This window comes from Parapedobacter luteus, from assembly GCF_900168055.1.
GTDB classification, from domain to species: domain Bacteria; phylum Bacteroidota; class Bacteroidia; order Sphingobacteriales; family Sphingobacteriaceae; genus Parapedobacter; species Parapedobacter luteus.
The window spans coordinates 1-230,686 of the sequence record NZ_FUYS01000003.1; the positions used below are offsets into that span (position 1 = coordinate 1).

The following is a 230,686-nucleotide window of genomic DNA, read 5'->3' on the forward strand; positions in this document are numbered from 1 at the left end:
TGTCGGCTTCCCCCAATTAAGACTGCGTAATTTTACAAAATTCTCATCAAATTAACCTAAACCTAACTGCCCTAACACGCCTGTTTATCGCCTTCAAAAGCCGAAAGAGTAGCATATTCCGTTGGCGACATATTACCCAGGCTGTCGTGCGGTCTGTGATTGTTGTAGTCATCCATCCATTGCCAGGTAATTTCCCTCACTTCATCCAGGGTGTCAAACAGGTAACAGTCCAGCACATTATCGCGGTAGGTCCCGTTCAATCTTTCCACAAAACCGTTCTGCGTGGGCTTGCCGGGCTGAATGTAGATAAACTCAATGCCGTTGACCATACTCCATTCCGTTAAAAGCTGGGATATGAACTCCGGGCCGTTGTCCATCCTGATTTTCCCCGGCTTACCCCTGCGTTTGATCAGGTGGTTCAATACCCAGACGACCCGGGAACTGCGCAGGGAATAGTCCACTTCGATATGCAGCGCTTCCCTGTTGAAATCATCCATTACGTTGAAAGAACGGAACCGTCGGCCATTGCTTAGTGCGTCGCTCATAAAGTCCATAGACCAGGTGTCGTTGGGCGATATGGGTTTAACAAGCGGCTGCTTTATCCTTTGCGGCAACCGCCGCTTTGCTTTCCTCCTGATGTTCAGTCCAATGAGCCTGTATACCCGGTGGACGCGCTTGTGGTTCCAGCAATGGCCCTCCCGGCGTAATCTCCTGAACGCTTTCCAGAAACCTTCACGCGGGAAATCCTCCGCTTTCTGACGTAGGGCTGATTCCACATCGCTATCGTCACGTATACTGTTATAATAGTAACACGTCTTGCTCAATCCCAACACCCGGCACGCCCTGCTGATGCCTTTCCCTGACTCCATCAATTCCTGGGCAATCTGTTTTTTCTGGCAGGGCTTCAAAGCTTTTTTGCAATCACTTCCCTGGCCGCCTCTAAATCCAGGGCAAGCTCTGCATACATACGCTTAAGCTTACGGTTTTCTTCCTCAAGTTCTTTCACACGTTTCAGCTCGCTGCCGTCAAGCCCGCCGTATCGCTGCCGCCATTTGTAAAATGAGGCGGCACTAACACCATGTTCTCGCGTGAGTTCCTGAACGCTTTTTCCTGCCTCGAACTCCTTAAGGATCCTGCTGATCTGCTCCGGTTTGAATCGTTTCCCTTTCATAATACACCGTTAAAGTTATCAATCATTTTTCTATTCTCTAACAGTCTTTTTTTCAGGGAAGCTTACACAATTACGGTTACAAAGCAAAAATTTACGGAGATAACAATTACTATAAAAAACACAGGTGTATTGAAACTGACCCACTTTCATCGCCACGTATTGGATATTGGCAGGTAGATTATTCTGACAAAGATAAATTTGCAGGAAAGAGTGTAGAAACATTTTTAAGGGACTACAATATGTATATTGAAATTGTCGAAATAAGAAAAGACGGTGTTAATATGAGTACTGCCGATTTTTCCGTTCCAGAAGAAGTTACTAAATGTTTAGAAGTTGAAGACGAATATCCATCACTTTTTGAAATGTACAAAAGTGATATAATCAAAAATTTGATTAATAAAAATTACTTAGGTAAGTGGGAATATAAAAATAAAAAAGCCGACGAAATAAGAGAAAAAGAAGACAAACTTTGCTTTGACTTTTTGAATGAACTGTATAAATAAAAGCCCAGCCAACATTGTTCTTCGATTGAACTTTAGTGCAAAATCCCGCCCATCGCCAATACGCGGCCCGTTATGTGCAAGGCTAAACGATAGACAGAAATGAAACTAAAAGACATTTTTTCAGACAATAAGACAAGAGTTTTCGTGGTGACTAATCAAGACGAAGGAGATGAACGTAATTGGATAATTGAGCCGACTGACTTTGACCTTTTGCCAGAAGAAGAAATATATATTATTTTAAAAAGTCTGCCATCAGGAATCGGTTGCAAGCTCTTCGTCATTCCGAAAAATCTGAATAAGAGAAAGAAGCAGTTAAGTTAGTTACGTTTCGATTATTCAACTATATCAAAATAGGGTAAGACCTGATGTTCAGCGACGTACTCCTCTATTTGTTGTACCTCATCAGTCGGCACCCATTGAATAGGCTTGTAATTTTTTAAGCTTTGCCAAATATCGTGATGGTCGTTCAGTTTTTTGGAAGGTTCATCGCCTACAAAGAAAAATTTAGCACCTTTCTCATGTCGTCTAATGGTGTCAACCAAAAAAAGGTGTGCTCGAACCTGAAGCTTAAGTGCATGAAGGGCTTTACCGAAATCACTCATTTCCCCTACCACCTTTACGTCATTCCTTCCGATAAATGACACTCTTGACGGAACAATTAGGCCTGCAACATCATTGTCAGTAAGCTCGACATCAAAGTTTACACGATCGCCGATTGACTTTACCAACCGTTGCTTTGCATGGGCAACGGGATCCCGCTCGCGCTCTTGCTGCCTAGGCAAAGTGAACACGAATTTTTCGAAAAGCTTATCGAATGTGTTCTCATCAAGCGCAACATTCAGCGGTACAGGCTTGGAGAAAGCAAGCAAGTTGTTTGCATAAACGGAAAGATATTCTAAATAGCTCTCGCTTAAAAAGCGCTGGCCTTTATGCACCTTTAACAGATCAGACTGGCATGATGCGGCAAGTTGCTCGATAGCGCGTAAATTTGATTTAACGAGCTGATATCCGCCATCAGGTAGCAAATCCTTAATAACGTTCAGCTTATCAACTGAATAGGAAAAATGACATTGAACACCATCAGCCATAAATAAGCCAATAGTAATGCGTTCATCCTGATTCGGACGAATACTGCAATACAGGATGGAATAAAACGTCTTCATCATGCTCCTTTTGTTAGCGGCGCCACCAATTCTCTGAAGTTGGCCTCGGTATTATTCAACCAAGTGTCGTTTTCGATAACCGCATCGCGGATCTGCTGTTCCAATTGCTGTTTATTAGAACACCATTCATCAGGCATCCCTGCAACAATATCGGGCAACACATTACCGCAATTTAATACAAAGGTAGGAAAGTTATCCAAAATAGCATTGGCCTCCTTGGCTATTTTCTTTGGATTATACAGCAAAACGTGCGCCAAATCAGCATATAAGATACTGTCTTCCGCCGTGAGTTGAGCCAGCTCCTGCCCTAATCGGCAACCATCGAAAACGTCGGAATGGTCTATTGGGATAATCTGAAATACATCGCCTAAAGATTGCACCAATAGGTTATAGTTGTTTGTGCTCCTATCGGTGTTAGCCAGCCATAAATCAAACAACGCAATCTTCAACAATGTATTCCTGCTCTGATACTTGCCTAGTTCGTGATAATTGCCCTTGAGGCCGACCAACATGTTGGATACGTCTACCGTTTCTTTCTGATAACGCAGGCCAAAGGTTGGCTTATCGAAATGGTGAGGTTGCGTCCTGTTTGAAATTACTTCGTGATTAATATGTTCAGGCAGTATGGTCACTAACGCTCCTGGTAGGTGGGGAATACCCCAAGCATGAAGAAAACAGAGTGAACAATACTCATTAATCAATTTGCCATTAGAGTCGTACTTACAAATATACTCCTCAAAGTCATCTGCCATCACCACAACAGGCCTGCTTCCACCGGTTTCTATTGCTCGGTTAATGGGTGATATGGATATTCTGGATGGCAGCAAAAGGTAAAAGCAGTTAGTTGAGGTAAAGATATGAATTTCAATGGAAAGAGAAAACTGAGGACCAAAAGGCAAATTTGGTCCTCAGGAAAAATCAGCGAATAAGACGCATTTCTGTCGGATTTTCTCTCACAAAAGTAGCTACGGTGTTTCGGTGAACACCGCGCTCCATGCAATCGTGCAAAATTTAATCTGCATAAGGTTTCGTCCTAGCCGAGACAATTCGGATACAATTAGTGTATCACCCTTTTGCATGCGATTTAGCAATCCACCAAACTTCCTGACTTCAATTTTTTTTGTGGCGCTACTGTATAGGCATACGGAGCAACCCGTCCGGACGGGCCGTCAACGCCGTGGTTCAACGGCGGGAACCTGCCGAACGGATCCGCTTTTCTACCACGGCCTCCCGTTTGCGCCAGGCGGTCACTTGCGGGTCTTCATATACCGGCAGCCCTTCATCATTCAGCAACCCCAGTGAATCAGCCAGCTTGCGGCTCAGCGCAGCCGAATCCTGGTCCCGCTCGCCGATGGCCTTCCGGTTGGCGGCCACCGCGGCCTCAGCCGCAGCAATGGCCCGGCGGATAACCTCCAATTCGGTCTTGTATTGCTTTTGCTTCCGCAGGATAACCATCATGCGGTTATAGGCATCAGCGTTCAGGCGCTTACCGCGGGTAAGTGTGCGGTACAGCTTCAGCGCCTCGGCATGCTTACCTGCTTTTTCCAGTTGCCGTGCCTCTTCCATCCGGGCGCTGGTGGCTATCTTCTTTTTTGCCATAATTAAACAGGGGGTGTGCTATCTTACCAACAGGTAAACGGCTGTTTGGTTTACGGGAGTGCCACCCCCGGTTGCTCGGCAATAACGGTTTGCCAAGCGGATGAAAAAGAAAAAATATCCAAGACAAAGAAGCTAATATGTACTGGTCGTCTATTTCTTTTAACATAATGAAGTACTTGGATTTACTGGCCGCTCCATTTTTAAAATAAAACGGATTGAAATAAATAAGGGTACCGGGCTGAAACATGGTGTAGGGTTGGTTAATGGGCAAATGCAATGGTTTACTTCAGCGATTTGGATATATCGAGATATTCAATATGATCCGCATAACGTTGTTTTTTTTCTTCATCCAACAGGGTACTGAAATCGATTTGGTGGTCGGTGGTCATAATCTTTTTTGGCCAGAAGGCCTTCTAATACACCCGTTCTGCAAAATAGATAAGGGTATTACCTATTTTTTCGATTTCATCTTGTGTAAAGATATGTGGCTGTCCCATTCGCTGCAATGTTGTCTTTTTATGATGCAAATCACGTAAAAAGGTTTGATTGTTAAAATCACTGCGCAATTATAGCGGTTGGGTGTGCAGTGTATCCGCACAGGTTTATGTATCTTCGTCTATCAATATTCATAAACTATGGCAACCAATAAACAAGCCGCAATCCGTTATAAGGTACTGGATATGTGCCTAGCAAATACACATCGGAAATATACCTTTGATGACCTGCTGGAGGCCTGCAATGAACGGCTTGTTGAAATCAACCCCAGCCATGGCGGCATCAGTGTGCGTACGTTGCGCGATGATTTGAAATATATGCGGAGCGCCGAAGGCTGGGAGGCTCCGATTGAAACGTATCGAGCGGGAAAAACTACATATTGGATCAATGAATTGGTACCAACGTTGACACAAACATTCCTTCTTGAAAAAAGGAATTTACCCATCATCGGATTTGACACCAACCAATACCTACGAGGCAGGGAGCATATCGGAAGTTTGTTTCATCATATCCTTTATAAACGGGTGGTGGCATTTACGTATCACCCGGCATTGAAACCAATCGTGACCTTGGGGGGGTCTGAAGTAAGTGGATTTCTTGATTAAAGGCAACAATAAATTAATGTTGATTTGGACGCATGTATTTACTAGTTGGCGGTCATTGTAACGAACGACACCACAGAAACCAATGAAGTACAAAAAAGTAAAACCTCACAAAGCACTAGAGCCCTTTATCCATTTCTATTGGGAGCTGAAAGGAAACGAGCTGGAGAGACAGTGGGAACGGGTTTTTCCGGATGGATGTGCCGGTATAGTAATGAATTTGGGAGATACTTGTTTGACTGACAACGGCTCGTTTTCAATGGAGTTTGGAAAAACTTATGTGGTTGGTGCAATGACTTCATTCAAAGACAGCTTTATTGATACCGATACACATTTAATAGGTGTGTGCCTAAAACCCGCAGCTTTTGCAAATTTCTATAGCTATGCCCCACAAAATGAGTTGACTAACGACACCGTTGAATTTGAAAAATCCAATTCGTTTGACGTGGATAAAACGTTTGACAATCCATTCAATTATTTTGACTGTTTCTTTTCAGATCGAATAAAAAGCAAAAGCAACCAGCTACAATCGGTTATCAACGATATACACGCAACAAACGGACAAATCGGTATGTACGAGCTATCAAAACGAAATTTCACAACGGTGAGGCAGTTGGAGCGAAATTTTAAAAAGTTCATTGGACTATCCCCAAAAGAATATTCAAACATTATCCGTTTTCAGCATGCGTTGGAGTTAATCAAAAACCCAGATAGAAATCGGAGTTTATTGGGAATTGCCTTTGAATGTGGTTATTACGACCATTCCCACCTTACCAATGAAATAAAACGGAACACAGGACTTTCCCCATCGCAGCTTTAATTTGTCGCATTTTTACAAAGTGCAAGTAGTTGTCCAGAGGTAACTTTGCACAAACATTAAAATTTAAGACAAATGCGAAAAATAGCGCTTTTCATTGCCACAAGTTTAGACGGCTACATTGCAAAACCCAATGACGACCTCAGTTTCCTGAAACTCGTTGAAAAAGAAGGTGAAGACTACGGGTATGCCGAATTTACAGACACAATTGACACATTAATCGTTGGCAGAAGAACCTATGACTATGTGCTTAAAGAAATCGGCCCATCTCATTACGACAACGGACAGCGGGATGTTTATGTCATAACAAGAACTGAAAGACCTCAAGTAGGCAGAACGTTTTTCTATACCGGAGACATAGCCGAGTTAGTCAAAAGGTTAAAATCTGAAGAAGGAAAAAATATATATTGTGACGGTGGAGCTGAAGTAATAAATGAATTGTTGAAACACGACTTAATTGACGAGCTTATAATTTCGGTCATCCCCGTTTTATTAGGCAATGGAACACGGCTTTTTAAAGACGGAAGACCTGAACAAACACTTGAATTTATCACAGTCAAAACATTTGAAACAGGATTGACGCAACTGCATTATAAGCGGAAGGAATAAACAACAAACCGTTCAGCGGTAAAAATTCCTGCCTGCAAGGCGGGCTCTTACAAAACCCGCTCATAACGAATTGAATTGACCGTGAAGCAGGAGATTTCAAATGTGTCAGTAAGAGCCGCCCCAATACGCTCCTGCCTGACCAGTTCGTCAAAAATCCATAACATACCATGATAATCGATCGACTTCCTTTTAGCAAAATTACGCACCACCTTATCACTGCTTAATACCATAGCATCGAGACGCTCAGCTAAATATAGCACAGTGCAATCCATCTCCGATAATGAGCGTGGAAAACCAAATCCACGCATTGCTTCACGATCCGATTGCTGAAGGATATGTACGGTAAGTTTATCCATGGATCGGTATGCCGACAATAGTTGACGCTGCTCTTCATTAAGTTCATTGAATACATCAAGTGAGGTGTGTACCTCAATATCCAATTCGAAAAACGGCACCACTAAGTCCAATAGGTGAAGATCGATAAAAATACAGGCGTCGGTGATAGCAAGCTTCATTACCTATCTTACATAACCAACGATTGGCTCCTGAAGTCGGAGAGTTTCATATTCTTAAGTGCTGCTCCTTTGCTTATTGAAATCAACTCTTCGGCGATTGCCCGATAGAGCAATTGGTCAAACCGGGTTGCTTTTTCAACACCGACATAAACAGTTGGTTCTTCATTGCGCCACCCCATCTGTTTCATCATATTAAAAAATTGGTTTTTATAATTGTCATTGACAATATTAAGCAAATTGGCCCGATAAACCAATGCTTGCATGGATATCCCATATTGACTTTTTATATGACCGAGCTCAGTAACTGAAAGCCGGTTTCGGTGAGCACCTAGCTCTTCGCGGATAGTCTGTTCTGGCAGAAGCATTGCTCCTGCAAACTGGTGGCATAATTTCTCTCGCTGATTGTCGGTTAGTTGCGGATCGAACTTCAACAGCAAATGACCAAGCTCATGCAGCAAGGTGAAACGTACGCGATCAAGTTTATCAGCAATATTCCTGTTATAAGCAATAACCGGGATATTACCATTTACCTTGGTTTGCAAACCGTCAAATGAAATTTCAGCATCGATTTCGACAACCTTGATGTGCTTGTCTTCCAACAATTCAGGGATATTAAAAATCGGCCCCAATCCCAGGTTCCAAGCCTTTCGGAGCTCGAGTGCGGCTTCATCGATTTGCTTAAACTCACGTATTACGGGAAAATCCTTCAATGGATCTTTAAACTCGTATCTGATACCTAACAGTTCCTCCAGCTCCAAATACCGCGATAGGTATTCTCGGGTTTGTTCGATGATCTTCTGTTCCTCTTTGGCGGGCATGCGCTTAAGCTTACGGTATTCGATCGGACCAAGCTCTACCGCCATCGGTCTGAAAAAATAATCCGGACGCACATTAAGCGCATCGCTTATCAGCGATAGTTTTTCACTATCCGGCACCACCTCTCCTTTCTCATACTTATGTAATGCCTGTTTGGTCACTTTGTTACCCAAGGCATCGGCAAGTCCCTGCAAAGAAAATCCGTTCAGTAGGCGGGCTGATTTAAATCGTTCTCCAAATAGTTGGTTCATAGCTATCATACTCCTTCGGTTAGTTTGACAAACAAATCGCGAGAAGGTTTACAAAAGTAATTATATTTTTAATTTTGTCAACCAAAAATGTAAATCTGTCAGACTTTGTCACGAGAACAATACGCGGCTGCGCGAATACATCGTCAAAGGCTTCACCATGAACGACGAGCTGCTGAAGACGACCCCAGATCAAACAAAGAATCTGTTGGCGTCTAAAATCGCTTGGTTGACCGCGGGTACTGACCCCATGAGATTTCGAACGAATTTCGTTGCGGGGCATGTTGCTCCTAGTAATTGGTAAGCATTGCGAACTCCTCTTTCGGATTGGGCTTTTACTAATTAGTTATTATATTTAACCCGACCTGAGTGACCCGGGCCTAAAACGAGCTCAACTTCGGTTGGATATGAAAAACTGAACTGCCGAGATGATTATGGCTCAACCCAGCTTCACGTTGACTTCGATACGATGCTATGAGTCGTATAATTACATACATTTTAATTGTTCAAATATGGAATATACATTTAGAAAGGCGGAGATTACAGATTTGCAACCGGTTTGGGATATACTGCAGCAGGCTATTATCCGGAGAAAACAGGAAGGCAGTAACCAATGGCAGGATGGTTATCCCAATCCTGGTGTAATACAAAAAGATATTGAGCGGGGGGCTGGATTTGTTCTGATGGACAAAAGTACGATTATCGGTTACGTTGCAATACTGGTGAATGATGAACCCGAATATGCAAAGATCGAAGGTAAATGGTTAACGGACGGCGAATTCGTTGTTGTTCACCGTATAGCTATTGCAGAAAACTATGTAGGAAAAGGTTTGGCCAAAAGGATTCTTGCATTCGTTGAAGATTATGCGATTGACAACCATATTCGCAGTGTCAAGGCGGATACCAACTTCGATAATATGGCGATGATGAAGACGTTTGAAAAGTTGGGATATGTCTATTGCGGAGAAGTGTATTTCAGGGGGAGTCCAAGAAGGGCTTACGAGAAGATACTGGCGTGATCTTATGACGGCTACTTTAAATTTTAAGCTTTGGCGTCAGGCGGGCTGACGGACCGTTATGTGCAAGCATAGCGGACGCCCCAACAAACGGACGATTGGCGGTCATTGTAAACCGGCTGCATCAAACAAAATCAATAAACAGCATGAATTATGGCAGAAAAAAAAGACGCTTTTAAATTAGTCGGACTAAGACTAAATGGTAAGACAACTAATCAAAATAACCAATCCAGCAAAGATTGCGGCAATTTGTGGCAAAAATTTGAAGCTGATAAAGTTTTCGACCTTATTCCGGAAAAATTGTCTAATGAAGTGTTTGCTGTTTATTTTGATTATGAAAAGGATGAGACAGCCCCTTTTTCATACTTTATAGGTTGTAAAGTACCTGATCATGTTGCTACTCCCAACGGACTTGAAGTACTTGTAATCCCTAGTCAAACCTACACAAAGTTTACAGCGAGGGGTAAAATGACGGCTTGTATCACTGACACTTGGAAAGGAATATGGAATTCAGACATTAAACGAAAATTTGCTTTTGATTTTGAGGTCTATGACGAAAGAAGCCAGAATTGGGACAATGCAGAAGTTGATATTTATATTTCAATAAAATAATACGCCGGAGGTGTCCTTTTGCTATGGCAAGTGTTCTTCGATGTGGCAGCTCGGAACGTCTATTTCAAAATAGAATATCGAACCCCTGCCTTCCTCGCTTTCGACCAGAATATTGCTATTATGGTAGCGCAGGATTTCTGAAACAAGGTAAAGTCCTATACCGAAGCCGGTTGTGTTTTTTATTTTTTCGTTATTTACACGATAGAAACGTTCAAACAATCTTTTTTGATCTGCAGCACTGATCCCTATACCTTCGTCACGTACGGATATGATAACTTTTCCGGCCATTTTTTCGGAGCCAATGGTTATGGTGCTTCCGGCTGGAGAGTACTTGATCGCATTGCTGACCAGGTTCATCAGCACCTGTCCTATTTTTTCGCGATCGGCGTATAGGGTCGCGGGTTCACTGCCTGTCACTTGAAAAAGTGTTTTGTGCCTAACAATTTGGCATCATCCACAATTTCGCTCACCAATGCATCCAATTCGAAAACCTCCTTCCGGAGCTCGATTTTCCCTCCTTCGATTCTCGCCAAACTGAGAAAGCCCTGAATCATCGAACCCATTTTTTTTGCCTGCGCCTCGATTCTTGACATCACACGCCAACTGAAATCATCACCAGCCTTTTTGGAATGGTTCATCAATATCTGCGCAAACCCGGTGATAGCGGTCAATGGCGTTTTCAGTTCGTGGCTGGCCATCGCTACGAAATCATTCTTTCGCCGTTCCTCCTGTTTTTTTCCGGTTATATCCCTGGTTATTTTGGATATGCCGATGATATTTCCCCCCGCATCCTTGATGGGTGATAGGGTGAGGGACACGTCCAAAAGGTTTCCTTTCTTCGTCAGGCGTTTTGTATCGAAATGCTCCACCTCCAAGCCGCTCCTTAGCCGTGAAAGAATATGCGCTTCCTCGTCCTGCCGGTCTTCGGGCACTATTTTCAAAATTGTCTGGCAGACCATTTCTTTAGCGGTATAACCGAACATCCGCTGTGCCGAAGCGTTCCAGCTGGTGACGATTCCGTCCAAAGTTATGCTAATAATAGCGTCATTGGAAGTCCTGATAATGGCTGCCAACTGAGCACTTTTTTCTTCTGCCTGTTTAATGTCGGTAATATCCAGCATCGTGCCGGTGAACCGCGTTGAATCCTTTTTGGCGTCCAGGTAAACAGCGCCCTGTACCCTTACCCAGCATAGCCTATGGTCGTCAAACCGGTGGATTCTAAATATTATATCGTAAAGGCCGTCGATGCCCGATTCGGTCGAGCGTTTTACCTCCTGGTCTACCTGTTGCCGGTCATCCGGATGGATGAGATCTGAGAGCTTTTCAAAAGAAACCGGTTCTTCCGAAGGGAAGCCGCATATCCTTTTACCCTCCGCTGATAAGTAGATATTCGCTGTTTGGGTGTCCCAGTCCCACGTACCAAGATTGGTGGACGTTATGGCCATCCTTAACCTCGCTTCGCTTTCTTCCAGTTGAAGCAGTAAGCTATTCCTTCTCTTCTCCTCTTCGACGATTGATGTGACGTCCTTGGTAAAGCATCTTGTGTGTACGAACTTACCGTCCGTCCTCAGGACATTGGAGCTGATCAATACGTGCCTGATCGATCCATCTTTGCATTTGAGCCTGGCCGAATAATTATGGAGCGTTTCATTATTGGACAGGCGGGTCAGGATATCCTGTATAGTCTCCGGATCTGCATGAAAATTACTGATGGGCAATCCGACATACTCTTCCTTTGTGTAGCCAAGCACATCCAGCTCGGCTTGGTTAGCCCAAATAATGATACCTTCTCCATCCACCCAGTGAAGCGGTATGGAGGCATTTTCGAAAAAGTCGGCCAGTTCGTCATTTCTGAGTTTAAGCGCTGCGTTCTCCTTTTCCAGCCGGGCAAGCTTTTCATATAGTTCATTTATACCTTCCATCATCACGTCACAATACTCCCTTTGATTATTTCAGAATTTTAGGCCAAGATAGCAATTCACAATTGTAGCTATTCCATCATTTAAGATTTTAAGTTGAACGTAAGGGAAATTAGAAACTGAAAAACTAAGTTTGTGAATATGAATTTTGACAATATAGAATATTTGCAACATGGCAACGACCGACAACGACAAGCATATTCGATCTTGACGAACAATCGAGTTTTATCAAAACTTAAGCAGTTTGACCCCATTCTTGTGGGGACAATACCCATAAACATTGACATTGAAAATAGCGACCTTGATATTATTTGCTGTTTCGCGGACAAACAAGAGTTTCAAAAATCAGTCAAAGACAATTTTAGCAACGAAAGAAGTTTTACGATCAGGGAGCAGCCAAGTTTAGACACCCTGGCTATTGTTGCCAATTTCTTTTTGGACGGTTTTGAAATTGAGATTTTTGGACAACGTATTCCGACAAGACAACAATTTGCATACAGACATTTAATAGTTGAACATAATTTGCTGAACAAACACGGAGAAAAATTCAGACAACAAATTATTGAACTCAAACGGCAAGGACGGAAGACGGAACCAGCATTTGCATTGGCACTTGGGCTGACAGGCGACCCTTACACCGAGCTACTAAAATTTGAAACGAATGACAAAAGCCCGAACTGCTAACATTATGTTGGCAATAGGCGACCATATCAGGTTTTCTGTTGTAACTCCTGCTGTAACTCGTGCTGCGCTACATAATCTTTATTGACAAACTGCACCTGGAATTGTAACCCGCCACGCTCAAACCATTTGAATTCTATTTTGGGATAGCCCTTCAGTTCATCGGCTATCAATTTCAACCCGTTGCCCCATTTAGTCGATTGTTAATCCAACAAACCAATACGCTCCCCCACTCCAAACGCATATCGCTGATAATCGATAAGTTGCCTGTCACCATGGTTATCCTTCCAAGCCTGCTCCTCATGGCTGAGATGCACTATCTCACCGGTACTTCTCCCCCTGAACACCCGGGCGACAAATTCGAGGATGTGCAGCTCCCCTTCCGTAAATTCGTGTTCATCGAAAGACATATTTGGGTAGTAAACCTCCAAGTACTGGTCATCCTTGCCGTTCCGTTCGTCAACCAAAACCTTCCCGTCATCCTGTAGCCGCAGGTACAGCCGTCCATATTCGGCGGGTACAGGACCGTATGGGATGGCACGGTATTGCAAACCGGTAATGGAATACCCGTGAGCCTTATATGCCAGGAAATCGGTATAGAAGAGCAGTTTATTGAGCTTGGTCTTATACAGGTTGCCGATATGCTGTTCAAAATAGGCTATCGTTTGTGCAATACGTGACAGGCTCAGCCGCCGATAGCCGTTATACGAATTGGGCGGATCTTCACGCAACATGATTTGCGAAAGTTCGAGGTCATATAAGACATCGTTGCGCTGGTCGATTAATGACTGCGCCTTGGCGATAAACTTATTTACTTCGCGTTCGTCCAAAAAATGACTGCTGGCAGCTACCTGCCGGATGAACTCCTCTGGCTCCCGTACGGACAGGATAAGCCGACCGTTGGCGACTGTGGGCATTTCTCCCGCTTCATACAGCCGATAGGTATTGGCCCCCAGCCCCAATATCTCCGACATCTTGGCGGCAGATACGCCATACTGCTCGCGGATCTGCCGGATTTCCTCCGGAAAAGGGATACCGTATTTCTCCCGGTATTGGTTGGTGGCCTGAACCGTGTTGAGCGTGTCCAATCGGCCATCGGTAAACCGCTCGCCGCTATCCTCACACAAATAATAATGGTACACGATGTTAAACGTTTCCTTGCGGAACGTAAGGGTGTCCGCTTCGCGGACCAGTTTCATTGGTTTTCCTGTGATCGGGCTGTTCATGTTTTCTCCTTTTTAAAAGGATAGTTGATGGGGTGCTCCGCCGGATGGAATGATATGCAAATGACCGGATTGCTTGTTGTCCCCATTGATATTTTTATATATAGTTCGTTGTTCTTATATCTTTTGCCGAATACCCACATGCTGGCTATGCCATATAGCCTATCATCCAGCGGGCCTTCGCTATAATCAGTAACCGTGAGCGACTCCACGATTTCACCTCGCTTGACTGGCGTAATCTCCAAATCCAACAGCGTCTGCGCATTCTTTGGTCTGCTATCTCTGAAAATGATGCCAAATACGCTGCACTTGGCAAAGAACTCTTGCAGGAAATGGGAAACGTCGTCTTTTGTGGCCACGGCAATACGGAATTAAATGGATACATCAAACATTCCCCCCATCTCTTCGCAAGAAACAACTTATCCGTGACAAGTTTCCCACATGTTAAAAATCCCTAATCCTCACTGATACAAATCGAGGCGGTTTTCCATCGTTTATGTAAACACAAACATACAACTAATAAGTTGAATAAAAAAATATTTGTTTTCATTTTTGCACTTATTAGTTGATATCAATCATGGTTGATATCAAGAACATCTCACTTATTGTTTACGCCACATAACGGCTTGCTCGTATACGTAACGCGCAGCCGTATTGGAGTTATCGAGTGGTACTATTTCGGCCCCTGCCATGAAGCCTTTTGACCCGGTCTCCGTACAGGCCCCCTACAAATATGACAGGAATGATCCCGAAGAAGGTTGCCCAAAACATGGGTTTGCATACGTTAGGTTTTTATCTGATTGTGAAGATTGCCGGCAGCAATAGGTGATAATGAACATAGTTGATCTTAATTTAGTCAGGATCGGCGGGACAGCAGAAATACGGTCAAAATGATTGATGAAGCCCCCAACCAATCCATAGCTAGGAACGAAACGTCTAGCCATAGCACAGCGATCAGCGTAGCGGAAAGCGGCTCAGCAGACGTCAGCACGCTGGCAGTCTGGCCGCCGATGAGTTGTACGGCCTTCAGGTACATGTAAAACGGTATCAATGTTCCGAAAAACACCACAAATAAGCTATTGGCGTAGGTATACCCGTCCCAGATACCATCCACCTCCCACGGCGGTTTGATCAACGATATAGCCACACCACCCACGAACAACCCCCAACCGATAACCGTCGTTGCACTGTATCTGGCAAGTAGCTTCCCGGGCATTAAGGTGTAAAGCGCTAAACTCACGGCAGAAGCTATACCGAACGCAAAAGCCAGCGGTGAAATATTCAACGAGCCGATATCCCCGTGGGTGACCAAGAGAAACGTGCCTAAAATGGCCAATGAAATCGCAAAATAGCCCCTGAGGCTTAGCCGCGTGCGGAAACGTACTGCAAGGTAAATAGCGATCAATACCGGTGCCGAAAACTGCAAGATGGTTGCGGTAGCGGCATTGGAGTGCTTTATTGCGGCAAAATAGGTGTATTGTACAGTCAACATACCCACGACACCAAAAACCAGCAGACGCCGCCGGTCGCTCTTGTTGCGCCATATTGCCCAGATATGGACATCTTTCTGTATGAGCGCCAGGATTAATAACAGAATGCCGGCTCCGAGCATCCGCACTGCCATCAGCCATTCCACGCTCATGGCGCGTTGCTGGAACAAAAACTGACCGGACGTGCCGGATACACCCCACAATATTGCCGCTGACAGTGCCATGAGCACTCCTTTTGCATGGTTATTCATTGCATCAACCCAGATTTCGCCAAAAATAGCTTGAAAAGGTGATATAATTATCATCAAAAAAAGCAATCATGGATTAGCCATGGAGCTCTAGGTTGCCGTCCGCCAGATATTGATGAAATTGCAAAGCATCTATTGATTAATTTGCAATCTTCCCACTTCCGCTACGCACAAAAATCAAAAACCCGGCATTCATCAGTGCTACTTTGGGTTGATAATCAATATCATAAGCTTTTTAAACTTATTACCAGTTAATCACAGCATAACTACTTTATAAAAAAAAGACCCAAGTGATAAAGTCTGCTGAAAACTCGACAAACCGATGTGCTACAAAGGAGGGGACAAACAAGAAGTCTCCTTGTTGAAAAACTATACTATTTTGTTTTTATAAAAATGCCTGGTTGAGTACACGTTTCAAGTGCTTTTTAACGCGAGCTCAGATTTTATTTTCGTGAGTTCACCTAATAGCCTTGTCTCCCGGACGGCGTCCTGCTGATGTATCTGTTCGGCTATCCTCACTATTTCAGCGTTTAACGTTTCTATTTCGGTTCTTTTATTGCGCCGTATGTCTTGTAAGGTCGATATCGTTTGTCCATCGGACAACCGGCTTATTTGAACTAAACCACGCTCTACGTCATCAGGCTGCATTGCTATTCCTTTTGCATGAGCAATAGTTGTGCATTCAGCGATGACTCTACGGGCAATTTTCAACGCTCCAGGATTTCTGTGGAAGATACCATTGTCAATTTCCAATAACGGGCAAACCGAATTGAACACGCAATTGATGATCGCTTTTTTCCATACTATATGCTGAATATGTACTTCACGCTTAAATCCGAAATTTGGGGTATTTAGATGGGCGACGATATTGTTGAGTTGCTCTTTATCACCATGCTCTATTCCCACAGGGCAAGTTGCCACAGGCTTAAACCGCACGGCAACTTCATCGATCGACTGACTTGTCACAAAGAGAACACAGCGGTACACGTACTGGTATCCATGCTCCAAAAACGGTTGCTCAATGCCCAAGCCGTTTTGTAGGAGTACTAGGGGTGAGTCGCCTATTTTTGACTTTAATGTGCCAGCCAGTTTTTCATTCCCAAAAGATTTGGTTGCAACAACAACAATACCGTCAATTTCGGTAAGGGAATTCAGTGTTGCAACCTCCACGTCCGCCTCGTGTAGAACGCCCTTCTCCATTTCGACAGCGAAACGGCGGATTGTTGTACGACCGTCATCTACGCTTCCTCTGATCATGGTAACTTTTCTGCCCGCTTGAGAAAGGAAAACGGCAAGTGCTTTGCCAATAGCCCCTGAACCTACGATAAATAGGTGTTTATGGTAGAAGTTCATTATTAACTGTTTTTTACATGTTTGCGATACTGTCAAACAAAATTCGGCAATATATTCTCATGGTAGCAGATGCAGTTTTGTTATTTTTGTTGGTAGCAGTCTGAAAATACGGAATGAAGAAAACACAAAACAAGTCGGAGTTCGCTTATATGCGTATCGCTAAAATTATTGAGCAACAAATCCTGAACGGGACGTTGCGTACCGGTGATAAGCTCCCTTCGCTACGGACTATATGCCGTGAATATGGTGTAAGCCAAAATACGGCATTAAGTGCGTATTATTATTTAGAGTGTAAAATGTTGATTGAGACCCGACCTCAGTCGGGATATTATGTGCGGTATTCAAAAACGAAAATTCCGGCGCTTCCCCAGCTTACCACTCCCGAGGCCGAAGCGAATTATGCCGACAGTGAATTGTTGGTACGTAAGATTTATGATAGCTTGGGGGAAGATGGTCATTTACCGCTTGCCCTGGGGACCCCGGCAAATGAGTTGTTGCCCATAGCAAAGCTCAACAAAGGTCTTATGATGGCAACAAGGGAGCTGAAAGGGAGCGGCGTTATGTACGACAAAACGGAGGGAAATGAGCGGTTACGCCGTCAGATTGCCCGATGGTCTTTTGCAATGGAGTGTAATTTGAAGCATGATGAGATCATCACCACGAGCGGCTGCCTGAACGCGCTGTCATATTGTTTGATGGCATTGACCAAAAAAGGAGATACGGTAGCAATGGAAAGTCCTGTTTCGTTCGGCATGTTACAACTCGCTCAGGTATTAGGTGTCAAAGTATTGGAATTGCCGTCTGATCCTCAGCATGGTGTTGATTTGAACGCATTGGAAGATGCGTTAAGAGAAAATAAGATAAATGTATGTCTCTTTATCAGCAATTTCAGCAATCCGCTGGGCAGCTGCATGCCCGATGAAAACAAGAAACAGACGGTGCGCCTCCTTGAAAAATATCATGTTCCGCTGATTGAGAATGATCTCAATGGTGACGTATATTTTGGCCAGCAACGTCCCAAATCCTGCAAGACCTACGATGAAAGCGGCCTGGTATTGTGGTGCGGTTCGGTATCAAAAACGCTCGCTCCCGGCTATCGGGTGGGATGGGTTGCTCCGGGAAAGTTCAAAGATGAGGTAAGGCGTATGAAACGCTACCACAATATTTCATCGACTTCCATCACTCAGGAAGTTATTGCCGGGTTTCTTGAAACAGGCCGGTATGAGAACCACCTTCGCAAACTAAGGCATACGCTCCACGGCAATCTACTCAAATTTTCACGGGCCATTTCGGATTATTTTCCTGACGGAACAATGGCCAGCAGACCGCAGGGCGGGTTCGTTATTTGGGTGGAACTACCTAAAGCCGTTGATACCATCGCATTATATGAGCAATGCCTGCGACATAAAATCAGTTTTGCACCGGGCAGAATTTTCACCCTGCAAAATCAATACGAAAATTGCCTCCGATTAAATTACGGATTGTTATGGAACGAGCGATTGGAACGCGATCTAGAAATGCTTGGTAGCTTTGCGAAACGTTGGAATTTGTTTGATAGTTATTGAGTATATCGTAAATATGCTTCTACTTTTCCTGGCCCGTTGCGGTCACTAACCTAATATGAGCCAAGTGATGCTTGCAATGCCATGCATACATGCCAACAACTTCGTCCAAAGGAACTGGCCGCCCTTGTTCAGGATGAATGTATGTCCTTTTTAGATCTTCGTCTCCAAGGCTTTCAAGTATTCTACTCCATCGTTCGTGTAATCCTTTTAAAAGGTTTAGCGAGGGTTCCAAACGAATTCTACTGTCAGGCAATTCGGCCCATAACGCTTCATGATAAGGCTTGATAATCGGATTAGTTTCGGTAAGCGCCAACTTAAAACGTATAAAGGCATTCATATGGCTATCTGCACAATGGTGGACAACCTGTCTTACCGTCCAGCCGCCATCTCTGTAGGGAGTATCCAGCTGTGCATCCGTTAAAGATAAAACCTCCCGGGCAATTTCTTTCGGGAATTCGGCTATAATCCTTATCCATCCCGAAAGCTCCTGTTTGCCGATAAGGTTAGGTCTCTCAAACTGTCCGATTGGGTATCTTACATCCATTGTTCGCTGTTTCTAAATATTTACTAAATAATTCCATCTGTGTGCATCTGTACTGATCGGCCAACTCTGCTCGCTTATTCGCCGTTCTTCGACCAAAAATACCTAAATCCGGGCATTTAAAAGGTCAACTTCATCATGACATCGGCTCTTTTGTATTTTGTTTTATCTATCTCCGTTTCGTTGAAACCTAATTTCCGATATATATTCAGGGCATCCGCTAAACGTGTATGTGAGAAAAGTACCAGCTCTTTCACTCCAAGACGTTTGGATACGGATATCGCCTGAGTGCAGAGCATTTTGCCGATTCCACACCCTCGGTGATTCTCATGTACGGTCATCTTGGTCAATTCCAAACGACCGTCATCCATTTTTTTCAAGGCAGCCGTACCGATAGGTTGCCCGCCTTTTAAGGCGAACAGGATTTTGCCACCATTTTTGAGTATAGCCTCTTCCGGATTGGACAATACGTATTCGTCAACCGGTTCTATATCGAAATACTGATTTAGCCACGCCATATTCAATGTCTTGAAAGCGTCTTTATAGACCGGGTGATAATCGGTGATTAGTGTTCCACTTTTGAAAAAAAAATCTACGAGGGCAAGATCGTCGAAGATATGAATACCGATATTCTGCATTTCTTCTAAGCCTCTATCGTAGACACCCGATATTGCAGACGGGATCATTGCAAGCTTGTAATCCCGTTCGCTGGCTTCGTACATGGTTGTGCGTGGACAATTCGGGAAATTACAACCGGCAACAAAAAGCGAAGTTATTCCGTTTGATTGCAGCACATCATGTAATGTCGTGTTGTAAAATGCACCCCACCTCGGTTTGTACAAGATGTAGTCATTATCACCACACCGGATGACCTTTCCCTTAAGAAGCTCGTCATGAGCGTACGGGCTATCGGTTTCAGGCAGTAATTCATCAATGATTTCCGCACCCTGACTATCGGGAGCTACTATATGTTTACCGGACGAAATAAGCGCTCTACGGCATAGTTCAGCATTACTTCCGTCTGGATAATATAGGCGCATCATATGGAACACAGGTCTGCCGTATTTCCTGAATATACGTGTTAGAGAAGCAAGGTGGGGAATTATCTCTTCTGTTCCATGGACATAGGCTTGGCCTTGAGGACTTGCGAAATCGTACTGCATATCTATAATAAGCAATGCAGATTTTTCCTGCTCTAAGTTGTTATTCGTCATACACAAAAATCATAAAACTAAATTTATGATAACAGATACAAATTTTAATTTTTCAATAGGAGCAGTTTATCTCTTACGCGTTACGCCAAAAGCAACAGAAAATCCAACCCATGGGATATTAAAAGTTCTGCATGGGATAGCCCTGCAGATACGATGAGTCTATGCCTCTAGCTGATTTCATTGACTTTGACGTGTTGAAGTTGGACATTAATGATATGGTTATCCTACGCTTAGCTCAAAAAAAGGATGCAATATTTGCCCACCCCTGACATACAGTTGTCACCACCCCTGTTTAATTTTGCCGTATCATTAACTAAAAACTAAAATCTATGAATATAATTGTAGGAGCAACAGGACAAGTAGGCTCAAATCTTATCAGCGAACTAAAAAACAACGGCTTTCCTGTAAGGGCTGTCGTGAGAAATCCCGACAAACTTTCTGACAAAACCATTGAAACCCGAACTGCGGATTTGTTTAATGAAGAACAACTTACAGAAGCGTTTAAAGGCGGAACGACTGTTTTTGTCTTGACTCCCGAAAACCCAACCTCAAACGATATCATTGAAGACACCAAACGAATAATTGAAAACTACAAAAAAGCTATTCAGGCAACAGGAATAAAAAAGGTTGTTGCCTTATCTTGTGTAGGCGCACACATTGAAAGCAATACAGGCAATGTTTTGATGTCGCGGATTTTGGAACTGGCGTTAGCCGATTTGGAAATAGAAAAAGTATATATCAGACCGTCCTATTACTTTAGTAATTGGTTGGGATATTTGGAAACCATTGAACAATACGGGGTGTTGCCAACCTTTTTTCCCAAGGATTTGAAAATCGAAATGAATTCGCCTATTGACTTGGCAAAATTTATTGCCCAAATAATGACCGGCACATCATCGGAAATGAAAAGAATATATGAACTAACAGGGCAAAAATACAGTTCGCTTGACGTTGCCAATGCGTTTTCTAGATTGCTTAATAAAAATGTATCGGTGCAATCCATTCCGCAAGACAAGTGGAAAGAAACGCTTATATCTGTCGGCTTTACTGAAAACACGGCAAACAACCTATCCGATATGACACAAGCCGTTATTGACAACAAAACCGTTCCCGAACGGCCAAACGACACGATAAAACTTCCTACGACATTAGAAAAATATCTTGACGTACAATTGAATAAATAGTACCGAACCGGCAACATAGTAATTACTTAAGAAAAGGAGCGTTACTCCCAGCTCTTTTTCTCTTAGTTTTGCCTCTTTAGGTGGTTATCTCGAATGCGGGGCCTCACTTCATTTTATAGGCTTAAACCGGTTTGCCAACAATCCGGTGGCCTTTGCCAAGTTGATGTCACTGACGGTAATTCCCGGCTGGCCATATTGCTGATGAACCAGGCATGTGCCGTCCGGAGCGATGATGGCGGAACCGGACTCCTGGTAAGTGGTGGCATAATTCACGCTGGCAAAATAGATTGTATTTTCCAATGCGCGCATTTGCATGGCCTTTTCATAGTAGGGATTGTCCTTGTGGCCCCACTCCTGAAGTACGACGCCCTCCGTATTGCCGCCTGAGAAATGCGGGTGGAAAACCACCTTCGCGCCCTGGCGCGCTGCCCACCGTACGGTTTCCGGGTAACGGAACCCTTCGTGGCAGATGGCAATACCGAAGACCAGCCCATTCACTTCGAATAGCTGCCGCGTATCGCCCGGTGTCCACCATTCATCCTCGGAGGGATCAAGTTGTACCTTCGCTTGATAACCCAAGATTTGGCCATCGGCATCGATGACCTGCGCCACGTTGTACAGCTTATCGCCGATGAACCAATCCATCGGCAAGATAATAGCAATACGGTGTCGGGCAGCGATGGACTGCGCTTCCGCCAATGCCTTTTCCAAGGCGTCGGGCGTTCTGTCGCTGCTTGGATAGCCCATGCCCGGATAGCCGGGCAGGAATGATTCGGGAAAGCAAACGATCGATGCACCTGTGGATTTGGCTGCCTCAGTAAGTTGGTCCAGCCATGCCTTTTTTTGTTCTTTATCCGGACAAATCGGCGGTGAAGCCAATGCGATTTTCATGGTATAAAATTAGGAAAAGGACGCGATAAAAACCATCACTTCGGGAAATATCCAAGATAGCCGGCAATCATCTGGGTAAAGACCCGCGATTGTGGGCAACGGCGCGGCTACGCGGATACATCGTTAAAGGCTTCACCATGACAGCTCAATGCATGAAAACTGGGACGGATAGTACGCGATTCTTTATAGAGCAAATCGTTGAAGTAAGCCGGTACTTGTAATACAGTATAATGTTTCTAAACTATAAGTAGATGTCTATTGATCATTTCTATGCGCTATTTTTGACAGCAAAAAGGAATTAAATGGCTAAGACTAAACTAACTATTAATAACAACGGATCAGTGAGAATCGAAGGCGATTTTGAAATCGTGGACAGAAATGGTAAAGCCTATGGCTTACAAGGGAGAACGGTACTTTCTATTTGCCGTTGCGGGCTTTCAAAAAACAAGCCTTTTTGCGATGGATCACATAACGGGCACTTCGAGCATGAGGCCATAGCCTTCGATTTGCCTCCAAAAAAGGCCTAATTCACCACTATCTTAACGCCCCCTCCTCCGGCTACACCAGCCGGAGCTGTGCCTCGCAAATGGATTGCAAATAAAAACACGCTCGAACGTCATACCCTGTTATACCTCGTTGGCGACGCCCCGAACCGACGTTTAAACGCATTCGAAAAGTGATGCAGGCTTTCAAAGCCCAGGTTCACGTAGATTTCGGAAGGCTTCTTTCCCTGTTGTTCAAGCTGACGGCGTGCCTCCTCCAGACGTCTTTCCTGCAGCCACTGCCTTGGGGGCACACCGAATGCTTTGTGAAAGTCGCGTTTAAAGCTGGAAATGCTCCGGCCTGTCAGCCGGGCGAATTTCTCCAGTGGAACATTAAATTGAAAATGCTGGAACATGAAACTTTCCAAATCAATTTTATACGGCTCGGAGAAGTCAAACAGAAAGTATTTCAGGTCTGGCAGGGTATCCAGCAAGAGCTCCACGGCTTCCCGGATTTTCAGTCTACCCAACCGGCGTGCTGCGGCTGCTTTGGGGTTATTGGCATAGGGTATGATCGATTTGAAGAAGCCCTTCAGAAACTCATTCTGGGGTATAAATATATTGGGGGGTCCTTTGTATTTCTGCGTGATTTCTACCTGATGCTCCAGCGCGTATTTTCTCAGCGTATCGCCGTTCAGCAGGATTAGTATCGTTTGGTACGCACCGTCTTCACCTGGTATTTTGGTGGCTTTGGCCAACTGGTTTTTCCGGATGAGCAGCATGTCTCCGGCCTGGGTCAGGATTTTCTCGCCGGAGGTTTCAAACATCAACTGTCCGGAAATCTGCAGTACCAGCAGGCTTTCGGGGATGAGGCCGTCCCGTATTCGCTCTTTTTCTGTATTGAGCGAATAGACCATGCGGCCGGGTACTATCTCGGTAGAATACTTCATCAGGATAAAGATACGGGATATTATCGTTCGGACAACCCGACCATCTTGGCACTCGCCCGCCATAGCAAGTCCTTTACTTCGTCGCGCTGGGCGAGCTGCGAAGGATCGGGAAATGTAACCTTTCCTCTAACCAATGAAGCATACACCCGCCCCTCTGGCAACCGGATTTCTCCAGACGCCAGGTTTGCTAATACACCGCCGGCACGTTCGGGCGTACCGACGAAAAACGGAGGTTTGAACAGGCTCACCACGCGCGACAGCGGGCGGAGCACCAACGGCAGCAATATTCGCATGAACCGGGAAGGCTTGCCGGTCAGCGAGGTGCCACCGGTTAGACCGGGGTTGTAGGCGATAACGCTGATACCTCTCCCCTCCTTCGTGTTGATTGCAGCAAAAGAACGGGCCGTCAACAGGTTGCACAGCTTGGATGCGGCATACGCGCGCATGCCCCATTCTTTCTTTTGGGGGTTGGCGAGCCCGTGTGGGTCTAGCGTCTTGGGCGCGAACGGGATGAGTGCGGGGTCATGCGTGTCGCTGGTGGTGAAGACGATGACGCCACTAGCGGTCATGTGGGGCCAGAGCAATCTTGCAAGCAGGTAATGTGACAGGTGATTGACGGCAAACATCAATTCAAAACCGTCTGCACTCTGCTGTTGGTTGTCTTTTGCTTGTACCGCTGCGTTGAGCACCAGCACGTCAATCGTGGTGTCTCCGAGCTGCTTTTTCACGCTGGCCGCAAAGGATCGGACGCTTTCCAGCGACGTGAGATCCAACGGAAAGACTTCTGTCCCTTCCGGTACAATGCGTCCGCGTCCGCGCGCACCGACGATAATTCGTGTACCGGGCTGTTGCGCAAGCCGCTGAACGGCCTCCTTGCCAATACCGGATGTTGCGCCTGTCATAACAATTGTTTTCATGATACAAAGATGTGGTAAAAAGCAATCGGCAATTTGCCTGTATGGCTCGATCTGTTTGCCTGTATGGCTCTTTTTTCGGCAACTGAAATAAATGCGACTTTTGACGAGATAACAATTTAGGAGCAAAAATACAGTCAGCGATTTTTCGCTACGATGACAAGACAACTTATGACATTGTACCTTAACGGGAGTTCTCCTTTTCCAGATAGATTTGAAATAATTGGCTTGTTAGCCAATGGAATGTGACCGGGGCTCGGCGACATGATACTATAGGTAGATAAAATCAAAAAAGCATCCAATGATAGTTTGGATTTCATTATATTCGTTCTTAATTTTATCGATACCAATCGTGCTGCCTTGGCCCGAACAGAATTATTTGTTTGTCTCGAATAAATAAACCGAAAGATTGATATGGAACGCTCTTCAAAAGCAGAAAGCATCCTGGATCAAATCAATAGCAAAACTAAGCTGGGTGACTTACGGAAAATTGCTAAGGATGTCAAAAAGGACCACAACCTGGCCATGGAACTATGGTCATCCGGGGAACTTTTGCCCAGGCTATTGGCGATCTTAATTATGGACAACAAACTTCTTTCACAGGATTTGATTAATAAGCTGAGCAAGGACATGCAGGATCACCCACTCGATGAGCGCAATCAACTCATGGACTGGTTGATGGCAAACCAGCTATCGAAAGACAAGAAAACGGTAACGCTGATGGAATCGTGGCGGAACAGCCCTTCTTCACTTCAGAGACGAATTTTTTGGTATTACCAGGCTCGCTTGCGTTGGCTGGGACAAACGCCTCCGCCTAATACTGAAGAATTGCTATCGACCATTGAAAAGCAAATAGAAAACGAAGAACCTGAAGTACAATGGGCTATGAATTTCACGGCAGGCTGGATCGGGGTTTTTGATAAAAAACACCGGATACGATGTATTGGAATTGGAGAGAAAACGGGGCTTTATAAAGGTGAGATGGTGTCAAAAGGGTGTACGCCCGATTATTTACCTGAGTTCATTGCGATTGAAAGCAACAAAAGAAATTTATAATATATCGCTGTTTGTGGGAAAGCTACTCTCCAAAAAACTCAACGTGGAAGTAGATTTTGGAGATGCGCCGGAACATATAGGCAGGCAGATATCTGATAATCTATCTATCCATGCCCTACACCACTACCTGCTTCATTTGCCGGGGCCGTAGTACAGCACGATGGCGCCGGAACCTAACGTTTTGGTCTTTGCGAGCTTCAGAGACTTCTTATCGCTTATATTTTTAAATAACGGTAAGCCTTTCCCTGCAATAATGGGATGTACACAGAGTTGGTACTGGTCAACTAAGTTGAGTTCGGTAGCGGCTACAATCAAACTTGGACTGCCCACCAAAATATCTTTATCCGATTGTTGCATGAGTGCCAACACTTCTTCTTCGAAACTTCGCGTTGCGACCCGCGCACTTGCCCAATCCACTTTTTTCAGCGTCCGGGAAAAGACAATCTTGGGAATGCTGTCCATGATCACGGCGAATTCATCAATTGCTCGGTTACCGGTAGGATTTTTTGCGATAGGTGGCCAGTACTCCATCAGCTGGTAGGTTATCCTTCCGTATAGAACGGCACCGGCACTGCTCAGTAGTTCGCTGTAATGCTGATGCAATTCATCGTCTGCAATCCCGTACGTGTGGTCGCAAAACCCGTCAAGCGTCATATTGATTCCTGCAATTAGTTTTCCCATGCTGTGTTGTTTTAATGGTCGTTTATGCAAAGATACCACGGCTATCTGGCAATGAGGCTGGGAAAAGGAGACAAGCTAAGGGGGTGGAAGAGACAGCGGTGTGTTCGACGGCAACGGACCTGACGCCATCTTGACCATAAATTTACCTTTTATTTTTATTTTGATGGTAAATTAAATATTTTTGTGAAATAAGCATCAAGCAGTATGCAAACAACGCCGTTGCAATTTTCCCGGATTGCTTCCATTGACATTGTGAGGGGCTTGGTCATGGTGATCATGGCCCTTGATCATGTCCGTGAGCTGATCCACGTGGATTCGCTGACGCAGGATCCGACGAACCTGGGCACAACAACGCCCGCCATTTTCTTCACCCGGTGGATCACGCACCTCTGCGCACCGATTTTTGTATTTCTTGCCGGCACGTCGGCATTCCTATCGGCCGCAAGGAGCGGGGATACCCAGGCAAGCCGCCGTTTCCTGATTTCACGGGGCGTCTGGCTGCTGATCCTCGAATTTACGGTTGTCAATTTCGGGATATGGTTTGACATCCGCTTCGGCGTACTGCTGTTTCAGGTCATCGCGGCCATCGGCATCGGGCTCGTCGTGCTGGGGCTCGCCATCCGCGTACCGGCAGGGGTGCTGGGCGTGGCTGGCCTTGCCATTGCCTGCCTCCATAACCTCCTTCCGCCGAACGTTCCCTTGTTTTCGGTAAACGCCATCCCGTTGGGAACGGATACCACGCTGCTGATCGGCTACCCGCCGGTTCCTTGGCTGGCGATCATGCTGATGGGCTATGGGTTCGGAACGTTGCTGCAGAAAACGGAAGACCGGGCAGGGCTGCTGTTGAAACTGGGGGCCATCTGCCTGCTGGCCTTCACCGCACTGCGGTCTGTCAATGGCTACGGCGACCCGGCGCCCTGGAGCACACAGCAAGATGCATTGTTCAGCGTGATGTCGTTTTTGAACGTGTCTAAGTACCCACCCTCGTTACAGTTTGACCTGTTGATGCTCGGCATCATGTTTCTGCTGCTCAGCGCGGCAGAACGTATGAAGGGCCTTATCCCCAGGATAGTCATGGTTTACGGGAAAGTACCGCTGTTCTATTACCTGTTGCACTGGTACGTGATCCACCTGGCGTTGTTTGCCGTGCTTTTTATCCAGGGATTCAGCACCGCTGACTTCTTGTTCGGTTTCCGGTTCGGCCGGCCCGAGGCGCCGAGCGGGTTGCCGCTGGCCGGGGTGTACCTGGTGTGGATGGGGGTCGTGTGCGTAATGTACCCCCTATGCCGGTGGTACAGCCGCTACAAGGAGGAACACCGGCAGAACCTATGGCTCCGGTATATTTGATAACCTTGGAACAACGAATGATGAGATGAGGAATTACCGGTGCGGCCGGATAAACCTTGAATAAGCATACCATGGCAAGAAAGAGAACGATAGCGACACTGACGATTGACAGCTCTGTCCTGTGCTGCAACTTCGTGAATACGGTCAGCTACTGGACCAGGGCAGATCGGCACGACTATCTGGGAAGTTACGGCGACTTCCTGGATTGGTGCAGGAAACTGGAAGTATCCAGTCCGGAACGGCTGGACGTATTGAACCGGCTGGCCCTTGAACAACCGGGTGAAGCGGAGCGGGCCTTACACCAAATCAAGGAAATCCGGGGCTTATTGCATGGATTCATATCGGCGGTCGCCCGGCAAGACGAGGAGGAGCAAGCAAACCTCCTGCCTGCCGTGAACCGGCTGCTGGCCGAGGGCTCGTCCAAGCAGCGCCTGCTGTACACCGGCGACCGGTTTGTGCTGGATCAATCGGAAGCCCCCGACGACTTACTCGCCCCGGTCTGGAAAACCATCCGTTCGCTGGCCGACCTGCTCACGCAACATGGGCTGGAACGGATAAAGGAGTGCCCCAGGTGCGGATGGGTGTTTCTGGATGAAACAAAGAACGGGCGCCGCAGGTGGTGCAACCCTCAATACTGCGGCGCCACGGACAAGATGATGCGCTACAACGAGCGAAAAAGGAATTCGCTGCAACAGAATAAGACATCACAATGAAAAGGATTTAACCGATGAAACACGATGTGTCCAAACGGATAGTAGCGACAATTGCCCACACGCCCATAGGCAACCTGTCGCGTTGCCTTATCACGGCACTATCCGCCGTCTTTTCCGTTTCGATGACTTCCGGACAGCAGCTTCCCAAGGCATTGTTGCTGACCGGTAACGGGAACATGCCCGAACTCCAGGAGAATTATCCTCCCTGGGTCCATGAGTTCCAGAATGACCAGGTGATTGAAATCCTCGACGGTATCGTAGACATCGACAGCACAGCCGAACTCAGCGACCTGAATGCGGAAAACTTAACGCAGTATGACGTATTGATAAGCAATTCTTTATTTTTGGCACCGGATGCGGATGGGCTGGATGCAATCCGCGACTTTGTCGCAAACGGCAAATCATTCCTCACCCTTCATTGCGGCATCCTCAGTTTCCTCAATTGGGAAAAGTATGAGGAGTTCATCGGGGGAATCTTCATCGGAGGGCCATCGGCCGAACCGAAAACATTCCGCGTACATACGGCGAACCATGAATTCTGGGGATATCCGTATTCCTTCAGGGCATCCCGCCCGCATCCGATATCCCTGTCTGTCGGCGATTTCGACATCACGGATGAGCTGTATTTTTTTCAGCCCAGCACTCCTGACATCGACGTGATTGCCAGAGCTGAGAACCACCCGGTAATGTGGTGGCGCCCGTTTAAGCGTGGCAAGATCATGAGCCTCACCCTCGGTCATGATGCCACCGCCAAAAGTAATCCCGGCTATCAGGAATTGCTGAAAAACGGTGTGCGATGGCTCACCGGCTACCCATTGATATACCAGATGGCAATACCGCCCATTTCAAACAGGACGCTGCAGTACGAGCGCTTCCTGACCTCTCCTACGGCATCAATCCTGGCGGGGGGCGGCGTTTCCGTTCATAGGATCGAAAACCCTTCTACCCTATTCAAACTTGGGAAGCGCAACGGAGAACACCTGGATCTGGCACTGGATGGCGACACCGGTACCGCCCGTTTCACCGTTGCTATACAAAACGAAAAAGGGTTGGTCACTGAAAAGGAAATGGTGTTGCAGGTTGTCGAGGACGGCACCGGGAATATCGCCGCTTACTACGGCAATTCCATTGATGGCTCCGCGGCCGAGAATGAAAGCGGCCTGCTCGGCCTGCGCAACATCATAGACGGTGACCTCACTACCCGGTGGTCCAGTAAACCCGGTGCGGAAGCTTCACTGACACTGGATCTGCGGAAAACTTACCCGCTGACCAAAATCAATATCCTTTGGGAGGCCTCCTATGCGGCAGCATATAACATCATGCTGTCTGCCGATGGCAAAAACTGGTATAGTGGCCATCAAACCACCATTGGTTCGGGAGCATTGGAAACGATCGTGATGCCCCGCCCCATGCAGGCACGGTTTATCAGGCTGGACATGAAACAGCGGGCGACAGGGAAAGTCGGCTACTCCATATATGAATTGGAGGTTTTTCAATGATGCTTAGAACGGCACAAATGTGCGGAGCACGCGCTTTTGCGCCGGGATATGACGCCGCAATAACCGTCAGCTTTTCAAAAACGAAAGGCAAACATTGACAATATCATCGAACATTTTTTTGCTGCCATCAAACTTCATGGTTACGCGGAATCCGTTTAATGAATTGAAGACAAACCGTGCCATTGAACGTGCGGGATACTTTGTTGTAAAGACGCCCCGGTCCTGCCCCTTCTTTATCGCCTTGCAGAGCGCTTCCTCCGTGTCATGCATGATTGAATTGGCTATTGCCCCTACCTCGCTGTCAACGGGGGCCAACTCAACCGCGGAATTGACCATAAAGCACCCCTTTGACCGGCTTGTGCCGACAGCCTCGACTTTTACGGTCTCGAAAATGTATTTGACGTAAGCTTCTATGTCTTCGGCTGTATCCAATCCTTTTATAACGGGGTCTATGCGTTCTTTGCGATAGCGCTGCAACGCCTTTATAAAAAGCGAATGCTTGTCGCCGAAGGTGTCATACAAACTTGAGCGGCTAATGCCCAGATTGTCCACCAAATCCTGGGCGGAGGTAGCGTTGTAGCCTTTCTGCCAAAAGACATGCATCGCTTTTTCTAAAATGACATCCTGATCAAATACTTTCGTTCGTGCCATAAAAAAATCTTTGTGAGGCAATTAATTGCCTCACAAAGATATAATTACGGAACGTTCATTCCAAATATAGGCAAAAAAATTTATATCCGGAATGTGTTTACGGAAGCTGCGCCGTCAACTGTAAATTCACCACCTGAAATAAAAGAAGCGTCATCGGATGCAAGGAAGGCAACCAATTTGGCAACTTCTTCGGGCGTTCCGTAACGCTTGAAGGGAAACTTGCTTTTAATAAGCGCGTGAATCTCATCATCCGCAAATTGCCCCTTGTGAATCGCGGGGGTTTCCGTCATCGCAGGGGCAACGGTATTCACCCTGATTTTCCGGTCTGCCAGCTCTACGGAAGCAGACTTGCTATACGCCGTAAGTGCAGCTTTGGTAGCGGAATATATGGCTGTGCCATATGCAAAAGTAAATGCACTGACCGAAGTCATGTGAATAATGGACCCTCCGTCTTTCATGACGGGAATAAACTTCTCGGTTGTGAAAACGGCTCCTTTGAAATTGATGCCGACGAGTTCGTCAAAGATGGGTGCCGAAATCTGCCCTATCGGCTCTTGCAAAGCGACACCGGCGTTTACGAATAGCACATCAACCTTACCGAAACGGGTGGCTACTTGCTCGACCAGTTTTTCCGTATCGGTTATACTTGCGGCATCGGCGCGGATACCGATGGTTTGGCTGCCCAACTCCTGCACCGCTTGGTCAATGGCGGCCTGATTGCGGCCGGTAATCACCACCTTTGCGCCTTGTGCGACGAGTTCTTTTGCGGCCGCGTAGCCAATTCCTGAACTGCCGCCTGTTACAACTGCGACTTTGTCTTTTAGTTTGCTCATTTTTGCTTTTTTTGAATTAATAAATGCTCCTTCATTCTGGAACGAACGTTCCGCAAATCTACATATTTGGAACAATCGTTCCAAATAAAAATAAAACAACACGCTTCGAAACGCAGCATTCAGTTTCCTGTACCGTTAGGCGATCGCAAATCAGGACAACGAATCCAGGAATTTTAAGATATCAGCGCCTATTTCTGCCGCATGTGTTTCCAGCGCAAAGTGGCCGGTATCATAAAATTTTACAATGGCGTCAGGAATGTCACGTTTGTAAGCTTCTGCGCCGGGTGGCAGAAAAAACGGATCCTTATTTCCCCAGACGGCCGTGTCTTGGCCGGCGACGGGCTTCGATTGGACCGTGCTGCAAATACAGCACGGGGTATCGCCCGGCTGCTTTTCCATACCCGGAGGGGTGTAGATAAAACGCCGGGCGAGATGTGCTGGTGCTTTGCGATGGAAACAAAGCATGATGTACATACCCATGCGAGGTCATAAAACCGGCTTTAATAGCCGGGGTTCTGTGTGATTTTGGGATTTTGATCAATGACGTTCTGTGGAATCGGGCTCATATATTGTTTCGGCTCAAACCGGACCGTGTATTTTCGCTCAACTTCGACATTGTATACCCAGGTGCCCGAATTGTTTGAGGGCACCGTATTACGGATAACCATATTGTGCCGGGGTTTCCCCATCGTCTCCGGACCCTGTGCCAACCGTTTATTGTCGAAATACCGTTTGTCCTCGAAGCACAACTCCACCCGCCGCTCGCGGTGGATAACCTCACGCATCTGCGTTTGGGAAAGCCCAGGTTGCAATGCCGAAAGGTCTGACCGCTGCCTGACTTGATTGATAGCGTCATATACCGATTGGTCCGGACCGAAGGCTTCATTTTGTGCCTCGGCATAATTGAGGAGCACCTCGGCGTATCGGTAAAAAACATAGTTTTGCCCGCTCATATCATCGCCAGGGGGCGCATCGGGGTTGAGCTTTTTCTTCTGGTAATACCCGGAGTCTCCGATATCCGTGTTGCCGGCCAGGTCGATCTGATTTGACCGATCGGGGTTGGGATGGGTCAAATCGATACGGGTATAGATGATGTCTTCCTCTGGCATCCAGTCGAGCTTGTATGGTGCACCATCGTATACAATAAAGTCATAGAATCGCTTTTCCCTGTTGACGTACGGATTTTGCGGATCGTATCCTGAACCAGGTGCCGAAATCGGCAGCCCGTTGGCCATGCTGAATTGATCAACCAGCTCCTGGGTAGGGTTGTAATTGCCCCAGGTCATGTATTCGCCAAGTACGTAGGTGGGGCCACCCCGGCGTTCGTAGTTTGAACCCAACCCCGGAACGTTCGCGACGACCTGCCGATCCCAGATCACTTCTTCATTATACTCATTGGCTTCCCGCCACAGGTTTGGCAAATCGCCGAACAGCCCATAAGGCCCGGCGGCACCGAACCGTTCAATAAACTGCCGATTGGTAGCGGCGGCTACCGCCCACCTGGTCGGATCGTGGTTGCCGAAATGAACGACCCGGCCAGGATCGGGCAAATACGGCGCCGCCGTATTGAACAATGGGCTTGCTGCAAAAAGTTCTATCCATCCTTTCAGGGCCAATGCCGCCCCGAGTGTCGCCCTTCCCGCATCCGGATCGCTTTTTCCATATTTGACCGCAAGGAAACCGTTGTTCACGACCTGTTCCAGCTCGTTTGTGATAAACAAGAATGTCTCTTCAAAGGTCGCTCGTGGCCGCTGGAGTTCTTCCTGGCTCATCGTATTCCTATCCAGCGGCTCGGTAATGATCGGTAAGCCGCCAACATGCATGAAATATTCGCTGTAGAAAAATGCCCGTAAAAACCGGGCTTCGTCGATCCGTTGATTCGCATAGTCTTCCGAAAAATTTGCTCGGTTCTCGGTCACTTTTTGGATGAACGTATTGAGCTTCCGTATTTTGGTGAAAAATGAGGCCCAGGTATAACCATAGGTAGGCCCATGGGTGCCCCCCCATTCGTTTGTCGTACTTTCTCCGGGCACCAGGCAGATGCCTTGCCGCCAGTTGGAAGCGGTGTAATAATGGCTGATGTTGTAATCATCAGAATAATAATCGAGGTTTTCGGCAAAATTCCACTTCAACGGTATCTCGCTGTAGCAATCGTTAAGAAAAATATCGGCATTCCCTTCCGATGCCCATTGGGTTTCGTCTGTTAAATTGGCTTTGTTTTCGTTCTCAAGAAAATCCTGCTGACTGCATCCATAAAACACAACCATCAACATACTCCAGATTAAATTCCTAGTTTTCATAATTTCCTTATGCTATAAGTTAGAAGGTCAGCTCCAATCCGAACGTGGTTGATTTGATGACAGGATACGCGGTTTCACGGTCATCGTAGCCCAGTTCGGGGTCAATATGCTTGATTTTACTGAATGTCAACAGATTATTGGACACCAGATACACGCGCAGGCCCCCTCCGCCCAACCACTGCCTTGCCCGATCAGGCAATGTGTAGCCCAACGTCAAGGTCTTTAACCGCAGGTAACTGGAATTTACCAACCAGAAGTCCGAATCTTGGACATTATTGGATTGAGGCGACGGTGTGGCACGCGGATACTTTGCTGCTTGATTGTCGGGTGTCCAACGGTTGTTGAAATATTCATATCCGGTATTGCTGCCGTTATTTTCAAAAGGTACGGTCATAAACTGGCGTAAATTGACACTGGAGTTGGCCGATCCCTGAAAAAACAACGACAGGTCAACACCCTTCCAATTGACGGAAGGCATAAGCCCAAATGTCCATTGGGGATATACGGGGTAGCCGATCACGGTGAGATCGTGGTTATCAATTACGCCATCGGGCACCCCGTCAGGGCCGCTGAGATCGGCATAACGGATGTCGCCGGGGCGCAATACGCCGAACTGGCGGACATTGTAGCCATCTGCCTCGTCAATGATCCCATCGCCGTTGATGTCGTCCTGTGTACTGAACAGTCCCAATGATTTGTAACCGTAGGGGGTTCCAAACGGACGGCCGACCCGGGTCCTATTGGGATTATCACGTTCGGCGTCGGTCTGAAAGACTTCAATCATGCGATTCCGGGCGAAACTGGCATTCCCCGAAAGCGACCAACCAAAGGAAGCCGAAGGCTGCCTACGGATACCGGCATTGATTTCGAACCCTCTATTGGCCATTTCGCCCTTATTTTCTTCGGACAGGCTTAAGCCATATTCTACCGGCAGCGTAACCTGCGGGGCCAGCAGCATGCCGGTTCGTTGTTCGGTAAAATAGTCGAACTCGACATTGACGGTCCCATTCCACAGCAACGCATCAAAACCAATGTTGGACTTCGTCGAGACTTCCCAGGTAATATTGGGGTTTGCTTCGCGGATGGCACTCGACCCCTGTACCAATGAACCGCTACCGAACGCGTAGGCATTGCCGCGCAAGCTGTATCCGGTGAGGTACTGGAATGCCTCTCCGGCAAGCATACCGGCCTTGCCCCAAGACCCGCGCAACTTGAATTCGCTCAGCCATCCCTTCAAGGGTTCGAAGAATTGTTCTTCGGAAATCCGCCAGGCGCCCGAAAATGACGGGAAGTACCCCCATCTTCTGCCCGGCGCGAAATAATAATGGCCGTCGTATCTTCCGGCTGCTTCAACAATATACCGCTGCTTGTACGAGTAACCTACCCGATAAACGTATCCGATCTCACTGCCGGTGGCGGACAAACCGTCGTTCTCGAAATCCATCCGGTTGGAACTGCCCAAGCCGAGCTCATCGATTTGGAGGCTGAAATTATTCCGCCGGGCGGTAAACCAGTTTTCGGTATAATTCCGTGCCTCGGCTACCAACAAGCCGGTAAGTTGATGATCGCCAAACGCCCTATCGTAGTTGATAAACCCTTGGTAGGTGTAATTGGTACGCCGTCTGTTTTCCAACCCCAACCAGGTATAAGGCCTTCCGGTACCTTCTTGCAGGGAGACGGCTTCGGTATACGTGTACGGCGACGTATTTAAGTTGATTACGTGGTATTTGAAAGGTACATGAAAGGATTTGACATTCGTCTGGCTGGGATCGTAACTGAATACCCCTTTTACGCTCAGCCCATCGACAATCTGCTGTTCGACGAAAAACGAACCCAGCAGCGTATTCAGATCCCTGCGGTCATATCCATCCGATCGCAATACGCCCACCGGCGTGTTGGCAGACGACTCCCCCCAATAATCTGTTCCTGGATAGGTGAGACTTTGCGTTGGCAAATATTTGTAGAACGAACGAAATAGCTGGCCGGAGGTTTGTGCGTCTGCATCCAAATCATTGGTGCGTTCTACTGATCCGTGGATACCCAAGCCCACTTTTGTCGTTGGCGTCACGTTGGATTCGAGATTGACATTGTAATTGTATCGGCGATAACTTACCTTGTCAAATAACCCTTGCTGATCAAAATACCCTAACCCGGCCCGGTACGTAACATGCTCCGTGCCGCCACTTAAGTCGAGATTATGGCTTTGTACAGGTGTGTTCTTATTGAACAGCTCCAGGAAATTGGAGTTGGGGTATTGCCAGGGATTCTCCTGATGCAAAGCATGATAGTTATTTACAAAATCGGGGTCAAAAGGTGGGCTTGTGCCATTTGGCGTTTGGCTGTAATAGGCTTCATTCTGCAAAGCCATGTAATCCCGGGCGTCCAACATATCGGGCAAATAGGTCGGATTTTGGAATCCGTACGACGTACCTAAATGAATGGTGGGCTTTCCTGTGCGCCCTTTTTTTGTTGTAATCATGATGACGCCGTTTGCACCACCTATCCCGAAGGGGGCCACGGCAGCGGCATCTTTCAGAATCGTGACGGACTCGATAGCCGCAGGGTCTATCTGCCTGATGTTGTCGCGCCTGACGCCGTCTACGACGATCAGTGGTTGATTCGCACCGGTGGTAACGATACCCCGGATATGGATGTCCGGATCGTCCGAACCGGGCTGGCCACCGTTGGGGCGCATACTGACACCCGGCAGGCGCCCGGCAATGGAATGCGAAACATTCGGAGCCGGTATCTGGGCAATATCGTCTCCTTGAATCGAACTTACGGCGCCGGTCACCGTAGCACGCTTTTGGGTGCCGTAGCCTACCACGACCACTTCTTCCAGCTGGTCGACGGCCGCTTCCAGGCTGATGGCCAATTCTCCGGCCGGGGGAACGGATACCTGCTTGGGAATAAATCCGACGGAGCTAATTTCGAGCGTCGCACCATTGGGAACGTTCGGCAAGACAAAACGGCCTTCAGCGTCTGTAGAAGTACCCAGTTGGGTATCCAATACCTTGACCGCGGCACCCTCTATAGGTGCATGGGTCTGGGAATCGGTGACCACACCAACGACATGGCGTTGTTGTGCCATCGTTGGCATTACAGAGACCAATATTGCATTGAGGATAAAAAACCTTAAGCGTTTCATTTTTTTGATCATATCATTACTAGATTTATGGATTGTTAGTTTAATAATTGCTGTGCGGGTCGGCTATGTTATGGTGGTTCGACCGTACGGATTCCCTTCGGAATCCGACAGCATATCGCGGTACGCAAACCAGGTGAAGGTCCTTTACTCCAAAACATCGTGCAATAACTTTATTGGTTTATAATATGCTCGTTTGCAACGAATGTACATGGATCCTCATCAATATCCGTATGCATGTAACATAGGAATAAGCTTATGAAACAAATGCCCAGTGCCGGCCACGGCGATCCGGCTAATTTTGCGGACAAAAAATGGAGAGCAGGTCGTTGTGTCCGTCAATCTATTTTCCGGTTTTCTGGGCGGCGTAAGCCGTGGGCGAAACACCGTACATTTGCTTGAAGGATAATGAGAAGTTGCTTAAATCTGAATAGCCGACGGCATAGGCTACCTCGGAAACTGACAAGCCTTTTTTTTCAATCAATCGGGCGGCTTGCTTCAGCCGGATATTTCGGACCAGATCGCGCGTGGTCATGTTGGTCAGTTGCTTCAGCTTCCGATGAAGATGTACCCTGCTGATGCCGATTTCAGCAGAAATCATCTCCACACTGAGCAACGGATTATTGAGATTATGTTCGATCAGCTGGTGTATTTTTTCCAGTAGTTTTTCATCGGCGCTCTTTATGGACAACGCCGGGATATACTCCTCCTGGAAGCGCTGCTCGCGTTCGCTTTTGCGGATAAGCTCTCGGTTTTTTATGATTGACGTTATTGCTTTTAGCAAGAGCTCCGTATTGAACGGCTTGGTCATGTAGGCGTCCGCCCCTCGTTCAAGACCGTCCAAGTTGTCCGCCTCTTGGGCCTTGGCGGTAAGCAGGATGATTGGTATATGGCTGATATTCGGATTGTTCCTTATTTTTTCGCATAACGAGAACCCGTCCAGCTCCGGCATCATGACGTCGCTTATGACCAGATCTGGCGGCTCCGACAGAATGTGCTTGTAGGCCGACAGGCCATCGGAATAAGCAGACACAGCAAAGGCATGCGAAAGCGACTTGGTGAGGTACGCCACGATATCCGAATCGTCATCCACGACCAGCACACGTTTTGGCTTCCCGTTCTTCAAACGGGGCGGCGCGGGCGCCACCGGCGCTATATACGGTTCTGTTAGTTTTCTTGATACTTGGGCAAGCCCATCGTTGAGCACCTCCCCCGATTTGGCCAAGGGCATCGTGATGACAAACCTGCAACCGCCTTCTTTTAGGTTTTCTGCCCGGATAGTTCCGCCGTGCAGCGCTATCAACTGTTTGGCCAGATACAATCCAATACCGGTACCGCTATTGTTATGATCGCGATGGGTGTCTGATTGGTAAAAACAGTCAAAAATTCGATCAATATCTTGCTCATTAATCTGCGGACCGGAATCCGCCACCGAGAGGGTCAGCAGCTCTCCGGATCGGTCATGCCCGGTCCGGCAGAGCTCAACGGCTATCCAACCACCGGAGGGCGTAAACCGGCAAGCATTGGAAAGCACATTGACCAGCACCTTATCAAAATTTCGCGGATCGATACGGGCAAAACAGGCTTGGTCCGGCAGTTTTATCGAGAAGTGAATCGCTTTGGCCGAAAACTCTTCCTCAAACAACGCGCATACTTCCTGGGTGTACCGGACCATGTCTATCTGCGTACATTTCAACGTCATCAAACCCTTTTCGATTTTTTGAACGTCCAGCATCTGGTTGACCAAATCCAGCATGCGGCGCACATTCCGGTCCATAATCCGGTAAAGATACCCGCCTTCCGGATGGCTGTCCATGTGTTTTAACCGTTTCAACGGACTGGCGATCAGGGTCAATGGTGTACGGATTTCATGTGCGATATTGACAAACAGCTGCAGTTTCGCTTCGTTGATTTCTTCTTTCCGCCGGTGGGCCCGCATTTGGTGGCGAATACGTCTCCGGCTCTTCACCGCCGTGAGGATACCATATCCCAGCAACAAGGCAAGGACGATGTAACATGCCTTAGCGGATGCCGACAAGTACCAGACGGGGTGTATGACAAGGGTGACCGCTTTGATGTCCGAACTCGCGTTTGCAGCGGTTGCCCGCACAAGCAGGCGGTGTGTGCCTGACATGAGGTTGTCAAACGTGATTCGATTGCTGGAAGGTGGTAACGATATCCATGCATTGCCATTCATCGAATACTGGAAAACAACCCGTTCGGAATCGCTGAAATCCATCGTCGAAAACTCGATAGTAAACGAATTGTCATGATGCGCCAGGTGAAACGCAGACGCCTGGTTGATAGCCGTGTCAATGATATTGAATCGACCTGATTTCATTCCTTTTCGCACTGCTTTGCCATGAATGTACAGATCGACTACCTGTACGGCCAGCACCTTGCGCTGAATATGGATCTCATCTGGATTAAAATAACTGATGCCATGCAGCCCGCCGAAAAATAGTTTTCCATCGCTGCTTTTCAACGATACGCCCCGCATAAACTCATCGCCTTGCAGGCCATCGCCAGCATGAAAATTCAGAAACTGCTTTCGGCGTACATCCAACTTGCTTATGCCCCGATTGGTGCTCAGCCAGATGTCGCCGTGCCGGTCGCCTTCGACAGACCAGACGATATTGCTCGGGAGGCCATCCTCCACACCAAACTCCGAAACCTCCAGGGAGGGTATTTTCAATCGCTTTAACCCTTTAGACGTGCCCAACCAAAGGTTTCCTTGGTCATCGTCGTACAACGCATAGATGACAACGTCGCCGAAGAGTCGGTTTCTCCCGAATACCGACACAAAACTTTCGGTTTCCAAATCCAGACACCCCAGCCCATCATAGGTACCAAAATACAATTTGTTGTCACGAGATACCGATACGCAGTTTATCCAGTCATTGGGTATACAGTTGCTTTGGGGTTTGAACTTTGTTTTCTCTTCCGTGGCATAGCGCTTCACTTCGTAAGAATGGAGATCCAGCCGGAATAATCCGGACCCCATCGTCGCAAGCCAGAGCCGTTGGTAGGCATCCTCAGCGATGCGGAAAACCCGCTGTACATTCGCGTTCTTTTTGTCTTTTAGTATCACAGGATAACTAAACCGTCCGGATTCACGGTCAAACCTGGCCAACCCTTCAAGGTAAGACCCCACCCAAAGATGCCCCTTGGAATCTTCGAAAATGGCCATGATTGTACCGGGAGCCTGACCTTCGTTTGCGTAGTGCTTGCTGGATGTGAGGCCGGGACCGACCCGGTACAAACCGTCGTTGTCGCTACCCACCCAAAGTTCGCCCCGCCGGTCTTCCCATATAGCCATGACGCTGTTGCTACCAATGAGGTTTTTGTTTATCGATTTGTAACCGATATAACCGAAACGGTGTTTATGAGCCGGCATCATGAAGACCCCTTTCTGGTACAGCCCCATCCAGATATTACCATCGCGGTCTTCCAGAATCGATTTCATTTTCGATTTTGCGTGGTTGAATGTAGCGATGGGAAGATCTAAGTCTACCAACTCCCCTACCGCCGGGTCAACATATTTCACGCCCCGTCCATCGGTAGCCACGTATATCGTGTTTGCTGCACTGACGATTAAATCCGAAATGGGCAGATCTGCATCATCACAGCTTGGCGTCCGGCAAAAGGTGTCGGCCGACGCATCGTATTTGAACAGGCCATTGTTGAGACTGCCCACCCACAGGCCTCCGTGTTCATCCTCCACGATGCTCGAGATGACATTGTTCTGTACTTCTTTTGACGCAAAGTAGTTTTTGGAGGTGTTGCCCTCCAACAGGAAAAGCCCTTGATCCTCGGTGGATACCCAAAGCCGCTCCTTGGTATCTTCAACGATCTTAATGATCATGTCACTGGGAATCCCCACGGCAACCTGGCTGCAATACCACCGCCCCTGGTCAAACAAAACTTCAAACAACCCGTATCCGGACGTCCCCACCAGCAACTGCCCGTTTTTACGCTGGCATATGGTCATCACGTGAGCATCAATGGTGATGCCTCCTTGCAGGATGAACGGAATGGTATGAAACTCCTTAGTCGCCGGATCGTGATATTGCAGCCCGTTTATGTAGCCGATATACATTTTGCCATAAGCATCTTCGGAAATGACACGTACGATGTTATTCAGCATCGAATTCGCTTCCTGCGGGTTCTGCTTATATATCGTAAAATTGGTTCCATCGAACTTATTCAACCCATCTTCGGTTGCAATCCAGATGTAACCGCTTCGATCCTGGTGGATATCTATCACCATGCTACTCGACAGCTCGGAACCGACGGTAAAAAGTTTTCCGGTTTGCCCCCTCACGTCTGAGGCGGAAAAATTGAGAGCAACGAGCTGAATGCCTATCCAAGCGTAACGCACAGCAACCAAGATTTGAGTACGTGTTTATAAAATTGGTATTGGACGCCCTAAACAGTGGACGTGAAACAAATATAATATTCTGTTTACCAAAGACCAACCGAATGCCTCAAAAAAGTTGATGGGACATTATCGCGGCGCAAGCCTCGCGGCAATCATTGATTTAAATCATGGGGAGGCATTGCAGGAGGCATCCGGTTTTATTCGATTTGTTTATGGGTACTTACGGCTATCCTGTTCCAGGCATTTATGGTTACAATAACCATAATAATCTGCGCAATTTGACTTTCCGTGAAAATCTCGGATGCTTTCCGGTAGGTCTCCTCTTTTAATCCGTGCTGATGAATGAGCGTAATTTCTTCAGTCATTTCCAGCACTACTTGTTCTTCCTCGGTAAAAAATTTGGTAGCCTCCCTCCAGGCACTCAGTAAGAGAATGCGCTGCGTATTTTCGCCGTTTTTGATGGCATCTTTAGCATGCATAGCTATACAGTAAGCACAATGGTTAAGCTGAGAGGCACGGATTTTTATGAGTTCTTTTAAGGTTTTGGATATGTCAGCGTTTGCAAGATAGCTTTCCAATCCCATCATTGCTTTGAATGCCAAGGGTTCTGTTGTGTGGATGTCAATACGATTTTCCATTGTTCTGATTTTTTGATTTAACCGTACAAATGTTGAAAACCGGGAACAGAAAAAACTTAAACGGGTTTAAGAAAACTTCTTTTTACGAATTTCGCTTAAATATTCGGGCGTAAAACCCAAATAAGACGCAACAAGATACTGCGGCACTCGTTGAAGAAATTCGGGCTGGTTTTTTCGGAAATGGTGATATAATTCCTCTCTGGAATGCTCATAGATGAACTTGATGCGCATTTGCGCAGCAGCGTAGGCCTTCTGGTAGATGCAACGGAAATACCGCTCCATAACCGGATGTTCCTGGAGCAAGTTATCATATCCTGCCTGCTGAATAACCAATACGTCTGTTTGCTGCACCGCTTGAATATAGAACGGCGTCGGCTCTTTATTCAGGTAGGAGAAAGTTTCGGTCATCCACCAATTTTCAATGGCAAACTCGGTGGTTTGCTCTACACCTTTATCGTTGATGAAAAACTTTCTCAGTATGCCATTCAAAACAAAATAATTTGCTCTACAAACCTGACCTTCAACCAATAAATTTTCCTTTTTTTTCAGAATGCGATGCTGAAAATATGTTGAAATACGTTGGAACTCATCATCACTGATCTGCGCAAACTTATTGATGTGGGTTTTCAATGGATCGAACATTACCTGCATAAATTAGCTACCGACATGTTACAAAGTTAATTAATATATTTTGCAAACATGCGCTGACGGCCCCCGCGGAGACCTCATCATACGCAGCGAGATTATTCCAAACCGATAGCGCCTAATCCCGTTAATATGAGAAGACGTAACGGCTACAGCCTGTTGCACGCTTCCGGCGGTGGGCTGCATCTGTAGACAAACAAACGAAGCTATGAATGTAAGTGACTTTTTGATCGACCGACTCCAGGCATGGGGTATTAATCGAATCTTCGGCTACCCGGGCGACGGCATAAACGGACTGCTGGGCGCACTTAATCGCAACGGCGACCTTGCGTTTATCCAAACGCGCCATGAGGAAATGTCGGCCTTCATGGCTTGCGCCCACGCCAAATTCACCCGAACGGTGGGTGTTTGCCTGGCCACCTCCGGCCCGGGGGCCATCCACCTGCTCAACGGGTTGTATGATGCCAAACTGGACCACCAGCCTGTTGTTGCTATCGTCGGCCAGCAACGGCGTACCGCGCTGGGAGGCAACTACCAGCAGGAGGTGGACCTCATGTCGTTATTTAAAGACGTTGCGGGCGATTACGTGCAGATGCTCACCCACCCGGCCCAGGTGAGGCTGGTGATTGACCGTGCGATACGGATTGCCGTTGCCAAACGGACCGTGACGGCGGTGATCATTCCCAGCGACCTGCAAGAGGAGCCCGCCATCAAGGAACCACCCCGCGAACACGGCTATATGGCTACCGGCACCGGTTTCCCCCATGCACGCCTGGTACCGCGACAGGCAGATCTGATGAAAGCTGCCGGCATCCTCAACGCCGGCAAGCGGGTAGCAATACTGGTCGGCGCCGGGGCCATGGGAGCGGCCACGGAAATCGAAGCTTTGGCCGAAAAATTAGGGGCAGGGGTAGCGAAAGCACTATTGGGAAAATCGGCCCTGCCGGATGACCTGCCTTACGTGACCGGGTCTATCGGCATGCTCGGCACCAAACCGAGCTGGGAGCTGATGGACAACTGCGACACGTTGCTCATGATCGGCAGCGGGTTTCCCTATGCCGAGTACCTGCCCGAACCGGGCAAGGCGCGCGGTGTACAGATCGATGTGGATGGAAGTATGCTCAGCCTGCGCTACCCGATGGACGTGAACCTCCTGGGCGATAGCCAGGACACCCTCCAGGAACTGTTGCCACTGATCGCATATAAGGAAGACCGCAGCTGGTTTGAGCAGGTTACGGCCAACGTGGCGGCCTGGTGGGAAACCGTCGAAAAGCGATCGGAGCAGGAGGCGGATCCCATCAATCCACAGCAGGTCATCCAAAGGCTATCGCCGAAATTGCCGGACTACGCGGTCATCACGGCCGACTCGGGTACAGCGGCCTTCTGGTATGCCCGCAACCTCCGGATACGGAAAGGCATGCTGGCCTCATTATCGGGCAATCTGGCTACGATGTGCCCTGCCATACCTTATGCGATAGCCGCAAAATTTGCCTTTCCGGACCGCATGGCCGTGGCCATCTCGGGAGACGGTGCCATGCAGATGCTGGGCATGAATGAGCTCATCACCATCGCCAAGTACTGGCAATCGTGGCAAGACCCGCGGCTGCTGGTCATCGTGCTGAATAACCGAGATCTGAATATGGTTACCTGGGAACAGCGCATGCTTTCGGGCGAACCTAAGTTTGAAGCCTCCCAGGACATCCCGGATGTCAACTATGCGGCGTTTGCGAACCTGATAGGCCTTAAAGGCATCCGGGTGGAGCAGCCGGAACACATCGACGCCGCGCTCGATGAACTCATCAACGCCAGCATTCCCGCGGTACTGGATGTGGTGGTAGACCCCAATGTGCCCATCATTCCGTCACACATCGACTTCAAAACCTGGCGCCGATTTACCCAGGCGCTGATGAAAGGCGACCCCGAGCAGTCGGGCATCATCCGCCAAATCATCAAAGAGGCGATGCAGGGAGGGATTTGAAATCGGCGGATGATGCTTGATGCCTGACGAATGCCACAGGATTCCGTTTCGCATATCGTTACGAATGGGCATCCGTGGCCGGCTGCACGATTTATCAACTCATTGCGCACCCGCACAGGTAACCGCCCCATCCGGGTAAATCAACGGGCTGAGGTACGGAATATCCAACCCGGCTCCGCGCAGCAGAAACCATCCGCCCATCAACAAACTTATCATGGGGAGCCAAAATGCGGCATTGAATCGCATCCGCCGCTTCACCGCACTTCCGATGAGGGAGACCGCCAGCATGGTAGGCCATGTGCCGAGCCCAAAGGACAGCATGAACACCCCACTGCCCTGTAACGTGTCGGCGCTTAACGAGGCTGCCAGTGCCATATACACCATGCCACATGGCAAGAGGCCGTTGAGCATGCCGACCATGAAGTGGCCGCCCGGCCGCTGCAGCCAATAACCTATCCATTTGACCACCGGGTGGACAAACGTTTGCTGCCAGTGCACAACCTGCCGCAGCCGCCTGCCCCAAAGCGAAAAAAGAGCCATGCAGACAAGCAGAATGCCTGTGGCAATGCTAATGCTCTGCTGCCATCCGGCTACTTCGATTGAATGGCCGACAACGCCCATCATGAGTCCCAGGAGCGCATAGGTCATTGTCCGGCCCGACTGATACATCAGCGTGTTGGACAGGCGTTTCCACCTCGATCGCGGCCCCGGCACGGCCAACACCAGCGGCCCGCACATCACCGCACAGTGGAGACTGCCCAGTAGCCCCATAAAAAATGCCAATACGTGATAACTCATTTTTTTGTTATTGCCGATTTAGGGCTGCTTAACGGCTTGCAGCGTATCTGCTAAGCCCTGCAACGAATCGGCACGGCGGAGCTCGTCATAGTTCAACCCCCGCTCGTAATAATCCGGTGCAACCAGCGAATCGGTATCTTTACTTACCATGTAAACCCCGAAAGAAACAATCAGCGCCATGAATAACGCCAGCGAAATCACTATCTTTAATCCCCAGTTCATTTTTGTTTTATGCTTTATTTTCTGGCCTGCTGCTTACCGCTCGCAGCCCGCGGCCCCACTTATCCTCCCGGCGGCGCTACAAAGGTCGTTTTCATCGTTTCCACCACCTTCCCCGCTACCACGACGTTCACTTTTACATTGGTTTTGTACGACTGTATCGCTCGTTGCGGACCGATTAAGAAAAAGCTCAATTGCGCCGTGCCTCCGCCCTTCAGTTCGTCGATTTTATTGACGACATGCACGGTGAAGTTTTCTTCCGCGGCCACCAGTCTGAAAGGCATATCCTGATGGGTTTTGTTGATCAGCGCTACGCTATACAGGTTGCTCACCGTGCCGTCCGGACGGATTTGGTAAGTGCTGCCCTTTGCCCGCAGCAACGTGCCGTCGACCTGCGACCGGCTGAACACCAGCCATCCAAAAACTGCCATCAAAACCGCCAGTACCACCGTATAAGCTACCGCCCGGGTATTGCCCTTTTTTTTTCGCTCACCACCAATCTCCGCGGTGGAATAAAAGCCAATGAGCTTCGTGGGCCGATCTAACTTCTCCATGACCGCATCGCACGCGTCGATGCAGGCGGTACAGCTCACGCATTCCATCTGCAGACCATTACGGATGTCTATGCCGGTAGGGCATACATGCACGCACAGCCTGCAATCCACGCAGTCGCCCACCGCTTGTTGCGCATGCTTTTTGCGGTGACCTCGGGGCTCACCCCGCCGGTGGTCATAGGCAACGGTGATGCTCTGGTCATCCAGCAGCACCCCCTGCAACCGCCCATAAGGGCATATCGTCGTACAAACAATTTCACGCACGTAGGCAAAGACACCGTAAAAAACCAAGGTAAAAACCATGAGCGAGACAAATCCCGCAAGGTGTTGGCTTACGGGATCGCGCATGATTTTCCAAAGTTCGTCTACCCCGATGATGTAGGCCAGAAAGGTATTAGCAATCAAAAATGATACAACCAGGAAAACGGCGTGCTTGGCTATTTTTTTGGATTGCCTGGCCCATGTCTTCGGCGCGTGGTCCAGCTTCTTTTGCTGTTGCCAATCTCCTTCTATCCAGTACTCAATGCGGCGGAACACAAGCTCCATAAAAATCGTTTGCGGACACGCCCACCCACACCATACACGCCCATAGACCACCGTAAACAACACGATGCACACCATGGCGATAAGCATCCCAAAAACGAAAATATGCAAATCTTGCGGCCAGAAGACGTTGCCGAACAGGACAAATTTGCGTTCGACAATATTGAACATCAAGAACGGCTCGCCCGCTATTTTGACAAACGGCGCGCCTATCAGCACCAGTAACAGCGTGTACCCCAGCAACTGCCGATAGTTGAATAACCGGCCGCCGGGCTTCTTGGCATAAATCCATTCCCGCCTGGGTTTCGTCCCGTCTACCGCCTTCCCTGCGATGATATCCATGAATGTTGATTTATATTACCGATCTGTCGCCGTCGCCAACACGCGCCGTTTCCACTCCGTTGGTATCGTGTGCCGGTGTGTACTCCACTTTTTCTCCCTGTGGTTCTTTTGCGTTTGGTGGATTCGTGCCCCGCAGGCTAAGGATGTAGTTGCTTACTTCGGCAATCTGTGCTGGCGTCAGGCTCTGCTCCCACGGTACCATGCCTTTGTCGAGCACGCCATATTTTATGGTTTTAAACACATCTTGTATGCTACCGCCATGCAACCAGTAATCATCCGTGAGGTTGGGACCGATGCCCCCCTCCCCTGCATTGCCATGGCATGCCGCACAGTTTTGTGTATAAATAACCTGCCCGGAGGCTATGGTTTCAGGCCGTGCGTCCACCGTCACTGAATTTTCGTCGATGTTGTTGGCAGCCTGCGCCAGCCATTCCTGCCGCGCTTCTTCCGCTTTAGCCATTTCACGTTCGTACTCTTGGTCCTGGTTTGGCCCCCAGCCGAATACATGGTACACACACAGGTATACGACGGCAAACACGACGGACGCATAAAACAAACCGTTGAACCAAGCGGGCACGGGATTGTCCAGTTCTTTGATGCCGTCATAGGCATGATCGATGATTAGATCTTTTTCCTCCGCCAGCGGCCGCAGCCCCATGAGCTTATTCCACCAAGCGGCGCGCCGGGCCCTGCGGCTGGCTTTTGCCCGCGCTGTTGCTGCCTGCTCATCTTCTATCACGTGTGGCATAGTGAGCCGAAGCATGACCCGCATGGCCCGCAGCACCACCACGGCGGCGACAAGCACCACCGACATGACCACAATAAGCGCGATGATGAGGATATCGTTGTTGACATTCCCGCTGCCGAATAAACCGGGCGCCGTAGCAGCTTTGTCAACCGCATGTAACTGTAAAAATATTAATTGCATGGCTTATGTTGTTTAGTGTAATATACTGTTTTCCTGCTCCTCCACGTCATTCATCGGGATTTCCTTCATGTAATCGACATAGTCCTTCCGCATGCGAACCAGCATGATGGCTACCACAATGAAGAAGATGAGAAAAATCCACAGCGAGGCAATGAGATACCACTCATTGCCGCTCAAGTCTGTTATTTGCTTAAACATTGCCTATTGTCTTTAATGCGTTAATCTTCTGTTTTTGCCACGGCGGTCTGTTCCGTAGCCTTGATATCCGTCCCGAGCCGTTGCAGATAAGCAATCAGGGCAATGATTTCCCGATCAGGCCGTACGGTCACACCTTGGTCGCCCAAATCTGCCGCGATGGTTTCGGCCTGCTGACTGAGGTGGGCATTTGCGGCGTCGATATCCGCATCGGTGTAGGGCACGCCCAATATCCGCATGGCATTCAACTTGGCCTTGGTAGTGGTGGTATCCAGTGGCTGCTCAATCAGCCAGGGATAAGGCGGCATGATGCTGCCGGGCGAGGTGATGGTGGGATCAAGCATGTGATCGAAATGCCATTTATTGGGGTATTTCTTGCCTATGCGGTGCAAATCGGGCCCGGTCCGTTTGGAGCCCCATAGAAATGGGTGATCGTAGACAAACTCGCCGGCTTTGCTATAGTCGCCATAGCGGGCGGTCTCCGACCGGAACGGCCGGATAGTCTGCGAATGGCAGTTGACACACCCTTCGCGGATGTATAAATCGCGGCCCTGTAACTCCAGGGCCGTATAGGGTTTTACGCTGGCAATCGTCGGCACGTTCGATGAAATCATGAATGTAGGCATCATCTGTACCAGCCCCCCAATCAAGATGGTGATCAAAGCCACGACCATGAACAGAACGGGCTTGCGTTCCAACCGGCGATGCCTGGAGCGTTCGTTGACCATTACCGGTGTCAGTTCGGGCGCTTCGGCCGGCTCATTGGCCAGCAGCCTTCCCTTCTTCATCGTTTTTGCCAGGTTGTAGGTCATCAGGATAGCCCCGGCGAGGTACAGTGTCCCCCCTACGGCGCGGAGCATGTGCATCGGGATAATCTGAAGGGTTGTAGCAAGGAAGTTTGGATATTTCAGTACACCCTCCGGCGTAAACTCTTTCCACATCAAGCCTTGCACCACGGCTGCCCAATACATCGGAATCGCATAAAACAGGATGCCTAATGTGCCTATCCAAAAGTGCACCGACGCGAGCTTAGTGGAATACAGCTCAGTTTTATAGATGCGGGGGATTAACCAGTAGAGAATGGCGAAGGTCATAAAACCATTCCAACCCAATGCGCCAACATGTACGTGCGCGACAATCCAATCGGTAAAGTGTGCAATGGCATTGACTTGCTTCAACGAGAGCATCGGTCCTTCAAACGTGGCCATACCGTATGCAGTAAGCGCCACCACCATAAACTTCAACGTCGGCTCCGTACGTACTTTGTCCCAGGCTCCCCGCAACGTGAGCAACCCGTTGATCATACCGCCCCAACTGGGAGCGATGAGCATGATCGAAAATACCACGCCGAGCGACTGCACCCAGCCGGGCAACGACGTATACAGCAGGTGGTGCGGCCCCGCCCAGATGTAAATAAAAATCAACGACCAAAAGTGCAGGATGCTCAGCTTATAGGAGTAAATCGGCCGGTTGGCCATCTTGGGCAGGAAATAGTACATCATACCGAGGTAAGGCGTGGTCAAGAAAAATGCAACGGCATTGTGCCCGTACCACCATTGCACCAGCGCGTCCTGCACGCCGGCATACAAGTAATAACTCTTCCACATGGAGATGGGAAGCTGCACCGAATTGACGATATGCAGCACGGCCACGGTAACAAACGTGGCAATGTAAAACCAGATAGCCACATACATGTGCCGCTCGCGACGCTTAATGATGGTGCCGAACATATTGATTCCGAATACGACCCAGATGATGGTGATGCCTATGTCTATCGGCAATTCCAGCTCTGCATATTCGTGGGATGTGGTGATGCCCAGCGGCAATGTAATAGCGGCTGCAAGAATAATTAGCTGCCAGCCCCAAAAGTGGATACGGCTCAGAACGTCACTGAACATCCGCGCCTTCAGCAACCGCTGTAACGAATAATACACCCCCATGAAGATGGCATTGCCCACGAATGCAAAAATTACGGCATTGGTGTGCAGCGGACGCACCCTACCGAAGGTTGTGTATTGGAGTTCGAAGTTCATAAAGGGCCATATCAGTTGGACGGCCACCAATAAGCCAACGGACATCCCGACAATGCCCCATACGATGGTGGCGATGCCGAAATCCCTAACAATTTTGTTGTCGTAATTAAATTTAGTTAGCTGCATTGCTGTAATTGTTTTTTCATCTTTAACTTGTTCCTTATCGGTGATGAAACTTGCATGAGCCGTCTCGATCCATTTGTTGAGCACGATCTCATGCAGGTTCCGGCGGTAAAATTACTGTCATCAAAGTGTCAGGCGAATGACGCCGATTGGGTTTAAAAGTAATGGTAGTCACTATTTGCTGATTCGGTGGTTTGCATATCAAAGCAACTTTAGCTAAGTTTGACAGCATTAACCCGACAATTGCTTATGGACTTTGAAGCGTTCAACTCATCGCTGGAGCACGAAGTGCCCCCCATCAGCCTAACGGTACAGCTTGAAGCCCTATGGTATGACGGCAAAGGCCAATGGGAAAAGGCCCACGATTTGATCAATGATTTGACCGACAACCAATCTGCCCATGTACACGCCTACCTGCACCGCAAAGAAGGCGACCTCTGGAATGCCGACTACTGGTACCGCCGTGCAGGCCAGCAACGGCCGGCAACGACATTGGAGGAGGAATGGCGGGCATTGGTCAAACGGCTGCTTTGACCTGTAGTGGGTTTTGCCTTCGCCCGGCATCTTATCGGCCTGGCTTCATTCAGGTGTCCGTACGTCCAACGTTTCTTCTTCGCCTTCGGGCACTTGCGGCGGCTCATCGTCAAACAGTATACGTATGGAGGGCGTATACGTATCTTCATGCTGCCCCGTTTTATTGGCCCAGAAGAAAGCCGCTAAAAAGATAAGTGCAATAAATACACTGCAGCCGATGAGAAAGAATATCGCACTCATGATCGGATGTTGTTTAACTGGTTTTTGGCCGCATAGGCATGTGCAACCACGGTGGTGAAGCCAATGATGGTGACGGTGCTCAGCGGCATCAATACGGCGGCAAACAGTGGCGACATGGTACCCATCACGGCAAAGCTCAATCCAATGACATTGTAAGTCAGCGAAATACCAAAACTCATATGGATAACCTTCACGGCATCCTTAGCGAACCGCAGAAAGCGCGGCAAGAGGACAAAAGACCGCCCATCAAGAATGGCATCGCATCCAGGTGAAAAATTATTGATATCGTCGCTTACTGCAATGCCCAGGTCTGCTTGCCGCAATGCACCGGCATCATTGAGCCCATCGCCAAACATGCACACCTTGCTGCCGGTATGTTGCAGCTTATTGATGTATTCCAATTTTTGGGCTGGCAGCTTACCGAACAGCAGATCGGCATCGGGCGGAAAGATTTCGCGAAGACGCTCCCTTTCCTTGGCATTGTCGCCGGAAACCAGGTGCAAGTCATAGGGCTTGGCCAATTCGCCCATAACTTCCCGAAGGCCCTCCCGCCAGGGCTGCTCGACGATAAAAAACCCTTTTACCTCGTTGTTGATAGCGATGTAGATGCGGCTACCAGTTGGCGAAGCGCCCGCTGCATCCCGTGCGCCCGTGAAAGCGGCGCTCCCGATCCGTACCCGGTTTGAATGGACCTCGGCTTCGATGCCTTTCCCACCGGTTTCCTGGTAATTGCCGATAGGCATAAGCTCCATCGGCCCCGCCCACTTGACCAGTTCGCGGCTCAGCGGGTGATTGGAATTTTGGCACACGGACACCACCATAGCCAGCTCGCCGGCCTGCAGCTGGCCTTCAAAGCGCATCCGGGCGGCACTGGGGGAAGATATCGTACCCGTCTTGTCAAAAACGAGGCAATCCACTGCCGCCAATTGCTCGACAGCCGCTGTATTTTTTACATAAAAGCCATGCCTATCAAAAACACGCAATGCTACCGAGAGCGTAAAGGGCGTGCTCAAGGCCAGGGCACAGGGGCAAGCGATGATTAATACCGCCGTGAAGGCGCCCCACGCCTTGGCCGGGTCATCACGGAGAAACCAATAAGCCATAGCGGTGATGGCTATCGCCAGGAGCACCAAGGTAAAATATTGACTGACCACGTTGCTGAAGGTACGAAATCGCTTCTTATATTGCTTAAATGCATCGTTGTTCCAAAGCTTGGTCAGGTAGCTCTGCGATACCGGTTTGACAACTTCCAGCTCAATCGCTTCGCCCAACTGCCGCCCCCCCGCATAGATGATCTCGCCAAGTACCTTCTCCACCGGCTCCGACTCGCCGGTAACGAAACTGAAGTCTATGGCGGCTTGCCCTTTTAAGAGAATTGCATCGGCCGGGATAACCTCGTTGCTGCGGATGAGGAGCCGATCTCCGACGCTGATTTCGGCTAAAGGCACGGGCTTAGCGTTTGCGGCGCCGAGGCGTGTCACCGCGACCGGAAAATAGGAGCGGTAATCCCGTTCGAAAGACAGGTGATGGTAGGTTCGCTGTTGTACCCACCGGCCAACGAGCAGAAAAAAGACCAATCCGCAGAGTGTATCGGCAAAACCCGGCCCTGTAGCCGAAAGTATTTCCCACGCGGTGCGGACAAACAACACCAAGATGCCCAGCGCCAGGGGCACGTCAAGGTTAAGTTGCCGGTGCCGCAGGCTGTGCCAGGCGGATTGGAAATAGTCCCGTCCGCTGTAAAGCAATACGGGAAGCGCAAACCCAAGGTTCATCCACCCGAAAAACATGGAATACTTGGCCTCGAATGCCGCCATGCCGAAGTATTCGGGGAAGCTCAGCATCATCGAATTGCCAAAACAGAATCCGGCTACGGCAATCTTGGCTATCAAACCCTTTTGGGAAAATTTACGACCTGCCTTGACCACATCCTGCAAGGTAATCTTGGGTTCGTAACCAACGTTGGCCAGCAACTCCACCAGCTCCCGCAACGATAGGTCCGGATGTTTGAATGTAACATTTACCTGCTTTTTCAGGAAATCACTTTGTGATGCCACAACGGCAGGATGGAGCTTGTAGAGGTGCTCGAGCAGCCATATGCATGAACTGCAATGGATGGACGGGATATAAAATGTGACCATGGTGATTTCATCATTCTTGAAATCAATGAGCTTATCTGCAATGGTTGGTTCATCCAGGTACTCGTACCGCTCGGACCGCTCACGCAGCTTTTTGCCGGGATGGGTGTTGTACCGGTAATATTGCTGCATATTGTTGCTGCTCAAGATGCGGTATACGCTCTGGCAGCCTACGCAGCAGAACACGTGTCCATCTGCCTCATATACGGTACCGGCTAAGGTATCACCACAGTGGTAGCATTTCGTACTGTTCGATGTCTTTGTCCCTATCTTCATGCCTCAGCGATTATCATACGGCCTTACTGAACAAAGGCTGGCTAACATGTTTCTTATGCAACCGTTCGTCGAAGGCCATGCAGATGTTACGCAAAAAGGAAAAGCCTTTCTTGGTAACCTTCACGCGAGTGCCATCCCAAGAGACAAGGCCATCGCCAAATAGCGGTGCAAGCCGGCGGAGTACGATTGCCGATTGCGCCGCCGGCCCATCCAATACCGCTGTACCGCGGCACATGATATCCAGGATATGCTTCCTGATCTGCATATCTCCGGCTGATAGCACGTGGCCTTTGAAAACCGGTAGCACCCCGGCGTTTACCCGCGCTTTGTATGCTTCTACAGTTTTTACGTTTTGGGCAAACGCCGTCCATGAATCGCTGATGGACGATACGCCAAGCCCGATAAGCAACGGCGTGTACCGATCGGTATATCCCATAAAGTTGCGGTGCAAAGCTCCGCCATCAGCGGCCCGGCAAAGCGCATCATCGGGCAGCGCAAAATGATCCATGCCTACGTCGCGGTAACCCGCCTGTTTGATGATTGATTGGCCGAGGAGGTAGAGGTCAAGCTTGTCCTTTCCCTTGGGTAAATCGTCTTCTGTATAGCGCCGCTGCCCGGGCCGCATCCAGGGAACATGCGCGTAGCTGTAAAACGAAATGCGATCGGGCCGCATGGCCAGCGCTTTCTCAACCGTGTCCCCTACGCTTTCCAAGGTTTGCAGCGGCAGCCCATAAATCAGATCGAAGTTGATGGAAGTGTAGCCGATTTGGCGGGCATCTATCATCACCCGCCATACGTCGGCTTCGGTCTGCTTTCGGTTGATAAGTAACTGCACCCCATGATCAAAATCTTGTATTCCCAAGCTCAGCCGCCTAAAACCGGCACCAAATAATGTCTGAAGGTGTTCATGGGTGGTATTTGCGGGATGTGCTTCAAAGGAAAACGATGCTCCGGGAAGCACTTGGTTGCCATCCAACAGGCCATCGACCAACCTGCGGAGCTGAGACGGGCTGAAAAATGTAGGTGTGCCGCCGCCCAGGTGCAATTCGCCGATAGGCAGGCTGCTTTCGCCGAGGTGACGCCGGTAAATCGCCCACTCGGCTAATACGGCATCGATGTAGGGCGCTTCCACGCCATGGTTTTTGGTGATGCGCGTGTTGCAACCGCAATAGGTGCACAAACTTTCGCAAAACGGGAGATGAATATAAAGGCTAATCCCCTGCGATGACGACTGTGCCCATTGCAAACGAATATGCTGAATCCATTTTTCCGGACTCCAGGTCTCCTCATCCCAGCAAGGCACCGTGGGGTAACTGGTATAGCGCGGTGCAGCTACGTCATAACGCTGGACCAACGCCAGCATTTTATTTCTTGCCATTTCCATATAAGTAGGATGTAACGGTATCATCCATTGTGCACACCTTCTGGCAGCAGCAGGCCTTGCCGACGCATTTCCCGGCGTCCCAGGCATTCAGATTGCGGATAGTCTGCTTGGCGATGCTTTCAACGGATTGGTCTTCATCAGGCGCATTGGCTACTTTTAATCCCATGCGGGTAGCCTCGCGCAGGTCGATATGCGTGGTGATTTTGGATCGGGTAATGATTTTCTTCACGCCTGCATTCTTGAGCTCCCAAAGCATATCACGATCCAATATATCATACGTGGAAACAATGACAACCTCTTTTCCCTGTGCATAGGACACCGTCTTGGCATTCAATTCGTTGGAGATCAACGTCAGGTCGTGGCGCTTGCCGTTGGCAAGTGCCAAATGCTCCTTTTCCTGAGGCTTTATACTATAAGCAATTGCTTTCATCCGTCTGTCCGTGTCCGTGGGAAAATGATTTTCTAATGCGTTCATTGTTCCACAAAATTACGGGCACGGCCTATGGCGGATGATGTGACCTATCAAGCTAAAAAATGATATCGATCACATTTTCGAAAAAAAGGAAGACAAACGGGGGGCTATTGCTTGATATTCCTTAATTTGTGAATGGATAAAATGCGGATGGCATTCCCTTCTTTGGCAATCAATTTTTCGTCTTTAAAATCGGCCAGCATCCGGCTGATGGTTTCGTTTGCCGTGCCGGCCAATGATGCCAGATCATCCCGTGATATGCGAATGAGGCATTCATCTTCATGGATACCGGACACCGTCTTTTCAGCTACATTGATCAGCGCATTGGCGACCCGCTTACGTACGGAATCGTAAGCAAATGCAAGCAGCTGGTCTTCTTTGCCGCGTATGGTTCCCGACAACCATTTGATGAATTTGGTGGCAATCCCCGGTTTCCGGTAGAGCAATTCAAAGAACTGCTCTTTATCAATCAATGCCAACTCGGTTTCTTCCAGTGTTTCGGCATTGTCGTTGTAGTGCTGTTGCAGCAAAAGCGATTCATAGCCGAAAAACGAGTCGGGCACATGAATATCCGTTGACAGTTCGCGGCCGTCCAGGTAATACAAGAAGTTGCGCACCTTCCCCTTTTTTACGTAATATACGTATAACGGCATATCACGCTCCTGGTAGATAAACTGCTTTTTCCGATAGGTCTTTACCCGGGCTCCCTGCACCAGTTCTTTCAGGAGCGTCTCTTGCTCTTCATCGCTTAAGTACAGGTTTTTCCGGATGCCGCCGTCCGTTCCCAATTGCTTGCGCTTTTTGAGCCGGGTTTCAATGGCGTTCAGCAGTTCGATATCATCGAAGGGCTTGGTCAGGTAATCGTCGGCCCCCATCTCCATGGCCTTGCGCATATCCGCGCGTTCGGCCTTCGCCGTCAGGAAAATAAACGGTATTGTGGCGGCCTCAGGATGTTTTGAAAGCATATACAACACACCAAAGCCGTCCAGCTCGGGCATCATGATGTCACACAGAATGATATCCGGCAAATGTTTCAAGGCCATGTCTACCCCCGTTTTGCCCTCGGGCGCCGTATATACGTGATAGCCGGTAAGCTCGAGGATTTCTTTGGTCCCTTCGCGGATATCATCGTTGTCTTCGATGATCAATACGTTGATTTGCTTAGTTGTCATTTGGTTCCTGCGGTATGGTGTTATTGAAGGTAAGCGTAAAAACGGTACCTTTATGCTGGGCACTTTGGCATGCCACCTGGCCGCCCATCAAAGATACGTATCTTTTCACAATATTGAGCCCCAAGCCCGTGCCGGGGATGTTGCCGGTATTATGGGCACGGAAGAACGGTTCGAATAAATTTTTCTGATCTTCCTCGGGTATGCCTATCCCGTCATCCTTGATGACAATGGTGCAGGTATCATCGTTGACCTCGGTATTGAACTCAATGAATGTATTTTCACCGGAATATTTTATTGCGTTGGAGATCAGATTGATAATACAGTTTTTCAACAAGTTGGCGTCGAGCTCGACTTTTCCGGTGGAGCCCGTATGCTGATATACAATATGCTGGTTGGCTTTGCAAATCATCTGCATTTCTTCGGTGATTTCTTCTCCAAGCTGCACCAGGTTTATTTCCTGTTTGCTTGCCGATACCTTGCCGGCCTCCAGCCGCTCGAGCGATAGAAAATCATTCAGGATACTGGTGAGCAACTGTACGGAATTTTTAATGCGGCCAGTATGCTTAAGCACGTTGGCTTTGTCGGGCTTTTCAATATATTTTTCGATCAGTGAGGCCGACAGCTGCACGGCACTCAGCGGCGTACGAAACTCATGCGAGGCCATCGAAACAAATCTGGATTTCAGCTGGTTAAGCTCCTTTTCTTTCTCCAAGGATTGGCTCACTTCGGACTTGGCTTTCTCCAGCTCAGACACCAGCTTGATGAGGTCTTTCGTACGGTTGCTTACGGTCGCCTCCAATTCTTCCATATGATGCAGGAGTTTTTCCTCAGCTTCCTTTTCTTTGGATAAGTCATGCACAAAGCCGGTAAAGGCGGTCTTGTTTTCGTAATGCACCTCGCTGACGGCGAGACGGAACGGAAAGGTGCTGCCGTCTTTGCGCCTCCCCCTCACTTCGCGGCCGATACCAATGATCTTCCTCTGTCCGGTACGACGATAGTTTTCGATATACCCATCATGGTTGCTGCGGTCGGGTTCCGGCATCAGCATGGATATATTCCGTCCGACAACCTCAGACGCGTCATATCCGAAAAGCTGCAATGCCGCCGGGTTGATGGATTCGACAATGCCATTCCAATCAATGGTGATGATCCCATCGATTGCATTGTCGATAATCGCTTTGAGTAACTTGGCGGTATCCATCAGCCCTTGACCAGTTTTTTGTACTTGATGCGTTGTGGACCAATGTCTCCTAAGCGTTTTTTGCGATTTTCTTCGTATTCGGTATAATTCCCTTCGAAGAAGTACACCTGCGAATTTCCTTCGAAAGCAAGGATATGGGTACAGATGCGATCGAGGAACCAACGGTCGTGCGAGATGACGACGGCGCATCCACCAAAATTTTCCAGCCCTTCTTCCAGTGCCCGTAATGTATTGACGTCGATATCATTTGTGGGCTCGTCGAGCAGCAGTACGTTAGCCCCCTTTTTTAAGGTAATGGCCAGGTGCACCCGGTTGCGCTCGCCCCCCGAAAGTACCCCCACCTTCTTTTGCTGGTCAGCACCGTTGAAATTAAATTTTGAGACATAAGCCCTGGAATTGACAAGACGGTTGCCCAGCTGAATATTTTCATGGCCGCCAGTAATGTTTTCCCATACGGTCTTTTCCGGATTGAGATCGTCATGCAACTGGTCGACATAGCCCAATGCTACCGTCTCCCCTACCCGGAATGTGCCGCTATCCGGCAGCTCCTGCCCGGTGATAAGCCGGAATAATGTTGTTTTCCCTGCGCCGTTGGGACCGATAATGCCGACGATACCTGCCGGCGGCAACGAAAAACTGAGGTTTTCAAACAGTATTTTATCGCCGTATGCTTTGCTCACCTGCTGCGCTTCAATAACCACATTGCCCAACCGCGGCCCCGGCGGGATGAAGAGCTCCAGCTTCTCTTCCCGCTCCTTGGTTTCTTCAGACGCCAGCTTCTCGTAGTTATGCAGGCGGGCCTTCGACTTCGCATGGCGGGCCTTAGGGGCCATCCGCACCCATTCCAGCTCGCGCTCCAGCGTTTTCTGCCGTTTGCTCTCGGTTTTTTCCTCTTGGGCAAGCCGCTTAGCTTTTTGATCGAGCCAGGACGAATAGTTTCCTTTCCAGGGGATGCCTTCGCCACGATCAAGCTCCAATATCCAACCCGCCACATTATCCAGGAAATACCGATCGTGCGTGACCGCGATAACGGTGCCCCTGTATTGCTGCAGGTGTTGCTCAAGCCAGTCGATAGACTCCGCATCCAGGTGGTTGGTGGGCTCATCCAACAGGAGCACATCCGGCTCTTGCAGCAACAAACGACATAATGCCACCCGGCGGCGCTCACCTCCTGACAATGTGTCTACTCGCCGATCAGGCTCGGGGCAACGCAGCGCATCCATAGCCCGCTCCAATTTGCTATCGATCTCCCAGGCACCCGTAGCATCGATTTTGTCCTGTAATTCGCCTTGCCTAGCCAGCAACCTATCCATTTCGTCCGGATTTTCATACACTTCCGGCAGACCAAATTTTTCGTTGATTTCTTCGTATTCCTTTAAGACCGCCGAAATTTCGGCGACCCCTTCTTCGACTACTTCGCGGACCGTTTTTTGAGGATCAAGCTCAGGCTCCTGAGCCAGATACCCCACCGTATACCCTGGAGAAAAAACAACCTCCCCCTGGTAGGATTTGTCCAATCCGGCGATAATCCGCAGCAATGAGGACTTTCCCGAACCGTTAAGGCCAATGACACCTATCTTAGCTCCGTAAAAAAAGGAGAGGTAGATATTTTTCAGGACTTGTTTCTGAGGCGGGTACACTTTATTTACCCCCGCCATTGAAAATATAATCTTCTCGTCAGACATGTTATGATTATTTCAAGCGTTGTAAAACTAATAGGAAGTGCAAACTTAGATAACTTGCCCTTCATATGCAACAGCGGTAAGCTATCGTTTTCGCGTACGTCAACGAAAAACATACTTACCGAAAACATAGTCAGATTGATGTAATAATCCTTTTATGGAAACTGACAAAATGCTATATTTGTCTCAATGGCTTAATTGTTGATAAATGTTACACAAATAGTAAGGGCATAAGCGATAATTTTTTTCTACATTTATCGCATCCTTAGCATAAAAAAAAGAAAGGTAAAACATTCATGGAAGCAAAATTTTCGCCTCGCGTAAAGGATGTGATTTCATACAGCAGGGAAGAAGCCATCAGGTTGAAACATGATTATATCGGTACGGAGCACTTGTTGCTTGGGCTGATCCGTGAAGGAGACGGCATGGCTATCAAGATATTGAAACATGCAGGGATCGACACCACCGAGCTACGCAAATCCATTGAGGACGCTGTCAAGGGATCATCAATGTCCCGCGCTCCGATTGGCAATATGCCGCTTACCAAACAAGCGGAAAAGGTACTGAAGATCACTTATCTTGAAGCAAAAATCTTCAAAAGCGACATTATCGGTACCGAACACCTGTTATTATCCATCCTACGCGATGAAGACAACATCGCCTCGCAAATCTTGCAGCAATACGACATCAATTACGATGTCTTCAAAGCTGATGTAGAACAGCACAAAGCAGGCATCACGGATCAAGCATCCGGATCGACGGCCGGCGACGATGATTTTAAAGATGAAGATCATTTTAGCCAGCCCAAAAAGGTATCGGACATTAAGTCAAAGACCCCGGTATTGGACAACTTCGGCCGCGATTTGACACGGGCTGCCGAAGAAGGCCGCTTGGATCCGATTGTAGGCCGTGAGAAGGAAATCGAACGCGTCTCACAGATCTTATCGCGGCGCAAAAAGAACAACCCAATACTCATCGGCGAACCCGGCGTGGGCAAATCAGCCATTGCAGAGGGGCTGGCCCTGCGTATTATCCAACGCAAGGTGTCCCGGGTATTGTTTAACAAACGCGTGGTCACGTTGGATCTGGCCTCGTTGGTAGCCGGAACAAAGTACCGTGGCCAGTTTGAGGAACGCATGAAGGCTGTGATGAATGAGCTGGAAAAATCGCCGGACGTCATCCTCTTTATCGATGAGATCCACACCATCGTGGGTGCCGGCGGTGCATCAGGTTCGCTAGACGCCTCAAATATGTTCAAACCGGCACTGGCCCGTGGTGAAATCCAATGCATTGGTGCGACCACGCTGGATGAATACCGGCAATACATTGAGAAAGATGGCGCCCTGGATCGCAGGTTTCAAAAGGTCATGATTGAGCCGGCCACGCACGACGAAACGGTGGAGATACTGAATCGTATTAAAGAAAAATACGAAGAGCATCACAACGTTAACTACACGCCGGAAGCCATAGAAGCGTGTGTTACCTTGACCACTCGCTACATTACCGACCGTTTTCTGCCGGATAAAGCCATCGACGCACTGGACGAGGCCGGATCAAGGGTACACCTTACCAATATCCATGTGCCGCAAAGCATCATTGACATAGAGCAGAAAATTGAGGAAATAAAAGTCGAGAAGAACAAGGTCGTGCGGAGCCAAAAATATGAGGAGGCTGCAAAACTGCGAGACACGGAGAAAAAACTGCTCGAGGAACTTGAGCATGAAAAAGCTGCCTGGGAAGCAGAAACCAAGACCAAACGGTACACCGTGACGGAGGACAATGTAGCGGAGGTGGTATCAATGATGACCGGCATCCCGGTACAACGGGTAGGGCAATCGGATAGCCAAAAGCTGCTGAACATGGCCGAATCCATGAAGGGGCGCATCATTGGACAGGACGAAGCGGTGAAAAAATTAGTAAAGGCGATCCAACGTACACGTGCTGGATTAAAGGATCCCAAAAAGCCGATTGGTTCGTTTATCTTCCTGGGCCCTACAGGTGTAGGTAAAACAGAGCTGGCCAAAGAGCTTGCCCGCTTCATGTTTGACAGTGAGGATTCGCTCATTCAGATTGACATGAGTGAGTACATGGAGAAATTTGCGATCTCCCGCTTGGTAGGTGCGCCTCCGGGATATGTAGGCTATGAGGAAGGTGGACAACTGACGGAAAAGGTACGCCGCAAACCCTACGCTGTGGTATTGCTTGACGAAATCGAGAAAGCACACCCCGATGTATTCAATTTGCTACTGCAGGTGCTGGATGAAGGACAATTGACCGACAGCCTTGGCCGTCGCGTGGATTTCCGCAATACGATTCTGATCATGACATCCAACATTGGGGCACGCCAGCTGAAGGACTTCGGACAAGGCGTAGGCTTTACGACCTCGGCGAAGGCTGAACAGGCCGAATCGCATTCGCGCAGTGTCATCGAAAATGCATTAAAGCGTGCCTTTGCGCCGGAATTCCTCAACCGTATCGACGATGTGATTGTATTCAACTCGTTGGATAAAGAGCACATTTTCAAAATCATCGACATCGAGTTGAAATCGCTTTTCGTTCGCATCGAGGCCTTAGGCTACCGCATCAAACTGACAGACGGAGCCAAGGAGTTTATTGCCGAAAAAGGTTTCGACAGCAACTTCGGTGCCCGTCCGCTCAAACGGGCCATCCAGAAATACCTGGAAGACCCCATCGCGGAAGAAATCCTCAAAGGTGTGGTAGCTGAGGGCAATACGCTTGAAGTTGACTACGACAAAGACAAACAGGAAATCGTCGTGAACGTGCAAGCAGCCGACAGCGGTTCATCCAGACCTTCGGATTTCGCCGAAGAGAAGAAAGAAGATGAGTAATAAGCATCCCGCTTATTTCAAATACAAAGCGCCGTTTATAAAAATAAGCGGCGCTTTTTTTGTAACATCCTTAGTGTAGTCAATCTTGGAGCAATTATTGCGTTAAACTTTTCAACGTCATTTGCCGTCATACATACAGGAACAAAAAACAAAAATTATTTACCCAAAGCTAACGCATATGAAGCATTACCTTACCTTAGCCGTTGGATTTTTAGTCGTCCTCGGCATATCATCTTGCAAAAAAGAATATTACGACGTCGTAAATCCCAACCCCAATAGCACGTATGTCTACGCTATCGGTACGAACGCATGGCAATGGGAATCAGGCGTCAGTCATCAGGTCTTCCATACCAAATCCCTTCCGGAACTAACAGAATACTATTTACTGGAAGGAAATGTCAGTGTGGCAATAAGTTTCGACGGTGAAAGCAGCTACGATATTTTGCCAACCACGTTCAATGGTATCGCTTATTCTGTAAACTACACAGTGGGTTCCATTACGATATACGCTGAAGATCCGTTAGCAGAGCCGGGTATAGAAATTGACTTACCCAGTCCCGCGGTAGTTAAGGTTGTACTCTCCGAGTCCGATTTCATACGCGAATTGTAACGGCGACAACTCCCATAAAAAAAGCGGCTTTTGCCGCTTTTTTTATGGGTTATACAGTCATCCTGCCGTTACTTCTCCCCCATTCCCTCGATCACCGCTTCGCTCACGCCCGTAAACGAAAAGCCTCCATCGTGGAAGAGGTTTTGCATGGTCACCATCTTCGTCAGATCTGAAAATAACGTAACCGTGTAATCTGCGCATTGGTCGGCCGTGGCGTTGCCCAATGGCGACATCTTATCGGCATACGAGATAAAATCCCCGAACCCCTTCACCCCTGAGCCGGCCGTCGTCTGCGTAGGTGACTGGCTGATGGTATTCACCCGCACCTTTTTGCGAACACCGTACTGGTATCCGAAATTACGGGTGATGCTCTCCAGTAGCGCTTTGGCATCGGCCATATCGTTGTAATCTGGGAACACACGCTGCGCCGCAATGTACGTAAGCGCCACCACGGATCCCCATTCATTGAGGGCATCCTTCTTCATGGCTGTAGCCAGCACGCGGTGCAGGCTGATTGCTGATATGTCAAACGCTTTGTGCATGAAATCGTAATTGTTTTCGGTGTAATGGATTCCCTTACGTACGTTGATGCTCATCCCTACTGAGTGCAGGATAAAATCCACGCCCCCGCCGAAGTGCTCCAATGTCTGGTCAAACAGGTTTTCAATGTCCTCACTGCTGGTCACATCAGCAGGAATAACGGGTGCTCCATTGCACTCCTCTGCCAACTGCTTGATGGTGCCCATCCGTAACGCAACCGGTGCGTTTGTCAACACAATCTCTGCGCCTTCCTGCACACAGCGTTGAGCAGTCTTCCAAGCGATAGATTTCTCGTCCAACGCGCCAAAAATAATTCCTTTCTTTCCTTTCAGTAGGTTATGGGACATAGTTCCTTGTTTTATAAAGTCAACGAAATATAAAGTGGGTAAAAATAATGCTTTTTTTTAATTCGCCAACAACTCCGCCGCGTGTTGTAAGGCCGCTTCGCCCGGATTGGCCCCGCTCAGCATCTGCGCGATTTCCTGAATCCGCTCCGGCTGTTCCAATTGGACGATGCTCGTAGCGGTCTTATCCGTCGACTCCTTTTTGTAGACCCTGAAATGTGTTTTCCCTTTGGAAGCTATCTGCGGTAAGTGTGTGATGGCGATAACCTGCATACGGTCCGCTAATCGTTCCATGATATTCCCCACCTTCAGGGCTACTTCTCCGGATATCCCCGTATCGATCTCGTCAAAAATGATGGTGGGCAGCGATGACGTCTTGGCTATCAATGATTTAATTGCCAGCATCAACCGTGAGAGCTCGCCCCCTGACGCCACCTTGCCGATAGGCTGCGGATTCTGCCCTTTATTGGCGGTGAACAGAAACTCCGCTTTATCCTGCCCGCTGCTTCTTATCTGATCGGCGTCGACCTGGCTCAGCACAATGTGCAGCCGGCTCTGGGGCATTCCGACCTCGTGCAGTATCCGACTTACTTCGTCCTGCACGGTCGGAATAGCGGCTTGCCGAAGCGCACTGAGTTCCGCAGCCAACGCGAGGGTTTCAGCCTTTAGCCGGGCGACGTCCTTTTCCAGCCTGCCGATTTCCGCTTCGTCGGACGATAAAGCGTCCAGCCGTCCGCGTAGTTCCTCGCGCAATGCAATGAGTTCGGCAACACTATCCACGCGATGTTTTTGTTGCAAGGTATACAGCAGGCTAAGCCGCTCATTGACTTCAGCCAAACGCGCTTCATCCAGCACAATTCCTTGTTCGGTACGGCTGATTTCGTCGGCTAAATCTTTCAGTTCGATAAAGCTGCTCTGCAGCCGTTCGGCCTGCGGAGCAAGTGCGGCCATATACCGTTCGGCCTGCTGGAGCTGTTGCACGGCTTCCTTGAGCAATGCCAGCGCATTTAATTCCTGTTCTTGCAGCGCATAGACTACGCCAAACAGATTCCGTTTGATCTCTTCGGCATGTTCGAGCTGCTGTTGTTCGGCTTCTAACAGGCCTTGTTCATCGGCATCCAGATTGGCCTTGGCAAGCTCGTCATATAGAAACTGGTGGTAATCGGCCTCCGCGCGGGTTTGCTGTGCCTCTTCTTTTAGCTGGTTTAGCCGCGCTTGTGTGGTTTTATACGTCTGGTAAGCCGCTGTGTACCGGCCTCGTAGGTGCTGACTTTGGGCAACACTGTCCAACGTCAGCAACTGGAAGGCTTCGGTATTAAGCTGAAGTGTTGCATGCTGCGAGTGGATGTCAATCAATTTTTCAGCCAGTGCCTTAAGTACAGCGAGCGTTACCGGGGTGTCGTTTACGAATGCGCGGGACTTACCATCGACGCTGATTTCGCGCCTTAGGATCGTTTCTTGCTCATAATCCAAATCCTGCTCGATGAAAAACGGCTCCAATTGGTAATCCGATACATCGAAATACCCTTCGATAATACACTTTTTGTGCTGGTTGAAAAAATAGCGGCTCTCTACACGCTGCCCCAAGATGAGCGATAACCCACCCATGATAATGGATTTGCCTGCTCCCGTTTCTCCGGTCAGGATGTTCAACCCGCTGTCAAAGCGGATGTCCAGGGAATCAATCAGCGCATAATTTTGAATAGATAGACGACTAAGCATAATGTTGTAGTGGGTCGTAGTTCGTTACCTCGAATTTCGTAAGGATTCATATTTATTCGCATTGGCTGGATCTACTTCAGCCAGCACATTGAAAGCTTGCACGCGCTCCGAGGGGCCCATTCCGCTAAATATACCAACAAATTCATCGGACTTTGCCGTAAAAAATACTTGGTTGAATACGGCCCCCTGGGCCAGCCGGTCGACCTTTTGCAATGATGGCAATAACGCCAGAATAGACTTGCGGGCCGCCTGCGCATTTTCAGACATGGTGTCCAAACCTTCTCGATAAAAACTATACAAAAAATCACGCAAGGGCTGGTATCGCCGATCAAGCAGGTTGTTGACCAGCCAGAACCGGTTGTTCATGGCTTCCATGGAACGCCAGCCCGCAAAACCGGTATTCTGCGCGTAGTTTACGATATTCTGCGCCGCGGAATAAAACGGTGTGCCGCCATTGTGCTCGAAGGTATCCGCATCTAACCCCACGATGATGTATGCATAGTAGGCAAGCAAGGAGGTGAGGTTATTCATGTACTGTTGGTCGGAATAATCCATCAATTGTCCTTCCGTGTAACTGAAATCGAAGTGATTGTCTGAAATGCTTAGCACTGGACTGTTATAAGAAGTATTGAACACCGGCCTTGTGGAAATGATTTGCGCCTGTGCCGTGAAATTGGAAGAGCCATCCCATGCGTTGATGGTGATGACGAAACTGCAATCGATTCGTTCCTGGGGCTGTATTTGATTAGCGCTCCACGAACGGTTATTAAGAAAGTCGGATATCGCTTTCTGCAGTACTTCCAGTGCCCGCTTATTGGTATTTTGCACTTGGGGCGAAAGAATTTGTACACGTGCGTTCAAATCCTGAGCTTGTGCAGTGACAGCCCATGCACCCAGCAGCAGTATGCCCGCCAAGAATCCCAATCGTTGAATCATGCCCAAAGATATAGATAATGGACGAAATAATTTATGTTGTTAATTTTATGAATACTTATGCCATTGTTTTAAGTTTGCAGGGTGCAAGACTACAGCGTTCAACTTAGCAAATACATGCCCGCCCCGGCTGCTCCGGTGATTTCGCGCTGGATCAACGACAGCAAGTGCCAATTTCGCGTCAGCCGGAGCCGTACATCCAAGTTTGGCGATTACCGCCCGCCGCATGGCGGTCACGGGCATCGCATTTCGGTAAACCACAACCTCAACCCCTATGCATTCCTTATCACCACGGTGCATGAATTTGCGCATCTCAAAACATGGAATACATACAAAAACCGTGTAAAGCCGCATGGCCAAGAATGGAAAGCCTGTTATAGGCAGCTCATGCAACCGTTCCTGCAAGCTGCTGTCTTTCCGCAGGACATCCAGATGGCCATTTCGAATTACATGAACAATCCGGCAGCCTCCAGCTGTTCGGACTTGAATTTGTTTCGGGTGCTGCAGCGCTATGACGCCAACAAAGATGATATCCAGACCGTAGAACAACTGCCTGAAAATACCGTATTCGTACTTAAAAATGGCAGGGTTTTCCAAAAGAAAGAAAAAATCAGGAAACGATACCGCTGTATAGAGGTAAAGACCCAACGGGTGTATCTCTTCAGCCCCATAGCTGAAGTGTTTGTTCGCTAATCGGCAACTTTCACCGATCACCGACTAGCTGATGACAAGTATTTAAATTAATTCCGTATTTTTAGCGCATAAAAAACACATATGAAACGATTCGACCCAATCATCCTGATAGCCATCATGATGCTAGCGTCCTGCGGAAACCATACCGGCAATACGACTTCAGAAGCCCTTGACACTGCAGCACTGAACCGTATTGAAGCGGAAAGTTTCATCCAATATGTAAAGGATTTGTCAGCTGATGAATTTTTCGGACGTAAGCCCTTCACGAAGGGCGACACGCTGGCCGTGACTTACATTGCCGAAGAATTTGAGCGTATCGGATTGGAGCCGGGCAATGGCGAACACTATTTCCAGGCGGTTCCTATGGTAGAAATTATGTCTACCCCCGCCACACCGCTCACATTCAGCAAGGGCAACAGCCAGTTTAGCTTGGATCATCTTGACGATTTCGTTATCGGGAGCAAGCGATTAACTGCACAGGTCAATGTTCCTGAAACCGACGTCGTATTTGCCGGCTTTGGCATCGTCGCCCCGGAATACGGTTGGAACGACTACGCGGGGCTTGACGCCAAAGGGAAGACCGTGGTTGTCATGGTGAATGACCCCGGATTTTATGACAAAACATTGTTCAAAGGCGACACGATGACCTATTACGGCCGCTGGACATATAAATTTGAAGAAGCGGCGCGGCAGGGCGCTACCGGCGTCTTGATTATCCATGATACAGACGCAGCCAGCTACGGATGGAACGTGGTGCGGAGCGGATGGGCCGGCCCGCAACTGAGCTTGGTCACGCCAGACAACGGTGCGTCAAGAGCTGCCTTTGAAGGTTGGCTTACAGCGGAAGCTACCGAAAAATTATTTGAACTCGCGGGAGGCGCGGACAGTCTGATTAGCCAGGCAAAGAAACCTGGATTCAAGCCCGTGGAGCTGGGCATAAAAACGGGCATTTCATTGAAAAACGAGTTCAGGAAATCGGCATCCAACAACGTGTTGGGTAAATTGTCCGGCAGCAAGTATCCTGACGAATATATCATCTACAGCGCTCATTGGGACCACCTCGGCGTCGGCGAACCTATCGATGGCGACTCCATCTACAACGGCGCTATTGACAATGCCAGCGGCGTAGCCGCACTTTTTGAACTGGCCAAAGCCTTCAAAGGCGCCGCCGTACCTCCGGAGCGCTCCATCCTATTTCTCGCGGTAACCGCCGAGGAACAAGGCCTTCTTGGATCGGCCTACTACGCCGCCAACCCGGTATATCCCCTCGGCAAAACCGTTGCCAACATCAATATCGATGCATTGAGCCCCATAGGGCAAACCAGTGATGTAGCCGTCGTCGGACTTGGCCAGTCTGATATGGACGACTATGCCCGCCGTGCCGCAGCCCGGCAGAACCGGGAGGTTGTGCCGGGCGGAAATCCTTCAGCCGGCAGTTTCTTCCGTTCTGACCATTTCAACTTTGCCAAGGTAGGCGTGCCGGCGCTGTATACAGGTAGCGGCAAGAACGTGATCGATAAAGACAGCACGGAGGTCGCCGCATTGCAGGATGCGTTCGGTAAACGCTACCATGATGTAAGCGATGAATACGACGAAACCTGGGACGTCAGCGGCATGATAGCCGACATCCGCCTCGTGTTTGATATCGGCTACAGCTTAAGCCAGGAAAGAACCTTCCCGAAATGGAAAACAGGCTCGGAATTTAAGGCAATCGGAGACGCCAGGTTTTAGCAGGGAACGGAAACCCCGGGATCGGGAGATACCAAGCAGGAGACTTCGGATTAGTTAAACAGATAAAAGACTTGAGACATTAAACAACAACAACTATGTATACAGGAATCAGACACTTGCACTCAACACTCGCCTATGTATTATTGGCTGGATTAATTATTTCAATCCTTTATGTCCTCTTTGCATACCTGCGAAACAAACCATATAACCGGAAAATGGCGCTCCTGGGACTGATATGCGCACACCTGCAATTCGTTGTGGGACTGATTATGTACTTCGTTTCGCCTTATGGCATCAAGAACGCCTCTGGAGCAGCGATGAAAGATGGTATTGCCCGCCTCTATTTTCTCGAACATCCGCTCATCATGCTGATAGCCATCGCACTCATTACCGTTGGCTATTCCCGGGCTAAGCGGCAGGTGCCTGCCAAAAAGCAAAATGCCACCGTATTGGCATTTTACCTCATCGCACTTGTCCTCGTCCTGTCCCGCATTCCTTGGCACGTTTGGCCGCGGATATAACGGCGACCGCCAAGCGACCAAACATATATTGCAAAACCTAACGTAACAGCCACACGTTGGTTTTTTTTATTTCGAAAATCTTCCTATCTTTATCTCCGTACTTGCCGAACACCAATTATATACGATAGCCGCGCATAGGTTTATCCATGTTTTGTGTACCCCTGTTTTAATCTTCATCTACCCGAAGAGCTTTCGCATCATTAAATTATTGGAATCATGAAAACCGTTAAGCACATTCTCAACAACAAGCCTGCTGCCGTTTATTCGGTATCTCAAGACGTTTCGGTGCTGGAAGCGCTGAAAATCATGATGGAAAAAAACATCAGCGCATTATTGGTTATTGAAAACGGGCGCCTACAAGGCATTTTTACGGAACGCGATTACGCGCGCAAGATCATTTTACAAGGTAAATCTTCGAAAGACACGCCAATCCGGGACGTCATGACAAGGGAACCGCATACCATCACGCAACACGAGGCGATCGAACGCTGCATGCAGCTCATGACCCACAACCACTACAGGCATCTGCCCGTGGTGGAAGATAATATGGTCATCGGTATGCTGTCTATCGGAGACCTCGTGAAATACATCATCGAAGACCAACGCCAGACCATCAACCAATTGGAAAGTTATATCAATAGCTGAAAAAGCAACAAGTTATTTCATGATCCGGAATACCACACGGAATACGATGAACCAGCCAAGGGCCAGCAAAATATTCGATATGGTAGAGATCAGAAACGAATCCTGAACAAACCGGAAAAACGTTCCTGCAAGTCCTATGGCCACTGCAATAGCCAACGTTACATAATGACGGGTCTGATTCGCTTCATTATCGGTCTTCCTCGGTGGTGTTTTTTCTAATGTCGTTGCCATGTAAATAACAGTTTGCGCCAAAATTACAAAAAAAACCGAACGGTCATAATGATTGGCCTAATAATTCCGATTGACGGAGGTATTTGTTACCTTTGCCTTTCATCAATTGCGTGACAAATGGCTTTACAGGATAAAATCGATCAAGACATCAAATTGGCCATGCTGGCCAAAGATAACGCACGGCTTCGGGGCCTCCGGGCTATCAAAGCGGCTATATTGCTTGCGAAAACAGAAAAAGGGCCCGCGGAGACACTTACCCAAGATACGGAAACCAGGGTGTTGCAAAAACTGGCCAAACAACGCAAGGAGTCTGCTGAAATCTATCAACAGCAAAGCCGTGATGACCTCTATCAGATCGAAATGGAAGAACTCGCCGTGATTGAAAGCTACCTGCCCAAACAACGCTCCCGCGAAGAAATTGAGCGTGCCGTCAAGCAGATCATTGCAGAATCCGGAGCTTCCAGTCCGAAAGACATGGGCAAAGTAATGGGACTGGCCAATCAGCAACTTGCCGGCGAAGCCGATGGAAAGACGATAGCCGAAATCGCGAAAGCCCTTTTGGCCGGAAATTAGCCCTAAGCAACCAGCTTTCGGCTGTCGGCAATCAAATCAACTAACAGCCGAAAGCTGAATATACATTACTACATCACCTTCCGGCTTCCGATTTCCTTGTCTCGTTCGTACGTCGAGATGTGGCGTTCTTTTTTGCTCTCGAAGATGTCGTCTATGGTAATCATAATTCCCGTCTCTTCAACCGTGCCAAATTCGTCATTGACGGCCGTACCAAATGTCTTCATGGTAGAGGAAAGGTTCATATACGTGTTGATTAAGGGCGGTATATTTTCGCCAAGCGCCCTTACCCTGCTGTTTAGGACCTTGTACCCGTCTTTATACTCCAATCCGTCAAAAAGTTGTTTGTAGGGCGCGGGATCGCCGACATAACCCAGCGGATTAATCGGCCACACCAGCCGTTCATGGTCAGGAAAATAATGGTGCATGAAATAGATCAACAGGTCGCGGGCCTCCCTGTTGTAATGCGGATACATGGTCACCTTGCCAAACAGGTATTTGACATCCGGATTGAGTTTCACGACCGCCCCAAGCCCATCCCACAGATTGTCCAACGAAAACAACCCTTTACGGTTGTCTTTGCCAGGTTGGTATTTGGGTTGTACAAATGAGCGTCCCAATTCAATGGTATAAGGCAGATATTCCTGGATAAACTTCGGCGAAAAATGAAAATAATGCGCTGTTGACAGATTGATTTCCCCATCACTGTTTACCCCTACATCCTTGCACTTTATCAACCGGTAGCCTGCAATGATTTCCTCGTCTTCGGGATTCCAGGCAATGAGTTGATCGTAAGCGTCAAGACAGGTGTCGTTGTAGTCCAAATCCAGCGCCATGCCGGTACCGCCGCCAGCGGCTCTGAACGTCAATTCCCGCAGCCGCCCGATTTCCCTCACGGTATGGGGCGCATTGTGGTGATTTATCAAATAAATTTCGTTATTTCCATTGTTGGTATAACGGACAAATACCTCCTGAGTAAGCTCCTTTTTTATGGAGTTCCGTTCAACAGGTGCTATTATTTCTTGCATATAGTTAGTTTTCAGGGGCTAAGTTGTAAACCGTTCGTTTAACATCTGCAGCCCACTCCTTTTCACTTTTGGAGCTGTCAAAATAGGTATAAGAAATTGGTTTTCCTATACATATGGTTACTTTTTTGTTTCGCTGCGCAAACATTTCATCCGCAAGGTAAAACATTTCAACGTTGGCTTTAATACCAATGGATTCCCTGAAACGGGCGAAATTATAAAAAAAACTGGAATTTTTCCCATCGATGTAAACCGGCACGATGTCTTTCCGATATCTTTTTGCTTTGCTGATGAAGCTTTTCTTCCATTCCAGATCTTCAATCTTCCCTTGTTGCTTCCGCGACACCAGTCCGGCAGGGAACACCAGCAATGCGTGTTCCTGCGCATAGGCTTCCTCGATCTGTGCAATGCCCTGCCGCCCCTGCGCGCCGTGCTTATTGACCCCTATAAACAAAGGCTCGAGATTCTTTATGTTTAGCAGGATATCATTGACCAGAAACTTGATATCTTGCCGGTACCTGCCCAATGCGTGCATAAAAGCAATTCCGTCCAACCCGCCAAGCGGGTGATTCGAGGCGAAAATCACGCCGCCCGTCTTGGGGATATACGTTTCGCCCGTTAATTCAACAACAACCCCCAGCTCCGCTATCAGTGCATCTACAAAAGCCAAGCCATGTAGATGCCCGATCTTGGCCATAATGTGATTGATATCCTCTTCATGGACCACCCGCTCGATGTAACGCAGCACAAACCTGGGCATCCACCTGAGCAATGCCGGGTTTTTCTTACGGATAACCTCCCTGATAACAATATATTTGTCCTTGTCTTCCAAAACGATATTCAGTACAAATTTTCGATGCGCAATCGCCACAACGGTGGCTGCCGAAGTGATTAGCAGCCAAAAGTAGTAAAAGTTCTGGTATTGTCATTCCTTTGTTTAATTCACCAGGGGAAACCGCATTGAACATATACTGATGTTCTGCGGCGCGCTAGGCACCTGCTCTGCAACATGTCGTTCCTGACGGACACGCATGCTGGCACCTGCCTGAAGTTAGGCCGCCTACGGGATTTCGCATCCAAGTCCGCAGGATGGCGGAAAAGCCTGCTTTTAACGACGTCTTACGGAGAGCTAATCCGCTGATAGTTTTAAATGCCGTTGCCCGGTAATTCACGTGTGGCAACCACTTAAAAGCGAAAAAAAAAGTAAAATAATCGTTGTTGTCAGCAAAACGAATTAATTTTGACAAACAACAACGGATAATTTAAACGATTGGCGGTTTTATTCGTTTAACTAAAAAAGGAGTATAACAAAACCATGAATATAGGTCAAGTCATCATAGACCGCGACTACGCGGTGAGCCCATCGGATAGCGTACGCTATACGCTGGACAAAATGGCCGATCTCCGATTGGCACAGTTGCCGTTGGTAAAAGGCGACCTTTTTCTTGGCTTGATATCCTACGAGTCGTTGGCAGGGCTCGCCAAACTCAATAACAGCATCCAGCAGACTGATATCGCATACCAACAGGTACACATCTATGATACCCAGCACATCTATGACGCCATGCTTTTCTTCCAAATCCATCAGCTGGATGTGTTGCCGGTCATTGATGAACAGCACATTTATCTGGGGGCGGTGACTGCACTTGATTTGATCAATACCCTAAGCCAAGCCATGTCTATCCAGCAGCCCGGGGGAATTATCGTCTTGGAAATGGGAACCCGGGATAATGCATTGTCGCATATCGCTCACATTGTGGAATCGGACAACGCGCAGATATTGAACTCCTATGTCCATACGTTTTCGGATTCGTCCCGCTTGGAAGTCACCATAAAAGTCAACAAATCGGACATCTCTTCGATAATTGCTGCTTTTCTGCGGCATGACTATACCGTTAAAGCCTCCTACAATGATGAAAATAGCCGCGACAACTCCCGCGACCGCTACGAGCAACTGATGAACTATATCAATATGTAATTATGAAGATAGCGGTTTATGGGAGAGAATTCCATCCATCGGTCGTTCCTTATGTGCAGCATTTATTTGATTCCCTAATCGCCAGAGATACCGAGTTGTGGATATACAAGGATTTTCGCGACTTTCTGGAGCAGCAGGTCAATTGCCCGCAAAAATTATATACGTATGCCACATATGACGAGTTGCCCCAAGACGTTGGTTTTATGCTGAGCCTGGGCGGCGATGGTACGATGCTGGCTGCGGTCGCTATCGTAGCCGATTCGGGCATCCCGGTAGCGGGCATCAATTTTGGCAGACTGGGCTTTTTGGCTGACATCAGTAAGGATGATATCGACCCCTCGCTTGAAGCTATCCTGATTGGCGAATACAATATCCAAAAACGGACGTTGCTGTCCGTACAATCCGACCAGATGGAGCTGTTTGGAGGAAGTCATTTTGCACTGAATGACATCACGCTTTTCAAGTCTGACAGCTCGGCGATGATCACGGTAAGTGCTTACCTCAACGGAGAACTCCTGAATGCCTATTGGGCAGACGGCATTATCGTAGCCACGCCCACCGGCTCGACCGCCTATTCGCTGAGTTGCGGCGGCCCTATTATTACGCCCGGTAGCGGCAACTTCGTCATCACACCGATTTCACCGCATAACCTCAACGTCAGGCCTGTGGTCATATCGGACGACATGGAGCTGGATTTGGAAATCGAAAGCCGGAGTGGCAAGTTCCTGTTGTCATGCGATTCCAAAACTACCTCCATATCCACCGATGTGAAGCTCAAAATCAGTAAGGCGCACTACCAGGTCAACCTGATCAGACTGAAAAACTACAGCTATTTCGCCAACTTACGCAATAAATTGCTTTGGGGTCTTGATGCACGGAATTATTAATATCTTTACCCCCCACATATATACCCTGCTGAATTGTGCTTCAACGATTGCTGATACTCATCTTTTTTGCCCATGCTGCGGTAGCCCATGCGCAGGAATGGGAAGCTGGCCTGCAAGGCGGTGCTTCGGGGTATATGGGCGACCTTAATCCGGAAAATCCGCTGGCCTTCAACGATTGGTCGGCCGGTGTGTTTATCAAATATAACTTCGATCATACGTGGGGCCTTCGCGGTAATTTCGCTTATGCCAACTTATTTGCACACGATGCTTATTCTAACGTCCAACAGCGGCAAAATCGATACCTCGGTTTTTTCGGCGCGGTCAAAGAGGCTTCGTTATTGGTAGATTTCAATTTTTTCAAATGGCTGCCGCAACGGGGCAGAATTGTATATACGCCTTACATTTTCGCGGGCATCGGTGGTATTCTGTTCGAGCCGAAGTGGCGGAACGCATCGGGAAATGACGTCAAATTGCGGCACTATTATACCGAGGGCATGATCTATCAAAATCGGGCGGTCACCATCCCATTCGGTGCGGGCTTCAAATACAACCTCCGGGGCCCATGGTCTATCGGAGTCGAGCTTGGATACCGGCTGGCACTTACAGACTACCTGGACGATGTGAGTGGGGAATATTTCGATTATGACGATTTGGGCAGTTATGCGCCGGTTCCACGCGCCGATTGGACGCTGATCGCCAACCCCAGCAACGCACCTATCGGTTCCCAACGCGGTGACGGACGCCCCTATGATTCGTTCATGACGGTAGGCATCACCCTGTCTTACACCTTCTTCAAGGGCGGCTGTCCGGAATGGCGATGATCCCGTTCGAAAAATTATATTAACTTTGCGCCAAATTAACTGATGGATATCAAAGAAACGATAGATAAGGCTCGTCTCCCCCAACATATCGCCATCATCATGGACGGCAATGGGCGATGGGCGAAAGAGCGCGGCAAGCTACGCGTCTTCGGCCATCAAAATGGCGTGGCGGCTGTCCGCGATACCGTGGAGGGCGCTGTCGAAATCGGGGTTAAGTACCTGACGCTTTATGCTTTTTCCACCGAAAACTGGAACCGGCCTAAACTGGAAGTGTCTGCACTGATGGAGCTCCTTGTCAACACCATAAATAAAGAAACCAAAACCCTTATGGATAATGGTGTACGGCTCAATGCCATCGGCGATTTAACAAAGCTGCCTGCTAAATGCCGCCGCCAGCTACAAGAGGCGATGGAAAAAACAGCTGCCAACACCAATTGCACGCTGACTTTGGCACTAAGCTACAGCGCGCGCTGGGAAATCACCGAAGCTGCAAAACAGTTGGCCCGCCAAGTCCAGTCGGGGCAAATCAGTCCCGACGATATTGACGAAAATTTATTCGCCCAACACCTTGCCACCCGGACCATGCCTGATCCGGAGCTCATGGTACGTACAAGCGGCGAACAGCGTATCAGCAATTACCTGCTATGGCAATTAGCGTATGCCGAACTGTACTTTATTGACAAAATGTGGCCTGAATTCCGGAGGATGGACTTATTTGAAGCCATTGTTGCCTATCAAAAACGCGAAAGGCGTTTCGGAAAGACCAGCGAGCAATTGGCAGAGTAGGGATGGCCGTCAATTAACTCAAAAAATAACCTTTTAACAAAAATTAACAACTGTTTGACGTACTTTAGCGGCGATAAATTAGATAGATGAAGCGGATACTCTTTTTTGTACTTATTACCCTATTGGCGGTAGAGACTTCCATTGCCCAGCAACGCGGAATACCCGTGGGTAATTCAGATGAATTTAGCTACCTTAACCCACAGAATTACATCATTGGGGGAATATCGGTAAGTGGTACGGAATACCTTGACAACGATGTGCTTATCACCATCTCCAAGCTGGTGGTCGGATCCCGTATTGAAGTGCCGAGCGACGCTACGTCGAATGTGGTAAAAAACTTGATGAACCAGGGCCTGTTTGACAACGTGGAACTGTATGCAGACGCCGTAAAAGGCGACTCCATTTTTTTCAATATACATGTCGTCGAACGTCCCCGCCTCACACGCATCGATATCGAAGGGCTCAGCAAAACCCAAACGGAAGACGTCCGGAAGCAGCTCAACGAAAACACAGGCAAAATCGTCAATCAAAACCTGATGAATACGACGCGAAATACCATTACCCGATACCTGAGTGAAAAGGGATATTTATACCCCGAGATCACGATGGCACCGGTGAAGGATTCGACCCAAGCAAACAACCAAATCCTCGTGGTAAATGTAGATCGTAACCGTAAGGTACGTGCACATCGCATCAATTTCACAGGCAATGAAGAATTTTCACAACGCCAGCTCCGCAAGTTTTTCAAGGGGGTAAGGCAGCGCACGTGGTGGCGCATCACGGGGCCGGGCAAGTTCAAAGCAGAGAAATACAAGGAAGCAAAAGAAAACCTGATTGCCAAGCTACATGATCGCGGTTATCGCGATGCTGAAATTCTCAGGGATACGTTCTATAAATACAACAACCGCAATGTCATTGTAGACATCGATCTCTATGAAGGCCCTAAATATTATTTCGGTAACATCACCTGGCAGGGAAATGCCAAATATTCGGATTCGGTGCTGAATGTTATCTTGGGTATCGAAAAGGGTGAAGTATTCAGCGAAGAAAAGCTGAACACCAAGTTGATGGGGCCCACCCGAAACAGCGACGACATCCTTTCGCTGTATATGAATGATGGCTACCTCACCTTTACGGTAGATCCGGTCCAAACCCGGATATATAACGACACCATCGATTTGGATCTCCGCATCTATGAAGGAGCGCAGTTCACGGTCAACAACATTATCCTCAAGGGTAATGACGTGACCAACGACCGCGTATTGCTCCGGTCCATATACACCAAGCCGGGCCAAAAGTTTTCCAAGGAGCTGCTCATGCGCAGTACCCGTGAAATTGCCCAATTAGGCAACTTTGACGAGCAAAAAACCAACCCGGTGCCCACCAACCTCAACCACGCTGAAGGGACGGTGGACATCGAATACAACGTAACAGAGAAACCATCGGATCAGGTTGAACTGTCGGGCGGTTTTGGTGCAGGACAGGTCATCGGTACCTTGGGGCTTAACTTCAACAACTTTTCTACCCGGAATATTTTTGACAAAAGTGCCTGGAAGCCCCTACCCAGAGGTGATGGCCAACGGCTGAGTCTACGCGGCCAAACCAGTGGCAAACGCTATCAGTCTTACAGCTTCTCATTTTCCGAACCTTGGCTGGGCGGTAAGAAGCCGATCTATTTTGGGGTCAGTGCGTTTACCTCATCATCGTCCTTTGGAGGCTTTGACTACTTGACGGGGCGGCAAATCGTAGGCGACGCAGATTTGAACCGAATCTGGATGAACGGGGTCACCGTGAGCTTGGGTAAACGCCTCCAATGGCCGGACAACTATTTTCAGCTGAATTATTCATTGGGTTTCCAGCAATACAAGCTGCAGAATTATCCGGGCTTTTTGTTTGAAAATGGCACATCGTACAACATTAACCTTACGCAGGAAATCAGTCGTAATTCGGTGGATGCGCCGATATATCCGACATCCGGTTCGCATCTGCGGTTGACCATTCAGGTCACCCCTCCGTACTCAAGGTTCAACAACATTAACTATCCCACTGCGCCGAATGATGAGCGGTATAAATGGACAGAATACCACAAATGGAAATTTGACTCCCAGTGGTTCACCCGCATAACCGGCAAGTTAGTACTCAAGGCGCAAGCGCAGTTTGGCTTTTTGGGCACATACAGCAGCGTGACGGGCCAATCGGCATTTGAGCGGTTTAAGCTCGGTGGCGATGGGATGATGGGCTTTGACTTTTTGCAAGGCTCGGAAATCATCGCGATGCGGGGATATGCAAACGGGATGGTAATCCCTGACGGAGCAGATGTGAATATCGCGCGCAACTCGGGTAGCCCCATCTACAATAAATACCAACTGGAATTGCGGCACCCCGTGATGTTGAATGATCAGGCGACGGTATTCGTCTTGGCTTTCGCCGAAGGGGGCAATACGTGGAATAATTTCCGGGACTTCAACCCTTTCAAAGTACGCCGTTCGGTCGGTGTCGGTGCGCGTATCTTCCTGCCGATATTCGGGTTGCTGGGCATCGATTACGGCCATGCATTTGATCCGATACCGGGTGTCCCCTCGAGCACATGGCGGCAGAATTTCACGTTCAGCATCATGCAACAGATGGGCGGTTTTAATTAATAGAAATTTGATAACAAAAATGGAATTACTTTTGCAGTGATGTTCCAACACCAAAGTCATACAGTTATGAGCATAAAAAAAATAATAGGGGTCGTTGTCTTAATGGTCGTTACTTCGTCTGCGGCTTTGGCCCAGCGATTTGCCTATGTCGATTCGGAATATATCCTAAAACATATCCCCGAGTACCTTGCTGCGCAGAAGCAGCTGGACGCACTATCCGTACAATGGCAAGAAGAGGTAGATAACCGGTTTGCTGAAATCGAAAAGCTTTACAAAGCCTACCAGGAAGACCAAGTATTACTCAGTGAGGAGATGCGTAGGAAACGGGAAGACGAAATTGTACTCAAAGAACGGGAAGCACGGGAATTCCAACGGCAGAAATTCGGTTTCGAAGGCGATCTTTTCCAAGAGCGGATCAAGTTGGTAAAACCCATCCAGGATCGGGTGGCCCAAGCTATCCAGACAATCGCTACCGATCAAAGTCTGGATATTATCTTGGATAAGGGCAGTGAGGTTACATTTCTGTACGCCAACCCCAAATTGGATAAAAGCAACGATGTGATTACCCGGTTAGGATATAAACCTGATCCGTCGCTTGCGGAAAATTAATCCGTTTCGTATCATTGCGGAGTTTTAAGAAAGTAATAGTAAATAACGTATAATCACAGACAAAGGGGTATGTGATAATAACCCCCAACAACAAGTAAAATCAAAATGGATAGCATGAAAAATTTGTTTAAAGGTGTAGTGGTGGTAGGGCTGCTGTTTTTATCAACCGGACTCGTAAGTGCACAACAAAAGATTGGCCACGTCAATTCCAATGAGATCATCCAGGCAATGCCCGAGTTCAAAACCGCAAACGCGGAGTTTGAAAACCTTTCAAAAAGCAAAGAGGGTGAGCTGCAACAGATGGGTGCAGAATACCAAAAGAAGGTGACCTCCGCGCAGGAACTGCAACGCAACCGCAGCGAAGCCAACCGGGATTCCATCGACGCGAAGCTACAGACGCTTGGTGTAGAATTACAAGATATCGACCGGAGGATCCAAGAGTTTCAACAAGTAGCCCAGCAGGAATTGGAGCAAAAGCGCGAAGAACTATTTGCGCCAATCTTCCAGAAGGCCAATACAGCGGTACAAGCCGTAGCCAAAGAAAAAGGGTATGCCTATGTCTTTGACATCGCGGCAGCTGCCATTCCTTATTTCGCTGGTGGCGACGATTTGACTAATGATGTCAAAACCAAATTGGGAATCACAAGCTCGACTCCTGCAGCCACACCGTCTAATCAGTAAGCGAATATATAGCTAACACAATATCAGAAAGCGGAGCGCCCGGCGGGCACTCCGCTTTTTTTACGTTATCCCCCTCGGCAATCTTAAAATTCATCTAAATAATTTATTATGCTTGCATAGCATTTTAAATTCCGTATTTTCGTAATGATTAGATTACCCTGTGCTATATAATCCTATATGATAGGCCAGCTTATTTTCGGAGTACTATTCATTGGGGCGATGGCTCTGGCTATTTACAACGCCAGGAACATCTTCCGGAACATCCAGTTGGGACAGGATGAACGGCGGACGGACCAACCGGCGAAACGGTGGAAAGCCATGCTCCTTGTTGCTTTTGGCCAGAAAAAAATGTTTAAGCGGCCTTTCCCTGCACTGCTGCATCTTTTTGTGTATCTTGGATTCTGCATCATCAACATTGAGATGCTCGAAATCATCATTGATGGGCTGTTTGGCACGCACCGCGTATTTTCTCGCTTGGGCGGTTTTTACGCTTTTCTCATCGGCGCTTTTGAATGGCTGGCATTGAGCGTGCTTATAGGCTGTGTCCTATTCCTCACGCGGCGGAATATTTCGCGGTTAAAGCGCTTTTTCGGCATAGAGATGACCCCTTGGCCCCGGACAGATGCCAACCTCATCCTAATCGCTGAAATAGCCTTAATGGCAGCATTTCTGACCATGAATGCGGCTGATTATAAATTGCAACTGCTGGGGGCACCAAATTATGCGCGTGCCGGCGCATTTCCGGTGAGCGGATGGTTGCTTCCTTTATTGCCGGACACGATCCCGACGCTTGTCGGCATTGAGCGCTTTTGCTGGTGGTTTCATATCATCGGCGTGCTTATTTTCCTCAACTACCTCCCCTACTCCAAGCACTTGCACATCCTGTTGGCTTTTCCGAACACCTATTTTTCAAACCTGAACCCCAAGGGACGCTTTTCCAATATGGGTAGTGTGACCAACGAAGTCAAAGCGATGCTCGACCCCTCCTATACGCCGGAGGCTGCAGCTACGCCACTCCACTTCGGCGCGAAAGATATTCAAGATCTCACCTGGAAAAATTTGCTCGAAGCTTACACCTGTACCGAGTGCGGACGGTGTACGGCCGTGTGTCCGGCCAACATGACGGGGAAGCTGCTTTCGCCCCGCAAGATCATGATGGATACGCGTGATCGCATGGTAGAAGTGGGCAACAATATCCGTAAAAGTAAAAATAACGAACAAAAGGACGATGGTAAGTCGCTGTTGGATGATTACATCACGCGCGAGGAAATCTGGGCCTGTACCACGTGCAATGCCTGTGTGGAGGCCTGCCCGGTAAACATCAATCCGCTGGAAATCATTATGGAACTCAGACGCTACATGGTCATGGAGGAATCCCAAGCCCCTGCCAGTCTCAACACCATGTTCGGCAACGTAGAAAATAATGGTGCACCATGGAAGTATGCACAGGCTGACCGGGCCAATTGGGTGAAAGGCAGTTAACGGTAGGCGGTAGGCAATAAGCTGGTAGCTGTAGGCAATAAGCACAAAGCTCAAAGCTTGTAGCTTAAAGTATAAAGCAAATGAATGAACTCAAAATACCAACGATGGCCGAATTGACGGCAAACGGCGAGACCGCCGATATTTTATTTTGGGTGGGCTGTGCGGGCAGCTTTGATGAACGCGCCCAGCGCATAACCCGTGATATCTGCAAAATCCTGCACCACGTCGGCATCAAATACGCCATCCTCGGCACCGAGGAAAACTGCACGGGTGATCCGGCCAAACGTGCGGGCAACGAATTTCTGTTCCAAATGCAGGCCTTGACGAATATCCAAATTCTCAATGGGTATGAGGTTAAGAAAATTGTCACCGCTTGTCCGCATTGTTTTAATACACTCAAAAATGAATACCCCGACTTGGGTGGCCAATATGAGGTCATTCATCATACACAACTTATCCAGCAGCTAATAGACGAAGGCAAGCTGAAGGCTGAGGGCGGTGAGTCTTTCCGGGGGCGGCGGATCACGTACCACGACCCTTGCTACCTGGGACGCGGCAACAATGTCTATGAAGCCCCGCGCAAAGCTTTGGAACACCTCGACGCCCAACTCGTCGAAATGAAACGTTGCCGCAGCAACGGCCTATGCTGCGGCGCGGGAGGTGCGCAGCTATTCAAGGAACCTGAAAGGGGAACGAAAGACATCAACATCGAACGCACCGAGGAAGCGTTGGAAACCCAACCTGAAATCATTGCCGCAGCCTGCCCGTTTTGCATGATCATGCTGCGCGACGGTATCAAAAGCAAGGAAAAAGAACAGGATACCCAGGTTCTCGACGTTGCCGAAATTACGGCAAGGGCCAATGGGCTATAGTTTACGCACCGCGCGCCATGGTGGGTTTGATATTAGTTGATTTGGATTTCAAACGGCGAAGCTGGCAGTCCTTCTTTATTATACAGGTTGGGATTTACGGGATTATCGGCCCAGGCGTAGCGGACATACATCGGATCACCGACTTTCTCGCTCCATACCACTACCCGGTCTCCTCTTATTTCTGCCTTGGCCCAAACAAACTTCCTATCCGGCCCAGCGATGGCAAATTCGCTTAGTGCCCCCCCATCTCGGGCAACCAATCCACTACCTACATGGTCGAATGAAAGTGACACTTTATGCCCGTCTTTCTGGTACGACTGATACATCGGACCGGAGGCAACCAGGTCTTCGCCGTAAACAAGCTTCCGGGCAAGCAGGGCTAAGCGTTCGCCGACTTCCTTTTTCCTATCAGGATGGATGTCATTCCATTCCCCCAGATCAATCGCAACCGCCATCGCCGTTTGGGGGACAGCCAGCGCCTTGCGTTGGGATTCGCGCAACGCTGCCCAACTACTCTCGGACGGCAGGTAATTGTACTCCATGAAGCCGGGAAGCTGCACATACAAAAACGGTAGCATTTGGTTGCCCCATTTCGTGCGCCAGTCGTTTATCAACGCGGGTAGGCGTAGCGCATAGTCGGCGTGCTGGCCTACATTGCTTTCGCCCTGGTACCATAGCACGCCTTTCAAGGCATAGTCAATTGCCGGAGCTACCATACCATTGAACAGCGCAGCCGGTTGGTTCTGGATGTTGATGCTGGGCACCGTTGCATGGTGATAGTCGAATACCTCCCCGACTTTATACTGCCAGGTGCCTTTTAAATCAACAGTGTCCTGGCCAGCAAAAATGCAATACGGCTTATCCGGCACGAAACCGCCCTTACCACCATGGTTGGTTACCTTGACGAGAAAACTATTTTTCCCCGCCTTCAATACGCCGCCAGGGACCTTATACCTGCGCTGCGGATACATATAGGTCGTCCGGCCCACCTCAATGCCATTGATCGTTAAAACGTCTTCATCTACAATCCGGCCGAGAAAGACCCGTGCGGGTTTACCCGCCATTGCGGCCGGAATGTCCACTTCTTTCCGGTACCATACGACACCATCTAAATCCCTGATTCCCTGATCTTCCCAATAACCGGGCACGTTAATGTTGCGCCATCCACCTGCGGACGGGACAAAGGACTTGCGCCTTGCTGCTTGTGCCGCGGCACGGTTGACGGATTGTACATATGCGGTATCTTTATTTTGCTGTATGGTGCCGTTGAGAGCTGGAAATACGCGCAGCCGCTCTTCACTAATCCAAGCTTCTATGGGCGTGCCGCCTACACTGGCATTGATGATACCAATGGGTACCCTATGAGTATCGTATATTTTCTTGGCAAAAAAATATGCGACCGCTGAAAAGGACCGCACATCCTCCCCCATGGCCCTTGTCCAAGAGCCCGACGGAAAATCGTTTTGCGGTGCCAGCAAATCGGCGGCGGTTGGCACCAGAAATTGCCGGATCTCCTGATAATTGGCTTCCGCGATATCCGTTGCGTATGTTACATCGTGGATGTTCAGCATATGCACCATGTTGGATTGCCCCGAGCAAAACCATACATCGCCAACTAAGACATCATTTACCGTCACTTCATTGTCGCCCGTTATGGTCATCGTGTACGGCCCCCCTGCGTCAAGGGGCGGGAGTAAAACATGCCATTTTCCGTCGGCATCGGCGACCGCATCATATGTTTTGCCTGCAAAATCTACACGAATGTATTCGTCCCGTGATGCCCAACCCCATATCTTGAGCGCTGTCTCGCGCTGCAATACCATCCCGTCGCTGATTAAACGGGGAAGCGTGACGTCGGCCAATATAAACGAGCAAAATATCACCTGAAAAAAAATAGACAGTGCAGCGGCGCGAATGACATTCGCTAATAACATGTTTGACGCTCCTGTACTGCTCATGATGGTTTTAATAAAATTTGGTTAAACACACTGGTTACTTGGCAAGTATACGGAAAATTCGGTAATATTGCAATCGGTTGCATTTTTAGGAAAAGACGCACCTTGATTATTAACCATTTGACCTTAGTCATGATGAAGAAAAAAACCTATTTTTCAGTGTTGGCAGCCTCCGCTGGTTGCTCGCTCCTATTGGCCACATGCCAACAACAACAGCGCCCCGCTCAATCAACCGACAGCGCCCCGCTTTTTGAGGGAGCCATATCCCAACCCTTGGTATCGCATATTTATACCGCTGACCCCTCGGCCCATGTCTTCGAAGGTAAAATTTACGTCTACCCATCGCATGACATCGATGCCGGCACGCCCGAAAACGACAATGGCGACCACTTTGACATGCGGGATTACCATGTGTTTTCCATGGACAGCGTGGGCGGCGAAGTCACGGACCACGGCGTTGCATTGAAATTGGAAGACATACCCTGGGCCGGGAGGCAGCTATGGGCGCCCGATGCAGCATACAAAAACGGGAAATATTACTTTTATTTCCCTGCCAAAGACAAGCAGGATATCTTCCGCATCGGCGTGGCTACGTCCGACAAACCTTATGGCCCTTTTGTCGCCGAACCTGAGCCCATCAAGGGTAGTTTCAGCATGGATCCGGCCGTATTTACAGATACCGATGGCACATCCTACCTATACTTTGGTGGCATATGGGGAGGACAATTGCAACGCTGGGCTTCAGGCGAATATGATCCGCAGGGCTCATCGACAGACCTCGAAAACGATAGCCTGCCCGCCTTGACACCAAAAATGGCCCGACTGACAGACGATATGCTGCAATTTGCTGAAGCCGTACGGGATATCGTTATTTTGGACGAAAACGGACGACCGTTGCTGACCGGCGACCATGACAGGCGCTTCTTCGAAGGCTCCTGGGTACACAAATACCAAGGCAAATACTACCTGTCGTATTCGACAGGCGATACCCATCAATTGGTATACGCTACTGGCGACAGCCCCTACGGCCCCTTTACTTATCAAGGCGTCATTATGACTCCGGTAATCGGCTGGACCACCCATCATTCGATTGTAGAGCATGGCGGCAGGTGGTGGCTGTTCTACCATGACACCCAACTATCCGGTGGCAAAACCCATCTCCGCAATATCAAGGCCACCGAACTGCGGTATGATGGCGATGGAAAGATCGTGACCATTCACCCGTATGGTGAGTTGAGTACGCAATAAAGACATTACGCACGGGCGCCCCATTAGTCACGGGCGCCCAATCTCTCCGCGTGAAAAGCGTCGCTAAACGTCATTCGTAGTATAATAAGCTGTGGGAGATACGCCATACAGCTGTTTGAATGCGACGGAGAAGGTGTTCGCATCGGCATAGCCGACAGCATATGCCACCTCAGAAACACTCAAACCCTTATGGGTAATCAATTCAGCGGCCTGCTTCAATCGGATATTTCGGATCAAATCCCGGGTGGTTAATCCGGTCAATTCCTTCAATTTACGATGAAGATGTACCCGACTAATGCCGATTTCACTAGCGATCATTTCGACACTTAATCGCGATTCGTTAAGATTCCGGTCAATAATACGGTGAACCTTTTCCAACAACTTTTCGTCGGAACTTTTCAGCTTGACTTTGGAAATAAATTCACCTTGAAACTGCGCTTCGCGCTCACTGTTTTTGACCAGCTCACGGTTCCGGATTAAGCTTTTCGCGGTTTTCAGTAGAACGGTCATATAAAATGGTTTGACGAGATAAGCATCGGCTCCTGCATCAAAGCCGTCTTCGGTATCCGACTCTTCCGCTTTGGCCGTCAGCAGAATGATAGGTACGTGTCTGACAAGCGGACAGGATTTTATCCGACCACAGAGCGTCATTCCATCCATGCCAGGCATCATCACGTCGCTTACTATCAAGTCCGGTGTATCTTTCAATATTCCTTTGTAGGCGTCTTCTCCATTATGATATGTGACCACGGTATAAAACGATTCAAATTCGCTTCGTATGTAGTCGCAAATTTCCAAGTCATCGTCGACGATTACAATTTTGGATGATTTCCTATGTTTCATCTCGTCCTGGTCGCTGTCAGCTATTGGTGTGATTCGAATTCGATCGGTCGTTCCAAAGTGGGTAGGACTGAATACCGGGATCTGGGATACATCGCCAATAGGCAACTGTAATTGGAAGCGGCAACCTTCCCCCGCTACATTTTCGACGCCGATGGTACCGCTATGCATTTCCATTAATTGCTTCGCAAGGTAAAGGCCGATGCCCGTACCATTTGGATGGTGATCCCGATGGTGCGGTGATTGATAGAAACATTCAAAAATCCGTTCCTTTTCGTCCTCATTGATAAACTGACCCGAGTCTGTTATTGCGATAGTCAGATATTCCGTCGCATCCATTCCAATGAACTCTGATCGCAATGAAACGCGAATAGTCCCCCCCAAAGGTGTAAACTTGCAGGCATTTGAAAGGATATTGATCAATATCTTATCAAAATGACGCGGATCAATAATGGCAAACAATTCACTTTCTGGGCAATCTATCTCCAGTCGAATGTCTTTTGCATCCAGCTGTTCTTCAAATAATAAGCAGACGGCCCTGGTAAACTGATTCATCTCCACACGCTCAAATCGCAGTGTCATCTGACGTTTTTCAATCTTCCGGATATCCATCAGTTGGTTGACCAAGTCGAGCATGCGACGCGCATTGCGATTCATGATAGCATACAAATGCCCACGTTTACCATCCCCATCGTTTTCGATGAGTTTTTTCAGCGGACTGATGATTAGGGTCAATGGCGTTCGGATTTCATGTGCAATGTTGATAAAAAACTGTAGCTTGGCCTCGTTGACCGCTTCGGCTTGCTGATGGACCTGCATTTGTTGTTGTATGCGTCGCCGGTTTCGATAGGCCTTTGCAATGGCAACCGAAATCATAATCGTTACCAGCGCATACATCCATTTGGCCAATGTAGACTGGAACCAAACAGGATGAATGATAATCCGGGCCTCCTTAATATCGGAAAATGTATCGTTTGATCGGGCACGGATGCGCAAGCGATATTCACCGGCCTCCAGGTTGTCGAACGCCAGGCGATTGTTGCCCGGCCGCAAAGCAAGCCATTCGTTGTTATTTAGTGAATACACGTATGAAACCCTTTCGGAGTCATTGAAATCCATCGTGGAAAATTCCACACTGAATGAATTGTCACGGTAGTCCAAATGGAATGTTTGCGCATGGTTTACCGCGGTATCCACAATCGCATAGCGCCCGGATTTCATACCTTTTCTCACCGCCTTATCACGCACGTAAAAATCAACAATGTTCACGATCCGTTTTTTATTTTGAATGTGGATTTCGCCTGGTCTGAAGTAAGTGACGCCGTGTATTCCTCCAAAATATAAATCCCCGTTTTTCGCCGCGAGCGAAACCTTGGTCATAAACTCGTTGCCCTGAAGTCCATCCCCGGCATAAAAATTTAAAAATCGGGATTCCGACACGTCCATTTTTGCGATTCCGCGGTTCGTACTTACCCAGATATCCCCGTTTGGGCCTCCCTCCACAGCACAGATGAGGTTGCTGGGCAGGCCGTTATCCATATCAAAGATATTCATTTCAAGGGTAGCAATATTGAGGCATACCAGTCCCCGGGAAGTACCCGCCCACAAATGCCCTTTATCGTCGTCATGAAGTGAATACACCACCGTGTTACTGAGCAACCGGTTGGTCCCAAACGCCGTCACAAAATTTTCATTTTCCAAATCCAAACAGGCTAACCCATCAAAAGTGCCGATATAAAGCTTATTATTTCTCGATAACAGTAGACAATTGATCCAATCGTTGGGTAGATAGTTGCCATCCGGGCGGTATACCGTGCCGTCAACGGCGCTAAAATTACGGATGGTACCGGATTTCAAATCGAGACAGAACAGTCCAGATCCCATGGAGGCTATCCAAAGGCGCTGTTCCTTATCCTCCCGTAGCCCGTATATGCGCTGTACGTTATCTCCGTTTTTATCCACAAGCTCCGTTAAGTAGGTGCTTTGACCGGTGTGCGGGTTAAACTTTGCTAAACCATCCGAATAGGAGCCAATCCAGAGATCTCCATATGAGTCTTCATAAATGGACATAATGGTGGAAGGTACCGACCGTACTCCACCGCGGCACCCGTAATGCCTGCTCGAACCGCCATCTGGACCCAGGGCATATAGTCCGTCGTTATCAGTGCCAATCCAAAACGTGCCCTTACTATCCTCAAATATCGACATCACGCAATTTGAACCAATCAAATTACGGTTTACCGATTTATACCCGATATAGCCAAAGCTGTTTTTATGCGTGGGCAGCAAAAATACTCCGCGTTGGTACATACCCATCCAGATGTTTCCAGCATTGTCTTCAAGGATCGAGTTTATTTTTGTTGTATTGAAATCGAACGTCGTCATCGTCAGGTCCATGTCCTTAACCACGCCTGATTCCTCATCGTATAGTTTCATCCCCGCTCCGTTGGTAGCTATGTACAACTCATTCCGCGAACTGACCAGCAAATCTGCCACGGCAAGATCCCCTCCGCCACTATAATGTACCCGAACAAACGCATCGTCAATCGTGTTGTATCGGAATAGTCCACCGCTCATATTGCCGACGAAGATCGTACCGTATTTGTCTTCGCATATACTGGACACCACATTATTCTGGACTTTTTTAGCTGCAAAGTAATCCGTTAGTTTTCCGTCGCCGAACCTGAATAACCCGTTGTCTTCCGTCGCAATCCAAAGATTTTCTTTTTGGTCTTCGAATATCCGGATGATCATATTGCTTGGCACCAGCCCTTCAAGCTTAGTACCCTCCCACCGGCCAGACCTTTGTTGCAGTTCAAATATGCCGTGGCCCGACGTTCCAATAAGCATCTGGCCGTTTTTTCGTTGGACGATGGTCAAGACATGGGCAGCTATTTCCTGACCATTCTGAAGTTTAAGCGGGATATGATGAAACGAATCGCTCGCAGCATCGTAGTATTGAACACCATTAATGTAACCTACGTACATCTGCCCCTGCTTATCCTCGGCAAGAACCAACGCCATATCGTTCAGCACGGAATGAGGGTCGTGCTCGTTGTGCCTATACACCTTGAATTTGATACCGTCGAATCTATTTAACCCATCTTCGGTTGCAATCCATACGTAGCCACTCCGTCCCTGATGGACGTCCGTGACCATGCTGCTGGAAAGTTCCGAGTCTACAGTAAAGAGTTTACCTGATTGGGCAGACGCACACCTCGAACATAGCAATGCGGCTGATAAAAAGAAAATGTGTCGGAACATAACTTACGTTTTTGGTATATAAATGGCGTTCTGCGAATTTAAGTGTTTATTCGACAACTATCAACCGAATACCTTATAAAACATGATAAGTCTTGCCTTTTTGTGTGGCTATATCATATTCAAACACATCAGACATCCCATCGGGATATACCAATTGTTTGTCTATGTGCTGGTTTATTGCCGGCACATAAAAGAATGGATTTGGGTTTGCACCATCCGATGCCGCCTTAAGGTTAGCATGTGGCATCGGCGCGCCCAATCGCAACCGGAGGTTTCCGCCAAGTTCAGAGCGTATAGTGAGCCGGGTAATCCGGCCATTCTTCCATGCTAAGTGTTCGATAACAAAGCCGCCAAGCGCGCGCAAACCACTTACTGATCCACTTGGTTTCCAATCATCAGGCAGGGCAGGTAATAGGTGAATAGCCCCATCGTGGCTTTGCAGAAGCATTTCGGCAATTCCTGAGGTACAGCCGAAATTACCGTCAATTTGAAATGGAGGGTGGGCATCAAGGAGGTTCGGATAGCTACCGCCTCCGTCCTTGTTTGTTCCCACCGGGCTTAACTGCTCCCGGATCAGCTTCCACGCACGGTTTCCGTCCAACATACGCGCCCACCAATTTACTTTCCACCCCATACTCCAACCGGTGCTGACATCGCCGCGCTGTTCCAAGGTCACCCGCGCCGCCGCAAAAAGGCCGGGTGTCCGAAACGGCGATATTTGCCGGGATGGAAACAGTCCGTATAGGTGCGAAATATGCCGATGTTTATCCTCCGGATCATCCAAATCGGCCAACCATTCCTGTAGCTGACCATGCCTGCCGACCTGCATCGGCGGCAACAAGGCCTGCTTTTCCTTCAACAAGGTTGCAAACGCCTCATCAGTGCCCAACACATCGGCCGCCCGGATGGTCGCATCAAATACATCAAAAACCAATTGGTTATCCATGGTCGTACCGGCGTCAATCGACACTCCTGGGCGGCTTTGGGGTGCGTTTTCGGGAGAGATACTGGGCGACACCAACAGCCAGCCATGCGTGGGTTCCGGTATAAGGTAATCGACAAAAAATGCCGCGCTTCCTTTTAAAATCGGATAAACATGCCGCAAAAATTCCAAATCCCCATGGTACAGATAATGTTCCCATAAATGTTGCGAAAGCCAAGCACCGCCCATGGGCCACATACCCCAGAAAACACCGTCTACCGGCCCAGTAATACGCCACAGATCTGTATTGTGGTGGGCAACCCATCCTCCGCTTCCATACATCACCCGCGCAGTTTCCTTTCCGGTATCAGAAATATCCTTAATGAGGTCAAATAGTGGTTGATGAGTTTCCGGCAGATTGGTCCGCTCCGCTGGCCAATAATTCATCTGCGTATTGATATTAATCGTGTATTTGCTGTCCCAGGGCGGACTCATATCCTTATTCCAAATCCCTTGAAGGTTGGCGGGTTGCCCGCCCGGTTGGGAAGAAGCGATCAACAGGTAACGGCCGTATTGAAAATACAGATTGACCATATCAAGGTCCATCCCCTGCCGGAACGCTGCCAATCGTTCGTCCGTTGGCTTCGACGAGGGAGACGGTTTGCCGATTTGTAAGGCAACCCGGTTGAATAGCGGCTGATATTGTTTGACATGTTCATCCACCAGGCGCTTATAGGATTTGCCGCGCGCATTGATGAGGTATTTTTTTGCCCTTTTTGCTTCGTCGCCCCCTAAATCAGCGTAATGGATATGATTGGTGCCTATGCTGACTAAAATTGTGGCAGCATTTGCATCCGTAACATGGAGGCGCCCGTTTGTGGCAGTCAGTTTCCCACCGCTGACTCGCACTTGGGCCAAGCACTGAAACCGAAGTGCCCCGCCCGGCACGGATTCAAAACCCCCGGTGGCCCCGCTAATACTACATATGTTACCGCTGCATTCGACAGTTGCTTCCGGCTGCGGCGTAGACAACGCAACATCAAAACGCAGCGACCCGCGCTTACTGGCCGTCAACCGGATAATGATCAGGCGCGCCGGATTTGACGCGAAATATTCCCGGCGGTAAGTAATCCCATCTATCTCATATTCTGTCGCCGCTATGGCCCGCTCGATATCCAGTTCGCGCCGGTAGGAAGTAGGCTCCTGATGGTCCGGAAAGATTAGGTGCAAACTGCCCACGGGCTGAAATGCTTGACCGTTCGACTTCCCGGCCATCATGGTTTGGTCCGCAAGTGTTTGCGCTTCGCGGTGCTTGCCTTCAAAAATCAGCTTCCTAATTTCCGGTAATGCGGCCAGTGCCGTCGGACTATCGTTCCGATTTGGGCTTCCTGTCCATACCGTACCCTCATTGAGTTGGATTTCGTCCTTTTCCACGTTGCCATATACCATGGCCCCCTGGAAGCCATTGCCAATGGGTAGCGCACGCAGCCAGTCGTCGCCCGCAGGGGCATCGTACCATAGCGTCAGTGATCGTTCTTGCGCAGCAGCATAACCTGTCACTACTACCAAAAGCAAAAAGAGTCTAAGCACCTGTTTTGTCATACACACGTGCGTTATTTTATTGGCCGGTTAACGCTTCGGCAAAAGCTGCATAAGCCGGCTTCCTGACATACCCTTCCGTCCACAATCCAATCGGCTCACCCGCCCGCCAGCTTGAACCTTGGGGACTATCCAGCGGACTCCAGACCGTAATGCCGTAACGCTGTGCCGGAGGAATCAGCTCAAAATACTTTTCGACCACGTATCGGTACATCTCCGCCTGTGCTTGATAATCTTGCTCGGTCGCCTGGGCTGTCGGCACGCCCACACCAATGTCAAGTTCCGATATTTTTATCAACTTCCCTGTAGCGGCCAACAGTTCGAACATCTCTGCTATCCGCTCCTTGTCATTGGATGTGCTGATATGCATCTGCGTACCTATTCCATCTACCCGTGCTCCCTGACTTTCGATGTATTTTGCATATTCAATCAGGCCCTTGCACTTATCCAGGCTTGATTCCAGGCCGTAGTCGTTGATGAACAGCAGGTCACCCGGCTTGCCATACTGCTCCGCCAACTTAAAAGCTACTACGGCATAATCCGCTCCTAAATAGTCCTGCCAGTAAAACTCGTCGCTGGCCATGTCCGTTTTTCCCACGCCTGTTTTCAACTGATAAGGATCCGGCCAGTCTGACATGGGCTCATTGACCACATCCCATGCGTGTACATGGTCCTTCGCGACTTCCATCATGCCCGCTATCCAGGTTTCCAAAGCCGTTGTCAAAATCTCGTTCTTTTCCTCGGGGGTCTTTTCAATGATTTGATCGCCCACTCCACCGAAGCCTTCTCCGTACGCTGACACGCCTCTGGTCGATCCATTCCCCCATCCCGCCCATCCTTGGTCGGTCCCGCTCTCAAAATCACCGTTTGCAATCAAATTTGAAGCACTGTTTTTAACGGTTAGCGACACATTGTCGATATACACCGTACCCACATAGTCGCCAAAACTGATTACAAGCCGGTTGCGGTCGCCTTTGGTTGTAGTAGTCGTAAATTCATATTCGTGCCATGCCGGACTTACCGCGAAAGTGCCGAAGCTATTGGACGAATAATCCGACGTAGACTGGACTTCAGCACGTATAGTCCCTGCTTCCGTGGCCTTTACGGCAAACTTCAGCACGTATTCCTGATTGTTTTCCAAATTCGGCAAATCATACGCTACCTGTGCTTCCCAGAAGTTTACCGCAGACTGATTGGTAAATGTATACGCATAGCCGGCATCTCCTCCGCCGCCCGCCTCATCAGTCCCAGGAATGACCGTGGGTTCTATCAGCTTATTGAGGTAAGCGGCATTTTGATTGACATGCCAGCACAGCGTATGGCCATATACGGATAAGCCTGCCGCGTTGGCCATCGCCAAGAAACCAGCCACGTCCGACAGGGCAAGGCTGCCGTCGGCCTGTACCACTGCGCCGTGTTTCATTGCATAGCCCAGGGTTATCTCGTCAAAATTTCTATTCATCAGCCGGTACATCACCCCTTTTTGGACATAGCTGGAAAGGGAAGTCGCCCCCCCTAATTTGAACTGGTTGTGGACGCTTCTATCGATATACGACTTTAGCGCATCGTATGAATCAATATCCTCCTGCAGGACCACGCTCTCGGGCTTAACTGCATGGAAGGCAAGTGGCTCATACTCATTACAAGCGGCTGCCATGAACAACGCTATTGCCGGTAAGCCCATTTTACATAGTTGGTTCATCTTACTTTTGCTAAATGGTTAGATTTACTTTAATACGGGGGTAAATGTTTCCATTGATACCCCCCTGTTGCGGACGACCAGTGTATCCGTTGCGGCAATATGCATCTGGGGTAAATCGATCTCGTATTCCAGGTAAATCGCGTCGCGGTCCTGCGCTCCCCAACTGTTCTTTTCCCCACGCTTTACAAACTTACCGCTGCCCGATGCGGTGTATCCGGCCGCCGCCGAAGTCACGTTGCAGTTGCCATCCTCGTCAAACGTCAGCAGAATATCAGCTGTGACATTGACGCCGTCGACATCTGGAAATGCCAATGGGAACTCCACTTCGCCCCGGGATCGGGTAACCAACTGATTGACTTCGTCGTTCTCTATAAATTCGGCATGCCGAATAACCGTGCGGGTCAGGGAAGCATTTCCGTTCTTTCCGGTAATGACGTCTTTGCCCCTTCTCAGGTAAAAGCCATGCCACGGGTTGATATACTTCACCGCGTATAAGGTAAAGTCTTTGGGTGCCACCTCCCAATGCGCGGGGACACTCCGCTGCGGATTAGCGACTAACGGAACTCCAGACAGAATAGAGTCTGCGCCATTGACGCCCGTCATCCGTACCGGTACCACATACGTCCGCTTCAGCGCCAAAGGATCGGCAAAAAAAGCGTCTGTCAGCTGTACTTCCACGCCACCCGCGATTTCCCCAGCTGGAATGACCATGCGATCAGAAGCCAATGCATAGTAGTTTGACGGCATCGGTACCACATCGCCGTCGCCCCCTCCGAATAACAACCCCTGGCATAGCGCATCATCCACCACGAAATCAATAATGATATCCTTTCGTGTGGTATACACGCCTCCCGTGGTGGCCATGATCCGAAATTTGCCCTCGTTATCGAGCGTCGTATCAAAAATATCCTCCCCTAACGTAATGGTACGCACCGGGTACTGATAGGCAAAATACACAGTCTGGTAGTCAAAGTCCGGGAACTCCCAGTCGTCATTCTTACACGATGTGAAGCACGTGACAAGTATTACGCTGATATAAACTATATGTTTCATGTCTAAATGATTTATCTTCTAAAACAACCTCCAATTGACTCCGCAGTACTCACCACCCGTTATTTTGCCGTAATGCACTGAATTTCAATATTTCGCTATACGGTATTGGACCGTAAATCATAAAATCCCGGTACACCCGATCTTCTACATCGATAATTCGGTGATTTCCGTTTTCGATGTGGTCGCCCTTTGCTGTCTCGGTAAGGTTGGCTTTCCAACGGCGCAGATCCCAAAAACGGAATCCCTCAAAGCAGAGTTCCAACCTGCGCTCATTACGGATTAACTCCCGCATGGCTGCCTGATCTGCTTTGACCGACTCTAAATAGGCATCACCATTGTCGAGGCCAATCCCTGCCCGTTGACGGATAGCTTTGATTACGTCATAGGCGGAATAGTTATTGCCACCGGTAGCAGTCGGCCCCCATGCTTCATTAGCCGCTTCGGCATAAATCAGGTAAATTTCGGTATACCGGATATGCGGTTTGATGTGCCGTTGGGCGTTAACACTGGTTGGATTGAGGTTAACATCGCCCCGCAGCAGCTTACGCATATAATAGCCGGTACGTGTGGATGTCTCTACCCGGTTCAGCCCGTCATTGGTGCCTCCGTCTACTGCTGTGTAAATGGCCGTATTGTTGGCCCCTGCTGTACTTCCATTGACAATAATAAATTGCTGTAGCCGGGGATCCCGGTTTGCATAGGGTGTGTTATCATTATATTGTGCCTGTTCCGCAGTAATGGGATAGCCGTTGGCCATCGGAAATGCATCGACCAGGTTTTGGGTTGGGTTCAGCAATCCGGCTCCATATAGCGTGGGCGGGAAATGCTGCGCCTCCAGAGTGCTGCTTGTTCCTTCGATGTTTGTACGCCAGAGGATTTCGCGCGGGTTTACTCCAGACCCAAGCCCATCGATTTCGTTGCGGTTGTCGTACCACGTAACCCCGTTGGGTGCCAGTCCGGTAATCCCGCCGTTTAGATCGATCACTTCGGCAGCATAGTTCGCTGCATCAGCCCAAGTGGTGGTGTTCCCGTGGCTGAATGCCGGGCTTGCCGCCAGCAATGCCGCCTGTGCGCGTACCGCCCGCAGGATACGCCCCGACAACCGCAAACGCATCACTTGTCCGAACACCCGGTTATATTCGCTGATCCCAATACCGAGCGAGGTGTATTTGGCCGGTATTGCTGACACGTTGCTGACATCTTCATAATCATGGGGCAGCAAGCCAAGTGCTGTCTCCACATCACTGTACAGCTGCTGCATACAGGCCTCGAACGTAGCTCTCGGCTGATTAAAGTCGGAAGACGGGTCTTCCGGTTCCAGCACGATTGGCACACCCAACAATTCGCCATTGGCGTCGCCGCCATGTGCCTGGAGCAAATGATACATGAACAGCGCCCGCAGTCCGTAAGCTTCCCCTTTCGTGCGCTCAACAAAGAGCTGATTGATTACCGGATCATCGGAAAATTTCACCATATCAACCTCCCTCAGCATCACATTGAGGTATTGGATAGCCGCCAGTGAATTTGTCCATTGATTCAGAGGGTTGTTGTTTGAAGCCCATTGCCCTGTGGCTACTGTATAATATGCATTGGCTTCGTCATTGGAAACGGCATTATCCGTGGCCATATCGCTGAAAGACCAGCCATTCGTAGGGAGCCGTGTATAGCCATTGTACAACAATCCGGCAGCGTACTTTGGCTCATCGTGGATGTCACTCAAATCCCGGTTGTTCCGGATGGCCGGTTCAAAAAGATCGGAACAACCCGATGCCGCGACAAGCACCACAACTACATATACAAGTTTCTTATTCATCGCTTTTCATTTTTTGTAGCTAACTAAAACAGCACCTTCGCGCCAACGTTAAAAAACCGTGTTTGGGGTGCACTTCCAATATTCAACTCCATGATTTTCCGGTTGGGGGAAATGGTCAGCAGGTTTGCCCCGTTTATATATACCCCAAGCTCGTTGAAAAAGCCATCACCGATGATACGCTTTGGCAACGTGTAGGAGACCTGTACCCTGGCCAGATCAAACCGGTCCGTACTGTAAAGCCAAAAGTCGGATGATCTGAAATTGTTATTTCCATTCAGTGTAGTCAACCGCGGATAGGTCGCCTGGCCGCTGGTTTCCGGGGTCCAACGCCCTCTCACCACCTCCGAATACTTGTTTTCACCTGCAATCCAGAAATAGGAGTTGTCGCGCAGGGCATAAGCTCCTGTCCTGGCCATTCCCAGTACAAATACGGTAAGGTTGCGGTATTTTGCAGTCAGGTGTATCCCTGCGGTAAACGGTGCGCCGAACCAGCCACCCCGACCGAGATAGACCGCGTCTTGATCATTGATGACACCGTCGTTATTTTGGTCCTTGTATTTAATGTCACCGGGCCGCACCTGGCCGAATGCCTGCGTAGGCGAATTTTCAATCTCCTCGACGCTGCTGAAAAATCCTTCCGCCTGCAATCCCCAGATTGCATCCAGTTCCCTGCCTATCCTGTTCTGATAGCTGTCCTCAAAAATATCAGCCCTTCGGGTTGCTATCGCTTTGTAGTACGTACCGGTCAAACCCAAACTTAAATCCGCATTGCCGACTTTTTTATTCAGTTGCAAATCGAAATCAAAACCGGAACGCTCATCTTCGTCATAATTCACATAAGGAATGAAAGAAGACACCGGCCAGCCCGTGGTAAAATAACTCGGAAATAAGTTTCCGTTCTGGACAACCAATCCCTTCATCCGGCTTGCGAACCACGACGCGTTGAAGGATACCAGTTGGTTGAAAAAGGATGCATTCAGGTTTACGCTGACCTCTTCCCGTTTGGGAAAAGTCAGGTTGGGGTTCGCGCCACGCCTGGAGTCCGTTGTCCGTTCGCCCGCCGACATGTCTCGCCAGCCATACCATGCGCCACCTTCATCCCCGGCGTTCGCGTAAATGGCCTCATACAGGTAATAGTCGGCAATATCCAAATCGGTATGCAGGATCCCGCCTGATACCGACACCATCAGGTTGTCTATCGCCGATGAGCCAGCGATAAAAGGCTCGTTGCTGATCCGCCATCCAATCGTAGCAGTTGGGTTAAAGGCTTGCCGGTTGCGTTCGGGAAGCCGGGCTGAGTGGACCAAAGCACCATTGAATTCGGCATAGTAGGTACCCTGGTAGTTATATCCTGCATGTAAACCAAGGTTTGCATTGCTCGTCTTGTGGTAAACACCGGAAGTAGTCTGTTGGAAGCCTCCGGCCAGCAGCGTGGCCGAAACGTTGTGCCGGCTATCGAACTGCCGCCGGTAGTTGAGCTGGCCTGATGCGGCGATTGTCTGCCTGAATGCACTGTTGCTGACATTCTGGGTGCGCGAACTGGCATCCTGGCCATAGCGGGTCAGGCTGCCGATCAGGTCGTCCCCTGCATAATTATTCCATACAGGCTCGTATACTGCGTACTCATGGTTGAACGATTGATTATAGGATGTTGCGTAGTCCATTCCGAACATCGAGCTGAACGACAACCCGGGCAGTACATTCCGGAGGTCAAAGTCTACCGCGGTATTGAACTGGAATTGACGGCTGGTGTAGGTGTTCGAACCACCTGCATAGATATCAGCAAACGGATTCGTCTGATCCAGTTGCGTTCCACCGAGAAGGTACCTTCCATCGATCAGATTACTGCTGAGCCCCACCAACCTCATCGACTCCTCATCGTCCGCTTCAATCATGCTTATTGGAATCAGCGGTGCAAACCTGTGCGGCCTTAGGGTTGCAGCACCGTTCCAGTAATCGGTATTCACCCCTTTTCCATTGTAAAAAATTGCGGCTGCGTCTACCTTGGCATCAATAAACTGGTTGATATTCATATCTACATTGCCACGGATATTAAACCGCTCATTTTTGTTGTCAGCAGCCTGCCCGAAGTTCAGGAGCGTGCCCTCTGACCAGTAACCGAAGTTGGTGTAATATGCTGCCCGCTGGTTCCCTCCCGCTATTTCCACAGTGGCGTCATAGCGATTGTAGGTATTCTTCAGGTATTCGGGCGAATAATAGTCCACATTGGGATACCGGTACGGGTTGGCGCCCGCAGCATGGTGATAAATATCTTCTGCTGAATATAGCGCACCCAAACCATCGTTCAACCGCGCTTCGTTATATAGCGTCATGTATTCCGCAGACCCCAGGTATTGCGGATAGCGTCTTACGGTATGCAGGCCTGCATTTGCCCGTACCTCAACAGTCTGCTCAGCGGCCCGTCCTCGTTTAGTTGTGATCATCACAACTCCCTTTGCCGCGCGGCTGCCATAAAGCGCTACGGCCGCAACGCCCTTCAAAAAGGTTACCTGTTCGATTTCCGTGGGCATTACACTGCCTGCATCGCGCGGCACGCCGTCTACCAGCACCAGAAACGAATTATTCCCCCACAGGTTGCCGTGAAAGCCAGCAGCAAAAGCTTCCATTTCCGACAGGGAGTAGGTAAAATAATTTTTGTCCAGCAGTTGCGGGACGTCCACATAGGCCACTCCTCCCGTCAACTCGTGGGATTCGACTGTCCGGAAGGCCACCTGGACGGAATCACCTATATTCGCTTTGATGGTGTCCTGTGCTTGCAATGTCGCCGAAAACAGCGTCATGGTGACACTACACACCATCGCTAATCGTATATCTTTCATTGTCATTTCTCCATTTAATTTTCAGCATGCCATTACCAACCCGGATTCTGGTGTAACTCCGGGTACAACGTCACATCAGCGACCTTCAGCGGCAACCAATAATGCTTTTCGCTGAAATTACGCTCCAAAATCACTGCTTCCCTCAGGTTTACCACCCGGTTCTCTGCTGGATCTTCCGTATTGAACTCCCCGGCCCTATCAAATTCAATGGATGTCTTGATGGTGTATGGCCGCTCAATCAAAAGCAACCACCTTCTCAGGTCGTTGAACCGATGGCTTTCCATCGCCAGCTCAACGGCGCGCTCGCGGCGCAATTCGGGCAAAAAGGCCTCGGTTGACCCTAAAAATCTGGCATGCACCGGTTCAACACCAGCGCGCTGGCGGATGACATTCACCGCATCCTCAGCCGTCTTGGCAAAAGTCGAAGACTGCCCCGATGGCGAGCTGTACCCGACTGCTACCGACTCTGCATACATCAGGTAGATGTCGGCCAACCGCATATAAGGAATCATGATATGGAGCGCATATCCATAGTCGAATCCCCTGTCGATGTTGTTGGCCGTAATTGGAATGAACTTCCGATTCACGTAGCCCGTTCGGCTTCCCGTACTGACGTTGCGGTAACTTCCTCCGGTGAATAGGTTGGCATACCGTTCTCCCGCCATGTTTGCCGGTATGGAGCCTTGCACCACTTTCACGCCATCAAAAAGTATGTTGTTATAAAACCGCGGATCACGCCCACGCCAGGGAAATTCCGGGTCGTAGCCGGACTCCGGGTCGGGCTTGGTAATGTCATCCGGAAGCGGCAACCCATTGGCCATACCGTAAAAATTTACATAGTTGGCAGTGGGCAGGAACTTGATGTCACCGTCGCCAATGTGCGCTGGCAAATACTGTTTTGATGCGCCCCAGTTTGTATGGTTGCCCCGGTGGTAAGGTGGACGGAAAATAGCTTCTGTGCCACCAGGTATGGCCCAGTTCTGACCATAGGTGTAAAAATTCATGTGATAGTTCGCAAATGGCATCAATGCATATTGCGTCTGCCCGCTTTCCACCAATTGAAGCAGTTCGCCGAAAGCGTCCGCTGCCCGCCGGCAATAATCTGTATTGTAGGTTCGGCTGCCCGTAGACTCATAATTCATCAATGGGCTTCCTGCCCAAAGCAGATTCTTGCCCAGGTAGCCCAACGCCATGATCTTGTTGGCGCGCAACGCATTCTTGCCAAGGGTTCGTCTGCCTGCCTCGGTATCGTCCCAATTGATGGGTAGCAAGTCCGCCGCCCGCCTGAAATCCGCCGCGGCTTTTTCCGCACATTCGTGGTAGCTCAGGCGAGGTTCACGAAACGGTTCGTCCGCCGGGAGTACCCTGTCAATGTAGGGAAGCCCTCCGAAATATTGGATCAACTGAAAATGAAACCATCCTCTGAAAAAAAGCAGTTGCCCCTCAATCAAGTTACGCTCCTCCTGTGTACCGTCGGTCAGCATATGCAGGTTTTCCAACCCCAGGTTGGTTTTACGGATTCCATACCACGCCAGTATCCAAAGTCCCTTGTCGATACGATCCTGGTCTACACTACCCGAATTGTAGGATGTACGCACATAGCTTTTGTCCATCCAACCGGCTCCCCACCCATCATGTTCGACCTGCCATCCCCAGAAATCACCGTTTTCGATTTTCACGCCGAAATGGAAGTTGTTTGCTGTGGATTGGATTTCATCGTCGCCCCAGTTGAAGGAAGTGGTCCAGTAACTGGTTGCAAAATTGGGCACACAATGGTACAACTCTTCGGTAAATCCCTGGAAATTGACAAAATTCTGGAAAGCAATTTCCTCTGAAATAATTGACTCCGGTGTCCGTTCCAGATAATGCTCACAGGAGGACACTACCAGCACTGCCGGCACCAGCAGGCTACGTATAAACTTGGATTTTATATTCATTATCATAACCATCTGTATTAAAAGGTAACATTGCAGCCCAGGTTCAACCGCCTCACGGTGGGGTACGCCCCTTGCGAAGCCCAGCCCGTGCCGGCGAAGTTAGATTCCCGGTCGTCGGGCATATCCGTCCACAACAACAAGTTGTTGCCACTGACGAATACGCGGAAATCGGCTACGCCAAGCCGTCGCGTCCATTCAGGTTGGAAACGGTAGCCGATTTCGGCATTTTTCAGCCGCAGGTAAGAGCCATCGTAGAAATAGCGGTGTCCGGCGTTGAACCCGGCGGTCAGTGTCTGCCACCGCAACATGGGAACGTCCGCATGGATATTATCCTTCGACCAATAGGTTCCCTCTTCGTAAACCCGGTTTACCTGGCCTGTCAAACTGTTGAATACGACTTGCCTGGAAACGTTGTTAACGCCGTAGAATTGGAGGAATACGTTGAAGCCCTTCCATTCGAACCCGAGATTGGTGTTGTACGTATTCTGCGGTATACCGGAATACCCGTACGGAGCCGAATCAAATGCATCGATTATGCCATCCCCGTTGATGTCGAGGATATGGTAGTTCCCGGGCAATTTATTGGCATCGTTAGTATTGTGCGGCGTGCTGGCATAAAGCTCATCCCAAGAGTTGTAATACCCATGGCCGATGTGCGTGCGTGCTTGGCCGAGCTGATACCCCTGCTGCTTCTGGTAATCGTGCAACAGCTGCGGATCATCGCGGAAAAGCACTTCATCCTTGGCGTGCGTCATGGCAAAGTCGGCCCATATGCGGATGCCGTTGCTAAACGTATGGTTGAAGTTAAGCGTCAGTTCAAAACCTTTGGTCCGCATGCGGCCCAGGTTCGCCGCGGGGGCGTCCGTGCCGTAATAGCTCGGTACCGATCGATCGCCTGCCATTAGGATATCTTTGCGGTTATCCTGGAAAAAGTCTAACCTTCCACCGATGAGGCCATCGAGGAAACCGAAATCAAGGGCGAGATTGTATTTATAGGCAGTTTCCCATCGAACCGCAGGATTGCCCACCATCGTTTCGCGGTACCAAGTGTATGGGCTGAATTCTCCGGCTTCACCAACCACGCCCAATTGAGACGCATCGCCATATGCCCACTGGTTCATGAACAGAAAGCGATCCGGACCGATATTATCGGCACCGACTTCCCCGTAAGATGCGCTGATCTTCAACAGGTCGAGGCCCTTTACCTTCTTCATAAACGGCTCTTCGGAAATGTTCCACCCCACTCCGCCGGATGAAAAAAATCCGAACCGATATTCGGGGGCAAACTGTTCCGAGCCATTGTAGGCTCCGTTATATTCGACCATGTACTTGTTGCGGAAGTTATAGGTTCCCCGGAACACCCAATCTTCGCGGTAGCGCGGCACCATGCTTCCGGTAGCTTCCTCCTGACGGCTCATCAAGCCCATCGCCGTGTAATTGTGGTCATTGGCAACTGTACCCGCATAGTTCAACTGCAACTGGTAGAATAGCCTACGCTGTGTCTGCCCGCCGCTTACGCTTCCGCCGGTAGGCGACCAAGCGGCCCCCTGATCATAATAATCAAAGCCGGTTTGGCTGTCGAAAGCCTCTTTAAAAATGACCTGACCGGTCCGCGGATTGATCCATTTTTGCTGAAAACTGTTGTAAAGGTCATTTACACCCCTCCCCGTTTCCACGAAACGATTGTCTACCGCCAGCGTCCCTTTGAAATTCAAGCCTTTCAGCAGCATATCCAATTGTTGGTCGAGCACGAAATTGGTGGACAATTGGGCGGTGGTGGTATAGGATACTCCCCCGAGCGACAGTATTCTTATGGAATTCAAGGCTGCCTGCTCATTCGGTTGATAATAGCCCCACGTTCCGTCTGAATACCGTGGAATCAATGCATCGGGTGGATTCTGGTAGGCGGCGATCCAGAATCCGTATTCATTCCCTCCGCCCCAGGGGCTTTTTCGAACGCCGTAGGTACCGCTAAGATTGGATTGCAGTTTGGTGGACGGTGTTAACTGGAAATCCAAATTACTCCTAAAGTTCAACCGATTGTAATCGTATCCGGGCGTGTATCCGCGATTATTTTCAAATTGCCGGAACAAATCGCCTTCCTTTTGGTAATCGACGCTCGAGAAATATTTGGTGACCCTCGTGCCTCCCCGGATAGCAACGTTGGCATTATATGCCATCGCATAATCCTTAAACATCAGATCCTGCCAGTCGACGTTAGGGTATCGTTCGGCTTCTTCCTGATTAAGCGGCGAACGGTATTTATACCGAATATCATAAGGGATGATATCGTTCCAACTGGCTGGGTTCAATGAAAGCTCATATTCGATAGCCCGATTGCGAACACCTATTGCATCATAAGCATCCATCTTACCGGGTAGCTGCGAAACAAATTTGGACGTAGTGTTTACCCGCCCAGTGATCTCTGCTCTACCCTCAGCCCCCCGCTTGGTGGTCACGATGATGACACCGTTGGCGCCCCGGGAACCGAACACCGCTGTCGCCGACGCATCTTTAAGCACCGATATAGATTCGACCGACAAAATATCCATCTGACTGAAAAACTCCGGTCGCTCCACGCCATCCACCAATATCAATGGGTCGTTGCCGTTCCAGCTGTTTTGCCCCCGGATAACAATACGAGGGTTTTCCTCGCCGGGCATCCCGGTGCTCGCATGCGTGACCAAACCCGGCAAATTACCGGTCAACGCAGCCCCGAGACTGGAGACCCCGCCCGTTCGCTCCAATACCTTGCCGGTTGTTTGGGTGATGGCGCCAACCACCGTTTCACGCTTTTGCTGGCCATAGCCCACCACTACCGTTTCTTCCAGCATAATATCCGCACTGCTCAATACCACTTTGATGTCCGTTTCATTTTCGACAGCCAGTTCCAGCCGTTCCGACCCCAAATGGGAGACCACCAATACCTGCTTTCCACTGGGTATGCGCAAAACGAAACGGCCGTTATTGTCCGTCGCCACAGCGATACTTGTTCCCTTCACGGCTACCGATGCTCCTGCTATCGGCGTCTCAGCGGCATCCATTACGATTCCCTGTACCTGCCGGTAATCTTGTGCTGAAAGCTGGAGATAAATCATCACCAAAAAGGGCAACAGCCACCCCCCTTTTCGATGCGTATACCTCCATAAATCTTTCCAGCATTTAATCGGATAAAAATTTATGATCATGTTTATTCAATTAAGTTAGTCAATGTCAGGTCATTCGTTTCCATGGAGTGCAGCATCAAGACACTCTAGGTAAACGGTGTGTATTAGCGGTTCAATTACCCTTTATGTATCAATTAGGTTTAACATCACTTCATTGGTTTATATGGTCCAAAAATTCAGGTAGCACTATCTGTAGCACCAAGCGTTAGCTCACACGGGCCACCTTTATAAATGTTATTAAAACACTTTTTTAAACGGGAACAAAACGGCAAGCTCTCATAATCAAAGTCGAATAAAAGGTTAATAATACTTGGTTAATAATCTTCAGCCTGTGATTTTGAAACTGAGACGCAATGATAACACAGCAAAAAAAGAAAGCAAAAAAAACATGTTACATAAATCATCGGGCATGTTACATTACCACACAAACAACAGAAAATCAGCAATATAAATCAAATCTAAAAATCATTGATTGTCGGCAATCGGGTTGTACGATTCAAGATTAGTATGTAGGTTTGTAATTGTCTGTTGCCAAACAACCAGTCAGGCTGTCTGCGATTAAATGTATAAACCACAATAAATATCATCAAACCATGGAAAAGAAAATTGCCTTCTTGCTGTACGTTTCCCTTGGGCTAAGCCAAGCGCAGTCCCAAGAAATCCTACCCACTATCCCGGACTACTTTGACATTGTCACAGCGGACATTATGAAAGGGAAGGTCGACACGATTCACTATCCATCCAAAACGGTCGGAAACGACCGGACAGCGTTGGTTTACACCCCTCCGGGATTTACCAAGGATGCCAAATATTCCGTACTGTATCTCTTGCACGGCATAGGAGGGGATGAGTTTGAATGGTTAACCAACGGCCAACCTCATGTCATTCTGGACAATCTCTACGCCGGGGAAAAACTGGCTCCGATGCTGGTTGTCCTTCCCAACGGCAGGGCCATGAAAAATGACCGCGCCGAGGGTAATATCTTCGACCGGGAAAAGGTGGCAGCATTCGCAGCATTCGAAAAGGATCTGCTTACGGACCTCATCCCGTACATCGAAGCCAACTACCCGGTTTACATGGACCGCGAACACCGCGCAATCGCGGGGCTATCTATGGGCGGTGGACAATCGCTAAACATTGGGTTGGGTAACCTCGATAAGTTCGCTTGGGTAGGCGGCTTTTCTTCCGCCCCGAACACCAAACCGCCGGTCGAATTGATTCCCGATCCAAAAGCTGCCGGCAAAGCGCTAAGCCTGCTTTGGGTGTCGTGCGGCGGCCAGGACAATCTCATCCGGATCAGCCAGCAGTTGCACGAATACCTCGACACAAACGGGATACCCCACGTCTATCATGTGGAAGCGGGCGGCAAACATGACTTTGCCGTGTGGAAAAAGGATTTATTTCGGTTTAGCCAGCTTTTATTTAAGCCTTAGCTTTACGGCTCGGTATCTAAGCGGCCATCACTTACTTTCCATCAAACGTATATGGAACACGCGCCCGGTCTCTCGGCCTGCTGCCGACTGAAACCGCACCGTGATGTATGCTTTATTCTTAACCAGCGTATTCGGGATGGGATATACGACATCCCTGAATCGTTGTTCGTCCCGCTCACCGGTTATGTCTTCCACGCCCAACCGTTGGCCATCGATCAGTATATCAACGGTTCGGCCTTCGGGTTCAGCCCCCCAATATCTCACCATCAATACCAGGCCCTGCCTACCTTTCGTTTCCAGCTCATATTGGAAATACCCCCCGTCGCGTGCACTCCGCCACGAAGCGTCGCGATGCCTGCCCGTATGGGATTGGTGTGTCTTCATCGCATGGTCTACCTCAGGCTGCTGTTCTCCCGGCGTAACCGCATCGATGGTTCGTCGGTCAAGTGCCAAACGCCGCTCTTCTTCCGCTTTCTTCTCGGCCACGATTTCGGCGTAGCGCTCAGGTGTTACGGCCAGCCAATACATCATATAACGACTGTCGTGGATACGGTAAAACGGCTCCAGGACCAAACTGCTGTCGTTTTCGCGTTGCAAAAACTTCGGTACGGTATAGCTCATCGGCTTACCCACCATCGGTTGCATCGCCCTAAGTGCTTTCAGCAAAGTTTCGCGGTCGGCAATCAAGGCTGGGGCTTCAAACAATGAGACCAACGGACCGTGGGCGACGTGTGCCCAACGGTGATCGTCGGCGATCAACCCGTCAAGTCGGTGGTCGCCCACCCGCGCTCCCAACAAGATGGGGCCCCGCATAATGGCCACGTAATCCGGCACATCCGGCAATTCCTCAACGGCCATCTCCATGGGCATAGCCATCTCAATCACGTCCCCATCGTGCCACTCTCGGGTTATGGCAACGTAAGATGCAGGAGAAGCACCCGATGCATAGTTTCGTCCTCCCACATTGACCTGCATTTTCCCGGCGCCGACCCATCGCGGATACCGCACTAATACAGTAAGGTGCATAGGTTTATCTACCCTTACTGTCATCCTACTGGTTTCTTCATCCGGAAACCGCGTATCCTGGATAAGCCGCAGCCCCTGTTCTTCCCAGTTCAGTTCAGATGCGATAAAGAGATTGACCAGCAACGAATCACCCGTATAACCATATATCATTTCCCCGTATTTACCGTGGTTTTCCATCCCCGTACCCACGCAGCACCACATAGCGCTGTTCGGAGCCGAATAAACACGGTAATGCGCCGGACGTGCAGGTGTAAAATACACATAGCCCCCATGCACGGGATGTTGTGTTGATAAGATGTGGTTATACAGCGCCCGCTCGTAGAAATCCATGTATTCCGCCTCGTGATCCATCCGGAATAGTCCGGCGGTAAGCCTCAGCATATTGTTCGTGTTGCACGATTCGGGACCTTCGCGTTCATATACGTAGCTGATGGCATCATCTTTCGAAGGAAAATGCTCGCGGCGGCTATTGCCCCCCAAGGCCAGCGAGCGATTATAGGCCACTGTCTGCCAGAAGAACTTCGCTGCTTCGCCATACGCTGGTTCCCCACCGAGCTCAGCTACCCGTTGGTAACCGACGGCTTTGGGCACTTGCGTATTTGCGTGTTTGTTATCCAAGTCGTCTATGCCCGCGGCCATGCTATCCAAGATTTCGCGGTGCGAAAACCGTTTGGCGGCTTCAAGGTATCTCCTGTCCCCGGTAATGCCGTACGCATCGGCATACACCTCATTCATGCCGCCGAACTCATTGGCTAGCATCGCTTCCATTTGCTGGTCATCAAGGTGATCGATGAGCTCCACCCCCCAGTCGCATAACTCCAGAAACATCGCTTTGGCCGTCTCATTGCCAGCGTAGATCCACGCATCCCGTAGACCCGCATAGGTCTTGTGCAGGTTATACCAGGGCACCCAGAATTGCCAGACGATCGCGGTATTGCCGCTGCGGATTTCGGCCCACGCCTCCTTTCCGTTGGGTACACCGCCCACATAACCATCGCCGTTATGCTCTTGGCACTTGGACAGCTCCGATATCATGTACTCCATGCGTTGTTTACACGCTGTGTCGCCTGTCGCAGCATAGTGGATTGCCAGCGCAGACAGGTAATGGCCGCCCACGTGACCGTCCAAACCAAGCCAGTTCGGGAAGCTCTCACCTTTCGGGGTCAATCCCGCTTCCTTGAAGTAAGGAGCAAGCAGCCGGTCGACATCATACGCAAGTAGTACCCGGGTATTCAGCTCGCAAGCCTGTTTAAAAGGGCCGTCCAGCAGCTTGACACGCTCCAAGGGAAAAGTTCTCCGATAGAAACTGTCTTGGCCGAACGCCGGACGGCACAAGCAAATCAACAATAATAACAGGTATATAAGGCTCCTCTTCAACACGTTCACTTATTGGGCAGAATGTCATTTACCGAAGTCGCGTACAATCCGATCAGCGCACCGGTAAATCCGCCCGCCACATTCGTCGATAAAATATCTCCCGAAACGGTGCCGCCCAGGTTTCTGAAGCCGCCTCCGCCCTCGGCGTAGTTGAACCGATAATCATTGCCTTCAGCGGTTACCTGCAGCCGTATCGGTTTGTCCAAATCTACCACTTCGCTGGCCAGTACGGCAGCGTTACCATCTTCGGTACGCTGCAGCACAATGTAGTGGTCGTCTCCCATTTTCGTCACACCGAACACGTAGTGGTAAGTCTCTTTCTGTAAACATACCAGTCCGGCCAGATCTTTTTCGGACGCGGGCGCATAATCCAACGTGGTCGTTGCGGTAAAGGCGTTGTGCTGTTGGCGGTAAAATAATGTCGAAGTCGGTTTGATTTCGTCGATACTTGTAGCAAACGGCGTGATGCGCAAGCCCTCTTTGGTCAAACGGATAAACCGCTCGCGAGGCCCCCTTAAACCAAACCACCGGAGGTCCAGCACATCACCCTTAAAGTCCTCTTCGAAGATGAAGTTACCGTTAGGGAAGTAACCATGCTCGCCGGTCTTGTTTTTTACACCTGCGGGCATTTTCAGCTTAGGTGACAACGGTTGCATGCCTTCCTTGAAAACCGGAAATTCCCCGGTCCAGTCGACGGGCAGTATAAACGTCTCCCGCCCCGTATTCACTCTGCCCTTTTCATTCGGCCGGATACCCAGAAACACCCCGTAGTACCGTCCGTCCGGTCCTTCCACCAAATCGGCATGTCCCGCCCAGTCTACCTTGTACGGCCTGTCTTTCGGCAGGTGGCGTTGCGATAATATCGGGTTTTCGGCCGCCGGGACGTACGGTCCCCGCGGTTGGTCGCTGGAGAAAATGACTTCGCTGTGGTTGTCGCCCGTACCGCCCTCCGCACACATGAGGTAGTAGCGGCCGTTCTTCTTGTAAATATGCGGTGCCTCGATCCAGATGGGCTTTTTGCTGATATCCACTCCACCATCTACGATGATTTTATCCGTACCCGGCACAACCTGATCTTTTTCCAAATCGTAATCCCAGATCTTGATGACCCGATGCCCCTGGTACTGCTCCTTTCCCTTGTCCGGCGCATCATTGTGTACCACGTAAGCTTTGCCGTCATCGTCGAAGAAAAGCGATGGGTCTATCCCATCGAAGGCGAGTTTAATGGGATCGCTCCATCCCTGATGGGGGTTCTTCGTTTTCACCACGATGTTACCGAATCCACCGGCAAATTGGGTGGTTATCATATAAAAGGTCTCGTTGACAGGATTGTATCGGATAGCGGGTGCATAGACGCCCATGCTCATACCTGCGGAGTCGACCTTAAGCTGTGAAGTCCTATCCAGCACATGGCCGATTTGCGTCCAGTTAACCAGATCGGTGGAATGGAAGATTGGTACACCGGGAAAAAAGGCAAACGACGAACACACGAGGTAGTAATCACCTCCTTTACGGGTGATGCTGGGGTCAGGATAGGTACCCTGGAGTATCGGCGAGTAAAACTCATCGGGTTCTAGCGGATGTTCTTTGTATACCTGATCGTCTCCGCGATAGTTAAAATTCTTGAAGACTACTACTTTACTCGCATCCTTTTGTTGCGCGAAAGAAGTCTCATACCGTAATAACGTCGCCGAAAACACTATCAACGACCCTAAAAATACCCATACGTTTTTCATGTATTCATCAACCAATTTAGTCATTAAATTTATCAAATACCCATTAGCGTAGACCCAAAGCGATGAATCGCGGGACGCAAAACTAACGAGGAAATGTCGTCGCTTACTTAAGGCTATGTTTCGTAAACACTCGAATATGTTACATTCCGTCTGAAAATCGCACGTAATCGACATCCACGAATCCGCCGGTTGCTTTTGTGGCATAGTTGAACACACCGTAGCGATATCCCATAAAATGAGGTAACGTATATTCCATCTTAATAGGCGACCCGATAGCAATCCATTGTTTCCCGTCTAAACTATAATAGAAATAGCCGGTATCCACTCGGTCTTTGAAATCACCTACGGCCTTGAAGTATACCATCGGCTGGCGCAGCGGGACACGCATCTTTTCTACAGGCCGTTCCGATTCTCCACTGACCATGACAATCGACTTGACGCCATTTTCCGATACCACTCCAACCCAGCCATATTTACGCTGAAGCAGCGCCAACCCAGCCGCGTCGCCATCTTTCATATGGGAGATATCAATGGCAGTTTCCGCGGAAGATTTCGGTCCAAATGTACGCTGTGTTAAGGTATTCCTTGCCTGTAAAATGGTAGTATCCAGCCGTCCGGTGGTTAGCCGAAGGTAACCCGGGCGCTCCGTCACCGACCACAGGTCATTATCCGGATTATGATTCCATTGCCATGCTAACGGCAGGGGTGGTTCACCCACTGTCCGCTCAAACTCGTCCGAAGCCACAATACCGGGCATTAGCCCTTTCGAGGCAGGGAGATCCAGTGTCTCAGGCACTTTCCCATCCACACCCAAAACAGGCCACCCATCTTCCCATCGCACCGGGACGAGGTATGGGATGCGCCCAACTGCACCGTAGTCGCGGAATAAATAAGCATACCACGCCCCTTCCGGCGTACTGATCAAGCCACCTTGGGCAACGCCCTTATCCTGTAAAACCACCCGCCCCTCCCAAGGACCGGTCAATTGTTCTGCCCGGTGAATGATCACAGTACGCATCCCACCTTGGGGCCAACTGATATTGAACAGGTAATATTTCCCCTCCACCTTGAAAAGCTGCGACCCTTCTGCAGGCAGCATGACATTCGGGCCGGACGGCGCGGTTGCATTTTCGATGATGACACGCTCACTGGTACCCCGCTTCAGTCCCGAAAGGTCATCGTTCAATTCCAGCAAACGGATTTCTCCGCCCCCGTAGACCATATACACCCGGCCATCGTCATCGAAAAACAAGGAATTGTCATGGTAGCTTGGCGCGAATGACGATCGTTTCCATTGCCTTGCTGCGATATCCGTGGTCGAGAAAATATAGGTTTTTCCAGTAGTCTGCGAGAATGTAGACACATAATACGTACCATCATGGTATCGTAGGCTACTTGCCCACGAACCTCTACCATAGGCATTTTTTCCATTCGCCAGCTTTAGATCGTCAATATTGGCTAACGTATCATAAGCGTATCCAATGATTTTCCAGTTGACTAAGTCACCTGATTTCATTATCGGTACGCCTGGACTCAAATGCATGGTCGTGCTACTCATATAATAGCAATTGCCTACACGAATCATCGACACATCGGGAACATCAGCATACATGATTGGGTTGCGTGCCACCTCCTGTGCCGCAAGCCGTAAGGGTAAAAATCCGCACCAAATCAGCAAAAAACATAAGGAACATTTGTTTAAATTGGTCATTATTGATTAATATAAAAGCACAAATTTTATTGGTGTTAAAAATACAATTAATAAATAGTATTTTTACATCAGTAACGCAATCGGTTGAATAATGAAAAAAATGAAGACAGTCCATCTCCGTTTTATCCTATGTTTAGGAAGCCTCGTATTTAACACTTACGCCGCACGTTGTCAAGCCGTACAGACCGACAGGATTCCATCACTTAAAACCATATTCCAAGATGACTTTTTAATAGGCACCTGCCTGAACACGAGCCAAATAGCAGGCAAAGACAGTGCCGAGTCCAACTTGATCGAGCAGCAGTTCAGCGCCATTACGCCGGAGAATATCATGAAGGCTCACATCCTTCATCCTGCTTGGAATCGATTTGATTTTGAACTCGCTGACAAGCTGGTGGCCTATGCAGCCAAGCATCGCTTGAAAGTGAATGGACACACCTTGATATGGCATAGCCAATTGCCGGACTACATACGTCAGATAAATGACGTCGACTCTGTTCGGCAGTATTTCGTAAACCATATCGAAACGGTCGCCAGCCGCTACGACGGCCTGATCGAATCATGGGATGTCGTCAACGAAGCACTGAATGAAGATGGTACCCTGCGGAATTCTATTTTTCTTGAAAAGCTCGGTAAAAATTACATCATTGAAGCGTTCCGGCTTGCTCAAAAGGCGGCACCAAACACTAAATTATATTATAACGACTATAATATCGAACAGCCCCAAAAACGTGCAGGGGCTATTTCACTAATCAAATCGATACAAGCTGCCGGTGTACGGATCGACGGTGTCGGGATACAGGGGCATTGGCGGGCCGGTGATGTTCCAATGGAAGATATCGAAGAGAGCATACAGGAGTTCAGCGCATTGGGTATCGAAGTGATGTTTACGGAGCTCGATTTAAGCGTATTACCCAATCCGTGGGATAGCAATATAGCCGATATTGGTCGGAAGGCGGCATACCGTGCCGAAATGGATCCCTATTCGGGCGGCCTGCCCGATTCCATCCAACACGTGCAAGCCCTTGCGTATGAATCCCTTTTCCGGCTGTTTATCAAATACCGGGATAGCATCAGCCGAATCACCTTTTGGGGTGTTAGCGATGGTCAGTCCTGGTTGAATAACTGGCCTGTTCGTGGACGGACCAATTACCCGTTATTATTCGACAGACAGTTTAAACCCAAGGCTGCGTTTTACCGCGTAATTGCGGCAGGGTCAGTAAACTAAAAGAGGCTATCCGCATTACACGCCCGCACCAACGTTATTATCGCCCGTACCATGGGATAAGTAATCGTTCCGGGTCCTCATCCAGAAAGGTCTATATCGGCTTACCCTGGCCGACAGGCAAGCTATTAGCACTATCCGGTGGCAAAACCCATCTCCGCAATATCAAGGCTACCGAACTGCGGTATGATGGCGATGAAAAGATCGTGACGATTCACCCGTATAGTGATAGCCAATAGCCGCACCTAACAAAACGAAAGCCGCTCCAACAAAGGAGCGGCCCGCTTTCAACCTTGACGGTATTAACTGACTAATTATATCCTGGATTTTGATAAGTTTCTCGATCGCCTTCCATGGCATCGAGCTGAGATCGCGGTATCGGACGCAGGTAATGGTAGGGTTGGATGCTGCGTGTCACCGTTATCGGCGTATGGTCGCCGATATTGGGGCCACAGATCTCATACACGCCAGCCAGCTCCTCCCATTTCTGTGTACGCACCAGATCATACCACCGATAGCCTTCGCCGTAATACTCGCGCGAACGTTCGGCAAGAATGTAATTGATATCGATCGTTGCCGGCGTCCCAGCCACCATGGCGGCGCTGTTGTCTGCCACCTTTTCCGTATTCCCGTTGTTGTCCCAGCGCCATTTTCCGGCCCTTGCACGGATAACGTTGATGAGATCCCGTGCGTTACGAGCGCCCGACGCACCCTTGACGGCCGCTTCAGCCGCAATAAAATAGAGCTCCGAGAATTTAGCGATATTGAATGGGCGAGTGCTCGCTGCGTTCGGTTCTCCCAGCCCATTGCCGTTGTCCGTGCGGTAGGGTCCGAGCTTCCATAGCCCCGGATAAACCCGCCGGCTGATTCCCCGAGGTGATATCACAAAATCACTCCGTCCGGGCAATATCCCTGCGCCTACATTACTATTATACATTGAATTGGAATAGTCAATGGCTTGGTCCGGCTCTTCATCCAAAAAGGTCAGGATGGCATCTCCGGGGCTGACTGGTGCGTAATTCACGTTGTAAACCGGGCCACTGACGCCGGCTTTATTCCAATTCCCACGGTAAACGGTGGTAAATGTACCATCGTAGCGCGAATCGTTTGTCTTGTCGGCAAACGTGTTGGTTATCGCTCCGATGGTGGGGCTCATCCGTACCCAAGGCCGCCCCAACGCCTGAACAGCCTCCCGCTGGACTGAACTCACAGCCGTCCACGCCGAATTCGACGAACTGCTCCGGATTTCGGTATAATTCCAGGTCATCATCCAACCGGCGAAATTCTCTGTCCCTTCGCCGTTGCTATACGTCAAGCTGCTCCCATTATAAAACTCACTGGTCTCCGTATGGTCGGCATACAGGAGCAATTCATTGTTGCGATCATTCGGCCCCAAATTGACATCGTAGAATGTCTCCTGTAAACCGAAGGGACCGGGGTTGTCAATGGCTTCCGTCGCGATATCATAGGCTTGCTGGAAATACCATTGGGCGTCATGTCCATCCGGATCGGTCCGATCCGTTTCCGGATAGGTGGGGATGTTGTTTGGGTTTTCCAGCCACCAGGCATACGTCAAATACGCTTTTGCCAAGTAAAGCCGGGCAAGTGTTTTGGTTGCACCACCTGTTACACGACCTGCATCCGGCAAATCGTTTACGGCAATGCGCAGATCCGGGAATATTGCCCGGGTGTACACCTCGGGTACCGTATTGCGCGCCGAAGTTCTGGAAGGATTGGTATTGAATGCCAGCTCACCCGCCCCCAGATCCAGCGGTACCCCGCCAAAAGTCTGCACGAGCATGAAATAGTCAAACGCCCGGAAAAATCGTGCCTCGGCAATCAGGGCATCCGAGACCGTCTCCATCTGGGCGGCATGCTCAATGATGCCGCTTGCCGTATTGATGTTGCTGTAAACCACATTCCACAGCACATCGGCCCGGCTATTGTTGGAATTGAGTTCTGCGCGCCCACTCAAGTCCATGGCCAGAAAATTGTCGTCTGCTTGCTGGCCGTACGTCACTTCATCCGTACCGGTGAGCGTAGCGTTGTAATAATAGGCATTTCCGTAGATATAACGTAAATGCGCATACATCGAGGTGATACCGCCCTGGATACCCTTTTCCGTTGTGAAGAACCCAGGCTCATAGATACTACGTGGCTGTTCATCCAGGATTTTGGAACATGCCGACAGGAACAGCACGATTGCCGCCGTTCCGATATAGTTGATATTACGTGTATATTTCATGGCTATTTCGTTTAAAAAGCTAGGTTAACACCAAACAGGAAGCTGCGTGTTGCGGGCGCATTCGTACCGATGGTCAGCAGGCGGCTTTGGTAAGTCGTGGTTACCGCGGCGTTTTCATCGCCAAACGAGTTGGTTTCGGGATCCATGCCCGTCTCCCGGTGAAACGGCGATAACAGGACAAACGGATTTTGCACCATTACGTAACACCGCAATTGGTCGATGCCTACCCTGTCCATCCAGTTGTGCTGACCGAAATTATAACCCAGTGACAGCGTCCGTATCTTCAGGTGCGACGCATCAAAATACCCTAGGGTGCTTCCGTACCGCGGGTTGTCACCGCTGATGGCACCACCCGGCGCGGGATAACGGGCACCGGTGTTTTCCGGTGTCCAATAATCCACCTGTACATTATTTCGGCGTCCGCTCATCAGGTTGAGGTAACCGGATGACGAATGCAAGGTACTGATGAGCTTACCACCGCTTTGGAACATACCTACGGCACTTAAGTCGACATTCTTATACGCGATACGGGTGTTAAAACCACCTTGAAAATTCGGCTGCATGCTGATGATCTGCCGGTCATCGGGCCCGATTGCCCGCACGGGAGTCCCATCTGCATTATAATCGCCGGTGTACCTCACCTTAATCATGCCCACGTTGCCGCCTGGTTCGAGGATATCCAGGTATGGATCTCCTTCCTGCCAAAGCCCGATGTACTCATGGTCAAAGACGACGTCAATGGGGTGGCCCACAAACCACCAGTTGTTTTCATCCCGATCCTGTCCCGACGACAAGGCCACCAGCTTATTTCGGTTGCCATAGATGTTTATGCCGGCCTCCCACGTCCAGCCATTACGGTCTTCCAGTATGACGCCATTAAGTGAAAGCTCAAGGCCTTTGTTCTGTGTTTGCCCAACGTTGGCCGTATAGCTGCCCACCCCTGCGGTACTCGGCAGGTTCACATTCATCAGCAGGTCTTTCGTTTGGGTGGAGTAATACTCCAACGTGCCGGACAGGCGGCTATTCCAGAACGCGAAGTCCACTCCATAATTCCAGGTCTCTGAATATTCCCAACCCAACCCCGCATTTGGCAGTTGAGAAACGTAATACCCAACAGCATAGTTGTCATTACCAAAATTGTACGGCCTCGTATTCAAACGTCCCAGTGTGGCATAAGGAGCAATCGCCTGATTGGAGGTCTGCCCATAACCCACACGGAGTTTCAACATATCGACAAACGAAACATCACGCATAAATGCTTCCCTGCCGATATTCCAACCGGCAGAGATCGCCGGATAGGTATGCCATTTGTGGCTGGTTGCCAGCCTCGAGGACCCGTCCGACCGCAAGGTAGCCGACAGCATATAACGGTCGTCATAGGAATACATCACACGGCCCATCCACGACATCAGCCCCCATAACTCATATTGCTGGCCGGCGGGGTCAATCGTAATTTCGCCAAGCGCCTGCCCGAGGTTATAAAACTGGAACGCATCGGCGGGGATATCCCGCGCAGCCATTGCCGAGCGGTTGAATTTATTCTGCTCGGCAGAATAAAGGCCGGTTATGTTAATATGGTGTTTTCCCGCGAACGTCCGATCATAACTCAGCAGGTTTTCGACGACCCAGTGATAGGTGTGCGAGTTGCTGATGGAAGCGGTTGATGGTGTCGTGGGGTTGTTACTATTTATCCCCTCTCCGGTATAAGCCCCACCATTGCTCTGGCGATAGTCGAGGCCGAGGTTAATGCGGTACTTCAGCCCCTCAACCCAAGGGACGCTCACTTCGCCGTATAGCGAGTTGTACGTGGCATAAGCCCGCGTCTCATTCAACCACTGGTCTTGCACACTCTCGATGATCTCTCTGGAAACTGTCCACGGATCGTCCAGGGGCATGCGTATGGTCCGTTTCCATGTACCGTCTTCGTTGTACGGATTGGCAATGGGCGACATGCTTAAAACACTGTACAGTCCCACTTGAGAGCCTGCCGTAACGTTGTAATTATTATTGGTCGTAAATCCAATCCGGAAATAATCACCCAGCTGCTGATCGACCGTACCGCGCAATGAGATACGGCTGTATTTTTGCGTGGGTACCACGCCTTCATCCTGGAAATAGCCTCCACCGAAGTTATAGTTGCCCCGTTCAGTCCCTGCTGAGACGCCTACATCCTGACTGATTACGTTCCCTGTTCGGTAAAACAGGTCCTGCCAATCGGTGTCTACGTCATCGGATTCATCCAAGCCATTCTGGTATTGGCCAGCTGCCGTCCGAAGCGCCACAAATTCCGGCCCATTCATCATGGGATATTTGGAAAAAACATTCTTTAAGCCCTGAAAGCTGTTGTAAGACACCCGTGCCGGTTGTCCGCTCTGTCCTTTGTTGGTCGTCACCAGGATAACCCCGTTGGCGCCGCGTGATCCATAAATGGCGGTAGCAGAGGCATCCTTTAGGATATCTATACTTTTAATATCATTCGGGTTGATGTCTCCGATTGATCCCGGAAAGGGAATACCATCAAGGACGACCAACGGATCGTTGCTCGCATTCAAAGAGCGCGTGCCGCGGATGCGGATTTGCGTGGTTGCACCCGGTTGGGAAGAGGTTTGCGACAATTGCACTCCTGGCAAACGGCCCTGCAACGCCTGCGAAATATTGGCTGATGGCACATCGCGCATCTGATCACCGCCAATGGTCGCAACGGAACCCGTAACCGCTTCTTTCCGTTGGGTACCGTATCCAACCACGACCACTTCGTCCAGCGCACTGGCTTCCGCCACCATCGTGACGGTCAGTTGCTGGTCGGCACCCCCCACCTTGATTTCTTGCGCAGTGTATCCAACATAGCTGAATATCAATGTACTGTTTGCCGGAACACGGATGGTGAAACGGCCTCCGTCGTCCGTGGATGTGCTGGCCGTGCCAGCACTCGACCGTATGGAAACACCGCTTAGCACTTCGCCCGTTTCATCAACGACAACTCCGGATATTCCCACGCCGTCGTCCTGTGCGATAACATATGCCGAACAAAAAAATAATAGCAACGATACACAAGCGGCCCTTATCGAATATTTTCGCTGCCGCCGCAATCCCGATTTGTATACGCTTATCATACTGTAGGATTTTATTGGTTTAATAATTTAGTTAATTGCGCTTTATAGAAGTCCATACAACCCGCTTCTCACCTGCACCGTTCCAACGTTGGCATATTCACCTTTTACAACGACCCTACCATTGAAAATAAAAATGGGTAAGGTTTATAATGTCCGCATGGACTTTGGTTATCTCTTACTGTGGGTAAAGATAAAAACAAAAATTACTTTATGCAACCGATTGCAAAAAAATTTTTTTTCTTATTTTAGCCGAACCATTTTGTGAACCGTATTTTACCAAACAGATGAGTACGCCCAACGAGAAAAAAGAAGTAACCATTTATGACATTGCAGAGGCATTGCACATATCGGCAGCCACGGTAAGCCGGGGGCTTAAAAACCATCCGGCCATAAAACAGGCCACCAAAGACAAGATTTTTGCCCAAGCCGAGCGCATGGGCTATCGCTTCAATACATTTGCACGCAACCTGCGAACAAAACGTACCTATACAATCGGTGTGATTGTGCCACGGTTGAATAGCATGTTTATGTCTGATGTCATCGCAGGTATGGAAAAGGTTTCGAACGAAGCAGGCTATGAATTAATCATCAGCCAATCGTTGGAGACCATGGAAAAGGAAATGAAAAACGCCGTCACGATGTTCAACAACCGGGTAGACGGCCTTTTGGTATCCTTAGCCTACACCACAACTGGAATTGACCATTTCAAACGCTTCATGGACAAGAATATTCCCTTGATTTTCTTTGATCGTGTCTTTGAACATCCCAACTGTCCGAATATCGTTATCAATAACCATAAGGCAGCTTACGAACTGACGTCCTACCTTATCCAACAAGGTGCAAGGCGTATCATGCATATTGCAGGCAATCTCAACCGGAACGTCTATAGCCAGCGCTTCAAAGGATACAAAGATGCCCTGTCTGACGCCGGCATTCAATTCAAAGAAGACTGGCTTATCGTCAACAATCTGAGCGCGGAAGATGGTATCCGTACGGCTAAACACATCTGTGCACTGACGGAACGGCCTGATGCCATCTTCGGGGCCAATGATACTTGTGCGGTGGCCTGTATGCAGGAATTGAGACGTAATGGCGTATACGTTCCGAAAGATATGCTCGTTGCAGGGTTCAACAACGACCCGATCGCTACGGTCGTTGAGCCCAACCTCACCACGGTCAATTATCGAGGGCACGAAATGGGAGAAGTGGCGGCTAGGACACTCATCAACCTGCTGAATGAAGGCAGCGAACAACAAACCGCTGCAACTATCGTGCTGCGCCATGAATTGATTATACGGGATTCTACCCGACGATAATAATTAAATTAGTCATGAAATAAACCGATTATGAACATCACTATTCGCATTTTACTGTTTCTTGCCTGTGTGTGCTGCCACAATCTTCCCCTTGCGGCCCAATCCGGTTATCGACTGTGGCTGGATTTCAAACCGCTACCTACCGAAACGGCCGCCAACTACAAACAGCAGCTCAGAGCCTTACTTTTCCCGGTGACAAGTCAAACAGACAGTGTCGCCAGGCAGGAGCTGCTCACCGCGGTGAACGGTTTGCTGGGAGAATGCCTAAAATCGGTCGACACGCTCCAGGAGACCGGCACGTTGGTCATAGGCACACCTGCTACCCTCCCCTGGCTGGCGGGTGAAGCCATAGCGGAGCATCTCCGGCACGTCGGTGACGAGGGATATGGTATCCATCATACTGCTATCAAAGGCAAGCCTACGACGGTCATCCTTGCCAATACAAGCAGCGGCATATTATACGGTGTCTATGCATTTCTTGGTGTCTTGCAACGCGGTGAGGACATCTCCCAGCTAGCCACCACTACCCAACCCAAGATTGCTTTGCGTCTGCTCAATCATTGGGATAACCTCGACCGCACTGTGGAACGCGGCTATGCAGGCTTCTCCCTGTGGGACTGGCATCGCCTGCCGGGGTACCGCGACCCGCGCTATACAGACTATGCCCGGGCCAATGCCTCCATCGGCATCAACGGCACCGTGCTCAACAACGTCAATGCCAACGCGCTCATGCTCACAGCACCTTATCTCGAAAAAGCAGCCACGTTAGCCGACATCTTTCGGCCCTATGGTATCAAGGTATACCTGTCTGCGCGGTTCAGCGCACCCATTGAACTGGGCAGCCTTGCTGACGCCGACCCGCTCAACCCCGAGGTGCAGCAGTGGTGGAACGACAAAGTAGCCGAGATTTACCGCTATATTCCCGATTTTGGTGGCTTCCTCGTGAAGGCCAATTCCGAAGGGCAGCCCGGCCCGCAAAACTACGGACGCAGCCATGCCGAGGGAGCCAATATGTTAGCCGATGCGCTGAATCCGCACGGCGGCGTGGTCATGTGGCGGGCGTTTGTCTATGAAGATACGGAGCCCGAAGATCGCGCCAAGCAGGCTTACAACGAATTTAAACCCCTTGATGGCCAATTCCGTGACAACGTCATCGTCCAAGTCAAGAACGGCGCCATCGACTTCCAGCCGCGCGAGCCATTTCATCCGCTCTTCGGCGCCATGCCCGGCACGCCGCTGATGATGGAATTTCAAATCACACAAGAATACCTCGGTTTTGCCACCAACCTAGCCTATTTGGGCACATTATTCAGTGAAACACTACTGGCCGACACGTATGCCGATGGCCCACATTCCACCGTTGCACGTGTAATTGATGGCTCATTAACCGGGCAAAAGCTCACAGCCATGGCGGGCGTAGCCAATACAGGTACAGCCATCAACTGGACAGGGCATCCCTTTGCCCAGGCCAACTGGTTTGCCTATGGAAAAATGGCTTGGGACCCCGATGCCGATGCCGGTACTATTGCCGAAGATTGGCTGCGCCGCACCTTCGGCAACGATGCTTCCCTTATCGGTACTTTGCTGCCGATGATGATGCAGTCGCGCGAGACTGTCGTCAATTACATGACCCCCCTTGGCCTCCATCACCTGATGGGATGGAGCCACCACTATGGCCCCGGTCCCTGGATCAAGGACAAACAACGGGCCGACTGGACATCGGTTTATTACCACCAAGCTGGCAAGGACGGCATTGGTTTCGATCGGACGGCCTCAGGCAGTGGAGCCCTCAGCCAATATGCGCCCGAAGTACAGGCACTGTTTGCAGACCCGCAGACCTGCCCCGATGAATACCTCCTTTGGTTTCATCACCTCCCATGGGATTTCCGGATGAAATCCGGCGAAACACTCTGGGAAGCACTCTGCGGCCACTACTATGGCGGCGTGGAGGAAGTAGCCGATATGCAAGCCGTATGGGAAGCACAGCGCGGCAAGGTCGATTCGACGGTCTTTCAGGAGGTCAGTGATTTGCTGGCCATCCAGCACCAGGAGGCCACCCTATGGCGCGATGCCTGCGTGTTGTACTTCCAGCAATTTTCGGGCATGCCCATCCCTGATGGATTGGAGCAGCCGGAACATCCGCTGGAATACTACGAAAACCTGCAATTCCATTTTGTGCCGGGTATATAATAACCAATACCAGCTATGAAAAGGACTACCATTGCTCATCGGTTTACTGGCGTTGGCCAGCACATCGTTCGTCGGCTCCCGGCAGGAGAAAGGGCTAAAAGATTATTATGCAGACTATTTTCCTATTGGCGTAGTCGTCACCCGAGAAGTCCTGTCGGCGAGGAAGACAAAAATATCCCGATACACGGCGCGGGGTTGCAGGCACCCTGGTCCATTTTTGAGCCATCAGAAGACCACCACAGAAGATACATCTTACTTCGGCGCACCGGCTAAACAGCGGGGCAAAATCAAGGAGATGACTAAAACAAGAACAACACAATGATGAGGGACTTTCTATTGACCGTATTACTGGCAGCGATCGGCTTACAGGCACTGGCTATTGACCATAAGGGAATAACGTCCACGCAATTGTCTCCTGACCGGTTTACATTAATTGAAAACGCCACGCCGGGTACGATTTTGATTGATGAAAACGAAGATGGGGGGGTAATGATCGCTGCCCGGAACCTCCAGGAAGATTTTGGCAGGGTATCGGGCAACCGTGCAACCCTTGTCTTCCGGCCGGATAGCAGCCGGTTGATCATCGTGGGCACATTGAAGAGCCGTTACATCAACGAGTTGATCACGGAAAAGAAGATCGACGGCACTGAATTGAAAGGCAAAAACGAAAAATACCTGATGACGGTAGTCGACCATCCATTGCCGGGAGTAAAAGAAGCGCTGGTGATTGCCGGCAGCGACAAACGGGGGGTGATATACGGCATATACGAACTGTCCGAACAGATAGGCGTGTCGCCGTGGTACGACTGGGCGGATGTCCCGGTAGTCCTCCAGCAAAATTTGTCCATCGCCCGAGGCAGCTATACAGCGGGAGAACCGGCAGTGAAATACCGAGGTATATTCCTGAACGACGAAGCGCCTTGTTTGACCACTTGGGTACTCAATACGTATGGAACCCAGTACGGCGACCACCGGTTTTATGCCCGGGTGTTCGAACTGATCCTCCGTTTGCGCGGCAACTTCCTCTGGCCGGCCATGTGGAGCTGGAGCTTCTACGCGGACGACCCGGAAAACAGCAAGACAGCCCATGAGATGGGGATCATCATCGGAACCACCCACCACGAGCCGATGGCGCGCAACCACCAGGAGTGGGCCAGGAAGCGAAACGAGTACGGCGCGTGGGATTACAGTACCAATCAGGAGGTGATAGACCGCTTTTTCCGCGAGGGGATCGAGCGGGCATCAGGTACCGAAGACCTGATCACCATCGGTATGCGCGGCGATGGCGATACCCCTATGGGCGCCAAGGAAGGCGAAGACCACAAGTATGTGCCGCGTGATGAGGATAATATTAAACTTCTGGAGAAAATCATCAAAAACCAGCGGCAGATTATCCAAGAGGCCTCTGGTAAGGCACCCGAAAAAACTCCCCAGGTTTGGGCTATATACAAGGAAGTGCAGCGTTATTTTGATATGGGGCTGCGGGTGCCCGACGATGTTATCATGCTGTTGTGCGACGACAACTGGGGTAACGTGCGCCGCCTGCCGAGGGGAGAAAAAGAACGGAACCACCCCGGAGGTTGGGGGATGTATTACCATTTCGACTACGTAGGCGCGCCCCGCAATACGAAATGGTTGAACGTCACCCCTATCCAGAACATGTGGGAACAACTCCAACTGACCTACGATTATGGCGTGGATAAAATTTGGATCGTGAATGTGGGCGACCTGAAACCTATGGAATACCCGATCACGCTTTTCCTGGATATGGCATGGAATCCGGGCAAGTTCACCGTGGATAACCTGCTGGACCATACCCGGGAGTTCTGCGCCCAGCAATTCGGGGAAGAGCAAGCCGAAGAAGCGAGCCGTATCCTGAACGTATACAGTAAATACAACGGACGCGTCACGCCGGAGATGCTAGACCGCCACACCTACAATATCGAGACCGGGGAGTGGAAAAAAGTATCCGATGAATACGTCAAACTGGAAGCGGAAGCTTTGCGCCAGTATCTCACGCTCAAGCCGGAATACCGGGATGCCTATCAGCAACTGATCCGCTACCCGGTGCAGGCCATGGCAAATCTGTACGAGATGTACTATGCCCAGGCCATGAACCATAAGCTGTACAAGGAAAACAATCCACAGGCAAACGCCTGGGCCGACAAGGTGGAGGCGGCGTTCAAGCGAGACAAGGAGTTGAGCCATCAGTACAACAAGGTGATGGCCGGCGGCAAATGGGATGGCATGATGATTCAGAAAAAGATCGGATACACCTCGTGGAACGATAACTTCCCCGAAGATACCCTACCGGAAATACACCGCATTGCGGACCCCGAGAAAGCCGTTGGCGGTTATCTGTTTACCGGCAAGGATGATGTCGTAGTAATCGAGGCGGAGCATTATTTTGAAGCGAAAGACGCCCCGGAAGCCAAATGGACGGTTATTCCTCATATGGGACGTACGTTGAGCGGCATGGCCGTGATGCCTTATTCGAAACCGATTGGCAGCGCTTCCCTTTCCTATAAGATGCAGATCCCGAAAGACGTCACCGAGGTGACGGTACATGTGGTCGTCAAATCGACCTTGGCGTTCCATGATGACGAAGGCCATGAGTACACCATAGGATTTGAGGGCGGTGAGGAAAAAACCATAAACTTCAATGCCGACCTGAACGAAAAACCGGAGAATATCTATACGACATTTTACCCAACAGTGGCCCGCCGGGTGGTCAGGAAAGAAGCGAAGCTCCCGCTGCCCGCTACGGCCGACGGGGTACAGACATTAATCGTAAAGCCATTGGACCCTGGTATTGTATTTCAAAAAATAATCGTTGATTTTGGTGGCTATCAGGATACGTACCTTTTTATGGACGAGTCGCCCAACCAGCGAATTGCCCCATAGGAAAAGCTACCGAGAGGTATTAAAAATTATCCATCCAGCACCAAACCGTTCGTGGATCTTCCGTACATTAGCGACCGACCCAATGGCCGATGCCATTGGGGTTATTACCGCTATTACTATAGGATATATGTCAATCTATGACACGCACAATATCCTCGGGTTTTACGTGCTTATCCCGGCGTTGGCATTAGCGATTACAGGACTGGCCGCTTTCCATCGGCACCACCTGTTCGGCAATGAACAACACCGCGGTGGCGGAAACTCAGCGGGATGAGCTTTCACGGACGAGCAAGCGCGGCGTCAGGACGATTTTTTCGGGTTTATGCTTGTAATAGTCGCCTTTTTTAAGCAGTTTAAGGAACAAACGCGCCACCTCCTCTCCCATTTCCACCGTACACTGGTCAACGGTGGATATCGTCGGGCTCACCAGGTTGGTAAACGCTTCATTAGCGAAGCCGACAATGCCAACATCTGCGGGAATACGTTTGCCTATCGCCTTTAATTCCTGCACTACCCCCATGGCCGTAAAGTCTTCCAACGTAAATATCGCATCGAAATCAATGCGCGCAGCCATCAATTCACGCACGCATTGGCGCCCAAATTCCAGGGAAAAGTCTCCTTTGATGATCAAATTTTCGTCGATAGGGAGTCCATATTGTTTCAAAGCGTCCAAGTAGCCACGCAAACGTTCGTTGAAAATATTGATATCGCGGTACTGGTTGATATGCACAATCCGGCGGTAGCCCGCCTTAATCAGATGCTCGGTAGCCATAAACCCACCTTGGTAATCATCGATAGTGACCGCAGGCACATCAAGCCCCTGCGGTACGCGATCAAAAAAAGCCAACGGTATATTCCGGTCCCTGACCTCACTATAACTGCCATTGCCTTCCGTCTCCAAGGAAATCGAAGCGATGATGCCATCCACGCGCGAGCGAAGGAACGTTTCGATACCGCGGGCTTCCTGTTTGATGGACTCCTGCGATTGAAAAAGCAATATGGTATAGCCATTTTCGTTCATCACCCCCTCGATGCCATGCAATACCGAACTGAAGAAACTCACATCCAAGCGGGGTACGAGCACCCCGATGATTTTTGTTTTGCCGGAGCGCAATGAAGAAGCCACACGATTGGGGCGGTATCCCAACCGATCGGCCGTCTCACGTACCGCCTGTTTCGTGGCGGCGCTGATGGCTGGGTGGTCATTGAGCGCACGTGCTACCGTGGAAAACGTAATGTTAAGTTCTTTCGCGATATCTAAAATCGTAATTCTTTTCAAGCTGAACCGGGTTAAATGGCTAATAAATCGTTTTGCAACTAAACAAAAGTAGTGATAGATTTTGGAATTCTAAAGGAATACCCTATCTTTATGCCAACGTTAGCATTATCCATGAAACCTAGTACAAATTTGCCATGTTACTATTAGGCATTGATATTGGCACCTCATCCATTAAAGTATCAGTGGTGGATGCCGAAACCCAGACAAGCATTGCGTCTACCCGTTATCCGGACGACCATGAAAACCACATCCTTTCGGTCATCCCCGGATGGGCGGAGCAATCTCCCGATATGTGGTGGGAACAAGTATCGCGGGCTACTACAAAGCTCACCACCAATGCTTCATTCAATGCACATGATATTGGTGCAATCGGCATTGCTTACCAAATGCACGGTTTGGTTATTGTAGATAAAAACGGCGATGCGCTACGCAACTCCATTATCTGGTGCGATAGCCGGGCCGTGGATATCGGTGACAAAGCTTTTGCCAAGATCGGGCACCAGCACACCCTTGAGCACCTGCTCAATTCACCGGGCAACTTTACCGCGTCAAAATGGGCATGGGTGAAGGCAAACGAGCCGGACACCTATGCCAAGGCTCACCAGATCATGCTCCCCGGCGACTACATCGCCCTCAAATTGACCGGCGAAGCCACGACCAGCATCTCGGCCCTGTCTGAGGGCGTCTTTTGGGACTTCCAACTCAATCGGATATCCGAGGACATTGTTCGATGCTTCGGGTTTGACGAATCGATCTTTCCAATCATCAAGCCCCTATTTGGCGAGCATGGCACCCTGCGCAGTGAGGTGGCTGCGCAATTGGGCCTTAGGCCGGGCATCCCCGTGGCCTATAAAGCCGGTGACCAGCCCAACAATGCCTTGTCCCTCAATGTACTGCAGCCCGGCGAGGTCGCAGCGACAGCGGGCACCTCGGGGGTTATCTACGCCGTCAGCGACCAGTTGGTCTACGACCACGCCTCGCGTGTAAATACCTTTGCCCATGTCAACTATACGCCGGAAACGCCGCGGACAGGCGTATTGCTCTGCATAAACGGTACCGGCATACTCAACCGCTGGGTAAAAGAACATTTCGGGCACGGCCTCGACTACCAGCAGATGAACACGCTTGGCAAAGCCGTAAACCCCGGCAGCAATGGTTTGAAAATCCTGCCGTTTGGCAACGGTGCCGAACGGATACTGCACAACAAAATTCTCGGTGCGCGGTTTATTGACCTCGACTTCAATGCCCATGGGCGGTCACAGGTCTTCCGTGCTGCACAAGAAGGCATTGCCTATGCCTTCCGCTACGGGTTGGACATTATCCGCGAAAATGGCATGCATCCGGCCATCATCCGGGCTGGGCAGACCAACATGTTTCTCAGCGAGCTGTTTGCCGAGATATTCGTGGATGTGACCCGCGTACCGGTAGAATTATACGAAAACGACGGCAGCGTGGGCGCAGCCTTAGGGGCAGGCATTGGCTCGGGCATATTTACCTCGGCCGAAGAAGCGTTCAGCAAGCTAAAGGCCATCAAAACAGTAGAGCCGCAAGCGTCGCCCCATTACGAAGAATTTTACCAAGAGTGGAAGCAGTTGCTGGATGACCAACTGGCCAAGGAATTAGGAGAACCAACTGATTATTAACGATTAACTATTAAATATAAAAACATGTCAAACGTACTTATCGGCGAAAAAGAATATTTCAAAGGTATTGGCAAAATCCAATACGAAGGCCCCGCATCAGACAACCCACTGGCATACCGGTGGTATGACGCGGGCAAAGTTATTGCCGGCAAAACCATGGAAGAGCACCTTCGGTTTGCCGTAGCCTATTGGCACTCGTTCAATGGCAATGGCAGCGACCCCTTCGGCGGACCTACGCTATTTTTCCCCTGGGATGAAAGCAGCGATGTCATCCAACGCGCAAAAGACAAAATGGATGCTGCTTTTGAGTTTATCACCAAAATCGGCATGCCGTATTATTGTTTCCACGATGTCGACATGGTTGACTACGGCGATAATGTAGCCGAAAACGAAGAGCGGCTTCAAACGCTGGTCGGCTATGCGAAGGAAAAACAGGCAGCCAGCGGTGTAAAGCTGTTATGGGGTACCGCCAACCTGTTTTCGCATAAGCGATATATGAACGGGGCCGCTACCAACCCTGATTTTTCGGTGGTGGCCCACGCAGGTGCACAAATTAAAGCGGCACTAGACGCAACCATCGCCTTAAGTGGTGAAAACTATGTATTCTGGGGCGGCCGCGAGGGTTACATGACGCTGCTCAACACGGATATGAAACGTGAGCAGGAACACCTCGCCCGCGTGCTTCACCTTGCAAAGGATTATGCCCGCAGCCAAGGGTTCAAAGGCACATTTTTCATTGAACCCAAACCATGCGAGCCCACCAAGCACCAATACGATTATGATGCCGCTACGGTTATCAGCTTCCTGCGGCAATATGATCTGCTCGGCGATTTCAAGCTGAACCTCGAGGTCAACCATGCCACATTGGCCGGACACACCTTCCAGCATGAATTGCAGGTAGCCGCTGACGCGGGGCTGCTCGGCTCAATCGATGCCAACCGCGGCGATTACCAAAACGGTTGGGATACCGACCAATTCCCAAACAACATCAACGAGCTTACCGAATGCATGCTTATCATCCTTGAGGCGGGAGGCTTTGCCGGCGGAGGGATTAACTTCGACGCGAAGGTACGCCGCAACTCCACGGACCGGGCAGACTTATTCCATGCACACATCGGTGGTGCAGATACGTTTGCACGTGCGCTCATTGTGGCAGACAGCATCTTACAGCAATCCGACTACCGGAAGCTCCGCGCCGACCGCTATGCTTCTTTTGATGCGGGAAAAGGCAAGGATTTCGAAGAAGGCAAGCTGACCCTCTCCGATCTCCGCAACATTGCGGCGGCATCCGGCGAGCCCGAAACCATCAGCGGCAGGCAGGAGTTTTATGAAAACCTGATAAACCGGTTCATTTAGTGACACCTTGTCGGTGGTCAGTGGTCAGCCTAGCTGATCACCGACTACCGATTACCTCATCCTTGTACGCACGGGAGCACAAATGAATAAGCACAACCTAGCACATGCCGCGTCAGCACCACCTATTTGACAGACTAGCTGCGGCGAAGGTAAACATCAAAGCGCCCAATTTGGTCGCCTTGGCGGAGGACGATACCCTTTCCGTGGAAACACTGCACGATATATGTTATGATCGAAAGCATGGAACCATCGCCTTCCGAGCTGCCTGGGTGCTGGAATATATCGCGACTTATCATCCCAAGCGGTTTATGCCCGTATTGGACACGTTCATGTCCCGTTTGCCTGAACAGCAAAACCACAGCTGCCAGCGCCACTTCACCAAAATAGTAATGCACATTACCCACCCGAATGCCCCCACACTTTATCAGGAAGCCCGTAGCACAATAAACGGTGAGCGATTGGTAGAGACGGCTTTCGGCTGGCTTATTGACCCCCGTACGCCGGTAGCGGTACAGGTCAATTGCATGGATATTCTCTTCAACATGCGCAACGAGTTTGAGTGGATCGCCGACGAATTGGTACAACAAACCACCTTTCTCATGAAGGACGGCTCCGCGGCCATCCAAAGCCGGGGCAAAAAGATACTGGCTACGTTGCGCAGGCCATCAAAGTTTTAATTTTATGCCCACCGTAAACATGCTATAGCTATCCCGCTCATCGGGGAAGCCATCCATGCCTTGGTCGGCTGCCATGTTCAACTGGCCATTTACATTGATGTACCACATGAAGGTATCCATTAGGTAAGGAGCCATTTTGCTTAACGGGAAATCGAGGCCAATGTCTGCATGATAAACGTATCCAAAACGCGATCCGTTCGTATACGTTTCTACCGCTGTGCTTCTGGTGAAGTTAAACATGCCGCCAAGACCTGCCCCAATATACGCGGTATTGATAGCCTTTTGGAGGTACGACTTCCGGTACATGATCCTCCGGTCGTGATCATTCTGGATAAACATGAGCGGGTGGAAACGGACACTCGCCAATCCGGTGAAAAACAACAACGTCACCGGATAGGGGCTGATGCCATCGCCTTGGTCCCCACTTCGCAGCATCCCTTCCTGCGCTTCGATGCTGACACTTATCCCGTGGTGCAGAAAATAGTCGCCCCTGACAAAAATGCCTCCGCCCAGTAACCTTCCTTGCAGATCGCCCGAAATCATCGCGGGTCCTCCCCCGGCAGACAGCGCATATCTGAAATAAGGCACGGGCGACTCATCCCCAAACTGAGCTTGGGCAGACCCCGTTCCGATGATAAAACAACATGTAAATAAGAAAAGTGTGATTCCAGGTAGTTTCATATATCATAGTAAAGGTAAAGGAATTTTTCGTTTTAAGCCACTAAAGATAGGCCTACTTTTCATCATGTTCAAATTTTCATCCCAATAATTTGTTTTTTAGCGGCAGTGATACTTGCCTTGGCAGGGAATGCATATAGGTCTCATCAGAAAAGCGTATTCCCTTTTGTGTGGTGTATTCTCCCCAGGTGTCTATAGGCTATTTCTGTACATTCGCGCCCCCTGGAAGTACGCATCAAGTACCCTTCCTGGATAAGAAAAGGCTCGTAGACCTCTTCTATGGTTCCCTCATCTTCGCCCACCGCAGTTGCTATGGTTTTAAGGCCCACCGGCCCACCCTTGAATTTATCAATGATGGTGATTAGGATACGGTTATCCATCTCATCCAGGCCATGCTCATCCACATTGAGCGCATTGAGCGCATATTGCGCAATAGGCGTATCGATTCTGCCATCCCCCTTTATCTGGGCAAAGTCACGCGTACGCCTCAGCAGCGCATTGGCTATCCGTGGCGTACCTCGGCTCCTGCGGGCGATTTCATAGGCACCTTCTTCGGTAATGGGTGTACGGAGGATGCTGGCCGAACGGAGCACAATGGTCGTCAGCAACTTGGCATCGTAGTATTCCAATCGGGCATTGATGCCGAATCTTGCCCTGAGCGGAGCCGTGAGCAATCCCGAACGCGTAGTAGCGCCTACCAAGGTAAACGGGTTTAGGGTAATCTGTACAGAACGTGCATTCGGGCCGCTTTCGAGCATGATATCTATCCGGAAATCCTCCATGGCCGAATAGAGGTATTCCTCCACCAACGGGCTTAACCGGTGTATTTCGTCAATGAAAAGGATATCCCCTTCTTCCAGGTTGGTCAGCAGGCCGGCAAGATCGCCCGGCTTATCCAGTACCGGACCTGATGTAATTTTGATACCCACGCCCATTTCGTTGGCGATGATATGCGAAAGGGTGGTTTTCCCCAGCCCCGGCGGGCCATGGAGCAACACATGGTCAAGCGCCTCACCCCGCAGTTTAGCCGCCTGTACAAACACCTTAAGGTTTTCCAATATTTTCTGCTGGCCAGTAAAATCTTCAAAGGCCTGCGGGCGCAACACCTTTTCCAGTTCGCGCTCCGAATTTGACAACCTATCAGGATTTGGATCCAAATGCTCGTTCATCTTTTTTATGTGCTGTATAGCTGTAGGCTGCATGCCTTAAGCTCCCCGTCTGTCGCCTATCGCTTATACGTCCTAAACCAACTCTGCATCTTCATCTGGATGACACCAAAAAAAGCCTCGCGGAAGATGCGCGTGCTCATCTTGGAAACACCTTCCGTGCGGTCGGTAAAAATAATCGGTATCTCCACGACCTTAAACCCATACTTTATAGCCGTGAACTTCATTTCTATCTGGAAGGCATAGCCTACAAACTTAATCCGGTCGAGTGAGATAGTCTCCAGCACCTCCCGTTTATAGCACACAAAACCGGCTGTCGCATCGCGCACGGATATACCCGTAATCAGCCGTACGTAGCCCGAGGCAAAATAAGACATCAACACCCTGCTCATCGGCCAATTGACCACGTTGACGCCCTTAATATACCGCGATCCGATGGCCATATCGGCGCCCGATACGCACGCCTGCCGAAGCCGGGGCAGATCCTCGGGATTGTGCGAAAAGTCGGCATCCATTTCAAAGATGTACGAATACGCCCTTGCAATACACCAGCGGAAGCCATGAATATAAGCCGTACCCAAGCCAGACTTTCCATCCCGCTCCTCCAAAAACAGCCGTTCGGGAAACTCCGCTTGTAAATGCTTGACAATCGCCCCCGTCCCATCAGGCGAGCCATCATCCACGACCAAGATATGAAAAGCCACCTCAAGCGAAAACACTTTGCGAATGAGCCTTTCAATATTCTCTTTTTCGTTATATGTAGGAATAATGACTACGCTGTCTGACACTATCGACTGAAATTTGGCGATAAAGGTAACGATTATCGGCAAAAGGTTGAATACAAAAATACCGTTACCTTGCCCGGCAAGGTAACGATAAACCTAAGCTGCAGATACCGGGCTAATGGATGCCATGCATCATCCGCTTCAGCAGCGGAGAAAAAAGCACCAGTATCAATCCGGCCAGTCCCGGAATCACCGCAAAAATCATGAAAAATGTCGAAAGCGAATACGCCTCGCTGATGCGGTCGATTAAGCTTCCGGACATACCGGCCAACCAATTGGCGACAGCCGTGCAACCAAACCAAAGGCCGAAAATGAATCCGGCAAAGCTCTTCGGAGACAGCTTGCTCATATACGACAGCCCTACGGGTGAGACGCACAATTCGCCTGAAGTATGGAAAAAGTAGGCCAGCACCAGCCACACCATGCTCACCTGGGCCGTGGCTGCACCCTGCGGGATATCCCGGCTTCCATAAGCGAGGGCCGCAAAGCCGATTCCGAGGAGCACCAATCCAATGGCAAACTTTACCGGCCCGTTCGGGTTGAATACCCGCTCCCACATCCTGCTGAAAGGCGTAGCCAATGTGATGATAAAAAACGAATTGAGGATTTGGAACCAGGAGGCCGCCACTTCCGTTTCCACCGCATTGAATTCCCGCTGCACTTTCCAGATACCCAGGCACCAGATAACGGCAAAGCTCAATGCCGTAAAAAAAATCGATATCGGATACTCCGCAAAAATCTTTTTCGCCAACGAAAACAGTACCAACGTCACGATAAGCAGCGGAAAAATCGTCAGGATAGCATCTACCCATTTGAACGTCAATGCCGCATTGCCACCCAGCACACGCTGGGTATAATCTTTCGCAAAGATGCTCATCGAGCCCCCCGCCTGCTCAAACGCCATCCAAAAAAAGATACTCGACAAGCACAGGACAACGATGACGATCAGCCTGTCGCGCACCACACGCTTCGACACCTTTTCGGCCGGTTGCTCACCGGCGCCCCCTGTTTCAGCTATCTGATCCGCCTCGGGGGTATCTTTCTGGCGGTTGCCCAGCAAACCAAAAATCCGCTGCGCGTAATAAAACTGCAACATGCCAAAAAACATGAAAATCCCTGCCAAACCAAACCCATAATGCCAACCGATTTTTTCGCCGATGTAGCCGCAGAGCAGCATGCCGAGGAAAGCCCCAGCATTGATGCCCATGTAAAAAATGGTGTAGGCCGAATCTTTCTTTGCACTGTTATCCGGATACAGCTGGCCTACGATAGACGAAATATTCGGCTTGAACAGGCCGTTGCCCAGAATAATCAGCAACAATCCCAGGTAGAAGAAGCTCGAACCAGTGCCTTCCAAAGCCATGGAGGCGTGGCCCAGTGTCATCAACACCGCCCCGATGATGACAGCCTTGCGGTATCCCGTCAGCCGATCCGCGATAAACCCGCCAATCAACGGGGTCAAATAGACCAAGCCGGTATACCACGCATACAGTTCCATGGCACTTTCCCTTGACCACGCCCAGCCCCCGTTGGCCAGCTCAGATATCAAGAAAAGCGTCAATAGCGCACGCATCCCATAGTAGCTAAACCGTTCCCACATTTCGGTGAAGAATAGCACAAACAGGCCTACCGGATGCCCAAACACCATCTTCGTATTGACACCGTTCTTAATGAGGTGGTTATTTAGTTGTTCATCTTGCTGTAATTGTTGCATAATGTGATGTTAGGTATTACTCATTCGCCATATTCTGCTGGCATGGACTGCAAATAAAATAAAGTTTTTGCGATTACAGGGAATAAAAGAAAAATATTGGCGGCAGCCCCCGACCTTACTGGCCCGCAAAGCCACTTTTGGGATGGCTCTTGATGTTTTTCGGGTCGTTGTACCCATCATCAAGAGGACTCGGCGGATTGATCAACGGAATATCCGAAACAAACTCCAGGCGGCCCTCGCCCAACTGCCACGCGTCATAGGTCATATCCGGCCCATAGTGTTCGTATTGCTGCTCATATTGCACCTCTGCCGGGGCCAGGTGGTCCAAAACGATGCGGTGCTCAGCGCTGTCGTAATCCATGTACATGCTCGCTTGCTTGCTATACCGGTAAATCATGCGCGTATGCCGCTGCGTTTCCGTGCTGCCGAAAACAGCTTTGCCCAGCCGCGCGCCGCCATCCGTCAGTTGGAGTACATCGATGACCTTCTGCGTCAAACCAGGGGTATGCCCTTTCCAGCCCAGCAAAATGTAATCCTTTCCGAGCGGTATCATGCGGTAGTACTGCGCACCATACCAATTATCCGCCGAGGTAACGGATTCCTCGGGATTTTCGATTTCGTACGTCTTATCCAACAATGGATATAGCTTCAGGGTACCATCCGGCGTGTTCAGCTGGATAGCGCCATAATACAGGTACGATCCATCGTTCAGCTGGATATGCCAGGAGAATATCCGGAACCGATCATCCGGCGCAGTAAGTATAGACACCATGTTGAGCGAATCGAACCCGAACGAATAAGAATGCGGAATCTTCAGGGCAGACACCAACGTTTTGACGAAGGTGAAATTTGCGTCCAGCCGGTCGGGCTCGCTGGGCTCGTTGTACATGATGTACCCGAGTTTTACGAGGCTATCCTGCAATGCCGCGAGTTCGCCGCGGCTGCCGGGCTGGCACCACGCCTGAACTGTCCAGCAGTTGAGGCCTATCATCAACAAAAGAAACCGCTTCATCACCACGTCGCCCATTCGTCATCAAAAAAATCAAACTCGTTCCACAACCAAAGCGCTCGCTCCGCCCCCGCCATTGCAGATACCGGCGGCCCCTATCCGGCCATCATGCTGTGCCAATACCGAGAGCAAGGTCACGACAATGCGCGCCCCCGATGCACCCAACGGATGGCCGAGTGATACGGCACCCCCATTGACATTTACCCGGTCGGCATGCAAGCCGAGTTCGCGGTTGTTGGCGATGGACACCACCGAAAACGCCTCATTTATTTCATAAAAGTCTACTTCCTCGGCGCGGAGACCAGCATGCTGCAACGCCCGCGGTATAGCTTTGGCGGGTGCCGTTGTAAACCATTCAGGCGCCTGCTGTGCATCCGCATAACCGCGTATGCGGGCCAGCGGCTGCACGTTGAGCTCACGGAGTTTCGTCTCGCTTACCAGCACCAACGCCGCAGCCCCGTCATTTAGCGTGGAAGCGTTGGCCGCAGTCACCGTTCCATCCTTTTTGAATACCGGCTTCAACGCCGGTATTTTTTCGAAGACAGCCGTGTGGATTTCCTCGTCTTCATCCACCAGCGTCACTTCCCCTTTCCGGCCCGGCACCTCCACGGCGACGATTTCATCACTGAATTTGCCGGCCGCCTGCGCCGCCTGCGCCCGCTTATAGGACTCAATGGCATACGCATCCTGCTCTTCCCTACTGATATGGCATGCGGAGGCGCAAAGCTCCGCCGCCAGTCCCATATGAAAGTCGTTGTATACATCCCAGAGGCCGTCCTTGACCAAGCCATCCGTCACCTGCCCATGTCCCAACCGGTAGCCCGTACGCGCCTTTTCCATATAGTAAGGCACATTGCTCATGCTTTCCATGCCGCCGGCCACCACAATATCATTGATACCAAGCGCAATGCTCTGCGCCGCCAGCATGATGGATTTGGCTCCGGATGCACATACCTTGTTTACCGTCGTAGCCGGTATATCAGGCAGCCCGGCAAACTTAATAGCCTGGGTAGCAGGTGCCTGCCCCAGACTTGCCGATAGCACATTGCCGATGAATGCCTCCTGTATTTGCGCAGCTGAAAGCCCCGCACGCTCCACTGCCGCGCGGATGGCAACACCCCCCAACTGCGTGGCCGACAATGCGGATAATCCCCCGCCGAAACTTCCGATGGGTGTCCGCACCGCCGAGACAATATAGACGTTTTGCATCATGACAATCGTTTACAGGTGCTAATTTACAAAATACACACTGGAAACATCCGCCCAATCACAAATTTGTCCGGAGATGTTTTTTCTTCTTGCAATTTAAATCAGCCTGCAACAAATGTTAGATTAATCTAAATTTTGTATTTTTGTTTCGGTATGAGGAGTATACATATCGTTTTCGCAGCGTTACTTGGGATATGGGCGTGCTGGTCTTGCCAGCGCACTACAGACCGCAATGCCGGCCGCACAAAGCCTTATATCCTGGCAACTACCGGCATGATAGCCGATATGATGCAGCACATTGCCGGCGATTCGGCCGATGTGGAAGCGTTGATGCATCCCGGTGTAGACCCGCATCTTTACAAGGCAAGTCAGGGCGATCTGCGCAAATTGCTGGATGCCGACTTCATTTTTTACAACGGCCTGCACCTGGAAGGGAAGTTAGGCAGCATTTTGGCTAAGCAAAAGCGGGTGAAACCGGTCATTGCCGTGGGCGAGGGTCTGCCGGGCCTGATTTCGATCAATGAAAGCACGTATGACCCCCATATTTGGTTTGACGTATCGCTTTGGAAGGCGGCCACCCGCCATGCCATGCAGCAGCTGGCAGCGCTCGATAGCAGCAACGCCGCATACTACAGGGCCAATGCCCAGGATTATATCAGCCAGCTCGATACGTTGGATGCATGGGTACACGCGCAAATAAACACAATTCAGCCACGCCGCCGGGTATTGATCACGGCCCATGATGCGTTCAGTTACTTTGGCCGGGCCTATGGCGTGGAAGTACGCGGATTGCAGGGCATTTCCACCCTTTCAGAATTCGGCTTACAGGATGTCTCTGCGCTGGTGGACTACATCGTCGACCATCAGATACCGGCCGTCTTCGTCGAAAGCTCGGTGTCCGACCGGTCCTTGAAGGCCGTACTGGCCGGCGTGCAGCAGCGCGGACGGACGGTACACATCGGGGGCAGCCTGTTTTCGGATGCCATGGGGGCACCCGGTACGCCTGAGGGCACCTATATCGGCATGGTCAAGCATAATGTAAATACAATTGTAAAAGCACTGGCCGGCGAATAATAGAAGCACCGTTCGACGGAGCGGCGGCCAGGATTACCAAATAACAGCACCTTATGATTATACATGCACAAACGCCCGTACTTGAAGTCCATGACCTCACGGTAACGTATGCACGCAAGCCCGTGCTTTGGGGGGTAGACTTCACCTTACCCGCCGGCTGCATCGCCGGCATTGTGGGACCAAACGGTGCAGGCAAGTCCACCCTGCTTAAGAGCATCATGGGCTTAATCCCCGTGTCGAGCGGTTACGTGAGGTTATTTGACCATCCCTTAGACGAGGTGCGGCACCGGGTAAGTTATGTGCCCCAGCGCGAGTCGGTCGACTGGGATTTTCCCGTATCGGTCCTGGATGTGGTACTCATGGGCCGCTATGGCAAAGTAGGCCTTTTCCGCAACACAGGCGCACGCGACCGGGCCATTGCACAGGATTGCCTGGATAAGGTGGGGATGGCCGCATTCGCCAAACGGCAGATTTCGCAGCTTTCCGGCGGCCAGCAGCAACGGGTTTTCCTCGCCCGGGCATTGGCCCAGGAGGCAGACCTGTATTTGATGGACGAACCCTTTGCCGGCGTGGATGCCGCCACCGAACAGGCCATCATCAAATTGCTGCGTGAGATGGCGGCCGCCAAGAAAACCATCGTCGTCGTACATCACGACCTCCAATCTGTGCGCGCCTATTTCGACTGGTTGGTGCTGCTCAATATGCACCTGGTGGCGGCCGGCCCTACCGAGCAGGTCTTCACCGAGGAGATGATGCAGCAAGCCTACGGCGGGCGGCTGAGCCTGTTGTCACAGGTGAGTGATGTGATGGAAAAACGAGCCTTCCCCAGCCGGGAAGATTAATATGGAGGAAGCCATGCAAGATATAACCGATTTTTTCTCATTTTCCGACCCCAATGTGCGATATGTCGTGCTCGGCAACATCCTGTTGTCAGCCAGTGCGGCCATGGTGGGTGCTTTCATCCTGCTTCAGAAAAAAGCGCTGGTCGGCGACGCCGTGTCGCACGCCGTCTTGCCGGGCGTCTGCGCGGCGTTCCTCTTTTCAGGCAGCAAAAATACGGCGCTCATGCTGGTGGGTGCCTTTGCCACGGGCTGGCTGGCGCTGATCACCATTGACTATATCGCCGCAAAATCAAAAATCAAGAAAGATGCCGCCATCGGCCTGGTATTGTCGGTATTCTTCGGCGCAGGCATGGTGATGATGACCTACATCCAGCAGTCCGGCAATGCCGCGCAAAGCGGCCTTGATCACTTCATCTTCGGCAATGCTGCCACGCTCGTCGGTACCGACCTCCTGGTCTTCAGTGTCCTTGCCGCAGTACTGCTCCTTGTCGTGGGGATATTCTTCAAAGCGTTTGCACTGGTCGCGTTCGACAGGCCGTATGCCGAGGCGCTGGGTTATCCCGTACGCAGGCTTGATTTGCTGCTGACGAGCCTTACCGTACTGGCGGTAGTCACCGGCATTACCGCCGTGGGCGTCGTGCTCATGGCAGCGATGCTGGTCACCCCGGCGGCGGCCGCTCGGTATTGGACGGACAACATCCGGCGTATGGTAGGTATTTCCGTAGCCTTCGGTGTATTCGCTGGCTTTGCAGGTGCTTATATCTCTTACGTTGCCCCGGCCATGCCTACCGGTCCGTGGATGGTGGTGGTCTCATCCGCCATTGCCTTTTTTTCCTTCTTCTTCGCCCCCCGGAAAGGCATTGTGCCGCGCCTGTACACGCAGCACAAAAACCGGCAAGTGATTACCGAAGAAAACACGCTGAAAATGTTTTACCACCTCGGCGAGCGAAACAGCCACTTTGACGGGCAGAGAAGCCTCGAGGAGCTGGCCAGCACCCGCGAAGTCAACAAAACACTGCTTAAGACAGCGCTTCGACGGCTGGTCGCCAAGGGGCTGTTGGTCGTCCGGGCCAACCAATGGGCGCTGACAGCCGCGGGCTATCAAAAAGCAATGCGGGTGGTACGGCTGCACCGCCTGTGGGAACTGTACCTGACCAAATACATGGATATCGCTTCCGATCACGTGCATGACGATGCCGAGACGATTGAGCACATCCTTACGCCCGAACTGGAGCGGGAGCTTGAACATCAACTGGGGTACCCCGATAAGGACCCGCATGATACGAAGATTCCCAAGACGTAACGCAATGAACGCAGATGACACCAATTAAACGAACTGACACGGATTTATCATGATAGCTTTTTGGATTATACTTACGGGCGCATTGGTAGCCATCACCTGTGGACTATTGGGATGTTTTTTGATTCTCCGAAAAATGAGTATGGTGGGCGATGCGATCAGCCACGCCGTATTGCCGGGCATTGTGATTGCTTTTTTGCTGAGCGGAAGCCGTGAGACGCTGCCCATGCTGCTGGGGGCAGGCGCCACGGGCATGCTGGCCACGTTTCTCATTGAGTATTTCCACCGGCGGGCCAACCTACAGACCGACGCCGCCATCGGCGTCACGTTTACATTCCTGTTTGCCGTGGGCATCATCCTCATCGGCGCATACGCCGGCCAGGTAGACCTTGACCAAGATTGCGTATTGTACGGCGAAATCGCTTACGTCCCCATCGACCTATGGGTTACGGAAGGCGGCCTTATCTTGGGCCCCCGTCCGGTATATATCCTGTCTGCCGTGCTGCTTGTAGTAGCCCTGTTTATCAAAATAGGCTATAAAGAGCTCAAGCTGACGTCTTTTGACCCTGCCTTTGCCTCGGCGCTGGGCATTTCCACGGCCCTTTGGCATTACCTGCTCATGGCCGCGGTATCCCTGGCTACCGTCAGTTCCTTCGAGTCAGTCGGTGCCATTCTGGTGATCGCATTCCTCATCGGCCCGCCAGCCACCGCATACCTGCTTACGCACGACCTGAAATACATGTTGGCCATCACCGCCGCGTTGGGCATTTTCATCGCGTTTACCGGCTATTGGACGGCCTACTGGCTCAACGCATCCATTGCGGGGTGCATGGCGGTGGTCACCGGCATCGGTTTTGCAGCCGTGTTTGCGGCACAACGCCTGATGAAAACCAAAGGAAGCCCAGCCGAGCCCACAAGGGCCATCGGCTAGGCTATCTTCTTACTGGGCCTGCGTGGGGAAGTTGATCATCCAATACACGCCAAATTTGTCTTGGAACGATCCGAAGTAATCGCCCCAAAACATATCTTCCATGGGCATTTCGACTTTACCTCCGGCAGAAAGCCCATTAAATAACCTATCGGCCTCCTCCCTACTATCCGGTGTGACGGAAATGTAATTGTTGTTGCCTACCTGCAAGACGTGCCCGGCAGACGGCAGGCAATCCGAGGCCATCAGGTACTGGCCATCACCGATGGGTATGGATACGTGCATGGCCCTGCCCTTCTCATTATCCGGCAGCTGATCCCCTCCGGGGGCATCGCCCATGCGCTGGACAAACAATTCGCCGCCGAAAACCGACTGATAAAAGCGGAACGCCTCTTCCGCATTGCCATCAAAATTCAAATAAGGATTGAGTTTCATCTGTTTATTATTTGTTTTTAGTTGTCCCATACCGGGGTTATTAATTTAGAAATTGTGCCGTTCTAATGACACAAAGGTAGGCGATATCGCCGCACGCTGTGAAGGGAAAACGAGCCAATCATAAGGGGCGATCGTGACAACTTTGGACATGCGTAGCCGGCCTCCGGCTGTGAAAACAGCACAATTAGCGCAAAAGACAGGAAATTTGAAAAACATTTTGCGGAATACGGATTAATAGATACATTTGCATCCCCGAATCGGGGAATCGTACTTTACAATAAGCCCAGGTGGCGGAATTGGTAGACGCGCTGGTCTCAAACACCAGTGGGGCGACCCATGCCGGTTCGATCCCGGCCCTGGGTACAACTAAGAGTTGTATTAAGAAGCTAACATGTCTTTAATGAACGTGTTAGCTTTTTTATTTTCAGCCTTTTAAAAAAGTGTGTCAAAAAGTGTGACACTTTTATCTAAAAATCAGCTAAACTATAATCCGTGTATTTACCGTGTCCTACTGAATAGGATTAAACGCTAACAAGGCCCTGCTGTATATGGCGGGGTTGTGTTTTGTGCACTACTTTCAATGATGATGGTGACGAATGTTAAATCGGTCTGTTAGAGCTAACCTCCTTGTTCGGGTAAGGTTTTCAACAGTTCCTTGGCAGGAACCTCTTTAATTTCCCCGTCAATTTTCACCACGAGACTGCCTCCTTTCATGGCGGTTTCCTCGGCAAGTTTACGCAATGCCTTCTGTACGCCATAAAGTATCCGCTCCCCAAAGGAGGTATTGGGTGAAAATGAGGATGTATTGATATCGTCAAGTGCCATTGCTCTTCCGCTGTATAACAGACCAAATTTCGTCATTAAAGATTACTTTTCCAAATCCATCATTTTGGGCGATGATTTCCGGAACCAAATCCATATTATCCACTACCATCCATTTATCGCAATACGGAATATACAAATGCACCAAATTGTAAAGCCCTCGGTGGTACCGTCTCGTCACCACATCGTCGGGGACGTCGTGGCCTCCCTCTGACACCCGCATAGCCACCCTTTTTATGGCTTGTCCGGGTGAATCCAGCCAAAAAACACAAGTATAATGCTGTAGCCTTTCTTTTTGGCTCCTTTGATCAATGACACATAGCTACGTGTAGCTAAGGTAGTCTCAAAGGCAAAATCCACGTATTCATCTATAAGTTCACGAATACGCGCAAGCATAATCCGGCCCGCTTCCAACGCCACGCTTTCGGGATTGAAAGGAGAAAGGCCTGCTGCAATGTTATCGGCGTTTACAAACTCCCTGCAATCCAGTATTTCCGGCAATATGGTATAACTGGCCGTGGTCTTCCCCGCCCCGTTGCAGCCAGCTATGATGTAAAGATTCGGCATAAGGGGCGTAAGTTACAATATAGACTGACAAGTTACAAGCCGCTCTATGGGGAGGAAAGACCAAAGCCATCTTTCAAAATCCGGCCCTGGGTACGAGAAAGTCCTATTTTTTGCCCGGATATCCCACATGTTCAATTTTACTTATCTGTATCACTGGCTGAATATTGGTGTAATTTTTAAAGTCAGCGACGATTACATCCCTGTTTTGCGCTACGGCATTGCTATATGCTGCGACATCCGTAATGTAAAAACACCCTATGGCTACAAAGGGTGCCTGATCATTCGGCGTACGGCCAGCAACGCCCTTATTAATTTCATAAAATTCCAAGTTTTCGCCTAATAACGCAGCCACCATGGGCATGTGCTTTTTTTCATAATAATCCATGTCAAAGGTCTTACCTTCCCCATTTGGATAAAATATCTCCACTTTGAACATCCCAACCTCCGGCGTGGGCGCAGGTTTAAGTTGGGTAGATTTAAACCCCATAAAACCTGTAAAAGCAAGGATTAGCGAAAAGAACGTGATGTTGCTCATTATCTATCAGCTTTAAATGTTTCGTTAGGCACTTACGGTGTTGCGCCCGCAATGGGCAAAAAAAAGCCAGAACCGCTGCACGCGATCGGCAGTTTGATCGCTATCCGGCTCGGCTATTTCCAATATGCGTTCTCAGATTCCTTAGACCGCAATGGCAGCTACTCTTCGTACAACAGCGTAGCGTTGTACCCCAAGGCACTCAATGCATCCGCTATTACTGAGCTTTTCAGGTTAATTGCCTTCACAACCAACAAATTGTAAATGGAATCAAAATCAAGCTCCCATTCCTTGATTTCTGAAAACCTGTCCAGCATCGACTTGATGCGGCTGAACTCCTTAGGAGAATCGATGTCTGTCATAAATTTTAAAGTCTCCATGGCTTAAAATTTAAGTTTACCCTGTGGTTTATAACTCCTTAATAAGGTTTTCGGTCCCTACCCGGCAATTTTGCTCTTCTTACCGAGGATATCAAATATAACAAATATTTGATTAATCAAAGAAGATTATGTAAAAAATATCCCGTGGCGCTCCCGCGTCATTCCCGCCTCCGCTTCCATGCCTCATGGAGCCCTTTTACATCGGCCTGCCATGTGGGCAACAGCAAGACCATGATGGTCTCCTCAATGATATCCAGCGCGGTAACGGCCACTGCGACATAAAATAACCCCTGAGAAGGCGAAGGCTGGAAGAATGCAAGCACCAAAAAGATGCCCTGAAAGACGGCCGCAACTTTGGCCAGGTAGGTATGGAAGCTGGTGGCCCTGCCATATTTAATAAAAGCGAGCGAGAGCTGAACCAAAAAAAGCAACAGCAGGAGCAGCACCCAGGCATACTCCTGTACAATGAATGGCCAGTGCCACACCAAGAGCCCCACGATGGCCATCAAGACCGTCAGGTCATCCGCGATGGAATCCAGCTTTGCCCCCATCACGCTCACCACCTTATACCTCCGGGCGAGGTAGCCGTCAATCGCATCGGTAAAAAAGCTCAATGCGAGCAGCCATTTAAACACATCCTGCTGCCCGGTTAAGATAAAAAGCAGCAATACCGGCGCGGCTATCAGGCGATAGTAGGTGATACCATTGACGATATGATAGGCATTTTGCATGTCACATCAAAGGTCGGGAAAATTACCCAACGCATCAACTCAGGCAAAAGTCATCGGGGTTTCGTATCTTGGCTCGTGTTTTTATCCGAGTCACTCTTTCAAGCTTTGGAAGCGGCAATCAAAGCCACGGCGCCCGGCGATTTCCGCATCCAGCGGGTCGTGCCCGTATCCGGCGGCGACATCAACCGCGCGTACCAGCTGCAGACGAAATCGGGCCGGTACTTCGCCAAAGTAAATGATGCCCCGCAGGCCCCCCAAATGTTCGTGGCAGAGTCTACAGGGCTGGCCATGCTGCGGCAGACCGTCGGTATCCGCGCCCCGCAGCCGTTCATGGCCGGTCAGGCGCATCGCGATGCTTTCCTGCTCATGGAATGGATAGATGCAGCGGGCAAGCACAGCGAAGCCGGGCAAGCGGCATTAGGCCGCATGCTGGCCGCCCTGCACAGCCAGCATCGCGAGACGTTCGGGCTTGACCACGACAATTTTATCGGCCGGTTGCCCCAGGCCAACACGCCTTCGGCAGATTGGACGGCATTTTTCATCGGCCAGCGCCTGCAAAAGCAGCTCGACATCGCCCAGCATACCTACAGCCAAGCCGGCCTGCGGGCGTCATTTGACCGGCTGTTTGCCCGCCTGGGATCGCTATACCCCCAAGAGCCCCCTTCGTTGCTGCATGGCGACCTATGGGGTGGCAATTACCTCGTGGACGCGGCAGGCCAGCCGGCATTGATAGATCCCGCCGTTTATTACGGCCACCGGGAGGCCGATATTGCGATGACCAAGCTGTTCGGCGGATTTTCCACCCATTTTTATGCAGCATACCACGAGGCCTACCCTTTGCAGGCAGGCTGGGAAGCCCGTATGGACCTGTGGAACCTCTATCCGCTGCTGGTGCATCTCAACCTGTTTGGAGCGTCTTATCTTGGCGCCATTCAGCGTAGTTTGAAGCGGTATGTTTGATTGGAGCAGTATACTTGAGCGGCTATCGCCCGCAGGGGCCACACGCAACTTATTTACCGCAGTGCCAGCAACCATCGCCCATGCAGCCATTCCAGCGGTTCAGCCCGCTCCCTTGGGGCCGGCAGTTTCTCCGGCCCCGGCATATCCCCCGGATCAAATTCAGGCCCGCAGAAACTGATCATGCCATCGCGCTCATGAAATATCGCACCTGCCTGCCGGATATGCGCGTAGATTTCGTCCACGGGCATTTGATAAGAAACCGATGCCGTGATGGTCAAGCTATCGGGGATGCAGATGGTACTTCTGACTTCTATCCCCTGCCACCGGCCTATTTCAGCGGCCACAAACTCCGTAAGCGAGGCGTTTCGGTATTTGTTACAGAAAAAAGCAAAAGCACCAATACCCCAAATGCGCGGCCCTGCCCGGGGAGGGCGAGGGCCTGCGCAAAGGTCTGCACATAGTAAGTTTTTCCGGTGACGGCTTCGGAGCTCAGACCGGACTTGTACTGCACTCCTACTGGACTTGAACTGGACTCGTACTGGCGCGGCCAGTACGAGTCCAGTAGGAGCTGGCTCTGAGCTTGCTTCAAGCTCGGTAGCCGTCTCCGAGCAGGTTCTAACACAAGCCCACCTCATCCCGTGCCTGTCTATATTTGCACTTGTGCCGCTGTATTGCCGCATATACTTCGCTAAAACGCCGCTTTGGGGCACTTTTACCGAAGTATATGCGGGGCATAGGCGGATTGGAGCCGAAGGAAGGGTAGGGGAAGGTGGGCTTAAGCACGGCGCTGGCTTAGCTTTCCGAAGATTAAGCGCATCGGTGTCCGACCTTCTTCTGCCCGTGTTCTGCGATCTTCCGTACGGTATCCGGGCTTCATCCGAGCTGTATCCGTGGTTTTCCCACATACCGCCCGTATACCGCCCGATAAATTCCCGGATAACGGCAGGAAAATGGCAAAAGAAAGTATGGAGAAAAGCAGGATGTGTTCGCAAGCTTTCTGCATAAATATTCCGCTTATCAGGCGCATTTTGCCGGTGCATATGGTGATTAGTTTTATTCGCTTTAAGCAATAGAAGCCCCTTAAGCGTAAAATTTGCTTCATCTATTGTTTGATTTTGGGTGTAAAGACGAATGAATAGACTTGAGTTTCTATACAACAAAAACGGCACTGCCAGAGGCAGCTACTACCCGTAGGTAGCACCAGGAACACAAAACCGCAAGTAGACCCGGATCAGCAGGAATAAATAATTAACCGACCATCACCCATGACGCCGCCGACAAAATCGCCGATTTGCTTGAAAAGTTCATCGAAGAAGACCGTGCCAAAACGGAATCCATCGCTACGTTGAGCAAAGCGGTGCTGGACCTGGCGGAAGAAGTGAAGAAGTTGAAGGGCGGCAAGTAATGCAAAACCTAAATCTATGGAAACTGTTGTAGCCGATGTCATAGCCATTATCAGGAAAGCCGCAGAAAAAGCGATTAATGCCGTAAACACAAGTATGGTGGAAGCATATTGGCTTACGGGTAAACGCATCGCAGAAGAAGAATTACAAGGCCAAGAACGCGCTGAATATGGGAAAGCTATAATCAAAAAACTTTCTGATGCTTTGACGGCAAAATACGGCAACTGCTACTCTCAAACCGCTTTGTATGGTTTTCGAAAATTCTATGCCACATACCCTGAGGAGAAGATTTTGTACACAGTGTGTACAAAATTAAGTTGGAGTCATAATAGACTCATTATGAGAGTCGAAAACCCAAAGCAAGAGATACTATCTCCAAGAAGCATACGCTCAGGATAACGCTTAATTACATGGACAGCGTGGCCATCGTCATGGACAGGTAGTAATTTGCGCAGTGCAATGCAGCCAACAATAGGATTTGTTTGCTCTTTAGTGTCTCAAAACTGCCTGTTGTGACAATCTCGTAGTCGTAATTCATTTTAAGCCATTTCAGGTGCGGCTTCATCACCAACAGTTCCTTACCTTCGTGATCCGACAATGCAAAAGATTCCTTGAATAATCCGCGATGGTCAAAAACATAGTCTTGCTCGTCACCATTGAAATAGGTCCGCAGGACGATCTTGCCTTTCCAGCCCATGCTGAATGAGAGCAATACGTCATCTCCGTCCCGGATTTCAACCAATGTTTCCCAGAAACCTTTTGGCTCAACGGCGTAGGTTGCATCGGCCATGGTAATGACTGCATTGAATTTATACCAACTACGGTACAAAAGGCTCCCGATGATGCCGCCGTCTTTTCTTACCTCAAAAGACAGTCCGTTAGTCGATTTTGCTTGATAAGTTGCCATAATTATCCTTGTTTCAGTGTTTCCATCTCGGCAATTGTTCTTTCCAGCTTGTTGAACACACGGCCATACATCAAGCGGACATCCCATCGGTAGATTTTATCCGAAAAGTAAAAAACGGCCAAGGTTGCCGCGGCCACGATGATGCCCGCAATTAACGGCATATCGCCCCCTCCCTGCCTATTCCACGCCGACCATCCCGTACTGACGGCAATCAGAAAGTACAGGGGGTACGAAAATCGCGCTACCTTGACACTCCGCGCGAGTACATCCCTAAGCCATCGGTCGAACGACCGGAGGTATTCAAAACTGGTGGCTCCCTGGTCCAGCGATTTGATGCCATCGATTTGCCGCTTGTTGTACCATGCGGTAAGAAGAAGCAGTATAGCTGCTGCAACGCCCTGCCAGATCACCTGCATGAAATAGCAAATCACCGGTAAAAGGACCACCATGACGACGATCATCACCAAGTTGACCTGGAATCTCCTTTTTATCCGATCGACCAGGTGTATGGATTTCCGGTTGTACAGGTCGTTGACACTGGGCGCAACTAAGCTCTTTTCATGTAAAAAGCCCTCCTTCCAAATTGTTTCAATTGAATCGTTCATTGATTATTTTCTTTAAGCGTTCTTTGATTCTGTTTATTCGGACACCGATGTTGTTGACATTTGTCCCGAGCACCTCGGCTATTTCCCCGTACGATTTTTCTTCCAGATACAGCAGGATCAACGCCCGGTCCACTTCCGACAAATGCCTGACGGCGACGTACAATTGGTTGAGCTGCTCATCTGCAAAGGCCCCGTTTTCGACTGTCACCACATCGGGCAACGCATCGGATGAAAAATAAGTATGTCCCTTGCTTTTCTTCCTTCTGAGCAGCGTCAGGCATACATTCAACGCAACACGGTAAACCCACGTAGACCAACTGCACTGCCCGCGGAAATTAGCTCTGCTCCGCCAGATTTGCAGGCAGACTTCCTGGTAATAATCTTCGAAATCTTCCTGCGAGGCCGTATAAGCCCTGCAGATCTTGATGATGACTGCCGCATAGGGTAAAATCGACGTCCGGTAAAAATCGTTGCTCACATTCTTTGCTCTGGCATTGAAAACTGTTCTTTTCGTTAGTTAGTGGCTAAATTTAAAAAAACATTACACCTCCGTGGAGATGTATTTGTTTGCCTCGATCAAGCAAGCGCCATCATCCCCCGGGATCAAGATTGCTCGTGCCCTTATTCAAATCTTGTATGCGTACACTCATACTTATTCTTATCTTTGCACCGTTTTTTAAAATTGACAGTTCATGGCATTACAGTGCGGCATCGTAGGCCTTCCCAATGTAGGCAAATCCACGTTATTCAACTGCCTTTCAAACGCTAAGGCGCAGGCAGCTAACTTCCCTTTTTGCACCATTGAGCCCAATGTAGGGGTCATTACCGTGCCGGATGAGCGGCTGAATAAACTGGCCGAACTGGTAAAACCGCAGCGGATAGTGCCCAACACCATCGAAATCGTGGACATCGCCGGACTGGTAAAAGGTGCCAGCAAGGGAGAGGGCCTCGGCAACCAATTCCTGGCCAACATCCGCAACACCGATGCGATTATCCACGTATTGCGCTGCTTTGATGATGGCAACGTGGTGCATGTGGACGGGTCGGTCGATCCGGTGCGCGATAAGGAAATCATCGACACCGAGTTGCAGCTGAAAGATTTGGACACGGTGGTGAAGCGCATCCAGCGGGTTGAAAAACAGGCCAAGACGGGCGGCGATAAAGAAGCAAAGCGCACGTATGAAATCCTGTCTGCCGTCAAAAGCCACCTGGAATCTGGCAAATCCGCCCGCACGGCCCCGATTGCCAAAGAAGATTTTGAGTTTATCAGCGACCTCTCGCTGCTGACGGTAAAGCCGGTCCTATATGTCTGCAACGTAGACGAGGCGTCCGTCAATGCCGGGAATGCGTATGTAGACCGCGTACGGGAAGCTGTAAAAGACGAAGATGCCGAAGTACTCATCATCTCTGCCCAGATTGAATCGGAAATCGCCCAGTTGGAAAGCTATGATGAACGCCAGCTCTTTTTAGAAGACCTCGGCCTCAGCGAATCGGGCGTAAACAAGCTCATCCGTGCGGCATACAAGCTCCTGAACCTGGCCACGTATTTCACCGCCGGTGTGCAGGAGGTACGGGCCTGGACCATCGAAAACGGCTTTACCGCCCCGCAGGCGGCGGGCGTCATCCACACCGATTTTGAGAAGGGTTTCATCCGTGCGGAAGTCATCAAATACGATGATTTCGTTAAATACGGTTCGGAAGCGGCGGTAAAAGAAGCGGGGAAACTGGCCGTTGAAGGCAAGACCTATATCGTGCAGGATGGCGACATCATGCACTTCCGCTTCAACGTATAGCGGGCCCGGCACTTCCGCTTCGTAACAATCCTGTTTGCTTTCATTGTTTTTATTGCGATATCAACCAAAATGCGATAAGATTGCAAGGCAAATGGCCGGATGATGGCTATTGCGCAGTGAGCAAACTCGAATTTGCCCCTCAACAGCGGAAACAACTCAAACATTTTATTAACTAACCATGAAAAGTACATCGATTACTTTATTTCTCTTGGTCTTTTTCTCATTTTTGACCAAGGGCCAGCGTTCACTCGTGGAGGTATGGCCTGAATCAGACACCACCACTACCTTCTACACCGTCAAAGGCGAACGATCAGGCATCAGCTATTTTAAAAAACATCAATTTGAGGAAGTGGAGTATGTCCCCAAGGAGACATTGACATTTGATAAATTCCACACGCCTGATGTCATTTACCATTGGTATAAAAAATGGGCGGATCAGTATCCGGACCTGATTGATTTTTATGAAGTGGCCCGCAGCTTTGAGGGCAGGCCCATCTACCAAATGACACTCACCAACAAGAAAACCGGTAAGGATACCGATAAGCCGGCGGCTTTCTTTGAGGGTGTGAGGCATAGCGGCGAAATCACCAGCAGCGAAAGTGTGCTGTGGCTTACCAAGTACCTCATTGAAAACTACGGCAAAGACCCGCAAGTCACCGAATTGATCGACACGAAGACCATCTACCTGAGGCCGGTAAACAATCCGGACGGCGTCAATATGTACATGCACACCGCTCAGCGCAACCGGAGCACGACACGGCCTGACGACAATGACGGTGATGGGCTTTTTGACGAGGATCCGGAAGAAGATTTGGATGGCGACGGCGTCATCTACCAAATGCGGAAAAAAGCCGTGGGCGACGAGCTGAAACGCGCAAACTACGTCATCGATGACCGGGATGCGACAGGCCAGCTGATGAAACGTGTCCCCGAAGGGGAAGGCGAATACCTTGTCTATACCGAAGGCATCGATAACGATAAGGATGGCCGGTACAACGAAGACGGCATCGGCGGATTGGACCTGCACCGCAATTACCCTGAAAACTGGCGTCCCGAACCCGGAATGGATGCCACAGGCCGTGGCTACACCCAACGCGGCGCGGGGCCATTCCCGTTGAGCGAAATAGAAACCCGATCGGTTGTGCTGTGGCTGCTCTCCCACCCCAATGTTTCGGTGGTCAACTCGATGGACACCAGTGTGCCCATGCATTTGAGACCGCCTTCTACTTCAAAGAGTGCCGAAAGCATGTTTCCGGAAGACTTGGCAATCTATAAACACATGGACAGCCTGGGCTTGTCATTCACGGGCTATCCATGGGCGGGCGATGTCTACGAGACTTACGCTACGCGCAACGTTGGCGGCGCCGGGGATCCGCCCAAGCCTAATCCCCTATTCGGCCATGGGCCGGACTTCGGGTATTTCTATTACGGTGCCATATGGTATGGCGACGAACTGTGGAACGGCGGGCGCCATGAGGACCTGAATGGCGATGGAGAAATCGATGCTTATGATGGATACTTGTGGGACCAGCAACATAATGGCGGCAGGGGTTACAAACCGTGGACTAAATTTATGCACCCCGACTTGGGTGAGGTAGAAATAGGCGGCGCCCATCCCAAGTTCTTTTCCCAGAACGCTCCCCCCAGTGTGCTGGAAAAATGGGCGAAAAATCAGGCGCTGTTCAACCTGGCCATGGCGCTTGAGCTGCCTCAGCTCCAGTTTGACGACGTTGTGGTAAAAGCGCTGGCCAACAACGAATACGAGGTGACCGTATCATGGACCAACACGGGGAAATTGCCCGTCGCACTGGAGCAGGCTAAGCTGGTGAAAATCGTACAGGAAGACCGCGTCATCCTCGAAATGGACCGAAAACTCCTAAGCGGCGGCGACGAAGCGGCAGTGGTGATTGCCAGCCCTGAAACGCGCGACAAGACCATCTATGCGGGCTACACCGGCGCCGGGGAATCCAAGACGGCCTCCTTCAAGGTACAGCTGAAACAGCAGCAACCTGTGAAAGCGACCGTCAAACTTTTGTCTACAAGGGGTGGATACCTCGAACGGGAAATCACTATCGGCAACTGATATGATAGCCCCCGCCGCAGCGAGGTAGTTCAAACCCGGCCATCGCTGCTTTTCTCAATCTTAAAAACAGAAAAAGCACCTTTTAGCGGTGCTTTTTCTATGTTCCCGAAGGGATTTGAACCTATCGGACAGCAATCTCTATCAGTATTTTACAGACTATCCTTTTCCAACTCACCGAATCGTTCACTGGTTTGATATACGTTTTAGCTGCAATTGCTATGATGCTAAGACAGAAAATTTTTGAGATAAAATAAACATCGAACAAGTCAAATTTGAAGGTATGGTTTAAGGTTCAATTCTTGAACAAATTTCGCTTTCATATTATTCTACGAAATGTGATTTAGACGAGGTTTTCCCATTTGAAGCAAACTAGCGACGTGTATTCGGGAAAAACGGTCATCAGGTCGGGAAATTTAGGTATCAGTGAAGGCTGCCCGCTGGTATACCTTTGTCTTATTAAAAAATTAAAAAGACATAAAAATTATGGAACACAGAAAATCAGTTTGGTTATCCCTTGTAATACTGCCCTTCATATTTACCGCCTGTAATAAGGATGGCAACGACGGCCAGCAAATGGGTATGTCTTCTACTATTACGGTAGAAAATGTGCTTGATTCCAGGCCTTTGGTACAATCGGGAACTTTCGAGAATGACGGAAATGCACCCGTGATCATGCCCGGTGAATCCATTTCGTTCCAATTTTCGGCAGCCAAAGGCCAGGCGCTTTCATTTGCCACCATGTACGGTTGGTCAAGCGACCTTTTCTTCGCACCAGAAAATCCGGGAATTACATTGTATGAGGAAGATGGCACCCCCATTGAAGGCGATGTTTCTTCACAGATCAAGTTATGGGATAACGGTACCCGCATTAACCAAGCTCCCGGACCAGATGTTATCCGGCCTGGAACGCCTGAGGCCACGGCACAAAATATTACTGAAGTTACGGGTATCGATGCACAGGGTAACACCTATGCAGCAGCCTCTTCTTTAATGAAAGCAAGCCTGCATTATGAGGGTAATTCAACCTTTACCATAACCATCGAAAACACCTCAGGCGGCACCGACAATGTAACCCCTTACAGCCCCGGTGTGTGGGCTATTTCCTATATAGCGGGAGGAGACCTTTTAGACCCTACGCCATTATTTGAAGCCGGCCAACCCTCCACAAATGGCCTTACCAATATTGCGGAAATGGGAGACAACAGTGTATTGAGTGAGTATATCGCTGGACAGACCGGTATCTTCACACCACTTTCTCCTATACTCGTTGTCGTTTACAATGGTATTGAAAACCCTATCTATAAAACAGGAGAAACAGACCGTGGGGAAGGTTTAAAGGAGTTGGCCCAACAAGGCGATGCTTCGGGACTTGCCAATTATCTTAAAGCCGTAGACGGTGTAAAAGAAGTATACGTATTACCTGCGGAAAATTCAACCATATTGCTACCGAAAATAGGCGACCAAGCAGGAAGCAGCGTAATGCAACAATTGAACATTGCCGAAGGTGACCGATTGGCCATTGCCACGATGTATGGCTTTTCAAATGACTGGTTCTTTGCATCGAAGGATAACGGTGTAGATGCCTCCCAAAAAGGAGATATCTCTAGCTCCATTGCTTTGTACGATAACGGAACAGCGGTGGATCAATTCCCGGGCGCAGGGATCACGCAGTTTAACCTGGCGGGCACCCCTTTGGAAGAAAGCAAAGCCATCGAAGGAGTGCCAAACCCCAACGTTTTCACCACTTTACCGGCTATTAAGGAAATTATCAAAGTGACGCTCCAATAAAAATCAATAATCAGACAACAGGAAGGGGCTGTCGCAATGCACCTCTTCTCTTTTCAAAAAAAATCAAGATGGAAAATGGATTCAGTATATTAAAAAAAGAGGAAGTATCGGAGAAGAATCGGGAGCTTTTCGAAAAGATGGAGCGCTCCTTTGGCAAAGTGCCGAACCTTTATAATGTGATAGCCCATTCGGAACATGCGCTGGCGGCTTACTTGCATTTGGAAGAAAGTCCCACCTCACTCTCCACTAAGGAAACGGAAGCTGTTAACTTGGTGGTCAGCCAGACCAATAACTGCCTTTATTGTCTCAGTGCTCATACCATAATCGCCGGGTCGGCAGGTATCAGCGCGGAGATGGCGATGGAGATCAGAGCAGGAAATGTTTCTTCCGATGAGAAATTAGACCGTTTGGTCAAGCTGGCAAAAGCGATAACCGAAAACCGCGGATCTATTGATGAGTCCCGATTGACACTGTTCTTCGGAGTGGGATACACGAGGGAAAATTTGGTCGACCTGATCATGTTGATCGGCGACAGAACAATCAGCAACTTACTGCACGCTGTGACACAAGTGCCGATTGACTTTCCCTTAGCAAAGGAAATTTTGGATCAAGAAACATTAAATCAATGAAAATCATGAGAACAATAAACCTACAGGCTTTACTTTCCGTAATGACATTTACAGGGATAAGCACCATCGTGATACCGGATATAACCATGGCTCAGGATAGTATGGATAAGAAAAACAAGATGGAGATATCGTCGGGAATGAATAAGGATGAACCGATGTATAGAATACCAGAGAAACCGGAGGACATCAGCCCCCTGCTTATCGGTGAGTCGATTCCAACAGTAACACTTAAGGATGCAAAGGGCATGGCCTTTGATCTGAACAGAGCTGTATCAAGCAAGCCGACCATTCTTGTTTTTTACCGGGGTGGCTGGTGCCCTTATTGCACCAAGCAACTATCCGGCCTACAGGAATTGACACCGGAGCTCGAAAAAATGGGCTATCAACTGTTGGCCATTAGTACGGATAGTCCGGAAGGATTAATGGAATCAGCCAACGAACAACAGCTTGGTTATACCCTACTCTCGGATGCCGGCCTACAGGTTTCCAAAAAATTTGGTCTGGCCTTCAAGGCGCCAAAAGGTTATTGGGAAATGCTGCCAAAAACTACCGGAGGAATGAATAAGGATCTGCTATTGCCCGTTCCTTCGGTCTTTATTTTGGACAAAGCGGGCAAAATACATTATGAATATATTAATCCCGATTTCAAACAGCGCCTCAGCCCGGAACTGCTGAAAGCGGTGGCAACAACGATTTACAATGAACTGTAAGATGATAAGCATGAACAGATACCCCAAAGCAATGGCCTATTTATTTTTTTTTCTGACATTGTGTCTAAGCGGTGAGGGCATGGGGCAAACGAAAGCGGATTCCAATAGGCCAAAAGGTATCCACTTTACCGATGGCCTATGGAAGGATATCGCTGCCAAGGCGAAGGAAAGCGGTAAGTATATTTTTGTAGACGCTTATACAACCTGGTGCGGCCCATGTAAACTTTTGAAATCAAAAACGTTTCTTGAGGAAAGGGCAGGAGCTTATTTCAATAATCATTTCATTAACTATACCGTGGATACGGAAAAGGGTGAAGGCATCCAACTTGCGGAACAATGGGATGTAACGGCCTATCCCACCCTGCTTTTCTTCAGTCCGGAGGGAAAACTGCTCTTGCAGCAGGTAGGTTTTGTGGACGGAGACAAGCTTATTGAATTCGGAAAGCAGGCGAAGGCAAAGAAATAGCTGTTTTGTTTAATCACAGTTAACATTTAAACCGACAAAATGGGATGGAATCTAAAAGGCAGATTAACGCTGGTAGCGGGTGGTTCGAAAGGAATAGGAAAAGCTATTGTAAGTGAATTTCTTGAACTTGGAGCAACGGTCATGCTTGTTGCGAGGAAACAGGAGAACATCGATACGGTAGAAAACGAATTAAAAAACGAACACTTAATGACGCTACGGGGCGATGTCACAGATGCGGCATTCAGGAAGACCATAGTCCAGTCCATCAGTAAATCGTGGGGGAGGCTGGATGTCTTGGTCAACAATGCGGGCATGAACATTCGTAAACCATCGAACGAGCTTAGCAACGAAGAGCTGCAACAACTGATGGAGTTAAATCTTTACGCACCCTTTTTACTCAGTAGGGAATTGTATCCGCAACTGGCCGAAGGACAAGGCTCTTCGGTCATCAACATCTCTTCGGTAGCCGGCCTGATGGAAGCCGGCACCGGCGCCCCGTACGGCATGTCCAAATCAGGACTATTGCAGCTTACGCGGAGCCTTGCTGCCGAGTGGGCAAACCGGGGGATAAGGGTAAATACCGTTTCTCCGTGGTTTACCCGTACACCGGCTACTCGCCCGCTACTGGACAATTCCCAAAAGTTGGAAAGCATCGTCTCACGCACCCCACTCGGAAGAGTGGCCGTCCCAGAGGAAATTGCCGCAGCGGTTGCTTTCCTGGCTATGGAAAAGGCATCCTTTATAACCGGTCAGAATATTATTGTGGACGGCGGCGCAACCTCCGTGATTTTATGAAAGACGGTAGAAAAAAGTAAATATATTCGTACAGGAATAGACTTCACAGTAAATAAACCGGACGAAAATGATCAGTGAATACAATGAAAAGGGAACGCTCGGGCGTTTTGTCATGCACAATAACAACCAACTGCTTTCGGGCAGAGGCCTGCGAGACCGGAATCCGGAACCCGTCAACACCTTTGTTTATAATAGAGGTACGGCACAGCAGGTAAAAATCGACGAGGTGACCTACACGATGCCCGAAGCGAGTATCCTGCCCTTGGTGTCCAACCAGCACTTCCAGTTCGAGCGGCCCGGAGAGCTGGTGGCCTGGCAGTTTAACCGTGAGTTTTATTGTATCCTGAACCACGATAAGGAAGTAGGATGTGCGGGCTTTCTTTTCTATGGAATACACCATCCCATGTTTATCAAACTGGAACCCGCGGAAGTAAAGGAAATAGAAGAACTGTCGCGTGTATTTTCCTTTGAAATGCTGGTCAGGGATAACTTCCAGGGAGAAATGCTACGCGTACTGCTGAAAAGGGTGATTATCAAAACAACGCGAATAGCCAAACAGCAGAGTGAAAGTTACCGGTTGTTTCCAGATGAAAAAATGGATCTGATGCGGATGTTTTCGCTGATACTCGAAGACAATTTCAAAAAGGAACATGAGGTAAGGTTCTATGCCGCGGCACTGAATAAATCGCCCAAAACGCTTAGCAATACATTTGCACTTTTAAAGCAACCGGCTCCTTCAGTTCTTATTCGTAACCGGATTATTCTGGAGGCTAAACGGTACCTGCATTATACCGACAAGTCTGCCAAAGAAATAGCCTACGAACTGGGATTTGAAAGTTCCGCTCATTTCAGCCGGTTCTTTAAACAGCATACCGGAAGCAATGCCTCCGAATTCAGGACAATAGAGCAGAATGACAAGTATTAAATGAAAAAGTGATGGTAGCAATAGAAATGCCCAATAGGGAGTCGGTAAGCCAAGCAAACAGAAATTATATTGCGTATTTCGAAAAACGGATCGGGCATATACCGAACCTCTTTCTATCCATGATGCACTCAGAGCACGCTTTTGACACCTATTTTCATTTTCAGGGCCGCAAAAACTCCCTCACCCTCAGGGAGCGGGAAGTCGTGAGTTTGGTAATGGCACAATGCAACAGCTCGCTCTACTGCCTCAGTGCACATACAATGATCGCCAAACTTAACGGCTTCAGCGATAATGAAATTATGCAGCTAAGGCAAGGAAAGGTCGAATTTGATCCCAAACTGGATGTATTGGCGCGACTTGTCAGAGTAGCGACGGAACACAGAGGCTGCGATATAGCGGATGAACTGAGCGCCTTTTTTGGTGCGGGATACACGGACGAACATTTGATAGACCTTGTTCAGACCATGGGTGAAAATTACATAGGTAACTTCACAGCAAAAACCTTGCAGGTACCTATTGATTTCCCATTGGCACCGGAACTTGATAAACATAATGATCATGAAAACAACAGGAAATAACCGTTCAGGAGCGGTAATTGGAGGATGCTTTGCCCTGCTATTGCTGGTCAGCCCCATAATAAGCCGTAGTGAGCAGCAAAAAGATGACAACAATACGACCAGTTTGACTGAGCCAAAGGTGATGGAAAAAGAAAACGCAATTAAAACAGATACAGCCACTTTCGCCGCGGGTTGTTTCTGGTGTGTGGAAGAACAGTTCAAACAATTAAAAGGGGTAGAAAGCGTAACTTCCGGTTATACCGGTGGAACCGTACCAGACCCCACTTACAAAGAGGTCGGTACCGGAACAACAGGGCATGCGGAAGCCTGCAATATTGTTTTTGATCCCGCAAAGATTTCCTATGAGCAGCTAATGGAAGCATTTTTTGTTGCCCATGATCCTACCCAACTGAATAGGCAGGGAAATGATGTGGGAACACAATACCGCTCTGCAATTTTCTATCATAACGCAAAACAGCAGAAACTTGCAACTTATTATATCAAGCGCCTGAATGAGGAGAAAGCCTATGAAAAAAATATTGTGACCCAGGTGATGCCTTACGGTATGTTTTATAAAGCAGAGGATTACCACCAGGATTATTATGCCAATAACAGCGATGCTCCATATTGCCAACTGGTGATTAAACCCAAACTGGAAAAATTCAAAAAAGTTTTCAAGCACGAGTTGAAATACAGAAAGGATACAAGATGATGTACACCAATAAAATAGTAATCTTTTCAACAGCCAAGCAGGAAATGAAACAAAACGATCAGAATCCTTACTATTCCCGTACAGATACCGTGCACCTGAAGGTATCCGATAAAGAATGGAAGAAAATTCTTACGGATGAGCGCTATCTCGTGGCCCGGAAACAGGGCACCGAACGTGCTTTCACCGGCAAATACTGGGATAATGACACCAAGGGAACCTATTACTGCGCTGTATGCGGCAACAAGCTCTTCCGATCGGATGCCAAGTTTGCGAGCAGTTGCGGCTGGCCGAGCTTCTTCGAGCCAGCCCGTAAGGGAAGTATATATTACAAAGCTGATGATTCCTACGGTATGCACCGCATTGAAATAAATTGCATCCGTTGCGATTCGCATCTGGGACACGTTTTTGATGATGGCCCACCCCCCACACATAAACGCTACTGTATGAATTCAGTCTGCCTGGATTTCGAACCCGATGGTCACCAGCGGTTCACGAGTACCGAGGGAAAAATAATTTAACGAATAATTTTTATAGATGAAGAAATTAATTTGGCTGGTACTGCTATGCCAAACGCAGCCACTATTTGCCCAGATCAGAGAAGTTGTTGACTGGAAATACCAGCTCAATAAGCTTAACCATGATGAATACGAAGCCGTATTAACCGCAGCCATAGAAAAGGGTTGGCACCTTTACTCAAAAGACCTGCCACCGGAAACAGGCATCCCTACCAAAGTCGAAATCAGTACCGAAAATATCCAACCAATTGGAGGTATCACGGAAGTGGGTGAAAAGATATCCGAATTCAGCGAAGCTTTTGGAGCCCAGATCGTATATTACTCAGATTCGGCCACGTTTATCCAACGCTTCCGTTTAGTAAATCCGGAAAGCAATGCGAATGTCCGTACACAAATCACCTTTCAGGCCTGTGATGATCGCATCTGTCTGGCGCCGAATACGCTGGAGTTTGAGCAAAGGATAACTATGGATACTATCGTTGATGCCCGTACAGCAGATACAACTGCGGCTGGTATTAACTATGGCAATGGAATGATAAGAATTAATACGCTTGACCCCGATGATCCGTTAACTACTAAGGGTATTAAGCAAACAACGGAAGACAATAGTCATGCTTGGGTCTTTGTGCTGGGTTTTCTGGGTGGAATGATTGCCCTGCTAACCCCCTGTGTATTTCCGATGATTCCGTTAACCGTCTCTTTCTTTACGAAAAGTGCTTCTGACAAAAGGAAGGGCAGAAAAAACGCATTGACATACAGTTTCTTCATTCTTGCTATTTTTCTATTGCTGAGCCTACCTTTCCATTTGATTGATGGTATCAGCGGCAATATCTTCAATGAGCTTGCCACCAGCATATGGTTGAATCTTTTCTTTTTTGCCGTCTTCATCTTTTTTGCCATTAGCTTTTTTGGCTACTACACGATCAGTCTGCCCAGCTGGCTGATCAACAGATCGTCCAAGGCAGAAGAAGCTGGTGGAATGGTGGGTGTCTTTTTTATGGCCTTTACACTTGTTATCGTTTCATTTTCCTGCACCGGCCCCATACTTGGAAGTTTACTGGGAGGAGTTGCCTCTACTTCAAAAAACATCCCTTTGCTGCTCACTTTTGCTTTGGGTGGGTTCGGGCTGGCATGGGCGTTCGTATTCGGTGCCCTCGCGCTTTTTCCCCATCTGCTGGCTTCACTTCCCAGATCCGGCAGTTGGATGAATACACTGAAAGTGGTATTGGGATTTGTTGAATTGGCGTTGGCCTTGAAATTCCTTTCGAAAGCTGACCTCGTCTCCAAAACATTCCTGCTGAAAAGGGAGCTTTTCATCGGTTTATGGATATTGATAGCCATAGTATTGGCGTTTTATCTTTTCGGCAAACTGCGTTTTCCTTACGATAGTAAAAATGAAAAGATAAGTCTATGGAGAAAAATAGTTGCTTCAGTAATGGTTTTCTTCGCGTTGTACATGACTCAAGGACTCGTACCTTCTGCTCAACCGAAACTTGCTCTCCTTAGCGGCATCCTGCCTCCGCTAAATGTGAGCTTTTATGCATCACCGGAAGATGGTCTTTTTGGGATACAGCCCCAGTATGACTATTTTGAGGCAGTTGCCCTGGCAAAAAAGGAGCGCAAGCCCGTACTGCTGGATTTTACCGGTTATGGCTGTGAGAACTGCCGTAAAATGGAAGAGTTCGTTTGGAGTGAACCGGACATACTGCCTTTGCTGCAAAATGAAGTGATACTCGCTTCCCTCTACGTGGATGACAGGGAGGAACTTGCACCTGATCAGCAACAGTCTATTGATATAGGCAAGGGTAGAAAGAAAAAAATCAGGACAATTGGCGACAAGTGGTCTCTGTTTCAGCAAGTTAACTTTAACAACAACTCACAACCACATTATGTGCTGGTAACACCCTATGGTGAAGTGATTAATTCGCCGGTTTCGGGATACATGTCTAAGAAGGAATTCAAAATGTTCCTAATAGAAGGGACCGCGTACTTTAAGGAAAATGAGGGTAAAGTCTTGGCGCTGTCTAAAAAATCGGATGGATAAATTAGAGAAGTGAGACAATTGTTTTCACTGGATTATTTCCTGTCCACGGGTCAGGGTACCGAAAAAGATTTCCTTGCCCACTCATGGCACATCGTGCAGAAACGAATTGAGCATTTGGAGCGAAAAGACCCGTTCTCATCCGAGCATCCCCGGTACTTGTCAAAAATCGGGAAACTTACCAAATTCCAACAATACCTCGGCACACGCGATAAATGGAACATTCGGCCGAATGATGCAAAATACTTCAACCAGGTGGCAAGGAAATCTGTTTTTGTCTTGATGTTCAGACTGGAAAAATAGTGCTTTGAGGTGTTGGGCAAGACAACATGTACCGTCTTTTTGTTCTTGTGGAGATGGCGGACCAGGTTCTCATAATATACCCCGGTGGCCTCCATCAGAAACACGAGCTCAGGTCCCGTACTGACAACCGTCTTTGACCAACGAAGGAACTGGTTGAAGCCTTTGGTATCATTATCAAAGATCCCGGTTGCTGAGAATGTTAATCTACCATCCTCCGAACGTTGGCATAGGCATGCCGAGAACGTTAACCTTGAGATATCAATCCCAATTGACTGTTTTGTAATGGCCATAATCAAGAAAAATTAATCGTATTTGACTTAATTCCCCCTCGTCTAGCCTTTTATCTTATCCAGGCTCACAAGATGCGGCCTTAAGTACTGTTCAGACTCTTGAGAATAAATCGTGCGGGCCAAATCTTTTTTACGGTATAATTTAACGTTTACCTAGCCACCCCTGGCCTTACAAGAACAGTCAATATACTTTGCATAACAACAATATAGTGACCTTTCTTAAATTCTCAGTAAAAATAAAAGCCATCCGTTGCGGGGAAGGCTTACTCTATAATGGTGAGCGTCTGTTAAAGCTTTTCGATTTCTTCGATGGACAGCTTGGTAAACTTGGCAATCTGCTCAACGGGAATGCCGTCCTTTTTCATTTAGGTTTATGATACGTGTTTTTAACATCAATGATCGCTGTGAAAACCAATTTTATTTATTTTCGAAGACCCTGATCGATTAACCCCGATAACTTATAAAATTGTATACGGGAAAAAGAGCGTTTGATTTCAGCGCTTTATTTTCATATATTCATGGTAATAGAACGCATCGAAGACAACCGGATAAAGACTACCCGGTCATCGGCTGTTGACAGTTTTGGCTTGCAACGCCTGATTGATGACATTAATTATTTGGAGTCCGTCGCCAAAAGCAAAGACACTCAAGCCGATGTGAATCAGTTGGCCGATGAGGTCAATGCGTCCTGGTGGGAAAAGAACAAACCCGTTTCGTCAAGTGAACTTAATCATTGACGCAAACATCATTTTCAACGGCATCCTGAATACCGATGGAAAATCGGAGATTTACTAATTAACCCGTCCGTACCAGTCTCCGGTCGACACAAGGATTTTCAGTCCTTTGCTCACAAAAAAACACCATCAGCATAAGATAACCGGCACGCAATAATTTGCAAAGCAGTAACTTATAAGTTGCCTTTGTGTCGTAAAAGTCTGGGAAGTCATTGCATTCAGGAACTACTTGATGGCTGAATATTACGAACAGAAAAGGAGCAAATGATGGAAACTAAGAGCTGGAAAGACATCAAGGATAGTGTTTACGGTGCCAAAGGCACCGAAAGAAGGGACGCGCTGGAGAGGGATTTCGAGGGATTCAAGGTCGGCTTGTTGCTTAAAAAGGCAAGGGAAGATAAACACCTCACCCAGGCGGAACTTGCCGATTTGGTGAACCGTAAAAGAGAATATATTTCGAGGATCGAGAACAACGGGAGCAATCTTACATTGAAAACCCTATACGACATCGTTGAGAAAGGGCTCGGTGGTAAGGTGAAGATTTCGATAGAGGTATAATCCTACGTCCGGTCAATAAGACGTCGAAACCCCATCCAGCCGGACGGGATTTCTTTTTCGGTTAAAATTTACAGCCTCACGGCCATACATCAAAGATACGGAATTATCGCCGGAAATACCCGCCATTAATCAAACCGACAACAAAACCGACAACGATATAACGAAAAAAGGCCATTTAAGGCCTTTTTAGTGTTCCCGAAGGGATTTGCTGCGTCCCGCTGCCCCACTCTCGTTTCCGCAGCGAGCAAGTTCGAACCCCCGGCCGACCCTTCGTTCTCATCCCTTGTAAATACGAAAAAGCCATCTTCACAGATGGCTTCCTAGTGTTCCCGAAGGGATTTGCTGCGTCCCGCTGCCCCGCTCTCGTTTCCGCAGCGAGCAAGTTCGAACCCCCGGCCGACCCTTCGTTCTCATCCCTTGAAATACGAAAAAGCCATCTTCGCAGATGGCTTTCTAGTGTTCCCGAAGGGATTCGAACCCCTATCTTCAGAACCGGAATCTGAAATTCTATCCATTGAACTACGGGAACGGGGATGCAAAGATATTCAAAATTTCGAAATCTAAACAGCCGATAATAAGTTTTTTCCTTTTAACGGATCGCCTACTGCTGACGCTCGACAGGTTGAAGCGTTGTCGGGCCTCGTTTGACCACGCGATCTACCCGATACATGAGAAACAAGCTCAGTACCGAGATCACCACCACCACATAACCGAGTGTATCGTAATTTTCGAGCGGGCTGAAACTGCTTTCCTGGATAACGATTTTGCCGGCCACCGCAGCGGCTATACCGCCAGCCAATTGCTGTAACGACGCGTTGATGCTCATGAACGCACCCCGGTCTTTCAACTCGGGCACGGCGCTGGTCAGCGCGGAAGAGGGCACCATCCGCCCCATCACCCCCGCCATCATCAGTACGTTGATGGCAATGGCTATCCACAGCGGTGTGACCGAAAGGTGGGTATACCAGATACACATAGCCATCATCCAAAGTGAAGCCATGACAAACAGCTTGTACTTGTCTACTTTATCGCTGATGCGACCGATGAAAGGCATGACCACCAGTGTACTGAGGCCAGACACCATAAAAAGGATTGGTAATTGATACTCCGTGATGTGCAGGTTGTTTACCGCAAAAGCACTACCGAAGGGCATCATCATAAAGCCGCCCACGGACAGTAAGGCGGTGGCCATGAATCCTATCCGGTAATCCCGCTGTGCAAAAGTATGCCATAAATGCGCGAAGGCAGATCGTTCGTTCTTGACTCCCAAATGCGCCGCGACTGGCTTCAGGTAAAACACAATGACAATGGCAATGATGACACCTAAAACAGCTACCATCAGGAAAGGGGCCTCCCACCCCCAGCCATTTGCTATGTAGAGTCCAATGGGTATGCCCAATACCTGGCTTGCCCCAAAGGCCATTTGTATAAATCCCATGACGCGACCACGCTGCTGTAACACGAATAAATCGGCCACGATGGCCATGGATATGGAGCCAATGACCCCGCCGAAAAGACCGGTAAAGATGCGGGCAGCCACCAAGAACAGGTACGTGTGGGCTATCCCGCACAACAACGTGCCGATGACAAATCCGACGTAAAAAAACAGCAGCAGCTTTTTGCGATCAAACCTATCTGAGAAACCGGCGGTAAGGAATCCCGAGATACCGGCACTGAACGCGTAGGCAGATACCGCCAAGCCAAACTCCGAAGGGCTCAAATGCATTGATTTCATCAAAATGTCTCCCAATGGAGACATAATCATGAAATCAAGAATGATGGTAAACTGTGTGATAGCCAAGATAATGACTACCAGGGTTTGATAAGGGGTAAAGCGTGTTGCCGATTCTGGTGTTTTCATCGGCACAAACTTAATGATTATTGTCGGTGTTATTTCCCTTTCCCTTGTGCCATGGCTTTTACCGTCTCCAAGATAATACCGATATCTGTTTTTATGCTCATCGTAGACAGGTATTTCAAATCGTAATTAACCCGTTCGCACATTTGATTTACGTTTTCGGCATAACCGTAATGCACCTGTCCGATGGACGTGATACCGGGCTTCAGCCGGAAAAGCTGCATGTATTCGGGCTTCCTTTCTTTGATTTCGTCAATAAAATGGCGGCGTTCGGGCCGCGGGCCAACGATGGCCATATCACCTTTCAGCACGTTCCAAAACTGGGGCAACTCATCAAGGTGCGTTTTGCGCATAAACTTCCCCCACTTCGTGATCCGCGGATCGTCATCCGAAGATAACTGCGGCCGGCCATCCTTTTCGGCGTCGACACGCATGCTCCTGAATTTGTAAATATAAAAGGGCTTTTCGTCCTTACCGATACGCACCTGGCGGTAAAATACCGGCCCCCTGGAGGTTGCTTTTGTAATCAGCATCAACACCACAAATACGGGTAATCCGGCAACCAGCACAACTGAGGAAAAAAGGATATCGAATACTCGTTTAAGGAAAATGGTTTCCTGATAAACCAATAGCTTTCTCTTTACACCCTGCAGGTCTATTCGGAAAGTCGGCTGATACGTTATCAACTCGTATAGACTGTTATCGACTTTATATGCTATTTGCTGAATTTGATTCTCTCTTACCATCGCTTTATCTTTTAATCAACATTGGTATAGATGCGAATTGAGTGCCATCTTTTCCAAAACCAGCAAATACGGCCTTTTCGGGCATCTAACGCAGCTTCAGCTGTGGAACCGTCGATAGAAGTGGGGAAAAATTCTACAAATCTGGGTATGGGTATCCCCAGCTAATGCCAATAGCCTTTATACATGGAGAAGGCCCGCCGCCAAGCTTTTGGCAGCCTCCGGTAACCAAGGCCAAGCTTATAGCCCAGCCACTTGGCTGCGAAAGAGCAGCAAACCTTAGGGAGCAGAAATGGATTGCGGCGGCCTATATAACGGATTTCGGACTTCGCGTAGCGGAATCCTTCGCCACCGGCGCGGCCGAATGACTCGAAGATCCAACGGTTGTCGCTGTGGAACACGCCGATATCGAAGTACCGCTCAAATTCCTCGCCGATGCGGTAGTCATGCGAATGGTATACACAGGCATCACCCACATACGCCATCTTCCATCCCTGCAGCAATAGCCTCCCGGCTACGATAACGTCTTCGCCCATGATAGTGCCTAACGGGAACCCGCCTACCGCTTCAAAAGCAGTGCGCCGGTAGGCAGCAAAAGAATTGGAGCAGGATATCGTTTTAATGCCATATTTCGGGGCGTCGGCGAGCGCCCGTACCTGGCTTTCGGCGGGATAATTAAACAACCGGGCATGCGCCTCCATAAGTGTGGCCCCTGCATGGGGGAGCTGCCGGCCATAGGCCATGCCTATCTGCGGATCGGCAAACGCCGCCACGATATTGGCCAGCATATCCGGATGGGCCGGAATCGCATCCTGCGTGAGGAATACATAGATATCGGCATCCGGAAAATTGGCGATGGCCCATTGGCGGGTACCGCCGTGGTCAAACCCTTCCGGGCCAAGGCCAATGACCTGAAAACCTTTTTCCCGCGCGAGCTCGACCGTCCGATCGTCCGAACCGGAGTCGACCAGTACCCGTGTCGCTATGGGATAGGTCTGCCGCGCGAGGGCATCCAGCAGGGTGGCAAAACGGGACCCGGCATTCAATGTCGGTATGTATAGATTCACGTTCATGGATACCTATGGTTGTGTTACCTGTTCGTCAAGCGCATTGCGCGTCAGCTGGAGGCCCGGTGAACCGGCATCATGCAGCGCTGCTCCACCGGAAGACACGAAATTACTGTCTATCACGACCTGGTGGGCTGTTTTGCCAATGGCAATGGCTGCGTTTTTTTTGTTGGTGATGCGGTTGCCTTTCAGGAACGCACTGCCGACCTTTACGAGCAGCAGCGCCCCCGCGTCATGCCCGCTGATGAGGGTATTGCCTTCGAACCTCAAATTTCCTTCCATGTTGATGTTTACCGGCCCGCTCTCGATTTCGTTTTCCTCCAACAGCAGTGAATCAATACGGATATCGTTGGGCAGCAGGGCACGGGTGACCCGGTTTGTCTTGAGGTGGAGCACACGGCCATCGGCATTGGCCAATAATCGCAGCGTCGGGAAGGTATTGCCTTCCATGCGTATACTGTCCCACCGGCCCACCAGTTCGAATGCGCCGTCGGTAAGGTTCCGGTTGGCGGTAATCGTTCCGCATCCTTCGACATAGAGGGCCGGCCGGTTGTTGCCAAAAGCCCGGTTGCCGCTCAGGGTCACGTCAGAAATACCGATAAGTGTGCCGATGCCCGACCCGTCCGGTGTAGACTCACCGCTCACGAAACCATTTTTCCAGCTGTAATTGCCGGCGATGAGCGCCCGCACCGGCATCACCACGCCATGCGCACGGTTGTTGATATCAATCGCATCGGCGGCATTATACTCGAGCCGGTTGTTCGTAATCCGGTAATTTGTGACGAGCTCAGCCGAGTTGAAGGCAACCTGTATGCCGCTCATGCCATTGTGGTGGATATAATTGCCGTCTATCTCGATGTCGCCGCTATCGTGGACGAAGATGCCGTTTTCGCCGTTGTGATGCAGCTCATTGCCCGACACCGTCACCCCTCTGCTGGACAGCACGCGTATCGCTGTGCCGGGATTGTAGGATTTTGCCGATTTACGGGCAATACCGTAGTAGCTGACCGTGCTGCCGACAACGCGGCAGGCTGAGCAGCTGTACCACAGGATACCGGGGAACGAACGCCTGTTGGTGGAATCGCCCGCGATATGGCTGTTGGCAATCGTGATATTGCTGCATTGTGAAGCATATATCGCTTCATTGACGGTCTCGGCACGAAAAGAAAGGTAGATATTGGATACCCGATGCGCCCGGAACAAGGGGGCGTCTGAATGCTGCTTTTCAACCGAAAATGAATCGGACAGGGCCTTCGGTTGCCGCAGCACGCCCTCAGCTACGAAATGTACATTAGGGGCGAGGCGAAGTGTGCGGACCAGGTAGTCGCCTTTGGGCAAATAAACCGTATCGCCCGGCGCAGCTTCATCGATAACCGCCTGGATGGCCTTCGAATCGTCTGCTTTGCCGTTGCCCCGGGCGCCGAAGCTACGCACATCCAGCCGCCGGCCCAGCCCTGGCTGCTCCTCCCCTGCGGGCTTCTCCTGCCCGCAACCCGCCAGAAAGATACCGGTGCATACGATGATTGCCGCAAATGCCGTTTTCAGCGAAAGACTTTTATGATGCATATCCTTATCATTGATTTTCCAATAGTATCGACCATGTTTCCGCCGCTGTTTTATCCCACGAAAACTGTGCGGCACGCTCAATCCCCCGGTTGCGCAACTGGTGATGCCTATCCGCATCCGCCGCAAGCTGCTCTATCGCTATTGCAATGGCTTCAGGCGAGCTGGGATCGACGCACACTCCTGCATCGCCCGCTATCTCGGGCAGGGCGCTCATTGACGAGGTGATCACAGGCGTGCCCGAGGCCATCGATTCAATCACCGGCAAACCAAACCCTTCCATCAGCGAGACAAACAGGGTGGCATATGCGCCCTTGTATAAGGCTGGCATGTCTTCCTCGGCGACAAACCCCAGAAAACGCACCCGGCCTTCCAGCCCGAGCTGGCTGATATGCCGGGTCAACTCTTCATCAGGATGGCCCGAGAGGTAAAACATAAACTCCTGCGGTATACGCGCCCGCGCGAATGCCGACAGCATGGTGGGGATATTCTTATTTTTGCGACGGTTGCCCACATACAGGAAATACGGCCGCTCCGAGGGGAACGTCCGGGTATTTTCATGATACCGCATATCTACGCCATTGTATACCACGGCGATACGCTGCTCATCGATACCCAGCAGCTCAACCAATTGCCGTTTGCTGAAATGCGAAACGGTAATGATTTTTCTCGCCCGTCTTGCAAGCCGCGCCAGTACCTGCTGGTAATACAGCCGATGCAGGGGCGTGTAATAAAAAAGATGCATCAGATCATGGATGGTGAATACGTAGGGAATACGGCTGTACAACGGCGGCATGAATGACGGGCTATAAAACACGTCTGCATCGGCGCTGCTGATCGCACGGGCCAGCATCAACGGCGTAAACAGGTTGCCCAGCCCCATCTGGCTTTGTACGAAAACGGGAGATACACTGGCGGGCATACGGGCCATTACTTCACGATACAACTTGCCGATACCTGTATCGCCATCCCACCGGCTGTCAATCAATACGCGTGTCTGCATCATACGGCCCTCCAATTCAATTGCTTCATATCAATCGGCCGGCTGCACCCCAATAGGCACACCAGCACAAGGTATAGGATGATGTCATTGTCATAACCGGAGTACAGGATCATCATAATAGCCAGCAGCGGCAGCCAGGCCACCCACCAGAACACCCGGTTGGGCTGCTGACGGTGACAGAAATGGAAAAAACATCCCAAAAACAACACGTACGAAAAAAATCCGATGACGCCAAAGTCAAGATAACAGCTCAGGAAAGTGTTGTGGATGTGCGGTTCGCCGTGGTAAAATTCGGCATGGCGGCCAAGGAATGTGCTACCGGCCATAAACCCATTGCCCAACGGTGAAATAGCGGTGAAATGCTGAAAAAACGCCTTCCAGTAGACCAGCCGTACACCCATGCCGTCGTTAGAGGCGGTAATATTATCGATGCGGACAACCTTTTCTGCAACAAACGGCAGAACCGACAGGGCGGCCAAGGCGAGCACCATCCGCCACCTTACCGCCGCCGCGGCCCACAGCAGGCAAAATACACCCAGAAATAAGGCCACCACCGGCGTGCGGGAAAGCGAGAGCCAGGCAAGCAGCAGCACGGCCGCAATGCGCCACCATACGATGACCCGTTGCCTGACCACAGGCAGCAATATGTAGACAAAGCCTATCAAGGCGATGCGGGCACCGAACATGTTCTTATCGTCCAGCCCCCAAAAATAGTGCGAGGGTCGATACAGCGCACTCCCATGAGCCGACGTGGGCGCACCGCCAATCCAGCGGAAGTCCGCAGCATAATGGTAGCTTATCAACTGCAACAACGAAAGGCCAAGCGCAAGATGGAGTGTGATATCCACCCAGCGCAACAGGCGACTATTGTCCCGCTGTATCACCCACCCTACCGCGAAATACAGGTAGGTAAAATTGACAGGCAGCTTAAGGAAATTGGTCATCTCCCGTTGGCCCGCAGGCATGTTCATAAAAAATATGAACGAGGCGTAGCCCGTAAACACCAGCAGGAACCACACCCAAGCATGGCGGAGCAGCGCCGGGGTATCAACGAAAAATGACAATGATGCCAGTAAAAATACCAGGGGATACCCCTTTACCGGCACGAAAACCGCCAGCAGGGCCATACAGAACAACACTTCACAAAGTGCGGCGCGATGCGCAGCTGTTATGGTTTTAGTATGTTGTATCATTAGCCGTTATCGTTTGGAGTACCTGTTCGTACTCATTTACCATGCGTGTTATATCAAGGTATTCGCTTACGGATGGCCTTGCCTCGCTGGCCAACCGATTGTAAAGCGCTACATCCCGCCAAAGTGCGAAGAGCGCCCCTCCGAGAGACTCCGGCACATCCGGATCACAAAGGATGCCATTCCGGCCATCTTCAACACTTTCCCGCAAGCCACCGCGATTGCTCGCTATAACCGGCAAATGGTTTGCCAAACCTTCGACGGCTACCATGCCGAGCGGCTCTTCCCACAGCGAGGGGACGACAAGCACATCGATATCGGGATAAAACTGAGCGGGATCTACGTACCCCCGGAAAACAATGCGCCTGTCATCACCTGCCAGCTCGCGGAAGTGCTGCTCGTCTTCGGACTTGCCCCGGCCGGCAATATGCAGCTGGCCGTCAATGCCCGATCCCTTGAATTGCTCGATGAGCCACTCCACTCCTTTGACACCGGATAAAGTACCGATATAACCTACCGCCAAGGGCTGCCCTTCCGCACGGAGGCGCAGCGCCCTGGCCTCGGGGATGCGGCGGGCATTGTGAATCACATATTGGCGGATGCCCTGGAAATACCCATGCGCGACAAACCGTTGCAAAATACTGTGGCTGATACCCACCACGGCGCCGAGTTTGGCCGACTGTTGCCGGTGCCTGTAGCGCAGCAGCCAATTTATCAGCCCCTGGCTGTTGCGCGGCTTGCCGTTTTTGAACATCGTGCTATCCGGGCTCAACAGGTACATATCATGCAAAACCTGCACAACCGGAATGCCTGCCTCCCTGATCGCATCCCAGGCTGCGATTGACCAGCCGACGAGGTTGTGGCATGATACGGCGGATGGTTGCTCAAGACGGATCACCTCTTTGACATACGCTCCCATCGCCGGGTTATACCAGTCGCGGAGATGCCAGGCCAGCCGGCTGAATTTGCCGGGCCGCTCATTTGAAAACGGCCAATACCGATTTTTCAACCCAGCGCGGTATACCTGCACCTCATCCACCTGCTCCTTGCGCAGCCCCTCCCCGGGCGCCATGCTCAGTACAACGACCTCATGGCCCTTGGCTTGCATCCCCTCAACGATGAGCTTGAGTGAAATTTCTGCGCCTCCGGCGATATAAGGCGAGTACAATGCATTAATGTACAAGATCTTCATCCGTTCCTCCGCAAAAGTTGATGATACACCTGTTCTAAGGCAGCCCCTACATTGCGCGGGTCATAGGCCGCTGCCACATAGCCGTACAATAGCTCACCCATCCGGGCCAGGGCCTCGGGGTCCTGCTGCTTCATGGCAACGGCCCGCGTTATCTGCTCATTCAACGCCGCCCGATGCTCTGCGGCCGTTGCATAGCTGTAATGGAATACCTGTTGGCGATGTGTGCCCAGATCCGCTATTGTACCGATATCCGGACAGATGACCGTACGCTTATAGGAAAATGCCAGGATTACCGTCCCCGAGTTGAGGCTGCTCGACATGTCATAAGGCAACACCAAGGCGTCGGCCTCACCAAGCAACGCCGCCAGTTGGTCATCGGGCACGAAATACGGAAAAAACTGCACATTGCCGGCCGTTGCCGCCTGTTTTTCGATTTGCTGTTGATACCGTTGGTCGATGGCTTTGCCAGCTATTGTCAACCGTACACTGGCACCGAAGGCACCCACCGTATCGATGAGCAGCTCCAGGTTTTTATAGGGTTTTACCATACCCGTAAATAGCAAGTGCAGCACATGGCCATGGTTGTTTGCAGCATCGCGAACCGCCCCGTATACACCGATGAAGTGGGGATGGGGAATATACACCGATTTGCGCCGTACGCCCTCGCCGTGCTCCGCCAAGACGGACATCGACTGCCGGGAGTGGATGACGATACGGTGCGACCACCGCATCAGGAGACGCGTGAGGGTACGGCTGAAAAAAGCCAGGCCTTTTTCGTGTGACGTGCGGTTGTGCATGGTCCATACAAGCGGTTTCCCGCTCAGTCGGATGATGGCCAAAACAGCCATTTTTCGCATGAAGCTTCGAAAAGCCACGAAAAAACCGCTGTCGTCTACGTTTTCGAACCAGTTGAGGTGGACCAACTTGATGGATCGGAAATGCTTCATACCCGAAAAGATGGTATCCAATGGATGTATGCGGTATCCCCTGCCGCGCAATTCACCAACCAGTAACTGGATATACTGGTTTTCCTTGTTGACCGGTGGGTTGAAGATGATATCCATAGCCTTTGTCAATCCGATAACCGCCTCCGTAGTCCTCTTGATTTTACAGCGGCGATGGCGATATCGCTGAGCCGCAAGCCAAATTCCCCGCGGTGGCGAATCCATAACCAAAGCTTGCTGACCAAACCGTGCCGCATAGACAATGCCATCGTGTATCGTTTACGCTGTTGCATGAACAGCGCTTGCTGCTCGCACAGGTTGTGATACACTACCTGCTCCGATGCATCGGGCGTGTGGCTTGCGAGAAAAGCCCGCAACCACTCGGCATAGCCCAAGTTGGCCCGCATTTTTTCCAAGTCATTGCCCGACGAGGAAATGGACAGGCTGTTGCTCCGGTAGTTGAATACCGGCTTGTTGGTATGCGCTATGCCTTTTCCGTTGGTGGCGATATAAGCGGTGATATCATCCGAGCCCCAAGCCAGGGGCAGGGAGTAGAACCCGCCCTGTTGCCTCAATGCCTCCGTACGGTACACAAAATCAGAGATGTATTGCGACCGCCATTGGCTGAGGCGGTGCCATATCGAATCGCATACCCGTTCGTATTCCGGGCAGGCGGGCGTCAGCTGCCGCGGCTGCCCCTCATCGTCGATGATGAGGCTCCGGCAGTGGTAGACATCAAGCTCCGGATAGGCGGCGATCAATGCCGAGAATTCACGCAGGAAGTCGGGCTCCATGCGATCATCATCGCCCATCATCACGAGGTATTCCCCGCCGGCCAGGGCCAGGCATTTATTCCAGTTGTCCGTAAGCCGCACCGCCCCGACATTATGCTCGTTTTCATAATACCGGATGCGGCTATCTGAAAATTCCGCCGCGATTTGCGCGACGGGCTCCGGCGAGCTATCATTAAGGATAATCAATTCAAAATCGGCGAAGGATTGCGCGAGAACGCTCTCGATGCATTCCTTGAGAAACCGGCTTTTGTAAGCCGGTATGCAAACCGAAAATTTAGGCATTGCCCTTCCCTTTCTCCATAAGCGTTTTTTTCAACTGCCGGATGTCTGCCGGTTTGACGACAAAAACCAGCAGATATAATCCATATACCAATGTAAATATGATCGTATTGGCGATTACCGTGCCATAGCCATCGGGAAAAACCAGTTTGGTGGTTATATACTGGCTGACGAGCAAGGCTAATCCGCCGCCGATTGCCGCCGGCAAAAAAGCGCGCGCAAACAGCCGCCGCCCATCCAGGTGCAGTACCTTCGGTATGTAATATACATAAAAAAAGCCAATTTGCAGCACCATATACACCAAATAGCCCACAACCGCCGCCCCCACCTGCAGTGTACCGGCGAAAATCACCGTGATAGGCAATGACACGATACAGGCGACAGCCGAAGAATAAACCAGAAAACGTGTCCTGCCGGTGGAAAGCACCAGGCTGGCTACGGGCGTATTGTGCATGGAAAGCAACACCGTGAGTAACCAAATCGACAGCCAAAGCGACAGGTGGCCATACCCTTCGCCCATGTACAATAGCAGGATATCTTCGGCATTCAGGATCAGCACAAAGACCATGAATCCCAAAAAAACGGAGATATACTTGGTCGCCTCAAATATCATGCGCGCAATGCGTTCTTGATTGCCCTCGGCATAGGCTTTGGAAGCCGATGGCAACAATACCTGCATGAACACCCCCCCGAACGCCACAATGAGCATGGCGATGGTCTGGATGACACGGTAATCGGTAAGCACCTCGGTGCCGTCAGCAAATTTGCCGAGCAGCAGCGGCCGCAGGTTGTTCGCCGTCAGTTGGAATAATCCCATGACAAATATGGCGAGGCTGTAGGTCAGTATTTCTTTGAATGCCTGACCATGCCATCGCGGCGTCAGCAAGGACTTCCGGGCTACCGGAAAGACCCGCAGGCGGGCAATATAAAACGGTATCGGCACGAGCGTGGAAAGCGTATAATAAATAAAATAAGTAATCAGTGCCCATTGCATTTGTATAGCCAGCAGGGCGACCAGAAAATTCAGGACGCTGCTGATGACGGTTACGCGGTTGACATACCCCAGCTCGTCCTTGGCACTGAGCAACTGGATAACGACGCTGGAAAGCCAATTGAGGACGGTGGAACATGCCAGGATGTACATGATTTGGCGGTAAAACGGCACCTGTGCTTCGGTGAGGTTGAAAAGTTGCTGCCCATAGGCAGACATGCCCAAGAATATGAAGGCATTGACCAAACCGATTATCCCATAAAACACGATACTTGAACGGGATACATCGCCGATTTTGCTCCATTCGCCGCTGGCCGTCCACATGGAGAAATAGCGTACCGCCCCCACGTTGAAGCCCAAATCCATCAGCCGCAAATAAGCATTGAGGGAAAAAGCCAATGCGATAAGGCCATAATCTGCCCGGCCATAAAAGCCCACGAGCATGGGAATGGTGACGAACTTGGCCAGTGCGTCAAGGGTTTTTGCTAAGATACCCCACGCAGAGCCTGAAAAAATCCGTTTGGCCCGACCCGACGTTTCCGTTGTCCTGTCAGTTGGTGCAGTAGTCCTGGGGTACATATTCAGCCAACTAATATCGGCAAAAACACCGACCGGCCAAAATACCCCGGCCTTATTCTTCGACAATCCGCTCGGCGAGCGCGACGTCCCGATCAGGGCATACCGAATCTTTCACTGGGCAGTAGCCTGTGGCTCCGCGAAGAATCAGCGCACCTCCCAGCACGACTTCGGCAAGGGACGCCAACGGTGATCTAAACATACGGGTAATGCCGGTATAAAGCACGAAAGCTCCCGCGCCTACAGACAGTAATCGCTCGGAATTGGCTATGTTGCGGTGTTCGCTGGCCTCCTGGAGCCGTTCTTTTACGTCATCCAGTACTTCTTTGGTCTTGGTATTCATACCTTCTATCCTATCTCTTGATAAACTTATTTTTGTTAACTGCTATAGAAACAACCGGTAACGCATTTGGTTTTAGGAAACCTAAGCAAAGCCGGGATTTTTCCCGAAAACGGCAACGATATTTTGTGGCGCGTTTGGTATCGTTGCTAAATTAAACGTACTTTGCCCCCAAGACCAATTCTTGAAGCACCCGATGGAAATTGTCGGCTACATCTTGTCCGTATTTATTGGCATTTCCCTGGGCCTCATAGGCGGTGGTGGTTCGATCCTTACGGTGCCGGTATTGGTCTATTTGTTTCATTTTGAACCTGCAGTTGCTACGTCGTACTCGCTATTCATTGTGGGATTTACGAGCCTTGCGGGCACGATCTACCAACATACCAAGGGATGCGTCAATATCAGGGCCGCCTTGTCGTTTGGCCTTATTTCGGTGGCAACCGTTTTCATGGTCCGCAAATATGCCTTACCTGCAATTCCGGATACGCTCTTCCAATGGGAAACCATTGTCATTACCAAATCCAATGCACTGATGGTATTCTTTGCGGCGCTAATGCTTGCGGCGTCCGTATCGATGATTCTTGGACACCGGGAAGTGGCATCCCCGGCTCCGCAGACCACCCTGCCTAAGCTACTCGGTTTTGGGTTCGGCATCGGTTTGGTTACCGGGCTTTTGGGTGCCGGCGGTGGCTTTCTGATTATTCCAGCCTTGGTATTGCTGATGCATATCCCGATAAAAGAAGCTATTGGTACTTCATTGTTCATCATCACCATCAATTCAATGGTGGGTTTTATCGGTGATATTGGGCATGTTTATATCGACTGGCCGTTTCTTTTCAGGATCTTAGGCATTACGATTTGCGGCGTTATCATCGGCAGTGCCATGAGCCGCCACATACCCGGCTACCAGCTGCGCTCCGGCTTCGGCTGGTGCGTACTCACCATGGGCATCTATATCCTAAGCAGGGAGTTGTTTTGAAATGAACCTAAAGCAAAAAGCCTATCTTTGTCTTTATGAAAATCGCCATCAAGAACATGGTATGTCCACGGTGCATCCAGGCCGTTTCGCAGGTATTTGCCGCTATGGGTATCACGCCATTGGACGTGCGGCTCGGTGAAGTGATCATCAGCCAACCGCTGACGGAAACGCAATACGTGGAGCTGCAGCGCCAGTTGGAAATGTTAGGTTTTGAATTACTGGACGACCAGCAACAGCAATTGGTCGAAAAAATCAAATCCATCATTATCCAGCATGTACACCAACGGGAAGACAATCAATTTGCATTTACCAGTGTCTTGCAGAACGAACTTCATAAAGAATATTCCCAGCTAAGCAAGCTTTTTTCGGAAAAAGAGGGCGTCACGATCGAACACTATGTCATCTTGCAACGCATGGAAAAGGTCAAGGAATTACTCTCCTACAACGAGCTGACACTGAGCGAAATCGCCTATCGGCTGGGGTATAGCAGCGTGGCTTACCTGTCTGCGCAATTCAAAAAAATCACCGGCCTTACCCCTTCGCAGTTCAAAAGCCTCGGTATCAACCTGCGTAAGCCAATTGATAACCTATAATTTCCTGTCATGTTCAAACAACTTATCGCAGTAGGCATCGGCGGGGCAGTGGGCAGCATGCTTCGGTTTCTCGTATCGGTATTGACCAGCAGATGGGCACAGGGGGCATTCCCTATTGCCACACTATTGGTCAATCTCTCAGGTTGTTTTCTCATCGGCTTGCTGGTGGGCATCTTCAGCCAGCCTCCTTATGCCAACAGCAGCCTCCGCTTGCTGCTCATCACCGGGTTTTGCGGCGGTTACACGACTTTTTCGGCGTTTGCCAACGAAAATTTACTCCTCATTGAGCAGCAGCAAACGCTTGCCGCAGTTGCTTATACCTTACTCAGTGTCCTGCTCGGCATCGCGCTTGTGTGGGTAGGAGTGGCAACCAGCAAAGTCATTTGATACGGCGCGCACGGTTGCATCAGCGGCATACTTACTAACAATATTAATCAAATGATTAAAATATTTGGTTAAACCAAAATTTCGTTTTAGTTTTGCCGCGTACAAGAACGATACATGGCAAAGAAGAAGGACATTCCGGGCGATTTGAGCACCGAGGAAAAAATCAAGGAAGCCGCCCGCAAGGTATTTACTCAAAAAGGTTATGCTGCTACGCGTACACGCGATATTGCCGAAGAAGCGGGCATTAACCTGGCATTGCTGAACTACTATTTCCGCAGCAAGGAAAAGCTCTTTGAAATCGTCATCATGGAAAAAATGCAGCTGCTGCTGGGTAAGATAGGTCCTGTCCTGGCAAACGAAAAAACCACCATCGAAGAAAAGGTAGCCGAAGTATCCGAGCATTACATCAACACCCTCTTATCCAATCCGGATCTCCCCTTGTTCGTACTGGCCGAAATCAAGAACAACCCGGACAAGTTTGCCAACTTAATCAAGACCAAAACAAAAATCGTTGATTCTGCATTCTTCAAACAACTGGCAGCAAGACGCCCCGATATCGATCCTTTGCATTTCATATTCAACATGCTGGGCTTGATTATCTTTCCGTTTATCGGCAAGCCGCTGCTGCAGCTGATTACCGGAATCACGTCCGAACGGGCAATCACCCTGATAAATGAACGGAAAAAATTAATAAAAATATGGTTTCAGGCCATGCTGGAAACACCGTGACGGCATGATGCCGTCCTATTTTTTTATCCAAATATTAATCAAATGATTAATTCAAAAGAATAAATAAAATGATTAAACACACTGCCCTATCCATCTGCTGGTGCCTGCTGCTCTTTCAGCCGCCGCTCCGCGCACAGACGCGATCGCTTACGCTACGGGAAACCTGTTCATTAGCCACGGCAAACTATCCCTTGGTGAAGCAATATGACTTAATAGCCCAAAGCGCTAAATATGCTACCGAGCAAGCACATGCCGGCTACCTGCCACAAATCAATGTCAATGGGCAAGCCACCTATCAGTCGGCGGTAACCCAACTTCCGATACAACTGCCGGGTGCGGATGTCCCCTCCTTGAGCAATGATCAATACAAGCTCTTTGGCGAAGTTAACCAAAGCCTCTATGACGGTGGTCGCATTAAACTGCAAAAAGCGGCCATCGAGGCTGCGGCTGAGGTAGAGCAACAAGCGGTGAACGTAGCACAGTATCAAATAAAGGAGCGTGTCACCCAGTTGTTTTTTGGCGTGCTTTTGCTGGATGCCCAATTGGCACAAATCGGACTGTTGGTAAACGATATCCAGGCAGGCATGGCAAAAACCGGGGCTGCCATTGCCAACGGTACGGCACTGAAAAGCACCGGAAGTTTACTGGAAGCCGAATTGCTCAAGGCCGAACAGCACAATATAGCGTTGCAGACCACGCGAACTGCTTATTTGCACATGCTTGGTTTATTCATCAACCAGCAGTTGGATGAAGATACCGTTTTGGAGCGGCCGGAGGCTGCCCCATCAACGGCGGCGATCAACCGCCCCGAATTGGGATGGTATGCACAGCAGCAAAGTAGCATAGACGTGGATCGCAAACTGCTGACAGCGAAAAATAGGCCCCGGCTTGGCTTATTCATGCAGGGCGGATTGGGCCGTCCGGCACTCAATATGCTGAGCAATGATTTTGAAGCCTATTACTACGGCGGTATCCGGCTGGCCATTCCATTGTCTGGCTTCTATACCTTAAAGAAAGAAAAGGCAACGCTGGACATCCGGAAAAAGATCATCGATGTGCAAAAGGATGTTTTTCTATTCAATACCGACCTCGCCATGAAGCAACAAAACACCGAAATAGCCAAATATGCAAAATTATTGGCGCGCGACGACAAAATCATCGCCCTCCGATCATCGGTGAAAGCGGCTGCGCTTGCGCAGCTGGAAAACGGCATCATCAACACCGCCGATTATTTGCGCGAAGTCAATGCTGAAGATCATGCCAGACTGGCCAAAATCCAGCACGAAATCGAGTTATTAAAAGCACAATACGATCGCCAATATACCGCAGGGAATCTATAAGTTACGGACATCACACCTCATCATGATTGAAACAGCAAACACCATGTACATCAAAATGAAACGTATCAATAGCGCAAAAACAATAACCATCGCCTCCCTCTTATTGGCGTCGTGCGCTCCGGAGCAACATCACTACGATGCGGCTGGCACATTCGAAGCGGTGGAAACCATCGTATCGACAGAAGCTAACGGCGCCATCAAAGAATTGAACGTCGTAGAAGGCCAGCACCTCCATGCCGGGCAGGCCGTGGGTTATGTGGATAGTACACAACTGCACCTGCAAAAACGCCAGCTTCAATCGCAAATCGCTGCAATGCTTAGCAAACGGCCGGACATCCGGGCTCAAGTGGCTGCGCTGCAAGAGCAACTGAGACAAGCAATACGCGAACAGCAGCGGATAGCCGGCCTGGTGAAAGCCGACGCCGCTACACGCAAACAGCTGGATGATGCCGATGCACAGGTGGCCATCATCAAGAAACAGATCGCAGCGCAGCAATCGTCGCTCGGCATTACTACTGCAAGCATCACGCAGGAGGCCTCGCCGCTCGAAATCCAAATCGCGCAATTGGAAGACCGATTGGCGAAAAGCCGTATCGTTAATCCCGTGGAAGGCACGGTACTCGTGAAATATGCTGAAGTAAACGAAGTGGCTGCAACCGGCAAACCGCTTTATAAAATCGCAGACCTCTCCACCATCATCCTCCGGGCATATGTGACCGCACCCCAATTTGCCCGGCTCAAACTGAATCAACCGGTGACCGTACTGGTGGACGGTGCAGACGGCGGCTACCGCGAATATGAAGGCCTGGTGGAATGGATAAGTGATAAAGCGGAGTTTACACCCAAAACCATCCAAACGAAGGACGAACGTGAGCACTTGGTGTACGCGACGAAAATCCGTGTGAAGAACGATGGTTTGCTAAAAATCGGCATGTATGGCGAAGTGCGGTTTGACGAAGGCCGGTGATGGCTGTCCGCGATGGAAGATAACGTATATAACAGGGAAGATATGGTTAGTTTAAAGAATATTACGAAAACGTATAACCACGGCACGGTCAAGGCGGTGGATGACGTCTCTTTTTCGGTAGAAAAAGGTGAATTGTTCGGTCTCATCGGGCCGGACGGTGCAGGCAAAAGCAGCATCTTCCGTATGCTCGCCACACTCTTGATACCCGACAAGGGATCGGCTACCGTAGCCGGGCATGACATCGTGAACGATTACAAGCTGATACGCAGCAAGGTGGGTTATATGCCGGGCCGCTTTTCGCTCTACCCCGACCTCAGCATCGAGGAAAACCTTGATTTCTTTGCAACGGTATTCAATACCACGGTCAAGGAAAACTACCACCTCATTGAAGATATTTACGTACAGATCGCTCCTTTTCACAAGCGCCGCGCGGGCCGGCTTTCGGGCGGCATGAAACAAAAACTGGCCCTTTGCTGCGCGTTGATACACAAACCCACCGTTTTGTTCCTCGACGAACCCACTACCGGTGTAGACCCCGTATCGCGCCGGGAGTTTTGGGAGATGCTTAAGCGACTCCGGCAGCAGGGCATCACGATACTGGTTTCGACGCCCTATATGGACGAGGCCTCGTTATGTGACCGTATTGCGCTTATCCAACACGGGCGCATCCTCTCGATTGACACGCCGCAGGGGATCGCGGCCGCCTACCCCAACAGCTTATATGCCGTTAAAGCCACGGATATGCCACGTCTCATCCACGTATTATCCACGTATTACCCGCATATGCATAGCTATTTATTCGGCGAAGTTATCCATTTGGATGCACGGGGCATGGGTGGATATAACCTGCCGGACGAACTGACGCAATTCCTTACGGCCGAAGGTTTCGCCGATATTGAAGTAAAGCCGATTGCACCGACCATCGAAGATTGTTTCATTAACATGCTTGTACGCCATGACACTTAGGGAACCGGTCATCACTGTCGAAAACCTAACCAAACGGTTTGGTGATTTCATCGCAACCAATGCGATCACATTCGACGTATACAAAGGAGAAATATTCGGGTTTTTGGGAGCCAACGGCGCCGGCAAAACGACGGCCATGCGCATGCTATGCGGCCTGTCCGTCCCCTCATCTGGCCGGGCCACTGTTGCCGGATTTGACATCTACCGGCAGACTGAACAGATCAAGCGCCACATCGGCTACATGAGCCAAAAGTTTTCGTTGTATGAAGACCTTACGGTAGCCGAAAATATCCGTTTTTTCGGCGGAATATACGGCCTGAGCAACCATCAGCTTCAATCCAAAAGCAAAGCGCTGATTGAGCGCCTGGGGCTGCAGGCCGAACGCGGGAAGCTGGTAGGCGAACTGCCGTTGGGCTGGAAACAGAAGCTGGCATTTTCCGTATCGATATTGCATGAGCCGCGTATCGTGTTTCTGGATGAGCCTACCGGCGGGGTCGACCCCGTGACGCGCAGGCAGTTCTGGGCGTTGATTCATGAGGCCGCCGCCAGCGGCATCACCGTGTTCGTGACGACCCACTACATGGATGAGGCTGAATATTGCAATCGCGTCTCCATCATGGTGGATGGCCGCATCAACGCCTTGGGTACCCCAAGCGAACTGAAACAACAATTCGGCGAGCCTTCGATGGACGGTGTGTTCTATCAATTGGCCCGCGGAGCAAAGAGAGGAGACTAACATGAGGCAGTTTATCGCGTTTGTCAAAAAAGAATTTTTTCATGTGCTACGCGACCGGAGAACGTTGCTTATACTCTTCGGTATGCCACTCGCACAGATCCTCATCTTTGGCTTTGCACTCACCAATGAGATCAAAAATGCCCAGGTGGTCGTTATTGACCACGCCAGGGATGATGCCTCCAGGCACATCATCAACCGCCTTGCGGCAAGCAGCTACTTTGAGGTCCGGGAAAACGTGATGGACAAAAATCGGATGGAAGCCGCATTCAAGGAAGGCCATATCAAACTGGCCGTTGTATTCCCTGCCCGGTTCCAGAGCGACCTCAACCACCAAAACCACGCGCAAATACAAGTCATTGCGGATGCATCCGACCCCAACGGGGCAACGACGCTGACCGGCTATGTCTCCTCCATCATCCAGGACTACCAAACGGAACTGAATGAAGGCAACGGGCTGCCTTACCGGATCACGCCCGAAGTCCGGATGCTGTACAACCCGCAGCTGAAAGGAGCACCCAATTTTGTACCGGGTGTGATGGCGCTGGTGCTGATGCTCGTATCGGTGATGATGACTGCCATTTCCATCGTACGTGAAAAGGAAACGGGCACCATGGAAGTCTTGCTGGTCTCGCCATTCAAGCCGATGTGGGTCATCCTCGCCAAAGCGGTCCCCTACTTGTTGCTGTCGTTGGTCAATGTGCTGTCCATCTTGTCGATGAGTGTATGGGTATTGGATCTCCCCGTGGCGGGCAACTGGCTGTTGCTTTTTGCCGAAAGTACGTTATTCATCATCACTTGTCTTACATTGGGCATCTTCATCTCCATCAGGGCCAAATCACAGCAGGTAGCCATGCTTATTTCGCTGATGGGTATGCTGCTGCCCACCATGATGTTCAGCGGTTTCATGTTTCCGATTGAAAACATGCCCGTGCCCTTGCAAATCTTCGCCAACATCGTCCCCGCCAAATGGTTTTACATCATCGTGAAATCCATCATGATCAAAGGGGTAGGCTTGGAAGGGATCTGGAGGGAGACATTGATACTGTGCGGTATCACGTTATTTTTCTTCGTCATCAGCTTAAAGAGTTTTAAGATACGGTTGGAATGAGAACGGTTAAATTTTTATTGCAAAAGGAGTTTCGCCAGATTTTCAGGAATCGGGCCATTCTCGCGCTTATCATCGTGATGCCTGTGATGCAGCTTATCATCCTGCCGCTTGCGGCCGATTACGAGGTCAAAAACATCAACCTTTCGGTGGTGGACCACGACCATTCGCCTTATGCGCAGCAACTGGTTGCGAAAATTACCGCCTCGGGCTATTTCAGGTTGCAGGGATACCATGCTTCCTTCAAGGAGGCCTACCGGCTTATTGAGCAGGATAAAGCCGACCTCGTGCTGGAAATACCGCGCGGTTTCGAGCGCGATCTGATCCGCAACGGACACCAGCAATTGTTCATCGCCGTCAACGCCATCAACGGCACAAAGGCCGGTTTGGGAAGTGCTTACCTATCCAGCATCCTGCGCGATTACAACGACGGTATCCGTATGGAATGGATAGCGCCTACGCGCTTCCGGCCGGCGGCTACCATCGAGGTCATTCCGGCCAACCGCTTTAATCCCTTGCTGAACTACCAGTTTTTCATGGTGCCGGGCATCCTGGCCATTTTGCTGACCATGGTGGGCGGATTCCTTTCTGCGCTAAATATTGTCAAGGAAAAAGAAATCGGCACCATCGAACAAATCAATGTGACGCCCATTAAAAAACACCATTTCATTCTCGGCAAACTCATTCCCTTCTGGGTATTGGGCAATGTGGTTTTTACCGTGGGCTTATTGGTTTCATGGGTGATTTACGGCATTTTCCCCCAAGGCAGCATACCGGCAATGTACGGCTTCATAAGCATTTACCTGCTGGCTGTACTGGGCTTCGGTTTGCTGATATCCACCTATACCGATACGCAGCAGCAAGCCATGTTTATCATGTTTTTCTTCATGATGATATTCATCCTGATGGGCGGACTGTTTACCTCCATCGATAGCATGCCCCCGTGGGCTAAGGCAGTATCCCGCCTGAATCCGGTCAGCTACCTTGTTGAAGTCATGCGTATGATCGTACTTAAAGGGAGCGGCTGGGCCGACGTATTCCCGCACCTGGGTGCTATGCTGGGGTTTGCCGTCGTTCTCAACGGATGGGCAATCCTCAATTACCGCAAAAAAAGTTAAAAAACAGCACTTTATAAAAATATCAAATTCAAATTGTAATTTATTAGTCATTATTATCGTCTACCTAAAAAAGTTGAATTAAACGATGAAAATATTTTATACTTTTGACTAATAAAAACAAAAAGTCAAACAGTCGATTGTTGGATCAAATAACTTCACAACATGCAAACCAGAGGGATTCTATTAAATTATGAGGGCACCATTGATACAAATGGGCAGCATTGGGGAGCCATCCTGTGGCATAAATTTCAAAAGCACATCATCGGCTTGGACAAGTCCGTGTTCAACAGGGCGTATACCTACTCCGAACAGGTATTAGCTTCCGAGGATGTCATCAAACCGAGCCATATCTTCCTGGATGTACTGGTACATAAAATCACCCAGCAATTCGACTACTTAACCGCGCAGGGCTATCAATTGGATTACAACAATGTACAGACTATCGCCAAAGAATGCAATAACTTAGCGCTGCGCACGCTAAGGGGCACAAAACGTATCCTGGAGCGTTTATCGAGCACATTCCCCATCGTCCTTGTTTCCAATTTCTACGGCAACCTAAATGCCGTGCTCACCGAATTCGGCATTAAACAATATTTTGCAGATGTTGTGGAATCCAGTACATCGGCGATGCATTTCAATACTGAGATATACGAAAAAGGGGTCAGCCGGCTCGGGTATTCACCTGAAGAGTGTGTAGCTGTGGGCGACTCTTACAACCGGGATATCTTGCCTTCAAAGGCTGTTGGCTGCAAGACCATTTGGCTCAATGTCATGGGCTGGGAAGAGTGGGGGATCGATGAGCTGGAGATATCGGATGCCGAAATCGGCGATTTCGGCCAACTGCCTGCCTTGCTGGAAAGGTGGCAGCCCCAACAGCCCGCGATCCGTGGCCTGGCTTAGCGGAAAAACGTACCCCATAACGCTCGTTGCACGCCTTCAAAATTTGGCATCCGTCTAAAAAATATGCATATTGCCGCCGTTGAAAATCTCCGGCTATGCGTGTCAAGAAATATTCAGGCGAATTGGTTGCGTTTGACGTCAATCGTTTAAAAGGCTCGCTGTCCAAATCTGGGGCAGCGCCAGATGTCGTAAACGGGGTCTGGGATAGGATGAAAACGATGGTTTACGACGGGATGAGCACCGGTGAGCTTTACAAACTTGCTTTCCGCTTATTAAAAAGAGAGGCCGATTCTTTCGCTGCCCGCTATAGCCTTAAACGGGCACTCAAAGACCTGGGACCGGCGGGTTATTATTTTGAACAATGGGTAGCGCGCCTTTTCGAACACGCTCATTACCAAACCTTAACCAGCCAATTGCTGGTCGGCAACGCCGTAACCCACGAGGTGGATGTGGTGGCGCAAAAAGATGATGAGTTGCTATTGGTGGAATGTAAATTCCGTAATACGGAGGACGCGAAAATTACGGTTACGACCCCGATGTATTTCTTATCGCGGGTAAAGGATTTCGACAGCCGCGAATTTTCTTTCTTTGGCAGGCAACTCCGGTTTACAGCAGGCTGGCTGGTCACCAACGCGTATATGACAAGCGATTCCATCCGTTTTGCGCAATACTATGGGCTGAATCTCCTCGCTTGGGATTATCCGGAGGATAAAAGCATCAAACGCCGGGTGGATAACGCCGGCTTATACCCAGTCACGTGCCTGACGACCATCAACAAAACCGAAAAAGACCAGCTGCTGTCACGTAGTTGCATCTTGGTAAAAGATTTGCTTGCGGATAAAACACACCTGGAAACATTGGACTGCGGGCCGCGGAAAAAGAGAAGAATCATACAAGAAGCTACTGAATTGGTAAACCATTATAACACATGACACGATGAGCAATGCGTTTTTTAGGGAAGAAAAGAAATTTATGGAGGGCGCACGCGCCCGCTGGAAGGAATTTAAATATGTTGGCGGGGTGGTCATGCAGTTTCTCAAGGGCTTCAGAGGGCTGCATTTCATCGGTCCATGCGTCACCGTATTCGGCTCCGCCCGTTTTAAAGAAGACCACCCCTATTATGAACTGGCCCGTAAGGTGTCGGCCGAAATCGGCAAACTGGGTTTTGCCATCATGACCGGCGGTGGCCCCGGCATCATGGAGGCGGCAAACCGCGGCGCCAAAGATGTGGGGGCACTTTCTGTAGGGTGCAATATCCTGCTCCCACATGAGCAAAAACACAATCCCTACCTCGACCGGTTTGTGACCATGGAATATTTCTTTGTCCGCAAAGAACTTTTACGTAAATACTCCTTCGCCTTCGTGGTCCTGCCCGGCGGCTTCGGCACGCTGGACGAATTTTTTGAAACGCTAACGCTCATCCAGACCGGCAAAATCCAGCGGTTTCCGATTGTGGTGATGGGCGTTGGGTTCCATAAGGAAATCATCGCCCATGTACAGCGCATGATGGAGGAAGAGACCATCAGCCCCGAAGACATGGACCTCCTGCTCTTTACCGATTCGGTAGACGAGGTGGTAGCCCATATCCGGAAACATGCGGAAGGCTCGCCCAGTATCAAGCTGGAGCCGCCGAGAAAAGCAGCCTGGCTATTGGGTGAGCGGAAACTTAAACGCGCATGACTTTAGTGGCGCGATCACACCACTATACAGCGGATAAGGGTAATCGATTTATTCCAACCCCAGATTAAAGGCTTTCCGTAAGGTATCAAGTGCCGGATTCTTGGCCGCCATGGCCTGGTATTTTTCCTGCGCGGTATAGGGCTTGCGCGTGGAGTCATTGACAACGTGCTTGGGTATCAAATCAACGGCGAAATTTCGCAACTTGAAACGGAGCTCGTTGAGGATATCGATTTTTGAAGCATTCAATAAATCCAGCTGGATGGGATTTTCCACAACTACGCCTACCTGAAAATCGGGCAACAACTGCGGGGGATTGGCCGTCATCAGTGTAAACAGGTTAATTTTGTTTTCGGCTTTCAGCTTATCAGCGAAGGCATGCCAGTGTTTCAGCAACTCGTCATGGCTGAACGGCTCACGCTCATCACCTGTCAGCAGCTCGGGCTCATCTGTTTGCGCGGCCGCTTGTTTGTCGTCAAAGATGGTATTCAGATCGGGAATCACATTACTGAGCTTCACCGCTCCCCAGGACCGCTTTTTTTGGGAGTCTGGCGACGAGCGGTCGGTGACCGGCGGCTGCGGATCGGCGACCGGTGCACTGTGGACGGTGCTTGCGACGGCTGAAGCCGGTGCGGGAACGGCCTGCACTGGAGCGGTCGCAGCCTGCACCATGCCATTGACGGGCGTACCATTGGTGGGTGCGCCATTGGTGGGTGTTACAGACTCACTGGGCTTTTTTTTTTCAACCGCTACCGACGCGGCTCCGTTTTTTGCCAACTGGATGGCCGAGGCGATATGGCACATTTTCAGCAACGCTAATTCCACCTGGAGCCGTTGGTTTTTGCTGGTGCGGTAATTGATTTCGCATTGATTTGCGATATTCAATGCCGAAAGCAGCAAACCCGAAGACACCTGCTGGGATTGTTGCAAATATCGTTGGCGGATAGTATCACTGGTATCCAACAGCTTCAGCGTGGACGGCTCTTTCGCCACCAGTAAATCCCGGAAATGTGACCCTAACCCACCGATAAAATGGCTGCCATCGAAGCCGCGGGACAATATCTCATCGAGTATAAGCAATGCAGCCGGAGAGTCCTCCCCAATAACCGCGTCAGTAAGCCGGAAATAGTAATCATAATCGAGGATATTAAGGTTGTCAATAACCGCTTGGTAGGTCACCTGCTTGTTAGAGAAACTGACGATCTGATCGAACATGGATAGCGCATCCCGCAGACCGCCATCGGCTTTCTGTGCGATGACATGCAATCCGTCAGCGTCATACGACACCCCTTCTTTGGCAGCGATGGAAGCCAAGTGATTGGCCATATCCGCTACCTTGATGCGGTTGAAATCAAAGATCTGGCACCGCGAAAGGATAGTGGGCAGAATCTTATGCTTCTCCGTAGTGGCTAAAATAAAAATGGCATAGGAAGGCGGCTCTTCGAGTGTCTTCAGGAACGCATTGAATGCAGCCTGCGACAACATATGCACCTCATCGATGATGTATATCTTATACTTACCGGTCTGAGGCGGAATCCGCACCTGGTCGATCAGATTCCGGATGTCGTCTACCGAGTTATTAGACGCGGCATCCAGTTCGTGTATGCTGAAGGAGTTGCCGTTTTGAAACGACTTGCAGCTGTCGCATTCACCGCAGGCTTCAGTGTCATCCGACAAATGGCCGCAATTAATGGTCTTCGCCAGAATGCGTGCACAGGTGGTCTTTCCAACGCCCCGCGGACCACAGAACAAAAAGGCCTGCGCGAGTTGGTTGTTTTTTATGGCGTTTTTGAGGGTAACCGTTATATGCTGTTGACCAACTACGGTGTCAAACGTAGCTGGACGGTATTTACGGGCCGAAACGATAAAATTATCCATCGGTACGAAGATAGGGATTTAGCTCGAAACATACAGACCATCCGCTATTATTTGACAAAGATGGTACTCACGTCAGTTTATCGATGATGACGAGCAACATTAAATATGGAATGTATTCCTCGTCAATCTTAAGACGTAAATACTTCAATGAATTATTGATTTGTTTTTTGACGGTCTGGTCAGAAATATGGAGCCGTTCTGCGATTTCTTTGTAGGATAGGTGTTCTTTACGGCTCAACACAAATACTTCACGCATGCGCTTCGGAAGTTTTTCGATTTCGGCATCCAAGAGATTGGCTAACTCCTTAGCTCCAACCAACTGTTCTAAATTTACCACGGGATCTCCATAAAACTGGACGAGCTTATCCTCCACCTCCGTCCGTTTTACGTAATCCCGGAATCGCCTGAAAGCAAGATTCCGCGCCATGACAAATAAATACGCTTTGACCGTCTTTACGCCATCCAATTGCCTGCGAAGTTCCCAAAATGTCACAAACGTCTCTTGGACGATGTCTGCCGCATCATCCTGATCCGGCAAAATCCGGATGACGTATTTAAACAACGACTCCCAATGCGCGTCGTATATCTCGGAGAACACAGACTCGTCACCTGCCTTTAGCTGCCTTAATCGGATACGGTCTTTTTCCTTCGCCATGGAGGTATAAATGGGAATTAATTGGTTTTTACTCTCACAATGATACAAACTTTCACTCACCAAACAAAAAAATAGATGCAACAAAACGCCTATTGGCCAACGGCTATATCGTAGCGGTAAGCCAATCTGTTAACCATCATTTAACGTTTATTAACAACTTATAATCACTTAAACTGCTTTCTTTGCTAAAATATAGACTAAAACAACATTCATACTTCATCAGATGGCTACCATGGCACACAGATCGCTATCCGTTATCGGCTTACTCCTACTTGTTACTTTCTTCACATCGATGGCCCAGCAGAAAACGGCCGTTTTGCGCGGCACAGTTGTGGATTCGGCCGGTAATCAGGCCCTGGAATACGTGACGGTCAATATTCGTACGGATAGTGCAGCAATCAAAACCATCCTGACCGATGCCTCAGGCAAATTTGAGCTACCCGGCCTGGCGCCGGGGAAATATGTAGCCGCTTTTGTAGCCGTGGGCTATAAATCGAGAGAACTTCCGATTGAGCTGACTGCCGACATGCCAGAATTGGATTTGCGCAAAATCGAACTCTCGTCTGAAGCGGAGACGCTCGACGAGGTGGTCATCACGGCGACCCGCCCGATTGTCAAGCAGGATATAGACCGGCTGACATACGATGTGCAGGCTGACCCGGAAAGCAAAATACTCACCGCGTTGGATCTGATGCGAAAGGTACCCCTGCTCTCGGTGGATGGCGACGAGAATGTCTTGCTGCAAGGTAATGGCAACTACCGGATTTTCATCAATAACAAACCGTCCGACATGATCGCCCGCAATCCAAAAGAGGTGCTAAAGGCGATGCCCGCGGAGTCCATAGAAAAAATTGAAGTCATTACCACACCTCCGGCGAGGTATGAAAGCGAGGGGCTGGCAGGGATCATCAACATCATCACCAACAAAAACGTCGACAACGGCTACCGCGGATCGGTCAACCTCAATTACCGTGCGCCAGCAGGTGGACCGGGAGTTGGCGGGTCGGTAACCATCAAACAGGGCAAATTCGGCGCATCGGCCTACTTCGGAGGTAGCCTATCGCAGCGCCCACAGACCCAAAGCAACTATGAGCGGACAACCCACATAGGCCAACCCAATATTTTGCTTCAGAACGGCTTCAACGAAGGAACCAGCAATTTTACTTACCTGGGTACCGAGCTCAGCTATGATATCGACAGCCTAAACCTCATCACGGGAGAAATCGGCGTAAACCTGGGCCAGTTCGGCAACGATTTGAGCCAATTCTCCAACACCAGTACCTTTGACGGCGCACCCATTCAAGAATTCAACCTCTACAACAGGGGAAAAAGCCGTTGGGGAGGGTATCATGGCGGACTTAACTATCAAAAGGGCTTTAAACAAAATAAGGACCAACTACTTACCTTTTCCTACCGGTTTAGCAGCTACACAGATGCACAAGACAACCGCATGCGTATCACGGAAAGGTTCAACTACCAGGTACCGGATTACAACCAAACAAACGATGGCACGCAAGACGAACATACCGTCCAGCTTGATTACGTGCATCCCGTCAGCAAGCTGAATATCGAGGGCGGCGTCAAAGGTATTTTCCGATTGAACAACAGCGACTTCCGTTCGGCAAATTTTGATGAGGCGACCGGTTCGTTCGTTGAGGACCCCACGCAGACAAATACGTATGAAAACAACCAATACATCCTCAGTGCGTACAACTCCTACCAGTACAAGCTGGAAAAATGGGGATTCAGTGCCGGCCTGCGTGCCGAGCAGACTATCGTCAAAGCGGATTTTATTTCGAGCCATTCCAATGTCGACCAGAATTATTTCAATTTCATCCCTTCAATAGCCATCAATCACATACTCAAGCAAGGCAAGACCTTGAACCTAGGCTATACCCAGCGGGTACAGCGCCCGGGCATATGGAACCTTAATCCGTTTGTCGACCGCTCAAACCCCAACTTTGAGTATTCGGGGAACCCTGACCTAAGGCCCGTGCTGAATAACAACTTTAACCTGCGCTACAGCAGCTTCGGTAAAGCCAGCATCAACATTGGCCTGAACTACTCCTTCGCCAACAACACCATTCAGCGGCTTATCAACTACAACGCCGAAACCGGCGTCTCGCGATTCACATTTGAGAATATCGGCAAAGACCGATCACTCGGCACAAACATCAGCATCAATTACCCCATTACCAAAAAGCTCAATTTAAATGTAAGCGGCGATATGAGCTACATTTGGCTGGAAGGTATCGTTGACGGCGAGGAGACGCGCAACTCAGGCATGCGCGGATATATCTATGGAGGGTTGAGCTACATGCTTGACGATGGATGGCGCCTCAATGGCAATTTTAGCTACAGCACGCCCTACATCATGCTGCAAGGGCAAAGCAATGCCTTTCCGTACTATGGGATCAGTGCTTCCAAGGATTTGATCAAGGAAAAACTGAGCCTCTCGGGTTCGATATCCAATCCATTTAACAAATTCCGCAACTACATCAATGACATGGCCGGGCCCAGCTTCACGCAATCGTCATTTTCGCAGAATTACTACCGTTCTTTCAACATGAGCCTCTCCTACCGCTTCGGCCGGTTGAAAGATGAGATACGGAAAAACCGGCGCGGCATCAAAAATGACGACTCGGCCGGCGGTGGCCAGCAAGGTGGAAATTAAACTGGCTTTTTTTCGGGAATTTTGGATATAAATTTTAAGTTTGCTAGCATATAGTTCAATTATGCACGTTTACGGAATTAAAAATTGCAATACGGTAAAAAAAGCCCTATCGTGGCTGGAAGAAAACAATATCCCCTATACCTTCCATGATTTCAAGAAAGAAGGCGTTTCAGAAGCGAAACTCCATGCCTGGGAAGAACAGACCGGCTGGGAACGCTTGGTGAATAAACGGGGAACCACATGGCGGCAGCTTTCGCCAGCGGAACAAAGCGCCGTCGTTGATGCTGCCTCCGCCAATCAGCTCATGCGCACCAAAACCAGTGTCATCAAGCGGCCCGTCATCGAAAGCCCGAAGGGTATCATTTTGGGGTTTGACGAAACGGAGTACAACGCCAAACTAAAATAGTCCATAACAAACTCAACACATATGAATAAATCGGTTATATCGAGTATTATCGGCGCAGCATTGCTGGCGGCCGTATTGCCGTCAACGGTGCATTCGCAGGCCGTGGAAAGCAAATACGATTACAAAGAGGCCTTTAATCCTTTTTTCTACAAAAACAATGGCAATGAGTACCGCTCAGCAAGTGGAATGCCGGGACCCAAATACTGGCAGAACGCCGTTGATTACAAAATTTCAGCCAAACTGGATGACAACACCCATGAAATCACAGCGACCGTGACCATGGAATATACCAACAATAGTCCGGATGAACTGGAATTTATCTGGTTACAGCTCGATCAAAATATGTTTTCGCAGGAAGGCCGCGGACACCTCATTGTCCCACTGACCAGAAGCCGGTATGGCGATGCCCAATCGGATTTCGATGGCGGTTACGACATCAAATCCGTTAAATTCGGCAATGGCAATGATGCCGAGCACCTCATCACCGATACGCGCATGCAGGTACTGCTACCGGAACCATTGCAACCCAATGGCGGCAAAACAACCATCCGCATTGATTATTCTTATGTGGTACCCACGCACGGTGCAGACCGCACGGGCGTATTGGAAACACAGAACGGCAAAATTTTCGCTATCGCGCAGTGGTTTCCAAGGGTAGCGGTATACGATGACATCCTCGGTTGGAATGTGCAGCCTTATACGGGCCCTGGTGAATTCTACCTCGAATACGGCAACTATGAAGTGGATATCACCGCTCCGGCCAACCACATCGTCGTTATGGGTGGCGAGCTTCTCAACGCTGCAGAAGTTTACACCGCCGAACAGGTAAAGCGGCTGGAACAGGCGAAAAAGAGCGACAAAACTGTGATCATCCGCTCGGCAGAGGAAGTGACACAACCGGCTTCCCGTCCGCAGGGCAAAAAGGAGCTGACCTGGAAGTTCAGGCTCGATAAGTCGCATGACGTAGCGTGGGCATCGTCGCCTGCGTTTATCGTAGATGGCGCGAAAATCAATCTCCCCAGCGGCAACAGCTCGTTGGCGCTATCGGCCTATCCGGTAGAAAGCAACGGTGGCAATGCCTGGGAGCGTTCTACGGAATACACCAAGGCGTCCATCGAATTTTACTCAAAAATACTGATGGAATATCCCTATCCGGTGGCCGTAAACGTGGCGGCAGATATCGGCGGCATGGAATATCCGGGCATCGTTTTTTGCAGCTTCAAATCCAAGGGCGCAGGGCTCTGGGGGGTGACTGATCATGAATTTGGCCATATCTGGTTTCCGATGATTGTGGGTAGCAACGAGCGCTTACATGCGTGGATGGATGAAGGCTTCAATACGTTTATCAACGATTTGTCTACCGAAGCGTTCAACAACGGTGAATATTACCGCCCCATGGGCGATGCCAATCGGTTGGCACAGGCGCTTACTCGGCCCGATCTTGAGCCGGTAATGAGCGCCCCGCAGAATATGCAGGAGCGCAACATCGGCATGTTGGCCTACCTTAAGCCCGGCTATGGCCTGCGGTTGCTCCGCAATGAGATCCTTGGCCCCGAGCGATTTGACCGTGCGTTTAAAGCCTATCTTCACCGTTGGGCATACAAGCACCCCACACCGGATGATTTTTTCCGCACCATCGAAAACGTGGCGGGCGAAAACCTCAACTGGTTCTGGCGTGGATGGTTCCAGTACAACTGGCGGTTTGACCAAGCGGTACGCAATGTGGTATATTATGACAATGACCCCAGCAAGGGCGTGCTTATCACCGTTGATAACCTCGAAAAACTGCCCATGCCCATCGTAGCGGATATCACCACGAAGAGCGGAACTACGCACCGCGTGAAATTGCCCGTGGAAGTATGGGAGCGCAACGCGACATGGACCTTCAGATACCCAACCACCGAAGAGGTAACCGCCGTACAACTGGATCCGGACAAAGTGTATCCTGACCATAATCCGGATAACAACCGTTGGGAAGCCCCTAACGCACAATAGATAAAATAGAAATAGATAATAGACAAATTGCCCACTATGCAGTGCTCGAAATTAAGACTCAGATTCCATATGGCCAGGCTCTTAATCAGGGCACTGCATATCATACTCATGGCGATCATCGCGCATACCGTAGCAGCACAGGACACTGTGCTCACCGGTTATGTACTGGAACTAAACAGTGGAGAACCCCTCCCCTACGTAGAAATCAAAAACCTGAACACCGGTAAACTGGCAGAAAGCTCGGCGGATGGAAAGTTCACTATTCCCGTCAAGAAAAATGAGCGATTGCAATTTGAGTACCCCGGCTACCGTACAGATACGCTTGTGGTCATTGAATTTGATATAAAGCGGGTATATATGACTCCCGATGGCAGTGCAATCCAGATTGACGAGGTACAGATACAGGCGATGACCGACAGCCGCCTGGCAACGGAAATCGAACGTGCCCGGAAAGAAGGGCAGGTTGCCGAAACGTCCCAACACCGGGGTGGACTGCGTCTCTCGCCATCTCGCTGGCTGGGGCAGGAAGGCCGGCAGGCCCGGCTACGCTACCGGTTGTTGCTCGCTGAGCAGGAACGTCGCAAAATCGATGCCCGCTTCACCCCGGAGGCGGTCATGGCTGTCACCCCCCTTAAAGGCGAGGAGCTGGAATTGTACATGACCAAGTACCGGCCCACCGTCGAATTTTTAGCTGCGGCAGACGAATCTGATCTACGCCTGTATATTATGGATACGTATGCTAAATTCAAGGAACTGACCCCCAAGCAGCGCGCGGAGATAAAAATTCCTAAACGGGATAACCCTTAATGCGTTTCACTTCGGTCGACCCGGAACGAAACTTTGCATATAGCACCATAGGATGTGATTTCACCATCCTTTACATGTACCTTGAAATCTTTAACGTATACCGAGTCAATATTTTTCACGGTCGCTGACACCTCCTTTACCGCGCTACGGATGGCGTCGTCGAAACTGGAATCTGAAGAGGCGATAACCTCAATTACTTTTACAATAGCCATAATGTTTCTCCTTTGGTTTTTTTACCTTTCAATTAAGATACTAACAAACCTGCAAAAACGTTGTTTCGCAAAAGAGACAATGGAGTTTGCTTTTCTACATGCCTTTCTAACTGACTAAAAATCGGATGGTTGCCGGCATATAAGCACCGACATACACAACACAGAATTTCAACTCGCCATGCTTGAAGTAAAAAACAAAATCGAAGGTTATCAATATATCAAAATCGCGAGATTTAAGAAAGATATCCGCCGCACTGCACCGCATAGGCACAACAGTTATATGGAATTCATATTTCTCACGAAAGGTGGCGGCATCCACACCATCGACGGGAGACCCTACAACGTGACACCGCCGGTGCTGTTTATCGTTCGCCAAGAAGAAGTGCATCACTGGGCGCTGGAGGGCGAGCCTGAAGGCTACGTCATGATTATTAAGCAACCGTACGTCGACAACAGCCTGGATAGGGCTTTGAAGGCCCTGCTTTTAAGGCTAAGTGGGCATGTGCGTATACCGATAACCATGCCGGATAGCTTGGTTTCACTTTGCGACTTGCTGCTTGTTGAGTGGCAGTACGGACCGACAGTTTCCCTCGGCGGCGAAATCATGGAAGGCTTGCTGAAAGCACTGCTGGCCAAAATACTTCAACAAGCCCCGTCGGAACGACCGAGGCACATAAACGCCGTTGACACCTTCCAGCGTTTCGAGGCGCTTCTTGGCGAGACCGAAACGTTACAAAACAGCGTGGCGCATTACGCCGAGCTGTTGAACACAACGCCACAAAACCTCAATACCGCTTGCCGGAAGGCGGTCGGTGATTCTGCAACTTCCGTATTGGCTCGGCATATCGTGAATGAAGCCAAACGCCTGCTGCTTTACACGGACATGACCTTGGGCGAAATAGCTGCTCAGCTGGACTTCGGGGATAACTCGCATTTTATCAAATATTTTAAGCGGCATACCGGTATGACACCGCATGCTTTCCGCCGTACCGGCTAATCATTTAGTGTATCGTTTTATACCGTGCTATTTTCAAATCGACCGCATTCGCGGAGCACAAGGCACTTATCTTTGCGGCGGAAAAAATACGATTCACTATGAAATTGATGCTGAATACCGGCAATGTGCTCCGGGCAGCCCTCACCCGTCTGACGTTCGATGTGGCATTAGCCGGCTTCTTATTTTCGCTGGCAACGGTACCGGCATTTGCGCAAACGGGATCTATTGCGGGAGTCGCATTTGACCAGACGGCGGGGACGCCGCTGGGGTTTGTCAGCGTGTCATTGCATCAAGCTGGTGACTCGGCGCTGGTCGACGGGCAACTCTCCGATACAACAGGCACCTTCAAGTTTGACCGGCTGAAACAGGGCAGTTACTTCGTTCGCCTGCAGTTTCTGGGCTATAATCCGACTGAATCTGCGCAGGTAACCGTGACCGGCAACCAGCACATCGAGCTGGGCCGGATTGGATTGGAAGCGAACCCGCTGCTCCTCAATGAAGTGGAGGTAACCGGACAGCAGTTGCAAAGTATAAATAAGATAGATAAGCAGGTTTATAAAGCCGAACAATTCCAGGCTGCCAAAGGAGGCACAGCCATCGATGTAATCCGTAACATGCCCGCAGTCTCGGTGGACGGACAGGGCCAGATTACACTCCGTGGTGCGCAAGGGTTTCTGGTATTGATTAATGGCAAGCCCGTACAGACGGATGCCGCCACGATGCTGAGTCAACTACCGGCAAACCAGGTAGAGCACATCGAATTGATTACCTCCCCTTCAGCCAAATATGACCCCGATGGCAGGGGCGGCATCATTAACATCACCACTAAAAAAGGGGTTGACGACGGATTTGCACTTTTGGCGAACCTACAGGGAGGCCTGCCTTCCATAGAAGACTATGGGAACCCGGAAAGCCAACAGCGCTACGGTGCGGATGTGACAGTCAATTACCGGAAACGCGAGTGGGATATATCGGCAAGCGCTAACTACCTACGCAACGATAATGCGGGCCTCCGAGACGGTGATGTATACACGGTGATCGGCGATCGGAAGACGTCATTTCCGTCCTACGGAGAGCGCAGCTTTGACAAATACAACTACGGCGGCCGGTTCAATGTAAGCTACACGCCCGATAAACGCAACCAATTTTCCTTGGGCTTTTTCGCCGGCCATAAATTTCAAGATCGGACGGCTGATATCAATTACAACAACGTCACTACAGACCTAATAACGGGTGCAACCATCGGCCAAAGGCAATACTTCAATGCCAACCTTCAACGTAAGCAGGGCAATTTCATGCTGGGTAATTTTGATTATACCCACAGCTTTGGGGACGGTTCGTCATTAAGTTTCTCCACGCTTTATGAACGGGCCAATCTGTACGGATCAACCCTGAACCGCAATATTGAGTTGTCTGATACCGTCCAAAATACGGTAAGCACCTACCGGAATCCGCTTGACGGGATCCGTAGCAAAATCGACTTTTCTACCCCTGTCTGGAATGGCGTATGGGAAACCGGCTATCAATACCGACGGGATGCGCAAGATGGCAGGTTTATCTACGAGGTTAAGGAAGCGGGCGACTTGGATTTCGCAGCCGTACCGGAATTCAGTGGCGATGTCGTCGCGGTCAACCAGATTCACTCCGTCTATACGCAATATTCGGGCAACAGTGGTAAGCTGGCATACATGGGCGGTCTGCGCTATGAGTATGCAAACCGGGATTTGCGGGTCCGCTCACTGGGCGACGACGACTATGTGCTGAACCTACATAACCTTTTCCCTTCAGCAAGCGTCTTGTACACGATTGACGACCGCTGGAAAGTCAAAGGTGGGCTAAGCCGCCGGGTGCAACGGACCAGTAATTTTGAGCTAAACCCAATTCCCGAACGGGAACATTCTGAAACGCTCGAGCAGGGCGATGCAAACCTACTGCCTGAATTTATATACCTGGCTGAACTGGGCATCGTGCGGGATTTTAAGGGCGGCTCTGTCTTTACCACCGTTTATTTCCAGGATATCCAAAATCCTATCCAGCGCGTCAACAGTGTGTTTGCCGATACCATCCTGAATCGCGTTTTCACCAACGCCGATAGGGCGGTCCGGGCAGGTGTAGAGCTTGGCATCAATTACAATCCGGTAAAATGGGCCCAACTTTACCTTGGATCCAACGCATACCGGAGTACAACGCGTGGGGTAGTGCTCGATTACGCAGACGAAATGGAGAACCAAGCGTGGGTATATGCCATCAACGGAAATGCAAACTTCCAGCTAACTCAGCAGTTCAGTATCCAGGGCAATGTAAACTATTTATCTGCCCGGCCAACGGTGCAAGGGGAAGATTCCCGGTTCCTTTCGCCCAATCTATCGTTGAAACACACGTTTTTCGACGGCGCCCTCACTGCGCTTGTGCAATGGCAGAACATCGGGATGGGACTCTTGCCTAGCAACGAACAACGGATTACGACCTGGGCACCTGATTTCTACACGACAACAAATTACATTTATGAGACTGACGTGATTATGCTCAACCTCTCGTTTAACCTAAACAGGCTGACCCGTCAGCTCAGGCTTCCCGGAAGTGAATTTGGCGAAAAAGAATTCTAAGTTGCATAAAAACAAAAACACCCCTGCTTTCGCAGCGGTGTTCTTCGTTGTGCGGAAGAGCAGATTCGAACTGCCACGCCCGTAGGGCGCCACCCCCTCAAGATGGTGCGTCTACCAATTTCGCCACTTCCGCAGAGGATTTTTTACTGGCGCAAACTTAGATAAAATTGTATTGATATGCAAGTTTAAAGAAACTGCATATAAAACAATTTTGCCGTTCGCTTATCTGCCGCCAAAAGACATGTTTGCCGGTTGAGAAAACGTAATTTATCGGCTAATTGCTGTCTCTTGCAAAGTTGGCAAAAGGTGTTTGTCAATCAATGTTTGGATAATTCCATCTACCAGCCCCACCCTGGGCACAATAATCTGCCGTAAGTGGCCGTACTTCATCAAGGTAAGGAAAATCTCGCATGCGGGAATGATGACATCTGCACGGTCATTGTTTAAGCCTAACACATTGATTCGGTCTTTCAGCGAAAACGAACTGAGGTACTCATACAGCGATTTCAATTTGGCATAAGAAATAGGCTTGTCCTCCTTATCACTCGCCAGCCTTGATAGCTTGTTGATGTTGCCGCCAGTGCCGATGCCATAAACCGCTTTAAACATACGGGTATGCGTTTTTACCCAGGTTTTCATTTCTTCCCAGGTTTCCTCTTTATCTTGGTTGTCTAAGATACGGATGGTACCGATGTTGAACGATGCAGAAGCGACGAGTTTGGTATCGGCAAAGACCGACAGCTCCGTGCTGCCTCCGCCCACATCGATATACAAATATGCTTTTTTGTTTCCGAGGTGCTGCTCGATGTGACTACTGTAAATAATCCGGGCTTCTTCGCTCCCATCGATAATTTGCAGGTCAATCCCGGTATCCTTGATTTCGTTGACCAAAACGCTGCCGTTTTCAGCTTCGCGCATGGCCGAGGTGGCACAGGCCATGTATTCACTTACTCGATATACATCCATCAGATTGCGAAATGCCGACATCGTCTTCACCAAATCCACCGCTTTTGGCTCAGATATCTTACGGTCGATAAAAGCGTCGTCGCCAAGGCGCAATGGCACCCGCACCAAGGTGTTTTTTTTGAATGATACGATGTCATTGTTTTGAATAATATCGGCTATCAATAGCCTCACTGCATTCGATCCGATGTCTATAGCTGCGTACCTCACGATTGATTATGATTTATATTTCAGATAATTGTAAATGTCCTCCTGTGCGCGATGCCTGATTTTGCTTTTGGCACCGATGTATCGGTTATTATTCAGTTGGTTTATTTCACGAGCTTTGCTATTGTCTTTCAGTTGGATGTCGATGATGTCGCGAATTTCTTTTCGGACACGTGCGTCGACAATCGGAAACGCCACCTCTACCCGGCGATCGATGTTGCGGGTCATCATATCAGCAGACGACAGGTAAATCAACTCCTCTCCCCCATTGCCAAATATCCATACGCGTGCATGCTCCAGATAACGGTCTACAATGCTCCTCACGGTGATACGCTCGCTAAAACCAGCTTGCCCAGGCACCAGGCAGCACATGCCTCGTACGATGAGCTGAATGGTCACCCCCGCGTTATTGGCTTCATAAAGCTTCTCAATCACTCCTTCATCGGACAAGCTGTTCATCTTTAAAATCATGTAACCCCGTTTTCCGGATTTCGCGATTGTTATTTCGTTGGCGATCAGTTGATACAATCGCTGGCGGGTTTCCAAAGGCGAGGTGATGATGGTCTTATACCCGCGATGGAACGTCTGCTTTTCCAGCCCCTTGAAAAGACGTCTCAAATCTTTTGTAATCAACGGGTTGACGGTAAACAAACTGTGATCGCAGTAGATCTTGGCTGTTTTCTCGTTGAAATTGCCCGTAGCCAGGTTGGCATAATAGACCAATCCACGCTTTTCACGGCGCGCAACGAGGCAGATCTTCGCGTGCACCTTATACTGGACGACGCCAATATTTACATTCACGCCTCCCTCCTCCAGCCGATTACGCCAATAGATATTTGCCTCTTCATCAAAACGGGCCTTCAGCTCCAATAAACAGTTGACCTTTTTACCATTTTGTGCAGCATTGATGAGTGCATTGATGACACTGGAGTTTTCGGCCAACCGGTACAGACAGATATTGATTTCCTTAACCTTGGGATCTATCGCTGCCTCCCGTAAGAAATGGACGATATAGTCGAAAGATTGGTAGGGCAAGCTCACCAAGTAATCACGTTGCGCCATTTGGCTAAATATGCTTCGGCCTAAATCCATGTTGCTGACACGCAATTGGGGCATGGGCGGGTATTCCAATAATGGACCGCCTACATTTGGAAAATCGACAAAATCTTTAAAGTTGTGGTACCGGCCGCCCGGAATGAGTGCTTCCGGGTCCAATAGCATACGAGAAACCAAATAATTAAGTGCATCCAACGGTATGTCGCTGTCGTACAGCAACCGCATAGGCCGCCCTTTGTCCCGCCGTTGCAGGCTGTGCAACAAGGCGTCTACAAATTTTTCGCTCATGTTGGCATCAATGTCCAACTCGGCATCGCGTGTAAGCTGTATGCTGTACGCCTCTATGGTGTCGTACTCAAAGATGAAAAACAGGTCATCCAAGCAGTATCGGATAATATCATCCAGCAAGATAATAAACTTCAGCCCCCTGTTTTCGGGCAATATCAGGAAGCGCGACATGATCGTGGTGGGTATTTCGACGAGCGCATACCTGATTTTTTTACGGAAGGTCAGCTTTACGATAAAGTAAATGTGCCTATCTTTCAATTCGGGAAACGGCTTTGTCGCATTGTCGGTTTCCAGCATAATGGGAACAAGCGTGGGCAATACATGCCGTCGAAAATATTCCCGCACATAACTACCCCGTGCGACATTCAGCTGTTGTTCATTGATGATGAAAATCTTCTGTGCTTCCAGCTCTTTGATAATTTCCTGTTCGTAGAGGTAGTCAAACCTCTTCTCGAGCCGGACCACGATATTTTTAATATCGTTTAAGATTTTCTTCGGGTTGAACCCGAGCATGGTCTTGGTTTTGTTGTTTATATCTACCAGACGGTTAAGCGTTGCCACCCTTACGCGGTAGAACTCATCCAGATTGGAAGAAAAAATAGCCAAAAACCGGAGCCGTTCTATCAACGGAACTGTCTTGTCTGCAGCCTCCTGCAGCACCCGCTCGTTGAAATACAACCAACTTAGCTCTCGGTTTATTAGGGGGAATTTTCGCTTCACAACTGTTAACATACGGCCGTCTTAAGTTAATGGGCCAATAATAACAATGCAAAGTTTTGTTAGTGTTAATCGTGTGTTAATTCACCATGACCAAACATCGTATTGATAATAGGCTTCACGTTTTTGACGGCGGAATTTACTATACTTGATTTCATTCGCTACGGTCACCCGTTCCAGGCCGGCTGCTCCAGGATTTCCATTTGCCAAAGGATTTCCTCTGGTTTGACCGGGAAGGGCTCTCCTTTCCGTATTTGTGCATATACGGCATTGAACAGATCATTATAATCGCCTTTCAATGCTTCCCGATAGCGCATTTCGCGGTCGCCGTTCGGTTTAATAAGGGTAATCAATCCCTCTTTTCCCGGAGGCTCTATTCCGTACCCCGGATCTTTCGGGGAAATCCCCCCTTGCAACTGATCTTCCTGCACATCTGCCCGTACTTTTTGGAACGAACCTTTCGTGCCATGTAGTACATACGCTGGCAAGGGATTGGCCACCAATAGACTGGCGTGGATAAATACGGTAAATCCTTTGGGGTAGGTAAGCACAAGCGTGGAAAAATCATCCACCTCCGAACCTGGGCGATGACTGGACACTATTTTTATGCTCTTTTCCGGCTTTCCGAACAAGCTAATCACTTGATCAAGCAGGTGGGGGCCTAAGTCATATAAAACTCCGCTCCCTGGAATCTTTTGTTCTTTGAAGGTTTTGGGGCTTTTCTCCATACGGTATCGATCGAACCGCACATGCAATTCGATCAACTCTCCCAATGTCTGGCGTTCAACCACACGTTTAAGCAATTTAAAGTCGCTATCCCAACGACGGTTTTGGAAAACCATCACATGCTTGCCCACTTCCTTACTTAAGTTGAACAGCCGTCTAGCATCATCGCTGTTGGGGGCGAATGGCTTTTCTACCAAGATATGCTTTCCTGCCTTTAATGCTTGTGTCGCATAGTCTACATGGGTGTCGTTGGGCGTATTAACGATGACAAGCTCTATCTTTTCATCATTGAGCAATTCTTCTACCGAATTGTAACTGATAACGGACGGATATCGTTGATGTGCCCGTTTTTCATGCCGCTCCACCACAGCTCGCAATTCAAACCGCGATTTTTCGTGAATGAATGGCGCATGAAAGACTCTCCCCGACATCCCATACGACAAAATACCGGTGACAATGCTTTTTTTTGACATGGCAATACTTGTTTATCAGTGATGAGCCCCGTGATCAGCTTTGCCGCCCGAAAGTGCAAAAACCTCTTCTACCGCTGGTAACTTCTCGTGGGCGTATGTCCTCAACGTTTTAGCGGTATTCCGTTCGGCTCGCCTCAATTGCTCTAAAATAGTACCTTGCTCATGCTGAACATGCGCAATGTAGGCTTCGCTGCTGAAACTTCCCAAACTGTCAGTTGAAAAATGATGTGGCACCGAAAAACCAGGCATCCCCGGATCCGGCAGCACCACAAAATGAACTTCGGCAAGGCTTTCCAACTCCGGAATCATCCCTTCATAGGTTTCAATAACCTTTGCCGCCAATTCCTTCGCTGCTGAGGAAGCGGGCGCCGATTGCACATACGTGGCCAATTGAGTTTCAAACTTGGCCTTTTCATGTAACAACTTAAAAAAGACGTATCCATCCGTATCGACGTCCGTTTCATTGTTGTAAAGCACTGCCCGGCTGACAGGTTCCCCCGCATGCCTTGTACAGGAACTTATTGCTACAACTAAAGACAACCCCGCAATCCTGGAAATGTGTTTAAAGTTCATACACTATAAATTTTTAAAAGGCTACACTATTTGTTTATTTGAAGCAACAAACATAGCTAAAAAATGTGACGCCTGCCAACAATTTTGTCACATCAAGCCCCCATTAGGCCAAATTCCGTCCGGCGTTGACCACACCGTAAATCGTGCGTGTCACCAACTTGGCAAACACTTCACGGTCATGTTCTTCCAAGCCCCCTTTTTGCAGTTTTCTTATGGCATAGTGCTGAATGATTAAAAGGGGAAGCACTATCTTTTCGCGCATGGCGATGGACTCACGTTCTACCGGGTAATTTTCCATCAGTACCTTGCTTCCACTCAGTTTCAGCACATATTGCTTCGTACGCTCATACTCCTCACGCATTTTTTTCCAGAAGCCGCCAAATACCTCGTCATGTTGAATATAAGAGGTCAGGTCAAAATTTGATTTTGACATTGACATCATGCAGTTGTCGATGACGGTTTTAAACATTCCTGACGTTTCGTAAAGTTCCTTTACTTGCTCCCATTTGCCGGTATCTTCGGCTTTCTTAAGCGCTGATCCCACGCCGTAAAATCCGGGTATATTTTGCTTTAATTGACTCCAGGAGGTTACGAAGCTAATCGCGCGCAGATCTTCCAAGCGGAGTTCTTTATCCGAATTTCGCTTTACGGGCCTGCTGCTGATATTGATCTGTGACAGGAGCTTAAGCGGGCTGAACCGTTCGAGGTATTTGAGGAATAACGGATCGTGCCGCAACGCCAAAAACTGCTCATGGCTGACGTGGGCCATGTATTCTATCAACTGCTTCTTTTCCACCGACAGCGTATCGCCATCCTTCCGCCCGATGTGCGAGGTGAGGCCGGCATGAAGCAACTGCTCAATATTGTAGCGGGCCGAATCCAGCGAACCGTACTGGCTGCTGATGGTTTGACCTTGTATGGTCAATTGGATGTGATCGTTGGCAATCTCCTGTCCCATCGATGCATAAAAGCGTTGCGTCTTGCCTCCGCCGCGCGCAGGTGGGCCACCCCGGCCGTCAAAGAAGACCAAATCAATATCGTGCTGGCGCGCAATGGCCGTCAATTCTATTTTGGCCTTGTAAATCGACCAATTAGCCATCAAATACCCGCCATCCTTGGTACTGTCTGAAAACCCAAGCATGATGGTCTGCTGATTGCCCCGGCGCTTGAGGTGCGCCGTATAATACGGGTGGGTATATAACGCCTGCATGACATCCGCGGCCCGGGTGAGGTCGTCAACGGTTTCAAAAAGGGGTACAAAGTCGATAAACAACGACTCCGAATCCCAACCACTCCACAAGAACAGTTCCATCAGCTCAAAGATATCGGAAGCTTGCTGGCAATTGCTAATGATGAACCGGTGGGCGGCACGTTCGCCCCCAAACCGTTGAATGTCTTTGATTGATCGGATGACATCAAGGGTGTCCGCAACCAATGCTGCGGCGCTTTCATCGTATGACAAGTCATGCGCTTCGAATTTGAAAGCCTGCTGTTTCGCGGCTTCGCTTAATTGTTCGAAATCAGCTGCAATGCCGATGGCGCTTACATGTTTTTCACGAAGGTAAGCATGTGTCTGCCGGATGATACTGCTATCCTGCCGGATATCCAACGTTGCGAAAAAACAACCGAACGTCTTTACCTTACGAAGCAGGTCATCCACCAACTCGACGAATAGCCCGTCATGGTATTCGACCAGCACGCGCTTGATTTCCTTTAAGTTATGTATGATTGCGGGCTTTTCGTTTTCTGGATTATCAGAAGGATTGAAGCTGTTTTCGTAAAACAGATCCTGCAGAACATCCATATACTTCTCGACACCAGAGAATGTAATCCGCCTTTTGAGCATCCGGAAATCCCGGTAATAACAGCGGAAGAGGATCGTGCGAAGCAACAGCGCTACGCGCCGGGTGCTGTCTACGGTCACATTGGGATTGCCATCCCGATCGCCTCCGGGCCAAAATCCCAGTTCAATCAATTGCTTATTCTCGTCAATCGGCAGGTCAAACTCATCGTCGATTTTGGATTGAATGGCCGATGCCACCGGATAGAACACATTCTCCAGAAACCACACTAAGCTATTCGCTTCATCAACCGGCGTTGGCTTATTTTTCTTCATGAAGGGCGTTTTGCCCAATTGCTGCAACAACAGGTGAATATTGTGTATGTCATTCTTTTTCAATGCTTCCGTGAGGTCAGTAATGATCGCCAAAACAGGCCCTGGATAAAACTGTGTCGGGTGGGCGGTCAAAACCAGCCTTAACGAAAAGTCGTTCAGCTTTTTTACCAGCTTGCTCCGAAGTTCCTTGTTGTTTTCGGTTTGTTTGAAAACCGAATCCAATAACCCCGCCTCATCCGACCGGCCGGTTTTGCGGAAAGCGGCATCTTCCACGGCGTCGAACAGCACCACCTGCCGCTCAATATATTGAATGATGCGAAAGAGTAAGTCTATTCGGTCCGACTCGCCGATGTACTGTTCATATTGCTCGAAGAAACTCTCGATAATCGCTTCCGGATCAAGTTTTTCGGCAACACCGCGCTCACAATGCGTTGTGAAAAAAGGCAACAACGTACCGGTATGCTTCACTTGGTAAAACGGCAAAGTCATAAACAGACTGTTGAACAATTCAAAGCGCATGAGCACTTCATTTTCAAAGACTGCTTGTTTTTTACTTAATTTCATGTGACGGAAATAAAGAAACGAATATAGGATTTATTGCCTATTCACGACAAGAGCGCCAAATATATAAATTATCCATTAAAAAACACGCTAATTATTGAAATTATAACAACAATTTCAATAAAAAATTGAAAAACAAGCAATCGTTATGCTACCGTTGCGCCTGCGTTAAATGACGCCGTTATCGACCGCAAACCGATACAAAGCGATTTTTGAGTCGTCCAGGCCTAATTTTCTGATAATATTGCGCCGGTGGGTTTGGATGGTAAACGTAGAAAGGCATAATTTATCTGCGATTTCTTTGGAGCTGTAGTCATTGCAGACCATTCGAACGATCTCCACTTCACGTTTGGTAAGCTTATATTTCTTCAGGAACTCGTCAAAGTACGAAAAATCGGTTCCTGTAGGTTGATCCGATTGGGAAAAATCCGGGAAAACTGATTCGCCAGCCAATACATCTTGTATGCGCTTGACGAGTAGATATAAGTCATCAGATTTGACTAAATACCCATGCACGCCCGCTGCTTTGCATTGCTCGGCAAGCAGGGGAGACAAATAACTCGTAATAACGATGATTTTGAAAGATGCACCTAGCTTCCTTAATTTGTCAAGCGTTTGCAATCCATCGATGTCAGGCATATTCAAATCAAGCAGCAACACATCGACCCTTGCCAATAACGGCGATTGCAACAACGATTTGCCATCGCGGAATGTCGCCATCACATCAAACGCACCGTTTTTTTCTAAAATGTCTTTAACGCCTTGTATAACGACCGGATGGTCATCGGCTATAATTATGCGTGTTTTCATGGTATGAAAGACTGGCAGTGTTCGTATCGGTCTACAATACTAATATTTTTTTGCAAATACCGCAATTTCCGTCACTCGAAAGGAAGCCGCCACCTATGGCCAATCTTCATGATTGGTTTCGTAAGCCGAACTCCCGGCTAACGGCAACTCGATCAACACAAATGTCCCTTGGTTTTTGCGTCCATTGACCTCGATAATTCCATTAAAATATGCGACGTTGTGTTTCAATAGATTAAGGCCAGCACCGCCGCTCGTTGTAGTCGTATCGAACCCCTTGCCGTTGTCCTCGACATAGATAGTAATCGAGCGCTCCAACTCCACGACCTGAACCAGCACATGTGTGGCTTGTGCATGTTTGATGATGTTGTTGAGCACTTCTTGCAGAATACGGTATAAGCCAAACCTGAATTCATTGTTCCAGCTGTCCGCACCCTCTAGCCCTTCGATGATGGTTTCTACACTAATTTTACCAGAGGCGTTTACCGCATTTATCAAGTCAAGGATAGCTGGTTTTAGGCCGTATTTTTCTAACGCTACGGGTGCAAGCGAGTGGCTTATAGCTCTGACGGTCTCCCCCATTTCTCCCAACAGTTTTTTCGCAGTCTGAAGTTTTATCATCGCCTCGCTGTCTATCGCAAAGACATCGGCCTCCAGTTGGTCTACATTAAGTTTGGCTATGGAAAGCAGCGCACCTACTTCGTCGTGCAACTTATTAGCTATCTTTTTCCGTTCTGCTTCCTCAGCTCCCCGCAACGCTTGCGTTGTCGCTATCAGGTGCTCCTGGGTAAGTTGTTGCAATTGCGCCTGATGGCGCTCTTTGACTTGCTTGCGGCGAATCCACAGAACGCTTATTATCGCGATGAATGCCAAAACAACTAACACGCCAATTAAGAACGTCTTAACTTGATGCTCACGCTGCCTTTCCCGCTCCAACGCCAACTCAAGATCACGTTTTTCCAGTTCATATTTGGATTCAGCTTTCAACAAAGCTATCCGCTCGTTCTCTGTAAAACTATTTCGTTCAAGGTCTAGTACTTTTTTCAGGTATGTCAGCGCTTTTCCGTAGTTCCGTTTTTGGCTGTATAAATCACTCAAGTAGGTATATAAATCCGAAAGGGCTCGGGTTGTCTTCGTCGTGTCGATATACCTTTGTGCCTCAAGTAAGTAATTCTCTGCTTTAGAGAAATTACCCCGCCTGATTTCAAGTTGACCCAGATTTGCCAATGTGGTGCAGATCTCGGTATTTGAGCCTGCAGCTGTTCGCAATCGCAAGGCTTTTTCCATCATTACCTCAGCGGTATCCAGCTTGTTTATATCAAACAGAAACTTACCAAAGTTGTGGAAAGCCAATGCGAGGCCTCGGTTGTCAGACGCGCGACTAAAATTCGCTATGGCCTCTTTAAAAAAAAGCGATACAGAGTCCACTTCTCCTTTTTCGATATAAATGATAGCGAGGTTGGAGGCGTTAAGTCCTAGTCCTTTGTAGTTTTTAAAGGCGGCATTGATTTGCTGGCTTTTGCGTAAATACGAAATGGCTTTATCAAACTCCTTTGCAGCTAAAAAAACAATTGAAAGATTGGTAAAAGACTGACCAAGTCCCAGGCGGTCGTCAAGGCGCTCCTTGATTTTCACGCTTTTTAAATGCATATTCGCGGCCTCTTGGTAGTTCGATGTTTCATTATAGGTATTACCCAGATTCATATACATTTGGGCTAACATACGAATTTGGCCATTCTTTTCCGCTAATTGTATTCCTTCACTTAAGTATGCTACTGATTCTTCGAACTTACCAACAATACGACTGACTATCCCTAATTGATTATAGTTGGAAATCAAGCGCACTAGATCTTTATTCTTCAAGGCAAGCTCTAATTCGAGCGCCTTTTCATAACTTGACTTTGCGTCTAGGATGTTACCGATAGCGGCGTATTCACGTCCAAGATTTCGATATGCCAACACTTTGCCTTCAGAAAAGTTGACCTTTTCCGCCAGTGCCATGGCTAAAGAATCGTAGTAAAGTGCATTGCGATAGGCCTTCTGCTGGTGGTTGATGCTTCCCAATGCTACATACGCGTTGACCATACCTTTCTCATCATATTTGGCACGGTAATGATCCAAGGCGCTTGTCGCGTCATGGATCGCTTGATCATAATTGCTCGAAGGCAGTTGGATTGCCCGCTCAAGCAGCAATCGCACACGAGTACTGGGATTCCGCTCTTTTTGTATAAGCTTGCTCAAACTGTCAACTACAACTTTTTTGTCATTTGCTTGGCCAAAGCATGTATAAAAAGCCATGTTGACCAAAATAAGCACAAAAACAAGCTTTTCAGAACCACATGCGACGATTTTACGAGATTTAGGGGGTTGCATGTTGCTATATTTTTTTGACGATACGTGTCTGTTTGAACTATCGATTTACAAAAAGGCGCGAGGCATTGACGCCGCGCACCTTATTTAAATGATCTTATACTTGTTAAACGGTGCTAATTGCTGTATCGAAGAAAAGCTATTAATAAAACCTAAAACTGTATCCCCAGTTTTATCTGGAACACGCCCATTGGCATTTTCTGTTCGACGGTGCCACCTTCTGTCATCCCCTCGTTGGAGATATAATAATACGATTTACTATTGAAGGAACCCGATTCATAGCCCAATGTAAGCGTGCCTTTTTTGTAACGCAGGTTTACGCCAAAATCGCTTTTCCAACCAAAGATAACCGGATCTTCGTCATAAAAACTAAATTCCGCGTAATTCCCGTCATTGTCTTCTATATAAAATTCAGGGGCTTCAAACGACGATACGACGGTAGGCGCGACCTTTGCGAACACATCGGCGTAAACATCTTCCAGTACATTGAATGAAATGACCGGACCGAACTTCATGGCTATGGTGGTCAGGTCATACTTACCCGAGCCGGAAGAGCTCGATAAGCCCGGCCATTCAAACGAATTATACCCGAGCGAAAGGAATGTTGCGTCCAGCCCTACTTTGAATAAATCATTGATGGGTTCTGAATGAAAGAAAAAGTACCTGCCCAGTTCAAAATTAAAACCGGTACCAGCTTGCATCCCGCCATTCGTTCCGATATTTTCAAATATCGGTATATTGGGGTCAAATTGGTTACTGAAATGTCCTTGCGGAAGGTTAACCCCGAGCCTTAGGTAGAGTTTGCCAAAATCGGATTCATCATAACCTTGACCAACCACCGAAGCTGCCTGGCCATGGGCACCGGCCACTGCAAACACCAGATATACCGCTATGCAATATTTAATAACTTTCATGTTTAATATCCGTTAATTAACACCCAGCCGACTTTGCAAATCAGGCACAACATTTTCGTAAGTACGTAAAATACGGTCCCACCTACGGAACGATTCATCCGCATTGACGCTGGTACCGGGAGGCGCAATTTCGGACACCAGCTTTGCTTTGTATTCCAGGGGATCGGTATTGCTTGTCTTCACAATCAAGCGCGTACGTACCACGCCCGAATTGAATGATTTTGCGGACCAAGCCGTTGCCATGTAACCGGTGGACTTATCCATAATGGCAATAACATCAAATGAGCCCGTCACAATGCGGTTAAGTAATATCCAGGACTCGTCAGCGCTTCGGGACGGTCTGATATCGATATCCTGATTGGCCAAATTCGTCACAAAAGAGTTCTCGTAAGCTTCGTCTTTTGTCAACTGAATAAAATCCGTTTTAGGAATGATAGTAATACCGTTGTTTTCGTAATTGCGGATTTCGGTCACAAACCCTACTTTCTCTACGCGCACATTTACCGTGGCATGTTTAGGGATTTTGATTTTGGCAGGAGCGGTCACTTGACTGCCATCTACATACATGTTTGACCCACTCTCCGTATTGATAGTGATAGTCCGATCTTTGGCCTTTTGGCCATAAAGGGGCAGTGTAGTTGCCGACGTGATCGCTGCAAAGACAGCGAGGATGCATAGTAGCTGTTGCTTCATGGTAAATAAACTTAAAAATGTACACGATAAAACTGCTTGTTTTTTAAAAATCAGTTGATTGTCATTGACGGCACAAACCTAACGACGGAACGTTTGCCTTCAAATACTCACTTGTGGGTATTTTTTAGAAAGTGTATGCTACGGATTCTCGCGGTTTCATTCATTTGGATCACATTCTTTTATGTATCTTTGTTTACCATCCTACTGTGCATGAACAAGGCGAAAGAAATCCAGAATTTTTTATACAGCCAGTATTTTACCGATGGCTTGCGCATTACATTTGGCACGGTAATTCCCGCCCTTGTTTTCTCGTGGTTTGGGGATCTCCAGTTAGGCATTACCGTTTCCCTGGGGGCGATGGTCGTTGGTTTGTCGGACACACCAGGGCCATTGAGTCACCGAAGAAACGGAATGCTGATGTGCACGGCAGTGGTATTGGTTTCAGCACTTATCACGAATTTGGCCAATAGCGTGCCGCTGTTGCTCACGCTGACCATCGTCTTATTGAGCTTCTTTTTCTCCATGTTTGCTGTATACGGCGCTCGCGCTTCCTCGGTGGGGACGCTGGGCATTCTCATCATGGTACTCAACATCGATACGGCAGATCACACCGCTTCGGATGTCGTGGCACACCTATCTTATATCTTGGCGGGGTGCGTGTGGTATATGCTGTTGAGCCTGTCGCTTTACCAAGTAAGGCCGTATCGGCAAGCTCAGCAGGAGTTGGCAGAATCTATCCACAACGTGGCCGATTATATCCGTATCAAGGCCAGATTCTATGACATCAAATCCGATACAGACAAAAACTACCGAGATTTGATTGAACAGCAAATCATCGTGAGCGAACATCAAGACAACGTACGGGATCAGCTGTTTAGAAGTAAGAAAATCATTAAAGACACGACAAAGATCGGGCGGCTGCTGATTTTGATCTTCACGGATATCGTAGATCTTTTCGAACAAAGCATGGCGACTCACTATGACTACGACTCGATCAAAGAGCAATTTGGCGCCACGGGCGTTTTACAGCATTTTAACTTGACCATACAGCGAATAAGTAACGAACTTGACCACCTCGCCTATCAAATCAATGCGAATAAAAGACCCCATTCTTTATATAACTTCAAAACCGATTTGGAACGGATACGGGCTGCAATCGACAACGTAGAAAAGACCCACCATATCAATACGCTTGCCCTGAAAAAGATCTTAATCAACGTACGTAACCTCATCCAACATATCAATAACATCTATGGGTATTTCGGCATGGAGCCCAAAAATTCGTTCAGAAAAGAAGAGCCGGACCATAGCCGATTCGTCGACCATAAGGAAATTGACTTCAAGCAATTACGCGAAAACCTTACACTGAAATCCACCTTATTCAGACATGCGGTACGGATGGCAATCGTAATGGGTATTGGATATCTTTTGTCATTGGCTATCAATGTGGGCAACCATAGCTATTGGATACTGCTGACGATCATGGTTATCCTCAAGCCTGGATTCAGCCTGACCAAACAGCGGAATTTCCAACGGCTTATCGGCACAATCATCGGCGGCATCGGGGGAGCGCTCATTTTGATATTGGTCACAGACGAAACCGCCCTCTTTATACTCCTGCTGCTGTTTATGGTTGCAACTTACAGCCTCATTCGTATTAATTACATTGTCAGCGTCATGTTTATGACGCCATATATATTGATCATGTTTAGCTTTCTTGACATGAACACCTTGTCTATTCTTAGAGAACGCATCATCGATACACTTATCGGATCTGGTTTGGCCTTTTTTTCCAATTACATCATATTACCCAATTGGGAAAGCATGCAGGTGCAGGGTGCAATGCGGAAATTGCTCATTGCCAATTATCATTATATCGCCCAAGCATTGAAAATCATAGCGGGTCATCCCTTAAGTGTAACCGACTATAAGCTTGCCCGTAAAGAAGTATACATCACCACCGCTAATATGGCTTCCGCTTTCCAGCGGATGATCACGGAACCCAAAAGCAAACAAAAAGATGCGAAGGAGGTAAATAAATTTGTCGTATTCAATCACATCCTGTCTTCGTACTCCGTAACGCTGCTCAACAATGTAAGGGGCGCCGATAAAGCGTCCCTGACTGGAGAACATGTGCGTGTCATCAGGAAAACCTTGTTCTCGCTTGCGCAAACCATCAAGCTCTTTGAACCCGAAGAAGGGGCTGATGAATTCCAGGAAGTAGATATAGGCGTACCGCATGACCTGGATAGCAACAATATCGACTCGGAAGAATCGCGGCTGATCACCGAGCAGCTTCATTTTCTTAACCGCATCGTGGTAGACCTGCATAAAATCTGCGAGCGATTGATAAACCAGCACCAACCGGAAAAGGTCAATTCGCCGTAAAATCCGTGACTGCTTGCTATCGGGCGCCGCCGTCTTTGTATCTTTGTATCACATGGAAATTCTCAAGACTCAATATGATGTGCTCATTATAGGCGGAGGTCCTATCGGATTGGCCTGCGGCATTGCGGCTCAAGAAGCAGGGTTGTCTTATCTCATTGTCGAAAAAGGATGCTTGGTCAACTCTTTATACCACTATCCGCAAAACATGACGTTCTTTTCGACATCTGAACGCTTGGAGATCGGCGATGTACCTTTTATGTCTACGAATACCAAGCCCAGGCGGGCGGAAGCCCTCGAGTATTATCGCCGCATACAGCAGAAATTTGAATTGAACATTCGTTTGTTCGAAGAGGTGACCATGGTATACCGCAGAACGGACGGTTTCGAGATCACGACCTCAAAATCATCATATCGCGCCCGATATGTGGTGGTGGCTACAGGATTTTATGATATTCCTTGCTTAATGAATATCCCCGGCGAAAATTTAGCTAAGGTGAGCCATTACTACAACGATCCGCATTACTATGCCGGACAAAAAGTGCTGGTTGTGGGCGCCAGCAATTCGTCGGTGGACGCAGCATTGGAAACGTATCGCAAGGGAGCCGAAGTCACGTTGGTCGTTCGTGGGGCGTGTATCGGTCCGCGGGTAAAATATTGGGTCCGTCCCGATATCGAAAACCGCATCGCCGCAGGGGAAATACGGGCGCTATTCAGCAGCACACTGACGGCCATCCGGCCCACGGAAGTGGATATCCTTACGCCGGATGGCCCAATTACGATTGAAAATGATTTCGTACTCGCCCTGACAGGCTATCAGCCCAACTTTGCTTTTTTGGAAAAGATCGGGATAACTTTGGCTGACGCTCCGTCACGAGAACCATACCATAATCCAGAGACGATGGAAACCAACATTCCCGGCCTTTTTCTCGCCGGTGTGGTTTGTGGAGGCATGAACACACACCTTTGGTTTATTGAAAACTCCCGTGTGCACGCCACGCAAATTGTCAAGCGGATCCTTGAAATAGAGCGGTGAAAAGGCTACGCTGGTATTTTGTTGGATTGTTGTTTTGCTATCGCTGAGGGTCTGAGGCGCTCCGCACCTCCAACCCGCGCAGAAAGATGGTTGCCATTTTTTTCTGTAAGCTCAGTATCCGGTCAAACTCTTCTTTCGTGGGGAACAAAACGCCGTTTAGGTCTTTTAAGATACTAAATCGCATGCCAGCGAGTGCAAACAACATGATTTCGGCCGTTTCTTCCATGTGTTCGACATAAAGCTCACCGGTATCTACACCTCTTTGCAGTATTTTGCTGATAATAGCTTTTTCCTTTACTTTTGAATCCGCCATTACGGAAGCCATTTCATTGGGTGTTTGTTGTACGGCGGATATCGAATGCTCCAGCAGGTTGTAGTATTTTGTAATAAACGCAATTCGCCTGTCCAAGACGAACATTATCGTTTCATGGCAGCCATTGAAGGAAGGCAACGCTTCTTCAATCTCCTCGAACGACTGGTTGATTACATGTTCGAGCACAGCCGCATACAAGGTATTTTTGTCCGGGAAATAGTAATACAACAAGGCCTTGGAAAACGAAAGATCTTGTGCAATCTCCGACATGGTCGTCTTAGCTAAACCAAAATGGGCAAACCGCCGGGTGGCTGCCTCCAATATTTGCGTGCGCTTTTTATCTGCATTAATCATACAATCAATTTAATGATGCTGTCAGGTCAATCATTATATTTGGCGCTAAAGTTAATACGTTAAAGTTATACATTTGTTTGAATAATTGAAAACATCGGTCAAATTTTATGAAACTTTCGGTAAAGGAACATTTTTCACTAAAGGAGTACAATACGTTTGGTGTAGACGCGTTTGCACGTCAATTTGTGGAAATCCATACCGAAGACGAACTTATCCATCTATTTAGCCAACCAATCGTCAAGCAGCCTATTCTCATTTTGGGAGGCGGGAGCAATATCCTGTTCACCAAAGACTTTGAGGGGTTGGTCATCAAGATGAATATCGGTGGCATAAGCCATACCGTCGCTGAAACAAGCGCCATCGTAGTGGCGGGCGCCGGCGTCGTGTGGAATGATTTGGTATGGTACTGCGTGGATCGCCATTTTTGGGGCGTGGAGAATATGGCGCTTATTCCGGGAACGGCCGGAGCCGCACCCGTCCAAAACATCGGAGCTTATGGCGCAGAGCTTAAGGATGTGTTGCTTAGCTGTCGAGCATTTGATACAATACGTGGAGAAATTTCTACATTCGATAACGCCGCCTGCCGCTTTTCGTACCGAGAAAGCATATTTAAAAACGAAGCGAAAGGCCGTTATATCATTACGTCAGTAACGCTGCAGCTGTCCTTAAAACCAAACATCAACACATCCTATGGAGCAATCAACGCCGAACTATCAAGGCGGAACATCGCGCAACCGACGATAAAAGATATTGCAGAGGTCGTGTCGGCCATCCGCACCGAAAAACTGCCCGACCCCTCAACAATCGGCAATTCAGGCAGTTTTTTCAAAAACCCAATCGTATCCACACAACATTTAAAGCAGCTACAGTCCACTTTACCGGACATGAATTTTGTGTATTATCAACTTGACGACAATTGGGTCAAAATTGCCGCGGGCTGGCTTATCGAACAATGCGGATGGAAGGGAAAGCGAGTAGGCGATGCTGGGACATGGAAAAACCAAGCCTTGGTGCTCGTAAATCATCATAACGCTTCAGGATCAGACATATACAATCTTTCCGAACAAATCATCCAAGACGTAAATGAGCGGTTCGGCATCACCCTGGAACGAGAAGTGAATATTATATGAAATTATCAAGAAATTATCATATATTAGCTTCTCATTAAACGACCAATTAGTCTTTTAGCACGATACTTGCGGCACTCACCGTGACACTAATAAACTAAAAAAGCAAAACGTCAGGTTTTTCATTACGTAAAAGCATACGCTCATTTATACTCATAAAATGTTTAACTCGGAGATTCAGGCTATAAACCTGGACCCCCTTAAACCGTAAAAAGATGACGAGATTTGAATTTAACACATTAGTGGTACAGCATACCGAATCGTTAAGAGGGTATGCGCTGCATTTTACCCGTGACGACGATGATGCCAATGACCTCGTACAGGACACCGTACTCAAAGCAGTCACTTACCATGGTCGGTTTAAAGAAGGAACCAACTTGAAAGGCTGGCTCTATACCATCATGAAAAACACGTTTATCAACAACTATAGGCGGTTTGTAAAAACGAGCACACTGGTTTCTCAATCAACCGAAATCCCCAATGCATACTTAGCCCATAGCGCCACAACAAATGCTGGCGAAAGCAAGTTTGTGATGGAAGATATCAAAGAGGCAATGACCGGCCTGGCCGACGAATATTATGTCCCTTTCAGTATGTATTTTGAAGGCTATAAATATCATGAGATTTCCGATCACTTGCGCATCCCTATCGGTACCGTAAAAACACGTATCCATGTAGCCCGGCGGATTATGAAAAAAGCACTGAATGCTTATAAATATGAGCGGGCATAGTATACCACAAAATCTCCCCTCATATTCAAAAGCACAATTGGCGCTAAGAAACGGCCAAGACAAACCCGAAATATGGATCGCTTACCATGGCTATATCTATGATGTTTCCAAGAGTCGCTTATGGTTTGGCGGCACGCATTATGAGCATTGGGCTGGGCAGGACCTTACGGACGAACTGGCGGATGCGCCGCATACCGATACGGTGTTTTCACGATTTAAGATTATCGGGACACTGATCTAACCTAACAAAGACCGCCGCAAATCAATTTGCAATATCAAACTTGGTAAGCTCAGTAAAAAGACGAAGACGTTCACTTATCGATGCGCTGTCTAATTCCCTTAAACGTTCAGCACCGAATTTTTCCACACAGAAGGAGGCCAAAGCCGACCCGAAAATGACGGCGTTCTTCATATTGTGGAATGTCAACGTTCCAACCTTCGCTAAATAGCCGATAAAACCTCCCGCAAAGGTATCCCCTGCCCCGGTTGGATCATAAACCTCTGCAAGCGGAAGCGCAGGCGCGGAAAAAATCTGTCCGTCGCCGAATAATAACGCACCGTGCTCACCTTTTTTGATAACGAGGTATTTGGGGCCGAGCTTCAAAATTTTTTCCGCGGCTTTCACCAAACTATATTCCCCGGCCAGTTGCCTGGCTTCTGCGTCGTTGACGGTAAGTACATCAACACTTTTCAATACCGTCAATAAATCTTCCCATGCGGTGTCCATCCAGAAATTCATGGTATCCAGTACCACCAACTTGGGCTTGCGCTGCAACCGGTTGAGCGTCGTAAGCTGAACTTGGGGAGTAAGATTTCCGAGAAGTAGGTATTGGCAATCTTGATAGCTATCCGGTACGATCGGGTCAAAATCGGCTAAGACGTTGAGATCCGTCACCAAGGTGTCCCGGCTATTCATGTCATTATGATATCTTCCCGCCCAAAAAAAAGTCTTTTCGCCTTTCCTGACCTGAACACCATCAAGGTTTATACCCTTCGACCGTAAAACATCCAGGTTGTCATCACCAAAGTCCTCACCAACGACACCAACCAATTTCACCTGATTATACAAATAAGCCGCAGCCAGCCCTGCGAAAGTGGCCGCACCGCCTACAATTTTATCTGTTTTGCCGAAAGGCGTCTCTATTGCGTCGTACGCGATGGTTCCGATGATGACTAAACTCATAATTCTTTTTATCAAATTTGGGCGCAAAGGTATGGGTTTTCAAGGGGATATAAAATATTGATTAAAGATATTTACTTCTAACAACACACGAATGAAACCCAAACTTAACACGTTATTAACATTGGCATTTTATTTTTAACCGTTTTTAATCAGCATTTAAAATTAGTGATATTGGGACGTATGTCACCTTTTTTCCCAAAGATATGCCTGCTACTTTGGGTGATTTTTCCATTAGTAGCCAATGCCCAGAAAAATAATCGTAATCAATTAGAACATACACGCACCCTGATTAAGCAAAATCCGGACGCAGCGTTCCTGCAGATCAAACGGATACTCAATGAGGCACTGGAGGAGCAAGATAATTACATCGCGGCCATGTGCTACGAGCAAATAGGTGAAGTATACTATTATCAGGCGGCGTATTCGCAGGCGTTGGACAATTATCACAAAGCCATCAAGTTTTTCCGGCAAGAAAAACATGCAGCAGAATTGGCCAATACACTTATCAAGGTTGGCGAAACACATTATTACAACCGTCAATATCCCGCAGCGCTGGAAATTTTTCAGGAAGCACTGGCCATCTATTCGGATTTGGACAACCATCGGGGCATGGCCGATGCCTATGGCCATATCGGCCAGGCGTACGAGAAAAGCCAACGCTATGAGGAGGCCACCAAGTACCAAAACCTGGCCCTGAAACAGCTTAAGCAGGAGGATGACCCCGTTGGCGTCGCCAAGATCTATGAAAATATCGGCAGTATCTATGAGGACAAACTGCAGCTCGACTCGGCCCTGCATTATTTTACAATGGCCTTGGAGCTTAATAGGCAGCATGGCAATCAGATGGCGCAGATCGAGGTAATCAACAATCTTGGTGATGTGTACCGAAAAACTGGGCAGTACGAAGCGGCCCTCGGGTATACCCGCCAGGCAGCGCGCTTGGCCGATACCCTAAACGAGCATTACCAGTTGGCTTCTGCATATCGCGACCTATCCAGGACGTTCGATTTGATGGGACGCTATGATAGTGCGTATTATTATAGTGAAGCCGGTCGGGATATTTTCCTTGACATTTTTTCCGAAGACAGCAAGAAGCAGCTCACCATCCTACAGACTCTTTTTGAGCTGGAACAAAAAGATGATGCTATCAACCAGTTTCATAAAGATCGCCGCATATACGGCCTGTTTACCGCAGGCGCCATTGTCATCACTGTGTTACTCGTCAGCCTCGGCATCAGCATCATCAGCCGCCAGCGTCTGAAGCTAAAAAACCAACAGCAGCTCAACGTGCAGAACAGCATGCTCTATGAGGCCCAGAAAAAGGCTCTTGAAACCGATCTGCACAACAAACAACTCCGGGAGGAAAATCTGCGCGGCGAACTCGAGCTAAAGAGCAAAGAGCTTACCAGCCATACTTTGCACCTCATTCAGAAGAATCAGCTCCTCGAAGAGCTGCGCGAAAAACTCACTCGCATGGTCAAGGACGATAAGCGCGACCAACGCAAGGAACTTAAGCAACTCCTGAGCCTCATCAACCTGAACAGTAACCATGACAAAAACTGGGAAGACTTCCGAACAGTGTTCGAGCGGGTGCACGAACATTTCTTCGACAGCCTGAAAAAGCACAGCGATGCACTCACCTCGACCGACCTGCGCCTAGCGGCGCTCCTGAAAATGAACCTCACCTCAGCAGACATCGCCACGATGCTGGGGATTTCCCAAAACAGCTTACGTATATCCCGCTATCGACTGCGGAAAAAACTGAACCTTGAAGACGGTGAAAACCTCAGCGCTTTCATCCAGCGCCTGTAAGGTTATGACCTTGCAATAAAATACTAGTAACATGAGGTTAACAGAAACTTAATAGCCATAAATCAGGAACACAATCAACTGACAAACAGATTATTAGACGACAAAAAACACAGCCTGTTGCTTTCCTGTCTATGCTCAGCAGACGCCTGTATACCTTTTGTTTACACACCATCGTTGGATGCCTAATCGGCTATCACCAATCTTTGTACCGGAAACAAAAAACAATTTTTATGAAACAAAAACGATTGCTATTTTTTGCATGCCCAATCACCCTCCCCTTGGATATGACAGCTATTCGCGGGATGATGAGACAGGTATGCTTTACGCTACCGCTGGTTTTATTGATTTCGATAACGGCATTTGCCCAGCAAAATGGCGTGATTTCCGGCAAAGTGATAGATGGCGCTACCCGCTTGTCCTTACCGGGAGCCACCCTCCGGGTCAATGTAGGCAACCGGTACACGGTTTCTTCGCAAACCGGTGAATACGAATTTCTCGGTGTGCCCGCCGGCACCTACGAGGTATTGGTAAACTATCTGGGCTATCCCTCGCAGACAAAAACCGTCACTGTAGCAGCCGGAGAAAACTCCAGGATTGATTTTCAGCTGGATCCCAGCGATACCCAACTTAGCGAAGTGATCATCATGGGTGACCGTCTGCGCAGCCAAGCCAGTGCTCTCAATCAGCAGAAAAACAATGCAAACATATCCAACGTGATTAGTTCAGATCAGGTTGGACGGTTTCCAGACGCCAATATCGGCGATGCACTCAAGCGGGTACCTGGTATCGCCATGCAAAATGACCAAGGTGAAGCGCGGGACATCATCATCCGTGGCTTAGCTCCCGAACTCAACTCCGTCACACTGAACGGGGACCGCATCCCATCCGCTGAAGGCGATAACCGCCGCGTGCAAATGGACCTCATCCCGGCGGATATGATCCAGACCATTGTAGTCAACAAGACGCTCACCCCGGATATGGATGCAGATGCGATCGGCGGTTCGGTCGATCTGATTACACGGGCCTCCCCTAACGGCCAGCGTATATCAGCGACGTTATCTGGTGGTTATAATCCCATTAGGGAAAAAGCGTTATATACAGGCGGCTTCGTCTACGGCAATCGCTTTGCTAACGACGCCATTGGCATAGTGCTCAGCGGCTCTTATAACAATAATGACTATGGCTCTGACAACATCGAGGCTACCTGGGTACAAGATAGCCACGGGAATACCTACGTCAGGCAACAGGATATCCGCAAATATGATGTGCAACGTATCCGCAGGAGCCTTTCCGGTGCGTTCGACTTCCGCCTCAGCGAAAACCATACCCTCACAGCCAACGCCATGTACAATTGGCGTGATGACCTGGAAAACCGGTTTCGGTTTCGGGTAGACAACGTCAGCCCAACATATAGTGAAAGCAACCCAACGCAAATAGTCGGATATACTGGCCGCGTAGGCCGTGAGCTTAAGGGCGGTGCTTCCGGCAGGAACAAGAACAGGCGCCTGGAAACGCAGCAGGTACAAAACTATTCCCTGCGAGGGGATCACCTGCTTGGCTCCTCAATCGATATGGATTGGGCAACCAGTTTTTCTACCGCATCAGAAAAAAAACCTAATGAGCGCTACGCCTTGTTCAGAAGCGGCGGATTTCCGGTTTCATTTAATGGCGACAACAATTTTCCGTTGTATAGCGTTAGCGGCGACCAAATGGGGCTTGGATTCAATGAAATAACGGAAGGAAATGGTTTTACCCGGGAAAAGGAGTTCGGTGCCAAACTGAATTTCAGAGTGCCGCTTTCGGTCATCGACGATCAAAAAGGTCGGTTGCGTTTTGGTGGCCGGTTGCGCCTGAAAACTAAAATCCGCGATGATGTCGCTTACGAGTATGAGCCTATTGACGAAAGTGCGTTTGCTTCTATCGGCAATGTGCAAACGGTGACTTTTGCCAAGCCACTTCTCATGGGCGATGCATTTGTACCCGGCACCTTCATGGCTCCCCAGTTTCTCGGCGGACTCGCCCTGACCGACGCTTCACAGTTTGAAGAAGAGGCCATCCCCGACGACTACTTGATGGAGAATTATGATGCCAGCGAGCGCATTTATGCGGGTTATCTCCGCTGGGATCAGGACTTTAGCAACCAGTTTTCGGTGATAGTGGGTGCCCGGCTGGAACACACCGGAATTAAATACACAGGTAATGTTATCGAAGATGAAGAGGATCTTCTGGGCACACGCACCATACAAAACAGCTACACCAATATCTTTCCCAATCTGACGTTCAAATACACGCCTGCCGAGTCGCTCGTCTTGCGGGGGGCATTCACCACTGCACTAGCGAGGCCCAACTATTATGCGCTCGCACCGTACCTTAGCGTCATTCCGGGGTCAGACGCCGAGATATACGCCGGAAATCCAGACCTGAATGCAACGTATGCGTATAACGGCGATTTAATGATCGAAAACTATTTTAAATCGATCGGCTTGGTGTCTGGCGGGATATTCTACAAGCGTCTCAATGATTTCATCTACACGTTTGTGGACCAGCAATACACCACCGATAAGTTTGCAGCGGATTTCCCTTCGGAAAGCAATCCAATCGCACCCGGCGAAACATGGCAGTTTACCCAGATGCGAAACGGCAGTACGGTAAACTTGTATGGGTTTGAGGTGGCTTTCCAGCGGCAGCTCGATTTTCTTCCCGGCAAATTTTTCCGCGGGCTTGGCATTTACGCCAACTATACGTATGTAGCTTCCAACGCAAAAGGTGTGACCGACGAAGACGGCAACGAAAGGGACGATATCAGTTTGCCGGGAACGGCTCCACACATGCTCAATGGTTCAATCTCGTGGGAGAATAGCCGCTTTTCCCTGAGGGCATCCGCTCATTATACAGCCGCTTATCTGGACGAACTGGCTGCTACCAGTTTTGATGACGCATATTACGATGAGCAGTTTTTCCTGGATGTCAACGCCTCCTACAAGGTACAACGAAACATGCGGATCTTTGCCGAGGCAAATAACCTGACCAATCAGCCATTGCGGTATTATCAAGGCGTTCGTTCACGTACCATGCAGGCAGAATATTATCGCCCCCGGTTCAACATTGGGGTAAAATTGGATTTATAGTCTTTAAACTTATATTGCACATTGGTACACCGCTGGCCCGGACTTTGGATAACATTGGTTTCCGGCCCATTGGTGTATGGTAAGCAGCAGTGGAAAATAAAAAAAATAATTAACCGACTTCACAACATGAACAAAACCCTTCATCTTTTAAGTGTGCCACTGACATTGACTCTGCTGGCAGGTTGCACAAGCCATGACGGTGTAAAGCCCTTGTACGTTACCGAACGCGTAGTACATGATACGGATGACCCGGCGATCTGGGTTAACTCGGCAAACCCGGCAGAGTCTCTCGTCATTGGTACCGACAAAAACGAAGACGGTGCCCTTTATGTATTTGACCTTAAAGGCCAGATCATCCACGACAAGACGGTTAAAGGCTTAAAACGGCCTAACAATGTGGACGTGGCCTACGGCCTTTCGTTGGGGGACATCACCGTGGACATCGCCGTAACTACGGAACGGATGACCCACAGCCTTCGCATCTTTACCTTGCCGCATATGAAACCCGTGGATAACGGAGGTATACCGGTTTTTGCCGGTCAAACAGGCCCAGAGTACCGCGACCTGATGGGCATTGCACTCTACAAGGCCCCTACGGGTGCCATTTATGCCATTGTGGGCCGCAAAAACGGTCCCACCGACGGCACTTACCTATGGCAATACCTATTGGAAGACGATGGCAAAGGCCAGGTAAAGGCTACGTTGGTACGCAAGTTCGGTCATTTCAGCGGGCGGAAGGAAATCGAGGCTATAGCCGTGGATAACGAGCTTGGCTTTGTCTATTATTCCGATGAACAGGTAGGCGTACGGAAATATTATGCCGACCCCCAAAAAGGCAATGAAGAGCTGGCCCTGTTTGCTACCGAAGGATTTAAAGATGACCATGAAGGCATCAGCATCTACAAAACCTCAGACAGTACAGGGTATATCCTCGTCTCCGACCAATCGGCCAACCGGTTTAAGGTGTACAGCCGCGAAGGCACCGCCGAAAACCCCCACGCCCATAGCCTGATTGCCGATATAAAAACCTCGACCAATCAAAGCGATGGCTCGGACGTAGTCTCTATCCCGCTAAATGCAGATTTCAAACATGGACTCTTCGTGGCCATGAGTGACGACAAAACGTTTCAGTATTACCGCTGGGAAGATATAGCCGGCAGGACACTAAGTGTCAACGAATAGCCTACCGGCAACAACATCTTCTTATCATAAAACGCCGTGGATTCCATGGCGTTTTTTGCTTGCTATCATTCATGCCGATGAGATAAGTAACCGAACAAAACAGGGGGAATGCCTGTTACTATAACATGAAAATGCTATCGCCATGGTTCGCTAGTAAGGAGTATCCATATCTTTATATCAATACAAAGTAATCCCGCTAATGGAAACAATTATCATTGCTACCGACTTTTCGGAATCAGCGACCAATGCTGCTCAATATGCAGCTTATTTGAGTGGGCCGCTGCGTGTCCATACCATCATTCTGTACCACTCCTATGACTCAGCGCCCCAAGCTACCGAAATCCCGTTGCCGGAGTCTAAAGATGCCGCGCTGGCGCATGAAAGCAGTTTAACCGCATTAGAAGCGACCGAAGCCAAGATGCAGCCGTTTATCAGCAAACATACATCCGTAGAAATTATAGCCAACGAACTTCCGATTGTCGTCGGCATCCAACGTTTATTGGATGAACGACGAGTCGGATTGGTCGTCACCGGAATAACAGGAAAAAGTAATTTGGAAAAATTTCTGATTGGCAGCAATACGATAGCCATAGCCGATGCATGCACCGCTCCCGTATTGGTGGTGCCCGAGCAAGTTGAATTCAAACCAATCGCGAAGGCTGTATTTGCCTGCGATCTTGACAAGGTCGACGATACCATGCCTGTCGGAACTTTGGCACAACTTGCCGACACCCTTGCGTTTAAACTGTTGGTGCTTAATATTGTAAAACCCGAAGCGGGATTCGATCCGGGTATCATCCCCGAACAGTACAAGCTCCATGGATTGTTGGACCGACTCAACCCTGAATATCACTATGTTGAATACAATGACGTTGTTGAAGGAATCATGAACTTTGCTGAAACCCAGCAAGCGGATCTGGTGATGACTGTTCCTAAACGATATGGTTTTTTCGACAACCTGTTTCACAAAAGTGTGACCAAGAAGCTGGCTCATCACACCCGCCTACCCCTATTGATATTCAAGCATGAATGAGTATAATAACGACGATGATGAGCTTTGGGATCGTGGCGCTGGTATTATTAGCAGTCATCATATTGATAGGCTGGCTGCTCCGGCGAAATAAGAAGGACAAGAAAGACCTGGCAAAGACGTTGAATCAATCTTCGCTAAATCCGGAGAACGATAAAAACACGGATAAAATCTAATCAGCGAAAAGCCCCGGAACCTATCTTGGCTCCGGGGCTTCAAAATGTATTCGGATACCCGAAACTACTTTGTGTTCTTAGCTTCGGTCACTGCGTTACGGATTTCCTGAGCTAACGCCTTTACTTTTTGCAAACCTGTACGCACACGCGTGCCGGCTGCGTTGTTTCCTTTTTCAAAAAATTTAACCGCATCTTCCTCGATGGATGCAATTAGCGATTTCAGTTCACTGTACTTTTCCATTTAATATTTGTGTTAGAGGGTAGAAAATGTATTAACGTCACAAGGATAAGCATTTTTTGTGCCGAAATCCCACATCGCAAAAAAAATTCGTCGATTTCTTTTTCTTAATATGCACTGCCAACATGCAATAGCCACTGCCGGAAGCTATCTGACAACGTTTTTGGTAAGGCCCGAAAGGAATAGAAAAGCCCGATTTGGAAAAGGACGGAAAGACGGACGGACTACGCGTATACGCAAAAAAGGCCTCTTTTTAGAAAGGCCTTTTAAGTTTCCGCTCCTCAGGCTGGGCTCGAACCAGCGACCCTCTGATTAACAGTCAGATGCTCTAACCTGCTGAGCTACTGAGGAGTGTTTTTATATCCCCGTTTTCGGGACTGCAATATTCGGAACTTTCTACCGAATAAACAAAAAATATTTTAAAAAATCCGCAACTCACTAACTATCAATACGGCTTCCCTACAGCTACTCAAACAGATAATCATAAGGATAAACAAGTATATCCCAGCTTTCCCCACCATCATCCGTAATGAACAGCTTATTCCAGTCATAAATTATCCCTCGCCTTTCGTTATAAAAATCCATCGCCATCCCCGACACGTCAATCCCGTGGGTACGACCCTCCAAGCGGATCCATGTTTGGCCTGCGTCGGTACTCTTGGCTACCCCATCGGCCAGTAAGGCATACACCACGCGCGGGGATGCGGCGTAGCACATCTTGATGCCGTTTTCGCCAATTGGCACAGGTACAAACGAATCGCCACCGTCGGTTGAATAAAGCGGCTGTCCGGTTTGAGGGTATACCAATAGCACATCACTGGCTATGGCTTCGATGGCTGGTTGATTAAGATGACCTAATACCGCTCCCTCCGACCAAGCCTGCCCTCCGTTTACCGTCTTCAGTACACGAACTGCATCGTGCGGTCCATACCGTTCCCTGTAGAGCAACCAACCGCTGTGATAATCCGCGAAATCAATGGCAAGCGCGATAGCATTATTGCGTTTCAACACCAATTCATGGCTCGCTTCATCCAAGTTTACATGGTAAAGTAACATCCGTATATCCATTCCTGCATGGTACTCGGCCAACACCCATAAAGCGCCATCGGGACCAACGACCAGTTGGACAACAGAAAGTGTTCCTGATATCAAATCGTCACCCTCGCCAATGGACATCTCATGCACTTGCCATGTAGCCCCCATATCACTTGAATGACGCAACACAACCGATGTGCCTTCCGCCGCGGCATACACAAGCAAACCTTCCCCAAACGCTGCCGTATGCGCGTCCCACAGCCATGAAGACGGATTGAAACTAAACGACTTGAATCTATTGCTTGTCGAAAAACTGCCCTTTTCCGTAATTCCTCGGATTTGGTTACGTTCATCCAAACATGCATAGACTATACGATTACCCTGTATCAACGCGCGGACGTCCGGGTTCACAATAGGCTCTGCAGGATACAATCCCAACAATGTACCGTCGCCTTTACAGCTAAACAGCAAGGACGCCACCAAGAAACCTATCCCAATCGTTTTACCTGAGCTTATCATAACTCCAGAATTATGCCCAAAGAAAGGTTAATAACATTGAAATTGAAGGGATACGAAGTCGGCGTGATATAACCAGCAGCCACATCGTCATTCATGACCTTTTTTTCAACCTTTAGCCGGGGATAAAAAAACTCGTAGCCCAGCTTTACGTAAAACTCCCGATACTGCATCCGTAGCCCCAGCGCTTGTGAAATGCCTGAACCTTTCAGGTAATTATCCGAAAAAGATACACGTTCTCCATCGCCAGCAGCCGCGCTTTCAGCATCGTAATTTGCCACCCAGTTGAAGTCGATAGCAAAATAAGGGAAAAAAGTTGTTTGGCCGACAAAAAACGCATCGTAACTTGCTTGACCGCCTAAGCGTATGACACGCAAATGCTCGGTAGTCCACTCATCCAATTCGTTAAAGAACAGCTTTATCCCGGTCTGTGGCCGTAGCCGAAGCCGCCCCTGATCCGCCACGGAGAATGCCGGACCGAGCGTCAAATTTATCCCCCCAGGGAATACCGATCGCAGGGGTGCATCGCTGAACCTTTCGACCCCGCCTTCCAACTCCAAGAAAACAGGCGATTTTTCCTGGGCAGAGAGCTCGCTTATAAAAAACAGCAACCACGCCCATCCTATTCGGTACTTGGTGAAGCAAATCATAATAAAACACCTGTAAGGACAAGCGTAGCCACGGTGAAATAGATAATTAAGCCGGTCACATCCACGAGTGTAGACACGAACGGCGCCGATGAAGATGCCGGATCAGCCCCGAGTTTGCGGAGAATAAAAGGCAACATCGAACCAACCAAAGAGCCCCACAGCACGACACCAACGAGCGACAAGCTCACAACCGTGCCTACGAGCAACCAATATTCGCCGTATTCCTGAGAAAACGCTTGCCAAGTACATATCCGAATAAAGCCCAACGCACCAAGTATCAAGCCAAGCAACAAGCCAGAGAGGATTTCGCGTCGCATGACCTGCCACCAATCAAGCAAAGTCACTTCGCCCAAGGCCATCGCTTGAATAATCAATGTGGAAGCTTGCGAACCACTATTGCCACCACTGGAAAGAATCAACGGCATAAACAAAATCAATACCGCGCTTGCCAATTGACTCTCGTAATGCTCGAGCACGGTTGCCGTAAGTAATTGCCCAAGAAACAGTACAATCAACCACCCAGCCCGCTTTTTCACCAGGTGTAAAATAGACACGTCCAGATAAGGCTCATCCAGCGCCTCAGTACCCCCTATCCGCTGCATGTCTTCGGTATATTCTTCGTTAGCCACCCAAAGAATATCGTCTACCGTGACTATACCCAACATGATCCCCTGTTCGTCGATAACAGGAAGCGCCACCCGGTTATTCATCCGGAATACATTGATAGCTTCTTCTTGCGGATCATTCGCATTGAGCGCAATAAGCCGATTATCAATTAGATCTTCGACCGTGGTTGCAGGGTCTGCTAATAAAATGTCTTTAATCCGGATATCATCAAGGAGTTTGCCGTCCTTATCAATGACATAGAGCACGTCGATGGTCTCGGATGCCTTCCCGTACTTGCGTATATGGTGTAATACGCGGGTGATGTCCCAATGCTGCTTTACGGTGATATAATCCGGCGTCATCAGCCGTCCGACGCTGTCCTCCGGATAGCCCAATAACGCCAGTGCCTCTTTGCGATCAGCTGGTGGAAGAAGGATGATTAGCTGCTTCACCACATCGCCTTTCAGCTCACTAAAAAAAGCCGTTCGGTCATCCGGCGGCATCTCGTTAATGATCTCCGAAATCTTAGGACCGGAAAGCTTCTTAAGAATGCGTTCTTGGGTAGGAAAATCGAGGATACGAAATACGTTTACCGCCCGGTTGATACTCAATGTTTCAATGAACGTTGGACCATATTCCGGCAGCTCATCTATCAACGCTTCCACCTCCGAAATATTTAACTCATCAAGGTGTTCTTTGAGCTGTTGTTCGTTGCCTTCGGCCAAAAGCAATTCGGTTTGTTCTACCAGCGTATCCAATTCGTCCATGGGCCCTCCTAAGTTAACGGTATTCTACATCGGTGAATGATTTTGCTTGCAAAAGTCGTCTTTTTAAATGAAAAGAACGAACAAGTGGACGTTAAAAAAACGCCCGCAATCCAATGATTAAAATATAAAAAAACAACCGCGAACAAGACAAAGTGTCAGCACGAATCGCCCCGATATCGAGTGAGCTTTAAATGCATTTAGTGAGCCTTTGCGGCCTTGCGCAAAAGTCCCAAATAACCTGCGGCAAACCGGCGACGCCACCCAGTTATAATTACAGGGCAACACCGCAGGTGCTGCTTAAGCGGCTGCTCAATGTATCAACACCTATCGGCAATCTCCCCGCTTGCACCGGCACACCGTTAAAAATTTTGACCACTTACTCGAAAAGATAGTGTAGATTAGCATGTCCTCCACATCATGTAGCCCACAGAGCTTCAGGCATCGGTTTTGGGGGATTTTCTTCGTTGTTTACATACAT

General features: G+C 49.3%; 201 protein-coding genes, 4 tRNA genes and 2 pseudogenes. 95 read left to right on the top strand and 112 right to left on the bottom strand.

The features are described from left to right. Positions 1-71: 71 nt before the first annotated feature. Positions 72-1,171, bottom strand: a protein-coding gene (locus B5X72_RS06510; RefSeq protein WP_139378560.1) for an IS3 family transposase whose coding sequence is annotated in 2 segments (ribosomal slippage) — positions 72-919 and positions 919-1,171 — 1,101 coding nt in all. Because the reading frame shifts where the segments join, the coding sequence is not laid out codon by codon here. Between the two features lie 239 nt (positions 1,172-1,410). On the opposite strand from B5X72_RS06510, the gene B5X72_RS06515 reads away from it, so the two are divergent. Together B5X72_RS06515 and B5X72_RS06520 are read left to right on the top strand one after the other, a co-directional pair. Further along, on the top strand, positions 1,411-1,674 hold the full coding sequence (locus B5X72_RS06515; protein WP_079716057.1) for a hypothetical protein: 264 nt from the start codon (positions 1,411-1,413) through the stop codon (positions 1,672-1,674). A 99-nt stretch (positions 1,675-1,773) separates the two neighbouring features. Continuing rightward, complete coding sequence (locus B5X72_RS06520; protein ID WP_079716058.1) at positions 1,774-1,995, top strand: hypothetical protein; 222 nt, start codon at positions 1,774-1,776, stop codon at positions 1,993-1,995. Positions 1,996-2,006: 11 nt separating this feature from the next. On the opposite strand, the gene B5X72_RS06525 is transcribed toward B5X72_RS06520, so the two are convergent. The 4 genes and pseudogenes from B5X72_RS06525 to B5X72_RS06540 all read right to left on the bottom strand — a co-directional run bounded on the left by B5X72_RS06525 (position 2,007) and on the right by B5X72_RS06540 (position 4,436). Next, a complete protein-coding gene (locus B5X72_RS06525) occupies positions 2,007-2,840 on the bottom strand; it encodes a hypothetical protein (protein ID WP_079716059.1) in 834 nt (277 codons plus the stop codon). Further along, positions 2,837-3,664: a HipA family kinase gene (locus B5X72_RS06530; protein ID WP_139378572.1), complete on the bottom strand. Its 828-nt coding sequence runs from the start codon at positions 3,662-3,664 to the stop codon at positions 2,837-2,839. The genes B5X72_RS06525 and B5X72_RS06530 overlap by 4 nt, the downstream gene beginning before the upstream one ends. A 138-nt stretch (positions 3,665-3,802) precedes the next feature. Then, a pseudogene (locus tag B5X72_RS21170) lies at positions 3,803-3,955 on the bottom strand (recombinase family protein); the annotation flags it as partial. A 64-nt stretch (positions 3,956-4,019) separates the two neighbouring features. Then, positions 4,020-4,436 (bottom strand): hypothetical protein, encoded by a 417-nt coding sequence (locus B5X72_RS06540; protein ID WP_139378573.1) that lies wholly within the window; start codon positions 4,434-4,436, stop codon positions 4,020-4,022. 635 nt (positions 4,437-5,071) lie between these two features. Between B5X72_RS06540 and B5X72_RS06550 the strand changes: the two genes are divergently transcribed. From B5X72_RS06550 to B5X72_RS06560, 3 genes are all read left to right on the top strand, one after another. Then, a complete protein-coding gene (locus B5X72_RS06550) occupies positions 5,072-5,536 on the top strand; it encodes a hypothetical protein (RefSeq protein ID WP_079716063.1) in 465 nt (154 codons plus the stop codon). Between the two features lie 82 nt (positions 5,537-5,618). Next, entirely contained in the window at positions 5,619-6,353 is a 735-nt protein-coding gene (locus tag B5X72_RS06555) for a helix-turn-helix domain-containing protein (RefSeq protein ID WP_079716064.1), read from the top strand. 72 nt (positions 6,354-6,425) lie between these two features. After that, positions 6,426-6,959, top strand: coding sequence for a dihydrofolate reductase family protein (locus tag B5X72_RS06560; protein WP_079716065.1), 534 nt, complete (start codon positions 6,426-6,428; stop codon positions 6,957-6,959). A gap of 47 nt (positions 6,960-7,006) precedes the next feature. Here B5X72_RS06560 and B5X72_RS06565 read toward each other — a convergent pair whose 3' ends face one another. Together B5X72_RS06565 and B5X72_RS06570 are read right to left on the bottom strand one after the other, a co-directional pair. After that, positions 7,007-7,474 (bottom strand): PIN domain-containing protein, encoded by a 468-nt coding sequence (locus B5X72_RS06565; protein WP_079716066.1) that lies wholly within the window; start codon positions 7,472-7,474, stop codon positions 7,007-7,009. A gap of 8 nt (positions 7,475-7,482) precedes the next feature. Continuing rightward, positions 7,483-8,541: a helix-turn-helix domain-containing protein gene (locus B5X72_RS06570; protein WP_245826856.1), complete on the bottom strand. Its 1,059-nt coding sequence runs from the start codon at positions 8,539-8,541 to the stop codon at positions 7,483-7,485. A gap of 509 nt (positions 8,542-9,050) precedes the next feature. On the opposite strand from B5X72_RS06570, the gene B5X72_RS06575 reads away from it, so the two are divergent. Then, on the top strand, positions 9,051-9,557 hold the full coding sequence (locus tag B5X72_RS06575) for a GNAT family N-acetyltransferase (protein ID WP_079716068.1): 507 nt from the start codon (positions 9,051-9,053) through the stop codon (positions 9,555-9,557). 150 nt (positions 9,558-9,707) lie between these two features. After that, complete coding sequence (locus B5X72_RS06580) at positions 9,708-10,166, top strand: GyrI-like domain-containing protein (protein WP_079716069.1); 459 nt, start codon at positions 9,708-9,710, stop codon at positions 10,164-10,166. A 21-nt stretch (positions 10,167-10,187) separates the two neighbouring features. On the opposite strand, the gene B5X72_RS06585 is transcribed toward B5X72_RS06580, so the two are convergent. Next, positions 10,188-10,583 (bottom strand): sensor histidine kinase, encoded by a 396-nt coding sequence (locus B5X72_RS06585; protein ID WP_079716070.1) that lies wholly within the window; start codon positions 10,581-10,583, stop codon positions 10,188-10,190. Further along, positions 10,580-12,091 carry a sensor histidine kinase gene (locus B5X72_RS06590; RefSeq protein WP_079716071.1) on the bottom strand — a complete coding sequence of 504 codons (1,512 nt, stop codon included), beginning with the start codon at positions 12,089-12,091 and terminating at the stop codon, positions 10,580-10,582. Before B5X72_RS06590 ends, B5X72_RS06585 begins: the two co-directional genes overlap by 4 nt. 135 nt (positions 12,092-12,226) lie before the next feature. On the opposite strand from B5X72_RS06590, the gene B5X72_RS06595 reads away from it, so the two are divergent. Beyond that, a complete protein-coding gene (locus B5X72_RS06595; protein WP_079716072.1) occupies positions 12,227-12,769 on the top strand; it encodes a DUF4269 domain-containing protein in 543 nt (180 codons plus the stop codon). Positions 12,770-12,795: 26 nt separating this feature from the next. Here B5X72_RS06595 and B5X72_RS20755 read toward each other — a convergent pair whose 3' ends face one another. From B5X72_RS20755 to B5X72_RS06615, 5 genes are all read right to left on the bottom strand, one after another. Continuing rightward, on the bottom strand, positions 12,796-12,945 hold the full coding sequence (locus B5X72_RS20755; protein WP_176146118.1) for a hypothetical protein: 150 nt from the start codon (positions 12,943-12,945) through the stop codon (positions 12,796-12,798). A gap of 24 nt (positions 12,946-12,969) precedes the next feature. Further along, entirely contained in the window at positions 12,970-13,992 is a 1,023-nt protein-coding gene (locus B5X72_RS06600; protein ID WP_079716073.1) for a type II toxin-antitoxin system antitoxin SocA domain-containing protein, read from the bottom strand. Then, positions 13,989-14,348 (bottom strand): toxin, encoded by a 360-nt coding sequence (locus B5X72_RS06605; RefSeq protein WP_079716074.1) that lies wholly within the window; start codon positions 14,346-14,348, stop codon positions 13,989-13,991. Before B5X72_RS06605 ends, B5X72_RS06600 begins: the two co-directional genes overlap by 4 nt. Positions 14,349-14,845: 497 nt before the next feature. Continuing rightward, positions 14,846-15,730 (bottom strand): DMT family transporter, encoded by an 885-nt coding sequence (locus B5X72_RS06610; protein WP_079716503.1) that lies wholly within the window; start codon positions 15,728-15,730, stop codon positions 14,846-14,848. Positions 15,731-16,141: 411 nt separating this feature from the next. Next, positions 16,142-17,080, bottom strand: a complete 939-nt coding sequence (locus B5X72_RS06615; RefSeq protein ID WP_079716075.1) for a ketopantoate reductase family protein — start codon at positions 17,078-17,080, stop codon at positions 16,142-16,144. 113 nt (positions 17,081-17,193) lie between these two features. On the opposite strand from B5X72_RS06615, the gene B5X72_RS06620 reads away from it, so the two are divergent. After that, positions 17,194-18,645, top strand: coding sequence for an aminotransferase-like domain-containing protein (locus tag B5X72_RS06620; protein ID WP_079716076.1), 1,452 nt, complete (start codon positions 17,194-17,196; stop codon positions 18,643-18,645). Between the two features lie 19 nt (positions 18,646-18,664). On the opposite strand, the gene B5X72_RS06625 is transcribed toward B5X72_RS06620, so the two are convergent. Beyond that, positions 18,665-19,189 (bottom strand): YfiT family bacillithiol transferase, encoded by a 525-nt coding sequence (locus B5X72_RS06625; RefSeq protein WP_079716077.1) that lies wholly within the window; start codon positions 19,187-19,189, stop codon positions 18,665-18,667. Positions 19,190-19,305: 116 nt separating this feature from the next. Then, positions 19,306-20,400 carry an isochorismatase family protein gene (locus B5X72_RS20915; protein ID WP_217698102.1) on the bottom strand — a complete coding sequence of 365 codons (1,095 nt, stop codon included), beginning with the start codon at positions 20,398-20,400 and terminating at the stop codon, positions 19,306-19,308. 329 nt (positions 20,401-20,729) lie between these two features. Between B5X72_RS20915 and B5X72_RS06635 the strand changes: the two genes are divergently transcribed. After that, the gene (locus tag B5X72_RS06635) at positions 20,730-21,584 is read left to right on the top strand and encodes an NmrA family NAD(P)-binding protein (protein WP_079716078.1); all 855 of its coding nucleotides are present in this window, start codon (positions 20,730-20,732) and stop codon (positions 21,582-21,584) included. Positions 21,585-21,692: 108 nt separating this feature from the next. On the opposite strand, the gene B5X72_RS06640 is transcribed toward B5X72_RS06635, so the two are convergent. Beyond that, positions 21,693-22,475, bottom strand: a complete 783-nt coding sequence (locus tag B5X72_RS06640) for a carbon-nitrogen hydrolase family protein (protein ID WP_079716079.1) — start codon at positions 22,473-22,475, stop codon at positions 21,693-21,695. Between the two features lie 302 nt (positions 22,476-22,777). On the opposite strand from B5X72_RS06640, the gene B5X72_RS06645 reads away from it, so the two are divergent. Then, the gene (locus B5X72_RS06645) at positions 22,778-23,002 is read left to right on the top strand and encodes a CDGSH iron-sulfur domain-containing protein (protein ID WP_079716080.1); all 225 of its coding nucleotides are present in this window, start codon (positions 22,778-22,780) and stop codon (positions 23,000-23,002) included. 89 nt (positions 23,003-23,091) lie between these two features. Here the strand turns inward: B5X72_RS06645 and B5X72_RS06650 are convergent, their stop codons facing one another. Together B5X72_RS06650 and B5X72_RS06655 are read right to left on the bottom strand one after the other, a co-directional pair. Further along, positions 23,092-23,907: a helix-turn-helix domain-containing protein gene (locus tag B5X72_RS06650; protein ID WP_079716081.1), complete on the bottom strand. Its 816-nt coding sequence runs from the start codon at positions 23,905-23,907 to the stop codon at positions 23,092-23,094. A gap of 20 nt (positions 23,908-23,927) precedes the next feature. Next, on the bottom strand, positions 23,928-24,824 hold the full coding sequence (locus B5X72_RS06655) for an SDR family NAD(P)-dependent oxidoreductase (RefSeq protein WP_217698103.1): 897 nt from the start codon (positions 24,822-24,824) through the stop codon (positions 23,928-23,930). A 411-nt stretch (positions 24,825-25,235) separates the two neighbouring features. Between B5X72_RS06655 and B5X72_RS06660 the strand changes: the two genes are divergently transcribed. Then, positions 25,236-25,877 carry a DNA alkylation repair protein gene (locus tag B5X72_RS06660; RefSeq protein ID WP_079716082.1) on the top strand — a complete coding sequence of 214 codons (642 nt, stop codon included), beginning with the start codon at positions 25,236-25,238 and terminating at the stop codon, positions 25,875-25,877. A gap of 132 nt (positions 25,878-26,009) precedes the next feature. Here B5X72_RS06660 and B5X72_RS06665 read toward each other — a convergent pair whose 3' ends face one another. Further along, a complete protein-coding gene (locus B5X72_RS06665; protein ID WP_079716083.1) occupies positions 26,010-26,558 on the bottom strand; it encodes a dihydrofolate reductase family protein in 549 nt (182 codons plus the stop codon). A gap of 204 nt (positions 26,559-26,762) precedes the next feature. On the opposite strand from B5X72_RS06665, the gene B5X72_RS06670 reads away from it, so the two are divergent. The 3 genes from B5X72_RS06670 to B5X72_RS06680 all read left to right on the top strand — a co-directional run bounded on the left by B5X72_RS06670 (position 26,763) and on the right by B5X72_RS06680 (position 30,117). Beyond that, a complete protein-coding gene (locus tag B5X72_RS06670) occupies positions 26,763-27,905 on the top strand; it encodes an acetyltransferase domain-containing protein (protein ID WP_079716084.1) in 1,143 nt (380 codons plus the stop codon). Positions 27,906-27,976: 71 nt separating this feature from the next. Then, the gene (locus B5X72_RS06675) at positions 27,977-28,618 is read left to right on the top strand and encodes a CGNR zinc finger domain-containing protein (RefSeq protein ID WP_079716085.1); all 642 of its coding nucleotides are present in this window, start codon (positions 27,977-27,979) and stop codon (positions 28,616-28,618) included. Between the two features lie 14 nt (positions 28,619-28,632). Continuing rightward, complete coding sequence (locus tag B5X72_RS06680; protein ID WP_079716086.1) at positions 28,633-30,117, top strand: ThuA domain-containing protein; 1,485 nt, start codon at positions 28,633-28,635, stop codon at positions 30,115-30,117. Positions 30,118-30,183: 66 nt separating this feature from the next. On the opposite strand, the gene B5X72_RS06685 is transcribed toward B5X72_RS06680, so the two are convergent. From B5X72_RS06685 to B5X72_RS06720, 8 genes are all read right to left on the bottom strand, one after another. Continuing rightward, positions 30,184-30,768, bottom strand: a complete 585-nt coding sequence (locus B5X72_RS06685; protein ID WP_079716087.1) for a TetR/AcrR family transcriptional regulator — start codon at positions 30,766-30,768, stop codon at positions 30,184-30,186. Between the two features lie 80 nt (positions 30,769-30,848). Continuing rightward, entirely contained in the window at positions 30,849-31,601 is a 753-nt protein-coding gene (locus B5X72_RS06690; protein WP_079716505.1) for an SDR family NAD(P)-dependent oxidoreductase, read from the bottom strand. Positions 31,602-31,751: 150 nt separating this feature from the next. Next, a complete protein-coding gene (locus tag B5X72_RS21015; protein ID WP_245826857.1) occupies positions 31,752-32,081 on the bottom strand; it encodes an alpha/beta fold hydrolase in 330 nt (109 codons plus the stop codon). A 20-nt stretch (positions 32,082-32,101) separates the two neighbouring features. Then, positions 32,102-33,901: a RagB/SusD family nutrient uptake outer membrane protein gene (locus tag B5X72_RS06700; RefSeq protein ID WP_079716088.1), complete on the bottom strand. Its 1,800-nt coding sequence runs from the start codon at positions 33,899-33,901 to the stop codon at positions 32,102-32,104. A 19-nt stretch (positions 33,902-33,920) separates the two neighbouring features. Continuing rightward, the gene (locus B5X72_RS06705) at positions 33,921-37,049 is read right to left on the bottom strand and encodes a SusC/RagA family TonB-linked outer membrane protein (RefSeq protein ID WP_176146119.1); all 3,129 of its coding nucleotides are present in this window, start codon (positions 37,047-37,049) and stop codon (positions 33,921-33,923) included. A 340-nt stretch (positions 37,050-37,389) separates the two neighbouring features. Further along, positions 37,390-41,427, bottom strand: a complete 4,038-nt coding sequence (locus B5X72_RS06710) for a two-component regulator propeller domain-containing protein (protein ID WP_217698104.1) — start codon at positions 41,425-41,427, stop codon at positions 37,390-37,392. 197 nt (positions 41,428-41,624) lie between these two features. After that, entirely contained in the window at positions 41,625-42,065 is a 441-nt protein-coding gene (locus tag B5X72_RS06715) for a carboxymuconolactone decarboxylase family protein (protein WP_079716090.1), read from the bottom strand. Between the two features lie 66 nt (positions 42,066-42,131). Beyond that, on the bottom strand, positions 42,132-42,707 hold the full coding sequence (locus B5X72_RS06720; RefSeq protein WP_079716507.1) for a Crp/Fnr family transcriptional regulator: 576 nt from the start codon (positions 42,705-42,707) through the stop codon (positions 42,132-42,134). A gap of 211 nt (positions 42,708-42,918) precedes the next feature. Between B5X72_RS06720 and B5X72_RS06725 the strand changes: the two genes are divergently transcribed. After that, positions 42,919-44,688: a thiamine pyrophosphate-requiring protein gene (locus tag B5X72_RS06725; RefSeq protein ID WP_079716091.1), complete on the top strand. Its 1,770-nt coding sequence runs from the start codon at positions 42,919-42,921 to the stop codon at positions 44,686-44,688. A gap of 99 nt (positions 44,689-44,787) precedes the next feature. On the opposite strand, the gene B5X72_RS06730 is transcribed toward B5X72_RS06725, so the two are convergent. The 6 genes from B5X72_RS06730 to ccoN are packed head-to-tail and all read right to left on the bottom strand — an operon-like array spanning position 44,788 to position 50,426. After that, positions 44,788-45,486 (bottom strand): sulfite exporter TauE/SafE family protein, encoded by a 699-nt coding sequence (locus tag B5X72_RS06730; protein WP_079716092.1) that lies wholly within the window; start codon positions 45,484-45,486, stop codon positions 44,788-44,790. 18 nt (positions 45,487-45,504) lie between these two features. Continuing rightward, positions 45,505-45,708: a FixH family protein gene (locus B5X72_RS06735; RefSeq protein ID WP_079716093.1), complete on the bottom strand. Its 204-nt coding sequence runs from the start codon at positions 45,706-45,708 to the stop codon at positions 45,505-45,507. 59 nt (positions 45,709-45,767) lie between these two features. After that, positions 45,768-47,144 (bottom strand): cytochrome c oxidase accessory protein CcoG, encoded by a 1,377-nt coding sequence (gene ccoG, locus B5X72_RS06740; RefSeq protein WP_079716094.1) that lies wholly within the window; start codon positions 47,142-47,144, stop codon positions 45,768-45,770. A gap of 10 nt (positions 47,145-47,154) precedes the next feature. Continuing rightward, on the bottom strand, positions 47,155-48,072 hold the full coding sequence (locus tag B5X72_RS06745; protein WP_079716095.1) for a cbb3-type cytochrome c oxidase N-terminal domain-containing protein: 918 nt from the start codon (positions 48,070-48,072) through the stop codon (positions 47,155-47,157). 12 nt (positions 48,073-48,084) lie between these two features. Further along, positions 48,085-48,270 carry a hypothetical protein gene (locus B5X72_RS06750; protein ID WP_079716096.1) on the bottom strand — a complete coding sequence of 62 codons (186 nt, stop codon included), beginning with the start codon at positions 48,268-48,270 and terminating at the stop codon, positions 48,085-48,087. A 20-nt stretch (positions 48,271-48,290) separates the two neighbouring features. Next, the gene (gene ccoN / locus B5X72_RS06755) at positions 48,291-50,426 is read right to left on the bottom strand and encodes a cytochrome-c oxidase, cbb3-type subunit I (protein ID WP_079716508.1); all 2,136 of its coding nucleotides are present in this window, start codon (positions 50,424-50,426) and stop codon (positions 48,291-48,293) included. Between the two features lie 246 nt (positions 50,427-50,672). Here ccoN and B5X72_RS06760 point away from each other — a divergent pair, with 246 nt between their 5' ends. Beyond that, positions 50,673-50,957, top strand: a complete 285-nt coding sequence (locus B5X72_RS06760) for a hypothetical protein (protein WP_079716097.1) — start codon at positions 50,673-50,675, stop codon at positions 50,955-50,957. A gap of 45 nt (positions 50,958-51,002) precedes the next feature. On the opposite strand, the gene ccoS is transcribed toward B5X72_RS06760, so the two are convergent. From ccoS to ettA, 7 genes are all read right to left on the bottom strand, one after another. Then, positions 51,003-51,197, bottom strand: a complete 195-nt coding sequence (gene ccoS, locus B5X72_RS06765; protein WP_079716098.1) for a cbb3-type cytochrome oxidase assembly protein CcoS — start codon at positions 51,195-51,197, stop codon at positions 51,003-51,005. Beyond that, positions 51,194-53,608, bottom strand: a complete 2,415-nt coding sequence (locus B5X72_RS06770) for a heavy metal translocating P-type ATPase (protein WP_139378575.1) — start codon at positions 53,606-53,608, stop codon at positions 51,194-51,196. Before B5X72_RS06770 ends, ccoS begins: the two co-directional genes overlap by 4 nt. A 13-nt stretch (positions 53,609-53,621) precedes the next feature. Continuing rightward, positions 53,622-54,986: an oxygen-independent coproporphyrinogen III oxidase gene (gene hemN, locus B5X72_RS06775; protein WP_079716099.1), complete on the bottom strand. Its 1,365-nt coding sequence runs from the start codon at positions 54,984-54,986 to the stop codon at positions 53,622-53,624. After that, positions 54,973-55,467 (bottom strand): Rossmann-fold NAD(P)-binding domain-containing protein, encoded by a 495-nt coding sequence (locus B5X72_RS06780; protein WP_233632512.1) that lies wholly within the window; start codon positions 55,465-55,467, stop codon positions 54,973-54,975. The genes hemN and B5X72_RS06780 overlap by 14 nt, the downstream gene beginning before the upstream one ends. 104 nt (positions 55,468-55,571) lie before the next feature. Next, complete coding sequence (locus tag B5X72_RS06785) at positions 55,572-56,636, bottom strand: response regulator (RefSeq protein WP_079716100.1); 1,065 nt, start codon at positions 56,634-56,636, stop codon at positions 55,572-55,574. Next, positions 56,626-57,837, bottom strand: a complete 1,212-nt coding sequence (locus tag B5X72_RS06790; RefSeq protein ID WP_079716101.1) for a PAS domain-containing sensor histidine kinase — start codon at positions 57,835-57,837, stop codon at positions 56,626-56,628. Before B5X72_RS06790 ends, B5X72_RS06785 begins: the two co-directional genes overlap by 11 nt. Further along, positions 57,837-59,522: an energy-dependent translational throttle protein EttA gene (gene ettA / locus B5X72_RS06795; protein WP_079716102.1), complete on the bottom strand. Its 1,686-nt coding sequence runs from the start codon at positions 59,520-59,522 to the stop codon at positions 57,837-57,839. The genes B5X72_RS06790 and ettA overlap by 1 nt, the downstream gene beginning before the upstream one ends. Positions 59,523-59,815: 293 nt before the next feature. Here ettA and B5X72_RS06800 point away from each other — a divergent pair, with 293 nt between their 5' ends. Both B5X72_RS06800 and B5X72_RS06805 read left to right on the top strand, forming a co-directional pair. Next, the gene (locus tag B5X72_RS06800) at positions 59,816-62,368 is read left to right on the top strand and encodes an ATP-dependent Clp protease ATP-binding subunit (RefSeq protein ID WP_079716103.1); all 2,553 of its coding nucleotides are present in this window, start codon (positions 59,816-59,818) and stop codon (positions 62,366-62,368) included. Between the two features lie 178 nt (positions 62,369-62,546). After that, positions 62,547-62,978, top strand: a complete 432-nt coding sequence (locus tag B5X72_RS06805) for a hypothetical protein (protein WP_079716104.1) — start codon at positions 62,547-62,549, stop codon at positions 62,976-62,978. A 68-nt stretch (positions 62,979-63,046) separates the two neighbouring features. On the opposite strand, the gene B5X72_RS06810 is transcribed toward B5X72_RS06805, so the two are convergent. The 3 genes from B5X72_RS06810 to porD are packed head-to-tail and all read right to left on the bottom strand — an operon-like array spanning position 63,047 to position 66,520. Beyond that, positions 63,047-63,865 carry an enoyl-ACP reductase FabI gene (locus tag B5X72_RS06810; RefSeq protein WP_079716105.1) on the bottom strand — a complete coding sequence of 273 codons (819 nt, stop codon included), beginning with the start codon at positions 63,863-63,865 and terminating at the stop codon, positions 63,047-63,049. A gap of 57 nt (positions 63,866-63,922) precedes the next feature. Further along, positions 63,923-65,584, bottom strand: a complete 1,662-nt coding sequence (gene recN, locus B5X72_RS06815) for a DNA repair protein RecN (protein ID WP_079716106.1) — start codon at positions 65,582-65,584, stop codon at positions 63,923-63,925. A 24-nt stretch (positions 65,585-65,608) separates the two neighbouring features. Continuing rightward, a complete protein-coding gene (gene porD, locus B5X72_RS06820; protein WP_079716107.1) occupies positions 65,609-66,520 on the bottom strand; it encodes a type IX secretion system protein PorD in 912 nt (303 codons plus the stop codon). Positions 66,521-66,601: 81 nt separating this feature from the next. On the opposite strand from porD, the gene B5X72_RS06825 reads away from it, so the two are divergent. The 4 genes from B5X72_RS06825 to B5X72_RS06840 all read left to right on the top strand — a co-directional run bounded on the left by B5X72_RS06825 (position 66,602) and on the right by B5X72_RS06840 (position 70,107). After that, the gene (locus tag B5X72_RS06825) at positions 66,602-67,210 is read left to right on the top strand and encodes a SprT-like domain-containing protein (RefSeq protein WP_079716108.1); all 609 of its coding nucleotides are present in this window, start codon (positions 66,602-66,604) and stop codon (positions 67,208-67,210) included. A gap of 81 nt (positions 67,211-67,291) precedes the next feature. Beyond that, complete coding sequence (locus B5X72_RS06830; protein WP_079716109.1) at positions 67,292-68,941, top strand: M28 family metallopeptidase; 1,650 nt, start codon at positions 67,292-67,294, stop codon at positions 68,939-68,941. A 95-nt stretch (positions 68,942-69,036) separates the two neighbouring features. Continuing rightward, entirely contained in the window at positions 69,037-69,462 is a 426-nt protein-coding gene (locus B5X72_RS06835; protein WP_176146120.1) for a hypothetical protein, read from the top strand. A 216-nt stretch (positions 69,463-69,678) separates the two neighbouring features. Then, positions 69,679-70,107, top strand: a complete 429-nt coding sequence (locus B5X72_RS06840) for a CBS domain-containing protein (protein WP_079716110.1) — start codon at positions 69,679-69,681, stop codon at positions 70,105-70,107. A 12-nt stretch (positions 70,108-70,119) separates the two neighbouring features. Here B5X72_RS06840 and B5X72_RS06845 read toward each other — a convergent pair whose 3' ends face one another. Continuing rightward, positions 70,120-70,338 (bottom strand): hypothetical protein, encoded by a 219-nt coding sequence (locus B5X72_RS06845; RefSeq protein ID WP_079716111.1) that lies wholly within the window; start codon positions 70,336-70,338, stop codon positions 70,120-70,122. A 117-nt stretch (positions 70,339-70,455) separates the two neighbouring features. Between B5X72_RS06845 and B5X72_RS06850 the strand changes: the two genes are divergently transcribed. Beyond that, on the top strand, positions 70,456-70,911 hold the full coding sequence (locus B5X72_RS06850) for a GatB/YqeY domain-containing protein (RefSeq protein ID WP_079716112.1): 456 nt from the start codon (positions 70,456-70,458) through the stop codon (positions 70,909-70,911). Between the two features lie 68 nt (positions 70,912-70,979). On the opposite strand, the gene B5X72_RS06855 is transcribed toward B5X72_RS06850, so the two are convergent. Both B5X72_RS06855 and B5X72_RS06860 read right to left on the bottom strand, forming a co-directional pair. Then, positions 70,980-71,936, bottom strand: coding sequence for a glycine N(alpha)-acyltransferase GlsB (locus B5X72_RS06855; RefSeq protein WP_079716113.1), 957 nt, complete (start codon positions 71,934-71,936; stop codon positions 70,980-70,982). Positions 71,937-71,940: 4 nt separating this feature from the next. After that, positions 71,941-72,765 (bottom strand): lyso-glycine lipid O-acyltransferase GlsA, encoded by an 825-nt coding sequence (locus B5X72_RS06860; protein WP_233632511.1) that lies wholly within the window; start codon positions 72,763-72,765, stop codon positions 71,941-71,943. A 483-nt stretch (positions 72,766-73,248) separates the two neighbouring features. Here B5X72_RS06860 and B5X72_RS06865 point away from each other — a divergent pair, with 483 nt between their 5' ends. The 9 genes from B5X72_RS06865 to B5X72_RS06905 all read left to right on the top strand — a co-directional run bounded on the left by B5X72_RS06865 (position 73,249) and on the right by B5X72_RS06905 (position 82,691). Then, the gene (locus B5X72_RS06865; protein ID WP_079716114.1) at positions 73,249-73,911 is read left to right on the top strand and encodes a CBS domain-containing protein; all 663 of its coding nucleotides are present in this window, start codon (positions 73,249-73,251) and stop codon (positions 73,909-73,911) included. Positions 73,912-73,913: 2 nt separating this feature from the next. Further along, the gene (locus B5X72_RS06870; RefSeq protein WP_079716115.1) at positions 73,914-74,798 is read left to right on the top strand and encodes an NAD kinase; all 885 of its coding nucleotides are present in this window, start codon (positions 73,914-73,916) and stop codon (positions 74,796-74,798) included. A gap of 35 nt (positions 74,799-74,833) precedes the next feature. Next, a complete protein-coding gene (gene porG / locus B5X72_RS06875) occupies positions 74,834-75,619 on the top strand; it encodes a type IX secretion system protein PorG (RefSeq protein WP_176146121.1) in 786 nt (261 codons plus the stop codon). Positions 75,620-75,661: 42 nt separating this feature from the next. Further along, on the top strand, positions 75,662-76,405 hold the full coding sequence (locus B5X72_RS06880) for an isoprenyl transferase (protein ID WP_079716117.1): 744 nt from the start codon (positions 75,662-75,664) through the stop codon (positions 76,403-76,405). A gap of 86 nt (positions 76,406-76,491) precedes the next feature. After that, positions 76,492-79,047 carry an outer membrane protein assembly factor BamA gene (gene bamA / locus B5X72_RS06885; protein WP_079716118.1) on the top strand — a complete coding sequence of 852 codons (2,556 nt, stop codon included), beginning with the start codon at positions 76,492-76,494 and terminating at the stop codon, positions 79,045-79,047. 72 nt (positions 79,048-79,119) lie between these two features. Continuing rightward, entirely contained in the window at positions 79,120-79,656 is a 537-nt protein-coding gene (locus tag B5X72_RS06890) for an OmpH/Skp family outer membrane protein (RefSeq protein WP_079716513.1), read from the top strand. Between the two features lie 114 nt (positions 79,657-79,770). Next, positions 79,771-80,337: an OmpH/Skp family outer membrane protein gene (locus tag B5X72_RS06895; protein ID WP_079716514.1), complete on the top strand. Its 567-nt coding sequence runs from the start codon at positions 79,771-79,773 to the stop codon at positions 80,335-80,337. A gap of 177 nt (positions 80,338-80,514) precedes the next feature. Continuing rightward, positions 80,515-81,819, top strand: coding sequence for a 4Fe-4S dicluster domain-containing protein (locus B5X72_RS06900; protein WP_079716119.1), 1,305 nt, complete (start codon positions 80,515-80,517; stop codon positions 81,817-81,819). 80 nt (positions 81,820-81,899) lie between these two features. Next, positions 81,900-82,691, top strand: a complete 792-nt coding sequence (locus tag B5X72_RS06905) for a (Fe-S)-binding protein (protein WP_079716120.1) — start codon at positions 81,900-81,902, stop codon at positions 82,689-82,691. A 32-nt stretch (positions 82,692-82,723) separates the two neighbouring features. Here B5X72_RS06905 and B5X72_RS06910 read toward each other — a convergent pair whose 3' ends face one another. Then, positions 82,724-84,649 (bottom strand): sialate O-acetylesterase, encoded by a 1,926-nt coding sequence (locus B5X72_RS06910; protein WP_245826859.1) that lies wholly within the window; start codon positions 84,647-84,649, stop codon positions 82,724-82,726. Positions 84,650-84,778: 129 nt separating this feature from the next. Between B5X72_RS06910 and B5X72_RS06915 the strand changes: the two genes are divergently transcribed. Then, a complete protein-coding gene (locus B5X72_RS06915) occupies positions 84,779-85,894 on the top strand; it encodes a glycoside hydrolase family 43 protein (protein WP_079716122.1) in 1,116 nt (371 codons plus the stop codon). A gap of 63 nt (positions 85,895-85,957) precedes the next feature. Here the strand turns inward: B5X72_RS06915 and B5X72_RS06920 are convergent, their stop codons facing one another. From B5X72_RS06920 to B5X72_RS06955, 8 genes are all read right to left on the bottom strand, one after another. Next, on the bottom strand, positions 85,958-89,998 hold the full coding sequence (locus B5X72_RS06920) for a hybrid sensor histidine kinase/response regulator transcription factor (RefSeq protein WP_079716123.1): 4,041 nt from the start codon (positions 89,996-89,998) through the stop codon (positions 85,958-85,960). Positions 89,999-90,071: 73 nt separating this feature from the next. Next, entirely contained in the window at positions 90,072-92,522 is a 2,451-nt protein-coding gene (locus B5X72_RS06925) for a glycoside hydrolase family 95 protein (protein WP_079716124.1), read from the bottom strand. Between the two features lie 16 nt (positions 92,523-92,538). Then, positions 92,539-94,221 (bottom strand): endo-1,4-beta-xylanase, encoded by a 1,683-nt coding sequence (locus tag B5X72_RS06930; protein WP_079716125.1) that lies wholly within the window; start codon positions 94,219-94,221, stop codon positions 92,539-92,541. Between the two features lie 24 nt (positions 94,222-94,245). Next, complete coding sequence (locus tag B5X72_RS06935) at positions 94,246-95,274, bottom strand: DUF5627 domain-containing protein (protein ID WP_079716126.1); 1,029 nt, start codon at positions 95,272-95,274, stop codon at positions 94,246-94,248. A 49-nt stretch (positions 95,275-95,323) separates the two neighbouring features. Then, positions 95,324-97,087: a RagB/SusD family nutrient uptake outer membrane protein gene (locus B5X72_RS06940; protein WP_079716127.1), complete on the bottom strand. Its 1,764-nt coding sequence runs from the start codon at positions 97,085-97,087 to the stop codon at positions 95,324-95,326. 23 nt (positions 97,088-97,110) lie between these two features. Next, positions 97,111-99,927, bottom strand: coding sequence for a SusC/RagA family TonB-linked outer membrane protein (locus B5X72_RS06945; protein ID WP_079716128.1), 2,817 nt, complete (start codon positions 99,925-99,927; stop codon positions 97,111-97,113). Between the two features lie 32 nt (positions 99,928-99,959). Beyond that, positions 99,960-101,864, bottom strand: coding sequence for a RagB/SusD family nutrient uptake outer membrane protein (locus B5X72_RS06950; protein WP_245826861.1), 1,905 nt, complete (start codon positions 101,862-101,864; stop codon positions 99,960-99,962). Positions 101,865-101,881: 17 nt separating this feature from the next. Beyond that, a complete protein-coding gene (locus B5X72_RS06955) occupies positions 101,882-105,052 on the bottom strand; it encodes a SusC/RagA family TonB-linked outer membrane protein (RefSeq protein ID WP_079716130.1) in 3,171 nt (1,056 codons plus the stop codon). A 572-nt stretch (positions 105,053-105,624) separates the two neighbouring features. Between B5X72_RS06955 and B5X72_RS06960 the strand changes: the two genes are divergently transcribed. Then, positions 105,625-106,464, top strand: a complete 840-nt coding sequence (locus B5X72_RS06960) for an alpha/beta hydrolase (RefSeq protein WP_079716516.1) — start codon at positions 105,625-105,627, stop codon at positions 106,462-106,464. 27 nt (positions 106,465-106,491) lie between these two features. Here the strand turns inward: B5X72_RS06960 and B5X72_RS06965 are convergent, their stop codons facing one another. From B5X72_RS06965 to B5X72_RS06975, 3 genes are all read right to left on the bottom strand, one after another. Next, a complete protein-coding gene (locus tag B5X72_RS06965) occupies positions 106,492-108,867 on the bottom strand; it encodes a glycoside hydrolase family 127 protein (RefSeq protein WP_079716515.1) in 2,376 nt (791 codons plus the stop codon). Between the two features lie 5 nt (positions 108,868-108,872). Beyond that, positions 108,873-110,627, bottom strand: coding sequence for a glycoside hydrolase family 43 protein (locus tag B5X72_RS06970; RefSeq protein ID WP_079716131.1), 1,755 nt, complete (start codon positions 110,625-110,627; stop codon positions 108,873-108,875). 115 nt (positions 110,628-110,742) lie between these two features. Then, positions 110,743-112,314, bottom strand: a complete 1,572-nt coding sequence (locus B5X72_RS06975; RefSeq protein WP_079716132.1) for a glycoside hydrolase family 43 protein — start codon at positions 112,312-112,314, stop codon at positions 110,743-110,745. A gap of 100 nt (positions 112,315-112,414) precedes the next feature. Here B5X72_RS06975 and B5X72_RS06980 point away from each other — a divergent pair, with 100 nt between their 5' ends. Beyond that, positions 112,415-113,542, top strand: a complete 1,128-nt coding sequence (locus B5X72_RS06980) for an endo-1,4-beta-xylanase (RefSeq protein ID WP_217698105.1) — start codon at positions 112,415-112,417, stop codon at positions 113,540-113,542. Positions 113,543-113,849: 307 nt separating this feature from the next. Here the strand turns inward: B5X72_RS06980 and B5X72_RS06985 are convergent, their stop codons facing one another. Then, a complete protein-coding gene (locus B5X72_RS06985; protein ID WP_079716134.1) occupies positions 113,850-115,784 on the bottom strand; it encodes a RagB/SusD family nutrient uptake outer membrane protein in 1,935 nt (644 codons plus the stop codon). Positions 115,785-115,795: 11 nt separating this feature from the next. Then, entirely contained in the window at positions 115,796-118,897 is a 3,102-nt protein-coding gene (locus B5X72_RS06990) for a SusC/RagA family TonB-linked outer membrane protein (RefSeq protein WP_079716135.1), read from the bottom strand. Positions 118,898-119,181: 284 nt separating this feature from the next. Between B5X72_RS06990 and B5X72_RS06995 the strand changes: the two genes are divergently transcribed. The 5 genes from B5X72_RS06995 to B5X72_RS07015 all read left to right on the top strand — a co-directional run bounded on the left by B5X72_RS06995 (position 119,182) and on the right by B5X72_RS07015 (position 125,581). Then, positions 119,182-120,213: a LacI family DNA-binding transcriptional regulator gene (locus tag B5X72_RS06995; protein WP_079716136.1), complete on the top strand. Its 1,032-nt coding sequence runs from the start codon at positions 119,182-119,184 to the stop codon at positions 120,211-120,213. A gap of 30 nt (positions 120,214-120,243) precedes the next feature. Further along, positions 120,244-122,403 (top strand): alpha-glucuronidase family glycosyl hydrolase, encoded by a 2,160-nt coding sequence (locus tag B5X72_RS07000; RefSeq protein WP_079716137.1) that lies wholly within the window; start codon positions 120,244-120,246, stop codon positions 122,401-122,403. Positions 122,404-122,434: 31 nt separating this feature from the next. Then, a complete protein-coding gene (locus B5X72_RS07005; protein WP_139378578.1) occupies positions 122,435-122,725 on the top strand; it encodes a hypothetical protein in 291 nt (96 codons plus the stop codon). After that, positions 122,722-125,307, top strand: coding sequence for a glycosyl hydrolase 115 family protein (locus tag B5X72_RS07010; protein ID WP_139378579.1), 2,586 nt, complete (start codon positions 122,722-122,724; stop codon positions 125,305-125,307). Before B5X72_RS07005 ends, B5X72_RS07010 begins: the two co-directional genes overlap by 4 nt. A gap of 127 nt (positions 125,308-125,434) precedes the next feature. Beyond that, positions 125,435-125,581, top strand: coding sequence for a PepSY domain-containing protein (locus tag B5X72_RS07015; RefSeq protein ID WP_139378580.1), 147 nt, complete (start codon positions 125,435-125,437; stop codon positions 125,579-125,581). On the opposite strand, the gene B5X72_RS07020 is transcribed toward B5X72_RS07015, so the two are convergent. Beyond that, positions 125,570-126,586: a LacI family DNA-binding transcriptional regulator gene (locus B5X72_RS07020; RefSeq protein ID WP_079716141.1), complete on the bottom strand. Its 1,017-nt coding sequence runs from the start codon at positions 126,584-126,586 to the stop codon at positions 125,570-125,572. The two genes, B5X72_RS07015 and B5X72_RS07020, sit on opposite strands and share 12 nt — an antisense overlap. A 134-nt stretch (positions 126,587-126,720) precedes the next feature. Here B5X72_RS07020 and B5X72_RS07025 point away from each other — a divergent pair, with 134 nt between their 5' ends. The 3 genes from B5X72_RS07025 (at position 126,721) to B5X72_RS07035 (ending at position 130,262) form a co-directional block, all read left to right on the top strand. Next, positions 126,721-128,229, top strand: a complete 1,509-nt coding sequence (locus B5X72_RS07025; protein WP_079716142.1) for a xylulokinase — start codon at positions 126,721-126,723, stop codon at positions 128,227-128,229. Positions 128,230-128,253: 24 nt separating this feature from the next. Continuing rightward, positions 128,254-129,585, top strand: a complete 1,332-nt coding sequence (gene xylA, locus B5X72_RS07030) for a xylose isomerase (RefSeq protein WP_079716143.1) — start codon at positions 128,254-128,256, stop codon at positions 129,583-129,585. Between the two features lie 104 nt (positions 129,586-129,689). Then, positions 129,690-130,262, top strand: a complete 573-nt coding sequence (locus B5X72_RS07035; protein ID WP_079716144.1) for a hypothetical protein — start codon at positions 129,690-129,692, stop codon at positions 130,260-130,262. Here B5X72_RS07035 and B5X72_RS07040 read toward each other — a convergent pair. From B5X72_RS07040 to B5X72_RS07065, 6 genes are all read right to left on the bottom strand, one after another. Then, positions 130,251-130,943: a hypothetical protein gene (locus B5X72_RS07040; RefSeq protein WP_079716145.1), complete on the bottom strand. Its 693-nt coding sequence runs from the start codon at positions 130,941-130,943 to the stop codon at positions 130,251-130,253. The genes B5X72_RS07035 and B5X72_RS07040 overlap by 12 nt on opposite strands. A 143-nt stretch (positions 130,944-131,086) precedes the next feature. Next, complete coding sequence (gene ruvB / locus B5X72_RS07045) at positions 131,087-132,109, bottom strand: Holliday junction branch migration DNA helicase RuvB (protein ID WP_079716517.1); 1,023 nt, start codon at positions 132,107-132,109, stop codon at positions 131,087-131,089. 56 nt (positions 132,110-132,165) lie between these two features. Next, entirely contained in the window at positions 132,166-132,894 is a 729-nt protein-coding gene (locus B5X72_RS07050; protein ID WP_079716518.1) for a polyprenol monophosphomannose synthase, read from the bottom strand. Positions 132,895-133,006: 112 nt separating this feature from the next. After that, the gene (locus B5X72_RS07055; protein ID WP_079716146.1) at positions 133,007-134,605 is read right to left on the bottom strand and encodes a peptide MFS transporter; all 1,599 of its coding nucleotides are present in this window, start codon (positions 134,603-134,605) and stop codon (positions 133,007-133,009) included. Positions 134,606-134,720: 115 nt separating this feature from the next. Further along, complete coding sequence (locus B5X72_RS07060; RefSeq protein ID WP_079716519.1) at positions 134,721-135,617, bottom strand: hypothetical protein; 897 nt, start codon at positions 135,615-135,617, stop codon at positions 134,721-134,723. Positions 135,618-135,647: 30 nt separating this feature from the next. Continuing rightward, the gene (locus B5X72_RS07065; RefSeq protein ID WP_079716520.1) at positions 135,648-136,823 is read right to left on the bottom strand and encodes an acetyl-CoA C-acyltransferase; all 1,176 of its coding nucleotides are present in this window, start codon (positions 136,821-136,823) and stop codon (positions 135,648-135,650) included. A gap of 153 nt (positions 136,824-136,976) precedes the next feature. Between B5X72_RS07065 and B5X72_RS07070 the strand changes: the two genes are divergently transcribed. Genes B5X72_RS07070 through B5X72_RS07085 form a run of 4 tightly spaced genes read left to right on the top strand, consistent with a single transcriptional unit; the run spans position 136,977 to position 140,970 of the window. Further along, the gene (locus B5X72_RS07070; RefSeq protein ID WP_079716147.1) at positions 136,977-137,897 is read left to right on the top strand and encodes a metal ABC transporter solute-binding protein, Zn/Mn family; all 921 of its coding nucleotides are present in this window, start codon (positions 136,977-136,979) and stop codon (positions 137,895-137,897) included. 53 nt (positions 137,898-137,950) lie between these two features. After that, positions 137,951-138,739 (top strand): metal ABC transporter ATP-binding protein, encoded by a 789-nt coding sequence (locus B5X72_RS07075; protein ID WP_079716148.1) that lies wholly within the window; start codon positions 137,951-137,953, stop codon positions 138,737-138,739. Positions 138,740-138,752: 13 nt separating this feature from the next. Beyond that, on the top strand, positions 138,753-140,042 hold the full coding sequence (locus B5X72_RS07080; protein ID WP_079716521.1) for a metal ABC transporter permease: 1,290 nt from the start codon (positions 138,753-138,755) through the stop codon (positions 140,040-140,042). Positions 140,043-140,091: 49 nt separating this feature from the next. Next, entirely contained in the window at positions 140,092-140,970 is an 879-nt protein-coding gene (locus B5X72_RS07085) for a metal ABC transporter permease (RefSeq protein WP_079716149.1), read from the top strand. Between the two features lie 9 nt (positions 140,971-140,979). Here the strand turns inward: B5X72_RS07085 and B5X72_RS07090 are convergent, their stop codons facing one another. Then, positions 140,980-141,402, bottom strand: a complete 423-nt coding sequence (locus tag B5X72_RS07090; RefSeq protein WP_079716522.1) for a VOC family protein — start codon at positions 141,400-141,402, stop codon at positions 140,980-140,982. Positions 141,403-141,683: 281 nt separating this feature from the next. Here B5X72_RS07090 and B5X72_RS07095 point away from each other — a divergent pair. Beyond that, positions 141,684-141,765 (top strand) — tRNA-Leu (locus B5X72_RS07095). Between the two features lie 255 nt (positions 141,766-142,020). Here the strand turns inward: B5X72_RS07095 and B5X72_RS07100 are convergent. From B5X72_RS07100 to B5X72_RS07120, 6 genes are all read right to left on the bottom strand, one after another. Continuing rightward, on the bottom strand, positions 142,021-142,227 hold the full coding sequence (locus B5X72_RS07100; protein WP_079716150.1) for a hypothetical protein: 207 nt from the start codon (positions 142,225-142,227) through the stop codon (positions 142,021-142,023). Beyond that, positions 142,217-142,447 carry a hypothetical protein gene (locus B5X72_RS21020; protein WP_245826862.1) on the bottom strand — a complete coding sequence of 77 codons (231 nt, stop codon included), beginning with the start codon at positions 142,445-142,447 and terminating at the stop codon, positions 142,217-142,219. The genes B5X72_RS07100 and B5X72_RS21020 overlap by 11 nt, the downstream gene beginning before the upstream one ends. A gap of 11 nt (positions 142,448-142,458) precedes the next feature. After that, positions 142,459-142,791, bottom strand: coding sequence for an ATPase (locus B5X72_RS21025; RefSeq protein ID WP_245826864.1), 333 nt, complete (start codon positions 142,789-142,791; stop codon positions 142,459-142,461). Positions 142,792-142,894: 103 nt separating this feature from the next. Next, positions 142,895-143,326: an EthD family reductase gene (locus tag B5X72_RS07110; protein WP_139378582.1), complete on the bottom strand. Its 432-nt coding sequence runs from the start codon at positions 143,324-143,326 to the stop codon at positions 142,895-142,897. 158 nt (positions 143,327-143,484) lie between these two features. Continuing rightward, positions 143,485-143,703, bottom strand: a complete 219-nt coding sequence (locus B5X72_RS07115; protein ID WP_079716152.1) for a hypothetical protein — start codon at positions 143,701-143,703, stop codon at positions 143,485-143,487. Positions 143,704-143,861: 158 nt separating this feature from the next. Further along, on the bottom strand, positions 143,862-144,434 hold the full coding sequence (locus tag B5X72_RS07120; RefSeq protein WP_176146122.1) for a CDP-alcohol phosphatidyltransferase family protein: 573 nt from the start codon (positions 144,432-144,434) through the stop codon (positions 143,862-143,864). Here B5X72_RS07120 and B5X72_RS07125 point away from each other — a divergent pair. After that, the gene (locus tag B5X72_RS07125) at positions 144,417-145,394 is read left to right on the top strand and encodes a fructosamine kinase family protein (RefSeq protein WP_079716153.1); all 978 of its coding nucleotides are present in this window, start codon (positions 144,417-144,419) and stop codon (positions 145,392-145,394) included. The genes B5X72_RS07120 and B5X72_RS07125 overlap by 18 nt on opposite strands. Positions 145,395-145,447: 53 nt before the next feature. On the opposite strand, the gene B5X72_RS20535 is transcribed toward B5X72_RS07125, so the two are convergent. Continuing rightward, positions 145,448-146,434: a hypothetical protein gene (locus tag B5X72_RS20535; RefSeq protein ID WP_139378583.1), complete on the bottom strand. Its 987-nt coding sequence runs from the start codon at positions 146,432-146,434 to the stop codon at positions 145,448-145,450. Between the two features lie 381 nt (positions 146,435-146,815). Here B5X72_RS20535 and B5X72_RS07140 point away from each other — a divergent pair, with 381 nt between their 5' ends. Next, a complete protein-coding gene (locus tag B5X72_RS07140) occupies positions 146,816-147,196 on the top strand; it encodes a DUF1016 N-terminal domain-containing protein (protein ID WP_079716156.1) in 381 nt (126 codons plus the stop codon). Between the two features lie 7 nt (positions 147,197-147,203). On the opposite strand, the gene B5X72_RS07145 is transcribed toward B5X72_RS07140, so the two are convergent. From B5X72_RS07145 to B5X72_RS07155, 3 genes are read right to left on the bottom strand one after another with little or no spacing between them, the layout of a single operon-like run. Beyond that, positions 147,204-147,704 carry a hypothetical protein gene (locus tag B5X72_RS07145; protein WP_079716157.1) on the bottom strand — a complete coding sequence of 167 codons (501 nt, stop codon included), beginning with the start codon at positions 147,702-147,704 and terminating at the stop codon, positions 147,204-147,206. Positions 147,705-147,706: 2 nt separating this feature from the next. Continuing rightward, positions 147,707-148,309, bottom strand: coding sequence for a hypothetical protein (locus B5X72_RS07150; protein ID WP_079716158.1), 603 nt, complete (start codon positions 148,307-148,309; stop codon positions 147,707-147,709). Beyond that, complete coding sequence (locus tag B5X72_RS07155) at positions 148,293-148,787, bottom strand: RNA polymerase sigma factor (RefSeq protein ID WP_079716159.1); 495 nt, start codon at positions 148,785-148,787, stop codon at positions 148,293-148,295. Before B5X72_RS07155 ends, B5X72_RS07150 begins: the two co-directional genes overlap by 17 nt. 214 nt (positions 148,788-149,001) lie before the next feature. Here B5X72_RS07155 and ychF point away from each other — a divergent pair, with 214 nt between their 5' ends. The 13 genes from ychF to B5X72_RS07220 all read left to right on the top strand — a co-directional run bounded on the left by ychF (position 149,002) and on the right by B5X72_RS07220 (position 161,626). Then, positions 149,002-150,102 (top strand): redox-regulated ATPase YchF, encoded by a 1,101-nt coding sequence (gene ychF, locus B5X72_RS07160; RefSeq protein ID WP_079716160.1) that lies wholly within the window; start codon positions 149,002-149,004, stop codon positions 150,100-150,102. A 178-nt stretch (positions 150,103-150,280) separates the two neighbouring features. After that, positions 150,281-152,185: a M14 family metallopeptidase gene (locus tag B5X72_RS07165; protein ID WP_079716161.1), complete on the top strand. Its 1,905-nt coding sequence runs from the start codon at positions 150,281-150,283 to the stop codon at positions 152,183-152,185. A gap of 483 nt (positions 152,186-152,668) precedes the next feature. Next, the gene (locus tag B5X72_RS07170) at positions 152,669-153,973 is read left to right on the top strand and encodes a spondin domain-containing protein (RefSeq protein WP_079716162.1); all 1,305 of its coding nucleotides are present in this window, start codon (positions 152,669-152,671) and stop codon (positions 153,971-153,973) included. Positions 153,974-154,041: 68 nt separating this feature from the next. Further along, complete coding sequence (locus tag B5X72_RS07175; RefSeq protein ID WP_079716163.1) at positions 154,042-154,602, top strand: carboxymuconolactone decarboxylase family protein; 561 nt, start codon at positions 154,042-154,044, stop codon at positions 154,600-154,602. Between the two features lie 5 nt (positions 154,603-154,607). After that, entirely contained in the window at positions 154,608-155,312 is a 705-nt protein-coding gene (locus B5X72_RS07180) for a peroxiredoxin family protein (RefSeq protein WP_245826867.1), read from the top strand. Positions 155,313-155,391: 79 nt separating this feature from the next. Further along, positions 155,392-155,778 (top strand): thioredoxin family protein, encoded by a 387-nt coding sequence (locus B5X72_RS07185; RefSeq protein WP_245826868.1) that lies wholly within the window; start codon positions 155,392-155,394, stop codon positions 155,776-155,778. 39 nt (positions 155,779-155,817) lie between these two features. After that, the gene (locus B5X72_RS07190) at positions 155,818-156,573 is read left to right on the top strand and encodes a glucose 1-dehydrogenase (RefSeq protein ID WP_079716164.1); all 756 of its coding nucleotides are present in this window, start codon (positions 155,818-155,820) and stop codon (positions 156,571-156,573) included. A gap of 67 nt (positions 156,574-156,640) precedes the next feature. After that, positions 156,641-157,498, top strand: a complete 858-nt coding sequence (locus B5X72_RS07195) for an AraC family transcriptional regulator (protein ID WP_079716165.1) — start codon at positions 156,641-156,643, stop codon at positions 157,496-157,498. A gap of 11 nt (positions 157,499-157,509) precedes the next feature. Beyond that, positions 157,510-158,076: a carboxymuconolactone decarboxylase family protein gene (locus B5X72_RS07200; protein WP_079716166.1), complete on the top strand. Its 567-nt coding sequence runs from the start codon at positions 157,510-157,512 to the stop codon at positions 158,074-158,076. Next, positions 158,057-158,767, top strand: coding sequence for a peptide-methionine (S)-S-oxide reductase MsrA (msrA, locus tag B5X72_RS07205; protein WP_079716527.1), 711 nt, complete (start codon positions 158,057-158,059; stop codon positions 158,765-158,767). The genes B5X72_RS07200 and msrA overlap by 20 nt, the downstream gene beginning before the upstream one ends. A 44-nt stretch (positions 158,768-158,811) precedes the next feature. Further along, positions 158,812-159,285: a peptide-methionine (R)-S-oxide reductase MsrB gene (gene msrB / locus B5X72_RS07210; RefSeq protein ID WP_079716526.1), complete on the top strand. Its 474-nt coding sequence runs from the start codon at positions 158,812-158,814 to the stop codon at positions 159,283-159,285. Positions 159,286-159,301: 16 nt separating this feature from the next. After that, positions 159,302-161,326 carry a protein-disulfide reductase DsbD family protein gene (locus tag B5X72_RS07215; RefSeq protein ID WP_079716167.1) on the top strand — a complete coding sequence of 675 codons (2,025 nt, stop codon included), beginning with the start codon at positions 159,302-159,304 and terminating at the stop codon, positions 161,324-161,326. A 9-nt stretch (positions 161,327-161,335) separates the two neighbouring features. Then, positions 161,336-161,626 carry a hypothetical protein gene (locus B5X72_RS07220; RefSeq protein ID WP_245826869.1) on the top strand — a complete coding sequence of 97 codons (291 nt, stop codon included), beginning with the start codon at positions 161,336-161,338 and terminating at the stop codon, positions 161,624-161,626. Positions 161,627-161,646: 20 nt separating this feature from the next. On the opposite strand, the pseudogene B5X72_RS21175 reads toward B5X72_RS07220, so the two are convergent. Further along, positions 161,647-161,916, bottom strand: a pseudogene (locus B5X72_RS21175) (IS110 family transposase); the annotation flags it as partial. Between the two features lie 518 nt (positions 161,917-162,434). Here B5X72_RS21175 and B5X72_RS07230 point away from each other — a divergent pair. Beyond that, entirely contained in the window at positions 162,435-162,653 is a 219-nt protein-coding gene (locus tag B5X72_RS07230; RefSeq protein ID WP_079716168.1) for a hypothetical protein, read from the top strand. Between the two features lie 261 nt (positions 162,654-162,914). Next, on the top strand, positions 162,915-163,208 hold the full coding sequence (locus B5X72_RS07235; RefSeq protein ID WP_245826871.1) for a helix-turn-helix transcriptional regulator: 294 nt from the start codon (positions 162,915-162,917) through the stop codon (positions 163,206-163,208). Between the two features lie 457 nt (positions 163,209-163,665). On the opposite strand, the gene B5X72_RS07240 is transcribed toward B5X72_RS07235, so the two are convergent. The 12 genes from B5X72_RS07240 to B5X72_RS07295 all read right to left on the bottom strand — a co-directional run bounded on the left by B5X72_RS07240 (position 163,666) and on the right by B5X72_RS07295 (position 175,751). Further along, a tRNA-Arg gene (locus B5X72_RS07240) sits at positions 163,666-163,737 on the bottom strand. Positions 163,738-163,809: 72 nt separating this feature from the next. Further along, a complete protein-coding gene (locus B5X72_RS07245; RefSeq protein WP_079716169.1) occupies positions 163,810-165,069 on the bottom strand; it encodes an MFS transporter in 1,260 nt (419 codons plus the stop codon). Positions 165,070-165,098: 29 nt separating this feature from the next. Further along, positions 165,099-165,812, bottom strand: coding sequence for a sugar transferase (locus tag B5X72_RS07250; protein ID WP_079716170.1), 714 nt, complete (start codon positions 165,810-165,812; stop codon positions 165,099-165,101). Positions 165,813-165,973: 161 nt separating this feature from the next. Continuing rightward, on the bottom strand, positions 165,974-166,882 hold the full coding sequence (locus B5X72_RS07255; protein ID WP_079716171.1) for a glycosyltransferase family 2 protein: 909 nt from the start codon (positions 166,880-166,882) through the stop codon (positions 165,974-165,976). Positions 166,883-166,888: 6 nt separating this feature from the next. Then, positions 166,889-168,442: a right-handed parallel beta-helix repeat-containing protein gene (locus B5X72_RS07260; RefSeq protein ID WP_176146123.1), complete on the bottom strand. Its 1,554-nt coding sequence runs from the start codon at positions 168,440-168,442 to the stop codon at positions 166,889-166,891. A gap of 7 nt (positions 168,443-168,449) precedes the next feature. After that, entirely contained in the window at positions 168,450-169,445 is a 996-nt protein-coding gene (locus tag B5X72_RS07265) for a glycosyltransferase family 4 protein (RefSeq protein ID WP_079716173.1), read from the bottom strand. Continuing rightward, positions 169,442-170,635 carry an O-antigen ligase family protein gene (locus B5X72_RS07270; RefSeq protein WP_139378585.1) on the bottom strand — a complete coding sequence of 398 codons (1,194 nt, stop codon included), beginning with the start codon at positions 170,633-170,635 and terminating at the stop codon, positions 169,442-169,444. Before B5X72_RS07270 ends, B5X72_RS07265 begins: the two co-directional genes overlap by 4 nt. Continuing rightward, positions 170,619-171,824 carry a glycosyltransferase family 4 protein gene (locus tag B5X72_RS07275; RefSeq protein ID WP_079716175.1) on the bottom strand — a complete coding sequence of 402 codons (1,206 nt, stop codon included), beginning with the start codon at positions 171,822-171,824 and terminating at the stop codon, positions 170,619-170,621. The genes B5X72_RS07270 and B5X72_RS07275 overlap by 17 nt, the downstream gene beginning before the upstream one ends. Beyond that, entirely contained in the window at positions 171,821-172,888 is a 1,068-nt protein-coding gene (locus B5X72_RS07280) for a glycosyltransferase family 4 protein (RefSeq protein WP_079716176.1), read from the bottom strand. The genes B5X72_RS07275 and B5X72_RS07280 overlap by 4 nt, the downstream gene beginning before the upstream one ends. 8 nt (positions 172,889-172,896) lie before the next feature. Further along, positions 172,897-173,844, bottom strand: coding sequence for a glycosyltransferase family 2 protein (locus B5X72_RS07285; protein ID WP_079716177.1), 948 nt, complete (start codon positions 173,842-173,844; stop codon positions 172,897-172,899). Continuing rightward, positions 173,837-175,411: a lipopolysaccharide biosynthesis protein gene (locus tag B5X72_RS07290; RefSeq protein WP_079716178.1), complete on the bottom strand. Its 1,575-nt coding sequence runs from the start codon at positions 175,409-175,411 to the stop codon at positions 173,837-173,839. Before B5X72_RS07290 ends, B5X72_RS07285 begins: the two co-directional genes overlap by 8 nt. Before the next feature lie 52 nt (positions 175,412-175,463). Continuing rightward, positions 175,464-175,751: a YgaP family membrane protein gene (locus tag B5X72_RS07295; RefSeq protein ID WP_079716179.1), complete on the bottom strand. Its 288-nt coding sequence runs from the start codon at positions 175,749-175,751 to the stop codon at positions 175,464-175,466. A 181-nt stretch (positions 175,752-175,932) separates the two neighbouring features. On the opposite strand from B5X72_RS07295, the gene B5X72_RS07300 reads away from it, so the two are divergent. The 13 genes from B5X72_RS07300 to B5X72_RS07360 all read left to right on the top strand — a co-directional run bounded on the left by B5X72_RS07300 (position 175,933) and on the right by B5X72_RS07360 (position 187,248). Next, a complete protein-coding gene (locus B5X72_RS07300; RefSeq protein WP_245826873.1) occupies positions 175,933-176,727 on the top strand; it encodes a sulfite exporter TauE/SafE family protein in 795 nt (264 codons plus the stop codon). Between the two features lie 35 nt (positions 176,728-176,762). Further along, a complete protein-coding gene (locus B5X72_RS07305) occupies positions 176,763-177,320 on the top strand; it encodes a helix-turn-helix domain-containing protein (RefSeq protein ID WP_217698106.1) in 558 nt (185 codons plus the stop codon). A gap of 9 nt (positions 177,321-177,329) precedes the next feature. Continuing rightward, positions 177,330-177,707, top strand: a complete 378-nt coding sequence (gene crcB / locus B5X72_RS07310) for a fluoride efflux transporter CrcB (RefSeq protein ID WP_079716181.1) — start codon at positions 177,330-177,332, stop codon at positions 177,705-177,707. 114 nt (positions 177,708-177,821) lie between these two features. Beyond that, positions 177,822-178,436, top strand: a complete 615-nt coding sequence (locus B5X72_RS07315; RefSeq protein ID WP_079716182.1) for a TetR/AcrR family transcriptional regulator — start codon at positions 177,822-177,824, stop codon at positions 178,434-178,436. Between the two features lie 68 nt (positions 178,437-178,504). Continuing rightward, the gene (locus B5X72_RS07320; protein WP_079716183.1) at positions 178,505-179,776 is read left to right on the top strand and encodes a TolC family protein; all 1,272 of its coding nucleotides are present in this window, start codon (positions 178,505-178,507) and stop codon (positions 179,774-179,776) included. Between the two features lie 22 nt (positions 179,777-179,798). Beyond that, positions 179,799-180,743 carry an HlyD family secretion protein gene (locus B5X72_RS07325; protein ID WP_245826875.1) on the top strand — a complete coding sequence of 315 codons (945 nt, stop codon included), beginning with the start codon at positions 179,799-179,801 and terminating at the stop codon, positions 180,741-180,743. 42 nt (positions 180,744-180,785) lie between these two features. Continuing rightward, positions 180,786-181,709, top strand: a complete 924-nt coding sequence (locus tag B5X72_RS07330; RefSeq protein WP_079716531.1) for an ABC transporter ATP-binding protein — start codon at positions 180,786-180,788, stop codon at positions 181,707-181,709. Beyond that, positions 181,699-182,445 (top strand): ABC transporter ATP-binding protein, encoded by a 747-nt coding sequence (locus B5X72_RS07335; RefSeq protein ID WP_079716184.1) that lies wholly within the window; start codon positions 181,699-181,701, stop codon positions 182,443-182,445. Before B5X72_RS07330 ends, B5X72_RS07335 begins: the two co-directional genes overlap by 11 nt. Position 182,446: 1 nt before the next feature. Further along, complete coding sequence (locus B5X72_RS07340) at positions 182,447-183,553, top strand: ABC transporter permease (protein ID WP_079716185.1); 1,107 nt, start codon at positions 182,447-182,449, stop codon at positions 183,551-183,553. Then, positions 183,550-184,668 (top strand): ABC transporter permease, encoded by a 1,119-nt coding sequence (locus B5X72_RS07345; RefSeq protein WP_079716186.1) that lies wholly within the window; start codon positions 183,550-183,552, stop codon positions 184,666-184,668. The genes B5X72_RS07340 and B5X72_RS07345 overlap by 4 nt, the downstream gene beginning before the upstream one ends. A gap of 162 nt (positions 184,669-184,830) precedes the next feature. Then, the gene (locus tag B5X72_RS07350) at positions 184,831-185,568 is read left to right on the top strand and encodes an HAD family hydrolase (protein ID WP_079716187.1); all 738 of its coding nucleotides are present in this window, start codon (positions 184,831-184,833) and stop codon (positions 185,566-185,568) included. Positions 185,569-185,663: 95 nt separating this feature from the next. Next, positions 185,664-186,500, top strand: coding sequence for a restriction endonuclease (locus B5X72_RS07355; protein WP_079716188.1), 837 nt, complete (start codon positions 185,664-185,666; stop codon positions 186,498-186,500). Positions 186,501-186,504: 4 nt separating this feature from the next. After that, positions 186,505-187,248, top strand: coding sequence for an LOG family protein (locus tag B5X72_RS07360; protein ID WP_079716189.1), 744 nt, complete (start codon positions 186,505-186,507; stop codon positions 187,246-187,248). A gap of 48 nt (positions 187,249-187,296) precedes the next feature. Here the strand turns inward: B5X72_RS07360 and B5X72_RS07365 are convergent, their stop codons facing one another. Next, positions 187,297-189,123: a DNA polymerase III subunit gamma/tau gene (locus B5X72_RS07365; protein ID WP_079716190.1), complete on the bottom strand. Its 1,827-nt coding sequence runs from the start codon at positions 189,121-189,123 to the stop codon at positions 187,297-187,299. A 67-nt stretch (positions 189,124-189,190) separates the two neighbouring features. After that, positions 189,191-189,778, bottom strand: a complete 588-nt coding sequence (locus B5X72_RS07370; RefSeq protein WP_079716191.1) for an RNA polymerase sigma factor — start codon at positions 189,776-189,778, stop codon at positions 189,191-189,193. Positions 189,779-190,010: 232 nt separating this feature from the next. On the opposite strand from B5X72_RS07370, the gene B5X72_RS07375 reads away from it, so the two are divergent. The 4 genes from B5X72_RS07375 (at position 190,011) to B5X72_RS07390 (ending at position 195,660) form a co-directional block, all read left to right on the top strand. After that, positions 190,011-192,452 (top strand): outer membrane beta-barrel protein, encoded by a 2,442-nt coding sequence (locus tag B5X72_RS07375; protein ID WP_176146124.1) that lies wholly within the window; start codon positions 190,011-190,013, stop codon positions 192,450-192,452. Positions 192,453-192,513: 61 nt separating this feature from the next. Further along, positions 192,514-192,858: an ArsC family reductase gene (locus B5X72_RS07380; protein ID WP_079716193.1), complete on the top strand. Its 345-nt coding sequence runs from the start codon at positions 192,514-192,516 to the stop codon at positions 192,856-192,858. Between the two features lie 21 nt (positions 192,859-192,879). Further along, a complete protein-coding gene (locus tag B5X72_RS07385) occupies positions 192,880-194,853 on the top strand; it encodes a M1 family metallopeptidase (RefSeq protein WP_079716194.1) in 1,974 nt (657 codons plus the stop codon). Between the two features lie 69 nt (positions 194,854-194,922). Then, positions 194,923-195,660: a carboxypeptidase-like regulatory domain-containing protein gene (locus tag B5X72_RS07390; protein WP_079716195.1), complete on the top strand. Its 738-nt coding sequence runs from the start codon at positions 194,923-194,925 to the stop codon at positions 195,658-195,660. Here B5X72_RS07390 and B5X72_RS07395 read toward each other — a convergent pair. Continuing rightward, on the bottom strand, positions 195,657-195,872 hold the full coding sequence (locus B5X72_RS07395) for a dodecin family protein (protein WP_079716196.1): 216 nt from the start codon (positions 195,870-195,872) through the stop codon (positions 195,657-195,659). The two genes, B5X72_RS07390 and B5X72_RS07395, sit on opposite strands and share 4 nt — an antisense overlap. 178 nt (positions 195,873-196,050) lie before the next feature. Between B5X72_RS07395 and B5X72_RS07400 the strand changes: the two genes are divergently transcribed. Next, positions 196,051-196,869, top strand: coding sequence for a helix-turn-helix domain-containing protein (locus B5X72_RS07400; protein WP_079716197.1), 819 nt, complete (start codon positions 196,051-196,053; stop codon positions 196,867-196,869). Between the two features lie 98 nt (positions 196,870-196,967). Beyond that, the gene (locus B5X72_RS07405; protein WP_079716198.1) at positions 196,968-199,475 is read left to right on the top strand and encodes a TonB-dependent receptor domain-containing protein; all 2,508 of its coding nucleotides are present in this window, start codon (positions 196,968-196,970) and stop codon (positions 199,473-199,475) included. 50 nt (positions 199,476-199,525) lie between these two features. On the opposite strand, the gene B5X72_RS07410 is transcribed toward B5X72_RS07405, so the two are convergent. The 10 genes from B5X72_RS07410 to B5X72_RS07455 all read right to left on the bottom strand — a co-directional run bounded on the left by B5X72_RS07410 (position 199,526) and on the right by B5X72_RS07455 (position 211,939). Further along, a tRNA-Leu gene (locus B5X72_RS07410) sits at positions 199,526-199,608 on the bottom strand. 134 nt (positions 199,609-199,742) lie between these two features. Beyond that, positions 199,743-200,648 carry a Ppx/GppA phosphatase family protein gene (locus B5X72_RS07415; RefSeq protein ID WP_079716199.1) on the bottom strand — a complete coding sequence of 302 codons (906 nt, stop codon included), beginning with the start codon at positions 200,646-200,648 and terminating at the stop codon, positions 199,743-199,745. Between the two features lie 6 nt (positions 200,649-200,654). Further along, positions 200,655-202,721, bottom strand: coding sequence for a polyphosphate kinase 1 (gene ppk1, locus B5X72_RS07420; RefSeq protein WP_079716200.1), 2,067 nt, complete (start codon positions 202,719-202,721; stop codon positions 200,655-200,657). 152 nt (positions 202,722-202,873) lie between these two features. After that, positions 202,874-203,905, bottom strand: a complete 1,032-nt coding sequence (locus tag B5X72_RS07425; protein ID WP_079716201.1) for a Gfo/Idh/MocA family oxidoreductase — start codon at positions 203,903-203,905, stop codon at positions 202,874-202,876. A 15-nt stretch (positions 203,906-203,920) separates the two neighbouring features. Further along, positions 203,921-204,478 carry a hypothetical protein gene (locus B5X72_RS07430; protein ID WP_079716202.1) on the bottom strand — a complete coding sequence of 186 codons (558 nt, stop codon included), beginning with the start codon at positions 204,476-204,478 and terminating at the stop codon, positions 203,921-203,923. Positions 204,479-204,581: 103 nt separating this feature from the next. Further along, positions 204,582-207,158, bottom strand: coding sequence for a phosphoenolpyruvate carboxylase (locus B5X72_RS07435; RefSeq protein WP_079716203.1), 2,577 nt, complete (start codon positions 207,156-207,158; stop codon positions 204,582-204,584). Between the two features lie 165 nt (positions 207,159-207,323). Then, positions 207,324-207,965, bottom strand: a complete 642-nt coding sequence (locus B5X72_RS07440) for a response regulator transcription factor (protein ID WP_079716204.1) — start codon at positions 207,963-207,965, stop codon at positions 207,324-207,326. Between the two features lie 93 nt (positions 207,966-208,058). Further along, positions 208,059-210,335 (bottom strand): ATP-binding protein, encoded by a 2,277-nt coding sequence (locus B5X72_RS07445; RefSeq protein WP_079716205.1) that lies wholly within the window; start codon positions 210,333-210,335, stop codon positions 208,059-208,061. A 149-nt stretch (positions 210,336-210,484) separates the two neighbouring features. Next, on the bottom strand, positions 210,485-211,246 hold the full coding sequence (locus tag B5X72_RS07450) for a hypothetical protein (RefSeq protein WP_079716206.1): 762 nt from the start codon (positions 211,244-211,246) through the stop codon (positions 210,485-210,487). Between the two features lie 12 nt (positions 211,247-211,258). Beyond that, the gene (locus B5X72_RS07455; protein ID WP_079716207.1) at positions 211,259-211,939 is read right to left on the bottom strand and encodes a hypothetical protein; all 681 of its coding nucleotides are present in this window, start codon (positions 211,937-211,939) and stop codon (positions 211,259-211,261) included. Positions 211,940-212,149: 210 nt separating this feature from the next. Here B5X72_RS07455 and B5X72_RS07460 point away from each other — a divergent pair, with 210 nt between their 5' ends. Both B5X72_RS07460 and B5X72_RS07465 read left to right on the top strand, forming a co-directional pair. Continuing rightward, positions 212,150-214,327: an FUSC family membrane protein gene (locus tag B5X72_RS07460; protein WP_079716208.1), complete on the top strand. Its 2,178-nt coding sequence runs from the start codon at positions 212,150-212,152 to the stop codon at positions 214,325-214,327. 52 nt (positions 214,328-214,379) lie between these two features. Then, a complete protein-coding gene (locus tag B5X72_RS07465) occupies positions 214,380-215,360 on the top strand; it encodes a YpdA family putative bacillithiol disulfide reductase (protein ID WP_079716209.1) in 981 nt (326 codons plus the stop codon). Positions 215,361-215,397: 37 nt separating this feature from the next. Here B5X72_RS07465 and B5X72_RS07470 read toward each other — a convergent pair whose 3' ends face one another. Next, positions 215,398-216,027 carry a TetR/AcrR family transcriptional regulator gene (locus B5X72_RS07470; protein WP_079716210.1) on the bottom strand — a complete coding sequence of 210 codons (630 nt, stop codon included), beginning with the start codon at positions 216,025-216,027 and terminating at the stop codon, positions 215,398-215,400. A 107-nt stretch (positions 216,028-216,134) separates the two neighbouring features. On the opposite strand from B5X72_RS07470, the gene murB reads away from it, so the two are divergent. The 3 genes from murB to B5X72_RS07485 all read left to right on the top strand — a co-directional run bounded on the left by murB (position 216,135) and on the right by B5X72_RS07485 (position 218,126). Continuing rightward, positions 216,135-217,157 (top strand): UDP-N-acetylmuramate dehydrogenase, encoded by a 1,023-nt coding sequence (gene murB / locus B5X72_RS07475; RefSeq protein ID WP_079716211.1) that lies wholly within the window; start codon positions 216,135-216,137, stop codon positions 217,155-217,157. A 212-nt stretch (positions 217,158-217,369) separates the two neighbouring features. Further along, positions 217,370-217,885, top strand: coding sequence for an RNA polymerase sigma factor (locus tag B5X72_RS07480; RefSeq protein ID WP_079716212.1), 516 nt, complete (start codon positions 217,370-217,372; stop codon positions 217,883-217,885). Then, the gene (locus tag B5X72_RS07485) at positions 217,872-218,126 is read left to right on the top strand and encodes a cytochrome b5 domain-containing protein (RefSeq protein WP_079716213.1); all 255 of its coding nucleotides are present in this window, start codon (positions 217,872-217,874) and stop codon (positions 218,124-218,126) included. The genes B5X72_RS07480 and B5X72_RS07485 overlap by 14 nt, the downstream gene beginning before the upstream one ends. Positions 218,127-218,147: 21 nt before the next feature. Here the strand turns inward: B5X72_RS07485 and B5X72_RS07490 are convergent, their stop codons facing one another. Continuing rightward, positions 218,148-219,068 carry a PfkB family carbohydrate kinase gene (locus B5X72_RS07490; protein WP_079716214.1) on the bottom strand — a complete coding sequence of 307 codons (921 nt, stop codon included), beginning with the start codon at positions 219,066-219,068 and terminating at the stop codon, positions 218,148-218,150. Between the two features lie 219 nt (positions 219,069-219,287). Between B5X72_RS07490 and B5X72_RS07495 the strand changes: the two genes are divergently transcribed. From B5X72_RS07495 to B5X72_RS20760, 5 genes are all read left to right on the top strand, one after another. Beyond that, positions 219,288-220,880: a tetratricopeptide repeat protein gene (locus B5X72_RS07495; protein WP_217698108.1), complete on the top strand. Its 1,593-nt coding sequence runs from the start codon at positions 219,288-219,290 to the stop codon at positions 220,878-220,880. Positions 220,881-221,110: 230 nt separating this feature from the next. Beyond that, positions 221,111-224,008, top strand: a complete 2,898-nt coding sequence (locus B5X72_RS07500) for a TonB-dependent receptor (protein WP_245826876.1) — start codon at positions 221,111-221,113, stop codon at positions 224,006-224,008. 126 nt (positions 224,009-224,134) lie between these two features. Then, positions 224,135-225,190: a phytase gene (locus tag B5X72_RS07505; RefSeq protein ID WP_079716533.1), complete on the top strand. Its 1,056-nt coding sequence runs from the start codon at positions 224,135-224,137 to the stop codon at positions 225,188-225,190. Positions 225,191-225,389: 199 nt separating this feature from the next. Next, the gene (locus tag B5X72_RS07510; RefSeq protein WP_079716216.1) at positions 225,390-226,223 is read left to right on the top strand and encodes a universal stress protein; all 834 of its coding nucleotides are present in this window, start codon (positions 225,390-225,392) and stop codon (positions 226,221-226,223) included. Further along, the gene (locus tag B5X72_RS20760) at positions 226,220-226,396 is read left to right on the top strand and encodes a heme exporter protein CcmD (protein WP_176146125.1); all 177 of its coding nucleotides are present in this window, start codon (positions 226,220-226,222) and stop codon (positions 226,394-226,396) included. Before B5X72_RS07510 ends, B5X72_RS20760 begins: the two co-directional genes overlap by 4 nt. Before the next feature lie 64 nt (positions 226,397-226,460). Here B5X72_RS20760 and B5X72_RS07515 read toward each other — a convergent pair whose 3' ends face one another. The 5 genes from B5X72_RS07515 to mgtE all read right to left on the bottom strand — a co-directional run bounded on the left by B5X72_RS07515 (position 226,461) and on the right by mgtE (position 230,208). Then, positions 226,461-226,637 (bottom strand): histone H1, encoded by a 177-nt coding sequence (locus B5X72_RS07515; RefSeq protein ID WP_079716217.1) that lies wholly within the window; start codon positions 226,635-226,637, stop codon positions 226,461-226,463. 274 nt (positions 226,638-226,911) lie between these two features. Then, positions 226,912-226,985 (bottom strand) — tRNA-Asn (locus B5X72_RS07520). 114 nt (positions 226,986-227,099) lie between these two features. Beyond that, entirely contained in the window at positions 227,100-228,188 is a 1,089-nt protein-coding gene (locus B5X72_RS07525) for a WD40/YVTN/BNR-like repeat-containing protein (RefSeq protein ID WP_079716218.1), read from the bottom strand. Further along, a complete protein-coding gene (locus B5X72_RS07530; protein WP_079716219.1) occupies positions 228,185-228,835 on the bottom strand; it encodes a hypothetical protein in 651 nt (216 codons plus the stop codon). The genes B5X72_RS07525 and B5X72_RS07530 overlap by 4 nt, the downstream gene beginning before the upstream one ends. Then, on the bottom strand, positions 228,832-230,208 hold the full coding sequence (gene mgtE / locus B5X72_RS07535; protein WP_079716220.1) for a magnesium transporter: 1,377 nt from the start codon (positions 230,206-230,208) through the stop codon (positions 228,832-228,834). Before mgtE ends, B5X72_RS07530 begins: the two co-directional genes overlap by 4 nt. Positions 230,209-230,686: the final 478 nt, after the last annotated feature.

Excerpts from the sequence above, each read along its gene's own strand:
- B5X72_RS07060 (WP_079716519.1), bottom strand. The coding sequence starts at position 135,617 with ATGAAGCGGTTTCTTTTGTTGATGATAGGCCTCAACTGCTGGACAGTT.
- xylA (WP_079716143.1), top strand. The coding sequence starts at position 128,254 with ATGTCAAACGTACTTATCGGCGAAAAAGAATATTTCAAAGGTATTGGC.
- B5X72_RS06615 (WP_079716075.1), bottom strand. The coding sequence starts at position 17,080 with ATGAACTTCTACCATAAACACCTATTTATCGTAGGTTCAGGGGCTATT.
- B5X72_RS07470 (WP_079716210.1), bottom strand. The coding sequence starts at position 216,027 with ATGATTAATGCAGATAAAAAGCGCACGCAAATATTGGAGGCAGCCACC.
- B5X72_RS06930 (WP_079716125.1), bottom strand. The coding sequence starts at position 94,221 with ATGAACCAACTATGTAAAATGGGCTTACCGGCAATAGCGTTGTTCATG.
- B5X72_RS07440 (WP_079716204.1), bottom strand. The coding sequence starts at position 207,965 with ATGAAAACACGCATAATTATAGCCGATGACCATCCGGTCGTTATACAA.
- B5X72_RS07465 (WP_079716209.1), top strand. The coding sequence starts at position 214,380 with ATGGAAATTCTCAAGACTCAATATGATGTGCTCATTATAGGCGGAGGT.
- B5X72_RS06645 (WP_079716080.1), top strand. The coding sequence starts at position 22,778 with ATGGCTAAGACTAAACTAACTATTAATAACAACGGATCAGTGAGAATC.
- B5X72_RS06700 (WP_079716088.1), bottom strand. The coding sequence starts at position 33,901 with ATGAAAACTAGGAATTTAATCTGGAGTATGTTGATGGTTGTGTTTTAT.
- recN (WP_079716106.1), bottom strand. The coding sequence starts at position 65,584 with ATGCTTAGTCGTCTATCTATTCAAAATTATGCGCTGATTGATTCCCTG.
- B5X72_RS07430 (WP_079716202.1), bottom strand. The coding sequence starts at position 204,478 with ATGAACTTTAAACACATTTCCAGGATTGCGGGGTTGTCTTTAGTTGTA.
- B5X72_RS07120 (WP_176146122.1), bottom strand. The coding sequence starts at position 144,434 with ATGCAAAATGCCTATCATATCGTCAATGGTATCACCTACTATCGCCTG.
- B5X72_RS06565 (WP_079716066.1), bottom strand. The coding sequence starts at position 7,474 with ATGAAGCTTGCTATCACCGACGCCTGTATTTTTATCGATCTTCACCTA.
- B5X72_RS06655 (WP_217698103.1), bottom strand. The coding sequence starts at position 24,824 with ATGAAAACAATTGTTATGACAGGCGCAACATCCGGTATTGGCAAGGAG.
- B5X72_RS07480 (WP_079716212.1), top strand. The coding sequence starts at position 217,370 with ATGACGAGATTTGAATTTAACACATTAGTGGTACAGCATACCGAATCG.
- B5X72_RS07110 (WP_139378582.1), bottom strand. The coding sequence starts at position 143,326 with ATGAGCAACATCACGTTCTTTTCGCTAATCCTTGCTTTTACAGGTTTT.
- ettA (WP_079716102.1), bottom strand. The coding sequence starts at position 59,522 with ATGTCTGACGAGAAGATTATATTTTCAATGGCGGGGGTAAATAAAGTG.
- B5X72_RS06625 (WP_079716077.1), bottom strand. The coding sequence starts at position 19,189 with ATGGATGTAAGATACCCAATCGGACAGTTTGAGAGACCTAACCTTATC.
- ruvB (WP_079716517.1), bottom strand. The coding sequence starts at position 132,109 with ATGAACGAGCATTTGGATCCAAATCCTGATAGGTTGTCAAATTCGGAG.
- B5X72_RS07165 (WP_079716161.1), top strand. The coding sequence starts at position 150,281 with ATGAAAAGTACATCGATTACTTTATTTCTCTTGGTCTTTTTCTCATTT.
- B5X72_RS06990 (WP_079716135.1), bottom strand. The coding sequence starts at position 118,897 with ATGATAAGCGTATACAAATCGGGATTGCGGCGGCAGCGAAAATATTCG.
- B5X72_RS06915 (WP_079716122.1), top strand. The coding sequence starts at position 84,779 with ATGATGAAGAAAAAAACCTATTTTTCAGTGTTGGCAGCCTCCGCTGGT.
- B5X72_RS07395 (WP_079716196.1), bottom strand. The coding sequence starts at position 195,872 with ATGGCTATTGTAAAAGTAATTGAGGTTATCGCCTCTTCAGATTCCAGT.
- B5X72_RS06540 (WP_139378573.1), bottom strand. The coding sequence starts at position 4,436 with ATGGCAAAAAAGAAGATAGCCACCAGCGCCCGGATGGAAGAGGCACGG.
- B5X72_RS06865 (WP_079716114.1), top strand. The coding sequence starts at position 73,249 with ATGAATATAGGTCAAGTCATCATAGACCGCGACTACGCGGTGAGCCCA.
- B5X72_RS07325 (WP_245826875.1), top strand. The coding sequence starts at position 179,799 with ATGATTGAAACAGCAAACACCATGTACATCAAAATGAAACGTATCAAT.
- B5X72_RS07190 (WP_079716164.1), top strand. The coding sequence starts at position 155,818 with ATGGGATGGAATCTAAAAGGCAGATTAACGCTGGTAGCGGGTGGTTCG.
- B5X72_RS06880 (WP_079716117.1), top strand. The coding sequence starts at position 75,662 with ATGGATATCAAAGAAACGATAGATAAGGCTCGTCTCCCCCAACATATC.
- B5X72_RS06620 (WP_079716076.1), top strand. The coding sequence starts at position 17,194 with ATGAAGAAAACACAAAACAAGTCGGAGTTCGCTTATATGCGTATCGCT.
- B5X72_RS06780 (WP_233632512.1), bottom strand. The coding sequence starts at position 55,467 with ATGAACGCATTAGAAAATCATTTTCCCACGGACACGGACAGACGGATG.
- B5X72_RS21020 (WP_245826862.1), bottom strand. The coding sequence starts at position 142,447 with ATGCGGGTGTCAGAGGGAGGCCACGACGTCCCCGACGATGTGGTGACG.
- porD (WP_079716107.1), bottom strand. The coding sequence starts at position 66,520 with ATGATTCAACGATTGGGATTCTTGGCGGGCATACTGCTGCTGGGTGCA.
- B5X72_RS06770 (WP_139378575.1), bottom strand. The coding sequence starts at position 53,608 with ATGAAGATAGGGACAAAGACATCGAACAGTACGAAATGCTACCACTGT.
- B5X72_RS07055 (WP_079716146.1), bottom strand. The coding sequence starts at position 134,605 with ATGCAACAATTACAGCAAGATGAACAACTAAATAACCACCTCATTAAG.
- mgtE (WP_079716220.1), bottom strand. The coding sequence starts at position 230,208 with ATGGACGAATTGGATACGCTGGTAGAACAAACCGAATTGCTTTTGGCC.
- ppk1 (WP_079716200.1), bottom strand. The coding sequence starts at position 202,721 with ATGTTAACAGTTGTGAAGCGAAAATTCCCCCTAATAAACCGAGAGCTA.
- B5X72_RS07035 (WP_079716144.1), top strand. The coding sequence starts at position 129,690 with ATGCCGCGTCAGCACCACCTATTTGACAGACTAGCTGCGGCGAAGGTA.
- B5X72_RS06995 (WP_079716136.1), top strand. The coding sequence starts at position 119,182 with ATGAGTACGCCCAACGAGAAAAAAGAAGTAACCATTTATGACATTGCA.
- B5X72_RS06705 (WP_176146119.1), bottom strand. The coding sequence starts at position 37,049 with ATGAAACGCTTAAGGTTTTTTATCCTCAATGCAATATTGGTCTCTGTA.
- B5X72_RS06805 (WP_079716104.1), top strand. The coding sequence starts at position 62,547 with ATGAAGCATTACCTTACCTTAGCCGTTGGATTTTTAGTCGTCCTCGGC.
- B5X72_RS07425 (WP_079716201.1), bottom strand. The coding sequence starts at position 203,905 with ATGTCAAAAAAAAGCATTGTCACCGGTATTTTGTCGTATGGGATGTCG.
- B5X72_RS06985 (WP_079716134.1), bottom strand. The coding sequence starts at position 115,784 with ATGAAATATACACGTAATATCAACTATATCGGAACGGCGGCAATCGTG.
- B5X72_RS07200 (WP_079716166.1), top strand. The coding sequence starts at position 157,510 with ATGGTAGCAATAGAAATGCCCAATAGGGAGTCGGTAAGCCAAGCAAAC.
- B5X72_RS06725 (WP_079716091.1), top strand. The coding sequence starts at position 42,919 with ATGAATGTAAGTGACTTTTTGATCGACCGACTCCAGGCATGGGGTATT.
- B5X72_RS06515 (WP_079716057.1), top strand. The coding sequence starts at position 1,411 with ATGTATATTGAAATTGTCGAAATAAGAAAAGACGGTGTTAATATGAGT.
- B5X72_RS06730 (WP_079716092.1), bottom strand. The coding sequence starts at position 45,486 with ATGAGTTATCACGTATTGGCATTTTTTATGGGGCTACTGGGCAGTCTC.
- B5X72_RS06580 (WP_079716069.1), top strand. The coding sequence starts at position 9,708 with ATGGCAGAAAAAAAAGACGCTTTTAAATTAGTCGGACTAAGACTAAAT.
- B5X72_RS07000 (WP_079716137.1), top strand. The coding sequence starts at position 120,244 with ATGAACATCACTATTCGCATTTTACTGTTTCTTGCCTGTGTGTGCTGC.
- B5X72_RS06735 (WP_079716093.1), bottom strand. The coding sequence starts at position 45,708 with ATGAACTGGGGATTAAAGATAGTGATTTCGCTGGCGTTATTCATGGCG.
- B5X72_RS07025 (WP_079716142.1), top strand. The coding sequence starts at position 126,721 with ATGTTACTATTAGGCATTGATATTGGCACCTCATCCATTAAAGTATCA.
- B5X72_RS07435 (WP_079716203.1), bottom strand. The coding sequence starts at position 207,158 with ATGAAATTAAGTAAAAAACAAGCAGTCTTTGAAAATGAAGTGCTCATG.
- B5X72_RS06640 (WP_079716079.1), bottom strand. The coding sequence starts at position 22,475 with ATGAAAATCGCATTGGCTTCACCGCCGATTTGTCCGGATAAAGAACAA.
- B5X72_RS21025 (WP_245826864.1), bottom strand. The coding sequence starts at position 142,791 with ATGCCGAATCTTTACATCATAGCTGGCTGCAACGGGGCGGGGAAGACC.
- B5X72_RS06950 (WP_245826861.1), bottom strand. The coding sequence starts at position 101,864 with ATGAATATAAAATCCAAGTTTATACGTAGCCTGCTGGTGCCGGCAGTG.
- B5X72_RS06675 (WP_079716085.1), top strand. The coding sequence starts at position 27,977 with ATGGCAAGAAAGAGAACGATAGCGACACTGACGATTGACAGCTCTGTC.
- B5X72_RS06575 (WP_079716068.1), top strand. The coding sequence starts at position 9,051 with ATGGAATATACATTTAGAAAGGCGGAGATTACAGATTTGCAACCGGTT.
- B5X72_RS06785 (WP_079716100.1), bottom strand. The coding sequence starts at position 56,636 with ATGACAACTAAGCAAATCAACGTATTGATCATCGAAGACAACGATGAT.
- B5X72_RS07275 (WP_079716175.1), bottom strand. The coding sequence starts at position 171,824 with ATGAAGATCTTGTACATTAATGCATTGTACTCGCCTTATATCGCCGGA.
- B5X72_RS20760 (WP_176146125.1), top strand. The coding sequence starts at position 226,220 with ATGAGTATAATAACGACGATGATGAGCTTTGGGATCGTGGCGCTGGTA.
- B5X72_RS07245 (WP_079716169.1), bottom strand. The coding sequence starts at position 165,069 with ATGAAAACACCAGAATCGGCAACACGCTTTACCCCTTATCAAACCCTG.
- B5X72_RS07125 (WP_079716153.1), top strand. The coding sequence starts at position 144,417 with ATGATAGGCATTTTGCATGTCACATCAAAGGTCGGGAAAATTACCCAA.
- B5X72_RS06920 (WP_079716123.1), bottom strand. The coding sequence starts at position 89,998 with ATGTTCCGACACATTTTCTTTTTATCAGCCGCATTGCTATGTTCGAGG.
- B5X72_RS07255 (WP_079716171.1), bottom strand. The coding sequence starts at position 166,882 with ATGAACGTGAATCTATACATACCGACATTGAATGCCGGGTCCCGTTTT.
- B5X72_RS06905 (WP_079716120.1), top strand. The coding sequence starts at position 81,900 with ATGAATGAACTCAAAATACCAACGATGGCCGAATTGACGGCAAACGGC.
- B5X72_RS06520 (WP_079716058.1), top strand. The coding sequence starts at position 1,774 with ATGAAACTAAAAGACATTTTTTCAGACAATAAGACAAGAGTTTTCGTG.
- bamA (WP_079716118.1), top strand. The coding sequence starts at position 76,492 with ATGAAGCGGATACTCTTTTTTGTACTTATTACCCTATTGGCGGTAGAG.
- B5X72_RS07400 (WP_079716197.1), top strand. The coding sequence starts at position 196,051 with ATGCTTGAAGTAAAAAACAAAATCGAAGGTTATCAATATATCAAAATC.
- B5X72_RS06680 (WP_079716086.1), top strand. The coding sequence starts at position 28,633 with ATGAAACACGATGTGTCCAAACGGATAGTAGCGACAATTGCCCACACG.
- B5X72_RS07485 (WP_079716213.1), top strand. The coding sequence starts at position 217,872 with ATGAGCGGGCATAGTATACCACAAAATCTCCCCTCATATTCAAAAGCA.
- B5X72_RS07350 (WP_079716187.1), top strand. The coding sequence starts at position 184,831 with ATGCAAACCAGAGGGATTCTATTAAATTATGAGGGCACCATTGATACA.
- B5X72_RS07405 (WP_079716198.1), top strand. The coding sequence starts at position 196,968 with ATGAAATTGATGCTGAATACCGGCAATGTGCTCCGGGCAGCCCTCACC.
- B5X72_RS07180 (WP_245826867.1), top strand. The coding sequence starts at position 154,608 with ATGAGAACAATAAACCTACAGGCTTTACTTTCCGTAATGACATTTACA.
- B5X72_RS06970 (WP_079716131.1), bottom strand. The coding sequence starts at position 110,627 with ATGACTAAATTGGTTGATGAATACATGAAAAACGTATGGGTATTTTTA.
- B5X72_RS07460 (WP_079716208.1), top strand. The coding sequence starts at position 212,150 with ATGAACAAGGCGAAAGAAATCCAGAATTTTTTATACAGCCAGTATTTT.
- B5X72_RS07170 (WP_079716162.1), top strand. The coding sequence starts at position 152,669 with ATGGAACACAGAAAATCAGTTTGGTTATCCCTTGTAATACTGCCCTTC.
- B5X72_RS06945 (WP_079716128.1), bottom strand. The coding sequence starts at position 99,927 with ATGAAAGATATACGATTAGCGATGGTGTGTAGTGTCACCATGACGCTG.
- B5X72_RS07375 (WP_176146124.1), top strand. The coding sequence starts at position 190,011 with ATGGCACACAGATCGCTATCCGTTATCGGCTTACTCCTACTTGTTACT.
- B5X72_RS07015 (WP_139378580.1), top strand. The coding sequence starts at position 125,435 with ATGTCAATCTATGACACGCACAATATCCTCGGGTTTTACGTGCTTATC.
- ccoN (WP_079716508.1), bottom strand. The coding sequence starts at position 50,426 with ATGCAGCTAACTAAATTTAATTACGACAACAAAATTGTTAGGGATTTC.
- B5X72_RS06925 (WP_079716124.1), bottom strand. The coding sequence starts at position 92,522 with ATGACAAAACAGGTGCTTAGACTCTTTTTGCTTTTGGTAGTAGTGACA.
- B5X72_RS06550 (WP_079716063.1), top strand. The coding sequence starts at position 5,072 with ATGGCAACCAATAAACAAGCCGCAATCCGTTATAAGGTACTGGATATG.
- B5X72_RS06595 (WP_079716072.1), top strand. The coding sequence starts at position 12,227 with ATGAATTTTGACAATATAGAATATTTGCAACATGGCAACGACCGACAA.
- B5X72_RS06800 (WP_079716103.1), top strand. The coding sequence starts at position 59,816 with ATGGAAGCAAAATTTTCGCCTCGCGTAAAGGATGTGATTTCATACAGC.
- B5X72_RS06560 (WP_079716065.1), top strand. The coding sequence starts at position 6,426 with ATGCGAAAAATAGCGCTTTTCATTGCCACAAGTTTAGACGGCTACATT.
- B5X72_RS07500 (WP_245826876.1), top strand. The coding sequence starts at position 221,111 with ATGAAACAAAAACGATTGCTATTTTTTGCATGCCCAATCACCCTCCCC.
- B5X72_RS07175 (WP_079716163.1), top strand. The coding sequence starts at position 154,042 with ATGGAAAATGGATTCAGTATATTAAAAAAAGAGGAAGTATCGGAGAAG.
- B5X72_RS07360 (WP_079716189.1), top strand. The coding sequence starts at position 186,505 with ATGAGCAATGCGTTTTTTAGGGAAGAAAAGAAATTTATGGAGGGCGCA.
- msrA (WP_079716527.1), top strand. The coding sequence starts at position 158,057 with ATGAAAACAACAGGAAATAACCGTTCAGGAGCGGTAATTGGAGGATGC.
- B5X72_RS07230 (WP_079716168.1), top strand. The coding sequence starts at position 162,435 with ATGGTAATAGAACGCATCGAAGACAACCGGATAAAGACTACCCGGTCA.
- B5X72_RS07265 (WP_079716173.1), bottom strand. The coding sequence starts at position 169,445 with ATGATGCAGACACGCGTATTGATTGACAGCCGGTGGGATGGCGATACA.
- B5X72_RS07390 (WP_079716195.1), top strand. The coding sequence starts at position 194,923 with ATGGCCAGGCTCTTAATCAGGGCACTGCATATCATACTCATGGCGATC.
- B5X72_RS06895 (WP_079716514.1), top strand. The coding sequence starts at position 79,771 with ATGAAAAATTTGTTTAAAGGTGTAGTGGTGGTAGGGCTGCTGTTTTTA.
- B5X72_RS07450 (WP_079716206.1), bottom strand. The coding sequence starts at position 211,246 with ATGAAAGTTATTAAATATTGCATAGCGGTATATCTGGTGTTTGCAGTG.
- B5X72_RS06570 (WP_245826856.1), bottom strand. The coding sequence starts at position 8,541 with ATGAACCAACTATTTGGAGAACGATTTAAATCAGCCCGCCTACTGAAC.
- B5X72_RS06790 (WP_079716101.1), bottom strand. The coding sequence starts at position 57,837 with ATGGATACCGCCAAGTTACTCAAAGCGATTATCGACAATGCAATCGAT.
- B5X72_RS06855 (WP_079716113.1), bottom strand. The coding sequence starts at position 71,936 with ATGCAAGAAATAATAGCACCTGTTGAACGGAACTCCATAAAAAAGGAG.
- B5X72_RS07490 (WP_079716214.1), bottom strand. The coding sequence starts at position 219,068 with ATGAGTTTAGTCATCATCGGAACCATCGCGTACGACGCAATAGAGACG.
- B5X72_RS07445 (WP_079716205.1), bottom strand. The coding sequence starts at position 210,335 with ATGCAACCCCCTAAATCTCGTAAAATCGTCGCATGTGGTTCTGAAAAG.
- B5X72_RS07260 (WP_176146123.1), bottom strand. The coding sequence starts at position 168,442 with ATGCATCATAAAAGTCTTTCGCTGAAAACGGCATTTGCGGCAATCATC.
- B5X72_RS07070 (WP_079716147.1), top strand. The coding sequence starts at position 136,977 with ATGAGGAGTATACATATCGTTTTCGCAGCGTTACTTGGGATATGGGCG.
- B5X72_RS06870 (WP_079716115.1), top strand. The coding sequence starts at position 73,914 with ATGAAGATAGCGGTTTATGGGAGAGAATTCCATCCATCGGTCGTTCCT.
- B5X72_RS07235 (WP_245826871.1), top strand. The coding sequence starts at position 162,915 with ATGATGGAAACTAAGAGCTGGAAAGACATCAAGGATAGTGTTTACGGT.
- B5X72_RS07380 (WP_079716193.1), top strand. The coding sequence starts at position 192,514 with ATGCACGTTTACGGAATTAAAAATTGCAATACGGTAAAAAAAGCCCTA.
- B5X72_RS06665 (WP_079716083.1), bottom strand. The coding sequence starts at position 26,558 with ATGGGAAAACTAATTGCAGGAATCAATATGACGCTTGACGGGTTTTGC.
- B5X72_RS06590 (WP_079716071.1), bottom strand. The coding sequence starts at position 12,091 with ATGATGGAAGGTATAAATGAACTATATGAAAAGCTTGCCCGGCTGGAA.
- B5X72_RS07115 (WP_079716152.1), bottom strand. The coding sequence starts at position 143,703 with ATGGAGACTTTAAAATTTATGACAGACATCGATTCTCCTAAGGAGTTC.
- B5X72_RS07370 (WP_079716191.1), bottom strand. The coding sequence starts at position 189,778 with ATGGCGAAGGAAAAAGACCGTATCCGATTAAGGCAGCTAAAGGCAGGT.
- B5X72_RS07215 (WP_079716167.1), top strand. The coding sequence starts at position 159,302 with ATGAAGAAATTAATTTGGCTGGTACTGCTATGCCAAACGCAGCCACTA.
- B5X72_RS07335 (WP_079716184.1), top strand. The coding sequence starts at position 181,699 with ATGACACTTAGGGAACCGGTCATCACTGTCGAAAACCTAACCAAACGG.
- B5X72_RS06670 (WP_079716084.1), top strand. The coding sequence starts at position 26,763 with ATGCAAACAACGCCGTTGCAATTTTCCCGGATTGCTTCCATTGACATT.
- B5X72_RS07085 (WP_079716149.1), top strand. The coding sequence starts at position 140,092 with ATGATAGCTTTTTGGATTATACTTACGGGCGCATTGGTAGCCATCACC.
- B5X72_RS06610 (WP_079716503.1), bottom strand. The coding sequence starts at position 15,730 with ATGAATAACCATGCAAAAGGAGTGCTCATGGCACTGTCAGCGGCAATA.
- B5X72_RS07340 (WP_079716185.1), top strand. The coding sequence starts at position 182,447 with ATGAGGCAGTTTATCGCGTTTGTCAAAAAAGAATTTTTTCATGTGCTA.
- murB (WP_079716211.1), top strand. The coding sequence starts at position 216,135 with ATGAAACTTTCGGTAAAGGAACATTTTTCACTAAAGGAGTACAATACG.
- B5X72_RS07150 (WP_079716158.1), bottom strand. The coding sequence starts at position 148,309 with ATGAACGATTCAATTGAAACAATTTGGAAGGAGGGCTTTTTACATGAA.
- ccoS (WP_079716098.1), bottom strand. The coding sequence starts at position 51,197 with ATGAGTGCGATATTCTTTCTCATCGGCTGCAGTGTATTTATTGCACTT.
- B5X72_RS07195 (WP_079716165.1), top strand. The coding sequence starts at position 156,641 with ATGATCAGTGAATACAATGAAAAGGGAACGCTCGGGCGTTTTGTCATG.
- B5X72_RS06810 (WP_079716105.1), bottom strand. The coding sequence starts at position 63,865 with ATGTCCCATAACCTACTGAAAGGAAAGAAAGGAATTATTTTTGGCGCG.
- B5X72_RS07290 (WP_079716178.1), bottom strand. The coding sequence starts at position 175,411 with ATGTACCCCAGGACTACTGCACCAACTGACAGGACAACGGAAACGTCG.
- B5X72_RS06845 (WP_079716111.1), bottom strand. The coding sequence starts at position 70,338 with ATGGCAACGACATTAGAAAAAACACCACCGAGGAAGACCGATAATGAA.
- B5X72_RS07280 (WP_079716176.1), bottom strand. The coding sequence starts at position 172,888 with ATGGATATCATCTTCAACCCACCGGTCAACAAGGAAAACCAGTATATC.
- B5X72_RS06980 (WP_217698105.1), top strand. The coding sequence starts at position 112,415 with ATGAAGACAGTCCATCTCCGTTTTATCCTATGTTTAGGAAGCCTCGTA.
- B5X72_RS07455 (WP_079716207.1), bottom strand. The coding sequence starts at position 211,939 with ATGAAGCAACAGCTACTATGCATCCTCGCTGTCTTTGCAGCGATCACG.
- B5X72_RS07320 (WP_079716183.1), top strand. The coding sequence starts at position 178,505 with ATGATTAAACACACTGCCCTATCCATCTGCTGGTGCCTGCTGCTCTTT.
- msrB (WP_079716526.1), top strand. The coding sequence starts at position 158,812 with ATGAAACAAAACGATCAGAATCCTTACTATTCCCGTACAGATACCGTG.
- B5X72_RS06685 (WP_079716087.1), bottom strand. The coding sequence starts at position 30,768 with ATGGCACGAACGAAAGTATTTGATCAGGATGTCATTTTAGAAAAAGCG.
- B5X72_RS07525 (WP_079716218.1), bottom strand. The coding sequence starts at position 228,188 with ATGATAAGCTCAGGTAAAACGATTGGGATAGGTTTCTTGGTGGCGTCC.
- B5X72_RS06650 (WP_079716081.1), bottom strand. The coding sequence starts at position 23,907 with ATGAAGTATTCTACCGAGATAGTACCCGGCCGCATGGTCTATTCGCTC.
- B5X72_RS07090 (WP_079716522.1), bottom strand. The coding sequence starts at position 141,402 with ATGAAACTCAATCCTTATTTGAATTTTGATGGCAATGCGGAAGAGGCG.
- B5X72_RS07315 (WP_079716182.1), top strand. The coding sequence starts at position 177,822 with ATGGCAAAGAAGAAGGACATTCCGGGCGATTTGAGCACCGAGGAAAAA.
- B5X72_RS07305 (WP_217698106.1), top strand. The coding sequence starts at position 176,763 with ATGAAAATCGCCATCAAGAACATGGTATGTCCACGGTGCATCCAGGCC.
- B5X72_RS06600 (WP_079716073.1), bottom strand. The coding sequence starts at position 13,992 with ATGAACAGCCCGATCACAGGAAAACCAATGAAACTGGTCCGCGAAGCG.
- B5X72_RS07065 (WP_079716520.1), bottom strand. The coding sequence starts at position 136,823 with ATGCAAAACGTCTATATTGTCTCGGCGGTGCGGACACCCATCGGAAGT.
- B5X72_RS07510 (WP_079716216.1), top strand. The coding sequence starts at position 225,390 with ATGGAAACAATTATCATTGCTACCGACTTTTCGGAATCAGCGACCAAT.
- B5X72_RS07365 (WP_079716190.1), bottom strand. The coding sequence starts at position 189,123 with ATGGATAATTTTATCGTTTCGGCCCGTAAATACCGTCCAGCTACGTTT.
- B5X72_RS06555 (WP_079716064.1), top strand. The coding sequence starts at position 5,619 with ATGAAGTACAAAAAAGTAAAACCTCACAAAGCACTAGAGCCCTTTATC.
- B5X72_RS07530 (WP_079716219.1), bottom strand. The coding sequence starts at position 228,835 with ATGATTTGCTTCACCAAGTACCGAATAGGATGGGCGTGGTTGCTGTTT.
- B5X72_RS06745 (WP_079716095.1), bottom strand. The coding sequence starts at position 48,072 with ATGCAATTAATATTTTTACAGTTACATGCGGTTGACAAAGCTGCTACG.
- crcB (WP_079716181.1), top strand. The coding sequence starts at position 177,330 with ATGTTCAAACAACTTATCGCAGTAGGCATCGGCGGGGCAGTGGGCAGC.
- ccoG (WP_079716094.1), bottom strand. The coding sequence starts at position 47,144 with ATGGATATCATCGCAGGGAAGGCGGTAGACGGGACGAAACCCAGGCGG.
- B5X72_RS07270 (WP_139378585.1), bottom strand. The coding sequence starts at position 170,635 with ATGATACAACATACTAAAACCATAACAGCTGCGCATCGCGCCGCACTT.
- B5X72_RS06690 (WP_079716505.1), bottom strand. The coding sequence starts at position 31,601 with ATGAGCAAACTAAAAGACAAAGTCGCAGTTGTAACAGGCGGCAGTTCA.
- B5X72_RS07355 (WP_079716188.1), top strand. The coding sequence starts at position 185,664 with ATGCGTGTCAAGAAATATTCAGGCGAATTGGTTGCGTTTGACGTCAAT.
- B5X72_RS06975 (WP_079716132.1), bottom strand. The coding sequence starts at position 112,314 with ATGACCAATTTAAACAAATGTTCCTTATGTTTTTTGCTGATTTGGTGC.
- B5X72_RS07330 (WP_079716531.1), top strand. The coding sequence starts at position 180,786 with ATGGTTAGTTTAAAGAATATTACGAAAACGTATAACCACGGCACGGTC.
- B5X72_RS06935 (WP_079716126.1), bottom strand. The coding sequence starts at position 95,274 with ATGAAACATATAGTTTATATCAGCGTAATACTTGTCACGTGCTTCACA.
- B5X72_RS06940 (WP_079716127.1), bottom strand. The coding sequence starts at position 97,087 with ATGAATAAGAAACTTGTATATGTAGTTGTGGTGCTTGTCGCGGCATCG.
- B5X72_RS07100 (WP_079716150.1), bottom strand. The coding sequence starts at position 142,227 with ATGGCACTTGACGATATCAATACATCCTCATTTTCACCCAATACCTCC.
- B5X72_RS06715 (WP_079716090.1), bottom strand. The coding sequence starts at position 42,065 with ATGGAAAATCGTATTGACATCCACACAACAGAACCCTTGGCATTCAAA.
- B5X72_RS07080 (WP_079716521.1), top strand. The coding sequence starts at position 138,753 with ATGCAAGATATAACCGATTTTTTCTCATTTTCCGACCCCAATGTGCGA.
- B5X72_RS06900 (WP_079716119.1), top strand. The coding sequence starts at position 80,515 with ATGATAGGCCAGCTTATTTTCGGAGTACTATTCATTGGGGCGATGGCT.
- B5X72_RS07285 (WP_079716177.1), bottom strand. The coding sequence starts at position 173,844 with ATGCCTAAATTTTCGGTTTGCATACCGGCTTACAAAAGCCGGTTTCTC.
- B5X72_RS20535 (WP_139378583.1), bottom strand. The coding sequence starts at position 146,434 with ATGCACCGGCAAAATGCGCCTGATAAGCGGAATATTTATGCAGAAAGC.
- B5X72_RS07145 (WP_079716157.1), bottom strand. The coding sequence starts at position 147,704 with ATGGCAACTTATCAAGCAAAATCGACTAACGGACTGTCTTTTGAGGTA.
- ychF (WP_079716160.1), top strand. The coding sequence starts at position 149,002 with ATGGCATTACAGTGCGGCATCGTAGGCCTTCCCAATGTAGGCAAATCC.
- B5X72_RS06830 (WP_079716109.1), top strand. The coding sequence starts at position 67,292 with ATGAAACGATTCGACCCAATCATCCTGATAGCCATCATGATGCTAGCG.
- B5X72_RS07040 (WP_079716145.1), bottom strand. The coding sequence starts at position 130,943 with ATGAAACTACCTGGAATCACACTTTTCTTATTTACATGTTGTTTTATC.
- B5X72_RS07505 (WP_079716533.1), top strand. The coding sequence starts at position 224,135 with ATGAACAAAACCCTTCATCTTTTAAGTGTGCCACTGACATTGACTCTG.
- B5X72_RS07295 (WP_079716179.1), bottom strand. The coding sequence starts at position 175,751 with ATGAATACCAAGACCAAAGAAGTACTGGATGACGTAAAAGAACGGCTC.
- hemN (WP_079716099.1), bottom strand. The coding sequence starts at position 54,986 with ATGGCAAGAAATAAAATGCTGGCGTTGGTCCAGCGTTATGACGTAGCT.
- B5X72_RS06835 (WP_176146120.1), top strand. The coding sequence starts at position 69,037 with ATGTATACAGGAATCAGACACTTGCACTCAACACTCGCCTATGTATTA.
- B5X72_RS06760 (WP_079716097.1), top strand. The coding sequence starts at position 50,673 with ATGGACTTTGAAGCGTTCAACTCATCGCTGGAGCACGAAGTGCCCCCC.
- B5X72_RS07250 (WP_079716170.1), bottom strand. The coding sequence starts at position 165,812 with ATGGTAAGAGAGAATCAAATTCAGCAAATAGCATATAAAGTCGATAAC.
- B5X72_RS07075 (WP_079716148.1), top strand. The coding sequence starts at position 137,951 with ATGATTATACATGCACAAACGCCCGTACTTGAAGTCCATGACCTCACG.
- B5X72_RS07185 (WP_245826868.1), top strand. The coding sequence starts at position 155,392 with ATGGGGCAAACGAAAGCGGATTCCAATAGGCCAAAAGGTATCCACTTT.
- B5X72_RS21015 (WP_245826857.1), bottom strand. The coding sequence starts at position 32,081 with ATGGGTATGTACATCATGCTTTGTTTCCATCGCAAAGCACCAGCACAT.
- B5X72_RS07140 (WP_079716156.1), top strand. The coding sequence starts at position 146,816 with ATGGAAACTGTTGTAGCCGATGTCATAGCCATTATCAGGAAAGCCGCA.
- B5X72_RS06955 (WP_079716130.1), bottom strand. The coding sequence starts at position 105,052 with ATGATCATAAATTTTTATCCGATTAAATGCTGGAAAGATTTATGGAGG.
- B5X72_RS06960 (WP_079716516.1), top strand. The coding sequence starts at position 105,625 with ATGGAAAAGAAAATTGCCTTCTTGCTGTACGTTTCCCTTGGGCTAAGC.
- B5X72_RS07385 (WP_079716194.1), top strand. The coding sequence starts at position 192,880 with ATGAATAAATCGGTTATATCGAGTATTATCGGCGCAGCATTGCTGGCG.
- B5X72_RS06850 (WP_079716112.1), top strand. The coding sequence starts at position 70,456 with ATGGCTTTACAGGATAAAATCGATCAAGACATCAAATTGGCCATGCTG.
- B5X72_RS06525 (WP_079716059.1), bottom strand. The coding sequence starts at position 2,840 with ATGATGAAGACGTTTTATTCCATCCTGTATTGCAGTATTCGTCCGAAT.
- B5X72_RS06635 (WP_079716078.1), top strand. The coding sequence starts at position 20,730 with ATGAATATAATTGTAGGAGCAACAGGACAAGTAGGCTCAAATCTTATC.
- B5X72_RS07515 (WP_079716217.1), bottom strand. The coding sequence starts at position 226,637 with ATGGAAAAGTACAGTGAACTGAAATCGCTAATTGCATCCATCGAGGAA.
- B5X72_RS20915 (WP_217698102.1), bottom strand. The coding sequence starts at position 20,400 with ATGACGAATAACAACTTAGAGCAGGAAAAATCTGCATTGCTTATTATA.
- B5X72_RS07010 (WP_139378579.1), top strand. The coding sequence starts at position 122,722 with ATGATGAGGGACTTTCTATTGACCGTATTACTGGCAGCGATCGGCTTA.
- B5X72_RS06720 (WP_079716507.1), bottom strand. The coding sequence starts at position 42,707 with ATGTTCGATCCATTGAAAACCCACATCAATAAGTTTGCGCAGATCAGT.
- B5X72_RS06660 (WP_079716082.1), top strand. The coding sequence starts at position 25,236 with ATGGAACGCTCTTCAAAAGCAGAAAGCATCCTGGATCAAATCAATAGC.
- B5X72_RS07345 (WP_079716186.1), top strand. The coding sequence starts at position 183,550 with ATGAGAACGGTTAAATTTTTATTGCAAAAGGAGTTTCGCCAGATTTTC.
- B5X72_RS06750 (WP_079716096.1), bottom strand. The coding sequence starts at position 48,270 with ATGTTTAAGCAAATAACAGACTTGAGCGGCAATGAGTGGTATCTCATT.
- B5X72_RS06910 (WP_245826859.1), bottom strand. The coding sequence starts at position 84,649 with ATGAGCAGTACAGGAGCGTCAAACATGTTATTAGCGAATGTCATTCGC.
- B5X72_RS06840 (WP_079716110.1), top strand. The coding sequence starts at position 69,679 with ATGAAAACCGTTAAGCACATTCTCAACAACAAGCCTGCTGCCGTTTAT.